The organism is Naumannella huperziae, assembly GCF_054073625.1.
Window position 1 is genome coordinate 1130727 of record NZ_JBSXPH010000001.1, and the last position, 225570, is coordinate 1356296.

The 225570-nt window shown below is 69.8% G+C and carries 219 protein-coding genes, 1 tRNA gene and 1 pseudogene (2 of these 221 running past the window's edge); 154 read left to right on the plus strand and 67 right to left on the minus strand.

The genetic code is table 11. The features are described 5' to 3' along the window. The 5 genes in view from treZ to ACXDC7_RS05395 are tightly spaced (at most 10 nt apart) and all read left to right on the plus strand, a layout consistent with a single transcriptional unit that may run on beyond the window. A protein-coding gene (treZ, locus tag ACXDC7_RS05375; protein ID WP_459221464.1) for a malto-oligosyltrehalose trehalohydrolase crosses the window boundary here: on the plus strand, nucleotides 1–1133 show its 3' portion. The gene continues 646 nt to the left of window position 1, outside the view; only the last 1133 of its 1779 coding nucleotides appear in the window; its start codon lies off the left edge, out of view; its stop codon occupies nucleotides 1131–1133. A gap of 10 nt (nucleotides 1134–1143) precedes the next feature. Continuing rightward, a complete protein-coding gene (locus ACXDC7_RS05380; protein WP_459221465.1) occupies nucleotides 1144–2310 on the plus strand; it encodes a sensor histidine kinase in 1167 nt (388 codons plus the stop codon). Further along, on the plus strand, nucleotides 2303–3013 hold the full coding sequence (locus ACXDC7_RS05385) for a response regulator (protein ID WP_459221466.1): 711 nt from the start codon (nucleotides 2303–2305) through the stop codon (nucleotides 3011–3013). Before ACXDC7_RS05380 ends, ACXDC7_RS05385 begins: the two co-directional genes overlap by 8 nt. Next, on the plus strand, nucleotides 3010–3810 hold the full coding sequence (locus tag ACXDC7_RS05390) for an ATP-binding cassette domain-containing protein (protein ID WP_459221467.1): 801 nt from the start codon (nucleotides 3010–3012) through the stop codon (nucleotides 3808–3810). Before ACXDC7_RS05385 ends, ACXDC7_RS05390 begins: the two co-directional genes overlap by 4 nt. Further along, entirely contained in the window at nucleotides 3807–5267 is a 1461-nt protein-coding gene (locus ACXDC7_RS05395) for a hypothetical protein (protein ID WP_459221468.1), read from the plus strand. Before ACXDC7_RS05390 ends, ACXDC7_RS05395 begins: the two co-directional genes overlap by 4 nt. Here ACXDC7_RS05395 and ACXDC7_RS05400 read toward each other — a convergent pair whose 3' ends face one another. Then, nucleotides 5268–6755, minus strand: a complete 1488-nt coding sequence (locus tag ACXDC7_RS05400; RefSeq protein ID WP_459221469.1) for a long-chain-fatty-acid--CoA ligase — start codon at nucleotides 6753–6755, stop codon at nucleotides 5268–5270. A 65-nt stretch (nucleotides 6756–6820) separates the two neighbouring features. On the opposite strand from ACXDC7_RS05400, the gene ACXDC7_RS05405 reads away from it, so the two are divergent. The 8 genes from ACXDC7_RS05405 to ACXDC7_RS05440 all read left to right on the plus strand — a co-directional run bounded on the left by ACXDC7_RS05405 (nucleotide 6821) and on the right by ACXDC7_RS05440 (nucleotide 11994). Beyond that, the gene (locus ACXDC7_RS05405; protein ID WP_459221470.1) at nucleotides 6821–8074 is read left to right on the plus strand and encodes an aminotransferase class I/II-fold pyridoxal phosphate-dependent enzyme; all 1254 of its coding nucleotides are present in this window, start codon (nucleotides 6821–6823) and stop codon (nucleotides 8072–8074) included. Nucleotides 8075–8183: 109 nt separating this feature from the next. After that, a tRNA-Trp gene (locus tag ACXDC7_RS05410) sits at nucleotides 8184–8256 on the plus strand. Between the two features lie 94 nt (nucleotides 8257–8350). After that, nucleotides 8351–8761, plus strand: a complete 411-nt coding sequence (secE, locus tag ACXDC7_RS05415) for a preprotein translocase subunit SecE (protein ID WP_459221471.1) — start codon at nucleotides 8351–8353, stop codon at nucleotides 8759–8761. Further along, complete coding sequence (gene nusG, locus ACXDC7_RS05420) at nucleotides 8761–9669, plus strand: transcription termination/antitermination protein NusG (protein WP_459221472.1); 909 nt, start codon at nucleotides 8761–8763, stop codon at nucleotides 9667–9669. The genes secE and nusG overlap by 1 nt, the downstream gene beginning before the upstream one ends. 94 nt (nucleotides 9670–9763) lie before the next feature. Beyond that, nucleotides 9764–10192 (plus strand): 50S ribosomal protein L11, encoded by a 429-nt coding sequence (gene rplK / locus ACXDC7_RS05425; RefSeq protein WP_179444475.1) that lies wholly within the window; start codon nucleotides 9764–9766, stop codon nucleotides 10190–10192. Between the two features lie 101 nt (nucleotides 10193–10293). Next, a complete protein-coding gene (gene rplA / locus ACXDC7_RS05430) occupies nucleotides 10294–10998 on the plus strand; it encodes a 50S ribosomal protein L1 (RefSeq protein ID WP_179444474.1) in 705 nt (234 codons plus the stop codon). 212 nt (nucleotides 10999–11210) lie between these two features. After that, nucleotides 11211–11762 (plus strand): DinB family protein, encoded by a 552-nt coding sequence (locus ACXDC7_RS05435; RefSeq protein WP_459221473.1) that lies wholly within the window; start codon nucleotides 11211–11213, stop codon nucleotides 11760–11762. 70 nt (nucleotides 11763–11832) lie between these two features. Beyond that, on the plus strand, nucleotides 11833–11994 hold the full coding sequence (locus tag ACXDC7_RS05440; RefSeq protein ID WP_179444472.1) for a hypothetical protein: 162 nt from the start codon (nucleotides 11833–11835) through the stop codon (nucleotides 11992–11994). Nucleotides 11995–12025: 31 nt separating this feature from the next. Here the strand turns inward: ACXDC7_RS05440 and ACXDC7_RS05445 are convergent, their stop codons facing one another. After that, entirely contained in the window at nucleotides 12026–13114 is a 1089-nt protein-coding gene (locus ACXDC7_RS05445) for a mechanosensitive ion channel family protein (RefSeq protein WP_459221474.1), read from the minus strand. A 148-nt stretch (nucleotides 13115–13262) separates the two neighbouring features. Here ACXDC7_RS05445 and ACXDC7_RS05450 point away from each other — a divergent pair, with 148 nt between their 5' ends. The 4 genes from ACXDC7_RS05450 (at nucleotide 13263) to rplL (ending at nucleotide 16677) form a co-directional block, all read left to right on the plus strand. Continuing rightward, entirely contained in the window at nucleotides 13263–14330 is a 1068-nt protein-coding gene (locus ACXDC7_RS05450) for a zinc-dependent alcohol dehydrogenase (RefSeq protein ID WP_459221475.1), read from the plus strand. Continuing rightward, on the plus strand, nucleotides 14327–15316 hold the full coding sequence (locus tag ACXDC7_RS05455; RefSeq protein ID WP_459221476.1) for an alcohol dehydrogenase catalytic domain-containing protein: 990 nt from the start codon (nucleotides 14327–14329) through the stop codon (nucleotides 15314–15316). The genes ACXDC7_RS05450 and ACXDC7_RS05455 overlap by 4 nt, the downstream gene beginning before the upstream one ends. A gap of 236 nt (nucleotides 15317–15552) precedes the next feature. Next, complete coding sequence (gene rplJ / locus ACXDC7_RS05460) at nucleotides 15553–16206, plus strand: 50S ribosomal protein L10 (RefSeq protein WP_179444469.1); 654 nt, start codon at nucleotides 15553–15555, stop codon at nucleotides 16204–16206. Nucleotides 16207–16281: 75 nt separating this feature from the next. Then, complete coding sequence (gene rplL, locus ACXDC7_RS05465; protein ID WP_179444468.1) at nucleotides 16282–16677, plus strand: 50S ribosomal protein L7/L12; 396 nt, start codon at nucleotides 16282–16284, stop codon at nucleotides 16675–16677. A gap of 161 nt (nucleotides 16678–16838) precedes the next feature. Here the strand turns inward: rplL and car are convergent, their stop codons facing one another. After that, complete coding sequence (car, locus tag ACXDC7_RS05470) at nucleotides 16839–20342, minus strand: carboxylic acid reductase (RefSeq protein ID WP_459221477.1); 3504 nt, start codon at nucleotides 20340–20342, stop codon at nucleotides 16839–16841. 239 nt (nucleotides 20343–20581) lie between these two features. Between car and ACXDC7_RS05475 the strand changes: the two genes are divergently transcribed. From ACXDC7_RS05475 to ACXDC7_RS05510, 8 genes are all read left to right on the plus strand, one after another. Next, nucleotides 20582–21397 carry an AfsR/SARP family transcriptional regulator gene (locus tag ACXDC7_RS05475; protein WP_179444467.1) on the plus strand — a complete coding sequence of 272 codons (816 nt, stop codon included), beginning with the start codon at nucleotides 20582–20584 and terminating at the stop codon, nucleotides 21395–21397. Between the two features lie 97 nt (nucleotides 21398–21494). After that, entirely contained in the window at nucleotides 21495–21836 is a 342-nt protein-coding gene (locus tag ACXDC7_RS05480) for an SCP2 sterol-binding domain-containing protein (RefSeq protein WP_179444466.1), read from the plus strand. Beyond that, nucleotides 21829–22608 (plus strand): class I SAM-dependent methyltransferase, encoded by a 780-nt coding sequence (locus ACXDC7_RS05485; protein WP_459221478.1) that lies wholly within the window; start codon nucleotides 21829–21831, stop codon nucleotides 22606–22608. Before ACXDC7_RS05480 ends, ACXDC7_RS05485 begins: the two co-directional genes overlap by 8 nt. A 25-nt stretch (nucleotides 22609–22633) precedes the next feature. Beyond that, nucleotides 22634–22960 (plus strand): YciI family protein, encoded by a 327-nt coding sequence (locus ACXDC7_RS05490; protein ID WP_179444464.1) that lies wholly within the window; start codon nucleotides 22634–22636, stop codon nucleotides 22958–22960. A gap of 54 nt (nucleotides 22961–23014) precedes the next feature. Next, nucleotides 23015–23710, plus strand: coding sequence for a DUF2461 domain-containing protein (locus ACXDC7_RS05495; RefSeq protein WP_179444463.1), 696 nt, complete (start codon nucleotides 23015–23017; stop codon nucleotides 23708–23710). Between the two features lie 234 nt (nucleotides 23711–23944). Next, nucleotides 23945–24364 (plus strand): 4'-phosphopantetheinyl transferase family protein, encoded by a 420-nt coding sequence (locus ACXDC7_RS05500; protein ID WP_459221479.1) that lies wholly within the window; start codon nucleotides 23945–23947, stop codon nucleotides 24362–24364. 43 nt (nucleotides 24365–24407) lie between these two features. Next, on the plus strand, nucleotides 24408–25379 hold the full coding sequence (locus tag ACXDC7_RS05505) for an NAD(P)/FAD-dependent oxidoreductase (RefSeq protein ID WP_343045859.1): 972 nt from the start codon (nucleotides 24408–24410) through the stop codon (nucleotides 25377–25379). Between the two features lie 112 nt (nucleotides 25380–25491). Further along, the gene (locus tag ACXDC7_RS05510; RefSeq protein ID WP_459221480.1) at nucleotides 25492–26271 is read left to right on the plus strand and encodes a TetR/AcrR family transcriptional regulator; all 780 of its coding nucleotides are present in this window, start codon (nucleotides 25492–25494) and stop codon (nucleotides 26269–26271) included. Here ACXDC7_RS05510 and ACXDC7_RS05515 read toward each other — a convergent pair. Further along, entirely contained in the window at nucleotides 26234–27058 is an 825-nt protein-coding gene (locus ACXDC7_RS05515) for a BTAD domain-containing putative transcriptional regulator (protein ID WP_179444460.1), read from the minus strand. The genes ACXDC7_RS05510 and ACXDC7_RS05515 overlap by 38 nt on opposite strands. A 154-nt stretch (nucleotides 27059–27212) precedes the next feature. On the opposite strand from ACXDC7_RS05515, the gene ACXDC7_RS05520 reads away from it, so the two are divergent. The 14 genes and pseudogenes from ACXDC7_RS05520 to ACXDC7_RS05585 all read left to right on the plus strand — a co-directional run bounded on the left by ACXDC7_RS05520 (nucleotide 27213) and on the right by ACXDC7_RS05585 (nucleotide 47932). Then, a complete protein-coding gene (locus ACXDC7_RS05520; RefSeq protein ID WP_459221481.1) occupies nucleotides 27213–29060 on the plus strand; it encodes an NAD(P)/FAD-dependent oxidoreductase in 1848 nt (615 codons plus the stop codon). Beyond that, on the plus strand, nucleotides 29041–30768 hold the full coding sequence (locus ACXDC7_RS05525; protein WP_459221482.1) for an NAD(P)/FAD-dependent oxidoreductase: 1728 nt from the start codon (nucleotides 29041–29043) through the stop codon (nucleotides 30766–30768). Before ACXDC7_RS05520 ends, ACXDC7_RS05525 begins: the two co-directional genes overlap by 20 nt. Next, complete coding sequence (locus tag ACXDC7_RS05530) at nucleotides 30768–32522, plus strand: NAD(P)/FAD-dependent oxidoreductase (protein WP_218843713.1); 1755 nt, start codon at nucleotides 30768–30770, stop codon at nucleotides 32520–32522. The genes ACXDC7_RS05525 and ACXDC7_RS05530 overlap by 1 nt, the downstream gene beginning before the upstream one ends. Beyond that, complete coding sequence (locus tag ACXDC7_RS05535) at nucleotides 32519–33403, plus strand: thioesterase II family protein (protein ID WP_179444457.1); 885 nt, start codon at nucleotides 32519–32521, stop codon at nucleotides 33401–33403. Before ACXDC7_RS05530 ends, ACXDC7_RS05535 begins: the two co-directional genes overlap by 4 nt. Then, a complete protein-coding gene (locus ACXDC7_RS05540) occupies nucleotides 33400–39018 on the plus strand; it encodes a type I polyketide synthase (RefSeq protein ID WP_459221483.1) in 5619 nt (1872 codons plus the stop codon). Before ACXDC7_RS05535 ends, ACXDC7_RS05540 begins: the two co-directional genes overlap by 4 nt. Beyond that, nucleotides 39015–39977: a DUF1702 family protein gene (locus tag ACXDC7_RS05545; RefSeq protein WP_459221484.1), complete on the plus strand. Its 963-nt coding sequence runs from the start codon at nucleotides 39015–39017 to the stop codon at nucleotides 39975–39977. The genes ACXDC7_RS05540 and ACXDC7_RS05545 overlap by 4 nt, the downstream gene beginning before the upstream one ends. Beyond that, nucleotides 39970–40812, plus strand: a pseudogene (locus ACXDC7_RS05550) (DUF1702 family protein); the annotation flags it as partial. The gene ACXDC7_RS05545 and the pseudogene ACXDC7_RS05550, both read left to right, overlap by 8 nt. An 82-nt stretch (nucleotides 40813–40894) precedes the next feature. Beyond that, entirely contained in the window at nucleotides 40895–42220 is a 1326-nt protein-coding gene (locus ACXDC7_RS05555; RefSeq protein WP_179444453.1) for a cation:proton antiporter, read from the plus strand. Beyond that, on the plus strand, nucleotides 42192–43193 hold the full coding sequence (locus ACXDC7_RS05560; RefSeq protein WP_179444452.1) for a DUF1702 family protein: 1002 nt from the start codon (nucleotides 42192–42194) through the stop codon (nucleotides 43191–43193). The genes ACXDC7_RS05555 and ACXDC7_RS05560 overlap by 29 nt, the downstream gene beginning before the upstream one ends. Continuing rightward, on the plus strand, nucleotides 43190–44158 hold the full coding sequence (locus ACXDC7_RS05565) for a DUF1702 family protein (RefSeq protein WP_179444451.1): 969 nt from the start codon (nucleotides 43190–43192) through the stop codon (nucleotides 44156–44158). The genes ACXDC7_RS05560 and ACXDC7_RS05565 overlap by 4 nt, the downstream gene beginning before the upstream one ends. 14 nt (nucleotides 44159–44172) lie before the next feature. Continuing rightward, nucleotides 44173–45411: an NAD(P)/FAD-dependent oxidoreductase gene (locus ACXDC7_RS05570; RefSeq protein ID WP_179444450.1), complete on the plus strand. Its 1239-nt coding sequence runs from the start codon at nucleotides 44173–44175 to the stop codon at nucleotides 45409–45411. A gap of 20 nt (nucleotides 45412–45431) precedes the next feature. After that, nucleotides 45432–45692: a 4Fe-4S dicluster domain-containing protein gene (locus ACXDC7_RS05575; RefSeq protein ID WP_179444449.1), complete on the plus strand. Its 261-nt coding sequence runs from the start codon at nucleotides 45432–45434 to the stop codon at nucleotides 45690–45692. A 160-nt stretch (nucleotides 45693–45852) separates the two neighbouring features. Further along, the gene (locus ACXDC7_RS05580) at nucleotides 45853–46224 is read left to right on the plus strand and encodes a nuclear transport factor 2 family protein (RefSeq protein WP_179444448.1); all 372 of its coding nucleotides are present in this window, start codon (nucleotides 45853–45855) and stop codon (nucleotides 46222–46224) included. Nucleotides 46225–46294: 70 nt separating this feature from the next. Continuing rightward, nucleotides 46295–47932, plus strand: coding sequence for an MFS transporter (locus tag ACXDC7_RS05585; RefSeq protein WP_459221485.1), 1638 nt, complete (start codon nucleotides 46295–46297; stop codon nucleotides 47930–47932). Between the two features lie 41 nt (nucleotides 47933–47973). Here the strand turns inward: ACXDC7_RS05585 and ACXDC7_RS05590 are convergent, their stop codons facing one another. Further along, complete coding sequence (locus ACXDC7_RS05590; RefSeq protein ID WP_459221486.1) at nucleotides 47974–48867, minus strand: SDR family NAD(P)-dependent oxidoreductase; 894 nt, start codon at nucleotides 48865–48867, stop codon at nucleotides 47974–47976. Between the two features lie 145 nt (nucleotides 48868–49012). Here ACXDC7_RS05590 and ACXDC7_RS05595 point away from each other — a divergent pair, with 145 nt between their 5' ends. The 3 genes from ACXDC7_RS05595 to ACXDC7_RS05605 all read left to right on the plus strand — a co-directional run bounded on the left by ACXDC7_RS05595 (nucleotide 49013) and on the right by ACXDC7_RS05605 (nucleotide 51931). After that, a complete protein-coding gene (locus tag ACXDC7_RS05595) occupies nucleotides 49013–50311 on the plus strand; it encodes a glycosyltransferase (protein ID WP_459221487.1) in 1299 nt (432 codons plus the stop codon). Nucleotides 50312–50319: 8 nt separating this feature from the next. Next, nucleotides 50320–51483, plus strand: a complete 1164-nt coding sequence (locus tag ACXDC7_RS05600) for a DegT/DnrJ/EryC1/StrS family aminotransferase (protein ID WP_179444444.1) — start codon at nucleotides 50320–50322, stop codon at nucleotides 51481–51483. A 97-nt stretch (nucleotides 51484–51580) separates the two neighbouring features. Further along, complete coding sequence (locus tag ACXDC7_RS05605; RefSeq protein ID WP_218843712.1) at nucleotides 51581–51931, plus strand: TfoX/Sxy family protein; 351 nt, start codon at nucleotides 51581–51583, stop codon at nucleotides 51929–51931. Nucleotides 51932–51982: 51 nt separating this feature from the next. On the opposite strand, the gene ACXDC7_RS05610 is transcribed toward ACXDC7_RS05605, so the two are convergent. Further along, the gene (locus ACXDC7_RS05610; protein ID WP_179444442.1) at nucleotides 51983–52612 is read right to left on the minus strand and encodes a maleylpyruvate isomerase family mycothiol-dependent enzyme; all 630 of its coding nucleotides are present in this window, start codon (nucleotides 52610–52612) and stop codon (nucleotides 51983–51985) included. Nucleotides 52613–52781: 169 nt separating this feature from the next. Between ACXDC7_RS05610 and ACXDC7_RS05615 the strand changes: the two genes are divergently transcribed. From ACXDC7_RS05615 to rfbA, 4 genes are all read left to right on the plus strand, one after another. Then, nucleotides 52782–53210, plus strand: coding sequence for a hypothetical protein (locus ACXDC7_RS05615; protein WP_459221488.1), 429 nt, complete (start codon nucleotides 52782–52784; stop codon nucleotides 53208–53210). 182 nt (nucleotides 53211–53392) lie between these two features. Further along, nucleotides 53393–54391, plus strand: a complete 999-nt coding sequence (rfbB, locus tag ACXDC7_RS05620; RefSeq protein ID WP_459221489.1) for a dTDP-glucose 4,6-dehydratase — start codon at nucleotides 53393–53395, stop codon at nucleotides 54389–54391. Beyond that, nucleotides 54388–55773 carry a sugar nucleotide-binding protein gene (locus ACXDC7_RS05625; RefSeq protein ID WP_459221490.1) on the plus strand — a complete coding sequence of 462 codons (1386 nt, stop codon included), beginning with the start codon at nucleotides 54388–54390 and terminating at the stop codon, nucleotides 55771–55773. The genes rfbB and ACXDC7_RS05625 overlap by 4 nt, the downstream gene beginning before the upstream one ends. After that, nucleotides 55770–56654 carry a glucose-1-phosphate thymidylyltransferase RfbA gene (gene rfbA, locus ACXDC7_RS05630; RefSeq protein ID WP_459221491.1) on the plus strand — a complete coding sequence of 295 codons (885 nt, stop codon included), beginning with the start codon at nucleotides 55770–55772 and terminating at the stop codon, nucleotides 56652–56654. The genes ACXDC7_RS05625 and rfbA overlap by 4 nt, the downstream gene beginning before the upstream one ends. Nucleotides 56655–56702: 48 nt before the next feature. On the opposite strand, the gene ACXDC7_RS05635 is transcribed toward rfbA, so the two are convergent. Further along, nucleotides 56703–57920, minus strand: a complete 1218-nt coding sequence (locus tag ACXDC7_RS05635) for a glycosyltransferase (RefSeq protein ID WP_459221492.1) — start codon at nucleotides 57918–57920, stop codon at nucleotides 56703–56705. A 314-nt stretch (nucleotides 57921–58234) separates the two neighbouring features. Here ACXDC7_RS05635 and ACXDC7_RS05640 point away from each other — a divergent pair, with 314 nt between their 5' ends. The 3 genes from ACXDC7_RS05640 to ACXDC7_RS05650 all read left to right on the plus strand — a co-directional run bounded on the left by ACXDC7_RS05640 (nucleotide 58235) and on the right by ACXDC7_RS05650 (nucleotide 67194). After that, nucleotides 58235–59434, plus strand: a complete 1200-nt coding sequence (locus tag ACXDC7_RS05640) for an NAD(P)-dependent malic enzyme (RefSeq protein WP_459221493.1) — start codon at nucleotides 58235–58237, stop codon at nucleotides 59432–59434. 294 nt (nucleotides 59435–59728) lie between these two features. Further along, nucleotides 59729–63223: a DNA-directed RNA polymerase subunit beta gene (gene rpoB, locus ACXDC7_RS05645; protein WP_179444436.1), complete on the plus strand. Its 3495-nt coding sequence runs from the start codon at nucleotides 59729–59731 to the stop codon at nucleotides 63221–63223. A gap of 116 nt (nucleotides 63224–63339) precedes the next feature. Then, nucleotides 63340–67194, plus strand: a complete 3855-nt coding sequence (locus ACXDC7_RS05650) for a DNA-directed RNA polymerase subunit beta' (RefSeq protein WP_179444435.1) — start codon at nucleotides 63340–63342, stop codon at nucleotides 67192–67194. Nucleotides 67195–67478: 284 nt separating this feature from the next. Here ACXDC7_RS05650 and ACXDC7_RS05655 read toward each other — a convergent pair whose 3' ends face one another. The 3 genes from ACXDC7_RS05655 to ACXDC7_RS05665 form a co-directional block, all read right to left on the minus strand. After that, nucleotides 67479–68423: a VOC family protein gene (locus ACXDC7_RS05655; RefSeq protein WP_459221494.1), complete on the minus strand. Its 945-nt coding sequence runs from the start codon at nucleotides 68421–68423 to the stop codon at nucleotides 67479–67481. A gap of 191 nt (nucleotides 68424–68614) precedes the next feature. Beyond that, complete coding sequence (locus tag ACXDC7_RS05660) at nucleotides 68615–68983, minus strand: rhodanese-like domain-containing protein (protein ID WP_459221495.1); 369 nt, start codon at nucleotides 68981–68983, stop codon at nucleotides 68615–68617. Beyond that, nucleotides 68980–69444 carry a cysteine dioxygenase gene (locus tag ACXDC7_RS05665; RefSeq protein ID WP_459221496.1) on the minus strand — a complete coding sequence of 155 codons (465 nt, stop codon included), beginning with the start codon at nucleotides 69442–69444 and terminating at the stop codon, nucleotides 68980–68982. Before ACXDC7_RS05665 ends, ACXDC7_RS05660 begins: the two co-directional genes overlap by 4 nt. Nucleotides 69445–69673: 229 nt before the next feature. Here ACXDC7_RS05665 and ACXDC7_RS05670 point away from each other — a divergent pair, with 229 nt between their 5' ends. Continuing rightward, entirely contained in the window at nucleotides 69674–70558 is an 885-nt protein-coding gene (locus ACXDC7_RS05670) for a formylglycine-generating enzyme family protein (RefSeq protein WP_459221497.1), read from the plus strand. A gap of 11 nt (nucleotides 70559–70569) precedes the next feature. Here ACXDC7_RS05670 and ACXDC7_RS05675 read toward each other — a convergent pair whose 3' ends face one another. Beyond that, nucleotides 70570–71568, minus strand: coding sequence for an alpha/beta fold hydrolase (locus ACXDC7_RS05675; protein ID WP_459221498.1), 999 nt, complete (start codon nucleotides 71566–71568; stop codon nucleotides 70570–70572). 61 nt (nucleotides 71569–71629) lie between these two features. On the opposite strand from ACXDC7_RS05675, the gene ACXDC7_RS05680 reads away from it, so the two are divergent. Both ACXDC7_RS05680 and ACXDC7_RS05685 read left to right on the plus strand, forming a co-directional pair. Next, nucleotides 71630–72208, plus strand: a complete 579-nt coding sequence (locus ACXDC7_RS05680) for a TetR/AcrR family transcriptional regulator (protein WP_459221499.1) — start codon at nucleotides 71630–71632, stop codon at nucleotides 72206–72208. 10 nt (nucleotides 72209–72218) lie between these two features. Continuing rightward, nucleotides 72219–72914: a histidine phosphatase family protein gene (locus ACXDC7_RS05685; RefSeq protein ID WP_179444430.1), complete on the plus strand. Its 696-nt coding sequence runs from the start codon at nucleotides 72219–72221 to the stop codon at nucleotides 72912–72914. A gap of 7 nt (nucleotides 72915–72921) precedes the next feature. Here ACXDC7_RS05685 and ACXDC7_RS05690 read toward each other — a convergent pair whose 3' ends face one another. Then, complete coding sequence (locus ACXDC7_RS05690) at nucleotides 72922–73512, minus strand: AAA family ATPase (protein ID WP_343045857.1); 591 nt, start codon at nucleotides 73510–73512, stop codon at nucleotides 72922–72924. A 315-nt stretch (nucleotides 73513–73827) separates the two neighbouring features. Here ACXDC7_RS05690 and rpsL point away from each other — a divergent pair, with 315 nt between their 5' ends. The 5 genes from rpsL (at nucleotide 73828) to ACXDC7_RS05715 (ending at nucleotide 80092) form a co-directional block, all read left to right on the plus strand. Then, on the plus strand, nucleotides 73828–74199 hold the full coding sequence (rpsL, locus tag ACXDC7_RS05695; protein ID WP_179444428.1) for a 30S ribosomal protein S12: 372 nt from the start codon (nucleotides 73828–73830) through the stop codon (nucleotides 74197–74199). Next, the gene (gene rpsG, locus ACXDC7_RS05700) at nucleotides 74199–74669 is read left to right on the plus strand and encodes a 30S ribosomal protein S7 (RefSeq protein ID WP_179444427.1); all 471 of its coding nucleotides are present in this window, start codon (nucleotides 74199–74201) and stop codon (nucleotides 74667–74669) included. Before rpsL ends, rpsG begins: the two co-directional genes overlap by 1 nt. A 117-nt stretch (nucleotides 74670–74786) precedes the next feature. Beyond that, nucleotides 74787–76883: an elongation factor G gene (gene fusA / locus ACXDC7_RS05705; protein ID WP_179444426.1), complete on the plus strand. Its 2097-nt coding sequence runs from the start codon at nucleotides 74787–74789 to the stop codon at nucleotides 76881–76883. Between the two features lie 178 nt (nucleotides 76884–77061). After that, entirely contained in the window at nucleotides 77062–78255 is a 1194-nt protein-coding gene (tuf, locus tag ACXDC7_RS05710) for an elongation factor Tu (protein ID WP_179444425.1), read from the plus strand. Between the two features lie 121 nt (nucleotides 78256–78376). Beyond that, nucleotides 78377–80092 carry a cytochrome c oxidase assembly protein gene (locus tag ACXDC7_RS05715; protein ID WP_459221500.1) on the plus strand — a complete coding sequence of 572 codons (1716 nt, stop codon included), beginning with the start codon at nucleotides 78377–78379 and terminating at the stop codon, nucleotides 80090–80092. A 24-nt stretch (nucleotides 80093–80116) separates the two neighbouring features. Here ACXDC7_RS05715 and ACXDC7_RS05720 read toward each other — a convergent pair whose 3' ends face one another. From ACXDC7_RS05720 to ACXDC7_RS05740, 5 genes are all read right to left on the minus strand, one after another. Next, a complete protein-coding gene (locus ACXDC7_RS05720; RefSeq protein ID WP_459221501.1) occupies nucleotides 80117–80890 on the minus strand; it encodes an ABC transporter ATP-binding protein in 774 nt (257 codons plus the stop codon). Beyond that, nucleotides 80887–81975, minus strand: a complete 1089-nt coding sequence (locus tag ACXDC7_RS05725; protein WP_179444422.1) for a FecCD family ABC transporter permease — start codon at nucleotides 81973–81975, stop codon at nucleotides 80887–80889. Before ACXDC7_RS05725 ends, ACXDC7_RS05720 begins: the two co-directional genes overlap by 4 nt. A 13-nt stretch (nucleotides 81976–81988) precedes the next feature. Continuing rightward, nucleotides 81989–83032, minus strand: coding sequence for an ABC transporter substrate-binding protein (locus ACXDC7_RS05730; protein WP_459221502.1), 1044 nt, complete (start codon nucleotides 83030–83032; stop codon nucleotides 81989–81991). Nucleotides 83033–83161: 129 nt separating this feature from the next. Then, a complete protein-coding gene (locus tag ACXDC7_RS05735) occupies nucleotides 83162–85444 on the minus strand; it encodes a heavy metal translocating P-type ATPase (protein WP_459222805.1) in 2283 nt (760 codons plus the stop codon). After that, nucleotides 85438–87378 carry a cytochrome c oxidase assembly protein gene (locus ACXDC7_RS05740; protein ID WP_459221503.1) on the minus strand — a complete coding sequence of 647 codons (1941 nt, stop codon included), beginning with the start codon at nucleotides 87376–87378 and terminating at the stop codon, nucleotides 85438–85440. The genes ACXDC7_RS05735 and ACXDC7_RS05740 overlap by 7 nt, the downstream gene beginning before the upstream one ends. A gap of 353 nt (nucleotides 87379–87731) precedes the next feature. On the opposite strand from ACXDC7_RS05740, the gene ACXDC7_RS05745 reads away from it, so the two are divergent. Next, a complete protein-coding gene (locus tag ACXDC7_RS05745; RefSeq protein ID WP_459221504.1) occupies nucleotides 87732–88439 on the plus strand; it encodes a hypothetical protein in 708 nt (235 codons plus the stop codon). Nucleotides 88440–88495: 56 nt separating this feature from the next. Here ACXDC7_RS05745 and treY read toward each other — a convergent pair whose 3' ends face one another. Together treY and ACXDC7_RS05755 are read right to left on the minus strand one after the other, a co-directional pair. Beyond that, nucleotides 88496–90772, minus strand: coding sequence for a malto-oligosyltrehalose synthase (gene treY, locus ACXDC7_RS05750; RefSeq protein ID WP_459221505.1), 2277 nt, complete (start codon nucleotides 90770–90772; stop codon nucleotides 88496–88498). 65 nt (nucleotides 90773–90837) lie between these two features. Then, a complete protein-coding gene (locus tag ACXDC7_RS05755; RefSeq protein WP_179444418.1) occupies nucleotides 90838–91251 on the minus strand; it encodes a hypothetical protein in 414 nt (137 codons plus the stop codon). Nucleotides 91252–91660: 409 nt separating this feature from the next. Between ACXDC7_RS05755 and rpsJ the strand changes: the two genes are divergently transcribed. The 13 genes from rpsJ (at nucleotide 91661) to ACXDC7_RS05820 (ending at nucleotide 99798) form a co-directional block, all read left to right on the plus strand. Continuing rightward, a complete protein-coding gene (gene rpsJ / locus ACXDC7_RS05760) occupies nucleotides 91661–91969 on the plus strand; it encodes a 30S ribosomal protein S10 (protein WP_039345402.1) in 309 nt (102 codons plus the stop codon). 14 nt (nucleotides 91970–91983) lie between these two features. Then, a complete protein-coding gene (gene rplC, locus ACXDC7_RS05765) occupies nucleotides 91984–92664 on the plus strand; it encodes a 50S ribosomal protein L3 (RefSeq protein WP_459221506.1) in 681 nt (226 codons plus the stop codon). Next, the gene (gene rplD, locus ACXDC7_RS05770) at nucleotides 92661–93641 is read left to right on the plus strand and encodes a 50S ribosomal protein L4, sunset domain variant (RefSeq protein WP_459221507.1); all 981 of its coding nucleotides are present in this window, start codon (nucleotides 92661–92663) and stop codon (nucleotides 93639–93641) included. The genes rplC and rplD overlap by 4 nt, the downstream gene beginning before the upstream one ends. Continuing rightward, the gene (gene rplW / locus ACXDC7_RS05775; RefSeq protein WP_343045856.1) at nucleotides 93638–93949 is read left to right on the plus strand and encodes a 50S ribosomal protein L23; all 312 of its coding nucleotides are present in this window, start codon (nucleotides 93638–93640) and stop codon (nucleotides 93947–93949) included. Before rplD ends, rplW begins: the two co-directional genes overlap by 4 nt. A 31-nt stretch (nucleotides 93950–93980) precedes the next feature. Then, entirely contained in the window at nucleotides 93981–94817 is an 837-nt protein-coding gene (gene rplB / locus ACXDC7_RS05780) for a 50S ribosomal protein L2 (RefSeq protein ID WP_179444415.1), read from the plus strand. A gap of 17 nt (nucleotides 94818–94834) precedes the next feature. Continuing rightward, nucleotides 94835–95116 carry a 30S ribosomal protein S19 gene (gene rpsS / locus ACXDC7_RS05785; RefSeq protein WP_179444414.1) on the plus strand — a complete coding sequence of 94 codons (282 nt, stop codon included), beginning with the start codon at nucleotides 94835–94837 and terminating at the stop codon, nucleotides 95114–95116. 15 nt (nucleotides 95117–95131) lie between these two features. Continuing rightward, nucleotides 95132–95584 (plus strand): 50S ribosomal protein L22, encoded by a 453-nt coding sequence (gene rplV, locus ACXDC7_RS05790; RefSeq protein WP_179444413.1) that lies wholly within the window; start codon nucleotides 95132–95134, stop codon nucleotides 95582–95584. 2 nt (nucleotides 95585–95586) lie between these two features. Then, nucleotides 95587–96441, plus strand: coding sequence for a 30S ribosomal protein S3 (rpsC, locus tag ACXDC7_RS05795; protein ID WP_179444412.1), 855 nt, complete (start codon nucleotides 95587–95589; stop codon nucleotides 96439–96441). Nucleotides 96442–96445: 4 nt separating this feature from the next. Further along, nucleotides 96446–96865, plus strand: a complete 420-nt coding sequence (gene rplP, locus ACXDC7_RS05800; protein WP_179444411.1) for a 50S ribosomal protein L16 — start codon at nucleotides 96446–96448, stop codon at nucleotides 96863–96865. Then, the gene (rpmC, locus tag ACXDC7_RS05805; protein ID WP_179444410.1) at nucleotides 96865–97116 is read left to right on the plus strand and encodes a 50S ribosomal protein L29; all 252 of its coding nucleotides are present in this window, start codon (nucleotides 96865–96867) and stop codon (nucleotides 97114–97116) included. Before rplP ends, rpmC begins: the two co-directional genes overlap by 1 nt. A gap of 2 nt (nucleotides 97117–97118) precedes the next feature. Next, nucleotides 97119–97412 (plus strand): 30S ribosomal protein S17, encoded by a 294-nt coding sequence (gene rpsQ, locus ACXDC7_RS05810; protein ID WP_179444409.1) that lies wholly within the window; start codon nucleotides 97119–97121, stop codon nucleotides 97410–97412. A gap of 173 nt (nucleotides 97413–97585) precedes the next feature. After that, nucleotides 97586–98521, plus strand: coding sequence for a polysaccharide deacetylase family protein (locus ACXDC7_RS05815; protein ID WP_459221508.1), 936 nt, complete (start codon nucleotides 97586–97588; stop codon nucleotides 98519–98521). Nucleotides 98522–98634: 113 nt separating this feature from the next. Continuing rightward, entirely contained in the window at nucleotides 98635–99798 is a 1164-nt protein-coding gene (locus tag ACXDC7_RS05820; RefSeq protein WP_459221509.1) for an MFS transporter, read from the plus strand. Here the strand turns inward: ACXDC7_RS05820 and ACXDC7_RS05825 are convergent. Beyond that, nucleotides 99702–100601: a helix-turn-helix domain-containing protein gene (locus ACXDC7_RS05825; RefSeq protein WP_459221510.1), complete on the minus strand. Its 900-nt coding sequence runs from the start codon at nucleotides 100599–100601 to the stop codon at nucleotides 99702–99704. The two genes, ACXDC7_RS05820 and ACXDC7_RS05825, sit on opposite strands and share 97 nt — an antisense overlap. A gap of 279 nt (nucleotides 100602–100880) precedes the next feature. On the opposite strand from ACXDC7_RS05825, the gene rplN reads away from it, so the two are divergent. The 10 genes from rplN to rplO all read left to right on the plus strand — a co-directional run bounded on the left by rplN (nucleotide 100881) and on the right by rplO (nucleotide 105149). Then, nucleotides 100881–101249 carry a 50S ribosomal protein L14 gene (gene rplN, locus ACXDC7_RS05830; protein ID WP_179444405.1) on the plus strand — a complete coding sequence of 123 codons (369 nt, stop codon included), beginning with the start codon at nucleotides 100881–100883 and terminating at the stop codon, nucleotides 101247–101249. A gap of 19 nt (nucleotides 101250–101268) precedes the next feature. Next, nucleotides 101269–101640, plus strand: coding sequence for a 50S ribosomal protein L24 (gene rplX / locus ACXDC7_RS05835; protein ID WP_179444404.1), 372 nt, complete (start codon nucleotides 101269–101271; stop codon nucleotides 101638–101640). Next, nucleotides 101640–102257 carry a 50S ribosomal protein L5 gene (rplE, locus tag ACXDC7_RS05840; RefSeq protein ID WP_179444403.1) on the plus strand — a complete coding sequence of 206 codons (618 nt, stop codon included), beginning with the start codon at nucleotides 101640–101642 and terminating at the stop codon, nucleotides 102255–102257. Before rplX ends, rplE begins: the two co-directional genes overlap by 1 nt. A 7-nt stretch (nucleotides 102258–102264) precedes the next feature. Beyond that, nucleotides 102265–102450, plus strand: a complete 186-nt coding sequence (locus ACXDC7_RS05845) for a type Z 30S ribosomal protein S14 (RefSeq protein WP_179444402.1) — start codon at nucleotides 102265–102267, stop codon at nucleotides 102448–102450. A gap of 86 nt (nucleotides 102451–102536) precedes the next feature. Beyond that, entirely contained in the window at nucleotides 102537–102944 is a 408-nt protein-coding gene (gene rpsH / locus ACXDC7_RS05850) for a 30S ribosomal protein S8 (RefSeq protein WP_179444401.1), read from the plus strand. Between the two features lie 27 nt (nucleotides 102945–102971). Continuing rightward, nucleotides 102972–103514 (plus strand): 50S ribosomal protein L6, encoded by a 543-nt coding sequence (rplF, locus tag ACXDC7_RS05855; RefSeq protein WP_179444400.1) that lies wholly within the window; start codon nucleotides 102972–102974, stop codon nucleotides 103512–103514. Nucleotides 103515–103516: 2 nt separating this feature from the next. Further along, the gene (gene rplR, locus ACXDC7_RS05860) at nucleotides 103517–103900 is read left to right on the plus strand and encodes a 50S ribosomal protein L18 (RefSeq protein ID WP_179446428.1); all 384 of its coding nucleotides are present in this window, start codon (nucleotides 103517–103519) and stop codon (nucleotides 103898–103900) included. A 22-nt stretch (nucleotides 103901–103922) separates the two neighbouring features. Continuing rightward, a complete protein-coding gene (gene rpsE / locus ACXDC7_RS05865; RefSeq protein ID WP_179444399.1) occupies nucleotides 103923–104525 on the plus strand; it encodes a 30S ribosomal protein S5 in 603 nt (200 codons plus the stop codon). Further along, a complete protein-coding gene (rpmD, locus tag ACXDC7_RS05870; protein ID WP_179444398.1) occupies nucleotides 104525–104707 on the plus strand; it encodes a 50S ribosomal protein L30 in 183 nt (60 codons plus the stop codon). Before rpsE ends, rpmD begins: the two co-directional genes overlap by 1 nt. A 1-nt stretch (nucleotide 104708) precedes the next feature. Beyond that, the gene (gene rplO / locus ACXDC7_RS05875) at nucleotides 104709–105149 is read left to right on the plus strand and encodes a 50S ribosomal protein L15 (protein WP_179444397.1); all 441 of its coding nucleotides are present in this window, start codon (nucleotides 104709–104711) and stop codon (nucleotides 105147–105149) included. Between the two features lie 71 nt (nucleotides 105150–105220). Here the strand turns inward: rplO and ACXDC7_RS05880 are convergent, their stop codons facing one another. Next, entirely contained in the window at nucleotides 105221–105670 is a 450-nt protein-coding gene (locus tag ACXDC7_RS05880) for a MarR family winged helix-turn-helix transcriptional regulator (protein ID WP_459221511.1), read from the minus strand. 61 nt (nucleotides 105671–105731) lie between these two features. Here ACXDC7_RS05880 and ACXDC7_RS05885 point away from each other — a divergent pair, with 61 nt between their 5' ends. Next, nucleotides 105732–106550 (plus strand): alpha/beta fold hydrolase, encoded by an 819-nt coding sequence (locus tag ACXDC7_RS05885; protein ID WP_459221512.1) that lies wholly within the window; start codon nucleotides 105732–105734, stop codon nucleotides 106548–106550. Between the two features lie 15 nt (nucleotides 106551–106565). Here ACXDC7_RS05885 and ACXDC7_RS05890 read toward each other — a convergent pair whose 3' ends face one another. Beyond that, complete coding sequence (locus ACXDC7_RS05890; protein WP_459221513.1) at nucleotides 106566–107492, minus strand: endonuclease/exonuclease/phosphatase family protein; 927 nt, start codon at nucleotides 107490–107492, stop codon at nucleotides 106566–106568. A 139-nt stretch (nucleotides 107493–107631) separates the two neighbouring features. On the opposite strand from ACXDC7_RS05890, the gene ACXDC7_RS05895 reads away from it, so the two are divergent. The 8 genes from ACXDC7_RS05895 (at nucleotide 107632) to ACXDC7_RS05930 (ending at nucleotide 117701) form a co-directional block, all read left to right on the plus strand. Next, a complete protein-coding gene (locus tag ACXDC7_RS05895) occupies nucleotides 107632–109071 on the plus strand; it encodes an APC family permease (protein ID WP_459221514.1) in 1440 nt (479 codons plus the stop codon). A 72-nt stretch (nucleotides 109072–109143) separates the two neighbouring features. Then, nucleotides 109144–111603, plus strand: coding sequence for an esterase-like activity of phytase family protein (locus ACXDC7_RS05900; protein WP_459221515.1), 2460 nt, complete (start codon nucleotides 109144–109146; stop codon nucleotides 111601–111603). A 71-nt stretch (nucleotides 111604–111674) separates the two neighbouring features. Then, nucleotides 111675–112748 (plus strand): glycoside hydrolase family 172 protein, encoded by a 1074-nt coding sequence (locus ACXDC7_RS05905; RefSeq protein WP_459221516.1) that lies wholly within the window; start codon nucleotides 111675–111677, stop codon nucleotides 112746–112748. A 135-nt stretch (nucleotides 112749–112883) separates the two neighbouring features. Then, nucleotides 112884–114209 carry a preprotein translocase subunit SecY gene (gene secY / locus ACXDC7_RS05910; protein ID WP_179444392.1) on the plus strand — a complete coding sequence of 442 codons (1326 nt, stop codon included), beginning with the start codon at nucleotides 112884–112886 and terminating at the stop codon, nucleotides 114207–114209. A 52-nt stretch (nucleotides 114210–114261) separates the two neighbouring features. Beyond that, nucleotides 114262–114831, plus strand: coding sequence for an adenylate kinase (locus ACXDC7_RS05915; protein ID WP_179444391.1), 570 nt, complete (start codon nucleotides 114262–114264; stop codon nucleotides 114829–114831). Between the two features lie 12 nt (nucleotides 114832–114843). Next, the gene (gene map, locus ACXDC7_RS05920; RefSeq protein WP_459221517.1) at nucleotides 114844–115689 is read left to right on the plus strand and encodes a type I methionyl aminopeptidase; all 846 of its coding nucleotides are present in this window, start codon (nucleotides 114844–114846) and stop codon (nucleotides 115687–115689) included. A gap of 77 nt (nucleotides 115690–115766) precedes the next feature. Further along, the gene (locus ACXDC7_RS05925) at nucleotides 115767–116993 is read left to right on the plus strand and encodes an aminotransferase family protein (RefSeq protein ID WP_459221518.1); all 1227 of its coding nucleotides are present in this window, start codon (nucleotides 115767–115769) and stop codon (nucleotides 116991–116993) included. Between the two features lie 21 nt (nucleotides 116994–117014). Continuing rightward, nucleotides 117015–117701 (plus strand): maleate cis-trans isomerase family protein, encoded by a 687-nt coding sequence (locus ACXDC7_RS05930; protein WP_179444388.1) that lies wholly within the window; start codon nucleotides 117015–117017, stop codon nucleotides 117699–117701. Between the two features lie 6 nt (nucleotides 117702–117707). On the opposite strand, the gene ACXDC7_RS05935 is transcribed toward ACXDC7_RS05930, so the two are convergent. Next, nucleotides 117708–118412, minus strand: a complete 705-nt coding sequence (locus ACXDC7_RS05935) for a maleate cis-trans isomerase family protein (RefSeq protein WP_459221519.1) — start codon at nucleotides 118410–118412, stop codon at nucleotides 117708–117710. Between the two features lie 60 nt (nucleotides 118413–118472). Between ACXDC7_RS05935 and ACXDC7_RS05940 the strand changes: the two genes are divergently transcribed. The 7 genes from ACXDC7_RS05940 to ehuA all read left to right on the plus strand — a co-directional run bounded on the left by ACXDC7_RS05940 (nucleotide 118473) and on the right by ehuA (nucleotide 124177). Further along, nucleotides 118473–119885, plus strand: a complete 1413-nt coding sequence (locus ACXDC7_RS05940) for an amidase (RefSeq protein WP_459221520.1) — start codon at nucleotides 118473–118475, stop codon at nucleotides 119883–119885. Between the two features lies 1 nt (nucleotide 119886). Beyond that, a complete protein-coding gene (locus tag ACXDC7_RS05945) occupies nucleotides 119887–120390 on the plus strand; it encodes a DUF3830 family protein (RefSeq protein ID WP_459221521.1) in 504 nt (167 codons plus the stop codon). Continuing rightward, nucleotides 120390–121046, plus strand: a complete 657-nt coding sequence (locus ACXDC7_RS05950; RefSeq protein WP_179444384.1) for a GntR family transcriptional regulator — start codon at nucleotides 120390–120392, stop codon at nucleotides 121044–121046. The genes ACXDC7_RS05945 and ACXDC7_RS05950 overlap by 1 nt, the downstream gene beginning before the upstream one ends. A gap of 92 nt (nucleotides 121047–121138) precedes the next feature. Further along, nucleotides 121139–122020 (plus strand): ectoine/hydroxyectoine ABC transporter substrate-binding protein EhuB, encoded by an 882-nt coding sequence (gene ehuB, locus ACXDC7_RS05955; protein WP_179444383.1) that lies wholly within the window; start codon nucleotides 121139–121141, stop codon nucleotides 122018–122020. A 9-nt stretch (nucleotides 122021–122029) separates the two neighbouring features. Further along, nucleotides 122030–122734 (plus strand): ectoine/hydroxyectoine ABC transporter permease subunit EhuC, encoded by a 705-nt coding sequence (gene ehuC, locus ACXDC7_RS05960; protein WP_179444382.1) that lies wholly within the window; start codon nucleotides 122030–122032, stop codon nucleotides 122732–122734. Then, nucleotides 122731–123387, plus strand: coding sequence for an ectoine/hydroxyectoine ABC transporter permease subunit EhuD (gene ehuD, locus ACXDC7_RS05965; RefSeq protein WP_179444381.1), 657 nt, complete (start codon nucleotides 122731–122733; stop codon nucleotides 123385–123387). The genes ehuC and ehuD overlap by 4 nt, the downstream gene beginning before the upstream one ends. A 34-nt stretch (nucleotides 123388–123421) precedes the next feature. Then, complete coding sequence (gene ehuA, locus ACXDC7_RS05970) at nucleotides 123422–124177, plus strand: ectoine/hydroxyectoine ABC transporter ATP-binding protein EhuA (protein ID WP_179444380.1); 756 nt, start codon at nucleotides 123422–123424, stop codon at nucleotides 124175–124177. A gap of 294 nt (nucleotides 124178–124471) precedes the next feature. On the opposite strand, the gene ACXDC7_RS05975 is transcribed toward ehuA, so the two are convergent. Next, on the minus strand, nucleotides 124472–125251 hold the full coding sequence (locus tag ACXDC7_RS05975) for a class I SAM-dependent methyltransferase (protein WP_459221522.1): 780 nt from the start codon (nucleotides 125249–125251) through the stop codon (nucleotides 124472–124474). A gap of 73 nt (nucleotides 125252–125324) precedes the next feature. Between ACXDC7_RS05975 and ACXDC7_RS05980 the strand changes: the two genes are divergently transcribed. After that, nucleotides 125325–126185 (plus strand): LysR family transcriptional regulator, encoded by an 861-nt coding sequence (locus ACXDC7_RS05980; RefSeq protein ID WP_179444378.1) that lies wholly within the window; start codon nucleotides 125325–125327, stop codon nucleotides 126183–126185. Nucleotides 126186–126226: 41 nt separating this feature from the next. Here the strand turns inward: ACXDC7_RS05980 and ACXDC7_RS05985 are convergent, their stop codons facing one another. Then, on the minus strand, nucleotides 126227–126547 hold the full coding sequence (locus ACXDC7_RS05985) for a VOC family protein (protein ID WP_246292553.1): 321 nt from the start codon (nucleotides 126545–126547) through the stop codon (nucleotides 126227–126229). Between the two features lie 2 nt (nucleotides 126548–126549). Next, nucleotides 126550–127110, minus strand: a complete 561-nt coding sequence (locus ACXDC7_RS05990) for a DinB family protein (protein ID WP_459221523.1) — start codon at nucleotides 127108–127110, stop codon at nucleotides 126550–126552. Between the two features lie 60 nt (nucleotides 127111–127170). On the opposite strand from ACXDC7_RS05990, the gene ACXDC7_RS05995 reads away from it, so the two are divergent. Beyond that, nucleotides 127171–128121, plus strand: coding sequence for a helix-turn-helix transcriptional regulator (locus ACXDC7_RS05995; protein WP_459221524.1), 951 nt, complete (start codon nucleotides 127171–127173; stop codon nucleotides 128119–128121). Nucleotides 128122–128230: 109 nt separating this feature from the next. Here ACXDC7_RS05995 and ACXDC7_RS06000 read toward each other — a convergent pair whose 3' ends face one another. From ACXDC7_RS06000 to ACXDC7_RS06015, 4 genes are read right to left on the minus strand one after another with little or no spacing between them, the layout of a single operon-like run. Beyond that, nucleotides 128231–129349, minus strand: coding sequence for a M20 family metallopeptidase (locus ACXDC7_RS06000; protein ID WP_459221525.1), 1119 nt, complete (start codon nucleotides 129347–129349; stop codon nucleotides 128231–128233). After that, nucleotides 129346–130620 (minus strand): aminotransferase-like domain-containing protein, encoded by a 1275-nt coding sequence (locus ACXDC7_RS06005; RefSeq protein WP_179444374.1) that lies wholly within the window; start codon nucleotides 130618–130620, stop codon nucleotides 129346–129348. The genes ACXDC7_RS06000 and ACXDC7_RS06005 overlap by 4 nt, the downstream gene beginning before the upstream one ends. A gap of 2 nt (nucleotides 130621–130622) precedes the next feature. After that, a complete protein-coding gene (locus ACXDC7_RS06010) occupies nucleotides 130623–131798 on the minus strand; it encodes a M24 family metallopeptidase (RefSeq protein WP_459221526.1) in 1176 nt (391 codons plus the stop codon). Continuing rightward, nucleotides 131795–133066 carry an aspartate aminotransferase family protein gene (locus ACXDC7_RS06015; RefSeq protein WP_459221527.1) on the minus strand — a complete coding sequence of 424 codons (1272 nt, stop codon included), beginning with the start codon at nucleotides 133064–133066 and terminating at the stop codon, nucleotides 131795–131797. Before ACXDC7_RS06015 ends, ACXDC7_RS06010 begins: the two co-directional genes overlap by 4 nt. 59 nt (nucleotides 133067–133125) lie before the next feature. Between ACXDC7_RS06015 and ACXDC7_RS06020 the strand changes: the two genes are divergently transcribed. Then, nucleotides 133126–134094, plus strand: coding sequence for a D-2-hydroxyacid dehydrogenase (locus ACXDC7_RS06020; protein ID WP_459221528.1), 969 nt, complete (start codon nucleotides 133126–133128; stop codon nucleotides 134092–134094). Here ACXDC7_RS06020 and panB read toward each other — a convergent pair. The 8 genes from panB to ACXDC7_RS06060 form a co-directional block, all read right to left on the minus strand. After that, nucleotides 134091–134936, minus strand: coding sequence for a 3-methyl-2-oxobutanoate hydroxymethyltransferase (panB, locus tag ACXDC7_RS06025; protein WP_459221529.1), 846 nt, complete (start codon nucleotides 134934–134936; stop codon nucleotides 134091–134093). The two genes, ACXDC7_RS06020 and panB, sit on opposite strands and share 4 nt — an antisense overlap. Nucleotides 134937–134994: 58 nt before the next feature. After that, nucleotides 134995–136455: an NAD-dependent succinate-semialdehyde dehydrogenase gene (locus ACXDC7_RS06030; RefSeq protein WP_459221530.1), complete on the minus strand. Its 1461-nt coding sequence runs from the start codon at nucleotides 136453–136455 to the stop codon at nucleotides 134995–134997. Between the two features lie 85 nt (nucleotides 136456–136540). After that, the gene (locus ACXDC7_RS06035) at nucleotides 136541–137392 is read right to left on the minus strand and encodes a class II fructose-bisphosphate aldolase (RefSeq protein WP_459221531.1); all 852 of its coding nucleotides are present in this window, start codon (nucleotides 137390–137392) and stop codon (nucleotides 136541–136543) included. A 3-nt stretch (nucleotides 137393–137395) separates the two neighbouring features. Further along, the gene (locus ACXDC7_RS06040; RefSeq protein WP_179444367.1) at nucleotides 137396–138328 is read right to left on the minus strand and encodes a hexose kinase; all 933 of its coding nucleotides are present in this window, start codon (nucleotides 138326–138328) and stop codon (nucleotides 137396–137398) included. Then, a complete protein-coding gene (locus ACXDC7_RS06045) occupies nucleotides 138325–139272 on the minus strand; it encodes an ROK family protein (protein ID WP_218843703.1) in 948 nt (315 codons plus the stop codon). Before ACXDC7_RS06045 ends, ACXDC7_RS06040 begins: the two co-directional genes overlap by 4 nt. Nucleotides 139273–139350: 78 nt before the next feature. Continuing rightward, the gene (locus ACXDC7_RS06050; RefSeq protein ID WP_459221532.1) at nucleotides 139351–140163 is read right to left on the minus strand and encodes a hypothetical protein; all 813 of its coding nucleotides are present in this window, start codon (nucleotides 140161–140163) and stop codon (nucleotides 139351–139353) included. Further along, nucleotides 140120–140497 (minus strand): hypothetical protein, encoded by a 378-nt coding sequence (locus tag ACXDC7_RS06055; RefSeq protein WP_179444365.1) that lies wholly within the window; start codon nucleotides 140495–140497, stop codon nucleotides 140120–140122. Before ACXDC7_RS06055 ends, ACXDC7_RS06050 begins: the two co-directional genes overlap by 44 nt. A 41-nt stretch (nucleotides 140498–140538) precedes the next feature. Then, complete coding sequence (locus tag ACXDC7_RS06060) at nucleotides 140539–141615, minus strand: GNAT family N-acetyltransferase (protein WP_459221533.1); 1077 nt, start codon at nucleotides 141613–141615, stop codon at nucleotides 140539–140541. A gap of 67 nt (nucleotides 141616–141682) precedes the next feature. Between ACXDC7_RS06060 and ACXDC7_RS06065 the strand changes: the two genes are divergently transcribed. Both ACXDC7_RS06065 and ACXDC7_RS06070 read left to right on the plus strand, forming a co-directional pair. Continuing rightward, nucleotides 141683–142891 carry a glycoside hydrolase 5 family protein gene (locus ACXDC7_RS06065; RefSeq protein ID WP_459221534.1) on the plus strand — a complete coding sequence of 403 codons (1209 nt, stop codon included), beginning with the start codon at nucleotides 141683–141685 and terminating at the stop codon, nucleotides 142889–142891. A 9-nt stretch (nucleotides 142892–142900) separates the two neighbouring features. Then, nucleotides 142901–143272 carry a DUF1707 SHOCT-like domain-containing protein gene (locus ACXDC7_RS06070; protein WP_179444362.1) on the plus strand — a complete coding sequence of 124 codons (372 nt, stop codon included), beginning with the start codon at nucleotides 142901–142903 and terminating at the stop codon, nucleotides 143270–143272. On the opposite strand, the gene murQ is transcribed toward ACXDC7_RS06070, so the two are convergent. Next, the gene (gene murQ / locus ACXDC7_RS06075) at nucleotides 143225–145072 is read right to left on the minus strand and encodes an N-acetylmuramic acid 6-phosphate etherase (protein WP_459221535.1); all 1848 of its coding nucleotides are present in this window, start codon (nucleotides 145070–145072) and stop codon (nucleotides 143225–143227) included. The two genes, ACXDC7_RS06070 and murQ, sit on opposite strands and share 48 nt — an antisense overlap. Before the next feature lie 101 nt (nucleotides 145073–145173). Between murQ and ACXDC7_RS06080 the strand changes: the two genes are divergently transcribed. Beyond that, nucleotides 145174–146298 carry an isochorismate synthase gene (locus ACXDC7_RS06080; RefSeq protein ID WP_459221536.1) on the plus strand — a complete coding sequence of 375 codons (1125 nt, stop codon included), beginning with the start codon at nucleotides 145174–145176 and terminating at the stop codon, nucleotides 146296–146298. Nucleotides 146299–146597: 299 nt separating this feature from the next. Here the strand turns inward: ACXDC7_RS06080 and ACXDC7_RS06085 are convergent, their stop codons facing one another. Next, the gene (locus ACXDC7_RS06085) at nucleotides 146598–148055 is read right to left on the minus strand and encodes a glycoside hydrolase family 3 N-terminal domain-containing protein (RefSeq protein ID WP_459221537.1); all 1458 of its coding nucleotides are present in this window, start codon (nucleotides 148053–148055) and stop codon (nucleotides 146598–146600) included. An 86-nt stretch (nucleotides 148056–148141) separates the two neighbouring features. On the opposite strand from ACXDC7_RS06085, the gene ACXDC7_RS06090 reads away from it, so the two are divergent. Further along, a complete protein-coding gene (locus ACXDC7_RS06090; RefSeq protein ID WP_459221538.1) occupies nucleotides 148142–149029 on the plus strand; it encodes a GTP-binding protein LepA in 888 nt (295 codons plus the stop codon). A gap of 24 nt (nucleotides 149030–149053) precedes the next feature. Here the strand turns inward: ACXDC7_RS06090 and ACXDC7_RS06095 are convergent, their stop codons facing one another. Next, on the minus strand, nucleotides 149054–149755 hold the full coding sequence (locus ACXDC7_RS06095) for a DinB family protein (protein WP_459221539.1): 702 nt from the start codon (nucleotides 149753–149755) through the stop codon (nucleotides 149054–149056). A 160-nt stretch (nucleotides 149756–149915) separates the two neighbouring features. Between ACXDC7_RS06095 and ACXDC7_RS06100 the strand changes: the two genes are divergently transcribed. From ACXDC7_RS06100 to rplQ, 11 genes are all read left to right on the plus strand, one after another. Further along, the gene (locus ACXDC7_RS06100; RefSeq protein WP_459221540.1) at nucleotides 149916–150977 is read left to right on the plus strand and encodes a S1C family serine protease; all 1062 of its coding nucleotides are present in this window, start codon (nucleotides 149916–149918) and stop codon (nucleotides 150975–150977) included. A 123-nt stretch (nucleotides 150978–151100) separates the two neighbouring features. Beyond that, nucleotides 151101–152444, plus strand: a complete 1344-nt coding sequence (locus ACXDC7_RS06105) for an ABC transporter substrate-binding protein (protein WP_343045853.1) — start codon at nucleotides 151101–151103, stop codon at nucleotides 152442–152444. After that, on the plus strand, nucleotides 152441–153376 hold the full coding sequence (locus ACXDC7_RS06110; RefSeq protein WP_179444354.1) for a carbohydrate ABC transporter permease: 936 nt from the start codon (nucleotides 152441–152443) through the stop codon (nucleotides 153374–153376). Before ACXDC7_RS06105 ends, ACXDC7_RS06110 begins: the two co-directional genes overlap by 4 nt. Continuing rightward, the gene (locus tag ACXDC7_RS06115; RefSeq protein WP_179444353.1) at nucleotides 153373–154254 is read left to right on the plus strand and encodes a carbohydrate ABC transporter permease; all 882 of its coding nucleotides are present in this window, start codon (nucleotides 153373–153375) and stop codon (nucleotides 154252–154254) included. The genes ACXDC7_RS06110 and ACXDC7_RS06115 overlap by 4 nt, the downstream gene beginning before the upstream one ends. Before the next feature lie 973 nt (nucleotides 154255–155227). Next, entirely contained in the window at nucleotides 155228–155449 is a 222-nt protein-coding gene (infA, locus tag ACXDC7_RS06120) for a translation initiation factor IF-1 (RefSeq protein ID WP_179444352.1), read from the plus strand. A 71-nt stretch (nucleotides 155450–155520) separates the two neighbouring features. After that, complete coding sequence (rpmJ, locus tag ACXDC7_RS06125; RefSeq protein ID WP_013862061.1) at nucleotides 155521–155634, plus strand: 50S ribosomal protein L36; 114 nt, start codon at nucleotides 155521–155523, stop codon at nucleotides 155632–155634. A 167-nt stretch (nucleotides 155635–155801) separates the two neighbouring features. Continuing rightward, a complete protein-coding gene (gene rpsM / locus ACXDC7_RS06130; protein ID WP_179444351.1) occupies nucleotides 155802–156170 on the plus strand; it encodes a 30S ribosomal protein S13 in 369 nt (122 codons plus the stop codon). A gap of 11 nt (nucleotides 156171–156181) precedes the next feature. Next, on the plus strand, nucleotides 156182–156586 hold the full coding sequence (rpsK, locus tag ACXDC7_RS06135; RefSeq protein ID WP_179444350.1) for a 30S ribosomal protein S11: 405 nt from the start codon (nucleotides 156182–156184) through the stop codon (nucleotides 156584–156586). Nucleotides 156587–156614: 28 nt separating this feature from the next. Beyond that, complete coding sequence (gene rpsD / locus ACXDC7_RS06140) at nucleotides 156615–157226, plus strand: 30S ribosomal protein S4 (RefSeq protein ID WP_179444349.1); 612 nt, start codon at nucleotides 156615–156617, stop codon at nucleotides 157224–157226. A gap of 130 nt (nucleotides 157227–157356) precedes the next feature. Next, entirely contained in the window at nucleotides 157357–158394 is a 1038-nt protein-coding gene (locus ACXDC7_RS06145; RefSeq protein WP_179444348.1) for a DNA-directed RNA polymerase subunit alpha, read from the plus strand. A 33-nt stretch (nucleotides 158395–158427) separates the two neighbouring features. Next, on the plus strand, nucleotides 158428–159201 hold the full coding sequence (rplQ, locus tag ACXDC7_RS06150) for a 50S ribosomal protein L17 (protein WP_459221541.1): 774 nt from the start codon (nucleotides 158428–158430) through the stop codon (nucleotides 159199–159201). 84 nt (nucleotides 159202–159285) lie between these two features. On the opposite strand, the gene ACXDC7_RS06155 is transcribed toward rplQ, so the two are convergent. Then, a complete protein-coding gene (locus ACXDC7_RS06155) occupies nucleotides 159286–160245 on the minus strand; it encodes a peptidoglycan-binding protein (protein WP_459221542.1) in 960 nt (319 codons plus the stop codon). Between the two features lie 178 nt (nucleotides 160246–160423). Between ACXDC7_RS06155 and ACXDC7_RS06160 the strand changes: the two genes are divergently transcribed. Genes ACXDC7_RS06160 through ACXDC7_RS06170 form a run of 3 tightly spaced genes read left to right on the plus strand, consistent with a single transcriptional unit; the run spans nucleotide 160424 to nucleotide 163711 of the window. Then, nucleotides 160424–161635: a glutaminase gene (locus ACXDC7_RS06160; RefSeq protein ID WP_179444345.1), complete on the plus strand. Its 1212-nt coding sequence runs from the start codon at nucleotides 160424–160426 to the stop codon at nucleotides 161633–161635. Between the two features lie 37 nt (nucleotides 161636–161672). Beyond that, on the plus strand, nucleotides 161673–162518 hold the full coding sequence (gene kynA, locus ACXDC7_RS06165; protein WP_459221543.1) for a tryptophan 2,3-dioxygenase: 846 nt from the start codon (nucleotides 161673–161675) through the stop codon (nucleotides 162516–162518). After that, on the plus strand, nucleotides 162515–163711 hold the full coding sequence (locus tag ACXDC7_RS06170) for a kynureninase (protein ID WP_459221544.1): 1197 nt from the start codon (nucleotides 162515–162517) through the stop codon (nucleotides 163709–163711). The genes kynA and ACXDC7_RS06170 overlap by 4 nt, the downstream gene beginning before the upstream one ends. A 7-nt stretch (nucleotides 163712–163718) precedes the next feature. Here the strand turns inward: ACXDC7_RS06170 and ACXDC7_RS06175 are convergent, their stop codons facing one another. The 9 genes from ACXDC7_RS06175 to ACXDC7_RS06215 form a co-directional block, all read right to left on the minus strand. Further along, nucleotides 163719–164486 carry an alpha/beta hydrolase family protein gene (locus ACXDC7_RS06175; RefSeq protein ID WP_459221545.1) on the minus strand — a complete coding sequence of 256 codons (768 nt, stop codon included), beginning with the start codon at nucleotides 164484–164486 and terminating at the stop codon, nucleotides 163719–163721. 86 nt (nucleotides 164487–164572) lie between these two features. After that, complete coding sequence (locus ACXDC7_RS06180) at nucleotides 164573–165193, minus strand: superoxide dismutase (RefSeq protein ID WP_179444342.1); 621 nt, start codon at nucleotides 165191–165193, stop codon at nucleotides 164573–164575. Between the two features lie 83 nt (nucleotides 165194–165276). Next, a complete protein-coding gene (locus tag ACXDC7_RS06185; protein ID WP_179444341.1) occupies nucleotides 165277–166362 on the minus strand; it encodes a prenyltransferase/squalene oxidase repeat-containing protein in 1086 nt (361 codons plus the stop codon). A 125-nt stretch (nucleotides 166363–166487) separates the two neighbouring features. Continuing rightward, complete coding sequence (locus ACXDC7_RS06190) at nucleotides 166488–166697, minus strand: CsbD family protein (protein ID WP_179444340.1); 210 nt, start codon at nucleotides 166695–166697, stop codon at nucleotides 166488–166490. Between the two features lie 105 nt (nucleotides 166698–166802). Further along, a complete protein-coding gene (locus ACXDC7_RS06195) occupies nucleotides 166803–167399 on the minus strand; it encodes a methyltransferase (protein WP_179444339.1) in 597 nt (198 codons plus the stop codon). Further along, nucleotides 167396–168235, minus strand: coding sequence for a tRNA pseudouridine(38-40) synthase TruA (gene truA / locus ACXDC7_RS06200; protein WP_179444338.1), 840 nt, complete (start codon nucleotides 168233–168235; stop codon nucleotides 167396–167398). Before truA ends, ACXDC7_RS06195 begins: the two co-directional genes overlap by 4 nt. Further along, nucleotides 168232–168960: a tRNA (guanosine(46)-N7)-methyltransferase TrmB gene (gene trmB / locus ACXDC7_RS06205; protein WP_459221546.1), complete on the minus strand. Its 729-nt coding sequence runs from the start codon at nucleotides 168958–168960 to the stop codon at nucleotides 168232–168234. The genes truA and trmB overlap by 4 nt, the downstream gene beginning before the upstream one ends. A 226-nt stretch (nucleotides 168961–169186) precedes the next feature. Next, nucleotides 169187–171202 carry a sigma-70 family RNA polymerase sigma factor gene (locus tag ACXDC7_RS06210; protein WP_459221547.1) on the minus strand — a complete coding sequence of 672 codons (2016 nt, stop codon included), beginning with the start codon at nucleotides 171200–171202 and terminating at the stop codon, nucleotides 169187–169189. Between the two features lie 9 nt (nucleotides 171203–171211). Continuing rightward, complete coding sequence (locus ACXDC7_RS06215) at nucleotides 171212–172492, minus strand: citrate synthase (protein WP_179444335.1); 1281 nt, start codon at nucleotides 172490–172492, stop codon at nucleotides 171212–171214. A 206-nt stretch (nucleotides 172493–172698) separates the two neighbouring features. Between ACXDC7_RS06215 and ACXDC7_RS06220 the strand changes: the two genes are divergently transcribed. The 6 genes from ACXDC7_RS06220 to glmM all read left to right on the plus strand — a co-directional run bounded on the left by ACXDC7_RS06220 (nucleotide 172699) and on the right by glmM (nucleotide 178717). Further along, the gene (locus tag ACXDC7_RS06220; protein WP_459221548.1) at nucleotides 172699–173286 is read left to right on the plus strand and encodes a GNAT family N-acetyltransferase; all 588 of its coding nucleotides are present in this window, start codon (nucleotides 172699–172701) and stop codon (nucleotides 173284–173286) included. A 146-nt stretch (nucleotides 173287–173432) separates the two neighbouring features. After that, entirely contained in the window at nucleotides 173433–175424 is a 1992-nt protein-coding gene (locus ACXDC7_RS06225; RefSeq protein ID WP_459221549.1) for a M15 family metallopeptidase, read from the plus strand. Then, nucleotides 175421–176137 carry a hypothetical protein gene (locus tag ACXDC7_RS06230; protein ID WP_179444332.1) on the plus strand — a complete coding sequence of 239 codons (717 nt, stop codon included), beginning with the start codon at nucleotides 175421–175423 and terminating at the stop codon, nucleotides 176135–176137. Before ACXDC7_RS06225 ends, ACXDC7_RS06230 begins: the two co-directional genes overlap by 4 nt. A gap of 213 nt (nucleotides 176138–176350) precedes the next feature. Then, nucleotides 176351–176815 (plus strand): 50S ribosomal protein L13, encoded by a 465-nt coding sequence (gene rplM, locus ACXDC7_RS06235; RefSeq protein WP_179444331.1) that lies wholly within the window; start codon nucleotides 176351–176353, stop codon nucleotides 176813–176815. After that, nucleotides 176812–177357 (plus strand): 30S ribosomal protein S9, encoded by a 546-nt coding sequence (gene rpsI / locus ACXDC7_RS06240; RefSeq protein WP_459221550.1) that lies wholly within the window; start codon nucleotides 176812–176814, stop codon nucleotides 177355–177357. The genes rplM and rpsI overlap by 4 nt, the downstream gene beginning before the upstream one ends. 7 nt (nucleotides 177358–177364) lie before the next feature. Next, a complete protein-coding gene (glmM, locus tag ACXDC7_RS06245) occupies nucleotides 177365–178717 on the plus strand; it encodes a phosphoglucosamine mutase (protein ID WP_179444329.1) in 1353 nt (450 codons plus the stop codon). Here the strand turns inward: glmM and coaA are convergent. Then, on the minus strand, nucleotides 178714–179706 hold the full coding sequence (coaA, locus tag ACXDC7_RS06250) for a type I pantothenate kinase (RefSeq protein ID WP_179444328.1): 993 nt from the start codon (nucleotides 179704–179706) through the stop codon (nucleotides 178714–178716). The two genes, glmM and coaA, sit on opposite strands and share 4 nt — an antisense overlap. A gap of 108 nt (nucleotides 179707–179814) precedes the next feature. Here coaA and ACXDC7_RS06255 point away from each other — a divergent pair, with 108 nt between their 5' ends. From ACXDC7_RS06255 to ACXDC7_RS06290, 8 genes are all read left to right on the plus strand, one after another. After that, on the plus strand, nucleotides 179815–180849 hold the full coding sequence (locus ACXDC7_RS06255; protein WP_218843701.1) for a carbohydrate ABC transporter permease: 1035 nt from the start codon (nucleotides 179815–179817) through the stop codon (nucleotides 180847–180849). Then, nucleotides 180846–181751: an ABC transporter permease subunit gene (locus ACXDC7_RS06260; RefSeq protein ID WP_218843699.1), complete on the plus strand. Its 906-nt coding sequence runs from the start codon at nucleotides 180846–180848 to the stop codon at nucleotides 181749–181751. Before ACXDC7_RS06255 ends, ACXDC7_RS06260 begins: the two co-directional genes overlap by 4 nt. A gap of 67 nt (nucleotides 181752–181818) precedes the next feature. Continuing rightward, nucleotides 181819–183261, plus strand: a complete 1443-nt coding sequence (ngcE, locus tag ACXDC7_RS06265; protein ID WP_179444327.1) for an N-acetylglucosamine/diacetylchitobiose ABC transporter substrate-binding protein — start codon at nucleotides 181819–181821, stop codon at nucleotides 183259–183261. 103 nt (nucleotides 183262–183364) lie between these two features. After that, complete coding sequence (gene glmS / locus ACXDC7_RS06270) at nucleotides 183365–185227, plus strand: glutamine--fructose-6-phosphate transaminase (isomerizing) (protein ID WP_459221551.1); 1863 nt, start codon at nucleotides 183365–183367, stop codon at nucleotides 185225–185227. A gap of 8 nt (nucleotides 185228–185235) precedes the next feature. Beyond that, a complete protein-coding gene (locus ACXDC7_RS06275) occupies nucleotides 185236–185595 on the plus strand; it encodes a holo-ACP synthase (RefSeq protein WP_179444325.1) in 360 nt (119 codons plus the stop codon). Between the two features lie 58 nt (nucleotides 185596–185653). Beyond that, nucleotides 185654–187036: an NAD(P)H-hydrate epimerase gene (locus ACXDC7_RS06280; protein ID WP_459221552.1), complete on the plus strand. Its 1383-nt coding sequence runs from the start codon at nucleotides 185654–185656 to the stop codon at nucleotides 187034–187036. After that, entirely contained in the window at nucleotides 187033–188193 is a 1161-nt protein-coding gene (gene alr, locus ACXDC7_RS06285) for an alanine racemase (RefSeq protein WP_459221553.1), read from the plus strand. Before ACXDC7_RS06280 ends, alr begins: the two co-directional genes overlap by 4 nt. Beyond that, nucleotides 188186–189436 carry an alpha/beta fold hydrolase gene (locus ACXDC7_RS06290; RefSeq protein WP_179444322.1) on the plus strand — a complete coding sequence of 417 codons (1251 nt, stop codon included), beginning with the start codon at nucleotides 188186–188188 and terminating at the stop codon, nucleotides 189434–189436. The genes alr and ACXDC7_RS06290 overlap by 8 nt, the downstream gene beginning before the upstream one ends. 3 nt (nucleotides 189437–189439) lie before the next feature. Here the strand turns inward: ACXDC7_RS06290 and ACXDC7_RS06295 are convergent, their stop codons facing one another. Together ACXDC7_RS06295 and ACXDC7_RS06300 are read right to left on the minus strand one after the other, a co-directional pair. Then, nucleotides 189440–190579, minus strand: coding sequence for a glycosyltransferase (locus ACXDC7_RS06295; RefSeq protein WP_179444321.1), 1140 nt, complete (start codon nucleotides 190577–190579; stop codon nucleotides 189440–189442). A 75-nt stretch (nucleotides 190580–190654) separates the two neighbouring features. Next, nucleotides 190655–191227: a TetR/AcrR family transcriptional regulator gene (locus ACXDC7_RS06300; protein WP_459221554.1), complete on the minus strand. Its 573-nt coding sequence runs from the start codon at nucleotides 191225–191227 to the stop codon at nucleotides 190655–190657. A gap of 33 nt (nucleotides 191228–191260) precedes the next feature. On the opposite strand from ACXDC7_RS06300, the gene tsaE reads away from it, so the two are divergent. From tsaE to tsaD, 4 genes are read left to right on the plus strand one after another with little or no spacing between them, the layout of a single operon-like run. After that, nucleotides 191261–192226 (plus strand): tRNA (adenosine(37)-N6)-threonylcarbamoyltransferase complex ATPase subunit type 1 TsaE, encoded by a 966-nt coding sequence (tsaE, locus tag ACXDC7_RS06305; protein ID WP_459221555.1) that lies wholly within the window; start codon nucleotides 191261–191263, stop codon nucleotides 192224–192226. Then, a complete protein-coding gene (gene tsaB, locus ACXDC7_RS06310; protein WP_459221556.1) occupies nucleotides 192219–192902 on the plus strand; it encodes a tRNA (adenosine(37)-N6)-threonylcarbamoyltransferase complex dimerization subunit type 1 TsaB in 684 nt (227 codons plus the stop codon). The genes tsaE and tsaB overlap by 8 nt, the downstream gene beginning before the upstream one ends. Next, nucleotides 192899–193339 carry a GNAT family N-acetyltransferase gene (locus tag ACXDC7_RS06315; protein WP_459221557.1) on the plus strand — a complete coding sequence of 147 codons (441 nt, stop codon included), beginning with the start codon at nucleotides 192899–192901 and terminating at the stop codon, nucleotides 193337–193339. Before tsaB ends, ACXDC7_RS06315 begins: the two co-directional genes overlap by 4 nt. Continuing rightward, complete coding sequence (tsaD, locus tag ACXDC7_RS06320) at nucleotides 193336–194379, plus strand: tRNA (adenosine(37)-N6)-threonylcarbamoyltransferase complex transferase subunit TsaD (protein ID WP_459221558.1); 1044 nt, start codon at nucleotides 193336–193338, stop codon at nucleotides 194377–194379. Before ACXDC7_RS06315 ends, tsaD begins: the two co-directional genes overlap by 4 nt. Before the next feature lie 441 nt (nucleotides 194380–194820). Here tsaD and ACXDC7_RS06325 read toward each other — a convergent pair whose 3' ends face one another. Both ACXDC7_RS06325 and ACXDC7_RS06330 read right to left on the minus strand, forming a co-directional pair. Next, the gene (locus ACXDC7_RS06325; protein ID WP_459221559.1) at nucleotides 194821–195675 is read right to left on the minus strand and encodes a hypothetical protein; all 855 of its coding nucleotides are present in this window, start codon (nucleotides 195673–195675) and stop codon (nucleotides 194821–194823) included. A gap of 41 nt (nucleotides 195676–195716) precedes the next feature. Then, nucleotides 195717–196292: a hypothetical protein gene (locus tag ACXDC7_RS06330; protein ID WP_459221560.1), complete on the minus strand. Its 576-nt coding sequence runs from the start codon at nucleotides 196290–196292 to the stop codon at nucleotides 195717–195719. A gap of 75 nt (nucleotides 196293–196367) precedes the next feature. Here ACXDC7_RS06330 and ACXDC7_RS06335 point away from each other — a divergent pair, with 75 nt between their 5' ends. From ACXDC7_RS06335 to ACXDC7_RS06350, 4 genes are all read left to right on the plus strand, one after another. After that, the gene (locus ACXDC7_RS06335; RefSeq protein WP_459221561.1) at nucleotides 196368–196853 is read left to right on the plus strand and encodes a TadE family protein; all 486 of its coding nucleotides are present in this window, start codon (nucleotides 196368–196370) and stop codon (nucleotides 196851–196853) included. Beyond that, entirely contained in the window at nucleotides 196850–197269 is a 420-nt protein-coding gene (locus tag ACXDC7_RS06340) for a TadE/TadG family type IV pilus assembly protein (RefSeq protein ID WP_179444313.1), read from the plus strand. The genes ACXDC7_RS06335 and ACXDC7_RS06340 overlap by 4 nt, the downstream gene beginning before the upstream one ends. A 68-nt stretch (nucleotides 197270–197337) precedes the next feature. Then, entirely contained in the window at nucleotides 197338–197679 is a 342-nt protein-coding gene (locus tag ACXDC7_RS06345) for a pilus assembly protein TadE (protein ID WP_179444312.1), read from the plus strand. A gap of 87 nt (nucleotides 197680–197766) precedes the next feature. Further along, the gene (locus ACXDC7_RS06350) at nucleotides 197767–199353 is read left to right on the plus strand and encodes a catalase (protein WP_179444311.1); all 1587 of its coding nucleotides are present in this window, start codon (nucleotides 197767–197769) and stop codon (nucleotides 199351–199353) included. A gap of 40 nt (nucleotides 199354–199393) precedes the next feature. On the opposite strand, the gene ACXDC7_RS06355 is transcribed toward ACXDC7_RS06350, so the two are convergent. After that, nucleotides 199394–199666 carry a hypothetical protein gene (locus ACXDC7_RS06355; protein WP_179444310.1) on the minus strand — a complete coding sequence of 91 codons (273 nt, stop codon included), beginning with the start codon at nucleotides 199664–199666 and terminating at the stop codon, nucleotides 199394–199396. Nucleotides 199667–199771: 105 nt separating this feature from the next. Between ACXDC7_RS06355 and ACXDC7_RS06360 the strand changes: the two genes are divergently transcribed. Continuing rightward, entirely contained in the window at nucleotides 199772–200212 is a 441-nt protein-coding gene (locus ACXDC7_RS06360) for a DUF6918 family protein (protein WP_459221562.1), read from the plus strand. A gap of 131 nt (nucleotides 200213–200343) precedes the next feature. Here the strand turns inward: ACXDC7_RS06360 and ACXDC7_RS06365 are convergent, their stop codons facing one another. Beyond that, nucleotides 200344–201012 carry a response regulator gene (locus ACXDC7_RS06365; protein WP_459221563.1) on the minus strand — a complete coding sequence of 223 codons (669 nt, stop codon included), beginning with the start codon at nucleotides 201010–201012 and terminating at the stop codon, nucleotides 200344–200346. Continuing rightward, the gene (locus ACXDC7_RS06370) at nucleotides 201009–202622 is read right to left on the minus strand and encodes an ATP-binding protein (protein WP_459221564.1); all 1614 of its coding nucleotides are present in this window, start codon (nucleotides 202620–202622) and stop codon (nucleotides 201009–201011) included. The genes ACXDC7_RS06365 and ACXDC7_RS06370 overlap by 4 nt, the downstream gene beginning before the upstream one ends. Before the next feature lie 127 nt (nucleotides 202623–202749). Between ACXDC7_RS06370 and ACXDC7_RS06375 the strand changes: the two genes are divergently transcribed. From ACXDC7_RS06375 to mptB, 9 genes are all read left to right on the plus strand, one after another. Further along, nucleotides 202750–203730 carry a Bug family tripartite tricarboxylate transporter substrate binding protein gene (locus ACXDC7_RS06375; protein ID WP_459221565.1) on the plus strand — a complete coding sequence of 327 codons (981 nt, stop codon included), beginning with the start codon at nucleotides 202750–202752 and terminating at the stop codon, nucleotides 203728–203730. Further along, nucleotides 203727–204233 (plus strand): tripartite tricarboxylate transporter TctB family protein, encoded by a 507-nt coding sequence (locus ACXDC7_RS06380; RefSeq protein ID WP_459221566.1) that lies wholly within the window; start codon nucleotides 203727–203729, stop codon nucleotides 204231–204233. The genes ACXDC7_RS06375 and ACXDC7_RS06380 overlap by 4 nt, the downstream gene beginning before the upstream one ends. Then, the gene (locus ACXDC7_RS06385) at nucleotides 204230–205738 is read left to right on the plus strand and encodes a tripartite tricarboxylate transporter permease (RefSeq protein WP_459221567.1); all 1509 of its coding nucleotides are present in this window, start codon (nucleotides 204230–204232) and stop codon (nucleotides 205736–205738) included. The genes ACXDC7_RS06380 and ACXDC7_RS06385 overlap by 4 nt, the downstream gene beginning before the upstream one ends. Nucleotides 205739–205746: 8 nt before the next feature. After that, nucleotides 205747–206133, plus strand: a complete 387-nt coding sequence (locus tag ACXDC7_RS06390) for a universal stress protein (protein ID WP_459221568.1) — start codon at nucleotides 205747–205749, stop codon at nucleotides 206131–206133. A 26-nt stretch (nucleotides 206134–206159) separates the two neighbouring features. Next, the gene (locus tag ACXDC7_RS06395) at nucleotides 206160–207329 is read left to right on the plus strand and encodes a THUMP-like domain-containing protein (protein ID WP_459221569.1); all 1170 of its coding nucleotides are present in this window, start codon (nucleotides 206160–206162) and stop codon (nucleotides 207327–207329) included. 159 nt (nucleotides 207330–207488) lie between these two features. After that, a complete protein-coding gene (gene groES, locus ACXDC7_RS06400; protein ID WP_179444306.1) occupies nucleotides 207489–207782 on the plus strand; it encodes a co-chaperone GroES in 294 nt (97 codons plus the stop codon). 15 nt (nucleotides 207783–207797) lie between these two features. Further along, complete coding sequence (gene groL / locus ACXDC7_RS06405) at nucleotides 207798–209399, plus strand: chaperonin GroEL (protein ID WP_459221570.1); 1602 nt, start codon at nucleotides 207798–207800, stop codon at nucleotides 209397–209399. A 161-nt stretch (nucleotides 209400–209560) separates the two neighbouring features. Beyond that, nucleotides 209561–210466, plus strand: coding sequence for a TIGR01777 family oxidoreductase (locus tag ACXDC7_RS06410; protein ID WP_459221571.1), 906 nt, complete (start codon nucleotides 209561–209563; stop codon nucleotides 210464–210466). Between the two features lie 35 nt (nucleotides 210467–210501). Continuing rightward, a complete protein-coding gene (gene mptB / locus ACXDC7_RS06415; protein WP_459221572.1) occupies nucleotides 210502–211989 on the plus strand; it encodes a polyprenol phosphomannose-dependent alpha 1,6 mannosyltransferase MptB in 1488 nt (495 codons plus the stop codon). Here the strand turns inward: mptB and ACXDC7_RS06420 are convergent. After that, nucleotides 211941–213494 (minus strand): AbgT family transporter, encoded by a 1554-nt coding sequence (locus ACXDC7_RS06420; RefSeq protein ID WP_459221573.1) that lies wholly within the window; start codon nucleotides 213492–213494, stop codon nucleotides 211941–211943. The genes mptB and ACXDC7_RS06420 overlap by 49 nt on opposite strands. A 69-nt stretch (nucleotides 213495–213563) precedes the next feature. Further along, entirely contained in the window at nucleotides 213564–215750 is a 2187-nt protein-coding gene (locus tag ACXDC7_RS06425; protein ID WP_459221574.1) for an alpha-N-acetylglucosaminidase TIM-barrel domain-containing protein, read from the minus strand. Nucleotides 215751–215891: 141 nt separating this feature from the next. Between ACXDC7_RS06425 and guaB the strand changes: the two genes are divergently transcribed. The 3 genes from guaB to ACXDC7_RS06440 are packed head-to-tail and all read left to right on the plus strand — an operon-like array spanning nucleotide 215892 to nucleotide 218851. Beyond that, on the plus strand, nucleotides 215892–217412 hold the full coding sequence (gene guaB / locus ACXDC7_RS06430; RefSeq protein ID WP_459221575.1) for an IMP dehydrogenase: 1521 nt from the start codon (nucleotides 215892–215894) through the stop codon (nucleotides 217410–217412). Nucleotides 217413–217448: 36 nt separating this feature from the next. Continuing rightward, nucleotides 217449–218552, plus strand: coding sequence for a GuaB3 family IMP dehydrogenase-related protein (locus ACXDC7_RS06435; RefSeq protein ID WP_179444300.1), 1104 nt, complete (start codon nucleotides 217449–217451; stop codon nucleotides 218550–218552). 14 nt (nucleotides 218553–218566) lie between these two features. Beyond that, nucleotides 218567–218851 carry a chorismate mutase gene (locus ACXDC7_RS06440; RefSeq protein WP_179446419.1) on the plus strand — a complete coding sequence of 95 codons (285 nt, stop codon included), beginning with the start codon at nucleotides 218567–218569 and terminating at the stop codon, nucleotides 218849–218851. Nucleotides 218852–218876: 25 nt separating this feature from the next. On the opposite strand, the gene ACXDC7_RS06445 is transcribed toward ACXDC7_RS06440, so the two are convergent. The 4 genes from ACXDC7_RS06445 to ACXDC7_RS06460 all read right to left on the minus strand — a co-directional run bounded on the left by ACXDC7_RS06445 (nucleotide 218877) and on the right by ACXDC7_RS06460 (nucleotide 222793). Then, nucleotides 218877–219908, minus strand: coding sequence for an Rv2578c family radical SAM protein (locus ACXDC7_RS06445; RefSeq protein ID WP_179444299.1), 1032 nt, complete (start codon nucleotides 219906–219908; stop codon nucleotides 218877–218879). A gap of 47 nt (nucleotides 219909–219955) precedes the next feature. After that, the gene (gene epsC / locus ACXDC7_RS06450) at nucleotides 219956–220564 is read right to left on the minus strand and encodes a serine O-acetyltransferase EpsC (protein ID WP_459221576.1); all 609 of its coding nucleotides are present in this window, start codon (nucleotides 220562–220564) and stop codon (nucleotides 219956–219958) included. A gap of 32 nt (nucleotides 220565–220596) precedes the next feature. Beyond that, nucleotides 220597–221526, minus strand: a complete 930-nt coding sequence (gene cysK / locus ACXDC7_RS06455) for a cysteine synthase A (RefSeq protein WP_179444297.1) — start codon at nucleotides 221524–221526, stop codon at nucleotides 220597–220599. 130 nt (nucleotides 221527–221656) lie between these two features. Further along, on the minus strand, nucleotides 221657–222793 hold the full coding sequence (locus ACXDC7_RS06460) for an epoxide hydrolase family protein (RefSeq protein WP_459221577.1): 1137 nt from the start codon (nucleotides 222791–222793) through the stop codon (nucleotides 221657–221659). Nucleotides 222794–222913: 120 nt separating this feature from the next. Here ACXDC7_RS06460 and ACXDC7_RS06465 point away from each other — a divergent pair, with 120 nt between their 5' ends. Continuing rightward, entirely contained in the window at nucleotides 222914–223861 is a 948-nt protein-coding gene (locus tag ACXDC7_RS06465) for a helix-turn-helix transcriptional regulator (protein ID WP_459221578.1), read from the plus strand. Between the two features lie 5 nt (nucleotides 223862–223866). On the opposite strand, the gene ACXDC7_RS06470 is transcribed toward ACXDC7_RS06465, so the two are convergent. After that, nucleotides 223867–225519 carry an FAD-binding dehydrogenase gene (locus ACXDC7_RS06470; RefSeq protein ID WP_459221579.1) on the minus strand — a complete coding sequence of 551 codons (1653 nt, stop codon included), beginning with the start codon at nucleotides 225517–225519 and terminating at the stop codon, nucleotides 223867–223869. A 28-nt stretch (nucleotides 225520–225547) separates the two neighbouring features. Further along, nucleotides 225548–225570, minus strand: the end of a protein-coding gene (locus ACXDC7_RS06475) for an RbsD/FucU family protein (RefSeq protein WP_459221580.1). It continues 403 nt past the right edge of the window; only the last 23 of its 426 coding nucleotides appear in the window; the start codon falls outside the window, past its right edge; its stop codon occupies nucleotides 225548–225550.

Below are 225570 nucleotides of genomic sequence, written 5' to 3' on the forward strand. Positions count from 1 at the left end.
TCAACCTCGACGGGCCGGACTCCGACGAGGTACGCCGCTACCTGATCGACAACGCGCTGGCCTGGTTCGCCGACTTCCATGTCGACGCGCTGCGCCTCGACGCGGTGCACGCGCTCGTCGACCACCGCGCGACCCACGTGCTGGCCGAGCTGGCTGCCGAAACGGACGCGCTGTCGGTGCACCTGCGCCGCCCGCTGAGCCTGATCGCCGAATCCGATGCCAACGATCCGCGGATGATCACGCCGCGCGAGGCCGGCGGCCTGGGCATGACGGGGCAGTGGAGCGACGACTTCCATCACGCGCTGCTGACCAACCTGACCGGCGATGTCAGCGGCTATTTCGCCGACTTCGCCGGCCCGGCCGCGCTCGCGCGGGTGATCGAGCGCGGTTTCTACCACGACGGCGGCTGGTCGAGCTTCCGGCGGCGCCACCACGGCGGCCCGCTCGATCCCGAGCAGACCCCGGCCTGGCGGCTGGTGGTCTGCTCGGCCAACCATGATCAGGTCGGCAACCGGGCCGCGGGCGATCGGCCCCGCGCGCGGCTCGACCAGGGCCAGTTGGTGATCGCCGCGGCGCTGGTGCTGCTGGGCAACCAGACGCCGATGATCTTCGCCGGGGAGGAGTGGGGGGCCTCGACGCCGTTCGCGTACTTCACCTCCCACCCCGAGCCGGAGCTCGGCGAGGCGGTCAGCCGCGGCCGCAAGGGCGAGTTCGCAGCGATGGGCTGGAACCTCGACGACATCCCCGACCCGCAGGATCCCGCCACGTTCACCCGGTCCAAGCTGGACTGGTCAGAACCCGACGCGGGCGAGTACGCCGAGCTGCTCACGGCGTACCGGCAACTGATCGGGATCCGCCGCGCCCATGCCGCGATCACCGATCCTCGGCTGGCCTCGGCCCTGGTCGACTTCGACGCCGACGCCGGGTGGTTCGCGGTACGCCGCGGCCCGATCACCCTGGTGGTCAATCTCGCCGACCGCGAGACCCGGGCCCCGGTGACGGGCGAGCCGATCTTCAGTCACGGCGAGGTCCGGGGCGAGGGCGCGGAGACGGTGCTCGGCTCCCACGCGACCCTCGTGCTCGGTGGAGATCTCCTCCCACGGCAGGAGGAGACGCCCGCCGCCGAGGCCTAGGCTGCGGCTCATGACCTGGCGCCGGATCCCGCTCGGCGACTGGCTGCTCGCGGCGGCAGCGGCGGCGATGGCCGCGGTCGCCGGCAGCTTCGTCGTGGAGTTCGGCCCGGCGCCGGAATATCTCGCCTACCTCGCCATTCACCTCGGCCTGGTCGCCGCGCTGCTGTTCCGCCGGGCGGCCGTGCTGCCGGCATTCGTCGCGACCTACGGCCTGCTCGCCGCGCTGGCCGTGCTGATCCGGGTCGGTCGGACCAATCTCGGCGTCACGCCCCTGCTCTTCGCCGCGCCGCTGGCGTTGTATGCCGTCACCCGATGGGCCCCCGACCGCCGGTGGGGTGTCGCGGCCCTGCTCCTCGGGATCGCCGGGTCGTTCGTCAGCCCGATCAGCGAACTGGGGGGCGGTTCCCTCGTCGTCGCCCTGCACGTCCTGGTGATGGTCGCGGTCTACCTGTGGGCGAGCCAGCAGCGCGGCATCGCCGATCGGCACCGCCGGGAGCTGGCCGAACAGGAGCGTCGCCACGCCGAGCGCGCCGCGCAGGCCGCCCGCGACGAGCGTGCCCTGATCGCGCGCGAGGTGCACGACGTGGTCGCGCACAGCCTGGCCGTCGTCCAGGTCCAGGCCGCGACCTCGCTCGCGATCGGCGATCCCGATCGCCTGCGCGGCGCGATGGGTGACATCCGGCAGGTCAGCTCGGCCGCGCTGGACGAGGTACGCGATCTGGTCGGCGTGCTGAGAGTCGGCGACCAGGCGTCGCCGACCGGGGACCTGACCCGGATTCCCGGGCTGGTCGCGGCAGCCGGCAATGCGGCCCGGCTGGAGGTGCGGTTGCCGGACCCCGATCGGCTCCGGGGCTGGCAGGACGCGTGGCCCGCGCTCGCCCGGCTGACCGTCCTGCGGATCGTCCAGGAGGGGTTGGCGAATCTGATCAAGCACGGCGGCTCCCGACCGACCGGGCGGGTGCTGGTCGAGCTGACCGACGACCGGGCCGCGCCGCGCTGCCACATCATGATCAGCAACGAGCTGGACGCCGGGCCCGGCACCGGGCGGGCGCCGGGGTACGGGCTGATCGGGTTGCGCGAGCGGGTCGCCCTGGTCGTCGGCAGCATCGAGGCCGGCGCCCAGGACGGCCGATTCGTCCTCTCGGCATGGATACCCGTGGGGACCTCCGATGCCTGAGCTGACGACATCACCGATCACCGTCGGCGTCGTGGATGATCAGCCGTTGCTGGTCTCCGCGTTCGTCGCACTGATCGACAACCAGCCCGACCTGCGCGTGGTTGGCACGGCCGCGGACGGGGAACAGGCCGTCACGCTGGCCGCCCGGGTGCGGCCGGACGTGTTGTTGATGGACCTGCGGATGCCCGTGTTGGACGGGGTGGAGGCGACCCGGCGGATCGCGCGAGCGGCGCCGCGGCCGCGCATCCTGGTGCTGACCACGTTCAACGTCGACGAGCTGGTCACCGGCGCGATCGGTGCCGGCGCGCGGGGTTTTCTGCTCAAGGACGCCGATCCCGGAGTCGTCCTGGACGGCATCCGCGCGGTGCACCGCGGCGAGGCCGTCCTCGACCCGGCCGTCACCGGCCACGTCGTGGCCGCCCTGCAGCAGGCCCCGCCGCCGGCCGCCGCCGAGCTGGCCGGCCGGCTGACCGCCCGCGAGACCGAGGTCCTCGCGCTCGTCGCCCGCGGCGCGAGCAATACCGAGATCGCCGCGGAGCTGTTCATCGCCGAGACCACCGTGAAGACCCACATCGGCAACCTGCTGCTCAAGCTCGCTGCCCGCGACCGGGTCGCGCTGGTCGTGCTCGCCCACACGATGGGCCTGGCCCGGCCGGGGACGCTGCCGAGCCTTCCCCGAGACGGCAATCCTCCCTCGGCATGAGCCGACCCGGAGCGGGTGTCGCCCCGTTCCTTCCCCGGCAGGAGGTACGCCGCCGCACCGCGCGCCACGCTGGCGGCATGGACATCACCTCCCCATCGGCGCCGGCGATCGAGTGTCGCGGGCTGATCAAGAGCTATGCCGGTCAGCGTGTGCTCGACGGCCTCGATCTGTGCGTACCCTCCGGCCGCGTCTACACGCTGCTCGGCCGCAACGGCGCCGGCAAGTCGACCACCTTCAAGATCATGTTGGGCCTGATCGAACCCGATGCGGGGCAGGTACGCCTGCTCGGCCAGCCCTGGCGGCGCGAACTGCTCGACCGGGTGGGCGCGTCGGTCGACGGGCCCGCCTACTATCCGCAGCTCAGTGCCGGTGAGAACCTGCTCGTGCATGCGCGGCTGCTCGGACTGGGCCGCGAGCGGAGCGCGGAGGTGCTGGCTGCGGTCGGCCTCGCCGGGGTGGGACGCAGGCCGGCCCGCAGTTTCTCGACCGGCATGAAGGCCCGGCTGGCACTGGCCATCGCGCTGCTCGCCGACCCGCCGGTGCTGATGCTGGACGAGCCGCAGAACGGTCTCGACCCCGAGGGGATCATCGAGTTGCGCGAGCTGATCCGACGACTGGCGGCGGGTGGCCGGACGGTGTTGATCTCCAGCCACCAACTCGGCGAGATCGCCCAGCTCACCGACGACATCGGCGTCCTGGTCGGCGGCAGGTTGGCCTATCAGGGCACGCTGCGTGACTTCGCCCCTGGCGGCGACGTCGAGACCGCCTATCTCGAGGCGACGGGGGCCGCGCGATGAGTCAACTGCTCCGCGCGCTCGCCGCCGAGCGGCTGCGCTCCCGGCGTACCGTGATCGCCCGGTTGGGCCTGGCGGGCCTGGTGATCTGCACGCTGCAGGGTGCGGGCTGGTGGCTGGTCTCCGTCCGCGACGCGACCGGCTGGGACCAGTTGCTGGCCTGGCAGGTGATCTACGTGACCGCGCTGGCCGCGCCTCTGGTCGCGCTGGTCGCCGCGCTCACCGTGCGCCGGGACCGGGCCGCCCGGTTCGGCGCGACGAGCTGGCGTTCCGTGCAACGGCCGACGCTTCGGCTTGCCCGCGCCCTGTGGATCGCGGGACAGCTCCTCGTGTTCAACCTGGCGATCACGCTGCCGGTGCTGGTGATCGTGTCCGTCGCGGGTCTCGGCGCCCCACCGGTTGATCGGATCCTCTGGTTGGTCATGATCAGTTGGTCGGGCGCCCTGCCGGTGCTCGGCCTGGCGTTGCTGGCCGCCGAGCGGATCGGCCTCTTCGGCACCCTCGGCCTCGCGGTCGTCTGGCAGATTGCGGGCACCGTGTTGTCCGAGAGCGGGGCCTGGTTCGCCCAGCCGTGGACCTGGGCGGTGCGGGCGGCGCTCCCGGTGCTCGGGATACACGCCAACGGAGTGGCCGCGCAGTCCGGTGATCCTGTGCTGGGGTTGGCGAGCTGGCCGCCCGCGCTGCTCGCCGCGATCGCGGGTATCGCGCTGATCGCGGCCGCGGCGTTCGCGCCGGAGCCCCGCGGACGGATCCGCCCCGGCGCCGCGACCCGCCCCGGGGTGACGCCGCCCGAACTCGCACCCTCCGAGCTCGCGGGCGCCGCCGGATTCGTCCGCCGCGGCCACCCGGCACCGGTGGCGGCAGCCTGGGTGAGCCTGCGCCGGACCGCCCTGGTCTGGGCACTGGTGCCGGTCGGCGCGGGCCTGCTCGCGGCGTACCTGCTCTGGCAGGACGCGGGGGTGCGCGGGGCGTTCGGGCTGTTGGTGGTGCCGGTGGCCGCCGCGACGGCGAGCTGGCTGGTGGTCGCCGGACAGGCCGATGCGCTGCGGGTGGTGCTGACGCGATGTTCGGCCACGGCGTGGTGCGGCGCCATCGCGGTGCTGTTGGTCCTGTGCTGGCTGCCGCTGGTTGCGGCGGCGGGGGTGTTGTCGGCGCGGCCGGGCGTCGCGCTGGCGGGTCTGGTGGTCGGGATCGCCTGGCTGTTCGCGAACCTCTGGTTGGGCACGCGGTTCGGCCCCGGGGTGGCGATCGGGATCAGTGTCGTCGGCGTGGTGTTCGGATTGCTGTTCGGAGGCAGCACGCTTGCGGAGGGGTGGGCCTGGTTGCTGGGGCCCGCGGCGTGGGCGTACTCGGGTGCGACGCCGGAACGGCTGGCCGTGGTCGTGCCGGTCGCGCTGGCCGCCGCGGCAGCGGGCTTCTGGCTGTGGACCAGGGCGGTGCGTACCGCGGCGGCGAGCTGATCAGGCCTCGTCGATGGTGATCTCGCGCTTGAGGATCTTGCCGGTCGGGCCCTTCGGCAGCCCGCCGAAGCGGATGATCCGCGGGTACTTGTACGCCGCGATCCGCTCCTTGACGTAGTCGCGCAGCTCGTCCTCGGTCGCGTTGGCGCCCTCGCGCAGGGTGACCACCGCGGCGATCTCCTCGCCGTGGGTCGGGTGCGGTACGCCGAGCACCGCCGCCTCGGCGACGGCCGGGTGGGTGTAGAGCACCTCCTCGACCTCGCGCGGGTACACGTTGTAGCCGTTGCGGAGGATCATGTCCTTCTTGCGGTCGACGATGAAGTAGAAGCCCTCGGAGTCGCGGCGGGCGAGGTCGCCGCTGTGGAACCAGCCGTCGCGGATCGCCTCGGCGGTGGCCTCGGGGTTCTTCCAGTAGCCGCGCATCACGTTCTCGCCGCGGATCGCGATCTCGCCGATCTCGCCCTCGGGCACCTCGACATCGTCGTCGTCGACCAGGCGCATCTCGACACCGCGGATCGCCTGACCGATCGAGCCGGCCTTCGCCGGCCGGTCGGGATGGTTGAACGAGGCCACCGGCGAGGTCTCCGACAGCCCGTAACCCTCCAACAGCTTGAAGCCGAACACGCGCTGGACCTCCGCCAGCGTCTCGACCGGGATGGCTGCGCCCCCGGAGATCGCTACCCGTACCGACGAGACGTCGTGGTTGCCGGCGCTCTGCGCGGCGATCAGGCCCATGTACATCGTCGGCACGCCCTCGAAGATCGTCACCTTGTCCTCGGCGATGATCTTCAGCGCACCCGCGGCGTCGAACTTCGGCATCAGCGTGAGGCAGGCGCCGAACGCGATCGCACAGTTCATGGCGCAGGTCTGGCCGAAGACGTGGAACAGCGGCAGGCCGCCGAACAACACGTCGTCGGGCGAGATCTCCAGCAGCGTCTCGCCGCAGGTGACGACATTGCTGCGCAGGTTCTCGTGGGTGAGCTCGGCGCCCTTGGGCTGGCCCGTGGTCCCGGAGGTGTAGAGCAGCACCGCGGTGTCCTCGCCGGCGCGCTCGGTGAGCTCGGCGACGGGTTCCTGACCGGCGACCAGTTGGTCGAACTCGCCCGGCCGGACGACGATCACGTCGACGCCGGTCGCGTTCGCGGCCTTGATCGCCTCCTCGGCGAACATCTCCAGCACGAACGCGACGCGCGGCTCGGCGTCGTTCCACAGGTACTCGATCTCGCCGGCCTTCAGCAGCGGGTTCTGGGGCAGCACGGTCGCGCCGAGCCAGAGTGCTGCGAAGTAGGTGATCGGGAAGTACGCCACATTCGGCATGATCAGCGCGACGCGGTCGCCCGGGCCGACGCCGCGGTCGGCGAGCAGCCGCGCGCAGCGCTGCACGGCGGCCTGCAGCACCCCGTAGCTGAGCACCAGCTCGCCCTGCTTGATGGCCGGCGCCTCGGGCCGGGCGGAGGCCTGTTCGGACACCCATGTCGCGATGTTCATGTCCCGCAGCTTAGCGAGCGATAAGCCCGGGCGGGAGCCCCGCGCGCCGCGATAGCATCGCGGCCATGCCACGACTGTCGGAGCTGTCGGAGAACGAGCGCGCGGAGTTTCGCGCCGAGCAGGAGCGGGCGTACGCCGCGCTGCAGCAGGCCGGGCTGAAGCTCGACCTGACGCGTGGCAAGCCGGCCGCGACGCAGCTCGACCTGTCCAACGAACTGCTGGAACTGCCCGGTGGCAAGGGCATCGCCGACGATGGCACCGATACCCGCAACTACGGCGGCCAGCTCGGCCTGACCGAGCTGCGGGCGATCTTCGCCGAGCTGCTCGGGGTGGAGCTGGACCAGGTGATCGCCCAGGACAACTCCAGCCTGTCGCTGATGCACGACCTGATCGCGTATGCGATGTTGCACGGCATCGGCGGCGGCCAGCGCTGGGCCGAGCAGAAGATCAAGTTCATCTGCCCGGTGCCGGGCTATGACCGGCACTTCGGGATCTGCCAGCACCTCGGCATCGAGATGGTCCCGGTCGAGCTGGGTCCCCACGGGCCGGACGTCGAGGCGGTCCGCGAACTGGCCGCCGACCCCGCGGTCAAGGGGATCTGGGTCGTCCCGATGTATGCCAACCCGTCCGGCGCGATCTATGACGAGCAGACCACCCGGGCGCTGCTCGCGATGCCCGCCGCCGACGACTTCCGGATCTTCTGGGACAACGCGTATGCCTTCCACCACCTGACCGCCGAGGAGTACGCCCCGCTCGACGTGCTCGGGATGGCCGCGGAAGCGGGCAACCCCGACCGGGTCTACCAGTTCGCGTCCACCTCCAAGATCACCTTCGCCGGCGCCGGCGTCTCCTTCCTGGCGTCGTCGAAGGCCAATCTCGACGAGTACGTCGGGCACGCCAAGTTCCGTTCGATCGGCCCGGACAAGGTGAACCACCTGCGGCACGTGCGGTTCTTCGGCGACGCCGAGGGGGTACGCCGGCTGATGCGCGAGCACCGCGACCAGCTCGCGCCGAAGTTCGATCTGGTCGGCCAGGTGCTGACCGAGCGGCTCGGGCCGCACGGGGTCGGGGAGTGGGAGGCGCCGGACGGCGGCTACTTCGTGAATCTGGCGGTGCCGGACGGGACGGCGACCCGGGTGGTCGAGCTGGCCAAGCAGGCGGGCATCGCGCTGACGCCGGCCGGGGCGGCGTACCCCCATGGCAACGATCCGCGCGACCGGCACATCCGGATCGCGCCGACTTTCCCGCCGCTGCCGGAGCTGGAGCAGGCCATCAACGGCCTGGCCACCTGTGTGCTGCTGGCCGCCGCGGAGAGCTGAGGGCAGCGACGGCGTACCGGTTCGACTTCGGTCGCGCCGACCACGTACACTGCCGTACTTGGTGGGAGCACCATCGTCCGGCCTGCCCGGGCGGCGGAGCCCGCACCGGACGGGAATAGCTCAATTGGCAGAGCATCGGTCTCCAAAACCGAAGGTTGGGGGTTCAAGTCCCTCTTCCCGTGCGGACCCTCCGGCCCGGCGGCAGGCCCCTCCGAAAGGAGGCGGATCCTGACTGTCCGGGCCGGAGGCATGAGACGGCGAAGCAAAGGAAATCAGGTGGCAGACGACAAGCGGGAGGATCCGGACCAGACCCCGGACACCGACGCTGACGTTGCGGACCCCGAATCCGCGCCCGAGGGTGAGAGCGAGGCCCGCGGCGGGACTGCGGTGCGCACGCGCGCCACGATGCCCAAGCGTCGCAGCGCGCCCGACGACGACGATTCCGACGGCAAGGCCCTCACCCGGAAGTCGAAGTCCAGGTCCAAGGACAAGGACGGCCCCGAGCGGATCGGCCCGATCCGCTTCATCCAGCAGTGCGTCGCCGAGTTGCGCAAGGTCGTCTGGCCGAGTGGCAGCCAGTGGCAGCAGTACTTCGTGGTGGTGCTGATCTTCGTCGTCTTCATGATCACCGTGACCAGCCTGCTCGACCTCGGCTACGGGACCTTGCTGTTGAGGTTGTTCGGCTGATGAGCGACAACGAAAGGGAAGCAGTGGCCGACGAGCTCGATCCGCAGACGAATACCGACGAGCAGGCGAGCGCCGAGCCCGAGATCGACCTCGGCGCACTGGCCGAGCCCGCCGCCGACGACCCCGCCGACGACGACATCGAGATCGACCTCGGGCCGGTCAGCGATTCCGACTCCGGCGACACCGGGATCGACCTCGGCACCCCGGACGATTCGGGCGACGACGACGGCGTCGAGATCGACCTCAGCGTCGACGAGCCGGAGGACTCCGAGGACGAGGATGCCGAGGACGACGACGCCGCGGAGAAGGCGCTCGCCGAGCTTCGCGAGGAGCTGTCGTCCAAGATCGGCGACTGGTACGTGGTGCACACCTACTCCGGGATGGAGAACCGGGTGCTGCAGAACCTCGAGAACCGCGTCACCTCGCTGAACATGGAGGACTTCATCTTCGAGGTGCGGGTCCCGACCGAAGAGGTCACCGAGATCCGCAACGGCGCCAAGAAGACGGTGAAGCGGACCGTGCTGCCCGGCTATGTGCTGGTACGCATGGACCTGACCGACGAGTCCTGGGCCGCCGTGCGGCACACGCCGTCGGTGACCGGTTTCGTCGGCCACGCCACCTCGCCGGTGCCGTTGAGCATCGACGAGGTGGAGAAGATGCTCGCCCCGTCGGTGATTGCCGCGGCCACCGCGACCTCCGACGGCAAGCAGAAGAAGTCGAAGAAGAAGGTCGAGGTTGCCGACTACGCCGAGGGCGATTCGGTGATGGTCGTCGACGGGCCGTTCGCCGGCGTCCATGCCACGATCACCGAGATCAATGCCAACAGCCAGCGGCTGAAGGCCCTGGTCGAGATCCTTGGCCGGGAGACCCCGGTCGACCTGACGTTCGCCCAGATCCAGAAGGTCTGAGCGGAATACCGATAGACCTGCCGGGCGTTGTCCGGCACGGCCCGGCCCACATGCCGGGCAACCAGTAGAGAAGAAATCAACAAGGAACCCGAACATGCCTCCGAAGAAGAAAGTCGCGGCGCTGGTCAAGGTCGCGCTGAACGCGGGCCAGGCCACGCCGGCCCCGCCGGTGGGTACCGCTCTCGGCCCGCACGGTGTCAACATCATGGAGTTCTGCAAGGCGTACAACGCGCAGACCGAGAACATGCGTGGGCAGGTGATCCCGGTCGAGATCACCATCTATGAGGACCGCACCTTCACCTTCATCACGAAGGCCCCGCCGGCCGCCGAGCTGATCAAGAAGGCCGCTGGTCTGTCCAAGGGCTCGTCGGTCCCGCACAAGGAGAAGGTCGGCAAGCTGACCCGCGACCAGGTGCGCGAGATCGCCACCACCAAGCTCCCGGATCTGAACGCCAACGACATCGACGGCGCCATGAAGATCGTCGAGGGCACCGCCCGCTCCATGGGTGTGACGATCGACTGAACTGAAAGTCGAGTGCGGCCGCGCAGCGGCCGGACGAACAATCACGTGGGAGGGGTAGCGCTACCTCGGACCACGATCTGGATCATCGGAAGGAACCAGACATGACCAAGCGCAGCAAGGCCTACCGGGCCGCCGAGGAGAAGATGGGCCGCGACGAGCTGCTCACGCCCACGGCCGCGGTGGCACAGGTGAAGGACAACGCGTCGGCGAAGTTCGACGAGACCGTGGATGTGGCCATGCGTCTCGGCGTCGACCCGCGGAAGGCGGACCAGATGGTCCGCGGCACGGTCAACCTGCCGCACGGCACCGGCAAGACGGCGCGGGTTCTCGTCTTCGCCACCGGTGACAAGGCCGCCGCGGCCGAGGCCGCCGGCGCCGACGAGGTCGGCTCGGACGAGCTGGTCGCGAAGGTGGCCGACGGCTACCTCGACTTCGACGCCGTCGTCGCCACCCCGGACATGATGGGCAAGATCGGCCGCCTGGGCCGGGTGCTCGGCCCGCGTGGCCTGATGCCGAACCCGAAGACCGGCACGGTGACCATGGACGTCGCGAAGGCCGTCTCCGACATCAAGGGCGGCAAGATCGAGTTCCGCGTCGACCGGCACGCGAACCTGCACTTCATCATCGGCAAGTCCTCGTTCACCCCCGAGCAGTTGGAGGGGAACTACTTCGCCGCGCTGGAGGAGGTGCTGCGGCTCAAGCCGTCGGCATCGAAGGGCCGCTACATCAAGAAGATCACCGTCTCCTCGACGATGGGCCCCGGTGTCCAGGTGGACCCGTCGCGGACCAAGCCCGAGGGCGAGTGAGCTGACTCCACGCCTCGGAGGTACGCCCCGAGGTCGGTAACGGGCCCGGTCGCAGCAGCCGCTGCGACCGGGCCCTTTCGTCTGCCCCTGGCTGTTCGTGTCGTCAGTTATCGCCGCCTGCGCGGGTGCGCAGGCGGCGATAACTGACGACACGAATGGGTGGCGGGTGCTCCGGGGCCGGGGCCGGTGGCGGGAGGTGCGATGCTGGCCTCGTGACCGAGCCTGCCCCGCTGACCGAGTCGACCTCGCTGATCGAGCCGCCGACGACCGCGGACGAGCTGGCCACCCTGCGCGGTTTCCTGGACTTCTACCGCGCGGTCATCCGCCGCAAGGTCGAGGGGCTCGACCGCGAGGCGCTGGCCGCCCGGCTCGGGCCCTCCGACCTGACCCTCGGCGGGCTGATCAAGCACCTCACGCTGGTCGAGAACGGCTGGCTCGGGCAGCGGCTGACCGGCGAGCCGCCGATGGCGCCGTTCGACGATGCACCCTGGGACGATGACCCGGACTGGGATTTCCACAGCGCGGCCGACGACGATCCGAGCCAGCTTCTCGCCTGGTACGACCAGTCCGTCCACAGCGCGGATCGCAATCTCGATCGCGCCCTGGCCGAGGGCGGCCCGGACCTGGTCGTCCGCGCCCGGCCGAAGGACGAGGGGCCGATCAGCCTGCGTTGGGTGCTGGTGCACCTGATCGAGGAGTACGCCCGGCATGCGGGCCATGCCGATCTGCTGCGCGAGGCCGTCGACGGCGCGACTGGCGACTGAGCGTTGGAGGGCAATCGGGAACATGGGCGAGGACGAGTCCCAGTTGATGAAGCCAGATAGCCGCAGTGACGTGGGACGACCCTTGCGGCTGTTCCTCATCGCCGTCGTGGTCGTCCTCGTGCTGGGGGCATTGTTCTTGGCATCGGGACTTACGCAGGTCGAGGACTGCGTGGACGGCCCGGCGATGGGCGAATGCACGCGCTACTGGCGGTGGTTCCCGCCGTGGCGCTGACGACTCCGCACCACCGCGCGACCGGGACTGATCACCAGCCTTCGGCGGCGGCGAGCTCGGCCTCGCGCGGGGTCTCCGGGTCGATCGCGCGTACCCGCTGCACCGGCAGCGCCTCCGGATGGGCGGTCCGCAGCCAGGTGATCATCGCCTCGCGTACCGCACAACGCAGGTCGAAGATCTTGTCGGTGCCGTCGGCGCTGACCAGGATCCGTACCCGGACACGCCCGTCGACGGCCTCCGTGACGACCAGCGACGCGGTCCGGCCGTCCCACAGGTCACTGCGCGCGACCACGGCCTGCAACTCGGCGCGCATGTCGTCCAGCGGGACGCGCCAGTCCAGATCCAGCTCGACCGTGCCCATGATCTGCGAACTGCGGCGGCTCCAGTTCGCGAACGGCGTCGAGGTGAAGTAGGTCGACGGCAGCACCAGCCGCCGGTCGTCCCAGATGTGCACGACCACGTAGGTCAGGGTGATCTCCTCGATCGATCCCCACTCGTCCTCCACGACCACCACATCGTCGACGCGGATGGCGTCGCTGAATGCGAGCTGCATCCCCGCGAACACGTTGCCCAGCACGGATTGCGCCGCCAGGCCGGCGATCACCGAGGCGAGCCCGGCGGAGGCGAGCAGGCTCGTCCCGACGGCCCGCGCGCCCGGGAACGTGAACAAGGTGGCGCCGATGGCGAGGATCACCACCACCGCGATCGCCACCCGGGTCAGCAGGATCACCTGGGTACGCATCCGCCGGTTGTGTCCGTTGCCGTCCTCGGTGTGCACGAGGCGCCGCGCCAGCACGTCCCCGGCGGCAGAGATCACCCGGATCACCAGCCAGGCTCCCGCGGCGATGCAGACGATGGCGAGCGTCCGCTCGACCACCGGGGCGTTGTCGCCGGCATAGCCGACCACGCCCGTCGTGCCGGCCGCGATGCTGCCCGCGACGAGCGCGGCAAACACGCCGGCCGGGGTACGCAGCCGGGCACGCAGCGCGTGCCGGATATTGGGTTGGCGGCTGAAGATCTTGACGGCGGCGGCGGTCACCAGCGCAACGATCACGGCAGCCACGGCGGCCACCAGCAGCGTGATCGCCAACGGCAACAACAGCGTGATCAGTGAATCCACGGACAAGGCCCTGTTCGACGCGGCGGCGGACAACGGTCAGGGAGCCCCCGGGGGCTCGCACGGCCGACCGTATGTGGGCGGGTCGCCGATATCGAGACCATGTGGGCGTTCTCACAGCCGATCGACAGGGCGCGGCTACGATCGGCGGATGGACGCAGCGACGCGCGAGCCGGACGGCTCGATGACGCCCGAGCCGGACGGCTCGATGATCCGGGTCACCGCCACCGCGATCGGCCGGGTCGCCGCCGGGTCGGTCGAGATTCCGGCGCCGGAGGCCGGGCAGGTGCTGGTCCGCACCCGGTACGCCGGGATCTGCGGCTCCGACACCCACGCGCTTGCGGGGCAGCATCCGCTGCTGGCCCCGCCGTATGTGCCGGGGCACGAGGCGGTCGGGGTGATCGCGAGCGGCGACGGCGCCGGGCGTCGGGTCGTGCTGAAGCCCAATGTGGTCTGCGGGGTGTGCGTGAACTGCCGCGCGGGGCGTACCAACGCCTGCGAGGTGCTGGCCTGGATCGGCTGCGACCCGACCGGCGCGCGCCCCGGCGCGATGGGGGAGTTCTTCCTCGCGCCGAGCGGCAACCTCTACCCGGTGCCCGACGGCGTCGACGACGAGCAGGCCGCGCTGGTGGAGTGCCTGGCCACCCCCGTGCACGCGGCGCGGATCGCGGGCGACCTGGCCGGTGCCGGTGTGGTGGTGCTGGGCGCCGGCACGATCGGCGTGCTGATGATCATCGCCGCGCGCGCCGCCGGGGCCGAACGGATCGTGGTCACCGACCCCGACCCGGTCAAGCGCGAGCGGGCGGTGCGGCTCGGCGCGGATGCCGCGCTCGACGCACTGGCCGCCGATCTTGGCGATCGGGTACGCCGAGAGCTCGGTGGCGGGGCCGATGTGCTCTTCGACTGTGTCGCCTCCGCAGGCTCGGCCCGTCAGTGGCCGGAGCTGGTCCGGCGGGCGGCGACGATCGCGGTGGTCGGCGTACCCGCGGCTGATCTTGTCACGCCGATGCCGGCGATCCAGGACCGCGAGTTGCGGGTGCAGGGCTGCGCGAGCTACACCGAGGACGATTTCGCCGCGGCGCTGGCGATGGCCGCCGACCTTCCCGCCGCAGAGATCGTCTCCGACCGGTTCGCGTTCGCCGACGCGGCGACGGCCTTCGACCGGGCGGTCGAGCCGGGGGCGGGGAAGGTGCTGATCGGCCCCGGGGCCGGATCGTGAGGGCGATCAGGTTCGACGGGCCCGGGGACTGGGTCCTGGCCGAGGTGCCGGCGCCGGAGCCCGGACCCGACGAGTTGTTGATCAAGGTGGAGGCGTCGGGAGTCTGCGGCACGGACCTGCGGATCGCCACCGGCGACTACGGGCATCTGAGCTTCCCGCTGGTGCCCGGCCACGAGTTCGCCGGAACCGTCGCCGGGTGGGGCGAGGGGGTGGAGGGGTACGCCGTCGGCGATCCCGTCGCCGCCGACCCGAACATCTGGTGCGGCCGCTGCGAGTGGTGTCGGCGTGGCGCGCCCAATCTGTGCGCCCACTGGGAGGCCCTCGGCATCACCCGCGACGGGGCGCTGGCCGAGTACGTCACGGTGCCGGCGCGGCTCGCCGTCCCGCTCGCGGCCGGACTCGACCCCGCGACCGGCGCGCTGATCGAGCCCTTGTCCTGCGTGCTGCACGGCTTCGACCGCGGTGGCGTCGAGGGCGGTCGGAGCATGATCATCTACGGCGGCGGGGCGATCGGGCTGCTGGCCGTGGCAGTCGCGGCCGACCTCGGCGCGGAGGCGTACCTGATCGAACCGCACGCCCGGCGCCGCGAGCGCGGGCTGGAGCTCGGCGCCCGGGGCGCGGCCGGATCGGTCACCGAGCTCGCCGGCCCCACCCAGTTCGATCTGGTGCTGGACGCCTCCGGCGCCCCGGCGGCCGTGGCCGACGGGCTGTCGCGCCTGCGCAAGCGCGGCACGTTCCTGCAGATGGGGGTGCTGCCGACCGGGGCCGAGCAGGCGTACTCGCCGTATCACCTGTACGAGAAGGAATGGCGGATCATCGGTTCCAACTCGGTGGCCGACCAGTACCCGGCCGCTGCGGCGGCGATGGGTACGCTCGCGCCCCGGCTGCGGGGACTGATCACGCACGAGTTCGATCTCGCCGACTTCGACGCGGCCCTGGCGGCGATGGCGTCGGCCGACGCAATCAAGGTGCAGTTGCGCCCCTGAGCGGATTTGGCGGACGGCGCGGCGCCCGCGTAGAGTGCCTCTTGCCGAAGACCGCTGGTGACGTGGCGACACGTCCGAAACCTCACCTCGTGGGGGCCCGCGCAGGTGATGACAGAGCAGGATCTCTTCCGATCCACGATGCCCCGTTGCGCCTGTGCGCCGGGGCCTTTTTCGTTCGTGGGGCCGGTCCAGGCGTACCCATCGAACCGGATGGGCAGAAACCGGAAGGGAGACCCATGGCGAGGCCAGACAAGGTGGCCACGGTCGAGGAGCTGGCGAAGCGTTTCGCCGATTCCACTGCCGTCGTGCTCACCGAGTACCGCGGACTCTCCGTGTCGGCGCTGAAGGATCTTCGGCGCTCGCTCGGTGACGACGCCAGCTACGCCGTGACGAAGAACACGCTGACCCAGCGTGCCGCGAAGGACGCCGGCATCGAGGGCCTGGACGAGCAGCTCGTCGGCCCGACCGCCATCGCGTTCATCAACGGTGACGTGGCCACGGTGGCCAAGGGCCTGCGCGACTTCGCCAAGGCAAACCCGCTCCTGGTGCTCAAGGGTGGCGTCATGGACGGTCGTGTCCTCGACGCCGCGCAGGTCACCCAGCTCGCCAACCTGGAGTCGCGCGAGGTTCTGCTCGCCAAGCTCGCGGGTGGCATGAAGGGCGCCCTGTCGAACGCCGTGTCGCTGTTCGCCGCCCCGCTGTCGCAGGCCGCCCGTGCGCTGGGTGCCCTGCAGACCGCGGCCGAGGCGAACCCCGACCTGATCGCCGGCGCCGGTGCGGCGCCCGCGGCGGAGGCGCCGGCCGAGGAGGCCGCGCCCGAGGCGCCCGCCGACGAGCCCGCCACGCAGGAGCCCGCAGCCGAGCCGGCCGAGTCCGGCGCGGCCGAGTAATCACCACCCCAACCCCACGAACCTCACGCCCGGACCGAACCGGCCGGGCTGGGACAACCAGGAAGGAACGCCACCATGGCGAAGCTCAGCAACGACGAGCTCCTTGACGCTTTCAAGGAGATGACCCTGATCGAGCTCTCCGAGTTCGTGAAGCTGTTCGAGGACACCTTCGAGGTGACCGCTGCCGCGCCGGTCGCGGTTGCCGCCGCCCCGGGCGCTGCCGCGGGCGGCGACGGCGGCGCGCCGGCCGAGGAGGAGAAGGATTCCTTCGACGTCATCCTCGAGTCCGACGGTGGCAAGAAGATCGCCGTCATCAAGGAGGTGCGCGGCATCACCAGCCTGGGCCTGAAGGAGGCCAAGGACCTGGTCGAGGCGGCCCCCAAGGCCGTGCTCGAGGGCGCCAAGAAGGAAGACGCCGAGAAGGCCAAGGAGGCCCTCGAGGCCGCCGGCGCCACCGTCACCCTGAAGTGATCATTGCCCCGGTCGGGGCAGCTTGATCAACCTGCCCCGGTCCGGGCAGCTTGATCAACCACGTCGGGTTGATCACCGCCGAAGCGGCGGGTCCGGGAGACCGGGCCCGCCGCTTCGTGCTTCGGGACGAGGCGATCTGCGGCATCGCAACGGCCAGCAGCTCACCGCGTGCCAGGTACGCCTAGCAGTCCCCGATGCCGCAGATCAGCGGCATACTTCTTGATAAGCGCCGGCTGCACCGACGGGATGATGCCCCCGGCTACGTCGGACTCGGTGATCGCCGCCGTGAAGTCGGGCGCGGGCGCATTGATCTCGGGTAGCTGGCCCGGTTCCCGGAACGCGTGCAGCAGCGGCAACAACGAATGCTGTCCGATATCGTCCGGAAGTTGCCGAAGACCGATCTCCAGGCGGCGCGCCCAGTCGGAGTAGTCGCGGATTCGGCGGATCGGATGTCCGGCCTCGACCAGCCAGTCGATGAAGGTGTCGAGGGAGATCTCGTCGTCGTTCGGGTTCACCACGTTGTAGGTCCGGTGACCGCTGCCGACCGAGAGTTCTGCGATTGCGTTGGCAGTGAAGTCCACCGGCAGGCCGTCGAAGTGGCCTCGCCTCCGTGTGCCGTCCGCGGCAGGCGGATAGAACGAGTCCGGTGCGATGCCGGTGATGAGGATGCTGAAGATCAGGCGAGTGAACATGTCGGGTTGGTTGAGCTGTCCGATGTAGCGGCTGTGCGCCAAGATCATGTTGGACCGGAACACCGTGACAGGCACCGCGCAGTGGTCGTACGCCTCCCGTAGCAGAACCTCGCTGGCCCACTTGGTGTTTGCGTACCCGTTCGCGTACTGGTCCGCGACGATCCGAGCGGGGCTCATCGTGCGTACGTCACTCGCCTCATCGAACTCTCTGGGTGAGATCTGATCGGCGATGCCCACAGTCGACAGGTAGGTGAGATGCTTGATGCTGTTGGTCGTGGCGAGCTTGATCAGTTCTGCGGTCCCGGCGACGTTCGGCCCGAAGAGCTGCTGGTACGGCAGCACGTGATTGACCAGAGCGCCCGGGTGAACGATGTCGGTGACCTCTGTGGCGAGTCGGGTCAAGGTCTCCTCGCCCAGACCCAGTCGAGGCTGACTGATATCGCCCGTGATCACTTCGAGATGATCCGGCGCCAGTCGCAGATAGAGCTCGGAGAGTGCCCGATCGCCGCCGCTCATCGCCGTGGTGAGTCGGTGACGTGCTTGGCTGTTGTCGGTTCCGCGGACCAGACAGATCACGCGACCCGCGGTCTTCCGGGCCCTCTTGAGAAGGTCGAGGGCAAGGAAGCGACCGAGGTAGCCGTTGGCTCCGGTGAGCAGGAACACCGGAGCGCCTTCCGCACGTGGAAGTGTCTTGGCGGTGGCGAGGTGTTCGGCGCTGAGGAACTTGTCAAGGGTGAGCTCGCTGGCCAAGATTCGCGTGCGATCACCGTGGATCGTGCTGGCGGTCACTTGTGTCGTGCTGCCGGCTCGCTGGTTCTCGATGTAGGTGGCCACCTGCTGGAGTCCGTTGGCGGGACTGAGAATGATCGTTGCCGGCACCTCGAGGTCAAACAGATCGCTGAGTTGAGTCGCCAGCTCGTAGGCGGCCATCGAGTCGCCACCCAGATCGGTGAAGTTCGTGTCGCTCGAGGATGCGGTTGCGCCGCCGAGCAGGGCCGTGGCGGCCCGCTGCACGGTTTCGAGCACGGGCTGGCTGGCGACAGAGCGGCGCAGGTCGGCCAGCTCGGCCTCCCGCGTGGCTCCGACGTTCTCATACAGCCGCTCCAGCGGTTCGGCGTAGCGCTGCAACAGTTTCGGCCGCAGTGGCTTGGCGACGCCGGAGAGGAGACCGTTCGCCACCGTGAAGGGCTCGGGTTCGATGATGAAGTCTCGCGGGATCTCGTAGGGGTGGAGCCCTTTCGCCCTGGCTGCCTGTTGCAGCGAACGCGCCAGCAGGGCACGCAGCTCGGATTCGTCATGGTTCTGCAGGTCAGCAGGGTTGGGCACGATCACGGCCAGCAGCGATGCGCGACCACTGCGCCCGTAGATGAAGATCTGGTGGATGTCGGGGCTTGCGCCGTATATCGCCTCCAGCGTGGAGACTGCGACGAACTCGGCCTGGGACAGCTTGAGCACGTTGTTCTTGCGTTCGACGAACTTCAGCTCATCCGGTCCGGTCTCGGCCATGATGTCGCCCGTACGGTAGTAGCCGTCGCCGTCGAAGATCTCTGCGTTGAGCTCGGGCCGGTTGTGGTAGCCCGGGATCATCGAGGCGGTCTTGAGCAACAGCTCACCGCGCGGGTAGGGCAGGTCGGTCTTGTGGTAGCCGAGTTCTGGAACGTCGACGAGCTTGTACTCGAGCACGGGTGGTCGCTGGATCTTGTTGTCGAACAGCACCACGCCGCCGGCCTCGGTGGACCCGTACGCATCGTGCACGGGGACCTCGAGCATGGACTCCATGAATGCGTGAAGATCAACATCGAGCGGCGCGCTCCCGTTGACCGCGGAGACGATCCGGCCGCCGAGGAGTTCCTCGCGGAGCCGGGTCTTCGCGATGTCCTCGGCGCCTGTCGGATTCTTGCCATCAGCGACCAATGTGGCCACCATCCGTTGATACCGATCGAAGATCATCTCGCATACCCGCGGGATCAGGAAGAACTCTGTCGGTCGGGACCGTGCGATGTCATCCCACATCCGGGCCGGGTCGTTGCCGGCGGAGAAATGACACGTGCCCCCTCGGGCCAGGGCGCCGGTGAGCACCATCCGTCCCGCAACGTGACTCATCGGCATGTAATGCGTCACGATCGTCGGCATTATCGCCTGGGCCTGGCCGATCCACATCGCGGCCAGGTGCGCCGTGGTGAACATTGCGCCCTTGGGAGCGCCGGTCGCGCCCGAGGTGTAGATGATCTGTGCCAGCGCGGCGACATCGGGTGCAGGTTGCGGCAACCTGGGCTGCGGAAGGGGGGACTGCGGAAGCGTCGCTCCATGGGCGATCAGGTCTTGAAAGGGTTCGACCTCGATTCCGGCGGCATGGAGCCGCGCCGTCGCTCGCCGATAGCTGTGTCGGGCGGCCCGGTCACCGTCGTGGTAGTCGAGGACGTAGACCGAAGTCGGCCGTGCCTGGGAGGCGAGAATCGCCGGGACGATCGCGTCCAGGAAGTCGACGTCGACGGCCAGCGCCGCCGGCCGGGTCTCGCCGAGGATGCCGTGCCACTGCGCCGCTGCGTTGACGATCAGGGGCACCGATACCACACCTGAGGCGATGCAGGCCAGCTCGAGCGTCGCGTAACTGTTGCTGCCGTTCCCCACCGAGCACAGCATGTCACCGGCTCGCGGGCCGGCGGGCGCATGCTGCCACGCGGAGGCCACCGCGCGGGCGTTGGCCCACAGCGTCCGATAGCTGAGAGTGACGCAATCGGTCGAGCGCTGGCGTGAGCCCGCACTGGTAATCGTGATGGCGCGTTCCGTGACGGCGTCGCGGTCGGCGTAACCCTGCATGATCGCGTCAACGACCTGGGCCAGACTCTGGCCGGGTTGGCGGGCCGCCGCAGCGACGTCCTGGTTCGGTACGCGGTCACGGACTTCGGGGTCGTTGTTCATCAGGCCGCTGAGGCGTTGCTGGAATCCTGCCTGCCATACGTCTTGAACCATGATCGTCCTAGGTTGGAAGGAGTGGCGACCGGAGGGCGCCGGTGGTGCCACAGTCGGGTGGCAGGCTTACCGACCACTTACTCGGCCCGAAACCCCCCTGACGCCATGAGATGCCCGTTAACTGGTCATAACCAGTATTGTAAAAGTTTACAGCCGTAGCGCTTGTGAACTAGCCGCGCCTTCCTTAGGATGCGTGACTGTAGTTAGGCATGTGTGACAGTCAGTTTCTCTGGGGGTCAGTGACCATGGAGCACAACCCACATCCACGTGAGATCGAGGACGCCGCCCGTTTTCGCGCCTACCTGCTTGGCACGCCGCGGCTGTATGCCGACGGGGACCCGGTGCCACCGGGTCGAATCGCTAGGCGCCGGGCTTGGGAGATCCTGGTTTGGTTCCTGCTCAATCCTGGCAAGCCGGCGATGGCCGAGGCGTTGGCTGATCAGTTGTGGCCCGACGACCATCCCGAGCGGGTGGCGAGCTCGTTCCACGTGAGCCTGCACGCTCTGCGGCGAGCGCTCGAACCGGGTCTGGGTCGCCGCGAGGAGTCGGCCTTCATCCGGCGACACTCAAACAGGATCTACAGCTTCGATCCCGCCGGGCAGTGGTGGACCGATGTGTCCGACCTTGAGCAGGTCCATCGGGCAGGACATGCCAGCGAACGGGCCGGGGACATGGCCTGCGCCCACTTCTACTATCGGCGCGTCGCCGGATATGTCGCACAGGGCACGCTCCTCGATGGTGAGGCCGGAGACTGGTTGACTCCCTATCGTCGCCGGTACCGACAGATGTGCCAGCAGTCGCTGACCCGTTTGATGATCTTGGAGGCACGTCAGGGATCGGAACACGACCTGCTCGAGTCGGCGTACCTCACGCTGAAGATCGACCGTTACAACCAACTCGCGACCACGGTGATCGTGGAGAGCAACCTTCGCGACGGGCGAGCCCCCGCGGCGGCCGAACGTCTGGCGAAGTACTGCCGGGCGCTGCGGGCCGATCTCGGTGTTGCGGTCCCGGACGAGATCGCCGAGCTAGCCCTGCGGGTTCAGGCGGCGTGACTCTTCCAGCTCGCGTAACGGGTCGTGAAGCCGGCGAGCATAGCTTCTGATCAAGGAGTCAGCGCGCTGCACTGACCGAGCATGCGAGGAGAGGGTAATGGGCACTAGAGTCCAAGAGCTGTTCGAATCTCTGGCGGGACGATTGAACCGGGAACAAGCGGCTCAGCTCGAGCGAACCATCCAATGGCGAATCACTGACGAGGACCCAGGCCTTTGGGCGTTCAAGATTGACAATGGGTCGGGACAACTGATCCCGGGCGGAGTCGACGGTCCTGACGCCACCTTCGTCACCGACAGCCAGACGTGGATCGGTGTCGCCGAAGGAAGTCTCGATCCGATGCGGCAGTTCATGTCGGGGAAGCTGAAGGTCGAGGGCGACATGATGCTGGCGCTCAAGGTGCCGAAGCTCTTCCCGGTCGGAGTTGATCACGATGACTGAGACTGACAATGTACGCGCCGAAGGCGAGCGAATGGACCACATTGCCCGGCTCACCGACCCGGCGACCTTCCGTCACCTGGAGGACGCGATCAAGGTCAGCGAGGGTTGGCGGTGCGCCGAGGTCGGTGCCGGCACCGGCACCGTGGCTCGATGGTTGTCCAACCGGGTCGGGCACTACGGTCTGGTCGAGGCGATCGACATCGAGACCGCACACCTCGAGCGGCTGAACGCCCCGAACTTGAGGGTGATCAAGCAAGACATCACCACATGTCCGCTCGAGGTCGGAGCATACGACCTCGTGCACGCCAAGATCTTGCTGATGCATCTTCCTGAGCGCGAGCGCGTTCTTCAGGAGCTCGCGAACGCACTGAAGCCGGGAGGGTACCTGCTGGTTGAGGAAGCCGACGTCCGCAGCATTCAGCGGGTCGAGCCGCCCGCGCCCACGCTGACCCGCGCGGCGGCCGCGCTGGAGACATTCTTCTACATGATGGGCGCCGATCCCGCGTACGCGATGTCCCTGCAGCCCGCGGTCCGAGACACTGGCCTGCAGGTCATGGGCACTGATTGTCAGCTCACTGCCGTACAGGCCGGAACAACCGCGATGCTGTCGGTGTCGCTGAGTCTTGCCAAGCTCGCCCCGATGATCGTCAAGGCGGGTCTCATGTCGGACGCCGAGGTTCAGCAGGCATTCGCCCTGATGGAACAACCGGGTCCGACCGTTCTCTACACGCCGACAATCGTCTCGGTCTGGGCCCAGCAGCTCCGCGGCTGACCGCACCCAACTGAAAGGAACGAACATGCTTCATGTAGTTATCGCGCATGACGGGACAGCTCCTGGAACCTTCGAGCGACGCATGAAAATCAGGCCTGAGCACATGGCGCAGGGTGAGAAGATGATGGAGGCAGGGCAATTCCTGTTCGGCGGGGCGATCATCGATGGCGCCGGCAAGCTGTCAGGCGGCGTACTGATCGTGGACTTCGACAGCCGTGAGGAGATCGATGAGTGGCTTCGTGAGGAGCCGTACATCGTCAACAAAGTCTGGGAGCGCGTCGAGGTGCACCCGTTCCTGGTACCCCCGCAGTTCTTGTCACTGCTCCCCAAGTACGCCGAGGCCTCGGTCTGAGCCCGCCGCGACAGGCGGCATGAGCAGAGTCCAATCCGACGGAGGAGCAGTGTCATGACCAAGTCCACTACCCACGCGTCCGATTTCAAAGGCCTTCCACCGGAGCTGTTTGGCTTCCTCGAAGGGTTGGAGGCCGACAACTCCAAGGCATACTTCGATGCCAATCGGAAGATCTACGACAACAGCGTGAAGGCCCCCGTCGATGCGCTCAAGGATGAACTGGAGCGGGACTTCGGCCCACTCAAGGTGTTCCGGATGAACCGCGACATCCGGTTCTCCAAGGACAAGTCGCCGTACAAGACCTGGGTCGGATTCACCACCACCGATAGGGCCGTTGGCGGTATCGGGTCGTTCTGGCAGGCGACTGCGGAGGGGATGAAGGTCGCAACCGGCGCGATGATGCTGGAGAGTGATCAACTTTCCCGTTACCGCGATGCATTGGTCAACGATGGTCCCGGAGGTGAGTTTGATCAGATCCGTGCGGACCTGGCGGCAGACGCGATGGAGGTAGGTCCGGGTGACATGCCGCAGTACAAGCGCGTGCCGGTGGGCTGTCCGAAGGATCATCCGAGGTCGGCCGAGTTGTTGTGGAAGGGCGCCATCGTGATCCAGTCGTACGATCGGGCACGTTGGATGCACACCGATGTGGTCGCCGACCGCGTCCGAGCCGTCTGGAGCAGTGCGCAGCCGTTACTTGATTGGTTTGAGCGGCACGTCGGCGACAGTGCCAAGCCGGCGCGCAAGAGATGACCCCGCTCCGGCACCTGGAGGTGGTCGACGCCAGGACGTGGGATGTGGAGCGGATGCTGAGCTGCTTGTCGGCGGATGAGCGCGCCGCCAGTTCTCGGATCGGGCTACGTTCGCACCGAAGCGGCTACCTCGGCGCGCATGTACGCCTGCGCCAGGTGCTCGCCGAAACGGTCCAGGCGCCGCCGGCCGCGCTCCGGTTCGCTCGGGCGCGGTGCCCGAGGTGTGGGGGAGGGCGTGGCCGGCCCCGACTCGATCTGCCCGGAGCGCCGGCAGTGCACTTCTCGATTTCACACAGTGATTGGCTGGCGGCGGGTTGCAGTCGCTGAGGTGCCGGTGGGAGTCGATGTCCAGGTGCTGCGTCCCGGCTTTCCGGGCGTGTTGAGCCAGTTGGATCCGCTCGAGCGCGCACAGATCGGGCCGTCACCCGAGCGGTTGGCTCGTTGCTGGACACGCAAGGAAGCAGTACTCAAGGCCGTCGGCGTAGGGATCGCGCACGGCATCCGGGAGCCGCACGTGGGTGCTGCCGAACGACCGCACCAACCACCTGGCTTCCGGGTCACCGATATCGAGGTGCCGGACGGGTTTTGCGGCGCGGTCGCGATCGCCACAACCGCTCCGGACGGACCGATCGGTGAGCGGAACAGTGACGGGTAGGGACAATCGGCATCGGCGGGTAGTCCGCCGGGAATGTGACCTGGTGGTGGTCGGCGCGGGCCCGGCCGGGCTGTACGCGACCTTCTACGCCGGGTTCCGCGGCCTGCGCGTCGTGGTGATCGACTCGCTGACTGAACTCGGGGGCCAGGTGTCCACGCTGTTCCCCGAGAAGGCCATCTTCGATGTCGCGGGATTCCCGGCGATCGTCGGCCGGGATCTGATCAGCCGCCTCCAAGAGCAGGCTGCCTCGGCTGGGGCGGTCTACCTTCTGGGTCGGACCGCGATCGGGCTGACCGATCGTGGAGAGCGCGGACTGCTGATCACCCTGGACGACGGTGCGGTAATCGCGGCGGGTGCGGTCCTCGTGTCGGCGGGTGTCGGGGGATTCCAGCCTCGTCAGCTTCCGGCCGCCGCGCCTTGGCTCGGGCGCGGGATGGAGTACTTCGTCCAGGACGCCGAGGTCTATCGGGACCTTGATGTGGTGATCACCGGGGGTGGCGACAGTGCGGTGGACTGGGCGCTGCACGTCGAACCGATCGCGAGGAGTGTCACGCTGGTGCACCGCCGGTCCAGATTCCGTGCGCACGAGTCGAGTATCGATCGACTGCTCAGATCCAGCGTCCAGGTGCTGACCAACGCGCAGGTGAGCCAGGTGCTCGGGGTTGAGTGGATCGATTCGGTCGAGATCAGCGAGGCATCCGGGGGCAGTCATCGTCGGCCGGCCCAAGCGCTGGTGTGTGCACTCGGGTTCGTTGCCGATCTTGGCCCATTGGCTGGTTGGGGTATGGAGATCGCGAACCGCCGGATCCTGGTGGACTCGACCATGCGGACAAGTCTGGAGCGGGTGTTTGCCGTCGGCGACGTGTCGGACTACCGGGGAAAGGTGCGGCTCATCTCGGTCGGATTCGGTGAGGCCGCGATCGCGGTGAACCACATTGCCGCGCTGCTGCGAGCAGACGCTGAGGTCTCACCAGGGCACTCCTCAGATCGCCCGGCGCCTGTTACCGCCGGGTAGAATGTCTGGACCGCACGGCCGACATGAGCTATCTTGAGTGAAGAGCGTTCACTTTAGTGTCGAATCGTAAAGCGAAGGGACGGCAGTGCGCTTGACCAGCGACGGACAACGGATGACGAGGCGAGACCGCAGGCGCCTCGAAACATACGACGAGATAGTCACCGTGGCCAGAGATCTCCTCAAGCGTGGTGACGAGGCATCCGTGCGAGCTATCGCGACCGAGATGGGAATGACCCCATCGGCTCTATACCGCTATGTGGAGAGTGTCGCCGATCTGCACGCCCTGATCGCTCGCAGCGTCTACGAGGACGTCATCCAGACGATGTCCGAAGCCGCGTCACCGCACGAGGGTGACCCCTCAGCCCAGCTAGCCGCGTCGGCAACTGCCTTCCGTGAGTGGGGCCTGCGCAATGTGGCCGAGTTCAAGTTGATCTTTGCTGGCCTGTTGTCCGGGCAGTCCGACATGGGGGGGCCGAGTCAGGAGCAGTCCAGCATCGCGCAGGACGGATCCGACCAGTTCGCGGCGTACTTCGCCGGGATCTTCATGGCCCTGGTGGCGTCGGGTCTGATCCGGGTGCCCGACCTCAGCAACGTCGATGACTCGATGCACGAGTTCGTGGCGAGCAGGAAACGATCTACAGACCAGGAAATGATCACCAGTCTCGGTACCGACGGCCCTGCGGTGATGTGGCTGTTCCAGCTTGCTTGGGCGCGACTCTACGGCGTGGTGATCCTCGAGGTGTTCGGGCTGGTCGAGCGATCGATGATCGAGTCGGGAGCCCTGTTCATGGTGCTGATGCGCGAGACGTTTGAGAGTCTCGGGCTGCCTGATGACTGGAATCGGCTTCGTGACGTCAGCCGCGCTGTGGCCGACCGTCGGGAGCAGTCCTGATCGGGGCTCCGGATCGGAGTTGATGCTCCAGACGTAGCAAGTCGTCCGAGGGCCGAATTCGCATGTCGTCGGTCAGCCTGGCGCGAAACTCGAGCAGACTCTGGATCGCCGCGATCCGGTTGCCGCCCAATGCATGCGCAACCGCCACCGCCTCGGCAGCCGACTCGTCATATGGGTCCTGGTCGAGGAGCGCGAGGCCGCCGGCCAGCGCCTGCGGCAGCCGCTGGGTTGTCAGGTAGAGATTGAGCAGGGTCAGCCTGGCCTCGTGGCACGCGGATTCGTGGGCCGCTCGGGTCTCCGCGAACGCATCGTCGTAGATGTCCTCGGGCAGGAACACCATGGCGTCCATCTGGGCGAGCGTCTCAAGCTGATGGATCGCGTTGTCAACGTCACCGCGGCTTCGAGTCTGTCGGGCCTTGATGATCAACAATCTTGCTTGCCAGTAGTCCACTTGCCATCGTTCTGCAGGGTCGAATCGATAGCCTGAATCGGTATTGTGGATGAATGTCGAGGGACGCCCTTCGCGGTCGGGTTCGAGGTAGTCCCTCAGATAGTGCAGGGTCCGGTTCAGTCGGTTGCGTGGATTGCTTCTGCCGGGAGCGATGACCTCGGCGAGCTCCTCGGGGGAGAAGCGTACGCCGGGGTGTATCAGAAACCACTTCAACAGCGTCCGAGCGGCAGTCAGGCCGGGCGCCGCGCCGGCAGTGCCGAGCGGACGATCACCTCGCAGCACAGTGAACGGGCCGAACAGGCGAGCACTGTACGACCTGTCATCCGAGACCCCCACGCGCACCCCCACTTGCCAGGAAAGTCGATGAGGGAGTCAACTTAGCGCGGGCGGGGGGCAGCCCCCCGCGGCCCGATACTCGGCAGCTTGCAGCGCAAGTAAGAGACGCTGAAGTCGAGCTGGCCAGAGTGGAGGCACTCAAGGGGAGGTGCCCATGGCCGCTTCAAGTGATCACAAGATCATCGGCTTGTCGCCGGAGCAACGTCGCGCCCTGCTACGACAACTGCGCGAGAAGTCCAGGGGCGGTGAGCACGGCGTCAGCAACAACACCGTCGATGCTGGCGCCCACCCACGGGTCTCGTCGACTGCTGGCACCTTCGATGTCGCCGTACTCGGCGGGGGAGTTGCCGGGTTGACCTTCGCACTGCAGCTCAAGCAGAGCAGCCCGGCCATCGCTGTCGCTGTGGTGGAGCGGTCCGCGCACCCGGTGCCCGAGGCTGCGCACAAGGTGGGCGAATCGACCGTCGAGATTGCTGCGCACTATCTACGAGACGTGCTGGGACTGGCCGAGCACCTGGAGCAGGACCAGATCCGCAAGTTCGGGCTGCGGATGTTCTTCGGCCACGACAACAACACCGACATCGCCGCGCGTCGCGAGCTCGGTGGGTCCGTGTTCCCGCTCCTGGCCACCTATCAGCTCGACCGTGGCCGACTCGAGAACGAGCTGGCGCGACGGTGCTCCGCCGCCGGGATCGAGATGATCAACGGCCGTGTACGGGAGGTCGAGGTCGGTGCCGAGGGGAACGACCATCTCGTCGAAGTCGCAGGCCGAGACAACCCACTTCGCGCTCGCTGGATGGTGGATGCGACCGGAAGAGCGCGCGTCCTTCGCCGTAGGCTCGGACACGAGTCGGTCCGCAATGGCCATCACGCCAATGCCGCTTGGTTCCGCGTCGACCACCCGATCGATGTGACCACCTGGAGCGAGGATCCGGAGTGGCGCAAACGGATCCGGAACGGCGACCGGTCAAAGTCCACCGTGCACCTGATGGGCGAGGGGTACTGGGTCTGGCTGATCCGCCTTCCCACCGGGGCCACCAGCGTCGGAATCGTCGCTTCGGCCGATCAGCATGACTTCAGCGACATCAACAGCTTCGGCAAGGCGTTGGCCTGGCTGACCGAGCATGAGCCACAGTGTGCGGCGATCATCGAGCGTCACCGGGACCAGGTGCTCGACTTCCGCGTGATGCGTGACTACTCATATGCGTGCAAACAGGTCTTCTCGGGCAGCGAGCGCTGGGCTATCACGGGCGAGGCCGGGATCTTCCTCGATCCCCTGTACTCGCCCGGGCTGGATCAGGTCGCCATCGGGAACAGCCTAGCCTGCGACCTGGTGACCAAGTCGTTGGCGGGTGCCGACGTGACGGCATTGGCTGCCGCGCACAACAAGCTCTACCTGGCCATTGCCGACATCTGGCTCGGCATCTATCGGGGCCAGTACGGGCTGCTGGGCAATGCATCCGTGATGACGTCGAAGGTCATCTGGGACACGGCCTTCTACTGGGCGGTGTTCGGATTCCTGTTCTTTCACGGCAGGTTCCTCAATGTGGGCACGAACGCCGGCCTGATCCGCGATCTCGAGCAACTGGCGGTCCTGAGCAACCGGGTGCAACAGCTGTTCGGCGAGTGGGCCGCGATCGAATCCGGGGAGGCATCCAGTGACTTCGTCGATCTGTACTCGCCGTTGAACTTCATGGTGAACCTGCATCACGCGATGGCGGAGGACTGCGGCTCTGACATCGCCCGGCGCCTGTCGGAGAATCGGGCGATTCTCGAGCAGCTTGCGGGCCAGCTCGTCGAGTCGATCATTCGGGAACGGGCCGAAGATACGTCTGACGCCACCGTCGCGGCTCTGCAGAAGTGGCAGCGTGACCCGGTGATTGCGTCGCTCAGGAGGACCTATCGGTCCCGTCGTGCCGCCGCGCCAACATCACCGGGATGGATTCGTACGTCGCGATGTGCCGAAGTGAAAGGAGCCCTTCATGAAGTCGGCGCAGCATGATCAACAAGCAGGGACACGGGGGCAGCACGACGCAGAAGTTGATGTTCTGATCATCGGCGGGGGCATTGCCGGTCTCACCTTGGCAATCCAGCTCCTCCGGGCGCGGCCGACGTTGGATGTCATGATCGCCGAGCGGCTACCACATCCCGTCGCGGAGGCGGCACACAAGGTGGGCGAGTCCAGTGTCGAGATGCAGGCCCACTATCTGCGAACCGTGCTCGGGCTCCAGGAGCATCTCGACGGCGAACAGTTGCACAAGTTCGGCCTGCGGATGTTCATCACCCACGGGGACAACACCGATATCGCGCGGCGAGTCGAGTACGGCCAGATCACGCACGCCCCGCTGCCGGCGTACCAGATCGACCGTGGGCGGCTGGAGAACTACCTCGCGAAGAAGGCAGCAGATCTGGGGGCAATCTTCCTCAGCGGACGCCAGGTCCGTGACATCCAGCTACGGCCGGAGGCGGAGCGGCACCATGCAACGATCCAGGGCGAGTCTCACCTGGTGGAGGTCAGCCCGCGGTGGATCGTAGATGCCTCGGGTCGCGCCTCGGTTCTGAAGCGCAAGCTCGGACTTCAGCGCCCGGTCAGCCACCAGATGAACGCCAGTTGGCTGCGCATCGACACCGAGATCGATGTCGAGACCTGGTCCGACGATCCGGATTGGCGCCGACGGGTGCCATGCGGGCTGCGGCGCCTGTCGACGAATCATCTGATGGGCCACGGCTACTGGGTATGGCTGATTCCGTTGTCGTCCGGGGCCACCAGCATCGGCATCGTTGCAGATCCGCGAATACACCCCCACTCCGGGTTCAACACCCTGGAGAAGGCGCTCGGCTGGTTGGCTGATCACGAGCCGCAGTGTGCGGAAGCGATCCGCCATGACCTGGGCCGCGTTCTCGACTTCCGGGTGATGGCGAACTACGCCTACAGCGCCCAGCAGGTCTATTCGGCCGATCGGTGGTGCCTGACCGGTGAGGCCGGCGTCTCCATCGACCCGCTCTACTCCTCCGGCGGGGACCTGATGGGAATCAGCAACGGACTGGTCACAGACCTGATCATCAACGCTCTCGATGGCGGCCAGGACCGTGCCCTGATCCACAACCAGGTGTACCTGTTGCTCAGCCAGATCTGGTTGGTCGCCTACGAAGATCAGTATCCGGTCCTGGGAAATGCCCGGGTGATTGTCGCGAAGGTGATCTGGGACACCATCATCTACTGGGCCGTTCCCGGACTGCTGTACTTTCACGACCGCCTGAGATACCTGTCCGAGGATCTCGAGTCGCTGGCCGCCCTCTACCGGACCTGGGAAGTACACACGCGCATTCAGCAGTTCTTCCGCGAGTGGAACGCCGTCGATTCGGCGACCGCCTGCAACGTGTTTGCCGATCCCTACTCGCTGATGGACATCCTGATCGATCTGCACACGGGGATGGACGCAGGCTTGCCGCCGGCGGAACTGGCCGCGCAGGTGGCCAAGAACGTGGCGCTGCTCGAGCAACTCGCCGGTCAGTTGTTCGCCGTCGTCTCGGCGAGGCTCGAAGCTTCTCCCAGCGCCGAGGCGCGAACGCAGGCGAGAGCCTGGCGTACCGAGACCATGTCGGCGGAGCTGATCAAGAAGTATCGCAAGCTCAACGAGGCCAATCCGATCGATCCGTCGTGGATATCGCTCGGAACCCGGGCCGAGACGGCAGCCGAGGCGGGATGATGGACGCGACCGCCACTCGAGAGCAGCCGGTGCAGGTGGACTCGAAGAACGTAGATGTGGCGATCCTCGGCGGAGGAATCGCGGGGCTGACCCTTGCGTTACAACTACGTAGGGCCTGCCCGGATCTCTCCATCCTGGTGGCCGAGAAGGTCAGGCACCCGGTTCGCGAGGCCGCACACAAGGTCGGGGAGTCCACCGTCGAGATCGCGGCCCACTATCTCCGTGATGTGATCGGGCTGGCGGAGCCACTGCAGCGTGATCACCTGAACAAGTTCGGGCTCAGGGTGTTCTTCAGCGCCGGCGACAATCGGGACATCGCACAGCGCCGCGAGCTGGGCCACGCGGTGGCGCCGCCGCAGCGTGTGGGAACGTTCCAGATCGATCGGGGTCGCCTTGAGAACACGTTGACCGACATCGTCTCGGAGCTTCCGGATGTGACACTGCTGGACGCGACACAGGTGGTCGACGTCGGCATCAACGGCGAGTCCGACCACGCCGTGACGCTGCGGACGGAGGGCGTGGAGCGCAGCATCCAGGCACGCTGGATCGTCGACTCGACCGGGCGGGCCGCGTTCATCAAGCGCAAGCTTGGTCTGTCGGAGAAGGTGAAGCACCGGGCGAACGCCGTGTGGCTGCGAGTTGCCGCCGAGATCGACGTCGATGACTGGTCGGACACGCCGGAGTGGCACGCCCGGATCCGGGAAAGCCGGCGCCTGCTGTCCACCAACCACCTGATGGGTCGCGGGTACTGGGTCTGGATCATCCCGTTGGCGTCGGGCGCGACCAGCATCGGCATCGTCACCGATCCCGACCTGCACGACTTCTCGGCACTCAACAGTCTCGAGCGCGCGCTGGACTGGCTGGACACCCACGAACCACAGTGCGCCGCAGCCATTCGGTCCCGCATCGACGACGTGCTGGACTTCCGGGTCATGCGTGACTACGCATTCGGCGCATCGCAGGTGTTCTCCGCCGACCGCTGGTGCCTGACCGGTGACGCCGGCATCTTTCTCGATCCGCTCTATTCGCCGGGCATGGACCTGATCGCCATCAGCAACGGGCTGATCACCGATCTCGTCACCCGCGACCTGGCCGGCGAGGACATCGAGGAGAACTGCGCCATCCACAACGAGATGTTTAAGATCATCACCGACGGCTGGCTCGAGATCTACGCGGGGCAGTACCCGGCAATGGGCAACTCCCGCGTGATGATCGCGAAGATCGTCTGGGACACGGCCGCCTACTGGGCCGTGCCCGGACTGCTCTACTTCCACGACATGATCAGAAAGCTTGCCGATCAACCGCAGATAGTTACCGGGCTCGCGCGTTTCAGCGTGGCGAGTCGGGCGGTGCAGCAGTTCTTCCGGGAGTGGGCAGCGGTCGACGACCTTGACGGTGCGGCCGACCGGGACCAGGGCGATCCCTTCCTGAGCTTCTACGACTTCGAGTTCATGGCACCGCTGCACAGCGGAATGACCGCCGGGCACGTCGATGAGGATCTGTCCGACAAGTTCATCCAGAACGTGGAGTTGGTCGAGTTCTTGTCGGGTCAGCTCATCGCGACCGTGCTGGCCGAGTACGACTCGTCGCACGCGACGGCGGCGCAAACCAGACAGGCCGGGGCGTGGCGCGACTCGACGCTGCTGATGTCCCTGCTGGAGACCTACCACGGGCTGCAGGGGTCCCGCGCCCTCGGCGACGGCTGGATCACCGGTCGCAAGCCACGCCCGATTCGCGTACAGGGGGAGCGATGAGCGGCAATCGGCTACCGGAGGCAACCCCCGAGCAGGTCGCGAAGCTTGACCCGGGCAGTCGGCGACGTCTGCTCTGGAGACTTCGGCAGCGTAGCAACCCCGGGGCCTGGTTCCTGCCGGCGTCTGCGATCCGTCAGGAAGCCGAGGTGGACCTGTTCTGCTTTCCCTACGCAGGTTCGGGCGCATCCACATTTCACCGCTGGCAGCATCTCGACGGTGGCGACGGCCGGTTCCGGGTGCTGCCAGTACAGCTACCCGGGCGAGAGAACCGGCTCGCCGAGCCGCCGCATCGCCGCATGGCCGGCCTGGTGGACGATTTGGTCGGAGCACTCGTCACGGTGATGGACCGGCCGTTCGCGTTCTTCGGTCACTCGATGGGCGCCTTGATCGCCTACGAGGTTGCCTGTGCACTTCGATCCCGAGGACTGCCGCAGCCGGCGTACCTCATGCTGAGCGCCTTCCGTGCCCCGCACCTGCCCTCGACGAACATCAGGATCTACCACCTCCCAGACGAGGTGCTGAAGATCGTTCTGGCGAAGGACGGCATGGCGCCGGACGTGCTATCCAACGACGCGTTGATGAGCGCGCTGCTCCCGACGCTGCGGGCAGACCTGGAGCTGTGCGACACCTATGAATACATGCATCGGGCACCCCTGGACGTCCCGATCGCGGTCTTCGGCGGCGAGCGCGACGTGCGAGTCGGTCGCAACGATCTAATTGGTTGGCGGGAGCACACCACTGCGGGCTTCGACCTGACCGTATTTCCCGGCGACCACCTCTATCTGCACCCCGCGGCTCGGGTTCTCGTTCTCGAGATCCGGCGACGACTGAGCCCACTGTTCCAGCCTGACTCGTCGATCAACGGAGGTGACGTGGCATGACCATCAACAACCCCATCGCCAACCCCCAGGACTCGCCGCCGCAGGACGGCCGGGTGGCGATCATCGGTATCGGGTGCCACTTCCCGGGCGGAGTCACCGACCCAAGAGCCTTCTGGAAGCTCCTGAGCTCGGCGCAGGACGCCACCCGCGACATTCCTGAAGATCGGTGGGAGGTCAAGAAGTTCCACGACGCCGACCGCACCAAGATCGGCAAGACCCATGTCAGTCGCGGTGGGTTCCTGACGCGCGTCGACGAGTTCGACGCGCAGTTCTTCGGAATCTCACCACGAGAGGCGATCTGGCTCGATCCGCAGCAACGCCTCCTGTTGCGGGTCGCCTTCGAATCGCTCGAAGACGCCGGCCTGGACCTCAACCGACTCGCGGGCACTGACGTGGGCGTCTTCATGGGAGGTTTCACGCTGGACTACCAACTGCTGCAGAACTACGGCGTTCAGAGTCGCTACGAGCTGCAGGCCCATTCCGCCACCGGAATGATGATGACGATGCTGTCGAACCGAATCTCACACGCGTTCGACTTCACCGGTCCCAGTATGTCCGTCGACACCGCCTGCTCGAGTTCACTGGTCGCCGTCCATCTTGCCGCGCAGGCGATCCTGCGAGGCGAATGTCACCTGGCCCTCGCGGGTGGGGTCAACGTGATGCTCGCCCCCAACATGACCATCGCCGAATCCAAAGGGGGATTCCTCAGCCCGGACGGCCGCTGCAAGGCCTTCGACTCGGCAGCCGACGGCTATGGCCGCGCAGAAGGGGCCGGTGTCGTTGTTCTCAAGCCTCTGGCCCAGGCGCAGGCCGACAATGACCCGATCTACGCCGTCGTGCTGGGCACGGCGGTCTCGCAGGACGGCCGGACCGACGGCATCACAGTGCCCAACGGCGCCGCTCAGCAGCAGGCCATCCGGGCTGCCCAGGCCGTGGCCGGAATCCAGCCGGCACAGGTGCAGTACGTCGAGGCACACGGCACCGGCACACCGGTCGGGGATCCGATCGAGGCGACGGCGATCGGCTCGGTGCTCGCCGAGGGGCGCCAGGATGACCAACCGATCGTGATCGGCTCGGTCAAGACGAACATCGGTCATTTGGAGGCTGCGGCCGGCGTCGCTGGCCTGATCAAGACATCACTTGCCCTGAAACACAGGAAGATCCCACCGCATCTGCACCTGCACAACCCCAACCCCGCGGTGCCCTTCGAGCGGTTCAACCTTCTGGTGCCGACGGAGGAGCTGGCGTGGCCGCGACCCGAGAGCGGGCCACGGATCGCCGGGGTGAACTCCTTCGGGTTCGGGGGTACGAACGCCCACGTCGTGCTCTGCGAGGCACCCCCGAGCGCGGCCCCGACAGCGGCCGCGCCCGGAGACGACGGGGCGCCGACCGTAATCCCGATCTCGGCGCGGACCCCGCAGGCCCTCGCCGAGCTCGGCCACCTGATGGCGCAGCGGGTCGCGGGCGTCGACGAGGCGACGCTGCGCGGCATCGGTCGCGCGGCTGCGCTTCGGCGTACGCATCATGATCATCGCGCGGCCGTGGTGGCACGTGCTGGCGCAGAGGCCGCCGAGCGGTTCGGTTCGCTCGCGGCGGGTCGCGCGGCCGACGGCCTGGTTACCGGCACGGTTGCCGCGAAGGAGCCGAGGGTAGCCTTCGTATGCACGGGTATGGGGCCCCAGTGGTGGGGGATGGGACGCCAGCTGTTTCACAGCGAACCTGTCTTCCGGGCGGCCGTCGAGCGCTGCTCCGACGAGCTGGCCAAGCACACCGGGTGGTCACTCGTGCAGGAGCTGCTTGCCGCCGAGGACGCGTCGCGGATGGGCGAGACCGAGGTCGCGCAACCGGCGAACTTCGCCGTCCAGGTGGGACTCGCGGAACTGTGGAAGAGCCACGGGATCGAACCGGACGCGGTGGTCGGCCATTCCACCGGTGAACTGGCGGCTCAGTACCTCTCCGGCGTATTGAGCTTCGAGGAGGCCGTTCGGGTCGCCTACCATCGCAGCAGGCTGCAGCAGCGAGCGACCGGCACCGGACGGATGCTGGCGGTGGGTCTGTCGCCCGAGACGTTGGAGAAGGCAGTTAGTGAGGCCGGCCCCGGGGTGTCGGTCGCGGCGGTCAACAGCCCGTCCGCGGTGACCATGGCCGGCGATGCGGCGGCTCTCGAGAAGATGGCCGCGCAACTCGAGACGTTTGGTGTCTTCCACAAGTTCCTGCAGGTCAAGGTGCCTTACCACAGCCACCTGATGGAGCCGATCCGCGACGAACTCGTCGCTGCACTGGGTGAACTGGCGACCGCGTCGGCGACGATCCCGTTGTACTCCACGGTCACCGGTACTAGAATCGACGGCGCCGCTGTCGACGCCCGGTACTGGTGGCAGAACGTGCGGGCCACAGTGCTGTTCGCCGCAGCCTTCGCCGAGATGGTCGACGACGGGTACACCCACTTCGTCGAACTCGGTCCCCACTCGGTCCTGGCCGGCTCCATGCGTGAGGTGCTGAGCGAGCAGGCGACGGAGGGCGTACTGCTCTCGTCGATGCGTCGGGGTGCCGATGACCAGACGACCTTCTACTCTGCGCTGGCTGCGCTGCACTGCGTCGGCCACCAGATCTCCTGGGGGGCTTCGGGTCCGGGAGCCGGCGCCTTGGTGGACCTGCCCCGATATCCGTGGCAGATGAGCAGCTATTGGAACGAGTCGAAAGAGGCCGCCGAGGACCGGCACTACAAACCGGTTCACCCGCTGCTGGGGCAACGCCTGAATGCGCCGCATCCGACCTGGGAGGTCGAAGTCGGGCCAGAATGGTTGCCCGGCGTCACCGACCATCGCATCCAGAACAGTTCCCTTGTGCCTGGCGCGGCGCTGGTCGAGATGATCAACGCCGCCGCCGCCGACACATACCTGGACGGTCGTTACTCGGTGCACGATCTTCGGCTGTTGCACGCCATCAGCTTGGATGCCACCAACGACCCACGGCTGCGGACCACGCTGCGGACAGACGATGCGACGATCGAGATTGCCGGATTCCGAGCCCTGCCGGGTGGCGATCGCACCTGGACCGTACACGCCGCCGCTCGAATCAAGCGCGCCACGATCAATCCCGGGGCAGAGCCGATCGCCGGGCCCGAGCTTCGTGACGGCAGGCACCTCGGTGGCACAGAGTTCTACACTGCGCTCGAGGTGTCGGGATTCCAGTACGGACCCACGTTTCGAACCATCGCCGAGATCGATGATCATGATGACACGATCACCGCGTCGGTGAGCGCGCCGGACACTGTGGCCAATCAGCTCGGGGATTATCGATTCCATCCCGTGTTGCTGGACGCGGCTCTCCAGATGCCCCTGGTCCGCGCGCTCGGCAGATCGGATGAACCCGGCAAGGCGTTCCTGCCCGTCGAGATCCGATCAGTCACCATTCACGGTCGACCGACCGCCACCATGCAGGCCACCGCGAAGGTCATCTCCGCCGGCGACCACGAAGTCACCTGCGACGTCTCGCTGCACGATGGCGAAGGAGTCCTGCTGGCCGAGATCACCGGCTACACCGCTCGGTCGCTGGACTCGGCATTCGGGGGGTCGCCGGAGCGTGTGAATCAGGCGCTCTACCAACTCGAGTGGGAGGCGGTGGCGCCCCCGCTCGACCAGCCGCCAGAGGCGGCGAGCTGGGACGGCAGGACATTTGCGGTCTTCGCCGACGAGCGCGGCGTCGGCGACGCGCTGGCCGAGCAACTGACTGTCGCCGGTAAGTCGGTGATCAAGGTCTCCCCCGCCTCGCGGCCCAGCTTGTGGGTCGGCGACGACGGAACCATCGAGCTGAACCCGGCCGACCCGGGTCAGTACCTGGCGCTGGCCCAGTACCTGGTGGAGCGAGATGTTGATCACCTGATTCACCTGTGGGCGACGAACACGACGATAGATCCGAGTGCCGGCGGGGCGAAGACGCTGGACCAGCAGGTGCTTGCCTCGGCGTCGGTATTCGAGCTTGCTCGGGCAATGGTCAGCGTGGCGCCGGATCCGAGATGGCGACTCTGGCTGGTCAGCCGTCACGGGCAGGCGGTGTTCGACACGGAAACCCCATCGCCCACCCAGGCCGCCATCTGGGGAACCGGACGCGTGCTCGGCCACCAGGAATTGCCGTCGGCGTGGGGAGGATTGATCGATATCGACGGGGCCGACGTTGCCACCGACGTTGGGGACATAGTCACCGCGGCAGTGTCCGGCATCGACGATCACAACGCTTTCCGGAGCGGAATCCACTACACGGCCCGATTGGACAAGGTGCCTCGCGAGGGCGTGCCGTTCCCGGTCGAGCTCAGCGCAGAGGCGAGCTATCTGGTAACCGGCGGGCTGGGGGCGCTCGGCCTTGTGGTCGCCCGCCGACTGGCCGACAGCGGCGCGCGCCAGATCATTCTGATGAGCCGAACCGCGCTGCCCGATCGGCAGGACTGGGACGAACTTGACGCCGACCACCCGCTGGCCGCGGCCGTGCACCGCGTCCGAACTCTCGAGGACGAGACGGGGTGTCGGGTGGAGCTCGCCGCGGTCGATGTCGCCGACGAGGATGCCCTGCGTACCTGGATGATCAGTCGTTCCGGGGCTCCGATCGAAGGTGTCGTGCACACCGCCGGAGTGGTTGACGACGCCTTGATCCAGCAGATGACGACCGAGCAGTTCGAGCGAGTGCTTCGGCCCAAGATCAGCGGGACGTGGAACCTGCACCGGATCTTCTCCACCGAGCGGCTCCGGTTCTTCACGATGTTTTCCTCGACGGGCGCGGTCATCGCCTCGCCGGGACAGGCCAACTACGCTGCCGGCAACGCGTTCATCGACGCGCTGGCGCAACTGCGCCGGGCGCAGGGATTGCCGGCGGTGAGCATCGGCTGGGGACCGTGGTCGATCGGCATGGTGGAGGACCTGAAGCTGGCAGCGCTGTACCGCCGCCTCGGTATCGAGTTGATCACCCCGGAAACGGGTGCCGCGGTCCTGACCCGCTATCTCATCGACCCTGACCGGTCGCACGTCGTGGTGATCTCCGCCGACTGGGGCGCGGCGCGCAAAGCGTCGCCGACCGGCGAGCTGGCACCGCTCTTCCGACGGCTGAGCGGCGATGTGGACGACGATCGGGTCGACTCCTTGGTGGCTCAGGTGTTGGAAGCGCCGGCAGACGAGCGGCTCGATCTCGTAACCGATGTGTTGCGCGAGGTCGTCGCGTCGGTGCTCGCTCTCGATCCCACCGCGATCACCACCACGGAATCGCTGAACGCGTTCGGGTTGGACTCGATGATGGCCCTCGAGGTACGCAACCGGCTGCACGCCGTGCTGGAGGTCGATCTGCCCGTACTAGATCTGTTGCACGGTGCCACCATCTGCGACCTCGCCGACCGACTCGCCCGCCAGGTCGGGGCCGGGTCGGGAGACGCCCACGACGCCGTGCCGGTCCCGGGTGACGAGCTCGATGACGAGCTCGATGACGAGGAGATCACCGCAGAGCTCGAACGCCTGCTGGCCCAGGTGTCCGACGACGAGATCACACACCTGCTCGTCGATCTCGAACCGCGTCCGGCCTCACCCGGCGCCAGACCGCAGATGGATATCGTCACGGAGGACAGGACGTGAGAAGCATCGTTCGGAAGCTGAAACGCCGCATGATTGGCGTATCCGACGTCGAGGCGACCGGATTCAGTCGGGGAGACGGCGCGAAATGGCAGCACCTCAAGAGGGCGGTACGCACCGCGGTCGCGGGCTATCACCTGGTTCTCGACGACAGCCGGCCGGCCACGCTGGTGGCTCGCCTCGACGAGGTGGACCTCGCCTGGCGTGGTTATGCCTACGAGGGCGCGGCCATGGGGCTGACTGGTCTGGATTGCTTCGTGCCGACGCGGGACCGCTTCGGAGAGTACGTCGAAGGGCCCGCGCGGCAGCACGCCTATATGGCGCATATCGGTGCGGGGGAGGCCCTGGCTCGACTACGACGACGCCCGGAACCATTCCTGAACAGGCTCTCGCATCCGGTGCTGCGATGGCTGGTGATGGACGGTTACGGATTCCACGAAGGGTTCTTCCGGCCCGACCGTCACATCATTGCCCAACAGGTGCCCGGCCACCTCAGCCCGAATGCCCGACGCATCTTTGACCAGGGGATCGGTCGGTCGGTGTGGTTCATCGCCGGTGCCGACGTCGACGACATCAGTTCGATTCTCCGGGTGTTCCCGGCCCACCGCCGTGCCGATCTTTGGCTCGGCGTCGGCGTCGGGTGCGGGTACGTCGGCGGCATCAGTGCCGACGAGGTCCGCCGGCTCCAGCGACACAGCGGTGAGCACTGCCGCCAGCTCGCGGTCGGTGCTGCATTCGTGGCGAAGGGCCGTATCCAGGCGGGGAACCTGACACCGGATACCGCGATGTCGGCCGAGATCTTGTGCCGACGCTCGGCTCACGACGCCGCAGTCTTGGTCGACGACGGATTCGCGGCAGTGGAAGGCGCTAGGTCGACGTTTGCCTATGGCGAACTGCAGCAGACGCTGGCCGGCTGGATTCTCCCGGACACGGTGGGCGCGAACGGAGAGCACCATGGCTAGCCTGGGCGTGATCCTCTCCCCGCTCTACCGGGTGTCGCCTCGGCACCTACCCTCCGCCACGCAGCAGAACCAGCAGCGCCTGACGCATGTCGTCGACGTCGTGACGGCGTGCTGCCAGCTTGCCCTGGCGGCCCCGAGCCTGACCCGGTTGTGCCGTGCCCTCGACCGGTATCCGAGCGAACTGCGAGGTTTCGCCTACGAAGGGGCAGGGGTGGGGCTCGCGGCGCTCGACACGCTACTGCCCTGGCGTGAGCGTACGCGACGGTTCGTGAACGAGTTCGCCCACGCGTACAAGTACGCCGTGTACCTGGGTGCGGGCATGGGGCTCGCACGGATCGGTCGGTTTCCCGATCGCTTCATCCGGCGCCTCAGGGACGACGTGTTCGGCTGGGTGGTGTGGGACGGCTACGGCTTCCACGAAGGGCTGTTCTCCTACCGCCGGCATGTTCAGGAACGACGAGTGCCGACCGGCGTCAGTGGATTCGCACTATCCGTGTTTGATCAAGGACTCGGCCGAGCAATCTGGTTCGGTACCGGTGCCACCAGCGACATCGTCGCAGCGACGATCGACGCATTTCCCGAACCGCGTCGCGGCGACCTGTGGGCGGGCATCGGCCTCGCCAGCTCCTACACGGGCGGCGCCGGCGTGACCGATATCGCGCGGCTTCTCGAATTCGCCGGTCCCCATGCCGACCGACTCGCGGAAGGATCCGCCGTCGCCGCCAAGAACCGCCATGATCCGGCGAATGTCGGCGAACACAACGAGCGCGCCGTGGCGCTGCTCTGCGGCGCGCCGAGCAGCACGATCAGCCGCATGGCCAATGACGCGCTGAGCGACCTTCCCAGCGACGGGCCAGAGCCCGCGTATGCGCACTGGCGCGAACGCCTCCGCCACACCACAGAGAAGCGAGCCTGACATGAGCGGCGACACGGTCTTTTTCGAGTTCGGCCTGGCACTGGCAGTGATCCTCCTTGCCTGTGCGGCATTCGGCAGCCTGGCCAAGTACGTGGGTCAACCGCGTGTGGTCGGCGAGATGATCGCCGGGGTGGCTCTCGGCCCATCGCTGTTCGGCCGGTTCTTTCCCGACATCCAACAGCAGATCTTCCCCGATGATCTGATGCCCACCCTGTACGTACTGAGCCAGCTCGGCCTGGTCATGTACATGTTCACCATCGGCCTGGAGTTCGACATCGGCCTGCTGAAGAAGAAGGCCAAGGCCGGACTCTCGGTGTCGATCGCCGGACTGGCGACCCCGATGGTGCTCGGGTCGATCCTGGCGATCCCTCTGGTCGCCCAGAGCGGGCAGTACTTCACGGCCGACGTGATCCTCCCGGTGGCGATGTTCGTCCTCGGTGCGGGGCTGGCGACGACCGCCTTCCCCATGTTGGCGAGGATCATTCAGGAACGCGGGATCGGCGGCACCCCGCTGGGTACCCTGGCGTTGTCCGCGGGCGCGGCAGATGACGCCGTTGCCTGGATCTTCCTCGCCGTGGTTCTGGCGTTGGTCGGCGGGAACGGCGTACTGGCTGTCGCCGCCGTTGCCGGAGGTCTCGTCTATGTCGTCGTGATGTTGACTATCGGGCGGCGCCTGCTGAACGCGGTCGTCCGGCGGGTCCCCAATGTCAACGACGCGATGCTCATCTGTGTGCTTGTCCTGATCGTCGCGGCCGCGCTCTACACGAACACGGTCGGGATCCACTCCATCTTCGGTGGGTTCGTCCTCGGCGCTGTGATGCCCCGGGCGTCCGGGTTCAACGAGCAACTGCGGACCAAGGTCCAGCCGGCCGTCAAGGCACTCCTGCTCCCGCTCTTCTTCGTCTACTCGGGACTCAATACCGAACTCGGCCTGGTGAACACGCCGACGCTGTGGCTGGTCGCCGCGGCGATCGTCATCGTCGCGGTCCTGGCGAAGGGAGTCGCGTGCTACACCGCGGCGCGTGCGCATCGGGTCGATCGCCGCGAGTCCCTGGCCATCGGAAGCTTGATGAACGCTCGAGGATTGATGGAGTTGATCTTGTTGAACATAGTCCTCAGTGCCGGCCTCATCACGCCGACCTTGTTCACGATGCTGGTCCTGATGGCGATCTTGACCACACTGATGGCGACCCCGTTGTTCAACCTCGCCTACGGGAGGTTCCTCCCCGCTGTGGTGGACCGACAGCCGTCCGACGCCGCAGTCGCGGCTGACCCCACGAGAGCGCGGAGGAGCGGTGATGAAGCTCAAGCTGTCCATACTCGCTAAGGCGACGCTGGGTCTTGCGGCGGAGAAGTTTCCCGAGCTGGCAGCTCAGCGGGTCGGCTCACATCCCGATATGGACCAGACCTGGGCCTCGTTCGAGCCTGTTGCGAGGACCCTCGTGGACAGCTTCTACCTTTCGTTGGACCTGGCAGATCACGACCAGCTCGCGGCAGCCATGGACCGCCAGCCCGCGGAGGTGCGGGGCATCGCCTACGAAGGAGCCGGGATGGGCCTGATGCTCCGAGATCGGCTGTTTCCCTGGCGCTCGGACCTATCGCGGTTCAGCTACGGTCCCGGGTTGCCCTACCGGTGTCTGATCCACATCGGCGCCGGACTGGTGCTGGCACGTCTCCCCGGCGACCCGATGAAGTTCATCGATGCCCAGGACCCCTTGATGCGGTACTTCGTCGCCGACGGGTACGGCTTCTTCGACGGCTTCTTTCGATGGGCAGATGCAGTCACTCGGCACTTCCGGCCGCGACAACTCACCGGCTACGCCGCGAATGCCTACGACCAAGGCGTCGGGCGGTCCCTGTGGTTTTCCTGCGGGGCGCACGTCGGACGCATCCGCGACACCCTGAGCGGATTCCCGGCATCGCGGCAACCCGATCTGTGGAGTGGTGTCGGACTGGCCTGCGCCTACGCCGCCGGCGTCCTGGATCGAGACGCAATCCAGGAGTTGGTCGATGCTGCCGGTCCGTGGGCCGCCCAGATGGCCACCGGGGTGGCCGTGGCCGCGGTGTTCCGCGCTCAGAGCGGGTTGTCGGCTGCGCCGCACACCGACCTCGCCAGTGAGGTGTTGTGGTGGGCCGACGCTCGACAGGTGGCCGCCCGGACGGCGGCCCTGCTCCCGATGATCGCTGCGTCGCCGGCGGCGCCCGATGCCGGGACCTACCCGCGGTGGCGCGAGGCAGTCGCGCTGCAGTGGCAACAGTCGATCGTGGCCGGTACCGGCCCGGGAAGGAACAGATCATGACAGTGAGCGGCCAGATCCGGCGACGCCTGTTCGGGGTCTCCTCGGCCCGATCGGTTTTCGAACGCGACGGGTTCTCACCACTCGCCTGGACCAGATTCGGTGCCATTGCCGAGACCCTCGTCGACGGTTACCACGCGGCCCTGCACGATCCGCTGCCCGAGGACCTCGAGGCGCGGCTGGCCAGCGCACCGATCGAGCTTCGCGGGATTGCCTGGGAAGGCGCAGGGATGGGGCTAGCGGCGCTGGACGTCATGACGCCGGCGGCGCAGCGAGTCAGACGATTCGTACGCGGGGTGGCGAGCAACCACCGCTACCCCTTCTATGTCGGCGTCGGTCTCGCGTACGCCCGGCTGCGGCAGCCGCCGGAGAGGCGCCTGGCATCGCTCGACCCGGTGCTGGGCTGGGTCACTGCCGACGGCTACGGATTCCACGAGGCGTTCTTCCGACGCCGGCCGTACCCGCCGTATGTCCGCGTTCCCGCCGATTTGACCAGCTACTCGCGACGGATGTTCGACCAGGGCGTCGGCCGAGCGTTGTGGTTCTCCCTGGGCGGGGATGCTGACCTTGTCGGCTTCCAACTGCGCGGGTTCGAGCCTTCCCGGCACCAGGCGCTGTGGGCGGGGATCGGACTGGCCTCATCCTATTGCGGCGGCAGCCAGGACGACCTGTGGAAGTTGACCATGCGCGGCGCGGAGTTCAGAACCCAACTCGCCGTAGGCGCGGCAATCGCGGCGTGGGGTAGGGCGGTCGCCGCCAGCCCCGCGGCCCACACCGAGACGGCCTGCCGGATCTTCTGCGGCCGGTCGGCGGCCGCAGCGGCCGAGATCGCGGAGCGGGCCCGCGCCGACGTCTCGTACCTGACCGCTCGCCCCGCGATGGCGGAATGGCGACATCGAATCGCCGCCGGACTCGCGGAATCCGCTGTCGAGCGGCGAACCCCGTTCCTGGTTGGCGCGGGCAACTGAGGAAAGGATCAACAATGTACGACGCGATCATCATCGGCGCCCGGGTCGCGGGGTCATCGACAGCCAGACTGTTGGCCCTGCGCGGCTACAAAGTGCTCTGCGTCGATCGGGCGAGGTTCCCGAGCGACACCGTGTCGACGCACATGATCACGGTAGAGGGGTCGGCCCGCCTGCGTCGATGGGGTCTCCTGGATTCGATCGCGGCAACCGGTTGCCCCGCCGTGACCAATATTGACCTGCACCTCGACTTCCCCCGGTACGGACCGTTCGTACTCAGCGGCTTCCCTGAGCCAGTCGACGACGGCTTCGCGGCCATCTACGCGCCGAAGCGGACGATTCTCGACAAGCTCCTCATCGACGCGGCCGCCGCGGCCGGTGCGGAGGTCCGGCAGGGATTCACCGTGGACGAACTGATCACCGACGACGGCGGAGCGGTGACCGGCATCCGCGGCCATTGCGGCAATGGTCGAACCGTGATCGAGAAGTCACGGATCGTCATCGGCGCCGACGGTTACCGCAGCTTGGTCGCCAACGCAGTGAACGCGCCGAGATACCACTACGCAGCGCCGAAAGCCTTCGGCTACTACACGTACTGGACGGGCGTACCGATCGACAGCCTCGAGTTCTACACCAGGCCGGGCATGACGATCATTGCCTTCCCCACCCATGATCAACACGCAGCCGTGTTCGTCGAGCGCCCGGAGCGGGACTTCAGCGGGTTCAAGAAGAACATCGAACACAACTACCGAGCGACGGTCGCCGAAGCCGCGCCGAACCTGGCCAGACGAATCGACGAAGGCGAACTCGCTCATCGATTCATGGGTGTCGGCAACCGCTCCAACTTCTTCCGCAAGCCGGGCGGACCCGGATGGGCCCTGGTAGGCGATGCCGGAGCACACAAGGACCCGATCACGGCCCAGGGAATCACCGACGCGTTTCGTGACGCAGAGCTGCTCGCCGAGGCAATCGACTCGTCGTTCTCCCGTGGAACCCCATTGCAAGAGGCGCTCGACACCTATGAGTACCGGCGCAACGCTGCCCTGAAGCCGATCTACGATTTCATCGTCGACCACGCCGCCATGGAGCCATTCGACGATGCATTCCAAGACGTCCTGGCGGCATTGCGGGGCAACCCAACCGGGCTCAGCAACTTCTTCGGCGTCATTCAGAACACCGTTGCCTGGGCCGACTTCTTCTCTCCCCAGAACCTCTCGGCCTTGCTCGAGCCCGGCGTCGAGCCGATGGCCTCCTGACCCGACTGCGAAGGACCGCCATGCCATACGTGATCACCAGCCCGTGTCAGAGCAGCCGCGACGGAGCCTGCGTGGACGCCTGCCCGGTCGATGCGATTCACCCCTCGGAGGACGAGCCCCAGTTCGGTGTCCATCCGCAGCTCTACATCGATCCGCTCAGTTGTATCGAGTGCGGGGCGTGCGCGCCTGCATGTCCGGTCGAGGCGATCTACGCCCACGAGGAGGTCCCGGACGAACAGCGCGAGTACATCGAGATCAACGCGGCCCATTACCACAATTGACATCGATGGTCACGCTTGCCCGATTCCCCTCGGCACGTCTGGTGGGCGCCGGCCTGCGGTTCTGTCGAATGCTGTAAGTGACGGTGGAGTTGATCGCTGCAAGCTGGTGCTGCCGTCCATCAGCCGATGGGCCGCGCCAAACCTGACCGAAGGAGCGCCCGTGAGCACCACTACCACCAGCACCGCCCTCGACGTCGTCTCGGCCTACCATGCCGCGTGGACCAGCGGGGACCTCGATTCCGCGATCGCCCTGGTAGCCGACGATGTGGTCGTCCACGCACCGGGCGAGGATGTGATCGGCAAGGAGGCGTACCGCGAGTATCTGGGCGGCTTTCTACAGATCATGACCGGACACACGCCGCTTGCGGCGTTCGGGGACGACCAGCAAGCGGTCCTGTTCTACTTCCCGCACACCCCTGTCACCCAGTCCGCGCCGGCCTCCGAGCGCTTCGTCGTGAGCGACGGAAAGATCAAGGAGAGCCACCTCGTGTTCGACCGGTTGTCGTATGCACCCCCGGAGGAGGCCCACTGACCCGCCCCGTGCGCGGGCGGGAGGCGAAGCTCACGCCGACCCGCCCGCGTCAGTCCTGAGGAGTAGCAGGATGTCGACCCCCTCCACCCGTGATCGCCGCGAACTGTCACCGCGACATCTCACTCTCTTGCTGGCGCTGATGTGTGCCGGTCTGGCGCTGACGATCGCGGCCAACGTCTCGCTCAACGTCGCGTTGCCACTCTTCGGCACGGCGCTCGGCGCGACCCAGAGCCAGCTCTCCTGGGTGATGAACGCCTACACTCTGCCGTTCGCCGCCCTCCTGCTTCCCGCCGGTGCTATTGCGGACCGGATGGGCCTGCGGTACGCGGTTTCCGTCGGGTTGGCGATCTTCGGCGTCACCAGCTTCGCTTCGGCCTTCGCCGATGATGCCGGATTGGTGATCGCCCTGCGGGTCGTCTCCGCGTTGGGCGCCACGTTGGTCCTTCCGGCGACGCTCAGCGTACTGACCCGGGCCTTTCCCGCCGACAAGCGAGCCAAGGCCGTCGGGATCTGGGCAGCGGTGTCCGGCTCCGGCGCCGTGCTCGGCCTCGTGCTTGGTGGCGTGTTCGTGATGTTCTTCTGGTGGGGCTCGGTGCTCGCCTCGACCGGTATCGCGGCCGTCGTCGTCGCGATCGCGTCGTTCCTCGTCGTGCCGACCTATCGTCGGGAGACAGATGAGCGGCTCGACGTGCAGGGCAGCGTGTTGTTCGCCCTGGCGCTGGGTCTGCTGGTCTTCGGGCTGATCCAAGGCCCCGAGCTGGGCTGGGGATCATGGGTGATCGTTGGGTCGTTCGTCGGTGGCGCCGCCCTGATGGTTGCGTTCGTGCGAGCTCAGCTCCGGACTCCCGCCCCGCTCCTGGACGTGCAGCTTTTCCGGTCGTCGTCGTTGTCGGTGGCGTCGCTGACGATCGTGCTCTTGTTCGCCGCAACGATCGGTCTGTTTTTGCTGCTGCCACAAATGCTGCAGAACGTCCGCGACTACACCCCGCTGTTCTCGGCCCTTGGACTCGTCCCACTGCCGGTCGGTATCGCGGTCGGCAGTCAGATCGCGGAGAGAACACAGGGACGGCTGGGTGAGCGGGCGGCCGTCGCCGGTGGCGTCGCCGTGAGCGCGGCGGCTCTTGCTTGGCTGGGACTGCAGGCCCAATACGGGCCCTACTGGGCCCTGGGTCTCGCATTGTTGATCTTCGGCATCGGGTTCGGTCTGTCCACGACGGTGGCGACGACGATGATCATCGACTCTGTCCCCGGAGACGACAATTCGACCGCCGCGGCGCTGAACGACGCGCTGCGTGAGGTGGGTGCGGCGTTGGGGATCGCACTGCTGGGAACGGTGCTGAACGCCGCTTACCGAGCGCAGGTGGCGAATCTTGAGGGTGGATTCGATCAGACCGTCAGCGCTGCGGTGCGGGACGGTTTCGGTCCGGCGGCGCAGGTCGCCTCAAGTATCGGCGAGCCGGGTACGGAGCTGCTCGTCCTGGTCCGCGACGCATTCTATGTCGGCTACCAGGCGTCCGTGTTCACCGCCGCGGCGACCTTGGTGGTGGCCGGCGTGGTTGCCGTAGTCGCCGGGCGAGGCGCCGGCGCCGGAGTCCCCGGCACGCGGGGCTCGACCGGCGCCGAAGTTCTGCACGGCCTTCCGTCTGAGACCGGCATGTCCGTACGACCCGCCGCGCGGCATCGTGGCGCATCCACGCCGCGCCATTGACCGAGCGTAAGCCTTAGAAGAAGGATGGGTGCCCGCGCCTGTCAGGTCACCGAGGTGCTGACCGGAGCAAAATCGGTGCCGGTCTCACGCGCCGACAGGTCCCAGAGCCGTTGACCGAGGTAGGTGTCCGTCGTCGCCGGAGGCCACCTGACCACGGCCGGCCTGCCGCGCAATCCGAACGGCCCGTCGGGCCCGATCCAGGTCGCCGGCCCCACATCGGCCGCGGTCGCAGCAAGGATCGGACGAGCACTGCGCTCGACTCCTTGGGCCGCGAGGCGGATCCCCACGCCGAGGAACACGTCGAGCAAGGGGCGCTCGGTGTGCCGGGCAAGATCCGTCGCGGCGAATCCCGGATCGGCGGCGAGCGCCAGTCGCGACCCGGTTGCCGCGAGTCGACGCTGAAGCTCGCGCGTGAAAAGCAGATTGGCCAGCTTCGACTGCGCGTACGCGCCCATCGGCGAGTAGCGCCGGCGCCGCCAGTGCAGATCGTCGAGGTCGATCCGCCCGAACACATGAGCTTTCGACACGACGGTGACCACGCGATCGGTGATGGCGGGAAGAAGCAGATTCGTCAGCGCGAAGTGGCCCAGGTGGTTCGTGCCGATCTGCAACTCCGCGCCATCAGCGGTTCGGCCTTCGGGGACCATCATGACCGCGGCATTGTTGATCAAGACATCGATTCGACGATCCCAGCTCTCGGCGAACCTGCGCACCGAGGACAGGTGGGCGAGGTCCAACTCGCGCACCTGAGAGCCGGGGATCCGGGCCGCGAGCTCGCGGCCGCGACCCACGTCGCGTACCGCCAGAGTGATTCGGGCGCCGGCCTCTCCGAGTCGTTTCGCGATCACCCGACCAAGACCTCCCGTAGCACCCGTCAGTATCACCGAGCGTCCGCGCATGGAGTGGAGATCTTGATCATTGATGGCTGTCGTCATGGCCTCATCGTGTCAAGGGAAAGTAGCGCGCCCAGTTACCGCGAACGTAAGTGCGGCGGAAGGTCTCACAGGCAACCTGATCAGTACGACAACGCTCGCACCGGTGATCAGTTGATCTGGGTCACAGGCGAAGGGAGGAACCCTCATGTACTCGTTCCTGATGGCGGGACCACCGTTCTATGGGCACGTCAATCCGGTGCTCACCGTGGTCAAGGAGCTCGTCGAGAGCGGCCACGCAGTTCGCTACATGACGGGCAGCAGGTTCGCCGCCGCGGTCACCGAGGCCGGGGCGACTTACGTTCCGCTTCCTGGCGACGCCGACTTCGACGACCGGACGCTCGCCGAGGAAGGGCCACGACTGAGCGGCCTCAAGGAGATCCGCGAGGACGTGATCCGCGCATGTATCGACCCCGCACGATCGCAGTACGACGCGCTGCGGGCCGAGCTTGCGACCCGCCCCGCCGATGTCGTGATGGCTGATCCGACCTTCTTCGGTGCGGCCTTGCTGGCCGCTCACCCGGCCCACGAGCGGCCATTGGTCATCGGCGGTGGGATCTTGCCATTGATGTTGTCCTCCCGGTATGCACCGCCGTTCGGTCTGGGCATCTCGCCGAGTTCCGGGCGCTGGAACGTGGCCCGCAATGTCGCGCTCAACACCCTGGTGCAGAAGGTCGGGCTGCGTCGTGTGCAGCGCGCGTATGGCGACGTGTACGCGGCGGTTCACGGTCGGCGACCCGCCGGGTTCGCCTTCGATTGGTACGCCACCACGGACGCTGTCGTCCAGTTCACAATTCCGTCGTTCGAGTACTCACGACCGGACGCTGGGGTGGACATCCACTTCGCCGGGCCCGCGAACCGGGTCTCGCAGGCGCCGAGCGAGCTCCCGCCGTGGTGGGGCGACCTGCAGGGCGGCCAGCCCGTTGTGGTGGCAACGCAGGGCACCTATCGCAACGTCGACCTCAGCGAGGTGATCCACCCGACGATCGAAGGGCTGGCAGATGAGGACGTGCTCGTCGTGATCACGACGGGTGGCCGTCCGATCGCCAATGTCGGGCCGCTCCCGACGAACGTCCGAGCGGCCGAATTCATCCCGTACCACGAGCTCCTGCCACTCACCGATGCCTATGTGACCAACGGTGGGTACGGCGGAATTCATTTCGCGATGCAGTACGGCGTACCTATCGTCACCGCAGGGGACACCGAGGACAAGCCGGAGTCCTGCGCACGCGTCGCGTGGACCGGTGTCGGGATCAACCTGCGGACCGGCAAGCCGAGCGCCGAGACGATGCGGCGGTCCGTTCAACGAGTGCTCACCGAGCCACAGTTCCGAGAAGCCTCACAACGGCTGTCGCGGGAGATCAACGACTCCGCAGGCACCGACGTACTCGTCGAGGTGGTGGGGGAGTTGCTCAGCAATCGGGCCGCCCAGGCCGCCCGGAGGTGACCCCGATCATGAACGATCTCGACCGAGTCGCGATGAACGCGGCTCCGTGGCTGGCACCCGCAGACTTCGACAGCGTAATCGAAGCGATGAAGGAGGGACTGTTGGGTCGCGGGCCCCAGGGCATCCAGTTCGAGCAGGAACTGAGGGCCTATCTCGGCGCTCAGGAAGTCGTCACGGTGGGGTCCGGGACGGTGGCTCTCCAGCTTGCACTGATGACGGTCGGCGTCCGCCCGGGGGACGAGGTCGTCGTTCCCTCGTTCACATTCTGTGCCAGCATCCAAGCGATCCTGGCGATCCAGGCGCGTCCGGTGTTCATCGACAACGCACCTGGCTCGCTGGCGCTGGACCCAGACGACGTCCTACGGAGCGTGACTCCCCGCACGCGTGCGATCATGCCGGTTCACTATGGCGGTCGCCATATCAACCTCGACCACATCCTCCCCGAACTGAGGCGTAGGGAGATCAGCGTGGTTGATGATGCCGCTCATGCTTTTGGCTCGGTGCGCGGCGATGGCCGACCCTTCACGGGGCGGGACTCCTGGGTGTGTTTCAGCTTCGATGCGATCAAGACGATCACCTGCGCGGAGGGAGGAGCCATTGTTCCGCCCCGAGAGGCATCGGGAGAGGTGCCGCGACTGCTTCGAGCACTCGGCGTGGACCGCGAGAACGCCGACATCCGCCGCGGCGATTACGTTGTCAGAATGCATGGCGTGCGGGCCCATCTCGCCGAGTTGAACGCCGCCTTGGGTCGATCGCAGCTTGTCCGGATCGCCGCCATCGCCGAGGGTCGCCGTCGCGTGTGGCGGGCCTATCGAGAGCGCATCGAGGCCATCCCCGGGGTCCGGATCTACGATCTTGATGTCGATCGAAGCGTACCGTTCAACTGCGCCGTCACGGTTGACGTTGACGTCCGGGATGACCTGGTGCAGGCCCTGCGGAGTCGAGGCGTCGGTGTCGGCCGCCACTATCCCGCAAATCACCTCCAACCTGCGTTCAAGGAGTACGCCGACCGGCCGCTGCCGAACGCCGAATGGGCGGGCGCCGCCGTGATCACTCTGCCGTTCGGGCCCGATATGACCGTCCGGCAGGTCGACATCGTGTGTGGCGCTGTCGCCGTCGAACTCGGGAAGCTGGCCGGTGATTCTGGGCGTTCTCGTCCTCGGGTGGCCTGAGTTTCAGATGGCGTAAGTCGAGATGTCGTGGCATCTGGAAGGCTCGGCCGAGACATATTGTCCGACAGCGAAACCCGACCTGAGAGGAGTGGCCGTCGTGCCATACGATGCCGAAGTTGCAGAGCGCGTCCGCGACGCGCTGGCTGATCGAGAAGACGTCCGCGAGGTCAAGATGTTTGGCGGCCTCGCCTTCATGGTCGACGACCGGATGGTGGTGTGTGTGTCGGGTGGCGGCTCCGACTTGCTCGTCCGGGTCGCTCCCGACAGCGACGCCAAGCATCTGAAGAAGGCAGGAGCCGCGCGTGCCGAGATGGGCAAGGGCCGGTCGATGGGTGCCGGATGGATCACCGTCGACAAGAAGGCCTTGGCCAAGGACCTCGACTACTGGATGGATGCCGCCATGTCGTTCCATGCCCAGGGCTCGGGAGACAAGAAGAAGGGGAAGTAACCCTTCCCCAGCCGGCGAACTCGCCCGACTCCTGCGTCGCAGGTTGCGTGATCACGACCCGGGGAGCCGGTCTCGCAAGGTCGAGACTCCGTCACCGGTCAGGAAATCGAGCGCTGCGGTGCGGCCCGTGCAGGCCAGGAGCAATTCGTCCGCAGGTCCGCTCACCAAGGGGCCGGAGCCGTGTGCCCAGGCGATATCGGTAGCCTTGAACCGCAGCCCGGCCAACGCGCCCTTCGGCACAATTCCGGACGGAGCCTCGATGAGGAAGTCCAGCGCCTTCCGCAATCGAGGTTCGGGAATCTCCCGAGGCAATTGCAGTGGCCGTCGAATATCCAAGCCGTGCACCAGGACATCGGTCAGCGGCGCCTCCGGGCCAAGTCCCGGGGGAGTGAACCGCGCCCCGGCCTTTCGGCGCATCACGTCGACGATCTCGGAGAACGGTCGCCGACCCACCTTGCTGGCCAATCGTACGTTTGCGCGGTCGAAGCTTCCGCCGGCCATCAGCATGGCCACAGCAAACCTCGGCGTGCTCACTTCGAGCGGCACGATCAGGTGGGCCAGCACGTCATGCACGCTCCAGGCCCGGCACAAGCTCTGGGTCGCCTGCTGTTCGGCCGTCAGGTCTGCCACCTCATCGGCCAGGCCCCGCCGCTCGTCGGCAATCTCTTCGAACGTGTCCATGACCTCATGCTGCCAGCATTCCGACTCCGCGCGGCTTCCACCGCTTGTAAGCGGGCACAGATGCCGCCGGGCCACCGTTGTCGCATCGTCATCCTACGGAGGAGTGCCAATGCCTACCACACGACGCCGCTTCCGAGTGGCCGCGGCCGCGACTGCGGGAGTTGCCCTCGTGGCAGCCTCCACCTCGTGGGCGATCGCCAGCCCGGGCGACAACGGCGAAGATGCCACGAGCCCCAAGAACCTCCCGGGCGTGCGCGTCCTGAACCTGACGTGGAAGCGCGAGCACGCCCAGATCAACGACATTGCGCCGGAGGGATTCTCGTCCGGCGACACTGTGCAGTTCGCGTTCAGTATCGCCGGTGAGAAGAAGGGCAGCGCTGACTACTCCTGCACGGTGGTCCAGGCCAATTTCTTGTGTGATGGCATCCTGCGCCTTTCCGATGGCGACATCTATGTCTCGACGGGACCCGTCGACGACAGCGGTCCGGCGGCCATCGTCGGAGGCACCGGCGCCTACTTCGGCGTTCGCGGTGAATTCGTCAAGACCGCCAACGCTGAGGACACCGCCGGCACCTACAAGTTGCGCTTCCGCAGGTGAGTTCGTGTTGACGGTGGAAGCCAGTCCCCGGGCCATTCGGACCTGACCGGCGACGCGGCTCGTGTGGTCGCCGCCGGGCGGCACGGCTCGTGTGGTCGCCGCCGGGCGGCACGGCTCGTGTGGTCGCCGCCGGGCGGCACGGCTCGTGAGGTTGACGCCACCGCTTCGCTACGGTTGCGCTCGTGGCGACAGTTCTCGTGACGGGCGGTCTGGGGTTCATCGGATCGAATTTCGTGCACCACCTGTGCGCGCACACCGATCACGACGTGATCGTCGTGGACAAGCTGGGGTACGCGGCGCGACGGGACTCCCTTGCCGGACTGTCGGACGACCGGGTGGAGGTCGTGATCGGGGACATCTGCGACGCCGAGATCACAGACGCCACGGTCGCGCGCTCCGATGCCGTGGTGCACTTCGCGGCCGAATCGCACAACGACAACTCGATCCTGGGGCCGGGGGAGTTCGTGCGGTCCAATGTGCTGGGCACCTACGAGGTGTTGGAGGCCGTGCGCAGGCACGGCGTACGGCTGCACCACATCTCGACCGACGAGGTCTATGGCGATCTTGCCCTGGACGATCCGACCAGGTTCACGGCGCAGACCCCGTACCGGCCCTCCTCGCCCTACTCGGCCACCAAGGCGGGATCGGATCACCTGGTGCGCGCCTGGGTCCGTACCTTCGGGGTGGCCGCCACCATCTCGAACTGTTCCAACAACTACGGCCCACGCCAGCACGTGGAGAAGTTCATCCCCCGCCAGATCACCAACCTGATCGACGGCGTCCGCCCGCGCGTCTACGGTCGCGGCGCCAATGTTCGGGACTGGATCCACGTCGATGATCACTCCTCGGCGGTGCTGACCATCCTGGACTCCGGGCAGATCGGGGAGACCTACCTGATCGGAGCCGACGGCGAAAGGAGCAACCTGGCGGTGGTCCGGGAGCTGTTGGCGATCTTCGGCCGCGATGTCGATGATTTCGACCAGGTCGCCGATCGTGCGGGCCATGATCTTCGTTACGCGATCGACGCCGGTGCGCTGCGTGATCAACTCGGATGGTCACCGGTACGCGTCGACTTCACTGCCGGCCTTCGGGACACGGTCGAGTGGTACCGCGAGAACGAGGACTGGTGGCGAGGCGTGAAGAGCGAGACCGAGGCCAAGTACCGAAGGAGCGGCCAGTGACCGACGCGGGCAACCTGGCGATTCGCGAGACCCCGATTCCGGGACTGTTGTTCCTCGACCTGCCGGTGCACGGGGACCGGCGCGGCTGGTTCAAGGAGAACTGGCAGCGGGACAAGATGACCGGGCTGGGGCTGCCGGACTTCGGGCCGGTCCAGCAGAACGTCTCGTTCAATGCCGCCGCCGGCACCACGCGGGGCATCCACGCCGAACCGTGGGACAAGCTCGTCTCCGTCGTCACCGGCCGCGTCCTGGGAGTGTGGGTCGATCTGCGCGCCGGCGAGGGGTTCGGCCGGGTGGTCACGCGCGAGATCGACCCGGCCACCGCGGTCTTCGTGCCCCGCGGAGTGGGCAACGGCTTCCAGACCCTGGAGCCGGACACCGCCTATTCCTATCTCGTCAACGAGCACTGGCGACCCGACGCCGCCTACACGATGGTCAACCTTGCCGACCCCGAACTGGGCATCGAGTGGCCGATCCCGCTCGACCAGGCGGTGCTGTCGGACGCCGACCGCGCGCATCCGGCGCTGGAGCAGGTCGTTCCCGCCGCCGAGCGATCCATCGCGATCCTCGGCGGCGGGCAGGTGGCGGCGGCCCTGCTCGCCGAGTTCCCCGACGCCCGGCAGATCACCCGATCCGAACTGGATCTCAGCGACCTCGCCGCGGTCGAGGCCTACGACCTGTCCCGCTACGACGTGGTGATCAATGCGGCGGCCTACACCGCGGTCGATGCGGCGGAGACGCCGGAGGGCCGGCGCGAGGCCTGGGCCGTCAATGCCGGCGCCGTTGCCGCGCTGACCCGGGCGGTCAACCGGGCCCGCGCCACGCTGGTGCACTTCTCGACCGACTACGTCTTCGACGGGGCCGACGAGTCCTGGGGTGAGGACTCTCCGCTGGCGCCGCTGAGCGTCTACGGCCAGTCCAAGGCCGCCGGCGATCTCGCCGCGGGGTGCGCGCAGCGGCACTACCTGATCCGGACGAGCTGGGTGATCGGTACGGGTCACAACTTCGTCGCGACCATGCGCCGACTGGCCGACCAGGGGGTGTCGCCGAAGGTGGTCGATGATCAACGCGGGCGCCTCAGTCACACCGCCACCCTCGCCGCCGCGGTCGCGCACCTGTTGCGTACCCGGGCGCCTCACGGAACCTACAACGTGACCGATGCTGGCCCGTCCCGGACCTGGGCCGGGATCGCCCAGGACGTGTTCACCGCGGCCGGCCGCGAGCCGGGAGCCGTCGCCCCGGTGAGTTCGGCCGAGTTCTTCGGCGATCGCCCGCACGCACCCCGACCGGCCAACAGCACGCTGCGCCTCGACAAGATCGAAGCCGCGGGATACCGACCACCGGAGCACGCGGTACAGGCACAGGCGGAGGAGGGCCGGTGAAGGGGATCATCCTGGCCGGCGGATCGGGCACCCGGTTGTGGCCGATCACCCAGGGCATCAGCAAGCAGCTCGTCCCGGTCTATGACAAGCCGATGATCTACTTCCCGCTGAGTACGCTGATGCTTGCCGGGATCGACGACATCCTGGTGATCACGACTCCGGCCGATCAGCCGCAGTTCCAACGGTTGCTCGGCGATGGGTCGCGATTCGGCGTCTCCTTGTCCTACGCGGCGCAGAGCTCGCCCGACGGCCTCGCCCAGGCCTTCCTGATCGGAGCCGCACACATCGGCGACGAGCCGGTCGCCCTGGTGCTCGGGGACAACATCTTCCACGGCCCCGGCCTGGGGACGCGCCTGGCCCACTACACCGACCCGACCGGCGGTTTGATCTTCGGCTACTGGGTACGCGAGCCGCGCGCGTACGGCGTGGTGGAGTTCGGGGCGGACGGCAAGGTGCTGGGGTTGGAGGAGAAGCCCGCGGAGCCGAAGAGCAACTATGCGGTTCCCGGCCTGTACTTCTACGACCGCACCGTGGTGGAGCGGGCTCGATCGCTTCGCCCTTCGGCCCGGGGCGAGTTGGAGATCACCGATCTGAATCGCAGCTACCTCGACGACGGGGCGCTCCGCGTGGAACTGCTGCCGCGCGGCACCGCCTGGCTGGACACCGGTACCTTCGAGAGCATGCACGAGGCGAGTGAGTTCGTGCGTACCATCCAGCACCGCCAGGGCCTGTCCATCGGCTGTCCCGAGGAGATCGGCTGGCGGCGCGGCCTGCTCAGCGATGACCAACTGCTGGAGGCCGCGCGTGAGCTGGGGAAGAGCGGCTACGGGACCTATCTCGCCGATCTTGTCCGGCATCGGAGCGGCCCGCCACCGGACTGACTTTCGTCGTCGACGCTCAGGGCCGGCTGCGACGGCGCGGCGCCACGATCATCCGCAAGTGATCATGGCCCCCGGCGTGGCGGGGCGTCTGAGTATCTCGTCGACGCGGGCGGCCAGCGGTTGTGCGGCCGCGGCCGCGGAGAACTCGCGGGCAGCGAGCGCGGCTGCCTGACGGCGCCGGCTCGCCAGCAGTTGCGGATCGGACTGCAGTCGGCGAAGGGCCGCGGCGAGTTGCTCCGGTGACCCGGGATCGACGAGTTCGACCTGACCGGCGAGCGCCCGGCGCTGCGGGGCCGTGTCCGAGGTGACGATCGCGCAGCCTGCCGCCGCCGACTGGTACACCTTGTTCGGCACGACGTTGCGCGCCTTGTCGGAGGTGCCGAAGATGCCGAGCGCGACATGATGGTCCGCGACCACCGCGGGGAGCTGGTCTGCCGGGACCCAGTCGATCCATTCGGCGCGGGCGCCTGCGCCGGCCAGGCGGCGAGCCCTCGGCAGGTCCTGGCCGCTGCCGATCATGGTCGCCCGGATGGGTTGGTCGGCCAGCAGGCGGAGGGCCGATCCGATCACCTCGGCCCCCTGCAACGGGGTGTACAGGCCGTAGAAGACGACCCGAAGTTCTCCGGTCGCGGCAAGATCTGGTGGTGCTGCGGCGGCGCCCGCACGGAACCAGCTCGCGTCCGCGCCGACCGGACAGACGACGGCACGGGCGCGGAGTTCCTCCGGTACGCGGTCGCGATGCTCGGCGGTGTCCACCACGATCACGTCGGCAGCGCTCATCGCCCGATGGTCGAGCCGCTGGAGCGCCCGGTTGATCACCGGCGATTTCTGGCCCCGGTCCGTCGCCGTGTTGGCGGCGAAGATCAGGTGATCCAGCAGGATCAGTTGGTCGCGAAACACTCGCCGGGCGAGCCGCACGTCGAAATGGGCCAGATAGCCGACCAGAACGGCGTCGACCGGTTGCCCGCGGCGGGCGGCCTCACGCACCGCCCGACGCCCACGCCGAATCAGGCGGACCCAACGATGGGCGATCCGGACGCCCAGCGCCGGGAGCCGCCAGAACCTGCGCAACATCGCGACCCGTTCGGCAGTCGACAGGCCCAGCGGCTCGTTGACCTCGATGACCTCGTGTCCGAGTTCGCGCAATCCCTCGATCAGGGCGCGGACCCGCGGATGCGTGTCCGCCTGATAGGTGCCGAACGCAAGAATGCGCAGGGTCGAAGCGGCGGACCCGTCGCCGGTGGGCGGGTGCCCGTCGTTGCTCACGGATCCTCCTGGCTCGGGGGGTGGGTCGGGAGGTTGATCACCATCGCCCGCGGTGCAGTCTAGGGCGCGGCCCCCCGGGTTCGGCCGGCACGAACCGCCCGGCGCGTCACGATCGCACGGTCGTCGTCGTGGCGGCCCAGTGTGGCGTCCCGCGGTGCGGGATGCTCCCGAGAGGTGGGTACGCGGCGCTCGGCCCGACCTGCGCGAGTGCCCGCGCGGCCCTGTGCGAGGATGACCGCGACCGGAAACCCCGGTGACCGAGCACGCGGGCGATCCTCGCGAAGAACGATCAGCAAGCAGAGGATTTTCCCGCCATGACTCAACAGCACGAGACTTCCGCGCCCGAAACGCCGCAGGCGCCGCCGCCGATCGAGCCCGGCCTGGAACCCGTCTTCGACGCCCACCGCGGCGGCAAACTCGCCATCGGGGCCCGCCACCCGATCCGCGACGCCGCCGACCTCTCGCTCGTCTACACCCCGGGCGTGGCCGAGGTGTCGCGGCGCATCGCGAGCCACCCGAGCGAGGCCCGCGCCTATCTGGGCGCCCCGCGTACCGTCGCCGTGATCACCGACGGGACCGCGGTGCTCGGCCTGGGCGACATCGGTCCCACGGCCGCCCTGCCGGTGATGGAGGGCAAGTCCTGCCTGTTCACCGAGTTCGCGGGGCTGGCCTCGTTCCCGGTCGCGCTGGACACCACCGACGTCGACGCCTTCGTCGAGACCGTGGCAAACCTGGCGCCGTCGTTCGGCGCGATCAACCTCGAAGACATCTCCGCGCCGCGCTGCTTCGAGATCGAGGACCGGCTGCGCGAACGGCTCGACATTCCGGTGATGCACGACGACCAGCACGGCACCGCGATCGTGGTGACGGCCGCCATGCGCAATGCGCGCCGGCTGACCGGGCGTACCGACGGCTCCTTGAAGGTTGTCGTGGCCGGAGCGGGCGCGGCCGGTATCGCCACCGCGAAGATGCTCGCCGCCCACGGTGTTGCCGAGATCGTGCTGCTCGACTCGCGCGGCGTGATCGGCCCGCACCGCACCGACCTGACGCCCGTCAAGCGTGAGCTGCTCGGCTGGACCAACCGCACCGGAATCGCCGGTGGAATGGCCGAGGCGCTGCGCGGCGCCGACGTCTTCGTCGGGCTGTCCGGAGGGACGGTGCCCGAGGAGCTGATCGCCACGATGGCGCCGGACCCGATCATCTTCGCCCTGTCCAATCCGACGCCGGAGATCCACCCCGGCATCGCGGGCCGCTACGCGAGCGTGGTCGCCACCGGACGCAGCGACTTCCCGAACCAGATCAACAACGTCCTGGCCTTCCCGGGCGTCTTCCTCGGCGCCCTCGACGCCGGCGCGACCGACATCACCGAGGCGATGAAGCTCGCCGCCGTCGACGCCCTCTCCGATGTCATCGTCGACGAGCTGCGGCCGGACCTGATCATCCCGAGCCCGTTCGACGCCCGGGTGGTGCCCGCGGTCTCCGAGGCGGTACGCCGGGCCTGGGCCGGCGCCTGAGCGACGCCCGCCGTTCCCGGGCAGAAGGTGCGGCGGGCCCGCGACCGGCGGCGTCCCCGCCGGGCATATCGCCGAAGTTGGGCATGTCGAGTCCTTGCCAGCGGCCCCCGGCTATGTATTCTTGTGCCCGCGCCGGGCGATTTGACCGGTGCTGTCGGTCCTGCCCGCAGGCAGTTGACTCTTCGCGCCCGAGCGCCTAAGCTGTGTCCTTGCCCCATCGCTACCTGCCGACCCGTCTTGACACGGGCCGGCCAGTGTGCCGAAAAACTTCGCTGTTCTGGAAGGACCGAACTGTTGGCCGCCTCGCGCACCGCCTCGAAGAACACCAACGTTGTATCCAACACCGGCCGTATTTCTTTCGCCAAGATCGCCGAACCCATGGAGGTCCCCGACCTCCTCGACCTGCAGATCCAGTCCTTCGACTGGCTGGTCGGCAACCAGGCCTGGCAGGACCGGGTCGCCAAGGCCCTGGAGGAGGGCCGCACCGACGTCAACACCCGCTCCGGCCTGGAGGAGATGTTCGCCGAGATCTCCCCGATCGAGGACTACCCCGGCACGATGTCGCTGTCGTTTCGCGACCATCGCTTCGAGGAGCCCAAGTTCTCGGTCGATGAGTGCAAGGAGCGCGACGTCACCTACGCCGCGCCGCTGTTCGTCACCGCCGAGTTCGTGAACAACGAGACCGGCGAGATCAAGTCCCAGACCGTCTTCATCGGCGACTTCCCGCTGATGACCGACAAGGGCACCTTCGTCGTCAACGGCTCCGAGCGCGTCGTCGTCTCCCAGCTCGTCCGCTCCCCGGGCGTCTACTTCGAGCAGACCCCGGACAAGACGTCGGACAAGGACATCTTCACCTGCAAGATCATCCCGTCGCGCGGCGCGTGGCTGGAGTTCGAGATCGACAAGCGCGACCTGGTCGGCGTGCGCCTGGATCGTAAGCGCAAGCAGAACGTCACCGTCCTGCTCAAGGCCCTCGGCTGGACCGAGGAGCAGATCCTGTCCGAGTTCGGCGACTCCGAGTCCATCCGGCTGACGCTGGAGAAGGACCACACCGCCAACACCGACGAGGCGCTGCTCGACATCTACCGTAAGCTCCGTCCGGGCGAGCCGCCGACCCGCGAGGCCGCCCAGCAGTTGCTGGAGAACTACTACTTCAACCCGAAGCGCTACGACCTCGCCAAGGTCGGCCGTTACAAGATCAACAAGAAGCTCGGCCTGGACGAGCCGTTCGACACCCAGGTGCTGACCACCTCCGACATCGTCGCCGCGATCCGCTACCTGGTGGCGCTGCACGAGGGCCGCGAGACGCTGCCCGCCGCCGAGGATCGGGAGATCCTCGTCGAGGAGGACGACATCGACCACTTCGGCAACCGGCGGCTGCGTACCGTCGGTGAGCTGATCCAGAACCAGTTGCGCACCGGTCTCGGCCGGATGGAGCGCGTGGTCCGCGACCGGATGACGACCCAGGACATCGAGGCGATCACGCCGCAGACCCTGATCAACATCCGCCCGGTCACCGCGGCGCTGCGCGAGTTCTTCGGCACCAGCCAGCTCAGCCAGTTCATGGACCAGAACAACCCGCTCGCGGGCCTGACCCACAAGCGACGGCTCTCGGCGCTGGGCCCCGGCGGCATCTCCCGCGACCGGGCCCAGATGGAGGTCCGCGACGTGCACCCCAGCCACTACGGCCGGATGTGCCCGATCGAGACCCCGGAAGGTCCGAACATCGGCCTGATCGGCTCGCTCGCGTCGTTCGCGCGGGTGAATCCGTTCGGCTTCATCGAGACCCCCTACCGCAAGGTCGAGAACGGCGTCGTCACCGACGACATCGACTACCTGACCGCCGACGAGGAGGATCGCTTCGTCATCGCCCAGGCCAATGCGCGCCTGAACGACGACAGCTCGTTCGCCGAGGAGCGCGTCCTGGTCCGCAAGCACCACGGCGATGTGGACACCGTGCCGCGCGCCGAGGTGCAGTACATGGACGTCTCGCCGCGCCAGATGGTGTCGGTCGCGACCGCGCTGATCCCCTTCCTCGAGCACGACGACGCCTCCCGGGCGCTGATGGGCTCGAACATGCAGCGCCAGGCCGTGCCGCTGATCCGTTCGGAGGCCCCCTTCGTCGGCACCGGCATGGAGTACCGCGCCGCCGTCGACGTCGGCGACGTCACCGTTGCGGAGAAGCCGGGCGTGGTCACCAGCGTGAGCGCCGACCTGGTCGACGTGACCAACGACGACGGCACCTACCAGACCTACCGGCTGGCCAAGTTCCGTCGCTCGAACGCCGGCACCTGCATCAACCAGCGCCCGCTGGTTGCCGAGGGTGATCGGGTCGAGGCCGGTACGCCGCTCGCCGACGGTCCCGCGACCGACGGCGCCGAGGTGGCGCTGGGCCGCAACCTGCTGGTGGCGTTCATGCCGTGGGAGGGCCACAACTACGAGGACGCGATCATCTTGTCCCAGCGGCTGGTGGCCGACGACGTCCTCACCTCGATCCACATCGAGGAGCACGAGGTCGACGCCCGCGACACCAAGCTCGGTGCCGAGGAGATCACCCGCGACATCCCGAACGTCAACGAGGAGATGCTGGCCAATCTCGACGAGCGCGGCATCATCCGCATCGGCGCTGAGGTCTCGACCGGCGACATCCTGGTCGGCAAGGTCACCCCGAAGGGCGAGACCGAGCTGACCCCGGAGGAGCGGCTGCTCCGCGCGATCTTCGGCGAGAAGGCGCGCGAGGTCCGCGACACCTCGATGAAGGTGCCGCACGGCGAGTCCGGCACGGTGATCGGCGTCCGGGTCTTCGACCGCGACGAGGGCGACGAGCTCGCCCCGGGCGTGAACCAGTTGGTCCGCGTCTACGTCGCGCAGAAGCGCAAGATCAGCGACGGCGACAAGCTCGCCGGCCGGCACGGAAACAAGGGTGTGATCGCGAAGATCCTGCCCGAGGAGGACATGCCGTTCCTCGAGGACGGTACGCCGGTCGACATCGTGCTGAACCCGCTCGGCGTACCCGGCCGGATGAACCTCGGCCAGGTGCTCGAGATGCACCTCGGCTGGGTCGCGAAGACCGGTTGGGACATCTCCGATGTGCCGGCGGGCGAGGAGTGGGCCGACCGCCTGAAGAGCGTCGGGCTGGGGAAGGTCGACGGGGACTCCCGGCTCGCGACGCCCGTCTTCGACGGCGCCACCGAGCAGGAGGTCACCGGTCTGCTGTCGCACGGCCTGGCCAATCGCGACGGGGTACGCCTGGTCAATGACAGCGGCAAGGCCAAGCTGTTCGACGGCCGCTCCGGCGAGCCCTACCCGGACCCGATCGGCGTCGGCTACATGTACATGCTGAAGCTGCACCACCTGGTCGACGACAAGATCCACGCGCGCTCGACCGGTCCGTACTCGATGATCACGCAGCAGCCGCTGGGCGGTAAGGCCCAGTTCGGCGGCCAGCGGTTCGGCGAGATGGAGGTCTGGGCACTCGAGGCGTACGGCGCCGCGTGGGCCCTGCAGGAGCTGCTGACCATCAAGTCCGACGACGTGAGCGGTCGCGTCAAGGTCTATGAGGCCATCGTCAAGGGCGAGAACATCCCCGAGCCCGGCATCCCCGAGTCGTTCAAGGTGCTGGTCAAGGAGATGAAGTCGCTCTGCCTGAACGTCGAGGTGCTCTCCGGCGACGGGTCCCTGGTCGAGCTGCGCGACACCGAGGAGGACAACTACCGCTCCTCCGACGAGTTCGGCATCGACCTGTCCCGGCGTCCGGGCGAGGGATTCGCCGACGTCGAAGAGGTGTGATCCGCGGGCGGGGATCGGTACGCCGGTCCCCGCCGGACGCGGTCATTCGTCATCCACCACGATCCAGACTCTCTTCACCACTGACACCATTTCACTGACATAGGGACGGAAAACACGTGCAGGACGTGAACTTCTTCGAAGAGCTCCGTATCGGGCTCGCGACCGCCGACGAGATCCGTGGCTGGTCGCACGGCGAGGTCAAGAAGCCCGAGACCATCAACTACCGCACGCTCAAGCCGGAGCGTGACGGCCTGTTCTGCGAGAAGATCTTCGGTCCCACCCGGGACTGGGAGTGCTACTGCGGCAAGTACAAGCGGGTCCGCTTCAAGGGCATCATCTGCGAGCGCTGTGGCGTCGAGGTGACCCGTTCCAACGTGCGCCGCGATCGCATGGGCCACATCGAGCTGGCCGCGCCGGTCACCCACATCTGGTATTTCAAGGGTGTGCCGAGCCGGCTCGGCTACCTGCTCGACATCGCGCCGAAGGACCTGGAGAAGGTCATCTACTTCGCCGCGTACATGATCACCTCGGTGGACGAGGACGCCCGGCACCGCGACCTGCCTTCGCTGGAGGGCAAGGTCGGGGTGGAGCGTACCCAGATCGAGAAGAAGCGCGATTCCGACATCGAGACCCGGATGAAGAAGCTCGAGGAGGATCTCGAGCGGCTGGAGTCCGAGGGCGCGAAGTCGGATGTCAAGAAGAAGACCCGCGACGGGGCCGAGCGCGAGGTCAAGCAGTTGCGCGACCGCGCGCAGCGCGATCTCGACCGGCTGGACGCCGTGTGGGACCGCTTCAAGGGTCTGAAGGTCCAGGACCTCGAGGGCGACGAGATCCTCTACCGGGAGATGAAGAACCGGTTCGGGAAGTACTTCTCCGGCTCGATGGGTGCCGAGGCGATCCAGAAGCGCCTGGAGAGCTTCGACCTGGAGGCCGAGGCCGAGAACCTGCGCCAGATCATCCAGACCGGCAAGGGGCAGCGCAAGACCCGCGCCCTGAAGCGGCTCAAGGTGATCTCGGCGTTCCTGACCACCGGCAACAGCCCGACCGGGATGGTGCTGGACTGCGTACCGGTGATCCCGCCGGACCTGCGCCCGATGGTGCAGCTCGACGGTGGCCGGTTCGCGACCTCGGACCTGAACGATCTCTACCGCCGCGTGATCAACCGGAACAACCGGCTGAAGCGCCTGCTCGACCTCGGCGCGCCCGAGATCATCGTGAACAACGAGAAGCGGATGCTGCAGGAGGCGGTGGACTCGCTGTTCGACAACGGCCGCCGCGGCCGCGCGGTGACCGGCCCGGGCAACCGTCCGCTGAAGTCGATCTCGGACATGCTGAAGGGCAAGCAGGGCCGGTTCCGGCAGAACCTGCTGGGCAAGCGCGTCGACTACTCGGGTCGTTCCGTGATCGTCGTCGGCCCGCAGCTCAAGCTGCACCAGTGCGGGCTGCCGAAGGCGATGGCGCTGGAGCTGTTCAAGCCGTTCGTGATGAAGCGGCTGGACGACCTGAACCACGCGCAGAACATCAAGTCCGCCAAGCGGATGGTCGAGCGCCAGCGTCCGGTCGTCTGGGACGTGCTTGAGGAGGTCATCGCGGAGCACCCGGTCCTGCTGAACCGCGCGCCGACGCTGCACCGCCTCGGCATCCAGGCGTTCGAGCCGCAGCTGATCGAGGGCAAGGCGATCCAGATCCACCCGCTGGTCTGCACCGCCTTCAATGCCGACTTCGACGGCGACCAGATGGCCGTGCACCTGCCGCTGTCGGCGGAGGCGCAGGCCGAGGCCCGCGTGCTGATGTTGTCGACGAACAACATCCTCAAGCCGGCCGACGGTCGCCCCGTGACCATGCCCACCCAGGACATGATCATCGGCCACTACTACCTGACCCAGCAGCGCGACGGCGTGCCGGGCGAGGGCCGGGTGTTCGGCTCGGTGGCCGAGGCGACGATGGCCTTCGACCGCGGCGAGCTGGCCGTCGGTGCCGCGGTGAAGATCCGGCTGCGTGACATCGTCCCGCCGGCCGGTGCGGAGCTGCGCGCCGACAACACCATCCTGCTCGACACCACGTTGGGCCGGGCGCTGTTCAACGAGGCGCTGCCGGCGGACTACCCGTTCGTCAACACCGAGGTCGGCAAGAAGCAGCTCGGCGTGATCGTCAACGATCTGGCCGAGCGCTACTCCAAGGTCGAGGTGTCGGCGACGCTGGACAACCTGAAGGACCTCGGTTTCCGCTGGGCCACCCGGTCCGGCGTCACCGTGTCCATCGGCGATGTCTCGACCCCGCCGGACAAGCCGGAGATCCTGGCGGGCTTCGAGGATCGTGCCGCCAAGATCGACAAGCAGTACGAGCGCGGCCTGATCACCGAGGACGAGCGGCGCCAGGAGCTGATCGAGATCTGGACCGAGGCGACCGGACAGCTCGGGGTGGCGATGGAGAAGAACTTCTCCGCGACCAACCCGATCTACATGATGGTCAACTCGGGCGCGCGCGGTAACCCGGTGCAGATGCGCCAGATCGCCGCCATGCGAGGCCTGGTGGTGAACCCGAAGGGCCAGATCATCCCGCAGCCGATCAAGTCGAACTTCCGCGAGGGCCTGTCGGTGTTGGAGTACTTCTTCTCCACCCACGGTGGCCGCAAGGGGCAGGCCGACACCGCGCTGCGGACGGCCGACTCGGGCTACCTGACCCGGCGCCTGGTCGACGTCTCCCAGGACGTGATCATCCGCGAGGAGGACTGCGGCACCGAGCGCGGCCTGACCAAGACCATCGCGGTCGAGGAGAACGGCAAGCTGGTCGCCGACGAGCATGTCGAGTCGGCGGTGTACGCGCGTACCCTCGCGGTCGACGTGACCGACGACAAGGGCGAGGTGCTGGTCCCGGCGGGCGTCGATCTGGGCGATGTGAACATCGCGATGTTGATCAACTCCGGGATCAGCCAGGTCAAGGTGCGCAGCGTCCTGACCTGTGAGGCCGCGACCGGTACCTGCGCGATGTGCTACGGCCGCTCGCTGGCCAGCGGCAAGCTGGTCGACGTCGGCGAGGCCGTCGGCATCGTGGCGGCGCAGTCGATCGGCGAGCCGGGTACGCAGTTGACGATGCGTACCTTCCACACCGGCGGTGTGGCGGGCGACGACATCACCCAGGGTCTGCCGCGCGTGGTCGAGCTGTTCGAGGCGCGGACGCCGAAGGGCAAGGCGCCGATCGCCGAGCTCGCCGGCCGGATCAGCGTGGAGGAGGGCGATCGCAGCCGCAAGCTGACGCTCACCCCCGACGACGGCTCGGAGGAGATCGAGGTCTCCGTCGGTCGCCGCGCGCGGATGCTGGTCGAGGACGGCGATCACGTCGACGTCGGCCAGCAGCTCACGGTCGGTACGCCGGATCCGCAGGACGTGCTGCGGGTGCTCGGTGTGCGCAAGGTGCAGGAGCACCTGGTGGACGAGGTGCAGTCGGTCTACCGGACCCAGGGTGCGCCGATCCACGACAAGCACATCGAGATCATCATCCGGCAGATGCTGCGCCGGATCACGGTGATCGAGTCGGGTGACACGACGATGCTGCCGGGCGAGTTGGTGGACCGGCAGTCCTACGAGGCGGAGAACCGCCGTGTCGTCGCCGAGGGCGGGCAGCCGGCCTCGGGTCGTCCGGTGCTGATGGGCATCACGAAGGCGTCGCTCGCGACGGAGTCGTGGCTGTCCGCGGCCTCCTTCCAGGAGACCACCAAGGTGCTGACCGATGCCGCGATCCACGGCAAGTCGGACTCCTTGGCGGGCCTGAAGGAGAACGTGATCCTCGGCAAGCTGATCCCGGCCGGTACCGGCCTGGACCGCTACCGCAACATCCGGGTCGAGCCGACCGCGGAGGCCAAGGCCAATGCGTACTCGATCAGCTACGAGCCCTACGACTACGACTTCGGGTCGGGCTCGGGCGCCGCGGTGCCGCTGGACGATTTCGATCTGGGCGGCGACTACCGCTGAGATGAGCGATCGCTGAGCGATCGGGGCAGGCGAGGGCCGGGCGCATGGCGCCCGGCCCTCGTTCGCGTTCTCGATCGCCGCGGGTTCCCGCAAGATCGGAGAGGCGGCCCGTCGCTGAAGCCCCGCTCACCCAACACCTGCGCGGTGACCCAACACCTATAGCTGTTGGGTGATCGCGCAGGTGTTGGGTGAGCGCAGCAGGCGGGCGCGCTTCGCCGCCCCAGGCGCGGGTCAGGCTCCGTCCCTGGAACACCTGGCGGAGCTGGCGCTGAGGCGACTGCGCGTCAGTCGGCGGCAACGAATATGCAGAACGGATGGCCGGCCGGGTCGGCATAGACGTAGAGGGGCTCGTCCGGGCTGTCGGTCCGGTCCAGGATCAGCCGCGCCCCGAGCGAGAGCGCACGCTCGTGCACCGCGGCGAGCGTGCCACGATCGGGAACCGTGGTATCGAGGTGCGCCATCTGCGGTACTGCCGGATCGGGCCAGGTCGGTTCGGGCAACGACTCGACGGCCTGGAAGGCGAGGCCCGGCCCGTCGGGTGCCCGCAGCACCAGCCAGTCGGAGCCGAGCGGGTCGGGCTCGCCGGGCGGGGGCGGCTCGTCGCCGGGCCTGTACGCCCAGCCCAGCAGCTCGCGGTAGAACTCCGCGAGCGCGCGCGGATCCGGGCAGTCCAGCACGATCTGCCGCAGCCGGGGGCGCGGTGGGTCCTGCGCCAGCCCGCGCTTCGTGCCGCCAGCGAGGTCGCGCATCGCGGCGTCGATCGTCGCGAAGATGGTGTCGTCGCCGCCCTCCCAGCTCGGCGTCGGGTCCGGCTGCCGTGGCGCGAGCTGGTAGAGCCACCACACATTGCCCCACGGGTCGCTCATCCGCGCGATCGTGGTCTCGCCATAGAAGGCGGTCGGTTCGGTGATCACCGTTGCCCCGCGGCTATGCGCCCGCGTGAGCACCGCACTGGCGTCGCGGACCCACACCTGCAGGAGGCCTGGTCGGGCGGGCCACCCGGGCAGTCGATCGGCAAGCAGCAGCCGGCCCGAGCCGAAGTCGAGTTCGGCATGGATCAGCAGGCCGTCGGGCATCGGCGTGCGTGCGGCCCGATCCTCGGTGGCACCGAAGACCGCGCTGACGAAGTCGATCAGGCCCGGCGCGTTCTCCACGATCACGAACGGGTTGAGCACCGTCGAGTCGCCGGGTGTCGTGTCGGGTGCGAGCAGCAGTGATGGGGTGTCCATGCGGCTCACGCTAGACACCGATCAGGACGGGTGTGGTCCGGTTTCCTCACCCCGCGCCGGGGCAGCGGCCCGTCGCTGAGCCCCGCTCACCCAACACCTGCGCGGTGACCCAACACCTATAGCTGTTGGGTCACCGCGCAGGTGTTGGGTGAGCGCAGCAGGCGGGCGCGCTTCGCCGCCCCAGACGCGGGTCAGGCTCCGTCCTCGGCCTCGCGCCAGGCGTCGTACCCGCCGATCAGGTCGGTTGCCCGGGCGATCCCGAGTTGCTGCAACGTTGCCGCGGCCAGGCTCGAGGCGTACCCCTGCTGACAGACCACCACGATCCGGGCATCCCTCGACGCCTCGGGCAGTGCCGCCTCGCTGGTCGGATCGAGCCGCCACTCCAGGACATTGCGCTCGATCACGGTCGCGAAGTCGATCTCGCCGTGCTCGTCGCGCTGGGCCTGCGGACGGATGTCGATCACCCACGCGCCGGCCTCGTGCTCGGCGCGCAGGCGCTCCGGTGGTACGCGGGTCAGGCCGGCGCGGGCGCGCTCCAGCAACTCGTCGACGCCGCTCACCAGTCGGCCCCGGCCAGCCGGCGGTCGGAGCGCACCAGCTCGGTGCCGGACTCGGAATAGTGATTCATGACCGTCAGTCTGGGCCCATACACGTGCAGGCTGATGGCCGGCTCCAGGGTGGGGTTGGTGACGCGATGCACGTGATCGGTGCCGAACGCGCGCGACCGGCCGGCTCCCCAGCGCAGATCGGCCCCCGGGCGCAGCACTCCCGCGCGGTCTTGTCGGGCGACCTGTTCGCGCAATGTTCCGCCGAGCACCACGAATGCCCCGGCGCTGGCGCCGTGATCATGCCAGTCGGTGCCCTGGCCGGGCAGCCAGGTGAGCAGCCAGGCCTCGCGGTCGGGCCGGGCGAGGAGGCGGTGGTAGTAACGGCTGGTCGCATCGAAGTCGACGAACCGTTCCCACAGTTCGGGGGTGCGGGCGAGCGATCGGGCGAGTTCGAGGTGGCTGGAATCGGGCATGACTGTCTCCTGGGATGTTGCGATGGATAGGGTGCGCGGACCGCCGGGATCAGCGGTGGGCGGCGCAACACAGCGCGCAACAGAGCCGACCCAGATCGACGTGGCGGCGCGTCCAGGGCAGGTGCGCGACGGTCGGGCAACTCACGCCGGCAAACATAGTCGATTAATTTGATCCACAAAGGCAGGTCCGCAATCCGGTCCACCCGATCGAACGCACTACCATCGCGGGGTGAGCGAGTCACCCGGCAGCGCGCCCGCGGAGTTGATCGAGATCGCGGCCGGGCCATTCGCGATGGGCAGCGACTCGCCCCGGGCGCATCCCGCCGACGGCGAGGGACCGGTCCGCACGGTCACCCTCTCGGCGTACCGGATCTCGCCGACGGCCGTGACCAATGCGGAGTTCGCCGCATTCGTCGACGCGACCGGCTACCGCACGGAGGCCGAGGGCTTCGGCTGGTCCTATGTCTTCGGCGGCATGGTCGCGCCCGATGCGGTGATCATGGACGCCGGGGTCCCCGGCGCCCCCTGGTGGCGGGCGGTGCGCGGCGCCGACTGGGCGCATCCCGAGGGCGGGCGTTCCGGCATCGGCGATCGCCTCGACCATCCGGTCGTCCAGGTCTCCTGGCACGACGCGCAGGCCTACTGCCGCTGGCGCGGCGTCCGGCTGCCCACCGAGGCCGAGTGGGAGAAGGCGGCCCGGGGCGGCCTGGTGGGCGCCACCTACGCGTGGGGGGATGAGGTGAGTCCCGGCGGTGAGCACCGCGCCAACATCTGGCAGGGCACGTTCCCCGAGATCAACACCGCCGAGGACGGGTACGCCGGGACGGCCCCCGTCACGGCGTACCCCCCGAACGGGTACGGGCTGCACAACACAGCCGGCAATGTCTGGGAATGGTGCGCGGACTGGTTCAGCGCACGCTGGCATGTCCAGGACATCGAGCAGACCCGGGTCGACCCGCAGGGCCCGCGCTGGGGCATGGCGCGGGTGGTTCGTGGCGGCTCCTATCTGTGCCATTCCTCGTACTGCAACCGCTACCGGGTGGCGGCGCGGACCCAGACCACCCCGGACTCGGCCCTCGGCCACACCGGCTTCCGGGTGGCAGCGGACGCCTGAGCGATCGCCGGTCAGCGCTGGTCGTGCGCGGACATGAACGCCAGCAGCCGGTCGTTCAGCGGGCCCGGCACCTCCATCGGCAGGGAGTGGCTGGTGTCCGGCCAGATCTGCACCTCGATCCCGGGTGTGCTCGCTTTCGCCTTGTCCGCAACCGATTGCGCGTCGTGCATCACGCTCCGCGGGGCCAGCGCCAGGTAGACGGGCAGTCCCGAGAGCTGTTCCCCGGTGATCAACTCCGGCTGCGCGGGCAGCGCGCTGCGGTAGTTCGCCATCCCGGCATCGATCATCCGGGCGACCGGGTCGTCGAGGTCGCTGGTGGTGGCGCCGCCGAAGTCGGCCAGCATCGCGTCTCGCCACGCCTTCGGCAGGAACGGCAGCGCGGCCGGGATCGACTTGGCGATGGTGCTCGCCGGCAGCCCCTCCCAGACATAGACCGGCTCCAGCAGGCTCAGTGAGGCGATCCGCCGCGGAAACCGGGCCGCGAAGTTGGCGGCCGCCCAGCCGCCGAAGGAGTGCCCGACGACATGCGCGCGCTCGATGCCGAGGCCGGCGAGGGTTTGGTCGAGCCAGTTCGCCTGGTCCTGCGGCGTCCGGATCGGGCGGTCCTGGATGCTCAGCCCGGCATCGCCGAGCGCATCCAGGGCGAAGACCGTTCGCTCGCGCTGCAGCAGCGGCAGATTCGCCTGCCACATCGGCGTACCGGAACGGATCCCGGGCACCAGCACCACCGGCGTCTGCTGCCCACCCGAGCGAGCGTCGAAGCGGTACACCCGGACGATGCCGTAGTCGGTGCGGATGTCGAGGGTGGCGTCCGGAGCGGGCAGCTTCGTCATCGCCTCGGCATAGGCCGCCCGGTAGGCATCCTGTCCGGCCGCCGAGCGCCAGTAGCCCACCGGGCTCGGATCCTTGATCAGATACGCCAGTGCGGCGACCAGGACGACGACGATGATCAACGCGGCGGCCAACCGGGAGAGGCGGCGCTTGAGGCGGGGGGCGGGGGATGGCGGCACGTTTCAATACGAACATATCGTTACGCTGTTTGCAAGTCGTCCATACTGGTACGCTCGCTCGATGCCTCGCGTGGTCGATCAGGAGCAGCGCCGCCGCGAGATCACCCACGCCCTGTGGCTGGTCATCGCCACGGACGGCATCGACGCGGTCAGCCTGCGGCGCGTCGCCGAGGCGGCGGGGGTCTCCATCGGTCGGATCCAGCACTACTTCGCCGACAAGGATGCGCTGCTGCTGCACGGCATCGCCGAGTTCGCGGCGGCCGCGCGGCGCGCGTACGAATCAGTCGAGGGTGATGCCGCGGAGCGACTGACCCGGTTGCTCACCCAGCGCATCCCGACCACGCAGACCGGCCGCACCGCGGTCGCGATCTGGCACAGCTATCTCGGCTGGGCGCCGCGCCGCACCGAAGCGGTGGCCGCGGTGCACGACGCGGTCGCCGCCGGCGACCGGCTGGCCGCCGAGTTGGTCAGCGAGCTCACGGGTCTGCCGCCGGCCCGGGCGCGGGAGCGCGCCCGATGGCTGACGTCGGCGGCCGACGGCCTCGCCCAGCGCGTGATGCTCGGCACCGTGTCCGGGCGTACCGCGATCGCCCAGGTCCGCTCCGCCGTGGCCGGGCTCGGGCAGCAGCGGGCTGGCTAGGCTGGCGCCCATGCCCACCGGCGCGACGCGAGACACCACGCCCGGTCGCCGGATCCACCTCGTGCGGCACGGGGAGTCGGTGGCCAATGTCGACCCGACCGTCTACGAGCGCGTGCCCGACTATCGGATCCCGCTCACCGAACGCGGCCACGACCAGGCCCGCGCCGCGGGTCGCGGCCTGCGTGCCGCCCTGGCCGACCGGCCGGTGCGCGTCTACGTCTCGCCCTACCTGCGGGCCCACCAGACCCTGCTCGCGCTCGGTCTCGACCGGCCCGAGTCGATCATCGAGGAGCCCTGGCTGCGCGAGCAGGACTGGGCCAACTACCAGGACCCGGCCGAGATCGCGGCGCAGAAGGAGCGGCGCAATCGCTACGGGCACTTCTTCTACCGGTTCCGCGACGGCGAATCGGGGGCCGACGTCTATGACCGGGTTGCCGGTTTCATCGGCGGCCTGGAGGTGACCTTCGCCGATCCGGGTACGCCGGGCGACATCGTGCTGGTGACCCACGGGCTCACCATGCGGCTGTTCTGCATGCGCTGGTTCGGCTGGACCGTCGAATACTTCGAGTCGCTGAAGAATCCCGACAACGCCGAGCGCAAGACGATCACGCAGACCGCGCGCGGCTGGGAGCTGGACCGGTCGTTCCACCAGTGGAAGGCGGCGGACCCGCAGACCACGATCGCGCAGCGGTACGCCGCGGAGTGAGGCGGGCTCAGACGCGGGCGCGCTCCAGGTTGTCGAGGATGTCGTCGACCGTCTCCTGCGGCGTCTGTGCCGAGGAGTCGAGCCAGTAACCGATCCGCGCGGTCTCCTGGCGCAACTGGCTGTCCAGCGCGCCGGGGGAGAAGTGCACATAGCCCGCCTTCTGGCGCTGCTCCTCGCGCCATTCCAGCGCGGACACGGTCGGTGACAAGACGACCAGGAACCGCTCGGCGGTCCGGATGCGGGAGATGAAGCTGGCCAGGTGCTCGCCGATGATCACGTCCTGGACGATCGCGTCGAAGCCGCGGGCGGCATAGGCATCCGCGGCGTGGCTGGCCAGGTCGTAGCGCAGCGCGAGCTGTTCGAGCGCATCCGGACTGGGCTGCGGGGTCATGTCCTCGCGGCCGTTGACGATCATCCGGCGGAAGAGATCGCCCCGCACGTGCACCGATCGCGGCAACTGGGCCGACAGCAACTCGGCGACCGTCGACTTGCCGGCCGCCATGGCCCCGGTGATGACGATCACGCGACCCGCCGGACCGGGCGCGGTGGCAACCTGGTCCGCCGATTCGGGGAGCACGTCCGTGCTGGCCTGCTGCACGCGTCCATTCTGAGCGACGCACGTGAACGTTGCGTGAATCCCGCGCCGTCGGCGACCGCCAGAATTTTTGACCCTTCCCGGCGCGTCGACTAGCATGGACGCTTGTGTTCGGCTCGCCCGGACCATGTGCGCATGCCCCGGTGCCCGACGGCATCTGCAGCGTACAGCGAACATCCGCACCGCTGGCCGATGGCCGGGTTTCGTCCCGGCCGCCCGCGGGCGCGATGTTTGAACCGACAGGTTTGCAGCAGGAACGCCAGGCGATGAGTCAGACCGACGACATGCGCCAGACCGAATAGAGAGAGATACCAGCCGGTGCCCACAATCCAGCAGTTGGTCCGCAAGGGCCGGTCCGACAAGGTCGCCAAGAGCAAGACCCCCGCGCTGAAGGGTTCGCCCCAGCGCCGCGGCGTCTGCACCCGCGTCTACACCACCACCCCGAAGAAGCCGAACTCGGCGCTGCGCAAGGTGGCCCGCGTCAAGCTGTCGTCGGGGATCGAGGTGACCGCCTACATTCCGGGCGTCGGGCACAACCTGCAGGAGCACTCGATGGTGCTGGTCCGCGGCGGGCGTGTGAAGGACCTGCCGGGTGTCCGTTACAAGATCGTGCGCGGTTCGCTCGACACGCAGGGCGTGAAGAACCGCAAGCAGGCTCGCAGCCGTTACGGCGCGAAGAAGGAGAAGTAATGCCTCGCAAGGGCCCCGCCCCGAAGCGTCCCGTGATGGCCGACCCCGTCTACGGGTCGCCGCTGGTCAGCCAGTTGGTCAGCAAGGTTCTCACCGACGGCAAGAAGACCACCGCCCAGGACATCGTCTACAGCGCGTTGGAGGGCACCCGCGCGAAGACGGGTGTCGATCCGGTGCAGACGCTGAAGCGCGCGCTGGACAACGTCCGCCCCAGCCTCGAGGTGAAGAGCCGCCGGGTCGGTGGCGCCACCTACCAGGTGCCGGTCGAGGTCAAGCCGGCCCGCGCCACCACGCTGTCGATGCGCTGGCTGGTCAGCTTCTCGCGCGCCCGTCGCGAGAAGACGATGTCGGAGCGGCTGATGAACGAGATCCTCGACGCCTCGAACGGCCTGGGTGCCGCCGTCAAGCGCCGCGAGGACACCCACAAGATGGCCGAGGCCAACCGGGCCTTCGCCCACTACCGCTGGTGACGCGCTCCCGGCGCCGGAATACCGGCGCCGGGACCGGCGTTTCATCAACTGGTGGTCACGGCTCCCGGCCGCCCCACCACCCACCGCAAACACAGATTCGAGGTTGAACGCTCTCCGATGGCTGTCGACATCAAGACCGACCTGGGCAAGGTCCGCAACATCGGCATCATGGCGCACATCGATGCCGGCAAGACCACCACGACCGAGCGCATCCTGTTCTACACCGGCATCACCTACAAGATCGGTGAGGTCCACGACGGCGCCGCCACGATGGACTGGATGGAGCAGGAGCAGGAGCGCGGCATCACGATCACTTCCGCGGCCACCACGGCCCACTGGAAGGATCACCAGATCAACATCATCGACACCCCCGGGCACGTCGACTTCACCGTCGAGGTGGAGCGTTCGCTCCGCGTCCTCGACGGCGCCGTCGCCGTCTTCGACGGGGTGGCCGGCGTCGAGCCGCAGAGCCAGACCGTGTGGCGTCAGGCCGACCGCTACAACGTGCCGCGGATCTGCTTCGTCAACAAGCTGGACCGCACCGGTGCGTCCTTCGACTTCTGCGTCAAGACGATCCGCGAGCGCCTGAACGCGACCGCCGCCGTGATGCAGTTGCCGATCGGTGCCGAGGCAGACTTCATCGGCGTGGTCGACCTGATCCGGATGAAGGCCCTGACCTGGCGCGGCGAGACCAAGCTGGGCGAGGACTACGAGGTCGAGGAGATCCCGGCCGACATGCTCGAGGAGGCCCAGGCGGCCCGCGCCGAGCTGATCGAGACCGTCGCCGAGCATGACGACGAGCTGATGGAGCTCTACCTGGAGGGCGAGGAGCCCACCGAGGAGCAGCTCCAGCACGCCGTCCGGCGCGCGGTGCTGTCGTCGGCGATCACCGCCGTGTTCTGCGGCTCGGCCTTCAAGAACAAGGGCGTGCAGCCCCTGCTCGACGCCGTCATCGCCTACCTGCCGTCCCCGGTCGACGTCCCGGCCATCCAGGGCTTCAAGCCCGGCGACGAGTCGGTCGAGATCGAGCGCAAGCCGTCCGACGACGAGCCGTTCTCGGCGCTGGCGTTCAAGATCGCGGCCGACCCGCACCTGGGCAAGCTGACCTTCGTGCGGCTCTACTCGGGCAAGCTCGAGGCGGGCTCGACGGTGCAGAACAGCACCAAGCAGCGCAAGGAGCGGATCGGCAAGATCTACCAGATGCACGCCAACAAGCGTGAGGAGATCGCGTCGGTCGGCGCCGGCCAGATCGTCGCCGTGATGGGCCTGAAGGACACCACCACCGGCGAGACCCTGTCCGACCCGCAGAACGCGGTCGTGCTGGAGTCGATGGACTTCCCCGCACCCGTCATCGAGCAGGCCATCGAGCCGAAGACGAAGTCGGACCAGGAGAAGCTGTCGACCGCCATCCAGCGGCTCGCCGAGGAGGACCCGACCTTCCGGGTGCACACCGACGAGGAGACCGGCCAGACGATCATCGCCGGCATGGGCGAGCTGCACCTGGAGGTGCTGATCGACCGGATGAAGCGCGAGTTCCGCGTGGAAGCCAACATCGGCAAGCCCCAGGTGGCCTACCGCGAGACCCTGCGTCGCCCGGTCGACAAGGTCGACTACGTGCACAAGAAGCAGTCCGGCGGTTCCGGCCAGTACGCCAAGGTGCAGATCAACCTGGAGCCGCAGGAGGCGGGCGCGGGCTATGAGTTCGTGAATGCGATCACCGGTGGTCGCATCCCGAAGGAGTACATCCCGGCCGTCGACGAGGGCATCCAGGAGGCCATGCAGACCGGCGTGCTCGCGGGCTACCCCGTCGAGGACATCAAGGTCACGCTGGTCGACGGGGCGTACCACGACGTCGACTCCTCCGAGCTGGCGTTCAAGATCGCCGGCATCCAGGTGTTCAAGGAGGCGGCCCGCAAGGCCGACCCGGCCCTCCTGGAGCCGATGATGAAGGTCGACGTCACCACGCCGAACGACTACCTCGGCACCGTGATCGGCGACATCAACTCCCGTCGTGGCCAGATGCAGGGCACGCGGGAGGAGCACGGCAACCAGGTCGTCGAGGCGCTGGTGCCGCTGTCGGAGATGTTCGGCTATGTCGGCGACCTGCGGTCGAAGACCTCGGGCCAGGCGTCGTACTCGATGGAGTTCGACTCCTACGCCGAGACCCCGAAGACGGTCTCCGACGAGATCATCGCCAAGGCACGCGGGGAGTGATCCCCGCCCGCCGAGGCAGCACGGGCCCGGGATGATAGACCCGATCGGTTTGACTGTCACGGGTCCGTGCACAAAACTTGGCCGGGTGCCCTGCGCCGCGCGCAGCGCAACGCCCGACCAGCAGTAACCATCGCAAGCAGCCCGCTACCGCGCGGCAATCATCGAAGAAGGAGCCCCAGTGGCAAAGGCCAAGTTCGAGCGGAACAAGCCGCACGTCAACATCGGCACCATCGGGCACATCGACCACGGCAAGACGACCCTGACCGCGGCGATCTCGAAGGTGCTCCACGACAAGTACCCGAACCTCAACGAGGCGTCGCCTTTCGACCAGATCGACAAGGCTCCCGAGGAGCGTCAGCGCGGTATCACCATCTCGATCGCTCACATCGAGTACCAGACCGAGAACCGGCACTACGCCCACGTCGACTGCCCCGGGCACGCCGACTACGTGAAGAACATGATCACCGGTGCCGCTCAGATGGACGGCGCGATCCTGGTCGTGGCCGCCACCGACGGCCCGATGCCGCAGACCCGCGAGCACGTGCTGCTGGCCCGCCAGGTCGGCGTCCCGTCGATGGTCGTCGCGCTGAACAAGTGCGACATGGTCGACGACGAGGAGCTGATCGAGCTCGTCGAGATGGAGGTGCGCGAGCTCCTCACCGACAACGAGTTCGACGGTGACAACGCGCCGGTCGTGCGCGTCGCCGCGTACCCGGCCCTGCAGGGCGAGGAGAAGTGGACCGAGTCCATCCTCGAGCTGATGAACGCCGTGGACGAGTACATCCCGCAGCCGGAGCGCGAGATCGACAAGCCGTTCCTGATGCCGGTCGAGGACGTCTTCACGATCACCGGTCGTGGCACCGTCGTCACCGGCCGCATCGAGCGCGGTGTGGTCAAGGTCAACGAGACCGTCGACATCGTCGGTATCCGCGACGACAAGCAGACCACCACCGTCACCGGTGTGGAGATGTTCCGCAAGCTGCTCGACGAGGGCCAGGCGGGTGAGAACGTCGGCCTGCTGCTCCGCGGCACCAAGAAGGAGGACGTCGAGCGCGGCATGGTCGTGATCAAGCCGGGTTCGACCACCCCGCATACCGAGTTCGAGGCTCGCGTCTACATCCTGAACAAGGACGAGGGCGGGCGGCACAAGCCGTTCTTCAGCAACTACAGCCCGCAGTTCTACTTCCGTACCACCGACGTGACCGGTGAGATCAAGCTGCCCGACGGCACCGAGATGGTGATGCCCGGTGACAACACCGACATGACCGTCAAGCTGATCCACCCGATCGCCATGGAGGAGGAGCTGAAGTTCGCCATCCGTGAGGGCGGCCGCACCGTCGGCGCCGGTCGGGTGACGAAAATCCTCAAGTGATCGCTGCGCGATCAACGATCCTGAAGTGATCATCGGCTGAGGCCGCGCAAGGGCCCGGGACTCCGCAAGGAGCCCCGGGCCCTTTGCGTATTCTGGGCCGCGTCGGCGTAGAGTCGCCCGCGTGGCTGCAGGCCGGATGATCGCGACAGCATCCCGGCCCGCGACGGTCCTGCTCGCCGGGCTGGTTTTCATGATCGTCTTCGCGGCTGTCGCGCTGCATCCCGACGCGATGCCCGCCCCCGCTCCCGACCCGCTCACCGTCCTCGGCGCCGGACTCTTCGGCGTCGCCGCGGGAGCCGCGGCGGTGCTGACGGTGTCCCGCCTGCTGTGCGCGATCGGCTGGCGACGGCCGGAGCGGGGCGAGAACGCCGGCCCGGTACGCAACGAACTGACGCCCGGCGCCCGCGCGGCGGCCCGGGCCGCCATTGCGCCGGCGCTTGCCTGGGCCGGGTTCGCCGCGCTCGGCGTACCGTTCGCCATGGCAGGAGAGTCCGGCCGGCCGCTCGGTGCGGTCCTGGCCCGCCTCGGCGCCGACCTGCCGATCACCTCCGCCCCGCTCGGCTGGGCCCTCACCGCGGCGCTGGCCGCGCTGTCGGGCGCGCTGCTCGCGCGTGTTCGCACCTGGGCCGGGGCCATCGTGCTGCTCTGTCTCGCGCTGGCCGCCTGCATTCCGGCCGCGGCCCTCGCGGTGCCGCCCGGTCCCGGCGCGGACCTGCGTACCGACGCCGTCGGCCTGGCCGCGCCGGCGGCGGTGCTGGCGCTCGCCGCGGCCATCGCGGGGCAGCGCCGGGTCGCGGCCCGGGCCGCGACAGCAGCGGCCGCCGCCGCGGCTGCGGCGCTGCTGGCCCCGCTCACCGCGCCGGCGGGGGCCAGTCCGGGGCAACTCCTCGTCCTCGGCTACGGCATCGGACCGGGGCCTTCGGGGGCGAACTTTCTGCTCCCGGGCCGCCCGAACTTCCTACTTGCCGGGCTCGCCGTCCTCGCGGTGATCGCCTACCTGGCCGGGGTCCGGGCGCTGCGCCGCCGGGGCGATCGCTGGCCGGTGGGGCGGACCCTCGCCTGGGTCGTGGGCTGGCTGCTCGTGATCACGGTCGCGGTGACCCGGATCTGGCAGTACGGGGACATCAGCTTCCGCTATCACATGCTGGCGCACATGGTGCTGAACCTGATCGCTCCCGTGCTGTTGGTGCTCGGCGGTCCGCTCACCCTGGCGCTGCGCGCCCTGCGGCCCGGGCGGGCCGGCGGTGCCGGCAGCGCGCGGGACGCGATCGAGTCGATCATGACCTGGCGGCCACTGCGCGTGCTCGCGCACCCCGTCGTCATCTGGTTGATCTTCGTCGGCTCGTTCTACCTGCTCTACTTCTCGGGGCTGTTCGGACTGGCGATGGCGCGTCCCTGGTCGCACCAGTTGATCACCCTGCACTTCCTGCTCACGGGGTACGCTTTCTCCGCCGTCGTGATCGGCGTGGACCAACCGCCGCGCCCACTGCCGCACCTGGCTCGGCTCGCGTTCGTCTTCGCCGCCATGCCGTTCCACTCCTTCTTCGCGGTGATCGTGATGGACGCCGAGACCATCATCGGCGCCGCCTACTTCGCGGCCGTGGCGCCGGTGCCGCCGCTCGACCCGGTCGCCGAACAGGCCGCCGCCGGTCAGATCGCGTGGTTCATCGGCGAGATCCCTCTGCTGGCGACCGTCCTGATCCTGCTCGTGCACTGGTACCGCGCCGACCGCCGGGAGGCTCGGCGACGGGACAAGGCCATCGCCAGCGGACGGGACGAGGCGTACGAGGCCATCCAGCAGATGTATGCCGATCTCGCCCGCCACGACCGCGACTGACGTCGCCCGTCGCGGCCGCCGGGGTCACTCCGCCGGTCGGAGCAGCAGCCGGGGGGCGCCGGTCACCGGGTCGGTGACGAAGCCGCCGGAGACGCCGAAGACCCGGCGCAGGGTCGCATCGGTCAGCACCGCGTGCGGCGGCCCCGCGTCCACCAGCCGTCCGGAGTCCATGATCGCGAGCTGATCGGCGTACTGCGCCGCCAGGTCGAGCGAGTGCAGGGCGACCAGCACCGTCGGCCCGGAGCCCCGCAGCAGGGCCAGCAGTTCGAGCTGGTGACGCGGATCGAGATGATTGGTCGGTTCGTCCAGCAACAACAAGATCGGCTGCTGGGCCAGCGCGCGAGCGATCAGCACCCGTTGCGCCTCGCCGCCCGACAGCGTCGACAGGGGCCGGTCCGCGAACTGCGCACACCCGGTGCGCCGCATCGCGTCCTCGGCAATGGCGTGGTCGGCCGGACCGGGACGGTCGAACGTGCCCAGGTGCGGGGTACGCCCGAGCAGCACCATCTCGCGGGCGGTGAAGTCGAAACCCCCGCCGGCGGCCTGACCGACGACCCCCACCCGTCGCGCCGCCTCCGCGCGCGGTAGCCGGGCAAGATCATCGCCGTCGAGCACCGCGGAACCGGCGCTCGGGCGCAGGGCGCCGTAGATCGCCCGGAGCAGCGTCGACTTGCCCGAGCCGTTCGGGCCCACCACGGCGCACACCTCGCCGGTCCCGATCCTGAGGTCGATCCCGTGCAGGATCGGGTCGACGAAGCCCGCGACGAGCCCGTCGATCACCAGCCGCCCGGTGCTCACAGGCTCACCTGGCCGGTCGCGCTGCGGCGTACCGCGATCACGAAGGCGGGCGCACCGACCAGGGCGGTCATGATCCCGATCGGGATCTCGATCGGCGACAGCAGGGTGCGGGCGGCGGTGTCGGCGGCGAGCACCAGGAACGCCCCCAGCAGCAGCGACACCGGCAGCGAGCGGCGATGGTCGGCGCCGACCAGGATCCGGGCCAGGTTCGGCACCACGAGACCCACGAATCCGACCGGCCCACAGACCGAGACGACGGTGCCGATCACCAGCGAAGCCAGGACGAAGAAGATCAGCCGGGCGACGGTGGGGGAGACCCCGAGCGAGACGGCGGCGTCGTCGCCGAGCGAGAGCGCGTTCAGCCGGCCGGCGAGCAGCAAGATCACGCCCAGCAGCGGGATCACGATCACCGAGCTGATCACCAGCAGCGGCCATTGCGCCCCGGACAGGCTGCCCAGCAGCCAGAACATGACCTGACGGGTGGCGTCCGCGGAATTGCCGCGGAGCAACAGGTACGAGGTGATGCCCGCCAGCAGGTGACCGGCCGCCACGCCGATCATGATCAGCCTCCCCGGCAGCAGCCGGCCGTGCCGGCGGGCCAGCGCGAAGACCGCGATCCCCGTGGCGGCACTGCCCAGGAACGCCGCGAACGGCAGGGTGAGCTGCCCGGCCGCCGTCGCACCGAGGGTGGTCAATACGATCACCGCGCCCACGCTGGCGCCGGACGACAGGCCCAGCACATACGGGTCCGCCAGCGGATTGCGGACCAATGCCTGGATCACCGCCCCGCCGGCCGCGAGGCCCGCCCCGACTACCAGCGCCTGCGCGACGCGCGGTACCCGCAACTCCCAGACGATGTAGTCCAGCGGGCCCGCGCCCGGACGGCCGGAGAGATGCGCGCCCACCGAGCCGATCACCTCCGTCAGCGGGATCCGGACCGCGCCGACCGTCACCGCGAAGGCGGCGCAGCAGACCAGCAGCACCGACCCGGCGAGCAGCACGAGCGGCAGCGGCAGTCCGGCCCAGAGCGCGCCGGGTCGGCTCGGCAGCAGCGGCCGGGCGCGCCAGCCATCGGGATTGGCCATCGGATCGGCGGCCTCAGCGGGTCGCGGCCTCGTTGATCAGCTTCGCGGCACGGGGATTCAGCACGCTGGGGGAGAGAAGGATGCTCTGCGGCACGGCGACGATCCGATCCTCGCGGACCGCGGTGGTGTTCGCGAGCAGCGGCGAGGCCTTGATCGCCGCGACCAGATCCTCGGGCGACTCGGGCCCGAGCCCGGTCACGGCCACGATGAGCTGGGGGTCGCGGGTCGCCACCTCCTCCGCCGACAGATCGGCGAAGTCGGCGTTCACCGAACCGGCGATGTTCTCCCCGCCGGCCAGCGTGTAGATGCCGTTGGCCAGGCTCGACGCGCCCTGGGTCTTCACGCCCTGCCCGCCCGTCGGCGCCGCCGACAGCCCGAGGATGCGTACCGGCTCCGCCCCGGGATCGATGCGCGGCAGCTCCCCGCGCAGTCGATCGTTCAGCGCCGCGGCCTCGTCGGGTACGCCGAGCACCCGGCCCAGCTCGTCGACGTAGCGGTAGGTGTCGTCGATCCCGGTGCTGGCCCGGCCCGCCGCGGTGTCACAGGCAACGACGACCCGCGCGCCGTTCTCGGCAAGCTGGTCCAGGGTCGGCGTACCGTCGAAGGCGCCGAACTCGTACAGCGAGATGCCGGTCACCAGATCGGGCTCGGCCGCCAGGACCCGCTCGCGGTTGCCGCGGCCGGGGTCGATCACCTTGATCCGATCCAGCTCGCGGCGCAGCTCGCCGTCGAACGCCTCGGTGAAGTCGGGCGCCGCGGTGCCGACGATCCGGTCGGCCTGGCCCAGCTCGACCAGGAACGCCGCCGCGCCGGAATCCATGGTGACGATCCGCTCCGGCGCGGGCCCGTCCGCCGCCGGCGGGGGGCACTGGGGCGCGCCGCCCATGTCCATTCCCCCGTCACCGCCCTTACCGTCGCCGCCCTTGCCGCCGCCCATGTCCATGCCGCCGGATGGCATGGGCGTGTTCATGGCGGTCGGGCCGGTGCCGGCGGACGCGCAGCCGGCGAGCGGGGCAAGGATCAGGACGCCGGCCAACAGGGCGGGACGCAGACGCATGTGAAGATTCCTCCGGATGATGACGAATGGTGGGCCCGCGGTGCCGCGGGCGCCTTCCGGGGTGGCAAGCGGGCGGCCGTCACGGCGTCCCGGTCGCCCTGGCGATCGGCTCCGGAGTTTGTAGCACGATCACGAGATCGGCGGATTCCCCCGGGCCGTATCGGTCGCGCGCCGGCGCGGATAGCGCCGCAGCCGCAGGCTGTTGCCGACCACGAAGACCGACGACAGCGACATCGCCACGCCGGCGATCAGCGGGTTCAACAGCCCGGCCGCGGCGAGCGGGATGGCAGCCACGTTGTAGGCAAAGGCCCACACCAGGTTGCCGCGGATCGTCCGCAGGCTCGCGCGGGCCAGACCGATCGCGTCGGCGATCACCGACAGATGCCGGCGGACCAGGATCATGTCGGCCGACTTCACCGCCAGATCGGTGCCGTGCAGCACGGCCAGCCCCAGGTCGGCGGAGGCGAGAGCGGCCGCATCGTTGATCCCGTCGCCGACCATCGCGACCCGGTGCCCGGCATCCTGCAGCGCGCGTACCGCGTCGACCTTCCCGGTGGGCAGGACATCGCCGATCACCCGGTCGACGCCGAGGTCGCGGCCGACCCGCTCGGCGGCGATCGCCCGGTCACCGGTGAGCAGCACCGTGGTCAGGCCCAACGCCCGCAGTTCGGCGACGGCCTCCGGCGCCGAGTCGACGACCTCATCCGCGACCCCGAGCACGCCGATCACGGCGCCGTCGCGGACGACGAAGACGCAGGTACGCGCGGCCGCCTCGCCCTCGGCGACCGCGGCCTCGGCCGTGGGGGGTACGCCGATGCCGCGCTCGTCCAGCAGCGCCGCGCTGCCGATCAGCACCTCCGAGCCGTCCACCGTGGCGGCGGCACCGAGGCCGGGCAGCGCCCGGTGCCCGACCGCGGCCGGCGCCTCGCCCGGATGAGCGGCGGCGATCGCCCGGCCGATCGGGTGCTCGGAGTGCCGCTCGGCGGCCGCGGCGATGGCCAACAACTCCGCCCGGGCGACCCCGAGCGGCAGCACCTGCTCGACGGTCATCTCACCGCTGGTCACGGTGCCCGTCTTGTCGAGCACGACCGTGTCGATGACCCCGGAGGCCTCCAGCGCGTCCGGCCCCTTGATCACGATGCCGAGCTGACCCGCGCGGCCGATGCCGACCATCAGCGCGGTCGGCGTCGCGAGACCGAGGGCGCACGGGCAGGCGATGATCAGCACCGACAGCGCGGCATTGAACGCGTCGCGCGCACCGTGTCCGGTCAGCAGCCAGCCGGCGAGCGTACCGGCCGCGATCAGCAGCACGATCGGCACGAAGACCGACACCACGCGGTCGACCAGCCGCTGCACATTGGCCTTGCGGGCCTGCGCCTGTTCGGCGAGAGCGGCCATCTGGGCGAGCTGGGTGCGCTCGCCGGTGCGCTGCGCCTCGATGATCAGGGCGCCGGTCAGATTGATCGTCCCGCCGAGCACCTGGCTGCCCGGTTCGACCTCGGCCGGGACGGGCTCGCCCGTCATCATGGCCGTGTCGACGGCCGAGCGGCCGGTGAGCACCAGCCCGTCCGCGGCGAGCTTCTCGCCGGGGCGTACCGCGAAACGATCACCCGGACGCAGCGACGCCGCCGGGACCGCCCGCTCGGTGCCGTCGGCGTCGATCACGCGCGCCTCGCTCGCCGCCAGCCGGGTCAGCGCGGTCAGCACGTCGTGGGCAGAGCGGCGGGCCTTCGCCTCGAAATAGCGTCCCGCCAGCAGGAAGGTGGTGACCGCTGCCGCCACCTCCAGATAGATCGCGTCCGCGCCCGCCGGCGTCACGCCGTAGCCGAGCCAGTATCCGGGCTGCGCCGGCGAGCCCAGCAGGAGCGAGATCACCGACCAGAAGAACGCGGCGAGGACGCCGAGCGAGACCAGCGTGTCCATGCTGAACGCCCCGTGCCGCAGGTTGCGGATGGTCGCCGCGTGGAACGGCCACGCCGACCAGAAGACGACCGGGATCGCCAGCGCGACGCACAGCCACTCCCAGCCGGGAAAGCGCAGGCCGGGGACCAGCGCCAGCACGATCGCGAGATTGCTGAGCGGCACGGTCAGCACCGCCGCCACCGCCAGCCGACGCAGCAGCATCCGCGCCCGGTCGGGGGCCGAGGTCTCGTTGGGGTCGGCATCGGCCGCGACCGGCGCGGCGTGGTAGCCGGCCCTCTCGACGGCGGCGACGAGATCGGGGGTGCGCGCGGCCGGCAGCCCGGTGATCACCGCGCGCTCCGTCGCGAAGTTGACCACGGCGTGGGCGCCGTCGACCTTGTTCAGCTTCTTCTCGATCCGATTCGCGCAGGCAGCACAGGTCATCCCGCCGAGCTCGAGCTCGATGCGGGTGGCCTGTTCGCTGCGGCTGGTCGCCGGGGCCGTCACGATCCGCCTCGCTGGTCGGTACGCGCATCCTGCTCGGCGAGCGCGGCCAGCATCTTCTGGTACTCCTGATAGGCGTCGTCATGGCCGGCATCCATCGCCCGGTCCCGGCGGCGGGCCTCGCGGCGGTCGGTGCGGAACCACTGGGCCAACAAGATGATCACCACCGCGAGCAGGGGGATCTCGCCGATCGCCCACGCGATCTGGCCGCCGACCTCCTGGTCGGTGGCGAGGTCTGGTGCCCAGGCGAGCTCCAACGAGAGGAAGTAGTTGGCGCCGATCAGCACGCTCGCGCCCATCACGATCACCGCATAGAAGGCGTGGAAGGGCATCGCGGCGAAGACATAGCCCAGCCGGGCGATGTGCGGCAGCGAGCGCGGTGGCTGGTCGACGCCGATCACGACCGCGTAGAACCAGAAGCCGACCAGCAGGAAATGGAAGGTCATCAACTGGTGCGCCCAGTGGAAGCGCATGCCGAGCTCGAACAGCGACGAGAAGTAGATCAGGTAGAACGAGCCGACGAACAGCAGCCAGACCAGCAGTGGGTGGGCCAGCACGTGCAGCACCCGCCAGCCCATGATCGACTCCGCCGCGTCCCGAGGACTGCCGAGCGCCCCCGCCGCGGCCGGCCGCCACAGCCGCAGGCAGAGCGTCAGCGGCCCGCCGAGCACCAGCAGCACCGGAGCGATGACGTTCAGGGTCATGTGGACGATCATGTGGTAGCGGAAGCTGGTCGAGCCGTACTGCCAGACCTGGGAAGTGGCAAGGAAGCCGACGATCAGCCAGCCGGCGGTCCAACTGATCGGTCGGACGAGCGGCCAGGCGTCGCCTCGTCGGCGGAGCCGCGCGTACCCGATCAGGTACGCGACGATCGCGAACGCCGCGACGGAGGCGAGCAGCAGGTTGGGCCGGCCCGGCGTCAGCAGGTCGGGAAGGGCCGGGCCGGTGGGCACCTCGTAGCCGAGGTAGTTGTCCTGCGGGGACTGCGGTACGCGGAAACGCGGCGGAAAGAGCGCGAGCAGCGCGACCTGGGCGCCGAGGACGAGCGTGCCGATGCCGAGGGCTGCCCGCGCCCGGGTGAGGGTCGGCCGCCAGCCGATGATCACCAGCACCGCCAACAGGGCCACCAGGCCGAGGGCGACCATCCCGTATCTGGACTGCCACGGCGCGGTGCCGGCGAGCTCGAAGATCAGCACCCCGACCCGGCAGGCGAGGGCGACCAGGCCGGCGATGATCACGATCCGCCGCACGCGCCGGGCCGCGGCCGGGTCGTCGTCGCCGCGGCGGAGGTAGGCCCACAGCGTGCCGAGCGCCAGCGCGAGCGCGGGCGTACCGATGATCGCCGCGTCGGTCGCGAGATCGTGATCGCGACCGACCGACACCTGGGCGGTGACGACCGTCGGCAGGCTGAGGGCGAGCGCGACGCCCGTGCCGGCGAGCGCCGCGGGCCAGGAGCGGGCAAACAGGCAGGCGGCGCCGAGCCCGAGCGCGGCGAGCGCGGTGAACAGCCAGGTCGGGGTGGTCTGGGTCGCGGCGAGGAAGCTGCCCGGGTCGGCGAGGGCGTAGCGGACGGGTACGCCGAGCCCGTTCGCGCCGGCGAACGGCGTCTGGACCAGCGCCACCAGGCCCCAGCCGAGCGCCCAGATGCCGGCGCGGCGCAGGCGATAGGCGTCAGCGTCGGACAGGGCCCAGCGGGCGCCGGTCTCCGAGCGCGCGGGCCGGCGCCAGAACAGGGCCACCTCCAGCAGGCTGCCGGTGGTGCCGAGCGCGCAGACGAGCGCGAGCAGGCCGAAGGCCGCGGCGCCGACCTGGGTGAACAGCTCCTGTTCGGTGAATCCGTCCAGCGGCGGTTCGGACTGGCGCAACCAGACCCCGAGACCGGCGATGAGTGCGGCCCCGAGCAGGGCGGGCCAGCCGATCGGGCGGGCGGATTCGGGCACTGTGGGCAACTCCTGGCTGGCCGGGGCGAAACAGCGTCAGCCTACGCGCGTGCGCGGGCGAGGCCTATTTCGCGCGACCGGGGCGGTGCGGCCGGCCAGCCGCACTTTTCTGGCCGGGAGCGCCGCCCGTGCCGGCCCGAACCGCGTGCCGGCGGGATTCCCGTCGATCGGTCGCGGGCTCGGCGCCAGGAAGGTGCGGATCGCGCCGGGCGCTGATCCAGCGCCACATCCGGCACACAGGCATCTAAGCATTCCTTAAGATCATTTGAGAACCTCTCAGTGTGCTCTTAGCCTCGGGCGGTGACGGCGGGGCGCGAGGGCCCCCGCAAGCACCGACGAAGGGTGAGAAACCGATGAACAAGCGAAGCATCGTCCTGCGGACCGCGGTCGGCGCGGCCGCGACGACCGGCGTCCTGCTGGCCGGCGCGGCCGGCATCGCCCAGGCCGCCACCGGCGAGGAGCGGGACTGCCAGCAGCAGACGGCACGGCAGGCCAACAGCTTCGAACGGTCCGCGGACTCCGGCGACGAGCGTTCGGCGGGGCAGGGCCGCGAGCGAGGCACGAACACCGACGGCGACGAGCGGGGCGAGGAAGCTCGCGGAGATCGCTCGAGCGGCGACGACGAGCGTTCCGGCGAGCACCGGTCGGGCGGTTCCGGCGGGGCGTCCGGTGCCGCCCGGCAGGCCTCCACCGGCGACCCGGACGTCAGCGGCGCGAACGGGCTGAGCGGCAACGCGCAGGCCGCGCTCGACGACATCCGCGAGGAGTTCCCGGAGATCTCCACGATCGGCGGGGTGCGCAACGACCCGGGCTCGGATCACAACGACGGCCGGGCGCTCGACATCATGATCCCGAACTATGACTCCGCGCAGGGGCGCGCGCTCGGCGACCGCGTCGCGGCGTACCTGCGCGACAATGCCGACCGCTACGACGTCAGCTACGTGATCTGGCAGCAGCAGATCTGGAACGTCCAGCGCGCCGACGAGGGCTGGCGCGACATGGAGGATCGCGGTTCGGACACCCAGAACCACCGCGACCACGTGCACCTGTCGGTGAACTGATCCGACGAGCGGTGACGGTCCCCGGCGGGTAGCCGGGGGCCGTCGCCGTCTCGGCGTCAGCTCCGGGTCAGCAGTGCGACCGGCAACCGCGCGAACAGCTCGGTCACGGCGACCTGCCCGGCGTGCTCGGCACCGGTCAGCTCGTCGCGCCACGTCCCGTCGGGCAGGGTCACCGCGGTCTCGCCCCAGCCCGTCTCGCCGAGGGAATAGGGAAGCCGGGTGACCAGGGTGATCGCCCCGCCCCGGTCGAAGCCCAGCAGATGCGGCGCCGCGGGACCGTTCGCGACCACCGGCCGGTAGCCGCTGAACAGCTCGGGCCGGTCGCGGCGCAGCCGCAGCGCCTGCCGGGTCACCCACAGCTTCGCCGCGCCCGAGTCGTCGACCGGCGGGGCGGCGTTCAGCCCCGCCAGCCGTGCGCGTCGGCGCTGGTAGTCCACCGGCCGCCGATTGTCGGGATCGACCAGCGAGTCGTCCCACAGTTCGGTGCCCTGATAGACGTCGGGTACGCCGGGCGCCGTGAGCTGGATCAGCTTCTGGGCCAGGGCATTGGACCAGCCGGGCTGTTCGACCAGTGTCTCGAGGCGGGCCAGCTCGTCGGCCAGGCCGGCGTTGTCGAACACCGCATCGACGGCGGCCAGCACACCGGCCTCGAAGTCGGCGTCGGGGTCGGTCCAGCTCGTGTGCACCGCGGCCTCGCGCATCGCCTTCTCGGCATAGGCCCGCAGCCGCTCGCGCGCCCCCGGATCGTCGCGGTCCGGCCCGAGCCCGATGATCACCTGGGCGAGCAGGTACCCCAGCGGGCGGTCGCTGATCCCGGTCGTGGTCAGGTACGCCTCGGCGAACCGCGTCCAGTGCTCGCCCAGCTCCGACAGCACCGCCAGCCGCGCGCGGACGTCCTCGCCGCGCTTCGTGTCATGCGTGGACAGGGCGGTCATCGCCTCGGGCCAGTCGCGCTGTCGGCGTACCTGTGCGGCGTGGAACGCGTCGGTCGGCAGGCCGAAGCGGCCGGCGTCGCCGCCGACCTCGTTCAGCGCGACGAATCGGGCGTACCGGTAGAACGCGGTGTCCTCGGTGCCCTTGGCCATCACCGCGCCGGTGAACTGCTGGAACCGCACGGCGAGCTCGTCGTCGGGATCGGTCAACCGGGCCAGCACCCGGTCGCGCAGCGGGTGGTCGATGGCACCGGCCGCCGCATCGAGCAGCTCGCGTCCGCGCGGCAGATAGGACCGGTACGCCTCGAACTCCACCGCCAGCATGATCAACAACCCCGTGAGCTGCCCCGGGTCGAACTCCGGGGCCAACCGGGTCATCCGGTTCAGCTCCGCGCGCAGCAACTCGCTCGCCGCGCGCCGCTTGCCCTCCCGGACGTGGGCGCGCGCGGACAGTTGATCATCAGTCAGCTCCCGGTAGACGCGGTCGAGCCCCGCGGCCGCCGAGGCGTCGACCAGGACGCCGGTGAACTCGTTCAGCGCGTCGTAGCCGGTGGTGCCGGCGACCGGCCAGGGCGGCAACTGCTCGCCGGGCTCGAGGATCTTCTCGGCCACCAGCCAGGCATCGGGCGCGAGCGCGGACAGCCGGCCGAAATAGTCCGCCGGGTCGGCCAGGCCGTCGGGGTGGTCGACCCGCAGCCCGCTGATCTCGGCGCGCCCGACCCAGCGGGCGACCCGTTCGTGGGTGGCGTCGAAGACCTCGGGGTCCTCCTGGCGTATCCCGGCCAACGAGGTGATCGTGAAGAAGCGTCGGTGTCGCAACTCGGCGTCGCCGCGCCGCCAGTTGATCAGTCGGTACGCCTGGCGTTCCAGCACCGCGCTGAGTGAGTCGCCCGGCTGCCAGGTCCCCGGCGCGAGCGGGAACCGGTGGTCGAAGTAGCGCACCTCGCCGCCGTCCTCGGTCGGGACCAGGCGCAGGTCGCCGGGGTCGGCATCGTCGCCCAGCACGGGCAGCAACAGTGGGCCGGCCGCCCAGTCGATGTCGTACCAGTCGGCATTCGGGGAGTCCTGGCCAAGGCGCAGCACGCTCCACCACGACGGGTTCTGCGCGGGATCGGCGACGCCGAGGTGGTTCGGCACGATGTCGACCACCAGGCCGAGGCCGGCACTGCGGGTCGCCTCGACCAGCGCCCGCCAGCCGGCCTCGCCGCCGCGCTCGGGATCGATCCGGGTCGGGTCGACCACGTCGTAGCCGTGGGTCGAGCCGGGGGTCGCCGCGAGCACGGGCGAGACGTAGACCGCGCCGACGCCCAGCTCGGCCAGGTACGGGACCGTCGCTGCCGCGTCGAACAGCGTGAAGTCGGCGTTCAGTTGCAGCCGATAGGTCGACGTGGGTGCGCGCACACGCCGACCCTAGTGCGGGCGGCCCGGCCGGGGGAGTGGCCCGCGATTCGGGGTCCGACGCGGGCTCAGCGGTAGTGGGTGAAGCTCGCGACGAGGATCAGCAGTTGGGCGACGATGCTGACGCCCAGCGCCACCGGCACGACGAAGTCGAATGGTGCGAGGAGCAGGAAGGCGGCCAGCGCGGCGCCGCCGCCGACGATCGCGATGCCGGAGCCGATCCGCAGCCAGAGCAGATTCGGGTCGCTCTTCGCATCGAGGGCCAGGCAGAGCAGGACCACGGTGGCCAGCGCCCCGACCAGCGCCACCGATGCCGCGATCGCCATCGGCAACTGGCCGGTCAGGTAGCCGATGATCGCGGTGCCGAGCCCGGCACAGGAGACGAATGCGCAGACGGTGCCGACGATCAGCGAGACCGAGGCGCGCGCGGGAGCGGCCCGGCGCGGGGCAGCGGCGGAAACGGGCTCGGCCGGGCTGCTCATGTCCTCAACGATAGCCCGCCGCCGGATTTGGCCTCGCGGGCGATGTCTGCCAGAATCTACGGGTTGCCTCGACAAGGTCGCCGGGGCGTGCCGTGCGCCGACGAGCTCCTCCGGGAGAGCGCTGCGCGGGGTACGCCGCACCGAGAGATCAACCGCACAGGGCGGAGCGGATCGCAAGATCCCGCCGGCCGGACACAATCAACGAGCAGGGATTTCCGTGCTTGTCGTGCGTCCAGGGCCTGCGACACGCCCGACCGCGGGGGTCGGAGCAACGCGGTCGGCACCGCGGTGCCCGGCCAACGTACAAGTGACTCGAGAACAGCGAGGCACTCGGACAACGAGCGCCGCGACGGATCGCCCCCGGGGGTGGTCGGCGGAGACACGTGCAGGGACGAGAAGAGGACGAACTGTGGCGGGACAGAAGATCCGCATCAGGCTGAAGGCCTATGACCACGAGGTCATCGACACCTCGGCGCGCAAGATCGTCGACACGGTCACGCGTACCGGTGCGACGGTCGCCGGGCCGGTGCCGCTGCCGACGGAGAAGAACGTGTACTGCGTGATCCGTTCGCCGCACAAGTACAAGGACAGCCGCGAGCACTTCGAGATGCGTACGCACAAGCGACTGATCGACATCATCGATCCCACCCCGAAGACGGTCGACTCGCTGATGCGCCTCGACCTGCCGGCGGGCGTGGACATCGAGATCAAGCTCTGAGGAACGACGCCAAGATGACGACTACCGAACGCAAGGTGAAGGGTCTGCTGGGCACCAAGCTCGGCATGACCCAGCTCTGGGACGAGAACAACCAGGTCGTGCCTGTGACCGTGATCCAGGCCGGGCCCTGTGTGGTCACCCAGGTCCGCACGCCGGAGAAGGACGGCTACTCCGCGGTCCAGCTCGGCTTCGGCACCGTGAAGCCCAAGCGCGTGAACAAGCCCGACGCCGGCCACTTCGGCGCCGCCGGCGTCACGCCGCGCAAGCACCTGGTCGAGCTGCGCACCACCGATGCCGCCGACTACGAGCCGGGCCAGGAACTGACCGCCGAGGTCTTCGAGCCGGCCGAGATCGTCGACGTGACCGGTGTCAGCCGCGGCAAGGGCACCGCCGGTGTCATGAAGCGGCACGGCTTCGCCGGCCTGCGCGCCTCGCACGGTGTGCACCGCAAGCACCGCTCGCCGGGCTCCATCGGCGGCTGCGCCACCCCGGGCCGGGTGTTCAAGGGCCTGCGAATGGCCGGCCGGATGGGCGTCGACCGCGTGACCGTGCAGAACCTGCAGGTGCACTCGGTCGATCCCGAGCGCGGCCTGATCCTGGTCAAGGGCGCGGTGCCCGGGGCCAAGGGTGGCCTCGTTGTCCTGCGCAGCGCCGCCAAGAAGGGAGACGTTGTGAACGGAGGTAGCGGGGCATGACCGCCAACATTGACGAGCGCGCCACCGAGACGGCGGGCACCCGGACCGACGTGAGCGTCGACATCGTCGACGTCGCGGGCAAGAAGTCCGGCACCGCCGAACTGCCGGGCGCGATCTTCGACACCCAGACCAACATCCCGCTGATCCACCAGGTCGTGGTGGCCCAGCTCGCCGCCGGTCGCCAGGGCACCCACGACACCAAGACCCGCGGCGAGGTCCGCGGCGGTGGCGCCAAGCCGTGGCGGCAGAAGGGCACCGGCCGCGCCCGCCAGGGTTCGCGCCGCGCCCCGCAGTGGACCGGCGGCGGTGTCGTGCACGGCCCGACCCCGCACGGCTACAGCCAGCGGACCCCGAAGAAGATGGTCGCCGCCGCCCTGCGCGGTGTGCTGTCCGACCGGGCCCGCGACGGCCGCATCCACGTCGTCTCCGGCCTGGCCGGGGAGACCCCGAACACCAAGGCCGCCGTGGCCGCCGTCCGCGCGGTCGCCGGTGCGGGCAAGGTGCTCGTGGTGCTGACCCGCGACGAGGACGTGGCGTACCTGTCGCTGCGCAACGTTGCCGACGTGCACCCGCTGGCCGTCGACCAACTGAACGCCTACGACGTGCTGGTCGGCGACTCGGTGGTCTTCACCGAGGGTGCGCTGGAGCAGTTCGTCGCCGGCCCGCAGACCGGCAAGGGCGCGAAGGCCACCGCTCGGGAGAGCGAGGCGAGCTCCGGCGCTGCCGGGGCCACCGTGGCCGACACCACGGCCGACGAGGCCGATGCGCCGTTCGGTGAGGGCTCCTACCGCGGTGAGAACCCGCCGGCCGGGTTCGACATCAAGGGCAACGAGGACTCGATGAAGTTCCACGCCCCCGACTCGCCGTGGTACGCCCGGACGATCGCCGAGGTCTGGTTCGCCAGCGCCGAGGCCGCCGAGCGCGCCGGATTCGTCAATGCGGTCGCTGCGACCGATGACTCGGAGGACGACAAGTGACTGACGCGCTGAAGATCCGCGACCACCGCGACATCCTGCTCGCGCCGGTCGTCAGCGAGAAGAGCTACGGGCTGATCGACGAGAACAGCTACACCTTCGTCGTCGCTCCCGATGCCAACAAGACCGAGATCAAGATCGCCGTCGAGAAGGTGTTCGGCGTGAAGGTCACCCGGGTCAACACCCAGAACCGCAAGGGCAAGGCCCGCCGGACCCGCTTCGGCACGGGCAAGCGCCCCGACACCAAGCGCGCGATCGTCACGGTCGCCGACGGTGAGCGGATCGACATCTTCGGCCAGGCCGGCGCCTGAGCCGGGGTAGAGAGACAGGACTGGAGACCTCATGGCCATTCGCAAGTACAAGCCGACAACCCCGGGCCGTCGCGGCTCGTCGGTTGCCGACTTCGCCGAGGTGACCCGCTCGACCCCGGAGAAGTCGCTGCTGGCACCGAAGAAGAAGTCCGGCGGACGCAACAACACCGGCCGGATCACCACCCGTCACATCGGCGGCGGTCACAAGCAGGCGTACCGCCTGATCGACTTCCGTCGCTGGGACAAGGACGGTGTGCCGGCCAAGGTCGCGCACATCGAGTACGACCCCAACCGGACCGCCCGGATCGCGCTGCTGCACTACGCCGACGGCGAGAAGCGCTACGTGATCGCGCCCGTCGGCCTGGCCCAGGGCTCGGTCGTGGAGGCCGGCGAGGGCGCCGACATCAAGCCCGGCAACAACCTGCCGCTGCGCAACATCCCGGTCGGCACCACGGTGCATGCCGTCGAGCTGCGCCCCGGTGGCGGCGCCAAGCTCGGCCGCAGCGCCGGCGCGGCGATCCAGCTCGTCGCCCGCGAGGGCAAGATGGCGACGCTGCGCATGCCGTCCGGTGAGATGCGGATGGTCGACGTACGCTGCCGCGCCACGGTGGGCGAGGTCGGCAACGCCGAGCAGTCCAACATCAACTGGGGCAAGGCCGGACGCAACCGCTGGAAGGGCAAGCGCCCGACCGTCCGCGGCGTCGTGATGAACCCGGTCGACCACCCGCACGGTGGCGGCGAGGGCAAGACGTCTGGTGGTCGCCACCCGGTGTCGCCGTGGGGCAAGCCCGAGGGCCGCACCCGCAACCCGAACAAGGCGAGCAACCGCCTGATCGTCCGCCGCCGCAAGACCGGCAAGAAGCGCTGAGCAGGAGTCACTGAGAGATGCCACGCAGCTTGAAGAAGGGCCCGTTCGTCGACGACCACCTGATGAAGAAGGTGGACGTGCAGAACGAGAAGGGCACCAAGAACGTGATCAAGACCTGGTCGCGCCGTTCGATGATCGTGCCGGACATGCTCGGGCACACCATCGCCGTGCACGACGGTCGCAAGCATGTCCCGGTCTTCGTGACCGAGGCCATGATCGGCCACAAGCTCGGGGAGTTCGCGCCCACGCGTACCTTCCGGGGCCACATCAAGGACGACCGCAAGTCGCGTCGCCGCTGATCGAGGAAGCAGAAGATGAGTACTGATACGCAAGCCCGGCCCAGCCGACGCGCTGCGCTGCTCGGAGATCGGCCGGGGAGCTTCGCCATCGCGCGGCACGTCCGGATGTCGCCGACGAAGGTACGCCGGGTCGCCGATGTGGTCCGCGGGATGGATGTCACCGAGGCCCTCGACGTGCTGAAGTTCGCGCCGCAGGCCGCGAGCGAACCCGTCTACAAGGTCGTCGCGAGCGCCGCCGCCAACGCGGCCGACACCGACGACCTGGCCGCCGACGACCTGTTCGTCTCCCAGGTGTTCGTGGACGAGGGCGTCACCCTGCGCCGGATCCGCCCGCGCGCCAAGGGCTCGGCGAGCCGGATCATGAAGCGCGGCAGCCACATCACCGTGGTGGTCGAGCCCAAGGAGGCGCGTACCGCGCAGGGCCGCAAGAAGACCGACAAGTCCACCGACGAGCAGAAGGAGGCCTGAGCATGGGTCAGAAGATCAACCCGAACGGCTTCCGCCTCGGTGTGACGACCGACCACACCACCCGCTGGTACGGCGACAAGAACTACTCCGAGAACGTCGCCGAGGACATCAAGGTCCGCGAGTGGCTGGCCAAGAACCTCGAGCGCGCGGGCATCTCCTCGGTGGAGATCGAGCGTCGCTCCGAGCGGCTGACGATCTTCCTCTACGCCGCCCGACCGGGCATCGTGATCGGCCGCAACGGCGCCGAGGCCGAGCGCGTCCGCGCCGAGCTGGAGAAGCTGACCGGCAAGCAGGTGCAGTTGAACATCCTCGAGGTGAAGAACCCCGAGATCGATGCCCAGCTCGTCGCCCAGGGCGTTGCCGAGCAGCTCGCCGCCCGGGTGGCGTTCCGCCGCGCGATGCGCAAGGCGCAGCAGACCGCGATGCGGGCCGGCGCCAAGGGCATCCGGATCAAGTGCTCCGGCCGCCTCGGCGGTGCCGAGATGAGCCGCTCGGAGTTCTACCGCGAGGGCCAGGTGCCGCTGCACACGCTGCGCGCCGACATCGACTACGGCTTCTTCGAGGCCCGTACGCCGTTCGGCCGGATCGGTGTGAAGGTGTGGATCTACAAGGGCGACGTGTCGGGCTCGCGTACCGAGCGCGCCGCTCAGAAGGCCGCCCGGCAGAACGCCCAGGGCCGCCAGCGCCCGGGACGCGGCCGCCGCGGCGACCGCCCCGACCGCGGTGACCGTCCGGAGCGCGGTGGCGCCCGCCGGCGCGAGGGCGCTGCCCCGCGCGGCGACGCGCAGCGCACCGAGTCGGCGCCCGCCGAGAACGCCGGCGCGCAGGCTGCGCCGGCTGAGAACACAGGAGCGTGAGGACATGCTGGTTCCCCGCAAGGTGAAGTTCCGCAAGCAGCACCACCCCAAGCGCCGCGGCATGGCCAAGGGCGGCACCGAGCTGGCGTTCGGCGACTATGGCATCCAGGCCCTCGAGCCCGCCTATGTCACCAACCGGCAGATCGAGTCCGCGCGTATCGCGATGACCCGGCACATCAAGCGTGGCGGCAAGGTCTGGATCAACATCTACCCCGACCGCCCGCTGACCAAGAAGCCGGCCGAGACCCGGATGGGGTCGGGCAAGGGCTCGCCCGAGTGGTGGGTCGCCAATGTCAAGCCCGGACGGGTGATGTTCGAGCTGTCCGGTGTGGACGAGTCCGTGGCCCGCGAGGCCATGCGGCTCGCGATCCACAAGCTGCCGATGAAGGCGCGCTTCGTGACGCGCGAGGGAGGTGACGCCTGATGGCGAAGTCGCTTGTTGCCGCGGACCTGCGCGGCCTGAACCGGGATGCCCTGAACGACAAGGTGTCCGAGCTGAAGGAGGAGCTGTTCACGCTCCGCTTTGCCGCCGCGACCGGTCAGCTCGAGTCGCACGGCCGGCTGCGCGCCGTCCGCAAGGACATCGCGCGGATCTACACGGTCCTCCAGGAGCGCAACCTCGGCATCGTCGCCGAGCCCGCCGAGTCCGAGACCACGACCACCGAGAAGGCATGATCATGAGCGAAGCGACGACCGAGCAGAGCGAGGGGACCGCGCCGGAGCGCACCGCGCGCAAGGTGCGTACCGGCTATGTGGTCAGCGACAAGATGGACAAGACCATCGTGGTCGCCGTCGAGGACCGCAAGAAGCACGCCCTTTACGGCAAGGTGCTGCGGCAGACCGTCCGGCTCAAGGCCCACGACGAGAACAACGACGCCGGCCTCGGCGACCGGGTGCGGATCGTCGAGACCCGCCCGCTGAGCAAGTCCAAGCGCTGGCGCCTGTTGGACATCCGCGAGAAGGCCAAGTGATCGAAGCCCGCACCGGTTGACCGACGTACGCGCAGGGCCCGCCTCCCGATCGGAGGCGGGCCTTTCGCGTACCCGCCGATGATCATCGGCGCGACCGGCCTGCGTACCCGGAGCGGGCCAATAGGCTTAGCGGGTCGAGCTGTGCGTGAGGGACGAACCCATGAGGAGGGGATGTGCGGCACTCGTGGCGTTGGGTCGTAGCGGGCGGGCTGAGCGTGCTCGGGTTTGTCGGCTGCGGGTCGCCGCCCGGCGCCCCGACGCAGGCGAGCGACCCGCCCGCGGCGACCGGGCCTTCGGCGGGGTCGCCGAGCGGTTCGTCGGCCGGTTCATCGAGCCCGGCGCCCACACCGAGCCCGACGCCGAGCGCCGACCCGACAAAGCTCAAGCCGGGCGCGAATCACAACAACGCCGCCTCGGCGTACGTCTACTCGGCGAAGGACGTCAACCGCTGGCTGGTCGAGGGCGAGAAGGCGGCGGGCTATCCCAGGAACAAGATCGCGTTCCTGACCTTCGACGACGGGCCGACGAACAGCTCGACGCCGCGGGTGCTGGACATCTTGAAGAAGGAGAAGGTCCCGGCGACCTTCTTCTACATCGCCGGCCCGAAGGCCCTCGGCAAGGCCGACAAGTCGCTGGTCAGGCGCACCATCGCCGAGGGGCACGCGATCGACATCCACAGCTACTCCCACGACTACAGCGAGCTGTACCCCGGCGGGCGTGGGAACGCCAAGCAGGTGGTGGCGGACAACGAGAAGGCGTTGGCGGCGATACGCAAGGTGCTCGGCCCCGACTATGCGGTGCACGGCTATCGGTACCCGGGCGGGCACCAGTCGTGGAAGGGCCTGGACGAGGCCGACGCGGCGATGGCCAAGAAGGATCGCTACTGGATCGAGTGGAACGCCCTCGACGGGGACGGCGACGCGGAGGCGCCGGCATCGTCGGAGGCGGCCGCCGAGCTGGTGTCGTCCACCCTTGCCGAGTCCGGCAACCCGGGCGTGGCCGTCGTCTTGCTGCACGACTACAAGGACAACGACCTGACCATCGGTGCGCTGCCCACGATCATCGAGGACCTGCGCTCCGACGGCTACGAGTTCGGCGTCATCGACTGACCGACGTCCGTGGGCCCGGGCCGGGGCCGGTCCGGGAGGAACCCGGCGTTTCGATCAATGCGTCCGGATGGCGGGTCAACCATCGGCACCCGGCCCGGGACAACGCTGGTGGCATGGGTGATCGACGTGCGCTCGCGGCGCTGTTCCTCGGCAGTTTCTCGCTGGTCTGTTCGGAGTTCCTGCCGCCCGGCCTGCTGACGGCGATGGCGGGCGACCTCGACACCAGCGAGGGCGTCCTCGGGCTGTCGGTCAGCGCCACCGCACTGACGGCGCTGGTCTCGGCGATCGGCCTCGGCTCGTTGCTGCCGCGGCTGGACCGGCGGCGGCTGCTGGTCGGCCTGGCCGCGCTTGCCGCGGTCTCCGACACGATCGTCGCGATCGCGCCGAATGTCGTGGTGCTGATCGGTGCCCGGCTGCTGCTCGGCGTCGCGGTGGGTGGCTTCTGGTCGCTGGCGCTGGTGGTGGTCAGCCGCATCGTCGCCGCCGATCGGATCGGCCGCGGAATGCTGGTGGTGAATGCGGGGACGATGGTCGCCACCGTGGCCGGCGTACCGCTCGGCGTGCTGGTCGGCGGCGCGCTCGGCTGGCGGGCGACCTTCGGGCTGGCGGCCGCGCTGTGCGCGCTCGCCGCGGTCGTGCTGGCGCTGGCGCTGCCGGCCGTCGCCCCGGCACCCGGCACGGGATGGGCGGCGCTGCGGCGCGTGTTCGGCGTACCGGGTCTGGCCGTCGGCCTGCTCGGGATCGTGGCGTCGGTGGGCGCGCACTTCGCCGGCTACACCTACCTGCGGCCGGCGATCGCGCTGGCCGCCGATCCGTCGGAGGCGTTCGCCGCCGGGGTGCTGACGGCCTTCGGCATCGGTGCGCTGATCGGCAACGTCGTGATCGGCTGGATCACCGATCGCTGGCTACGGGTGATCGTGGCCGTGGTGCCGCTGACCATCGCGTCCGCTCTGGTCGCGCTGGCGCTGCTGCGCGGCCAGGCGGTCGCGGTGCTCGTTGCCGTCGTCTGGGGCGTCGCCTTCGGCAGCGTGATCAACGTGATCTCGGCCTGGGTGACGAGGCTCGCCCCCGACCGGGTCGAGCCGGCCAATGCCGCCGCCACGGGCTCCTTCCAGCTCGCCATCGTGGCGGGGTCGGCGCTCGGCGGCCTCGGCGTCGACACGATCGGGCCGGTCGGCAGCTACCTGATCGCCGCGGCGGCCGGCGTGCTCGGCGCCGTGCTGCTCGTGGTCTCGCTCGCCGCGGCCCGGGCGACCGAGCCGGCGCCGGCCCGCTGAGCCTCGCGCCAGCGCTGCGGCGTGGTGCCGCGGTGCCGGTCGAACGCCCGCCCGAACGCGGCCGTCGAGCCGTAGCCGACCTCGCGGGCGACCTGCCCGATCGTCAGCTCCTCGCGCCGCAGCAGCGACTCCGCCCAGCGCATCCGGACCTCCGCGAGATAACGCAACGGCGGTACGCCGACGGCGGCGCGGAAGCGCTCGGCGAAGCCGGACCGCGAGCTGAGCGCCACCCGGGCCAGCGCTGCGACGGTCCACTCCGCGCCCGGCGTCTCGTGCAGCGCCGCCAACGCCCGCGCGATGCCGGGATCGCTCAGCCGGAGCAGCCAGCGATCCGGCGCGCAGCCGCGCTCGCGCCAGGCCCGCAGCAGCATCGAGCACAGCAGCGTGGTGGCCCGGTCGCAGACCGGATTGGCGGGCCGCTCGGCCACATTGGTCACGATGTCGGCCAGCAGGTCGACGGCCAGTGGCTCGTCGCGGGCCAGGTCGGTCAGCACGATCCGGTCCGGCAGTTGGCCGGCGGCGGCGGGGGTGTGGTCGGCACCGAGCCGGGCCAGGCGCAGGTCGGTCGGGGCCAGGGCGTGGACCTCGTGGCGTACCCCCGTCGGCGTGAAGAGCAGATCGCCCGCCGCGAGATCGGTGCGGGACCCGGCGGTGCCGCGTACCCGGACCAGGCCCGCGCGTACCTGCAGCACACCGGGCTCACGCAACTCCAGCCACGATCCCGCGCCGAGCTGATGGTCCTCGCCCGCGACGAATGTCCAGTCCAGGCCCAGCAGCAACCGGTCGAAGGCGTCGTCTCCCATGGTTCTCCCTCTGCTCGCCACCGCTAGCCTAGGCCGCCCGCCCGCGCCGGCGGGTGCGTCTCGGGCCCCCGCCGGCCGAGCGTCCGGCCGCGATTTCGTCCCGGCCGCCGCGGTGGGTTACGCTGTACCGGTTGCGCAGGACTGTGCCCGTGGAATCTCACGCCGACGGGGACCTTTTCTGGGCAGCGCACCACATCGTCCGTTCCACCAGGCCTGCCAGGGCCGCGTCGTCTGCGCGCGTTCGGTGGGAACCGGTGAGACAACCAGGAGACACAACACATGATCCAGCAGGAGTCGCGACTGAAGGTCGCCGACAACACGGGTGCCAAGGAGATTCTCTGCATCCGCGTTCTCGGTGGCTCGGGTCGCCGCTACGCCGGCGTCGGTGACACCATCGTGGCCACCGTCAAGGACGCGATCCCCGGCGGCAACGTGAAGCGCGGCGAGGTCGTCAAGGCCGTCATCGTGCGCACCGTCAAGGAGCGTCGCCGCGCCGACGGTTCCTACATCAAGTTCGACGAGAACGCGGCCGTCATTCTGAACAACAACGGCGAGCCGCGCGGTACGCGCATCTTCGGCCCCGTCGGCCGGGAGCTGCGCGAGAAGCGCTTCATGCGCATCGTCTCGCTCGCCCCGGAAGTCATCTGAAAGCGTTTGGTGGTCTGAGATGAACAGCCTGCATGTGAAGAAGGGCGACCGCGTCAAGGTGGTCGCCGGCAAGGACAAGGGCCTGGTCGGCGAGATCATCGCCGTCTACCCCGAGGCCAACAAGGTCACCGTCCAGGGCGTGAATGTCGTCAAGCGGCACGTCCGCGAGACCGCGACCCCGCAGGGCAAGAAGGTCGAGGGCGGGATCATCAGCTCCGAGGCCCCGATCCACGCCTCCAATGTCCAGTTGGTGGTGAAGGTCGACGGCGAGGAGGTCGTCACCCGGATCGGCCACGAGCGCCGCGAGGTCACCAAGCGTCGCCCCGACGGCACCGAGTACCCGGCCTTCCGCAGCGTCCGGATCGCGAAGAAGACCGGAGAGGAAATCTGATGAGCGCAGATGTCACCGAGCGCACGCTGCCGCGACTGAAGGAGCGCTACCGCTCCGAGGTCGTGCCGGCGCTGCAGAACGAGTTCAATTATCCCAACGTGATGCAGGTCCCCGGCCTGGTCAAGATCATCGTCAACATGGGCGTCGGCGAGGCGGCCCGGGATTCCAAGATCATCGACGGCGCGATCCGCGACCTGACGACGATCACCGGGCAGAAGCCGCAGGTCACCAAGGCCCGCAAGTCGATCGCCCAGTTCAAGCTGCGTGAGGGGCAGCCGATCGGCGCCCACGTCACCATGCGCGGCAACCGGATGTGGGAATTCGCCGACCGGCTGCTCAGCCTGGCGCTGCCCCGGATCCGCGACTTCCGTGGTCTGAACTCCCACCAGTTCGACGGCCAGGGCAACTACACCTTCGGTCTCACGGAGCAGGTCATGTTCCACGAGATCGATCCCGACAAGATCGACCGGGCGCGGGGGATGGACATCACCTTCGTCACCTCGGCGACCAATGATGACGAAGGCCGGGCCCTGCTGAAGAACCTGGGCTTCCCCTTCAACGACAACCCGAAGCCGGCCAAGGCCCGCCGCGGCCCGGCCTACGCACGACGGAAGTGATCAACTGATGGCGAAGACCGCACTCAAGGTCAAGCAGTCCCGCAAGCCGAAGTTCGGTGTCCGGGGCTACACCCGGTGCAACCGCTGTGGCCGACCCAAGGCCGTGTTCCGCAAGTTCGGCCTGTGCCGGATCTGCCTGCGCGACCTGGCCCACCGCGGCGAGCTGCCCGGCGTCACCAAGTCCTCGTGGTGACCACCACCCTCTGAACCGAACGGGGAAGGTCCCGGGCCGGATCGCCGAGCCGCGGGAAACCATTCCGAGAAAGAAGCAACTCAGCCATGACCATGACTGACCCGATCGCAGACATGCTGACCCGTCTGCGCAACGCCAACCAGGCGTACCACGACTCCACCACGATGCCGCACTCCAAGATCAAGGTCGGCATCGCCGAGATCCTGCGCCAGGAGGGCTACATCGACTCCTACGAGGTGCGCGAGCCCGCCGAGGGCGAGGTCGGCAAGTCGCTCGACATCACCTTGAAGTACGGGCAGAACCGCGAGCGCTCGATCGCCGGCGTGCGCCGGATCAGCAAGCCCGGCCTGCGGGTGTACGCCAAGAGCAACGAGCTGCCGAAGGTCCTCGGTGGCCTCGGCATCGCGATCATCTCGACGTCCCACGGTCTGCTGACCGACCGGGATGCGACGACCAAGAACGTGGGCGGGGAGATCCTCGCCTACGTGTGGTGAACCGGACGGAAAGGTAGGAGACAGAACATGTCGCGTATTGGCAAGCTCCCGATCACCGTCCCGTCCGGGGTCGAGGTCAAGATCGACGGCCGGCACGTGGAGGTGAAGGGCCCGAAGGGCACCCTGAGCCACACCATCGCCGAGCCGATCACCGTCGAGCGTTCCGACAACGGCGAGATCGCCGTCAGCCGCCCCGACGACGAGCGAGTCAGCAAGTCGCTGCACGGGCTCACCCGGACCCTGGTGGCCAACATGGTCGCCGGTGTCACCGAGGGCTATGAGAAGAAGCTCGAGATCGTCGGCGTCGGCTACCGCGTGATCTCCAAGGGCCCGGCCGAGCTGGAGTTCAACCTCGGCTTCAGCCACCCGGTCAACGTGAAGGCGCCCGAGGGCATCACCTTCGCGGTGGAGAACCCGACCAAGTTCAGCGTCCAGGGCATCGACAAGCAGGCCGTCGGTGAGGTCGCCGCGAACATCCGCAAGATCCGCAAGCCGGAGCCCTACAAGGGCAAGGGCGTGCGGTACGCCGGCGAGCACGTGCGCCGCAAGGTTGGAAAGGCTGGTAAGTGACGATGGGTATCTCGCTCTCCGCGGGCAAGCACACCGCATCGACCACCGCATCCCGCCGGCGGCGCCAGGTGCGCGGCCGGAAGCGGATCTTCGGCTCGCCGGATCGCCCGCGCCTGGTGGTCACCCGCTCCGCGCGCCACATCCTGGTCCAGGTGGTCGACGATGTCGCCGGCGTCACGCTGGCCTCGGCGTCGACCATGGAGGCCGACCTGCGCGGCACCGACGGCGACAAGTCCGCCAAGGCCAAGCGCGTCGGCGAGCTGGTTGCCGAGCGGGCGAAGGCCAAGGGTGTCGGGGCGGTCGTCTTCGACCGCGCCGGCAACAAGTACCACGGGCGGCTCGCCGCGCTCGCCGATGGCGCGCGCTCCGGCGGCCTGGACTTCTGAAACGACGAGAGGAACTACAGCGATGAGTGGAACCCAGCGCGGCGGCGGCCGCGGGGGCGAGCGTCGCGGCCGGGACGATCGTCGTGGCCGGGACGCCGAGAAGAGCAATTTTGTCGAGCGCGTGGTAGCGATCAACCGGGTTGCCAAGGTGGTCAAGGGCGGTCGCCGGTTCAGCTTCACCGCGCTGGTCGTGGTCGGTGACGGCGACGGCATGGTCGGCGTCGGCTACGGCAAGGCCAAGGAGGTGCCGGCGGCGATCGCCAAGGGTGTCGAGGAGGCGAAGAAGAACTTCTTCCGTGTCCCGCGCATCCAGGGCACCGTCCCGCACCCGGTGCAGGGCGAGAAGGCCGCCGGCGTGGTGCTGCTGCGCCCGGCGTCGCCCGGTACCGGTGTGATCGCCGGCGGCGCGGTCCGCGCGGTGCTCGAGTGCGCCGGCATCCACGACGTGCTGGCGAAGTCGCTCGGCTCGCCGAACGCGATCAACGTGGTGCACGCCACGGTCGCGGCCCTGCAGATGCTGGAGGAGCCGGAGCAGGTCGCGGCCCGCCGCGGCAAGCCGGTCGAGGACGTCGCCCCGGCGGCGCTGCTGAAGGCCGCGCGCGAGAAGCAGGAGGTCGGATCCTGATGGCACGGCTGAAGGTCACCCAGATCAAGTCCGGCATCGGCAGCAAGCAGAACCAGCGCGAGACCCTGCGCAGCATCGGTCTGAAGCGGATCGGCGACGTCGCCGTCAAGGAGGATCGTCCCGAGATCCGAGGAATGCTCGACTCGGTCACGCACCTGGTCAGCGTCGAGGAGGTTGACTGACATGGCACTGAAGGTCCATCACCTTCGCCCCGCCCCGGGCGCCAAGACCGCGAAGACCCGCGTGGGTCGCGGTGAGGGCTCCAAGGGCAAGACCGCCGGCCGTGGCACCAAGGGCACCGGCGCGCGGAAGAACACCCCCGAGAACTTCGAGGGCGGCCAGATGCCGATGCACATGCGGGTGCCGAAGCTGCGCGGCTTCACCAACCCGTTCCGCACCGAGTACCAGGTCGTCAACGTGGCCCGCATCGCGGACCTGTTCCCCGACGGCGGCGAGGTCGGCGTGGCCGATCTGGTGGCCAAGGGCGCGGTCCGCGACGGCGAGCTCGTGAAGGTCCTCGGCAACGGCGAGATCTCCGTCGCCGTACAGGTCAGCGCGCATGCGTTCTCCGGCTCGGCCAAGGCCAAGATCGAGGCCGCCGGAGGCTCGGCGACGCAGCTCTGAGGCGTACCCGTCCGGTCGACGAGGCCCGCTCCCATCTGAGGGGGCGGGCCTCGTCGCGTACCGACTGACGATCAACCCTGCTCGCCCGGGCCGGCGCGCCGCTGTCGCAGCAGCGCCCGGCCGAGCTGCTCGAGCATGGCAATCGCGTCGGCGACCTGGTCCGGATCGGGGTCGCCCATCGCCTCGGTCAGTGCGGCGGCGATGGACGTGGCACGGACCTCGGCGACCCGCTTCGAGATCGTCTGCGCCGGGCTGATCAGAATGCGTCGCCCGTCGGCGGGATCGGGGCTCGCGTCGATCGCTCCCGCGGTCCTGAGGCGCGTGATCGCGCCGGACACCCGGCTCTGCGGCAGCCCGGTGCGGGCAACGATCTCGCTCGCGCTGGTCCCCGGGTGGTCGGCGATGTCGCTCGCCACGATCAATCCCACCCGGACGTCGCCGGTACGCCCATCGGCGGGCAGCGACTCCTCGGCCACCCTCATCAGCACCCGGCCGAGGAGAAACAGATCGACTCCGTTCATGGCACCCACGATACCAATCTCGATCTAGCTGGATGCATCTGTTTGGATATATATTCTTCGCATGCCCACGCTGACCACGCCAGAAGCCACCCTCCACTACCAGCTCACCGGAACCGGCCCGCTGTTGGCCATCAGCCAGAGCGGGGAGGGCGATGCTGACCGCAGCGCGGATCTGATCCCGCATCTCGCCGGGCGCTACCGCGTCCTCACCTACGACCGCCGGGGACTCTCCCGCAGCTCGGGCCGCGCGGGTACGCCCCCGGCATCGATCGCCGATCACGCGAGCGACCTGCATCACCTGCTCGCCGCGGCAACCGACCGCCCGGCGATCCTGCTCGGTTGCAGCCTCGGCGCGGTGATCGGGCTACACCTGGCGGTCGCCCATCCAGGCCAACTGGCGACCCTGATCGCCCACGAGCCGATCGCGCCCTGGCTGCTGCCCGACGACGAGGCGAAACGCCACCGTGCCGAGCTTGCGGAGATCCGCCACCGCTACGAGTCGGACGGGCTCGGCGCGGCCATCACCTACCTCGCGGACACGCTCGGCATCCGGCCGGCTGCCGCCGAGGGCGAGCCGGGGCGGACCGATTTCCCGATGGATGAGAACCGGATCCGCAACTTCGACCATTTCCTCCGCCACGATGTCGCCGCAGCGATCGCCGACGACCTCGATGCCGGATCGCTGGCAGATTCCGGCACTCGCATCCTTCCCGCGGTCGGACAGGCCACCCCGCGAACCGTCCATGACTACCGGTGCGCACTGGCGCTGAGCGCAGTCGTCAACCGCCCGGTGTCGACGTTCCCCGGTGGGCACAACGGAAATCTCACCCATCCGGCGCGGTACGCCCGCGAGGTGCTCAGGGTCCTCGACCTGCAGTAGCGGCCGCCGGCCAGGTCAGCGGGGGAGTTCGACCACGGCCTGGACGGGGAAGTGGTCGGATGGGAAGCGCCCGCCCGGCCGGTAGGGGTTGATGGCCGCGGTGTGGACCCGCACCCCGGGGCTCGCCAGCACCCAGTCGATGCGGGTGCCCTCGGCCACCGGCGCGCGATAGCCGTTGAAGGTGTTCCACTCCTCGGTGAGGCGCTCGTCGGCGGCGGTCCAGGTGTCGGCCAGCCGCCCGTCGCTGACCAGGATCCGGTACGCCTCGGAGTCGAGGGCGGGCACATTGAAGTCACCCGTCACCAACACGGGAAGGTCGGCGAACTGATTGCGGACCAGCGCGTCGATAGTGGCTGCGCTCCTGACCCGCGCCGGCTCGGACTGATGATCGAAATGGGTGTTGATCATCACGAATTCCGTGCCCGTCCGACGATCGGTGAACCGGGCCCAGACGACGATCCGGGTGACCCGGTTGCCCCAGTCGGCCGAGCCGATCAGCAGCGGAGTGTCCGACAGCCAGAACTGGTCCCATTCGAGCAGGTCGAAGCGGTCACCTGCGTAGTAGATCGCCGAGTACTCACCGCGGCTGCCGCCGGCCCGCCCGTAACCGATCGTCCGGTGATCGGGCAGCGCCCGTTCGATCGCGCGAAGCTGGTGGAACAGGCCCTCCTGGATGCCGAGCAGGGCCGGCCGCTCGGTCCGCAGCAGGTCGACCAGCAGCGGCTCGCGCTCGGGCCAGTGATCATCCTGCCCGGGCGTGGTCCGCCCGGTGTCGTAGCGGATGTTGTACGTCATCAGGTGGATCCGGGGCGGTCGCACGGCCTTGCCGATCAGCGGCCGGCCGCCCCGGGCGTGTGCCCGTGTGGTCGGTGCGTTCAGCGCGGCCGCGCCGGCGGCGATGCCGGCGCCGATCAGGACACCGCGACGATTGATGGGGGGCACGTCTGTCTCCTTGGGCTGGGGGCCGTCGGGCTGGGGTTTCCCTCAACCTAGGTACGCCACGATGCCGCCGGGTGGCCGCTCGGTGAACCCGGCGTGACCGGTTGGTGGCCCGGTCGGCGCGATCGGGTTGACTGGGTCCATGTCGGAACTGCGCAAGAGCCTGGGCCTGCCGACCCTGATCGCGCTGGGCGTCGCCGGAGTGGTCGGTTCGAGCTGGATCTACACCTCGTCGGTGTTCTTCGACAGCTATGGCGCGGGCGGGATGATCCTCGGGCTGATCGGCGGTGCGGTGCTCGCCGCCTGCATCGCGCTGGCGTACGGTCGGCTGACCGCGACGATCCCGCGCGCCGGCGGCGAGGTGGTGTGGACCTATACCGCGCTCGGCCGTCCGTTCGGATTCGCCACCGGCTGGCTGCACATCGGGGCCTACATCGCCTCGCTCGCGTTCTATGTCACGGCCTTCGGAACCGTGCTCGCCAAGGCCTTCCCCGGCCTGCAGTCGATCCCGCTCTGGACGATCAACGACGAGCCGGTGCACCTGCCGGTACTGGCGCTCGGCATCGTGCTGACCGCGGTGATCTTCGGCCTGAACTGGCGCGGGGTGCAGCTCGGCGGGCAGGTCCAGGTGGTTCTGTTCGCCGCGATGCTGGCGATCGGGCTGGCGCTCGCCGTGACCGGATTCGCGACCGGTACGCCGGACAACCTGTTCCCGGCCTGGCGCGCCGACCAGGATCCCCTCGGTAGCACGGTACGCATGGTGGTTCCGGGGATCACCTATCTGGCGGGCTTCTCGCTCGTCGCGGTCATGGCGGAGGAGGCGCGGGTGGCGCCGCGGTTGATCGGTCGTGCCGTCGTGATCACGGTCGTGGGAGCGGTGGCCTTCTATGTCGTCGTGCTGGCGGCCACGGCCTGGGTGTCACCGTGGGAGCAGACGGCGGCGGGGAAACTCGGCACCATCACCGCGTTCACCGACGCGGGATTTCCTGCCCTGGGCTGGGCGGCGCTCGGCATCGCGGTGCTGGGGCTGCTGACCAGCTTCATCGGGCTCTTCGTGGCGAGCACCCGAATCGTGCTGGCGCTGGCGCGCGCCGAGCTGCTGCCCCCGGCGCTCGGCCGGATCGATGCGCGCTCCGGCGTACCCCGCAATGCGTGTGTCTTCATCGCCGTGGTGACCGTCGTCCTCGGCCTGCTCGGGCCCGGGGCGATCACCTGGTTCCTCGACGCCGGTGGTGTGTTCCTCGGGTTGGTCTGGGTGCTCGTCGTCGCCGCGTACCTGATCCTGCCCCGGCGGTTTTCGAACCTGCGGCGGCCGGCATCGGCGCTCGGCCTGCTCCCCGTGGTCGGGGCGATCGGTGCCCTCGCGGTGATCGGGTTCGCCCTATGGCCCGGCACCGACCTGTCGCTGGTCTGGCCGGCCGAGCACCTCACGCTGCTGGGCTGGGTGGTCCTCGGTGCGGTGCTGTTCGCGATCACCCGGCCCCGCCGGCCGGCCGAGGAACTGCAACGCCGACTGCTCGGCGAACACGCCGGGACCGTCCTCGGCGAGGGGCGGCCACGAGACGACCCCTCATCCGGTTGATCAACGCAACATTCACGAGGTCGTCACTCCCGGGCCATCCGGGCGTCGCCGTCGACCGATGGGCTACCCCTCATGATCCGTCGCCTCGCTCTGGCCGCCGCCGCGGCCGCCCTCGCCGCCGGCACAGCGGTCGTCCCGCAGTTCGCCGGCCGCGCCGCCGCAGCCCCCGAACCGACGCAGCCGGCCCTGACCGGGCGGGCCACGATCGGCTCGGACTACCTGGCCGAGGGCCCGCGCTCGGGGGCGGAGGTCTCCTCCGACGACACGGGCGTCAGTGGGCCGTTCGACGGTCAGCCGATCCCCGGCTTCTCCGCGATCGTCGACAACGGCGACGGCACGTTCTGGGGGATGCCGGACAACGGCTTCGGTGCCAAGGACAACTCGGCGGACTTCCTGCTCCGCCTCTACCTGATCCGGCCCGACTTCACCACGGGTGAGACCGAGATCATCCGGTTCATCACATTGTCCGACCCGGATCGCGTGCTGGACTTCGAGATCACCAACCCCGACGGCGAGCGGGCGCTGACCGGCGCCGACTTCGACATCGAGTCGGTCCAGCGCCAGGGCGACGGCAGCTTCTGGATCGGCGAGGAGTTCGGGCCGTTCCTGCTGCACGTCGACGCCGACGGCAAGGTGCTGCAGGACCCCGTGCCGCTGCCGGGCGTCGCCTCGCCGCAGAACCCGCTCCTCGACGGCGAGCCCAACCTCCCGCCCAGCGGGGGCTTCGAGGCGATGTTCGCCCGGGGCGGGTTCCTGTACCCGATCCTGGAGAAGGCCACGACCGGCCAGGACTCCCGGTCGCGGACGATCTTCGAGTTCGATCCCACCAGCGGTGAGTACACCGACAACACCTGGACCTACCGCACCGACCGCGCCGACGACTTCGTCGCGGACGCCTATGTCGGCGCCGACGGGATCCCGGTCATCCTGGAGCGCGACAACTTCGACGGCGCGGCTGCCGTGGTCAAGCGGCTGTACGCGCTGCCCGGCTTCGCATCGGCCGCCGCCGACGACACCTTGTCCAAGGAGCTGCGCTTCGACCTGCTGAAGATCGACAACCCCGACAAGATCGGCGCGGGCGACGGCTGGGGGACCGGCGACCCGTTCGCGTTCGGCTTCGTCTCTGTCGAGGTGGCGATCGAGCTGTCCAACGGTCAGGTGCTGATCGCCAACGACAACAACTTCCCCTTCGACGACGCGCGCCGGCCGGGCCGCCCCGACGATGTCGAGCTGATCACGATCGCCGCCGAGCCCGTCACCGCGCAGGCCAACCCGAACAAGGTGATCGCCCACCGCGGCGCCAGCGGCTACCGCCCGGAGCACACCCTGGCCGCCTACGAGCTGGCGATCCAGCAGTGCGCCGACGCCATCGAGCCCGACCTGGTCTCGACCGCCGACGGCGTCCTGGTCGACCGGCACGAGAACGAGATCTCGGGCACCACCGATGTCGCCGACCGCCCCGAGTTCGCCGACCGCAAGGCCACCAAGACGATCGACGGCGCCGAGGTGACCGGCTGGTTCACCGAGGACTTCACCCTGGCCGAGCTGCGCACCCTGCGGGCGAAGGAGCGGCTGCCGGAGCTGCGGCCGGGCAGCGCGGAGTTCGACGGGCTGTATGAGGTGCCGACCTTCGACGAGGTGATCGAGTTCGCCCAGAACTCGCGTACCTGCACCGGGAAGCCGGTCGAGATCGTCCCCGAGATCAAGCACGGCAGCTACTTCGACTCGATCGGCCTCTCCCAGGAGGAGAAGGTGGTCGAGGATCTCACCGAGCACGGGCTCGCCGACGCGGCCGACCTGGTCACGATCCAGAGCTTCGAGGTGGGCAACCTGGTCGAGCTGAACGGTCTGGTCGACGTCGAACTAGCCCAGTTGATCAACTGCTCGGGAGCACCGGCCGATCAGCCGGAGCGCCCCTACACCGAGCTGGTCACCCCCGAGGGGCTGGCCGAGATCGCCGGCTACGCCGACCAGATCGGGCTGTGCAAGGACGTGATGATTCCGCGGGACGAGGCGGGCAGGTTGCTCAGCCCCAGCCCGGTGATCGCCGATGCCGAGGCCGCCGGCCTGGAGACGGTCGGGTGGACCTTCCGCGCCGAGAACCAGTTCCTGCCCGCCCAGTTCCGCTCGAGTGACAACCCGGCCGAGGCCGGCGACCTGGCCGGCGAGATCTGCGCCTTCGTGGGCGCCGGTCTGGATGTCGTGTTCTCCGACCAGCCAGACCTCGCGGTCGCGGCCGTCGGCGACTGTGCGCCGGACGGTCCCTCGGCCAGCCCGAGCGGCGACCCGTCGGCCAGCCCGAGCGGCGACCCGTCGGCCAGCCCGAGCGACGAGCCCTCGACCAGCCCGACCAGCCCGGCCAGCCCGACCGGTGCTGCCACGACGGGTCCGAGCGAGGACCCCGGCGCTCCCGCACCGGGCGGCGGCCAGCCGCTGGCCGACACCGGTGCGCTGTTGCCGGTCGGCGTCCTGGCCGGTGCGGTGGTGGCGCTCGGCGCGGGCGCGGCCCTGATCGGGCGGCGACGCGGCTGACCGCAGGCCGCGTTGACACGGGTGCGCGGTGCTCCTAGGTTCCATCCGATCATCGACCAGGAGGCCCGCTCGTGCCCGCAGGTTCTTCGTTGTCCCGTCTGGCCGAGCTGAGTACCGCGCAGAGCCGGTCGATCAGCCCGGAGAACTTCGACGGATCCCGCGGCGGCGGCGGCCGGGCCACCGAGGGCACCCTGGCCCATGCCGCCCGCGACCTGGGACAGGGCTGGAAGATCTCCCCGTCGATCATGCTGAACGCGGGACAGACCGCCGAGCTCGGGGTGATCGACGAGCCCGGTCGGATTACTCACCTCTGGGCGACCACGCACCCGGAGCACTGGCGCGCGCTGGTGCTCCGGGCGTACTGGGACGGTGCCGACGAGCCGGCGATCGAGGTGCCGTACGGGGACTTCTTCGCCCAGGGCTGGGGCATCTTCGCCCAGATCAGCTCCGAGCCGGTGGCCGTCAACCCGCACGGCGGCTTCAACAGCTACTGGCCGATGCCGTTCGCCTCGGCCCGGCTGACCCTGGAGAACACCGGCGAGAAGGACGCCATGGTCTTCTACCAGATCGACTACGAGATCGAGATCGGCGATCCCGGCCCGTCGCGGCTGCACGCCCAGTGGCGCCGGAGCAATCCGCTGCCGTACGCCGAACTGCACCCGATTCTCGGCCCGATCAGCGGCCGCGGACACTATGTCGGCACCTACCTGGCGTGGGGCGTGAACAGCCCGGGCTGGTGGGGCGAGGGTGAGCTGAAGTTCTTCCTCGACGGCGACGACGAGTTCCCGACCATCTGCGGCACCGGCACCGAGGACTATTTCGGGGGTGCGTGGAACTTCGACATTCCCGGGCAGGGCTACACCGAGTACAACAGTCCCTACCTCGGTCTGCCCCAGGTCATCCGCCCGGACGGCCTGTACCGCTCCCAGCAGCGGTTCGGCATGTATCGCTGGCACATCCCGGACCCGATCCGCTTCCGGGCCGACATCCGCGTCGACGTCCAGGCGCTCGGCTGGCGCAGCGGCGAGCGCTACCTGCCGCTGCGCGATGACATCGCCTCCACGGCGTTCTTCTATCTCGATGCCCCCGTCGCCGCCCGGCCGCCGGTGCCGACCTTCGACACCATGGAGGTGCTGACCGGCTGAGCCTCCCGCGGATTGTGGGCGGTCGGCCAGGGCTTGATAGTCTCGCCCGGGTTGCCGCGTGCCCGCATGCGGCCGCCGTCCGAACGACAGGCACGCCGCACGGCGCGCCACGACTGCCAACGAGGAGAGGGCTCGGTGCTATCCGCCTTCGCGAACGCGTTCAGGTCGCCTGATCTGCGGATCAAGATCCTGTTCACGCTCGGCATTGTTGCCATCTTCCGGCTCGGCTCGGTCATCCCGGTGCCCAATGTCAACATCCAGCGCCTGAACGAGTGTCGGCAGCTCGGCATGACCGGCGGCATCGGCGGAGAGGGCAGCCAGCAGATCTATTCGCTGATCAACCTGTTCTCCGGGGGCGCGCTGCTGCAACTGGCCGTTTTCGCGCTCGGCATCATGCCCTACATCACGGCGTCCATCATCTTGCAGTTGATGACCGTGGTCATTCCCAAGCTGGACGAGATCAAGAAGGAAGGGGCGGCCGGGCAGACCAAGATCACCCAGTACACCCGCTATCTGACGATCGTCCTCGCCATCCTCAACTCCACCGCGTTCGTCTCGCTCGCCGTGAGCGGCGGGCTGTTCCCCGGTTGCGACGGGCTGGTCTATGAGACCTCGCTGTTCCCGATCATCGTGATGGTGATGACGATGACCGCCGGAACGGGCCTGGTGATGTGGCTCGGCGAGCTGATCACCGAGAAGGGCATCGGCAACGGCATGTCGATCCTGATCTTCACCCAGGTTGCCGCGACCTTCCCGAGCGCGCTGTGGGCCATCAAGGAGGCCCAGCCGGGGCAGGCCGGCTGGGTGACTCTGGTGCTGGTCGTCGCGATCGGCCTGCTGGTGATGTCGGCCGTCGTCTACATCGAGCTGGCGCAGCGCCGGATCCCGGTGCACTACGCCAAGCGAATGGTCGGCACGCGGATGTTCGGCGGCACCTCCACCTACATCCCGATCAAGGTGAACCAGGCCGGCGTCATCCCGGTCATCTTCGCCTCCTCGCTGCTCTACATCCCGGTGCTCTACTCCCAGTTCGATCCCACGGGGCCGGTCTCGAGCTGGGTGCAGAACAACCTGGTGCAGGGCAATCACCCGATCTACATGGCGGTCTTCTTCGTCCTGATCATCGCCTTCGCCTACTTCTATGTCTCGATCACCTTCAACCCCGAAGAGGTCGCCGACAACATGAAGAAGTACGGCGGCTTCATCCCCGGCATCCGCGCCGGCGCGCCGACCGCTCGCTACCTCGGCTATGTGCTGAGCCGGCTGACCGCCCCCGGCTCGCTCTATCTGGCCGTCATCGCGCTGCTGCCGACCTTCGCCTTCGCGTTCCTGCCCGGCGCCAACCAGAACTTCCCCTTCGGCGGCACGTCGTTGCTGATCATCGTCGGCGTCGGCATCGATACCGTGAAGCAGATCGAGAGCCGACTGCAGCAGCGCAACTACGAGGGCTTCCTGCGATGATCCCGCAACACCACCGGCTGCGGCCGGTCACCGAGAGAGAGGGGACGCACGGATGCGTCTGCTGATCATGGGCCCGCCCGGGGCCGGCAAGGGCACACAGGCGAAGGGCATCGCGGAGCGCTACGGCGTACCGGCAATCTCCACCGGTGACATCTTCCGCAGCAATGTCGCCCAGCGCACGCCGCTCGGCCTGGAGGTGGAGCGGATCATGCACGCCGGCGGCTATGTGGGCGACGACATCACCAACCAGATCGTCGCCGACCGCCTCGCCGAGGAGGACGCGCGCCACGGATTCCTGCTCGACGGCTACCCGCGTACCGTCGCCCAGGTCGCCGCGCTGGACGAGTTGCTCACCGCGCGCTCGGCGCAGCTCGATGCGGTGATCTGCCTGGAGGCCGACCGGGACGAGCTGGTCGCGCGGCTGGTGAAGCGGGCCGAGTCCGAGGGCCGCGCCGACGACTCGGAGGAGGCGATCCGGGTACGCCAGCAGGTCTATGCCGACGAGACCGCGCCGCTGCTCGATGCCTACGCCGAGCGCGGGCTGTTGATCCGCATCGACGGTCTGGGGTCCGTCGACGAGGTCGGGCAGCGGATCGCGGACGCCCTGGACGCTCGGGGCTGACCGGGGGTTGTGATGTTCGGCGGACGCCGGGTGGAGATCAAGACACCCGAGCAACTGCTCGCGATGCGGCGGGCCGGCAAGGTCGTGGCCCAGGCCCTGATGGCGACCACGGCGGAGGTACGCCCCGGCATCACCACCGGCGAGCTCGATGCCATCGCTGCCGGCGTGATCGCCTCCGCGGGAGCCACGCCGTCCTTCCTCAACTACGGGGAGGAGCACGGCGAGGGCGGCTTCCCGGGCGTGATCTGCGTCTCCGTGAACGACGAGGTCGTGCACGGGATTCCCGGCGACCGGGTGTTGCGCGAGGGGGATCTGGTCTCGATCGACTGCGGCGCCATCGTCGACGGCTGGCACGGCGACGCCGCGCGCAGCGTCTTCGTCGGCCAGCCCGCGACCGCCGAGGCGGCCGAACTGTGCCGGGTCACCCACGATGCCTTGTGGGCCGGGATCGGCGCGGCGAAGCTCGGCGGCCGGGTGACCGACATCAGCGCCGCCATCGAGGGCCTGGTCCGCTCCCGCGACGTCGACTACGGCATCGCCGAGAACCTGGTCGGTCACGGCATCGGCTCGCAGATGCACATGGAGCCGAACGTGCCGAACGAGGGCAAGCCGGGCCGCGGGCCGCGGATCGTCGAGGGGATGGCGCTCGCCATCGAGCCGATGCTGACGCTCGGTACGCCGGTCACCGCGACCCTGGACGACGACTGGACCATGGTCACCCGCGACGGATCCTGGGCCTGCCACTGGGAGCACACGATCACCGTCACCGCCGACGGGCTGTGGGTGCTCACCGCCGAGGACGGCGGGGCGGCCATGCTGGAGCGCCTCGGCCTGCCGTTCGGCCCGCTCGCCGACTGAGGTATCGCAGCTCCGCCCCTGTCGTCGTCCGATCGCGGTGCTAGCGTCGTCCGGAACCAACGTCGAAGGGTGGCGAGATGGGCAGTCTGTGGCATCCGTTCGCGCAGATGGGCGCGGTCGAACGCGACGGCGCGTTCGTCGTCGCGCGCGGCGAGGGCAGTCACGTCTTCGACGCCGAGGGCAGGCGCTACCTCGATGCCACCGCCGCGCTGTGGTACGCCAATGTCGGGCACGGGCGTACCGAGATCGCCGAGGCGGTGGCCGACCAGATGTCGAGGATCGCCGCCTACACGGGGTTCGGGGACTTCGCGACCGATGTCACCGAGCAGCTTGCCGAGCGGCTCGCCGGGATCGCCCCGGTGCCCGGCTCCAAGATCTTTTTCACCTCCGGCGGTTCGGACTCGATCGAGACCGCCGCCAAGCTGGCCCGCCGCTACTGGGCCGAGATCGGCCAGCCCGGCCGGCACACGATCATCGGGCGGCAGAAGGCCTACCACGGCAGCCACTGGGCGGGGACGGCGCTCGGCGGGATCCCGCCCAACCAGGAGGGCCTCGGCGGCCCGTTGCTGCCCGATGTCGCCCACGTCTCCTGGGACGATCCGGAGAACCTGCGCGGCACGATCGAGCAGGTCGGCGCGGAGAATGTGGCCGCCTTCTTCTGCGAGCCGGTGATCGGTGCCGGCGGGGTCTATCCGCCGCCGGAGGACTATCTGCTGCGAGCGCGCAAGATCTGCGCCGAGCTGGACGTGTTGTTCATCGCCGACGAGGTGATCACCGGCTACGGCCGGATCGGCGGGTCGTGGTTCGCCTCCACCCGTTTCGGGCTGGAGCCGGACCTGATCACCACGGCCAAGGGCCTGACCTCGGGCTACCTGCCGATGGGGGCGGTGCTCGTCGCGCCCCGGGTCGCCGAGCCGTTCTTCACCGGGCAGGCGTGGTTCCGGCACGGCTACACCTACTCCGGGCACGCCGCATCCGCCGCCGCCGGGCTCGCCAATCTGGCGATCATCGAGCGGGAGAATCTGCTGGAATCGGCGCTCGGCCTGGAGGCGAAGCTGATGCAGCGGCTGGCCCCGATCGGCGAGCTGGACGCGGTGGCGGAGATCCGCGGCGGCGTCGGCGCGCTCGCCTCGGTGCAACTGGCCGACCCGGCGACCGCGGCCGCCGTCTCGCGCGAGCTGCGCGACGCGGGGGTGATCGCCCGGCCGATCGGCGTCGGCGCGTTGCAGATCTCGCCGCCGTTGATCTTCACCGACGACGATCTCGACGAGCTCGTCGCCGGGCTGCAGACGGTGCTGGGCTGAGCGAGGGGATACGGGTGCGACATGATCAGGATCGGAGTGATCAGCCCCCACGACATGGCGCTGGACCGCGAGCTGTGGGAGTACGCCCCGGCGAGCGTACTGCTGCACCTGACGCGGTTGCCGGAGCGCAGCCATGTCGTCGACCTGGCCATGGTCAGCGAGCTCAGCGACACCGATGACCTGGTGGTCGCCGCGCGCAGCATCGCGGCGGTGGCGCCGGTGGCGTATGCCTATGCCTGCACCTCCGGCAGCTTCGTCGGCGGCGTGGCCGGCGAGCGGCGGATCTCCCGGGTGATCAGCGAGGCGGTCGGCGTACCCGCGGTGACCACGTCCGGCGCCCTGCTCGAGGAGCTGGCCGTCCGCCGGATCAGCTCGCTGTCGGTCGTCACCCCCTATCGCGCCGAACTCAGCGACCTGCTGGCGGCCTTCCTGGTCGAGGCCGGACACCGGGTGGTCGATTCGCGCGGGCTGGGCCTGGATCGCGACATCTGGAACGTCCCGTACGCCACGACGGCCGACCTGATCCGCGCGGCCGACAACGATCTCGCCGAGGCGATCTTCGTCAGTTGCACCAACCTGCCGACGCGCGCGATCGTCGACGACCTGTCGAGCGAGCTCGGCAAGCCGGTGCTGACGGCCAATCAGGTGACCATCGACGGGGCGGTCCGCGCGGCCGCCGGCCCGTTGCCCGTCGCCGCCGGGCTCTGAGCCGGGTCAGCCGCGGAACAGCCGCCCGGGGCCGGCGTCGGGGGTCGCGACGTCGGCCAGCACCATCCCCTGCCAGGCGGTGACCTGGTTGGCGGTCAGCACGGTGGTCCCGAGCTCGTCCTCCAGCTCGTCGATCAGGCGCGCGGTGCGCAGCGCCGTGTCCGGCAGCAGCAGGGCGTCGGCGCCGGCGCGGTCGACGCTGCGCGCCAGCTCGCGTACCCCCGCGTCGCCGACCCGTCCGGCGTCCTCGCCCGAGGGGATGTCGTGGCTGGTCAGCGCGGTGACCGCGACCCCGGCGCCGTCGAGAAAGTCGGTGAAGGCCGCCGCCACGTCCGCCGGATAGGTCGCCGCCACGGCGACCCGGTCGATGGCCAGCCGGGCCAGCGCGGCGGCGAAGGACAGGGATGTCGAGGATGCGGGTACGCCGGCCGCGACCGCGAGTCGATCCGCCTGCGCGCGGGCGCCGTCCCAGCCGTAGACGAAGCTGCCCGAGGTGCAGGCCCACATGACCGCGTCCGCCGCTCCCGCGGCAGCGGCCGCCGGATGCAACTGATCGTCGGCGCCGAGCGCCCGCAACGACTCGACGTCGTGCAGCGTGGGGCCCTCCCAGGTGTGGGTGACGGGCAGGTCGACGCCCAGCCGCTCGGCCAGCACGGGGTAGTCGTCCTCGGCGCTGTGGCCGGGGTAGAGCATCGCGATCCGCCTGGTCATGGTTACAGTGTCACTGGCTGGTCGATTGTTGACAATAAAGGTGTGTGGGAAGGTTCACAGATGACCCAGGAGCTGCGCTGGCTCGGTGCTGGTGAGCTGGCCGAGGCGTACCGGTCGCGGCGGCTCGACCCTGTCGAGGTGGCGGCCGCGCTGCTCGACCTGGCCGAGGCCGACCGCACCAATGCGTTCTGCCTGATCGATCGCGACGAGACGCTGGCACAGGCCGCCGCCGCGCGCGACCGGTTCGCGGCGGGTACGCCGGCCGGACCGCTGGACGGCGTACCGGTGTCGATCAAGGACCTGCTCTACACCGCCGGCTGGCCGACGCTGCGCGGCTCGGAGTTGATCACGCCGGAGTCCGAGCCCTGGACCGAGGATGCCCCGGCGGTCGCCCGGCTCCGCGAGGCGGGCGCGGTGCTGCTGGGCAAGGTGACGACACCGGAGTTCGGCTGGAAGGGCGTCACCGACAGCCCGCGCACCGGCGTCACGACCAACCCCTGGGACCGCACCCGCACCTCGGGCGGCTCGTCCGGCGGGTCGGCGTCGGCCGTCGCGCAGGGCATCGGCCCGTTGTCGATCGGCACGGACGGCGGCGGATCGGTACGCATTCCCGGCGCGTTCTGCGGCATCGTCGCGATGAAGCCGACCTACGGCCTGATCCCGCTGTGGCCCGCCAGCCCGTTCGGTACGCTCAGCCACGCCGGACCGATGACCCGCAGCGTCGCCGACGCCGCCGTGGCGCTCGATGTGATCACCGGATTCGATCATCGCGACTGGTCGGCGATGCCGACCCCGGCGACCAGTTTCACCGATGCCCTCGGGGCCGATGATCTTGCCGGGGTGCGCGTGGCGTACAGCCCGGACCTCGGCTATGGGCGCAACGAGCCCGGGGTGCAGGTAGCGGTCGAGCGGGCCGTGGCGCGGCTCGCCGAGCTCGGCGCGAGTGTCGAGCAGGTCGAGCTGGGCTGGGACGATCCCGCGGATGCCTTCCACGTCTTGTGGTTCAGCGGTGCGCGGCAGGTAGTGGCGGGCTACGGACCGGGGGCCGAGGAGCGGATCGATCCCAAGATCAGGGCTGCGCTGGGGCGGCACGGCCCGTTCAGCGCGGACGACTACATCGCGGCGAATGCCCGCCGGATGGATCTCGGCCAGCGGATGGGCCGGCTGCATCGCGGTCACGACGTCCTGGTCACCCCGACGTTGCCGCGGGTGGCCTTCGAGGCCGGCGTCGACGTGCCGGAGGGATCGGCGAGTCAGGACTGGACCTCGTGGACGCCCTACACGTATCCGTTCAACCTGACCCAGCAGCCGGCGATCACCGTGCCCTGCGGGCTGGTCGACGGCCTGCCGGTCGGGCTGCAGGTGGTGGGCGCCCGGCATCGCGATGATCTTGTGCTGCGGGTTGCCGATGCCTACGAACGACATGCCGATCTCGGGCCGGTGCGGCCGCCCGAGCCCGGGGAGGGGAGCTGAGATGGCCGATCGTTTTCTTCGCGTCGGGCTGCGCAATCGCGGCGTGAGTTGCCGCGCGCTGCTGCTGGACGAGGCGGCACCGCGTACCGCACGGGCGGTCTGGGATGCCTTGCCGCTGGGCGGGCAGGTCTATCACGGCAAGTACGCCCGTAACGAGATCTATGCGTTGTTCCCGAAGTTCGCCGAGGGCGAGCCCGGGCCCGAGAACACCACGATCACACCGATCCCGGGCGATCTTTGCTACTTCACCTTCGCCGGTGATCTCGGCAACCCGGCCTACGGCTACGAGGATGCCTCCGCCGCCCGCGAGCACGCGACCGTGATCGACCTGGCCGTCTTCTACGGACGGAACAACTTGTTGATCAACGGTGATGTGGGCTGGGTGCCGGGCAATGTCTTCGGCACGATCGTCGAGGGATTGGACGAGCTTGCGGCCGCCTGTCAGGACGTCTGGATGGGCGGTGCGCGGGGCGAGGAGCTGTACTTCGAACGCTGGGAGGACTGATGAGCACGCTGCGTCCGGTGGTTCGCGAGTCGACCCCGTCACTGATCGCCCGGCAGTTGCGCGCGGCGATTGCCGACGGGCGGTTCGCGCCCGGGCAGCAGCTTGCCGAGGCCGAGCTGGCCCGCGAGCTGGGCGTCAGTCGGGGCCCGCTGCGCGAGGCGATGCAGCGACTCACCCAGGAGGGATTGCTGGTCAGTCATCGCAATCGCGGGCTGTTCGTGATGGACCTCGACCCCCAGGCGGTGCGCGACATCTACCTGGCGCGCACGGCGATCGAGCGGGCGGCGGTCGAGCTGTTGATCAACGACGGAGGCGCCAGCGCCGAGAGCCTGCTCGACGTGGTCGCCGAGATGCGCGAGTTGGCGGGCGCCCCGAATTCCACCGAGATGTCCGAGGCCGACCTGCGCTTCCACGAGCGGCTGGTCGCGCTGGCCGCCAGCCCCCGGTTGCTCAGGATGCACGAGACCCTGCTGACCGAGACCCGGCTGTGCCTGACCCGGATGCAGGGAACCTATGACGACAACGAGAAGCGGGTGGCCGAGCACGATGCCATCGCGCGAGCCGTGCTGGCCGGCGACCTCGAGCAGGCCAAGACCCTGCTCGCCGCCCACATGGAGGACGGGATGCAGCGCGTCCTGGGCGAGACGGAACGGTGACCTGATCGAAACATCTTCCTAACATCAGATTGTTGACAATCAGTCGCGGTGCTCCGTAGGTTTCCTGACAGCCGACTACGAGGGGGCACTCAATGTCGATCTTTCTGAGCCGTCGCACGCTCTTCGCCGTGAGCGCGGGCGTCGCGGCTGCGGGCGCACTGGGCGCCTGTACGACCACCACCCCGGGTGGCCCCGCCGGCCAGCCGGCCGGTGATCTTCTGGAAACCGCGCGCAAGCAGGGTTTCCTCCGGGTGGCGATCGGCAATGAACCGCCCTACACCAAGCTGGAGGCCGACGGCAGCGTGACCGGCTGCGAGCCGGACGTGCTGCGCGCGGTCGCCAAGCTGCTGGACATCCCGGAGATCCAGGGCATCGTCACCCCGTACGAGTCGATGATTCCGGGCCTGCAGGCGAACCGCTGGGACGTGATCGCCGCAGGCCTGTTCATGAAACAGTCGCGCTGCGCGGAGGTGCTCTACTCCGAGCCGGTGATCGTCTCGACCGAGTCCTTCGGCGTACCGTCGGGAAACCCGAAGAACATCACGACCATCGCCGACATCAATGCCAATCCCGATCTCAAGATCGGCGTCATTCCGGGCGGGTTCGAGGAAGGCATCCTGAAGTCGGCCAAGGTGCCGGAGTCCCAGCAGGTCCAGGTCGACGACGGACGATCCGGGGTCGAGGCGCTCAAGGCCAAGCGCTGCGACGCCTTCTTGTTGCCCACATTGTCGCTGGAGTCCCTGATCGGCGAGGATGCGGCATTCGACATCACCGAACCGATCGCCGACGCCCCGCGGACCGGCTCCGGTGCGGCGTTCCGGAAGGCCGATGCCGCGTTCCAGCAGGCGTACAACGAGAAGCTCGCCGAGTTCAAGGCGACGCCCGAGTTCGCCCAGATCGAGGAGAAGTGGGGCTTCGACCCGGCCGCCGTCGAGGGTGTCACCGCAGAAGAGCTCTGCCGAAACGAGGGGTGACGCGACGCCATGAGCGTCGTGCTCGAATACCTGCCGCTGCTGTTGCGCGGCCTCGGGATGACCCTGCTGATCACCGTGCTCGGCGGGATCCTGACGATCATCGTCGCGTTCACCGCCGGCCTCGCCCGGCTGTCGTCACACGCGTGGGTCAGGATTCCGGCCGGCGTGTTCGTGGAGGTGTTTCGCGGCACCTCGATGCTGGTGCAGTTGTTCTGGTTCTTCTTCGCCCTGCCGTTCTTCGGCATCCAGCTCGCCCCGTTGACCGCGGCCGTGCTGGTGCTCGGCCTGAACGAGGGCGCGTATGCCTCCGAGGTCGTCCGGGGGGCGATCAAGTCGCTGCCCAAGGGGCAGACCGAGGCGGCGATCGCCTGTGGCATGCCGGCCGGCAAGCGGATGCGACGGATCCTGATCCCGCAGGCCGTCCCGATCATGTTGCCGCCGATGGGCAATGTGATGGTCGATCTGTTGAAGAACACCTCGCTGGTCTCGTTGATCACCGTTCTCGACCTGACCTTCGCCGCCCAGCAGGTGCGGACCTCCACCGGTGAGTCGTTGACCGTCTTCGGCGTGATCCTGGTCGTCTACTTCCTGCTCAGCATGCTGATCAGCGCGCTCACCGCGATGCTCGAGCGCCGGTTCTCCCTCGACCGGCGCGACATCCCCAAGGTGCGCCTGCTCGACGTGCTGGGCCGCAACCGGACGGTCGCGCCATGATCTGGGACAACCAGTTCGCGATCTCGATCATCCCCACGCTGCTGCGCGGGCTGGTCACCACCGTGCAGATCACCCTGCTCGGCACGGCGCTGGCCGCGGTGCTCGGCCTGGTCGTCGCCATTCTGCGCTACCTGCGGATCCCGGTGCTCAGTCAGGTGTTGACGTTCGGTGTGTTGTTCGTCCGGGGTACGCCGCTGCTGGTCCAGGCGTACTTCGCCTTCTTCGTGCTGCCGAACTTCGGCATCTCGTTCTCCGCGCTCGTCACCGGAGTGCTGGTGATCGGGATCAACTACAGCGCCTACCTGGCCGAGGTGTACCGCGCCGGTATCGAGTCAGTGGCCAAGGGGCAGTGGGAGGCGGCGACCGCGCTCAACCTGCCGCGGGCCAGGGTGTGGTTCCGGATCGTGCTGCCGCAGGCCTTCCGCACGGTGGTGCCGATGCTCGGCAACTACCTGATCATGATGTTCAAGGACTCGGCCGTGCTGTCGGCGATCACGGTCATCGAGCTGATGGCGACGGCGCAGCGGATCGGTATCAGCGAGTTCCGCTACCTCGAGCCGTTCACCATCGCCGCCATCTTGTACTTCCTGGTCAGCTATCCGTCCTCGCTGATCGTCAATCGACTGGAGGCCCGCCTTGCCACCCAACAATGACCGAGCAGCGCGTGGGCCCGCGGCCGGAGAACCGATGATCAGCTTCTCCAACGTGACCAAGGCATTTGGCCAGCATGTCGTGCTGAACGAACTCGATTTCACCGTCGCGCCGGGGGAGAAGGTGTCGATCATCGGCCCGTCCGGGTCGGGCAAGACCACCATCCTGCGGATCCTGATGACGTTGGAGTCGCCGACCAGCGGGCAGGTACGCGTCGACGGCGACGAGCTGTGGAACCTGCGGGCCGGCCAGAAGCCGCGCGAGACCGCGGCGATGCGGCGTACCCGCAGTCGGATCGGGATGGTCTTCCAGCAGTTCAATCTCTTCCCGCACATGACCGCCCTGGAGAACGTGATCGAGGCGCCGGTGCACGTCCAGGGCAAGCCGAAGGCCGAGGCCACATCGAGCGCCATGGAGCTGTTGGAGATGGTCGGACTGAGCGAGCATGCCCGCAAGCGGCCCGGTCAGTTGTCCGGCGGCCAGCAGCAGCGGGTCGCCATCGCGCGGGCGATGGCGCTGCAGCCGCGGGTGATGCTCTTCGACGAACCCACCTCCGCGCTCGACCCCGAGCTGGTCGGCGGCGTGCTGAACGTGATCCGCGATCTTGCCCACAGCACCGACATGACGATGCTGCTGGTCACCCACGAGATGCGGTTCGCCCAGGAGATCTCCGATCGTGTGGTGATGTTCGACCATGGCGCCGCCATCGAGGACGGCCCGCCGTCGCAGATCTTCGGCAACCCGACCCAGGAGCGAACCCGCCAGTTCCTGCACGCCGTGCTGGAGGCCTGAGCCTCCCCGCCGCCCCGGGCTCCCCGCCGCCGCACCCGGGCTCTCCGTCGCCGCACCCGGGCTTCCCGTCGCCGCACCCGGGCTTCCCGTCGCCGCACCCGGGGCTTCCCGCCGCCGCACCCGGGCTCTCCGTCGCTGCACCCTCGCCTCGAATTGTTTCCGTAGTTATGCCCGCTATCCGGCACGGATAGCGGGCATAACTACGGAAACAATCGGCTGGGGGAGGTGGGGGGAGGTGGCGAGGTCGGAGGGGAGGTGGCGCGGTCGGAGGGGAGGGGGGGCGGATCGGAGGGGTCAGCGGATGCCGACGATCACCCGGTCGTCGCCGCACTGCCAGACCTGGCCGACCTCGGCGCAGCCGCCCTCGCGCAGCGCCGCCAGGTAGTCGCCGACGGTCGCGGGCGACGAGACGTGATGGCCGAGGTCGGTACGCTCGCGCGCCGCCCACAGCTCGGCCAGCTCCGGCGCCTCCGAGGCCGCCTGCCACCACTCCTGCCAGCCCTCGCCCGGCTGCTCGCCGCGGCGCGTGCGGGCCGTCGCGCCGACCTCGCGGAGCAGTGCGTCGAAGCGGTCGGTCCGCTCGTAGAGGTGGTCGCCGTCGACGAACACCCCGCCGGGCGCGAGCGCCCCGGCAGCGGTGCGGAGCAGTTCGCGCAGGGCGGTCGGGTCCAGCCAGTGCAGCGCGGTGGTGGAGACGAAGGCGTCGGGCGCGCGGTGCAGCCCGAGCCGGTCGAGCCACCCCGCCTCGCCCAGGTCGCCTGTGACCGCGCGGAAACGCCCGCCGAACTCGTCGCGGTACGCCGCCTCGGCCAGCCCCAGCAGCAGCGGGTCCTGGTCGATGCCGATCACCTGGGCGCTCGGCAGCCGACGCAGCAGCCGCGCCGCGAGCGAGCCGGGGCCGACACCGAGGTCGATGATCAACGGATCGGGACGCTCGATCGCGTGGGCGAGAACGTCGCCGATCACGGCGAAGCGCTCCTCCCGGTCGGCGAAGAAGGTGGCCTGCTGGGCGTCCCAGCGGTCGAGCCAGGCGCGGGCCCGGTCGGGGGACAGCTGCGTGATCGTCTGCGTCATGGCGACCATCCTGTCCGGGGCCGCACCAGGGCGGTAGCTCGGACATCTGGCGTACCGGCCATAGGATCGTCCTATGAGCGCGACGCCGAGCGTGGATGACCTGCGGCTGATCGCGTCGATCGCCGAGACGGGGTCGATCGGCGCGGCGGCCCGCATGCTGCGCATCGCGCAACCCTCGGCCAGCCAGCGACTCGCGCGGATCGAGCGGCGGTGCGGGGCGTTGCTGTTCACCCGCGATGCGACCGGGGCGAGCGCCACCGCGGCGGGGGCCGAGCTGGCTGCGCTCGCGAACCGGGTGCTCGGCGAACTGGACGGGGCCTATGCCGCGGCGCTCGGGGCCGCGGCCGATCGGCGCCCCAGGATCGGCGCGATCGCCGCGATGGCCCCGAGCGTGATCCCGTCGTTCGAGAGCCTGCTCGGCCGGCCGATCACTCCCTTGGTCGATCATGGTCCGCGGCTGATCGAGCTGGTCGCCGAGGAATGCCTCGATGCCGCCATCGTCGCGATCGCCGACCAGGTCACGCTGCCCAGGCGGGTGATCAGCCACCGGCTCGGCGAGGACCGGTTGGTGCTGCTCCGCGCGGCCGGTACGCCGCCGCCGGGTCGCGGGCGCCGGGCGTACCGCGGCCATCGCGTCGTGCACAGCACCTACGACCGGATGGGGCCGGTGGTGCAGGAGCGGCTGATCGGGCTGGGCGCCGACGCCGAGCCGGGCGCGACGCTGCCGACCACGCTGGCGATGGTGCGCTGGCGCGGCTGCCTCGGGGTGGTGCCGCGCAGCGCGCTCGCTCACGACCTGCACGAGGGCGAGGTGATCAGCGAGCTGCCGTTCGCCGCCCGGGTGCGGGTGTCGCTGATCACCGGCCGCGAGCCGGGGGACGAGCTGCGCGGCCTGCTCGCCGACCTCGGGCGCTGGCTGCACCTGACGAACTGATCAGTCCAGGCAGAACTCGTTGCCCTCGGGGTCGCGCATGATCAAGTGGCCCAGGCCGAACCCGTCCGGCTCGCGCCGGTCAGTCCGGGCGCGGCCCGCAGGTCGAGGTGCACGCGGTTCTTGGCCGTCTTCGGCTCGGGCACCCGCTGGAAGAACAGGCGCGGCGTCACCCCGCCGGGATCGATCACCGCGGAGCGGGAGTTGTGCTCGGATATCGGTACGCCCCAGGCGGTGAGCGCCTCGGCCCAGGAGGCGAAGCCGTCGGGCGGCGGCTGGACCGTGCCGCCCACGGCGTACGCCCAGAACTCCACGAGTGCGCCCGGGTCGGCGCAATCGAAGGTGACCTGTACCTCGACGCCCATGATCAGTTCTTCTTCCGATGCGTCCACAGGTCGCGCAGCAGCGCGATCTCCGCGCCGTGGTGGATGACCTCGCGGTTGATGTGCAGCACCAGCGTGGCCATGGTCTGGTCGGCATGCGGCCCCTCCGTCTCGCCGGCCGGCTGCCACAGGCCCTCCTCGCCGAGGCCGGCGACGCCCGCCTGCCACCGGGCGTACCCCTCGTCGAGCTGGTCCAGCGCGGTCGCGGCATCGGGAGCGTAGTCCCAGCCGAAGTAGTCTGCCGGCGGCCCCTCGAAGTGCCCGGCGTTGCGCATGCCGAAGACGCCGACGATCAGGTGCCCGAGGCGCCACGCGATGGTGGTCAGCGGCGGTGGGCTCGGCTCGGGGAGGGCGAAGTCGATCACCCACGCGCCGCTGCCGGCCTGCATCGGCGTGCGGTCCTGTTCGCGGGGGTGGGCGGTCCAGGCCCCCGGCGCGGGCTCGAACAGGTACTCCTCGTCGGTGAGCCCCGCCAGCCGCGGGCGGAGCTGGTTGGTCCAGTGCCAGTCCAGTTGTTCGCGCAGTGTCGCGTTCACGTTGCTCATGGTCCGATCGTGCCGCGCCAACAGGACTGATTCGGTCCGCACGGCGGCTAGGTTGGCTGCATGGCCCGCACCACCGAGCGCGTCCTGCAACTGCTCGGGCTGCTGCAACAGCGTCCCGTCTGGTCCGGCCCCGAGCTGGCCGAACGGCTCGGGGTCACCACCCGCTGCATCCGGCGCGACGTGACACGGCTGCGCGAGCTGGGTTACCCGGTGCACGCCGCGCACGGCGCGGCCGGGGGCTACCAGCTCGGTCGCGGGCGCACCCTGCCGCCGCTGCTGCTGGACGATGCCGAGGCCGTCGCCGTCGCGGTGGCGCTCGCCCAGACCGCGGGCGGCAGCGTCGCCGGGGCCGGCGAGGGCGCGGTCGGCGCGCTCGGGAAGCTGGACCAGGTGCTCCCGCCGCGGCTGCGGGCCCAGGTGCGGGCGATCTCGGAGGCGACGAGCGTGCACCCGGTCGCCGCCCGCATCGACGCCGACGACCTGCTGGCGCTGGCGCGGGCGTGCCGGGAGCGGCTGCGGGTGCGATTCGGCTACACGGCCCGCGACGGGACCGAGTCCGACCGCGAGGTCGAACCCATCCGGCTGGTCGACCTCTCGGGCTACTGGTACCTGATGGCCTTCGACCGCGATCGCGACGACTGGCGTACCTTCCGGCTGGACCGGGTCGGCGCGATCCGGGTGACCACCTGGCAGTTCCCGCCACGTGATCATCCGGACCCGCTGGAGTGGGTACGCCATTCCGTCGCCGAAAGCCCTTATCCGCAACAGATCCGGGTCATCCTCGACTGTTCGGCCGAGCGCGGCGCCGCCCTGGTTCCTCCGCGCGCCGGCACCATCACGCCCATCGACGACGGGCACTGCGAGCTGGTTCTCGGCCGGCTCGATCTTGGTTGGGAGGCGATGCATCTGGTCGCCCTCGGCGTCGGCTTCCGGGTGATCGATCCGCCCGAGCTGGTGCATGAGTTGCGACGCCTGGCCGCCCGGATGCTCGAGGCCGCCGAGCGATCGTGAGTCGCGGCGTACCGCAGGCGCGGGCCGAACCGGCAGGTGCGGGCCGAGTATCGTTCGCGGGTGCCGGTTGGGTTCGCGGATGGGACAGTCAGCCCGTCCTCCCGGCGACCTAGCGGCCGCCGCCGAGCAGCTCGCGGGCCAGCCGATCGTAGCGATCGGTGGCCTCGACCAGCTCGGCGATGCCGACGGACTCATCGACCTGATGCGCCTGGTCGTTCAGCCCGCCCGGGCCGAGGATGATGCAGTCGATGCCGAGGTCGCGGGCGACGAAGCCGCCGTCGCAGGCCGCGCTCCAAGCGCCCGGCGTACCGCCCGCAAGCCGTACCAGCGGATGATCGGCCGCCGTCCGGAACCCCGGCATCTCCATCGCGACAACGACCTCGACGCCGATCCCGTCGCCGGTGATCCCGGCCGCATCGATCCGGTCCGCCAGCTCGGCGGCGAGCACGCCGGCGTCCTCGTCCGGCATCAGCCGCCGGTCGAGCTGCAGCAGGCAGTCGGGGGCCACGATGGAGACGCCTCGGCCGCCGCTGATCATGCCGCTGCTCCAGGTGCCGTGACCGAGCAGCGGGTCGGGCGATGCGGCCAGCCGGCGCTGGTCCTCGGCGACCAGCGCCAGCACCCGGCCGGCGGCGTCGATGGCATTGCGCCCGTCGCTGGGGCGCCCTGAATGCGCGGGTACGCCGGTGATCCGCACGTCGAGGTAGCTGTCGCCGCGGCAGGCGATCACCGTCTCCAGATCGGTCGGTTCGGCGACCACGCAGCCGAGATAGCTGCCCGGCAGGCCGCGGCGTACCAGCTCCCGGATGCCGAGGCCGGTGTCCTCCTCGTCGACGGTGCAGGCGAGGGTGACCGGGCCGGACAGCCCGGCGCCACGCAGCCGGTCCATCGCGATGATCACCGCGGCCAGGCCGCCCTTCATGTCGGTCGCGCCGCGGCCGAAGATCCGCCCGCCGGCCACCTCGCCGCCGAACGGCTCGCGCGTCCAACCGGGCCCGGCGGGCACGACATCGGAGTGGCCGAGGAAGAGCAGCCCGGGGCCGTCGCCGCCGGGCAGCGTGGCGATCAGGTTCGGGCGACCGGACGCCACCTCGATCAGCTCGACACCGATCCCGCGCGCGGCGCAGGCGTCGGCGAGCACGCGTACCGTCTCCGCCTCCGTGCCGCCCGGGTTCTCCCCGCCGGCGGCGATCAGGCTGCGCGTCAGCTCGACCAGCGGCTCGGTCATCCCACCCGCCCGGGCCGCTCGTCCAGCTCGGCGCGCGCCCGGTCGAGCGCCGTCGTCAGCCGGTCGACGCCCTCGACGATGCGTTCGGGGGTGGTGGAGGCGAAGCACAGGCGCAGGGCGTCGCCGAACCGCCCGGCCGGGGAGAAGGCCGGCCCGGGGATGTAGGCCACCCCCTCGGCCAGCGCGATCTCGAACAGCCGGTTCGCCTCAATCTCGGCGTCGGCACCCTGCAGCGTCACCCAGCAGAAGAACCCACCCTCGGGTTCGGTCACGGTGATCCGGTCGCCGAGTCGCTCGGCGAGCGCGCCGCGCAGGGCGGCAAGGCGCTCGGCGTAGGTGATCTTCAGTCGCTGCAGGTGATCGGACAGCCCGCCGCGGCCGATGAAGTCGGCGACCAGGTGCTGGTTGGGCACGTTCGTGCAGGTGTCCATCGCCTGCTTGGCGTTGATCAACAACTGCCGCAGCGACGGATCGGCCTCGACCCAGCCGACTCGCAGCCCGGGCGCAAGGATCTTGGAGAAGGTACGCACGGAGAACACCAGCGGGTCGTTGCCGGACAGCTCGCCGAAGCCCGGCAGGTCCTCCCCGGCGAAGCGCAACAGGCCGTAGGGGTCGTCGTCGATGATCACCGCGCCCCACTCGCGCGCCAGCTCGATCAGGCGTTCGCGGCGGGCGACCGACAGGGTCACCCCGGACGGGTTCTGGAAGTTGGGGATGGTGTAGATCGCCGCGGGGGTACGCCCGGCGCGCTCGACCGCCTCGGCGAGGGCGTCCACGTCGAGCCCGTCGGCATCCATCGGCGCCTCCAGCAGCTCGGCGCCGTAGGACAGCGCGGTGGCCGAACCGTTGGTGTAGGTGGGCGACTCGACCACGACGAGATCGCCGGGGGTGATGAACAGCTTGCCGGCGAGATCCAGGCCCTGCATGCCGCCGGAGGTGATCACGATCCGCTCGGGGTCGACCTCGGCGCCGAGGCCGTCGGAGACCGCCTCGATCAGCGCGGGCTCTCCCTCGGTCGCGCCGTAGGTGAACGACGACGCGTCCCAGGCGCTGCCGGCGGCGTCGATGAACTCCTTGACCGGCATCGCCTCGTCGGCCGGCGCGCCCATCGCGAACCGCACGATGTCGTGGCTCTGCGCGGCGAGCAGCGAGGTGGAGGAGTCGATCACCGAGCCGACGAGCTGGCCGGCCCGGTCGGCGAGGGGGATCCGGGGATCGACGCCGCGGGCGGGCCCATCGGCGCGGTCGTCGGTGCGTCGCTTCGATGCCATGATCACTCCTTCGTCAGTAGGCCGCGGGGGAAGTCGGTGAAACATTCCACGCCGTCGTCGGTCACGCGTACCGATTCCGAGGCCTCGTATCCGTAGCCCTTCATCCACATCCCGCAGATCACGTGGAAGGTCATGTTGTGCGCCAGCACGGTGTCGTCGGAGGGGCGGATGCTGACGGTCCGCTCGCCCCAGTCCGGCGGGTACGCGATGCCGATCGAGTAGCCGAGGCGGCTCTCCTTGGCCAGCCCGCGCCGGCGCAGGACCGCGTTCCAGGCCTCGGACACATCGCGGACCGGCACGCCGGCGGCCATCGTGTCGAGCACGGCGGCCAGGCCCTCGGCGACCGCCTCCTCGGTCTGGCGCATCCGGTCCGACGGGCGGCCGAGGACGATCGTGCGAGCCAGCGGGACGTGGTAGCGCCGGTGCGCGCCGGCCAGCTCGATCGCCACCGCGTCGTCGGCGACGAAGCGGCGGTCGGTCCAGGTCAGGTGCGGGGTGTCGGCGGCCTCGCTGGTCGGCAGCATCGGCACGATGGCGGGATAGTCGCCCCAGACCTCGTCGGTGCCGCCGATCTGGGCGGCGCTGATCGCCGCCGCGACGCGGTGTTGCGGTACGCCGACATCGATCGCCTCGATCGCGGCGGTCATCGCCGCCGTGGTGATCTGCGCGGCGCGGCGCAGCACGTCGATCTCGGTGTCGGACTTGATCACGCGTACCCAGTTGACCAACTCGGCGGAGTCGACCAGCTCGCGGCCGGGCAGCGCGGCGCGCAGCGCGAGGTAGGCCTTCGGGCTGAAGAAGTGGGTGTCGAGCTCGAGGCCGATCCGCGAGCCGGGCGCGATGTCGGCCGCGAGCCGCTCGCCGACCCAGTCGAACGGGTGCTCGGCGTCGCGGTGGACGTAGCCCTCCGGGTAGCCGACCACCTGATCGGCGGGCAGCCAGCTGGTCCGGGTGGCGCCGTGGGCATCCATCGCGCGCGCATAGAAGATCGTGTCGCCGTCCAGCGGCACGTAGAGCAACTGCGGGGTGTAGAACGACCATGCGTCGTAGCCGATCAGGTAGAACAGGTTGGCCGGGTCGCTGATCAACAACACGTCCAGCCCGGCGTCGGCCATCCGCCGCCGGACCGCGGCCATCCGCGCGGAGTACTCCGCGTCGCTGAAGGTGTAGAGGTTCATTTGCCGAGCACGTCGGCGAGCGCCGCGCCGAAGCGCTCGACGCCCGTCGCGATCTCGTCGGAACTCACCACCAGCGCGGGGATCAGCCGGACCACGTTGCCCTGGGGCCCGCAGGTGAGCGACAACAACCCGTGGCCGGTGGTGGCCTGCTGCACGGCGAGCGCGCTCTCCGCGTCCGGGCTGCCGTCGTCGTTGCTGAACTCGACGCCGAGCATCAGCCCGAGGCCGCGCACGTCGCCGATGCCGCGGCCGGCCTTGATCGGGTAGTCCTCGGCGAGCTTGCGTACCCCCGCGAGCAGCTCCTCGCCGCGGACCCGGGCGTTCTCGACCAGGCCGTCTCGTTCGATCACCCGCAGCGTCGCGACGCCCGCGGCGGCCGACACGGCGTTGCCGCCGTAGGTGCCGCCCTGGGATCCCGGCCACCCCTTGCTCATCAGGGATTCCGGCGCGGCGATCGCGGAGATCGGGAAGCCGGAGGCGATGCCCTTGGCGGTGATCAGGATGTCCGGGGTAGCGGTCGAGTACTGGTGGCCCCAGAACTTTCCGGTACGCCCGACGCCGGTCTGCACCTCGTCGATGATCAACACGATGCCGTGGGCGTCGGCGCGCTCGCGCAGGCCCTCGAGGAACGCTGGCGGGGTCGGCAGGTAGCCGCCGTCGCCGAGCGCGGGCTCGATCAACATCGCGGCGGTGTCGGCCGGCGCGGTGCGGGTGGCCAGCAGGTAGTCCAGCTCGCGCAGCGCGAACTCCACCGCGGTGTCGGTGTCCCAGCCGTAGCGGTAGGCGTACGGGAACGGCGCCATGTGCACGCCCGGCATCAGCGGCGACCAGCCGGCGGAGAACTTGGTGCCGGCGGTGGTCAGGCTGGAGGCGGCGGCCGTCCGCCCGTGGAAGCCGCCCTGGAAGACGACGATGTTGGGCCGGCCGGTCGCCATTCGGGCCAGCCGGATCGAGGCCTCGACGGCCTCGGAGCCGGAGTTGGCGTAGAAGACCGAGTCGAGCCCGGCCGGCAGCACCTCGCCCAGCTTCTCGGTCAGCTCGAGCAGCGGCTGGTGCATCACCGTCGTGTACTGGGCGTGGATGATCTTGCCGACCTGTTCGCGGGCGGCCGCGACGACATCGGGGTGGCAGTGGCCGGTGCTGGTGACGCCGATGCCGGTGGTGAAGTCGAGGTAGTCGCGACCGTCCGTGCCGTGGATCCAACTGCCCTGGGCGTGGTCCACGACGACGGGGGTTGCCTGCTTGAGGAGAGGACTGAGGGCGGCCATGCCGCCATCGTCCGGGGGCAATTGCAGATTGTCAACAATCAAGCTGTTACGGTGCCCGGGTGACCACCGCAGTCGTGCTGACGCGCCCCGAGTTGGGCCCGCCGCCGAACGAGGCCGCCCTGTCCGAACTGGTCGAGCTGAGGTACGCCACGGCCGCTGAACTGCCCGGCGCGATCGCGGGCGCGGAGGTCTGTTTCCTGTGGGACTTCTTCTCCCCGGCGCTGCGGGCGGCGTGGCCGCGCGCCGACCGGCTGGCGTGGGTGCACGTCGCCGCGGCGGGGGTGGACGCGATCCTGTTCGACGAGCTGCGGGATTCGTCGGTGGTGTTGACCAATGCGGCCGGGTTCTTCGACCAGCCCATCGCCGAGTTCGTCGCCGCCCAGGTGCTCGCCGAGACCAAGCAGTTGTACCTGAACGCCGAGCTCCAGTCCGAGCGCCGCTGGGAGCACCGGGAGACCGATCGGGTCGGCGGGCGGCGCGCGCTGGTCGTCGGCACCGGCGGCATCGGCCGGGCCTGCGCGCGGCTGTTGCGCGCGCTGGGGATGGAGGTACGCGGCGTCGGTCGCGTGGCGCGCGCGGAGGACCCCGACTTCGGCGAGGTGGTGGCCTCCGATGATCTTGCCGCCGCGGTCGACGGCGTCGATCACCTGGTGCTGGCGGCGCCGTTGACGGCCGGTACGCGGGGGATGGTCGACGCGCGCGTGCTGGCGGCGCTGCCGTCCGGCGCGCAGTTGATCAACATCGGTCGGGGCGAGCTGATCGACGAGGCGGCGCTGATCACCGAGCTGGCGAGGGGCCGGATCTGCGCCGCGCTGGACGTGTTCGCCGTCGAACCGCTGCCCGCGGAGAGCCCGCTGTGGGCGATGCCGAATGTTCGCGTGAGCCCGCACCTGTCCGGCGACGTGCGCGGTTGGCGTACCGGTCTGGCGGAGCAGTTCGAGGCCAACCTACGCCGCTGGCTTGCCGGGGAGCCCCTGGCCGGGGTGGTCGACAAGGCCGCTGGCTATGTGCGGCGCGACCCGCGCTAGAAGGTGTGCTCGCGGTCGGGGAAGGTGCCGGCCGCGACATCGGCGGCGTAGGCCCGCGCGGCAGCGTGCAGGGTGGCGTGCAGATCGGCGTACTGCTTGACGAACCGGGGCAGGCGCCCGGTGCGCAGACCGGCCATGTCCTGCCAGACGAGCACCTGGGCGTCGCAGTCGTTGCCGGCGCCGATCCCGACGGTCGGGATGGTCAGGGCCTGCGTGACGGCGTCGCCGACCGCGCCGGGGACCATCTCCAGCACCACCGCGAAGGCGCCGGCCCGCTCCAGGGTGCGGGCGCTCTGCACGAGCTCGTCCGCGCGGTCCTGGCCGCGTCCCTGTACGCGGTAGCCGCTCAGGGCGTGCTCCTTCTGCGGTGTGAAGCCGATGTGTGCCATGACGGGGATGCCGGAGCGGGACAGCAGGTCGACGTGGTCGGCGATCTCGACCCCGCCCTCCAGCTTCACGGCGTGTACGCCGGCCTCCTTCATGAATCGGGTGGCGGTGCGCAGTGCCTGCTCCGGTGAGGCCTGGTAGGACCCGAAGGGCAGATCGGCGATCACCAGCGCCCGGGAGGCGGAGCGGCTGACGGCGCGGGCCAGCGGGATCAGCTCGTCGACGGTGATCGCCAGGGTGCTGTCGTGGCCGTAGACGTTGTTCCCGGCCGAGTCGCCGACCAGCAGGGCCGGGATGCCGGCGTCGTCGAAGATCGCCGCGGTGTAGGTGTCGTAGGAGGTGAGCATCGCCCACTTCTCGCCGCGCTCCTTCAGCTCCTGCAAATGGCGCAGCCGCACCCGGCGCGCGGGGGCGGGCGGCTCGGGAGCGGCGTAGGGGGCCGTGGTCTCGGTCATGGTGTCCTCTCGTCAGCGTCCCCGATGATGGCGCGCGAGGAGCGGCCGAGTCTCCCGATCAGCCGGGCTGCGGCATCGCGAGCAGCTTCACCTCGAGGAACTCCTCGATGCCCTCCTTGCCGCCCTCGCGGCCCAGGCCGGACTGCTTGATCCCGCCGAACGGCGCGGACGGGTTGGACACCATGCCCGTGTTCAGGCCGACCATGCCGACCTCCATCGCATCGCTGACCCGGAAGGCGCGCGCGACGTCGGTGGTGAACAGATAACCCGCCAGCCCGTACGGGGTGGCATTGGCCATCGTGATCACCTCGTCCTCGGTCTCGAACGGGATCACCGCCGCGACCGGGCCGAAGATCTCGGTCTCCATCAGCTCGGCGTCCTTGCTCACCCCGGACAGCACGGTCGGGTTGTAGAAGAAACCCTTGCCCTCGGGGCGATCGCCGCCGGTGATCACCTTCGCGCCCTTGTCGATCGCGTCGGTGACCAGCGTCTCGACCTTGTCCAGCGCCTTGCGCTCGACCAGGGGGCCCACCTGCGTACCCTCGGCCGACCCGTCGCCCACCTTCAACTGCTGCATCCGCTCCGCGACCCGCCTGGAGAACTCCTCGGCGATGCCCGCCTGGGCGTAGATCCGGTTCGCGGCCACGCACGCCTCGCCCATGTTGCGCATCTTCGCCGCCATCGCACCCTCGACGGCGACATCAAGATCGGCGTCGTCGAACACGATGAACGGCGCATTGCCGCCGAGCTCCATTGACGCGCGCATCACGTTCTGCGCGGCCTGGCCGAGCAGGTGCTTGCCGACCGCGGTCGAGCCGGTGAAGCTGACCTTGCGCGCCTTGCCGCTCTCCATCCATGCCGTCACCACCGAGCCCGGGTCGGTGGTGTTCACGACATTGAGTACGCCCTCGGGCAGGCCCGCCTCGACCAGGACCTCGACCAGCGCGAGCGAGGTCAGCGGCGTCAGGTCCGCCGGCTTGAACACCATGGTGCAACCGGCCGCCACCGCCGGGCCGATCTTGCGCGTACCCATCGCCAGCGGGAAGTTCCACGGCGTCACGAGTACGCAGGGCCCGACCGGCTGGCGCTGCACGAGGAACCGCGTCTTGCCGTCGGGGGAGAGCGTCTGGTCGCCCGAGATGCGCACCGCCTCCTCGGAGAACCACCGGAAGAACTCCGCGCCGTAGACGACCTCGCCCTTCGCCTCGGCCAGCGGCTTGCCCATCTCGGCGGTCATGATCGCCGCGATGTCGTCGGCGCGCTCGATCAGCAGGTCGTACGCCCGGCGCAGGATCTCCCCGCGCTCGCGCGGCGCCGTCGCCGCCCACGCCTGCTGCTTGGCCGCCGCCGCGTCCAGCGCGGCCCGGGCGTCCTCGGCGCCACCGTCGGCGACACTCGCCAGCACCTCCTCGGTCGCGGGATTGATCACCTCGAACGTCTTGCCCGATTGCGCGGGCACCCACGTCCCGTCGATGAACAGGTCCGTGTTGAGCTTGGTGACTGCCGTCGGTGTCGTCATCGTCCCCTCCGTGGCGGTTGGTCGGCCTCCACGCTACTCCGGGCCCGACGCACCGCGCGGTCCGGGTCGCGCGCCGAGACGCCGCTCAGGCGCCGCGGAACAGGGCCAGCAGCCGCGCCGTCTCCGCGGCCATTGCGTCGCGGGCCGGGCCGAGGTACTTGCGGGAGTCCACCAGCTCGGGGTTGCCCGCCAGCGTCTGGCGTACCGCACCGGTGAACACCTTGTTCAGGTGCGTCGAGACGTTGATCTTGGTCATTCCCGCCCGGATCGCCGCGACCAGCGTCTCGTCGGGTACGCCGGACGAGCCGTGCAGCACCAGCGGTACGCCGGCCGCCTCGCGCAGCCGGCCGATCAGCTCCAGATCGAGCACCGCGCTGCGCTCGGTCATCGCGTGCCTGCTGCCGACGGCGACGGCGAGAGCGTCCACCCCGGTCGCCGCCACGAACTCGCGCGCCTGGTCCGGGTCGGTCAACACCCCCGGCTCGTGCGCGCTGCGCCCCGGCAGATCCTTGCCGCCGACCTCGCCCAGCTCCGCCTCGACGGCGACGCCGTGATCATGGGCGAGGTCCACCACCCGGGCCGTCGCGGCGAGGTTGTCGGCGTGCGGCAGCCGCGACCCGTCATACATCACCGAGCCGAACCCGGCGGCCACCCCGGCCCGGGCCAGCGCCTCGTCCTCTGCATGATCAAGATGGACGGCGACGTCCACCCCCGCCTCCCGCGCGACCTCGAGTGTGGCCAGCGCGATCGGGGCCAACCGTCCGCCGTGGTACTTCACGCAGTTCTCCGAGATCTGCAGGATCACCGGCAGGCCGGCAGACTCCGCACCCGCGACCAGCGCCTCCGCCGACTCCAGGTGCAAGACGTTGAACGCGCCGATCCCCGCGCCCTGTGCGCGGGCGGCGTTGATCAACTCGAGGGTCGGTCGCAGGGGCATCGGTCAATTCTCCTCGACAACGCGGATCCGGGCGGGGGCGGTCAGCGGGCCGAGCTCGCCGGCCACGGGCGCGAGCACCGCGGCCGACGACCACTGCACCGCCGTGCGGGCCAGCCGCTCGTCGTCCCAGTCCGAACACAGCGCCACCGCGGCGGCCGCCACCGCGGCGTCCCCGGCGCCGGTCGGGTTGCCGCGCAGCCGCTCCGGCGGCCGGGCCACCAGCGCGCCCCGCCGCCCCTTGGTGAACAGCGCCAGCCCGTCCGGCCCGGCCGAGACGAGCGCCCGCGCGCCCTCGTCCGGTGAGCGGTCCAGCAACGCCCGGACGGCCGTCGCCAGGTCCGACTCACCGGTGGCCTCGCGTACCTCCTCGGCGTTCGGCTTGACCAGGTCCGCGCCCGCGGCGACGGCGTCCAGCAGCGCCGGCCCGGAGGTGTCGACGATGCAGCGGGCGCGGGAGGCGCGGGCGTACTTGATGATCTCGGGAAACAGGTTGCGCGGGGGATCGGGCGGCAGGCTGCCCGAGACCACCACCACCCGCGGGGCGTACTTGGCCATGGACCACTTCAGGCAGTCGTCCAGCTTGGCCCACTCGGCCCGGCTGATCGGTACGCCGTACTCGTTGAGCACCGTCGCCTGGTCGGCCGCCGTGTCCACCAGCGCGATGCTGCGCCGGGTGGGGCCGGTGACCTGGACCAGCTCCGGGGTGACGCCGCTGGCGCGGAGCTGGTCGCCGAACTGGGCCAGGTGCAACTCGTCGACAGGCGCGATGGCGACCACCGGGCGCCCCGCGCGCGCCACCACCCGCGCGACGTTCAGGCCCTTGCCGCCCGCGCGTACCTCGGGGGCGCGCACCCGGTGCGTCTCGCCCGGGCGCAGCGCGACCTGATAGGTCTCGTCGACGGCCGGATTCGGCGTCAGCGTCAACACCCCGTTCACGTCGGCCCCCGATCCTTGCGTGGCAGTGCGGTCAGGCCAAGCAAATCAGTGCCGAGGATCGCCGCGCCCCACAACCCGGCATCCGGCCCGAGTTGCGCCGCGACGACCGCTGGCCGGCGATGGAAGGAGAGGGCGCCGTGCAGCCGCGCGGTCAGCGGGTCGAGCAGCGCCGGGCCGGCCGCGGCGAGGCCGCCGCCGATCACGATCAGTTCCGGACCGAGCACGGCAACACAGTGCCGAAGGGCGTGGGTCAGGGCATCGATGGCCGCGTCCCAGGCGCGGCGCGCGGCGGCACCGGCGCGGGGATCGTCGAGCAGGGCCGCCACCTCGCGTGCCCCGGCGGCCGCGATGCCGGACTCCGCGCTGAACCGGCGGGCGATCGCCGCGGCCGAGGCCACCGTCTCCAGGCAGCCGGTGGCGCCGCAACTGCAGGGGCCGCCGCCCGGGACGGGGGCGTGGCCGATCTCCCCGGCGTACCCGCCCGCGCGCAGGCGGTGCCCGTCCACGAACGCGACCCCGGCGATGCCGGTGCCGATCGGCAGGACCAGCACGTTGTCGACGCCGCGCGCCGCGCCGAGTCGGCGCTCCGCGACGCCGACCGCCGCGATGTCGTGGCCGAGCGCGACGGGCAATCCGGTGGCGGCCGCGAGCCGGTCACGCAGCGGCTCCTCGCGCAGGCCGAGGTTGGCGGCGAACCGGACCACGCCTGCCGCCTCGTCGACGATCCCGGGCACCACGACGCTGATGGCGTCGGCGTCGGCGGCCAGCTCGGCGATCAGCGCGGTCAGGTCTGTGGCGCGGTCGGTGCCCGGTACGCCCGGCGTGGGCACCCGGCGTACCCCCGACAGGCCCGCGTCGGTCAGCAGGCCGGCCTTGACGTCGGTGCCGCCGATGTCGAAGACCGCCAGCCGCTCGCCCTCGCGCGGCCCCTCGGAAGTGTTCACGAGGGCCGATTCTGCTGGGTTCGGGCGCCGAGCGCGACTACGCCTAGGCGCGCCGTTCAGGTCAGGTTGGCTCGCGCGTCAGAAAAGACCTCGTTCCACACCTTCAATGCCTGGCCCATCGATGGTCGGCGCAGGCAGGTCGGCATCTGGGAGGAGCCAGCGCAATCCGAGTGTGGCGAACGCGGCGAGAAGTTCGGGGTGGGTCGGCGTCAGATCGAGCGCTTGCTGCTGATCAATGCAACGTGGCGGCCGATTGATGCTTCGTTCGAAAATGGCCCAGAGGGTGAGGTCGCTGCCGTGCCGCGAGGTGTAGCGGATTCCGTCAAGATCAGTTGAGCGGCACAGACGAGTGGCGATCGCTTGGGTCAGGGGCCGGGCTGCGGCGTCGTTGAGCGCGGATACGTCGAAATCGTTCAATCCCAGTTCAGTCGCTCTGGTTGCGAAGGAGGGGCGCAGGGTCGCGATGGTGGTCGAGGTCGTGACATCGCAGAAGGCTCCGGTGAGGGTAGCGGTTCCGGCGACTCGGTTGTCGAGCCAAGAAGGATCGACATCGCCCGCGGGTGTCGTCGGAAACTGCTCGACATCCTCTGGATCGGCGACGATGGCCGCGATTTCCTCGGCGAGCTGTGGATCTGGACGTAATGGCGCGAGCAGTTCGACGAAGCAGGAATAGAGGCTCGCGCCGGCATAGATCGACCGGAAGGTGCCGTCGAGATCGTCCCAGCGCCCGTCGAAGTGGTGCCCGGTCGCCCACTTCCAGTCCGTCCATGCCCACGGATCCGGGGCGTTGCCGACGCGCCAGATGCCCTGCTCGGCCGGTTCGGCGAGAGTGAGGGGCATCCAGGCCTCAGGCAGCGGCGAAATGGCGGGCCGCGCCAAGGACGCGCTCACCGATCTCGTCGATATCGCTCTCGCGGAGAATTCGTGCGGGCGCGATGTCACCGAGATCCGGGTTGAGTCCTTGCATCCAGGCCTGGACGACTCGGGAGCCGTGGCGGTCACCGAGGATGGTGCTGATCTGGTGGCTGAGGCGAAGTCGCTGTACCACCGCTGCGCTCGGCTCGCGTTCGCCGTGGGCCCACTGCCGAACCGCGCGCGTTTCCTTCACCCCCGCGATATATGCGACGAGGGTGGCGCCGAGCCGGTCCCGGAGCTCCTCGGTGAGGCTTGCGACCGGAAGTGTGACGGATTCCTTGTGGGCCCGCTGGTCCAGAGTGGTGACCATGCCCCCATCATGCCACGGATGCGTCACGATCACACCTCGAATCACACCCCAGAAAGCCGCTTGCTCCACACGGTTTCCAGCAGGCCCGGCCGGTAGCCCATCGCCAGGTTGATCGCGAGCATCCACTCGTTCTCGCCCGCGTTCCAGGTGTGGATCCGGGCGATCTGCGGCCGGTGGGCGGCGACCAGGTCGAGATTGGCGAGCTTGATCGCCAGCCCGAGCCGGTGCCCGCGGTGCTCGGCGCGGACCAGCGTCTCGGCCTGGTAGCCCACCGCGGGCTTGTCCGGCGGAACCTCGATGATCGTGAACGCGGCCAGCCGGCCCGAGCCGATGTGTTGGGCGACCGTGGTGAAGGCGGTCCGCCCGCCGGCCGCGGCCCGCGCCTCGCGCCGGCGTACCCGATCCGCGTCCCACACCTCCTCCTGATAGCCGAGCTCGGCGTGCGGCACGTCGACGCTCATCCGGGTGAACAGCTCGGCGATCTGATCGACGTGTTCGGCCGGGGCGGCATCTCGCCAGCCCAGCAGGCGATAGCCGCCCGAGCGCTCGTCGGCATCGCGCTGCAGCCTCTCGCGTACCCCAGGATCCAGCGGCACGGGCTGGGTCGACATCCGCTCGGCCTGCTCCAGCCGATAACCCCGGCCCAGCGCGAACGCGACCGGCGGGCTGTCGCGCGGCGCCCGGCCCACCCCGGTCGGCGGCAGCACGGCGCCCGGGCCCTCGGCCCCGTCGGGGTGTTCGGCAAAGCCCAGCATGCGGGTACGCCCGCGCGCCCGCGCGGCATCCTCCGCGGCCTGCGCGAGCGCGCTTCCCAGACCGGCGCGCCGATGCCCCGGCACGATCTGCACCGTCGTCTCGGCGGTCTCGACGTTCTCCCGCAGCGGGTAGATGACCTCGGCGGCACCGAGCGCGGGGCCTCCCGGCTCGGCCCGGATCAGCAACAGCTCACGGGCCTTGTCGGACTGGTCGGCGAACCGCGCGCGACGGGCCGCGGCGGAGTCGGCGAGATCGTCGTTGCCGTGGGTCTCGATCAGCACGGCCCGGTCGATCGCGGCCACCTCGTCGAAGGCGCCCGCCCCGCCGGGGTCGGGTGTGGTCACGCGGTCGATGTGCACCATGGATGCATGGTGGCCCGCGCCCCGATGCCCCCGCCACCAGATTTCCCGATCCGCGAGGATGGTCGGCATGATCATCGAGACACCGCCGACCGATCGGACCGCGCCGCGGCTGGGCGTCAACTACACCCCGAGCCGGGGTTGGTTCCACTCCTGGCTGGACTTCGATCCGGCCGCCGCGGCTCGCGACCTGGACGCGATCAGCGCCCTGGGCGTCGATCATCTCCGGGTGCTGCCGCTGTGGCCGATCCTGCAGCCGGACCGGACCATGATCAACACCCGCGCGGTCGCCGATCTGCTGGCGCTGACCGACCTCGCCGCCGAGCGCGACCTCGACGTCTCGGTCGAGGTCTTGCAGGGCCACCTGTCCAGCTTCGACTTCCTGCCGGCCTGGGTCGGTAGCTGGCACCGGCGCAATGTCTTCACCGATCCCGACGTGGTAGCAGCGCAGGCGCGGTTGATCGACGTCCTCGGCCGCGAGCTGGCCGGCCGCCCGAACGCGCTCGGGCTGGGCCTGGGCAACGAGTTCGGCCAGTTCGCGGCGGCACGGCACCCCTCGGCGTACCCGCTGGACACCGCCGGTGCCGGCGCCTGGCTGGACGCCTTGCTGGGCGCGGCCGGGCGGGTCTGGCCGACCGGCCTGCACCAGGCCAATTTCGACGACGACGTGTGGTTCGCCGACGATCACCCGTTCACCCCACGGCTCGCCGCGAGCCGCGGGGCCCTGACGGTCGTCCATGCGTGGGTGTTCGGCGGCGTCGGACGGCGCTACGGCGCCGATCATCCGGCGCTGGCACAGTTCGCGCGCTATCTGGTCGAACTGGCGCGGGCCTGGTCGCCGCCGGGGCGCGGGGTCTGGCTGCAGGAGGTCGGTGCCCCGCGTGCCGCCCACGACGGGCGCCCGCTGGTCGCCGACGCCGAGGCGTTCCTCACCGACACGGTCGGCGCGCTCGCCGACGCCCCCGATCTGTGGGGCATCACCTGGTGGGCCAGCCACGACGTGTCCCGCGACCTGGCCGACTTCCCGGAGTTGGAGTACGGCCTCGGGTTGATCGATGCCGACAATCGGCCGAAGCCGATCGGCCGTGCGCTGGCCGAGCAGGCGCCGCGGATCCGCGCCGCGCGGCCGGCCCCCGCGGCCGGCCCCGTGGTCGAACTGGCGCTTGCCGAGGACGGCTCGGATCGCTCCCTTGGCGGGCCCGAGAGTGACGCGTTCGACGCCTGGCTGACCGAGCGGCTGGCCGGTCGAGCGCCCCGGCTGCGACTCTCGACGCACTAGGCTGGGTCCATGAGCGGCGATCTGCCCATCTCGAGCAAGTACCGCAGCACGCCCACCGCGCCGGTGGACGACGCCGAGCGGGAGCGACTGACGCGGCAGCTCAACGATGCCTACACCCGCGGGCAGCTCGACGCCGACGACTACCAGCAGCGCCTCGACCGGCTCTATGCCGCCGGTTCGCTGGGCGAGCTGGTCCCGGTGGTCGAGGGGTTGCCGCCGCTGCCGACCCACGCCGAGCCGGCGATCGTCGCGCAGTCGGGCCAGCCGGGGGAGGTCGGCGGCCCCCCGCGCGGCGCCGGTTTCAGCCGGGTTGCGCTCGGTGTGATCGTCGGGTCAGTCGCCCTGCTCGTCTTGTTGATCTTGTTGTTGATCATCTTCTAACGCCTTGCGCACGCTGCCGTCGGCGGCGCCCAGGCGCTCCCGCGCGGCCTCGGCATCGCCGCCGGTGAGCAGGCTGACGATCGCTGTCTTCACCTCACCGCCGGCAGCGGCCAGCGCCCGCTCGGCGTCGCCGTGATCATGGCCGGTGGCCTCCCGGACGATCCGGTTGGCGCGGGCCCGCAGCTTGTCGTTGGTGGCGGCCACGTCGACCATCCAGGCGCCGTAGGTCTTGTTGTTCATGATCATCGCCGCTGTGGAGATGATGTTCAGCGCGATCTTCTGCGAGGTGCCGGCCTTCATCCGGGTGGAGCCCGACACCACCTCGGGCCCGGTCAGCAACTCGATGCCGACCTCGGCGGCCGCGGCCACGGCGGTGCCGTGGTTGTTGGTGATGCCGACGGTCGGCGCGCCGCGCTCGGCGGCCGCGGTGAGGGCGGCGACCACATAGGGGGTACGACCGGAGGACGCGATGCCGATCACCAGGTCGGCCGGCCCGATCGCCAGGCGCTCGATGTCGGCGCGCGCCGCCTCCTCGTCGTCCTCCGCGCCCTCGATCGCGGCGGTCATCGCCTGTTCGCCGCCCGCCAGCAGTGCCACGAAACGGCCAGGATCCACCCCGTAGGTAGGCGGGATCTCGGCGGCATCCAGCGCGCCGAGGCGCCCCGGCGTACCCGCGCCGACGTAGACGATCCGCCCGCCGCGCGCGTACGCCTCCGCCGCCATCCGCGCCGCCGTCGCGAGCTGACCGTGCGCGGCGCGCATGGCCGCTGGTACCGACGCCTCGGCATCCAGCAGCACGTCGACCAGGCGGGTACTGGAGAAGGTGTCGAGATCGGCAAGATCGCGGCGTACCTGCTCAGTGCCCAGCCGGTCCACCGAACCGTCGGAGACCTCCGAGCGCTCGCCGGGCTCGGCCGCCGGGCCGATCAGCATCTCCCGGTGCGGCGCCGGCGCGCCCGAGGCCAGCAGCAGCGCCCCGTCCAGCGGCGTGCCCTCGCCGCGGACCACCTCGCGGCCGCTGGCGCCGGCCAGCTCGGCCAACAACAGCTCCGAGCCGGACAGGCCACCGGTCACCGCGACCGGCCCGTCGCCGGCGCGCTCGATGGTGCCCGCCAGCGCCTCGGCGGCCGCCGTCACCAGCTCACGCGCCGCGGCATCGCCCTCGGCGGCGAGGCCCAACACGTCGGGGGCGAAGGCGGCGGTGGCGCGGGCGGGCGTACCGCTTGCGGCGAGCGTGCGCGGCAACCGGGCCAGGTCGCCGAACCGTGCCCGGGCCGCATCCAGCAGCGGGCCCAGGTCGTAGTCGGCCTCGCGGGAGGCGAGCACCCGCCGCAGCGCCTCGCGCCCCAGCCAGGCGCCGGATCCGTCATCGCCGAGCCAAGGGCCCCAGCCGTCGAAGATCCGCAGCTCCCCGCGGGCCGAGACGTTGATCACCACCGCGCCGGTGCCGAGCGCCGCGACGGTGCCGGACCGGCCGCCCAGCGCGCCGGCGTGGGCGATCACCGCATCGCTGGTCACCGTGACCTCGGTGCCCGGCAGTTCGGCCTCCAGCCGGGCGGCGAGTTCGGCCGCGGCCTCCGGCGCGGCGGCCGCGCCCGCGGCCCCACAGACCAGCGAACCGGCAAGCTGGCGCTGCGCCGCTGGCAACGCCTCCCGGACGGTGAGCACCGCGCGGACGGCCTCGGCGATGCCGCCGGGCTCGGCAAGTCCGGGCGCACCCGGCCCCGAGACGACCACCGGCCGCTCGTCGACCACCGCCAACCGGCACCCGGTCTTGCCAAGATCAATTCCGCTGTACACGGCCTCCAAGCTAACAGCGGCGGCCCGCGAACCCCCGGCGTTCGGGTCCGGGTCGGCTCGCGATTTCCGGGGCTGGTGGGCCGCGTGGGATCATCGACGCCGTGGAGGAGGCCTTCGTCGACCGGCTGGGTTGGGTACGCGACGGTGCCGCGCTCACCGGATCGGGCGGCTGGCGGCTGGCCTTCTCCGGCCGCGACCGGCTCGCCCGGATGGACGCCGTGTGGCAGCGGCTGGCCGACCGCGATCGCGGCCCCGCCCCGCTCACCGCCTTCCTCGCCGCCACCTTCGACGACTCCTCGGCGCTGCCGAGCGTGCTGCGCGTCCCGCGGTCGGTACGCCGCGGCGAGACCGCGTGGGAGCAGGCCGTCGACGCCGGGTTGCTCGCCGAACTGGCCGCGGCCGACGATGGGTTGACGGTCGGGCTCGCGGGTGAGGAGATCCGGGGACTGGCCGCACCGGGGGAGAGCGCCGGCCGGGCGGGGCACCGCCGGCTGGTCGAGGCGGCGCTCGGGGCGATCGCCGACGGTGCCGCGGACAAGATCGTGGTCGCGCGGGACGAGTACGTGCGTGCCGACGACGCCCATTGCGTCCGCGCGCTCGAGGCGTTGGCCGCCAGCTATCCGCAGACCTGGACATTTGCCGTGGACGGTCTCTTCGGCGCGACGCCGGAGCTGATGATCGCCCGGCAGGGGGACCGGTTCCGGACCCGGGTGCTGGCCGGCACCGCGGGCGATGCCGAGACCCTGCTGGGCGATCCGCGCCGGGTGGCCGAGCACCGACTGGCCGCCGACGCCGTGCTCGGCGAGCTGGCCGGGCTGGCGGTGCTGGACGACGAGCGGCCGGCGGCGTACCCGCTGCAACTGCCGAACCTGTGGCATCTGGCCACCGACATCTCCGGCCGCGTCGCCGATCCCGCGTCGTCGCCGCTGCGGTTGATCACCGCGCTGCACCCGACGCCGGCGGTGGCCGGCGTACCGACCAAACGGGCCGTGGAGTTGATCAACGAGTTCGAGCCGCGGGACCGGGGAAGGTACGCCGGGCCGGTCGGCTGGATGGATGCGGCCGGCAACGGCGAGATCGGGCTGGCCCTGCGCTGCGGCCAGCGCGAGCCCGACGGCGTGCGCTGCTATGCCGGCGGCGGCATCGTCGCCGGCGCCGACCCCGAGTGGGAGTACGCCGAGACCGAGGTCAAGCTCCAGCCCATGCGCCGGGCCCTTAGGGTGTAGGAAAGGAGTCCTGGAGGTCTGTTGCGATGATCGGAATTTCCCGTCCAGTGATCGCCGCAGTCGCCTTGATCATGCTGGGTGCCGTGATCGGCGGTTCCGGGGCGGCGCAGCGGGATTCGTGGCTCGGCATCGCTGCGGGGGGTCTGGGTGTCCTCTGTGGCGTGGCCGGGATCGTCCTCCTGTGGTGGGGATCGTCGGGGCAGGGGCGGGCGAGCCGCCGTCAGCGCTAGTTCGATCTCTTCGTCAGGTTTCGCCCGCTGGAGCTGGCGCCAGCGGGCGAGACCTGACGACGCGATCGGTCAGGCGAGCAGTGCCTCCGCGGCCGCGATCGCCTCGACGCGGCCCGGCCCGGCGGTCTCCAGCACGTTCCCGCGGAGATCCCGCGGCACTCCGGTGTTGATCACCAGCGCGTCCGGGCGCCGGTCCAGCACCGCGTCGAGCAACTCGGCGGTGGCGCCGTCGGGCTGCGCGCCCAGCAGCACGACCAGCGGCTCATCGTCCAGCCCGGCAAGATCGGCAATCGTCTCGATCACCACCCGCCGCGCCCCCGGCACCCGGGCGGCGAGTTCCACCAGCGCCCACGGCCGGGTACGCCCGGCGGCGATGTTGTCGGGCCCGCGCAGTTCGGCGAGCCAGGGCCGCGTACCCAGCTTCGGCAACGGGCCGGTACGCCGCAGCGCCTCGCGCGCGATCTGTGTCCCGACCTCGCTGCGGGTGCCGGGCGCCCGGCGTACCGGCTCCCCGAAGGCCGCCCGCCGGGCCGCCGCCCGCTCCGCCAGTCGGGCCACCCGCCCGGCCGCCTCGGCGAGCCGGGTCTCCCGCAGCGCGCCCGAGCGCACGGCCCCGATGATCGCGTCGACGATCTCGGCGAGCGCCGCGGCGGGGTCGTAGCCGCCGCCCACCGGATTCCCGATACAGATCAGATCCACCCCGGCCGCCAGCGCGAGCGCCGCGCCGCGGCCCATGCCCCAGCCGTCCCGGATCGCCGCCATGTCCAGTGCGTCGGTGCAGACCACCCCGTCGAAGCCGAGCTCGTCTCGCAGCAGCGCGATCAGCCGCGGGTTCAGCGTCGCCGGCTCGCGGCCGAACGCGTCGAAGATCACGTGCGCGGTCATGATCGCATCGGTCCCCGCCGCCACCGCCGCCGCGAACGGTTCAAGATCACGCTCCCGCACCACGGCCTCCGGCGCGTCCACCCGGGGCAGCGCGAGATGGGAGTCCTGCCGGGTCGCGCCGTGCCCGGGGTAGTGCTTGGCACACGAGGCCACCCCGCCCGCGTGCAGCCCGCGGACGAACGCCGCGCCGTGCCGGGCCACCAGCTCCGGATCATCGCCGAACGCGCGTACCCCGATCACCGGATTGTCCGGATCGGAGTTCACGTCCACATCGGGCGCGGCGGTCAGGTCGATCCCCTCCCCGCGCAGCGCGGCGCCCAGCTCGGCGGCCACTGCCTCCGTGCGTACCGGATCGTCGACCAGCCCGAGCGCGTGGGCGCCCGGCCAGGACGACCCGTCCGGCTCGAACCGGGTGACCGACCCGCCCTCCTCGTCGGAGCAGACCAGCACCGTCGGCGCGATCGCGCGCAGCCCACCGGTCAGCGCCGCGAACCCCTCGGTCGGCCGGTTGTGACCGAACAGCCAGGCCCCGGCGAGCCCGCGACCCAGCTCGTCGGCCAACCAGCCCGGCACACTCGTCCCGACGAATCCGGGCGCCAGCACGCCGCGCGCCAGTGCGGCCAGTTCCGACTCCGATTGCACGGCCACACTGTGCCACCGGCCGTTCCGCGCGGCCAGACTGAGGGAAGCCTAAGTTGGCTCACCCGGAGTGCGTTAGGGTTGGGCCCGTGCCCCGCCGCGAGATCACCGACACGATGCTGATGGACAGCGTTCGCCGGCTCGAGGACGAGCATCCGCCGATCCCGATGGGCTCGGTCGACTGGACCGTGCACGACCCCGGGGCGGTCGCCCGCGACTACGCACACATCCTCGACTATCTGGCCCGGGTCGAGCTCGAGGTCGACCGCAATGTGCTCGAGCTCCTGGTGCTGCTGCCCGATGTCAGCGAGGTCGACCGCTACTTCTACGCCGATGTCTGGCAACCCCAGGAGATCCAGCACGGCCTGATCCTGGACAAGCTGCAGACCGAGCTCGGCCTCGCCCCCGCCGAGCCGATGCTCGAGGTGCAGATGGGCATGAAGATGCTCGGCGCGCTGGCCCACATCGAGCCGATCCAGGAGGTGGCGCGGCTGATGTACTACCTGACCGGTGCGGCGACCGAGCGGCAGGCGGTGCTGGCGTACAACGCGATGACCAAGGGCATGAACAGCCTCGGCGAGACGGCGATCTCGCAGACGATCATCGGTCAGATCAAGAAGCAGGAGCCCGGGCACTTCGCCTTCTACAAGATGTCGGCGGAGAAGATGCAGCAGGACCGCGTGCTCAAGCCGTGGCAGTTGTGGCTGACGCGGCGACTGCGCAACTTCTCCTACGGCCTGGTCGGCACCAACCAGCGCAAGACCTATACCGCCGACATGGGCGGCGTGGTGATCGGGCTGGGATTCGCCGAGGACCTGGAGGCGTACGCCCGGGAGGTCTCCCGGGTGGAGAAGTCGATCTTGTGGGCCCACGACAAGGGCCTCGACTTCCCGCCCTACGTGCTGCGTGCCCTGCGCGAGTCCGTCGAGATGTATCGCGAGCGCGGCGGGCTCGGCGGGCCCGTCGTGCCCGCCTGAGACCGACGTCGCCGGTACGCCCGGTCAGCGGTCCACGTCGTGCAGGTGATGCACCGGGTCGTGGACGTAGTAGCGGGCCAGCGACTCCACCGTGAAGATCGTGCCGTCCGAGCGCCGGCCGGTACGCCCGAGGTCGCCGGCGGCCACCGCGGCGAAGGCGGCGGCGGTCCGGTCGGCCGCCCGGATCAGCGCCTGCCCGACGGCGGCCGGATCGGCCTCGGCGTAGCGATCGCGCTCTGCGGTCTCGTCGGGATCCCAGTTGGCGAACGCGGGATCGTCGTCGCCGAGCATCAGCGCGAGCCGCTCACCGAAGATGACATGGGCGTCGCGGACGTGGGCGGCGTACTCCAGCGGCGACCAGACCTCCGGCGCCGGCCGGTCGCGGACGTCCGCGCGGGCCAGCACCGCGGGCCAGGCGGCGGCATTCTCCCGCAGCAGTTCGGGGACGCGCTCATACGGCACGGTCGAGGCGTCGAACCCACACTCGGGACAGCGGCGCTCCAGCACCCAGGTCCAGTCCTTGATCTCGGCTTGCGGCATGGCCCGATGCTGGCGTGCCACGGCGTACCCGACCAGTGCTGCGCGCGCCAGGAATCGCAGCGATCCGGCCAGCGCAGATTGCGCGAGTGCCGCGATGGTCGTGATCTTCATCGTCGCCGTCGTGATCATGGTCGGCGCGGTGTCCTTCGCCGGGTACGCCCAGCCGGTGGCGACTTCCACAGCCACCTGACAGCTTTCCGTCAGCGGTCTCGCATGGTCGCCGGGTGAGATGTCGGACATGAGCCACTGGTCCGGGTCGGTGAACCGACATCCCCATCCCTCATCCCCTCGGTTCACCGACCCGCCAGTCGCTCGCCAGACCCCCGCCCGCCGCATCCCCGCCCCGTTGGTCGCACTCGCCGGGATCGCGACCGTGCTGGTGATGCTCGGCGGATCCCTGCTGCCGGGCGCACTGGTCGCCCGCGTCCTCGCACCGGGCGGCGGCGACCTGCCGACGGTTCCCGGAATCACCGACACCCGGCCGCCGACGATCGCCCAGGCGCCCGACGCCGCCCCGGCCTCGACCAGATCCGGGGTCGTGATCATCGACACCCGCACCTCGAACGGGATCGGGGCCGGCTCGGGTGTCGTGATCGGCGACGGGAGCCTGATCCTGACCAACTACCACGTGGTCGCCGACTCCGAGCGGGTCCGGGTGACCTCCGCCGGCGGCGAGGCCCAGTCCGCCACGATGCTCGGCTTCGACTCCTCCGCCGATGTGGCCTTGCTCGGCATCGAGAACGCACTGACTCCGGCCAAGATCGACACCGACGGCGTCGAGACCGGCGAGGCGCTGACCGCGATCGGCAATCCGGGCGGCGAGGGCCGGCTGCGCACGGTGGACGGCCAGGTCAGGGCGACCGACCGTTCGGTGACCGTGGCGGGGGAGAACGGAGGGTTCGGCTCCCGCCTCGAGGGAATGATCGAGACCAGCGTGCCCGTCGTTCCCGGTTACTCCGGCGGGGCGATGGTCGACGCCGAGGGCGAGGTCGTCGGACTGAGCACCGCGGGTTCGGTGATGCGCTCGGCCAGCCGCAGCGACGAGTCCGACGCTGCCCCGGACAGTTACGCCGTGCCGATCGCGACCGCCACCGAGATCGCCGCCCAGATCGAGGCCGGCGACAGCTCCGGGCCGGTGACCATCGGCCGGTCCGGCTACCTCGGCGTCAGCGTCGACACCGTCGGCGAGATCGTCGATGTGGTGCCCGATTCGCCGGCCGCCGGGGCCGGGATCGAGCCCGGTGCGGTCATCCTCTCGGTGGACGGTACGCCGGTGCAGAGCGGCGGCCGGTTGAGCAGCGTGCTCGCCGGCACCGAGGCGGGCCAGCGGGTCGAACTGGTCTGGACCGATGCCGCCGGCGAGGAGCGCTCGAGCAGCGTCGCGCTCGCGGAGAGCCCCGTGAACTGATCGGGCCCAACTGATCGAGCCCGCGTTGCGCAACACCCCGCCCCGGCGCGGGCCGCCCGTCTAGAGTCGAACTCCCCTCAATGTCGAGAGCAGCGCCCGGTGGGGCGCGGACGGGAGTCGGCGGTGAAGAGACTCGGACCGGCGCTGGTGGCCGGAGCGCTGATGCTGACGACCGGTTGCGCCGGGTTCGGCCGGCTCGGCGAGCAGCCGGGCATCACGACGATCACGGTCGCCAGCGTCAACAACTCCCAGATGCAGGACATGGCCTCGCTCGTCCCCGAGTTCGAGCGCACCCATCCCGGCGTACGGGTGAACATCTTGTTCATGGAGGAGAACGACCTCCGCGCCGCGGCCACCAAGGACGTCGCGACCGGCGGCGGCCAGTACGACGTGATGACGGTCGGCTCGTACGAGGTGCCGATCTGGGCCCGCAACGGCTGGCTCGTCGATCTCACCGACCCGCTCAGCTCGGATCCGGCGTACCAGGTGAACGACCTGATCGGGCCGATCCGACAGGCGGCCACCTACGAGGACCGGATGTATGTGGCGCCGTTCTACGGCGAGTCGTCGTTCCTGATGTATCGCACCGATGTGTTCGACGAGGCCGGACTGGAGATGCCGGAGAACCCGACCTGGCAGCAGGTCGCCGATCTTGCCGGGCAACTGAAGAGTCCCGAACGGGCCGGCATCTGCATGCGCGGCAAACCCGGCTGGGGTGAGGCCGGCGCGATCCTCGGTTCGATGGTCAACACCTTCGGTGGGCAGTGGTACGACATGAACTGGGACGCGAAGGTGAATGCGCCCGGTTTTGCCGATGCGACGAACTTCTACGTCGACCTGACCCGGAACGCCGGCGAGCCCGATCCCGTCTCCTACGGCTTCACCGAGTGCTACAACCTGTTCAGCACCGGGGGCGCGGCGATGTGGTACGACGCGACCTCGGCGGCCGGCGCGCTGGAGAGCGACGATTCCGAGGTTGCCGGGAAGGTCGGCTATGTGCCGGCGCCCGTGGTCGAGACCGATCAGGCGGGCTGGCTGTGGTCGTGGAATCTCGGCGTCAACGCGGCATCGACGAAGCAGCAGGCGGCGACCGACTTCGTGAAGTGGGCGACCTCGCCGGACTACATCGAGCTGGTCGGCAACGAGGTCGGCTGGTCCGAGCTGCCGCCCGGCACCCGCAATTCGACCTATCGGATTCCCGAGTACGCCGAGGTCAGCTCGGCCTTCGGCCCGCTCACGGTGCAGACCCTGTCCGAGGTCGACCCGGCGCAGCCGGGCGTGGCGCCGCAGCCGTGGGTCGGCATCCAGTACGTCTCGATCCCCGAGTTCCAGGACGTCGGGAACCAGGCGACCCAGGCCTTCGCCGATGCGCTCGCGGGTCGCACGAGCACCCGACAGGCGCTCGACGAAGCCCAGGCGATCGCCCAACGCGCGGGCGAACAGCAGCGAAGGGAGGCAGGCCAATGACGACCGCGACCGCCGAGGCGCCCGAGAGCGTGAGGCCGCGCACCAGGCCGCCGTCGCACCAGGATCCGGCCGAGCGCCGGTTCGCGCGGACGCTGCTGCTGCCGGCGATCGGTGCGCTGATCCTGATCACCCAGATCCCGTTCGTGGTGACGATCTTCTATTCCTTCCAGCACTGGAACCTGTCCCGGCCCGAACAGCGGGGCTTCGCGGGCCTGGAGAACTATGCGGCCGTCTTCACCAACGGCTACTTCCTGCCGTCGGTGCTGGCGACCGTGCTGATCGTCGGCGGCTCGGTGATCATCTCGTTGGTCCTCGGGCTGCTGCTGGCCGTCCTGCTGAACCGCGAGTTCTTCGGCCGCAGCCTCGCGCGGACCCTGCTGATCACGCCGTTCCTGGTGATGCCGGCAGCGGCCTCGCTGATCTTCAAGTGGTCGCTGCTGAACACCGAGGGCGGCATCGTCAACTGGTTCCTCGGGTTGCTCGGCATCGGCCCGATCGCCTGGAACACCGACCATCCGATGCTCAGCGTGATGATGGTGATGGTCTGGCAGTACACGCCCTTCTTCATGCTGCTGCTGCTCGCCGGCCTGCAGTCCCAGGACGGAGAGGTGCTGGAGGCCGCCGATGTCGACGGCGCCGGCCCGGTGCGGCGGTTCTTCTTCATGACCGTGCCGCATCTGCGTACCTATGCCGAACTGGCGATCTTGTTGGGCACGATCTTGATGTTGCAACTGTTCGACCCGATCAACATCATCACCAAGGGGGCGGGCGGCACCAAGACCTTGCCGTACCTGCTGTACGAGCGGGCCTTCATCGGCCAGCAGGTCGGCGAGGCCGCGGCCTACGGCGTTGTCACCGTGGTGCTGATCATCGTGGTGGCGACCTTCGCCCTGCGCAAGCTGTTCCGGGTGTTCACCGAGGAGGGGCGATGAGCGCCGTGACCGAACCCGCAGCCAGCGCCGAGGCGACGCGGGCCCGGCGGGGCGGATCGCCCGCCGGCCGCAAGCTCGGCGGAGCGCTGATCACCCTGCTGACCTGGCTGCTGGTGTTCCTGTTCTTCTTCCCGGTGCTGTGGACGGTCTTCACCTCGTTCAAGTCCGAGGCCGCGGCCGCATCCCCGACGCCGTTGATCAACACACCGTTGACCCTGGACAGGTACGCCGAGGTCTTCGAGCGGGGGATGGGGTTGTACCTGCTGAACTCCGCGGCGGTGTCGATCGGCTCGACGATCGTGGTGATGGCGCTGGCGATCCCGGCGGCGTACGCCCTGTCGGTACGCCGGATCTCGAAGTGGTCCGATGCATTGTTCTTCGTGATCTCCACCCGGTTCATGCCGTTCGCCGCGGTGATCATCCCGATCTTCTTGCTGCTGCGGCAGTTCGGGCTGCTGGACAACCTGACCGTGCTCGGCATCCTCTACGTCGGGATCAACCTGCCGCTGGCGATCTGGATGATGCGCTCCTTCTTCGAGGAGGTGCCGGCCGCGATCGTCGAGGCGGCCCAGGTGGACGGGGCGACCTACTGGCGCGAGCTGTGGCGGATCGCGTTCCCGATCGTGGCGCCGGGCGCCGCGGCGGCCGCGCTGATCTGCTTCATCTTCGCCTGGAACGAGTACTTCCTGGCGCTCCTGCTCACCTCGGTCGCCGCGATGACCACGCCGCCGTTCCTCGGCTCGTTCGTCGACGGCCGCGGCCAGTTCCTCGCGGTACTGAGCGCCGCGGTGACCATTGCCATCGTGCCCGTGATCCTGGCCGGCTGGCTGGCCCAGAAGCGGCTCGTCCGCGGCCTGGCGATGGGCGCGGTCAAGTAGTCGAGCGCTGCTCGAGCAGGCGAGGAACGAGCGCCGTCGAGACCTCGCGCGGTCGAGACCTCGAGACCTCGCGTCGTCGAGACCTGGCGCCGAAAGTGACCTTGAGACCTCCCGCCGTCGAGCCCTCGCGCCGACGAGACCTGGCGCCGAAAGTGACCACTGGTCGGGGTTTGGGCGGGTTCGGGCGCCGGGCGGTGGCCAAAACCCTGGCGAGTGGTCGGTTTCGGCGATCGGCCGGGGGTTTCGACAAGCCGGACCGAGCGCCGCCGAGATCTCCCGCCGCCGAAACCTCGCGCCGAAAGTGACCACTGGTCGGGGTTTGGGCGGGCTTGGGCGCCAGGTGGTGGCCGGAATCCTGGCGAGTGGTCGGTATTGGCGCTCGGCGTGGTCGCGGCAGGCTGGACCGAGCGCAGTCGAGACCTCGCGTCGTCGAGACCTGGCGCCGTCGAAACCTCGCGCCGAAAGTGACCACTGGTCGGGGTTCGGGCGGGTTTGGGCGCGGTGTGGTGGCCAAAATCCTGGCGAGTGGTCGGTTTTGGCGCTCGGCGGGGGTCTCGACAAGCTCGACCGGCGTTGGTCGAGGTCGAGCCCTCGCGCCGCCGAGCCCTCCCGCCGTCGAGATCTCCCGCCGTCGAGACCTGGCGCCGTCGAAACCTGGCGCCGAAAGTGACCACTGGTCGGGGTTTGGGCGGGCTTGGGCGTGGTGTGGTGGCCGGAATCGTGGCGAGTGGTCGATTTCGGCGATCGGCGGGGGGCTCTCGACGGGCTCTACCGGCGTCAGGCTCGATCGGCGGGGGGCTCTCGACGGGCTCTACCGGCGTCAGGCTCGACCGGCGGGTTCGACCGGCCTGGGCCGGACCGGCGTACGACGATTTGGGCTGCGGGGGATCGGGCACTAGAGTAGAGCGTCGGTCACCCGTGTGGGTGATGCATGTCCGCATTCAGGAGTTCCGAGCGAACAGTTTAGGGAGCAATGGCAAAGAAGGAAGGCGTCCTCGAGCTCGAGGGAACCGTGGTCGAGGCCCTGCCCAACGCGACTTTCCGCGTCGAGCTGAGCAACGGCCACAAGGTGCTTGCCACGATCAGCGGCAAGATGCGCCAGCACTACATCCGGATCCTTCCGTCGGACCGGGTGGTTGTCGAAGTCTCCGCCTATGACCTGAACCGCGGCCGCATCGTCTACCGGCACAGGTGACCGGGGTCAACAAATCATCAACTCCCCGACGGGTGCACGCCTGCCCGGGGCCAGATCGAAAAGAGAGCTCGATGAAGGTTCAGCCGAGCGTCAAGAGGATCTGCGACAAGTGCAAGGTGATCCGCCGGCACGGTCGCGTGATGGTGATCTGCGAGAACCCGCGCCACAAGCAGCGCCAGGGCTGACCAGCCCGCTGCGGCCGGGCCGCAGTCACGGCTCGACGACAACTGAATAACCCAACAACGTGAATGCAGCCCGCCGCTCGCCGGCGGGTCCACCCCCGGTCGGAGGCCGGGGCCCGCACCGCCGGGACGCTTCACGCCGACACCTCCGATGAGTGAAAGAGTCACACATGGCACGCCTCAGTGGTGTCGACCTGCCGCGCGACAAGCGCCTCGAGGTCGCACTCACCTACATCTTCGGCGTCGGGCGTACCCGCGCGCTGGAGACCCTGAAGGCCACCGGCATCTCCGGTGACCTTCGCGTCCACGAGCTGAACGACGAGCAGTTGGTTGCGCTGCGCGACCACCTCGATGGCAACTACCAGATCGAGGGCGACCTGCGCCGCGAGATCGCCGCCGACATCCGCCGCAAGGTCGAGATCGGCACCTACCAGGGCCGGCGGCACCGCTCCGGTCTCCCCGTCCGCGGCCAGCGGACCCGCACCAACGCCCGTCAGCGCAAGGGCAAGCGCAAGCCCGTCGCCGGCAAGAAGAAGTAAGGACGCACCAGATGGCTACTGCAGGACGCAGCAGCGGCGCCAAGAAGGTGCGCCGCAAGGAGAAGAAGAACATCGTCGCGGGCCAGGCCCACATCAAGTCGACGTTCAACAACACGATCATCACGATCACCGACCCGACCGGCGCGGTCATCGCCTGGGCCTCGGCCGGCACCGTCGGCTTCAAGGGTTCGCGCAAGTCGACCCCGTACGCCGCCCAGATGGCCGCGGAGGCCGCCGGCCGGCGCGCCATGGACCACGGCATGAAGCGGGTCGACGTGTTCGTCAAGGGCCCCGGTTCCGGCCGGGAGACCGCGATCCGTTCGCTCGGCGCGGTCGGCCTCGAGGTCGGCGCGATCGCCGACGTGACCCCCGTACCGCACAACGGCACCCGCCCGCCCAAGCGGCGCCGGGTCTGATCGAGACGACACAGGAAAGGACTGAATCATGGCTCGTTACACCGGCCCGCTGACCAAGAAGTCGCGTCGTCTCGGCACCGACCTGGTCGGCAACGACAAGGCCTTCGAGCGCCGCCCCTACCCGCCGGGTATGCACGGCCGTGGCCGCACCAAGGAGTCGGAGTACCTGCTCCAGATGCGGGAGAAGCAGAAGGCCCGCTACGCCTACGGCGTGCTGGAGAAGCAGTTCCGCCGCTACTACGAGGAGGCCAACCGGCTCACTGGGCGCACCGGCGACGTGCTGTTGCGCATCCTCGAGTCCCGGCTGGACAACGTGATCTACCGCGCCGGCTTCGCCAACACCCGCCGCCAGGCCCGCCAGTTGGTCAACCACGGCCACTTCGAGGTCAACGGCAAGAAGGTCAACATCCCCTCCTACCGGGTCAGCCCGCACGATGTGATCACCGTGCGCGAGAAGTCGACCGACCTGCACCCGCTGGTCGTCGCCCGCGAGACCCATGGCGAGCGCGAGGTCCCGGGCTGGCTGGAGGCCCGCACCGACCCGATGATGATCTTGGTGCACGCGCTGCCGAAGCGCGAGCAGATCGCCGTCGACGTCCAGGAGCAACTGATCGTCGAGCTCTACTCCAAGGTGAGCTGAGCCCGCCACGCCGGTGCGTCTCGCGGTGATCATCATCCGCGCGGCGCACCGGCGTACCAACCCGGTACGCAGCAGCGACCGGGTCCACCCATTCGCCGTCAAATAGCGGGCGGCCGAAAGGAAACCGAACATGCTGATCGCACAGCGCCCCGCACTGTCCGAGGAGAAGGTCGACGAGTTCCGTTCGCGGTTCGTCATCGAGCCGCTGGAGCCCGGCTTCGGCTACACCCTGGGCAACTCCCTGCGCCGCACCCTGCTGTCGTCCATCCCGGGCGCCGCGGTGACGAGCATCAAGATCGAGGGCAACCTGCACGAGTTCTCCACCATCGAGGGCGTCGTCGAGGACGTGACCGAGATCATCCTCAACCTGAAGGCGTTGGTCGTCTCCTCCGAGGAGGACGAGCCCGTCGTCATGTACCTGCGCAAGTCCGGCGCCGGTGCCGTCACCGCCGCCGACATCGCGCCGCCGGCCGGGGTCGAGATCCACAACCCCGAGCTGCACATCGCGACCCTGAACGACAACGGCCGCCTGGAGATGGAGCTGGTCGTCGAGCGCGGCCGCGGCTATGTCTCCGCCGTGCAGAACAAGGGCTTCGAGAACGAGATCGGCCGGATCCCGGTCGACTCGATCTACTCCCCGGTGCTCAAGGTCACCTACAAGGTCGAGGCCACCCGCGTCGAGCAGCGCACCGACTTCGACAAGCTGATCGTCGACGTCGAGACCAAGCCGGCCATCCGTCCGCGCGACGCGGTCGCCTCGGCCGGGCGTACCCTCGTCGAGCTGTTCGGCCTCGCGCACGAGCTGAACACCGAGGCCGAGGGCATCGAGATCGGCCCGTCGCCGGTCGACGAGCAGCTCGCCGCGGACCTGGCCCTGCCGGTCGAGGACCTGAACCTCACCGTGCGGTCCTACAACTGCCTCAAGCGCGAGGGCATCCACACCGTGGGCGAGCTGGTCTCGCGCTCGGAGCAGGACCTGCTCGACATCCGCAACTTCGGCTCCAAGTCGATCGACGAGGTCAAGCTGAAGCTGGCCGAGATGGGCCTGTCGCTGAAGGACAGCGCGCCCGGCTTCGACCCGCTGACCGCGATCGGTCGCTACGACGACGAGGACACCGAGGGCGACGAGCGCGGCGACGCCGACTTCGCCGAGACCGAGCAGTACTGAGCGGCCACCGAAGATCAATTGGAGAACTGACAGATGCCTACCCCCACCAAGGGTCCCCGCCTGGGCGGCAGCCCGGCACACGAGCGGATCATCCTGGACAACCTGGCCAGCCAGTTGTTCGAGCACGGGAAGATCACCACGACCGAGGCGAAGGCGAAGCGGGTACGCCCGCTCGCCGAGAAGCTGATCACCAAGGCCAAGCGCGGTGATCTTGCCGCCCGCCGGCAGGTGCTGACCCACGTCCGGGACAAGTCCGTCGTGCACGTCCTGTTCACCGAGATCGCCCCGGCCCTCGCCGGGCGCGACGGCGGCTACACCCGGATCATCAAGGTCGGGCCGCGCAAGGGCGACAACGCCCCGATGGCCGTGATCGAGATCGTCACCGAGTCGGTCGAGGAGTCCCGCAACGCGAAGTCGGGCGCCAAGCCCGCCAAGAAGGCCGCCGCCAAGAAGGCACCGGCCAAGAAGGCCGCCGCCGCGCCGGCCGCCGCCGAGGAGGAGACGACCGAGGAGAGCAACGCCAAGGCCGCCGCACTCGCGGCCGCCGAGGTCGACACCGCCGCCGACGAGTCTGCCGAGGCCGCCGCCGACGAGACCGCGACCGAGGACGCGGCCGCCGAGGTCAAGGACTACGGCAAGGGCTCCTTCCGCGGCGAGACCCCGCCGGAGGGCTTCGCGATCAAGGGCAACGAGGACTCGATGAAGTTCCACACCCCGGAGTCGCGCTGGTACGACCAGACGGTCGCCGAGGTCTGGTTCGACTCCGAGGAGTCCGCCGAGGCCGCCGGCTTCAGCAAGGCCGGCTGACCCGCCGACAGCCAGCCGACAGACAACGGGCGCCGCACCACTTCGGTGGTGCGGCGCCCGTTGCGCGTCAGTCGTGACCGCGCCTCACTTCAGGCGAATGAACTCCACGTCGTAGCCCTGGTCGGTGCCGCGGTTGCGCTCGGCGACCTGGGACTTCGCCTTCGGCCCGGAGGTATTGCCCTCGATGGTCGTGAACGACGCCCCGTTGACCGTCTTCACGATGCCGATGTGGTCCCAGACCCCGTTGTTGTCCCAGTCGTAGACGGCGAAGTCGCCGGGGCGGGCCTGGCCGACGAAGCTCATCTCGTCGTTCGCTTCGGCCTTGGCCCGGTAGTGGCGTACCCCGACCATGTTGTAGGGGTGGAGGCCGAGTTGCTTGCTGGTGACCCAGGACACGAAGCCCGCGCACCAGTTGCCCGTCTCGCGGTTCGTGGTGTCCAGGTGCGACCACTCGCCGTAGAAGAACTTCTGGGCATCCGGGCCGGCCACGATGCCGACCTGCTGCTCGGCGAGCGCCAGGATCTTCTTGGCCCGCTCGTCGGTCGTCGGCGCCTCGCAGTCGGTACGCGAGATGCCCATGCTGCGCATCGTCTCGGGGCCGGCGATCCCGTCGGCCTTGAGGCCCTTGGCGGTCTGGTACTTGCGCACCGCCTCCGTCGTCGCGGTCCCGTAGGAGCCGTCCTGGTCGATGCCGACCCGTGCCTGCACCTGCTTGATCTTCGCCGAGACGGCCGCTGCGGTCTGCGGCCCGTAGGAACCGTCCACCTCGATGCAGGCATCGGTCTGGAAGGCGCGGACGGCGGCCAAGGTGTTCGTACCGTTCTCGCCGTCGACGGCGTCGTGGTAGTAGTCCAGGCCGCGCAGATTGATCTGGGCGGTGCGGATGTCGGTCGAGGCCGCGGTCTGCTCGGCCGGCGCCGGCGCAGCGGTCGCGGTGGGCGCGGTCGACAGGCCGCCGAGCAGTACGCCGGTGCTCAGGGCCGCGGCGCCGAGCCCGGCGAAGATGCGCCGGCCGAGGCGGCGCGGCGTCGTGGGAGCGGTCATCATGGATCCTCTCGTCGTTTCCCGGAACCCCAGCCCACGGCCCGGCCCGCCTGTCCCACAAGGGCCGGCCCGTCCTCCCGGACGTCCCGGACACCGCGTCCGGTCGGTGCCCGGACGCCGCCGCGGCGTACCCGTGCAGCCCAGCGGGCCGGACGTCCGGCTCCGTTAGGCTCGGCCCGTGAGGTCACCGATTCCGGACTATCTGACCCAGGTGCTCGACACCTGCGGCGGCGACACCTCCGGCGCGCCGGCCGACTACATTCCCGAACTGCGCGACGCCGACCCCGACCGGCTCGGCGTCTCGCTGTGCACCGTCGACGGTGCCGTCTACGACGTCGGCGACACCGCCGACGAGATCAGCATCCAGTCGGTGTCCAAGCCGTTCGCCTACGCGCTGGCGGTCATCGATCGCGGGCTGGAGGCCGTGCTGCAGAAGATCGATGTGGAGCCGTCGGGGGATGCGTTCAACGAGATCTCGCTGGACCCCGCCACCGGGCGGCCGCGCAATCCGATGATCAATGCGGGCGCGATCGCCGCACACGCCCTGATCGACGGCGACAATCTCGATGCGCGCGTGGAGCGCTTCCGCGAGTTCGCCGGCCGGCTGGCCGGGCGCGAGCTGACCGTGGACGAGGCGGTGTTCGCCTCCGAGATGTCCGAGGCGTACCGCAACCGCGCCCTGGCCAATCTGCTGCGCTCGCGCGGCATCGTCGAGGGCGACCCCGAGGACGCCGTGCGCGGCTACATCCGGCAGTGTTCGATCAACGTCACCGCGCACGACCTGTCGGTGATGGCGGCGACGCTGGCGGCCGGCGGCGTCCAGCCGCTCACCGGGGAGCAGGTGATCCCGCCGCGGGTGAACCGGCAGGTGCTGAGCGTGATGACGACCTGTGGGATGTACGACGCGGCCGGCGACTGGGTGACCAGCGTCGGCATCCCGGCCAAGAGCGGGGTGTCGGGGGTGCTGATCGGCGCGCTGCCCGGGCAGGTCGGACTGGCGACGTTCTCGCCGAGGCTGGATGCGCACGGCAACAGCGTCCGCGGGGTGCAGATCTTCGAGCGGCTGTCGGACGACATGGGCATGCACATGATGGAGGCGCCGCAGCCCGCGCGGTCGGTGATGCGGTCCCGGCGCGACGATGCCGACAGCGCGGTCTTCGAGCTTCAGGGCAGCGTCCAGTTCCCGCAGGCGGAGCGGATGTTGCGCGCGCTGGTCGAGCAACCGATCACCGAGCCGCGCGCGGTGTTCGACCTGACCCGGGTCTTCGCCGTCAACGATGTCGGACTGCGGATGCTGCAGGAAGGTCGGCGCCGGTTGGAGGCCGACGGCATCGAGGTGATCGTCGACGACCCGGACGGGGTCTATCTCGGCAAGGCGGACGACGCCTGACCGGTCCGGCCCGGCGCCTCGGCGTTAGGGTGCGCTGGTGAGCAACACCCGAGACATCGAGTCCGGCATCCACACCGACTTCGCCAGCGAGATGAGCTATGGCTCCTATCTCGATCTGGACACCCTGCTGTCGGCCCAGCATCCGGTCAGCCGGCCCGAGCATCACGACGAGCTGCTGTTCATCATCCAGCACCAGACCACCGAGCTGTGGTTCAAGCTGGTGCTGCACGAGCTGCGCTCGGCCTCCGCGCTGCTGCGGGCCGATGAGTTCCGCGAGTCGCTGAAGCGGATCGCCCGGGTGAAGCACATCCAGCGCACGCTGACCGAGCAGTGGTCGGTGCTGGCCACCCTGACCCCGACCGAGTACGCCGAGTTCCGCGGCTTCCTCGGTCACTCCTCGGGATTCCAGTCCTGGCAGTACCGCGCCGTCGAGTTCGCCCTCGGCAACAAACATCGCGGCATGCTCAACGTGCACCGCGCCGACCCCGACGTCCATGCCCTGCTGACCGAGTTGTTGGAGGCGCCGAGCCTGTACGACGAGTTCCTGCGCGCGCTCGCGCGTCGGGGGTACGCCATCCCGGCCGAGGTGCTCGACCGCGATGTCACCCTCGCGCACACGCCGAACGCGGAACTGACCGAGGTCTTCGTCGAGATCTATGCCAACGCCCATGATCACTGGGACGTCTACGAGGCGTGCGAGGAGCTGGTCGACCTGGAGGACAACTTCCAGCTCTGGCGCTTCCGGCACCTGAAGACAGTGCAGCGCACGATCGGGATGAAGACCGGCACCGGGGGATCGTCCGGCGTCGGCTTCCTGCAGCGCGCGCTCGACCTCACGTTCTTCCCCGAGCTGTTCTCGGTACGCACGGAGATCGGCGCGTGAGGGCCGCCGAGCTCGACGCCGCGGACCCATTGGCGCAGTTCGGCGCGGAGTTCCTGCCGGCCGAGGGGGTGTCGGCCTATCTCGACGGCAACTCGCTCGGCCGGCCGCTGCGGGCCAGCGCGGAGCGCGTGCAGGAGTTGATCAACGGCGCCTGGGGGACCGGGCTGATCCGCTCCTGGGACGAACAGTGGATGGCCGAGCCGCTGCGGCTGGGCGACGAGCTCGGACGGGTGGTGCTCGGCGCCGGACCCGGGCAGACCATGATCGGCGACTCGACGACAGTGCTGCTCTACAAGTGGTTGCGGGCGGCGGTGGCGCTCGACCCGCGGCGCAGCAGGATCGTGCTCGACACCGAGAACTTCCCCACCGATCGCTATCTGGCCGCCGCGGTCGCGCGGGAGACGGGCGCCGAGCTGGTCTGGCTGCGACCGGATCCGGCGGCCGGGGTCAGCCCCGAGCAGGTCGCCGACGCCGTCGACGGGCGTACCGCCGTGGTGTTGTTGAGCCAGGTCGCCTACAAATCGGCCTGGCTGGCCGATCTGCCGGCGATCACCGCCATCGCACACGAGGCCGGCGCGCTGGTCTTGTGGGACCTGTGTCACTCGGCCGGGGTGGTCGGGGTCGATCTCGATGCCGCCGATGTCGATCTTGCGGTCGGCTGCAGCTACAAGTTCCTGAACGGCGGCCCGGGCGCACCCGCCTTCGGCTATGTCGCGGCACGGCTGCAGGATCGGCTGGAGCAGCCGATCACCGGCTGGATGGGGCATGCGGACCCGTTCGCGATGGGTCCGGACTATCGGCCGGCCGACGGGATGCGCCGCTTCATCAGCGGTACGCCGCCGATCCTCGGGATGGCGCCGATCGCCGACATGATCAGGCTGATCGAGCGGGCCGGATTGCCGGCGATCCGGGAGAAGTCGATCAAGCTCGGCGAGTACGTGATCGCCGAGGTGGACGCCCGCCTCGCCGGCCTCGGGGTGCGGGTCGCCTCGCCCCGCGATCCGGAGCGCCGCGGTGCGCACGTGACGCTCGCGCACCCGGGATTCCGGGAGATCTACCGGGCGCTGTGGGGCGAGGGGGTCATCCCCGACTTCCGCGAGCCCGACGGCATCCGGCTCGGCCTGTCGCCGCTGAGCACCAGCTTCGCCGAGGTCGAGGCCGCCCTCGACGCGATCGAGCGCCAGCTCCGCTGAGCCGGGGCTACTCCTGCGTCGACGGTGCGGGGCCGCCGCGGGGCAGCCGGGCCACGACCTCGCGAAAGTGCGGTGACTCGGGGTCGATCACGTCGAAGTGGTGGGCGCCCGGCAGCTCGACCAGGGACTCCGGGAAGGCCCGGCCCTGCTCGATCGGCACCGTCACGTCGTCGGTCCCGTGCAGGACGGTGACCCGACCCGGGCCGTCGGCTTCTGCCAACGACCGAGGGTCCCAGCGGGCAAGATCACCGTCGCCGAAGAAGGCAGCGACGGCCCCGCGGCCGAGCCCCTGCTCCCGGGCCGCGGCCAGATCCGCGACGGGCGCCAGCGCGATCGCCTCCGCGATCAGGCCGCGCGCGGCGAGCCACAACACCAGGTGGCCGCCGGCGGAGTGCCCGAGCCAGGTCGCCTCGCCGAGCGTGTCCACCCCGCGCCCGTGTCCGGCGGTCGGCGTACCCGCCAACCGGGTCAGTGCGGTCAGTGTGCGGTCCGGGTCGCCGGGTGTTCGCGGATACTCGGCGAGGTGCACCGCGTACCCGGCATCGCCGAGCGCGCGCGCCGTGGTGCGGGCGTGGGCCCGGTCGGTGGTCGGCCGCCAGAAGCCGCCGTGCACGAAGACCACGGCAGGGCCGTCGGCGGGGCCGAAGACCTCCATCAGCTCGTCGGGATCTTCCCCGTAGGCCCGCACCGGCCCGGGCGGCACCGCGTCCGCGCGCAGTCGCGCGTTCGCGTCCTCCTCGGCGGCCCTGGCCCGGCGCGCCTGCTTCTCGTCCATCGCCCGATGCTCTCACGCCCGAATGTGGCGAGCCCGGCCCGCCCAGGGAGGCGGACCGGGCTCGCGCGGTCAGGAACGGGTCGGACTCACTCCGCCTGGGGAGACGGGATGGCACGAGCAGCCTGGAAGCGCTGCGCGGCATCGGCCCAGTTGACGATGTTCCACCAGGCCTTCACGTAGTCCGGCTTGACGTTGAGGTAGTCGAGGTAGAACGCGTGCTCCCACATGTCGAGGACCACCAGCGGCGTCTGGGTCGCGGGGATCTGGGCCTGCTGATCACGCAACTGGAAGATGCTCAGCCGATCGCCCAGCGGGTCGTGGGCAAGGATCGCCCAGCCGGAGCCCTGGATGCCGGTTGCGGCGGTGGTGAACTGGTTCTGGAAGTTCTCGAAGGAGCCGAAGTTCTCGTCGATGGCCGCGGCCAGCTCGCCCTCGGGCTGACCGCCACCGTCCGGCGACAGGTTCTTCCAGAAGATCGAGTGGTTGACGTGACCGCCGAGGTTGAACGCCAGGTCGGTCGTCAACTGGTTCAGGTTGGCCAGATCACCGGCCTCGCGGGCCGCGGCCAGCTTCTCCACCGCGGTGTTCGCGCCCTTCACGTAGGTCGCGTGGTGCTTGTCGTGGTGCAGCTCCATGATCTTGGCGGAGATGTGCGGCTCCAGCGCGGCGTAGTCATAGGGGAGATCGGGAAGGGTGTACTCGGCCATGATCGATTCCTCTCGTTGATCTTGTACCTGCCAGCATGCGTCCTCAAGGGCGGTTGAGCACAAGTGGCCTCTCGCCGATGAGTCTAGGAGTCGGTCGACCCGTCCCGGTCGCGGGGTGCGCCCGCAGCCGTACCGGAAGATTCCGTGGTACGCCGACGCCGGGTCAGCAACAGCCCAGCAGCCAGCACGCCGGCGCCGACCGCGACCGCCACTCCCACCAGCAGCCCCGGGCTGAGCCCGTCGGAGGTGTCGGGACCCTCGTCGCTGGAGACGACATCGCCGCCGAGGTCGGCGCCCTGGGTCCCGACGAGGGTGGCGTACCCGATGCCGGTCAGGCCGAGTACGCCCTGGCTCGTCGCGCGCAGGTCTCCGGCACCGCCCTCGGCGGCCGGCAGCGACCCGTCCGGCAGTTGCTGGGCCGCCAGCCACTCCTGGCCCGCGGTCTCGTCGCGGCCCAGTTCGGTCAGCGCGGCGACCGCGAGCCCGGTCGAGTTCACCTTGGAAAAGCCCGGAAAGCTTCCGTCGGCCGCACGCTGGGACTCCAGCCACGCGATTGCCGGCTCCTGCAGCTTGCTCGGTTCGGTCAGCCTCGACAGCGCCATGATCGCCATCGCGGTGCTGTCCACATCCGGGCTGAACTTCCCGTCGGTCTCGAACCCGAAGGCGCCCGAGCCGGCCGGGTCGACGTAGTCGCCGAGCTTGGTCACCACCTGGTCGGGGACCTCCTCGCCGGCCCAGGCGTAGGCCAGGATCGCCCAGGCCTGACCGAAGGCCGAGCCATACTGGCCCACCTGGCCGTCCTTCGCGGTGCCCTTGCCGATCGCCTCGATCAGATTCGTCCCGCCGGCATTGGCCGGATCGCCCCCGGTCGCGCTCACCAGCACCGCCAGTTTCGCCGCCGACGCGGCATCGGCATCGCCCGCGTCGGCGACCAGCTCATCGGCCAGCCGCGCGGCGTCGTCGCCCCGGTCGGCAGAGACGAGGCCGAGGGCCACATCGACCATCACCGTCGGGTCGTCGGCGGGTGCCTGTTGGGCCGCCAGCCAGGCCCCGGCGTCCGCGGCGGCCTGGGCCGGCGGCGCCGCGGCGGCCGGCAGCGCCGGCCACAGCAGCAGCAGGGTCGCGGCGAGCGCGGAGAGCACCTTCGCGAGCGGACGGGCTGGAGTCATCGGGCGTACCTCCCGGTGGCCGGACAAGTGATCGGACGCAGACGTGCGGGGCGCCGCCCGAAGGCGACGCCCCGCACGATAGACGACACCGGCCCGTTCGGCCGTGGCGTCCGCCGGAGAGCAGGTCAGTGCTGGTCGCGACGATTCTCGAACGAGTCCCGGGCCTCGCCGGCCTTGTCCTTGACGTCCTCGCCGAAGTTCTTCACGTCGGCCTTGCCCTGATCGACCTTGCCCTCGGCCTTGAGCTTGTCGTTGTCCGTCAGGTCGCCGACGGCCTCCTTGGCCTTGCCGATGGCGTCCTCGGCGGCGTTCTGGATCCGGTCACCAATACCCATGGGTCATCCCTTCGTCGGTGTTGTCCCGGCCGCGCCAGCCGCTTGCGCGTACCTGCGGCCATTGGTGTCGACAATACTCCCCCAAAGCCGGCCCCGGCGGCCGGCTCAGGGAGCTGTGGTCTGCAGGATCCGGAAGCCCTTCGCGCTGCCGACGCGTTCGGTCGGGTAGCCCTGTTCGACCAGCCAGCGCTGCAGCGAGTCGGCACCGAGGTTGCGGCCGACGACCATCCGCGCGCGGCCGCCCGATTCCAGCCTGGGCAACCATTCCAACAGCAGATCGTGCAGGGCGGCCTTGCCGATCCGGATCGGCGGATTGGACCACAGCTCGTCGTAGCGGGTGGTCGGGTCGACCTCGTCGGCGTGCAGGACGCGTACCCGGTCCGCGACTCCTGCGGCCTCGGCATTGCGGGCGCACAACTCCAGCGCCCGGCGGTTCACGTCGACGGCATCGACGGTGATCTGGGGGGCGCAGACCGCCAGCCCGATCGCGATCGGGCCCCAGCCGCAGCCGAGATCGACCAGATGGCCGCCATGGCCGGGCGGCTCGGACTCGCGCAGCAGTACGCCCGTGCCCGGGTCCAGCCCCGCGGCGGAATAGACGCCGTTCGCGGTGGCGAAGCGGAACTCGCGGTCCCAGATCGTCGCCGTCACCTCGCGCGCACGGATGGGGCCCGTGGGGGTCTCGAAGTACTGGCCGCTCACCTCAACTCCTGCCCGTCACCCGGTCCGGTTTCCGGCGGCTGCCGGTACGCTCGCGCCTCGTCCGCTCGCGCCCCCATCCGATCATCGGGGGGATAGCCGACTTCCTCAAGGGTGAGTCCGTGGGCCGGCATCACCTGGATCGACGACGGGCGGGCGGTCGCCGCCCCGGCCGCGTCCAGCCAGGCGAGGTCTCGGCGGCCCTGCCCGACCGCCACCAGCGCGCCGGCCAGGGAGCGGACCATCGAGTGGCAGAACGCGTCCGCGCGTACCCGCAGCTCGACCACCCCGGCGAACGGTCCGTCGGCGATCCGTTCCGCGTGCAGTTCGAGCAGGGTACGCACGGTGCTCGCGCCGTCGCGGCGCTTGCAGAATGCCGCGAAGTCGCGCAGGCCGAGGAGTCGCGACCCCGCCTCGCTCATCGCCTCGGGGTCAAGCGGGCCGGGCACGGCGACGACCTGGTTGCGCAGCAACGGATCGGCGGGCCGGTCGGACAGCCGATAGGCGTAGCGACGCCACAGAGCCGAGAACCGCGCATCGAATCCCGGCGCCGCCGGCCGCACGGCGGCGATCGTGATGTCGGCCGGCAGCACCCGGCGCAGCCGGCGGGTGAGTCGGTCGGGGTCGGTGTCGGCAGGCAGGTCGACGTGGGCCACCTGGCCGCGCGCGTGGACGCCGGCGTCCGTGCGGCCGGCAACCGTCAGCGGCGTCGGCGCGTCGAGGCGCAGGACCCGGGGCAGCCAGCACTCCAGCTCGCCCTGCACCGTGCGCAGCCCCGGCTGGGTCGCCCACCCGGAGAAGCCCGCGCCGTCGTAGGCGAGGTCGATTCGAAATCTCATCGGCGGCGATAGGACAGGTCGCGGATGTCGTGTCCGGCGCGTTCGCCGCGGCCCTCGAACCGGGTGATCACGCGGCCGGCCGGGCGTGGCGCCCACCCGTCGGGATGTTCGTTGATCAACTCGGGTTCGGCGTCCAGCACCCGACGCATCCGGTCGGCGTACGGTGCCCAGTCGGTGGCCGCCAGCAGGCGGCCCCCCGGCCGCAACCGGGACGCGGCGAGGGCCGCGAACTCGGGGTTCACCAGCCGTCGCTTGTGGTGGCGCGTCTTCGGCCACGGGTCGGGGAAGAAGACCCAGATGCCGGCGAGGGAGCCGGGAGCGAAGAGATGCTGCAGGCCGTGCACGCCGTTGCCCTCGACCAGCCGGACATTGCGCACGCCGGCGCGATTCAGCTTGATCATCGTGGCGGCGATCCCCGGTTGGAACACCTCGAATGCCACGATGTCGAGATCCGGACGCTCGGCTGCCATCGCCACCAGCGAGTCGCCCGCGCCGGAGCCGATCTCGACGATCAGCTCGGACCGGCGGCCGAAGACCGCGGACCAGTCGACGCTCTGCCCGGCAGAGATTGCGCCGTGGCCGGCGCCCTTGTCCACCTCGACCAGGTGGTCCGGGCCGTGTTCGCGCCAGGCCCGCTGCTGGGCCGGGGTCATCCGGGCCCGGTGGCGCACGAACGAGACCACCTCGCGGCGGTGGGACTCGGGCGGGTTGTCGGCGGCAGTCATGATCACGTCAGGATAGGGGCGGGCACGGGGGGCGCCCAGTCGTCGAACGGGTCGGACCCGGGTCAAGAACTCGAAGGCGGCCCGGGCCGCTGGCCCGGGCCGCGTTTGCAGGCCACAACGGCCTGCCCCCCCGACAGACGGCGGAGCCTCCCCGGGGAGTCATCCGCCACCAATGAAGACGAGGCACCCCGCCGACCGTGTCGCGAGATCGCGAACTTCTTTCCGGTCAGGGGATCGGGTAGCTGCCGCTGCCCGCGAGCTCCCGGCCGCCGTAGCTGCGCAGATCGGCGGTGAGCGAGCCCGGCTCGGCGCCGGGCTCCCGCGTTCCCCGGATCAGCAGCCGCCCCGGCTGCACGGCATCGACGAATGTCCGCCCGGGCACCTCCAGGTGCTCCGTGGGCTCGCCGTAGTGGAGGTCACGAACCGAGGTCAACGTATAACCCTCCGGCACGGTGAGCGCCGCCACGTAGCCCACCGGGAGGTCTTCGCTCATCTCGATCTCCATCGTCCACACGGAGGGGGCCGGGCTCGGTGTCGGGCTCGGTGTGGGTGTCGGGCTCGGTGTGGGTGTCGGGCTCGGTGTGGGTGTCGGGCTCGGTGTTGGTGTCGGTGTGGGGGTGGGCGTGCCGGTAGCGCTCGGTGACGCGCTGGGGGTCAGAGTCGGGCTGGGGGCGGGAGTCGGGCTCGAGGTCAGAGTCGGGCTGGGGGTGGGAGTCGGGCTGGGGGTGGCGGTAGGCCTCGGTGTCGGGGTGGACGTGGCGGGGCTCCTCGGTTCCGGCGGGACCGAGCGCATCGACGGGTTGGGTTTCGGCGAGACCGAGCGCAGCGACGGGCTGGGTTCCGGCGCGCGTGGTGACGGCAGCGCCGTCGGCCCGACGGGAGGGCGCGCGGGGGTGGGGGCGACGGTCGGCGCGGGACGCGGTCGGCGGACCGCATTGGCCGTCGGTGTGGCAAGCGTGGGTCCCGGGGACGCCGGTCCGGGGGTTGGCGGGCCGGCCGGGGCGCCGTCGTCGGGGCCGGGTGGGCTCATCGGGGGAGCGGGCGGGCCCATCGGAGGAGCCGGCGGACCCGCGGGGGGCGGGGGCGGGGGTGGATCCGCCGGCGGGGGTGCGCCGGCACCGTTGCCGGTCCCCGCGGCCGGTCCGAACCCGGTGGGCGCAGGGGCCTCGGGCCGGCTCAGCGCGTACGCCATCGCGGCCGCGACCGCGATGGCGAGCATCGCCACCAGGATGCGCGCAACGGAGTGGGTGGCCCGGCCGCCGTGTTCTCGGCCGCCGTCTCGCTGCCTGCCCCACCCCCGGTCACCGGGTCCCGGGTTCCCCTGCGCGCGAGCCACGGGCGCCGCGCCGGCGAGGGCATCGGCGGCGGCCCATGCGCCGGCTCCGACGACCGGTGCGATCACGGCCACGATTGCCTTGTCGATGGTCTGCAGCACGATCAGGGCGCGCCCGCAGTCGGCGCAGGTGTCGAGGTGCTCATCGACCATGCGGCGCTTCGCGGGGCCCAGGGCGTCGCGGACGTAGCGCGCCAGCAGCGGTCGGACCGGGCGGCAGGCCGGGATCTGCGCGGTCCGCGCGTGTTCGGTCAGGTACGCCTCGCGCAGCCGCTCCTTGGCGCGCCGGACGCGCGAGGAGACGCCGTTGGCGCTGACCCCCAGTTGCCGGGCGATCGCGGTCGGACGCTGCTGGTCCACGACCGCTCGCCACAACAGGTCGCGGGTCTCGGACGGGAGACTGTGCCAGGCCGCGACGGCGGTGCGCTGGTCGGCAAGCTCGGCGAACAGTTCCTCGGCCGACGGATGCGCCGCGTCCAGATCGTCGGACTGGTCGGTCGGGACCACCCGGGAGCGCGGCGAACGGGTCTCGTCGATGGCCAGCCGGCGCAGCGTGGCGTACAGATAGGCGGCGAAGTTGTCCTGTGGGCCGTTGCCCGCACGGATGGAGCGCAGCACCCGCAGATAGGACTCGCTGACCAGGTCATCGGCATCTCCGGACGGCCGCAACCGGCGCGCCAGGCGGCGGGCAGCGGGGGCGTAGCGCTCCCAGAGTTCGCCGTAGGCATGGCTTCGGCCCGCCCGCACCTCGGCGAGCAGGGCAGCATCGGGCTCGGCCCCGGGTCCCGGTTCTCCACCGGTCCCCGGGGCCTGCATCACGTCGTCGGTGCGGCGACCGTTCGACGAACGAGATCCGTCACCAGTCGGTGCCGGGTCGTCGCCGTCGAACACATCCCCCGTTCCGGTCACGGTCCTCGCTCAACGCTTGTCCATGGGGACGAAGTCGCGCCCACGGTGGCCCGTGTAGATCTGCTTCGGCCGGGCGATCTTCTGCTCCGGGTCGTTGATCAATTCCTTCCACTGGGCCAGCCAGCCCGGTGTGCGGCCGATGGCGAACAGCACCGTGAACATCTCCGGCGGGAACTGCAGGGCCTCGTACAGCAGCCCGGAATAGAAGTCCACATTGGGATAGAGCTTGCGGGAGACGAAGTAGTCGTCCTCCAGCGCGATCTTCTCCAACTCCTGGGCGATCTTGAGCTGCGGGTTGACACCGGTCACCTCGAAGACGTCGTCGACGGCCTTCTTGATGATCTTGGCCCGCGGATCGTAGTTCTTGTAGACCCGGTGCCCGAAGCCCATCAGGCGCTCGTTGCCGGCCTTCACGCCCTCGATGAAGTCGGGCACGTTGGCGACATCGCCGATCCGGCGCAGCATCTTCAGCACGGCCTCGTTCGCGCCGCCGTGCAGCGGTCCGTAGAGGGCGCCGATGCCTCCGGCAATCGCCGAGTACGGATCCACCTGGGTCGAGCCGATCGAGCGGACCGCATTGGCCGAGGCGTTCTGCTCGTGGTCGGCGTGCAGGATGAACAAGACCTCCATCGCCCGGACCAGTCGCTCGTCGGCCTGGTAGACCGGCTCGGACATCTTCCACAGCATCGACATGAAGTTCGCCGTGTAGGACAGGTCGTTGCTCGGGTAGATGTAGGGCTTGCCCTGCGCGTGGCGGTAGGCGAACGCGCCGAGTGTCGGCATCTTGGCGATCATCCGGATGATCTGCAGATCGACGACCTCCGGGTCGTGAATCTGGTTGGCCTCGGGGTAGAACGAGGACAGGGCGGCCACCGACGACATCAGCATCGACATCGGGTGCGCGTCATAGCGGAAGCCCTGCATGAAGGTCTTCAGGTTCTCGTGCACATAGGTGTGGTTGGTCACCCGGTCCACCCAGGTGGCGAGCTGGTCCTCGGTCGGCAGTTCGCCGTTCAGGAGCAGGTACGCCACCTCGAGAAAGGTCGAGTTCTCGGCCAGTTGTTCGATCGGGTAGCCCCGGTACTCCAGGATGCCCTTGTCGCCGTCGATGAACGTGATGGCGCTCTTGCAGGAGGCCGTGTTGACGAATCCCGGATCGTAGGTGGCCAACGCGCGCTCACCGTCGACAGCGAACTTCTTCAGGTCGCCGGCCCGGATCGTGTCGTCGCTGATCGCGATCTCTTCTTCGCCACCCGTGCGGTTGTCGCGGATGCTGAGCGAATCGGTCATGGGACAAACCTAGGGCGCGATGACACCAGTTGCCCAACTGGGTCAGTCCCGGACTCGTGCGATTCGCATCACGTGGTCGCGCCGGCGCGACTAGTGTCCGAGACGACGGAACCCGGCGGCGGTGGCCGGGCTCGGCGGATGCGACGGGGTCCCGTACGGGCGGGGCACTGGGTGAGGGGAGTCGAGATGCGATCACCTTTGAGTCGATGACCACCTGGGAAACCCACCCCGTCACGCCGCGACGGTTCGACGACTTCGCCGATGTGATCAATCCGAACCGCCGCGCCACGCACTGCTGGTGCCTGTCGCATCGGCTGCAGCAGAGCCAGATCACCGAACTCGGCGGCACCGGCGACGACGCCCGAGCCTGCGCAGCGCGCAAGCTTGCCCGCCGCAAGCATCCGATGGGGGTGGTGACCTATCGCGATCAGACGCCGGTCGGCTGGTGCTCGATCGGCCCGCGTACCGACATCCCGAGGCTCGAGGCATCGAAGCTGATCAGACCGGTCGACGACGTCGCGGTGTGGAGCATCATCTGTGTGGTGGTACGCAGCGGCCATCGCCGCCAAGGTGTGACCGAGAAGTTGATCAGCGGCGCGGTCGACTACGCCGCATCGCGCGGTGCGCCTGCGGTCGAGGCGTACCCGGTGGATCCGGGTGGCAAGCGGATGGACCTGACGATGGCGTTCGTCGGCACGCGCGCCATGTTCGACCAGGCCGGGTTCGCGGTGATCGGGCAGACCGACGCGGTCGCCAGCAAGATGCCGCGTCTCATCATGCGTCGCACCCTGTGATCAGGTTCGCGCCGCGCGGGAGCCCCGGGCGCTCGGCGCCGCGGGCGCGACTAGTGTCCGAGACGACGGAACCCGGCGGCGGTTGCCGGACTCGACCGGTGCGACGGGGTCCCGGACGGGCGGGGCACGGGGTGAGGGGAGTCGGGATGCGCAGGGTTGTCGGCCTGATGGTGGCGGCAGTGGTCGCCTGGACCGCGGTGGGCGCGACGGCGTACGCGCAGCCGCCGAGCGCGCCCCCGACACCGAGCCCATCGCCGAGCCCATCGGCCGGCGTGACGCCGGGGGCCACGCCGACGCCGACCGGCGAGGCGACCGCCTCGCCGAGGCCGACGACCCCGTCCGCCACCCCCACCGAGACCCCGAGCCCCACCGAGACCCCGAGTTCCAGCGCCACCCCGAGTCCCAGCGCCACGCCGAGCGTCGAACGCCACGAGCTGGCCGCGGAGACCCCGATCGCCGCGCGGTACCGGGCCTCCGGCGGCGCCGCCGGGCCGCTCGGCGCGGTGACCAAGGCGGAGACCGCGGTGCCCGGCGGGCGGATGGCGCGCTACCGCAACGGCGCGATCTACTGGTCGCAGGCGACGGGCGCCAAGATCATCGACGCGCGGATGCTCGCCGCCTTCGACCGGGTCGGGCTCGCCCGCGCCGGCTTCCCGACCGACGAGCGCAGTTGCGGCCTCGCCGACGGCGGCTGCCTGCAGCGCTTCACCAAGGCGATCATCTACGACCAGCGCGATGCCGGCGTCCACGCGGTGACCAATCAGCTCCTCGGTCGGTACGCGGACCTGCGCTGGGAACAGGGGCGCCTGGGATACCCGATCGCCGACGAGCTGTGCGGCCTGCGCGACGGCGGCTGCTCCCAGCGGTTCCGCGGCGGCCTGGTGCTGTGGAGTTCCGCGACCGGCGCGTGGCCCACCTGGGGCAACATCGGGATCACCCACGCCAACCTCGGTTATGAGCGCGGCCGGCTCGGCTACCCGACGACGGGTGAGCGGTGCACTCTGAAGGACGGCGGCTGCTACCAGAAGTTCGCCGGCGGCGACATCTACTGGTCGCCCCGCACGGGCGCGCACCCCGTCTGGGGCTCGATCCGCAACACCTGGGCCGGGCTCGGCTGGGAGCGCGGCCGGCTCGGCTTCCCGATCAGCGCGGAGAGCTGCACGTTGAAGGACCGCGGCTGCTACCAGAAGTTCACCGGCGGATCGATCTACTGGACCGCCAGGACCGGGGCCCAGCCGATCTGGGGCGGCATCGCCGCGGCCTGGGGCGCCCAGGGCTGGGAGCGCGGCCGGCTCGGCTTCCCGACCACCGGCGAGCGGTGCACCCTGAAGGACCGCGGCTGCTACCAGAAGTTCACCGGCGGATCGATCTACTGGACTCCCAGGACCGGCGCCCGGCCGGTCGTCGGGGCGATCGAGAAGGCCTGGGCCGCGCAGGGCTGGGAGCGCGGGCTGCTCGGCTTCCCGACCGGCAGCGAGTGGTGCCGCGACGGGAAGTGCCGCCAGGACTTCCAGTACGGGCGGATCACCTGGGACGGCTCGCGCGCCTCGACCGAGTACCGGCAGAACGCAACCATCCGGCGTACCTCCAGCTCCGACGTGCGCTACACCTACCGCTCCGGCTGCCCGGTCGGTCCGGGCAGCCTGCGCACCATCGACATGAACTACTGGGGCTACGACGGCCGGATCCATCGCGGCCAGATGATCATCCGCGACAGCTACGCCCAGCGCGTCGTGGACGCGTTCAACGACGCATTCAAGGCCCGCTTCCCGGTGGCCCGGATGGACAACCCGAACGTGTGGCGCGGCAACGACCCCGACCAGATGGTCGCGAACAACACCTCGGGCTTCAACTGCCGGTCGGTGGTCGGCAACCCGCAGGCGGTCTCGCCGCACTCCTACGGCACCGCGGTCGACACGAACACCGTGCAGAACCCGTTCCGGGACAAAAACGGCACCTGGTGGCCGTCGAACGGCCGAGGCTACGTCCAGGACGGTCAACTCAACCGCAAGATCACCTCACAGGGCATGTTGTGGACGGGCAGCTCGCTGACCCGCGGGTTCGAGAGCCGCGGCTGGTTCTGGGGCGGGCGCTGGAACCCGGGCCGGGACTACCAGCACTTCAACTGGGGCCCGTGATGAAGGCTCGCGCGCTGCTGGCGGCCGCCGGCGCGGTCCTGGTGCTGGGTGGTTGCAGCCAGCCCGGCCCGGCGCCGGACCCGTCGCCCGGACCCAGCGAGGAATCGGTGCTGCCGCTGCCGCCCGGCGAGACCCTGCCGCCGGAGCCACCGCCCCGCGACGCGCCGTCCGCGGGCACCAGCCCGGCGGCCGTCACCGCGGGGCCGCTGACGCCCGCGGATCTTCCCGACGAGGTGCTCGGGTTCGCCGCGCAGGAGCGGCCGCCGGCCGAGAACGAGTACGTGCCGAACGGCACCTGGACCCACGAGGTCGCCGGCGAGCGGGCCGGGTGGGAGGCCATGCCGACCTGTCCCGGCAACACCGGCGGTGGCTGGCCGGCCGCCGCCTTCGCGCTGGCCGGTACCTATCTGGATGACCGCGACCGACCGGGCAACGGCCTGTTGTTGCAGTTCGGGTCGGCGGGGGATGCGACGGCGTACTTCGACACCTATCTGGCCGTGCTGGCCAGTTGCCCCGCCACCGACGCGATGCCGGCCGCCCAGCGGGTGGCCGCCGGCGAGGGGTGGTACGCCGGACGCCGCGACTACGGTGGCGAGCGCTGGTCGGAGGTGGTGGCCCGCCGGGGCGACCGGGTGGCGTTGATCATCGTCAACGACGACGACGCCGCGTCCGAGGCGCAACTGCGCGGCCTCGGGGAGCGGCTGAGCCGGTGACCGCGCGGTTTTGACCGCCAGCCCGGCGCGCGGGTATCTTAAGACGCTGTTGCGCTCAGGCATGCCCTCGGGGTCCCCGCTCCCAAGGTGCGCGCTGTCTGGCGGGCCGACTTGGCAGAGGCCTCCGCGAGACTCGCAGCGCACACCGAGACCTGTTCGGTACGCCCGCCCGGCGTTCCGGACGACAACACCCGAACACCAAGGATCATCAACGTGTCCACGTACAGCCCGAAGCCTGGCGAGGTGACCAGGAACTGGCATGTGATCGACGCCGAGGACATCGTGCTCGGCCGGCTCGCGGTCAGCGCGGCCGGTCTGCTCCGCGGCAAGCACAAGCCCACCTACGCCCCGCACGTCGACACCGGGGACTTCGTCGTCGTCGTCAACGCCAGCAAGATCGCCCTGTCGGGCAACAAGCGGACCGACAAGTTCGCCACCCGGCACTCCGGTCGCCCCGGCGGCCTGAAGCAGGTCGCCTACGGTGAGCTGCTGGAGTCCGACCCCCGGCGCGCCGTCGAGCTCGCCGTGTGGGGGATGCTCCCGAAGAACAAGCTGAGCCGCAAGCAGATCAAGAAGCTCAAGGTCTACGGCGGCGCCGAGCACCCGCACACCGCGCAGCGGCCCCAGCCCTACGAGATCACCCGCATCAGCCAGACCGAGAAGGGGACGGCCAAGTGACGCAGCGAAACGTCAGCGAGAACACCGAGTCCGTCGAGACCACCGACGAGGCGCCGGCGTCGTTCGCCGAGGGTGGCCGCACGATCGCCTACCGCTCCGAGGCCGCCGGCTCCGGTTCGGCCGCGGCGGAGTCGACCGCCCGCCCGGCCGTCGTCGCCCCGGGCGCCGCGACCGGCCGCCGCAAGGAGGCCGTGGCCCGCGTCCGGATCGTTCCCGGCAGTGGCCAGTGGACTATCAACGGCCGCAACCTCGAGGACTACTTCCCCAACAAGGTGCACCAGCAGATCGTCTCCGAGCCGTTCGGCACCGCCGGTGTCGAGGGCTCCTACGACGTGATCGCCCGGATCGACGGCGGCGGCGCGAGCGGCCAGGCCGGGGCGCTGCGCCTCGGGGTGGCCCGCGCGCTGAACGGCGTCGACGCCGAGGCCAGCCGCTCGGCGCTGAAGAAGGCCGGCATGCTGACCCGCGACGCGCGGATCAAGGAACGCAAGAAGGCCGGCCTGAAGAAGGCCCGCAAGGCACCTCAGTACTCCAAGCGCTGATCTGCCGATGGCGGGCCTGTTCGGCACCGACGGCGTCCGCGGACGGGCGAATGTCGACCTGACCGCGGAGCTGGCGCTCGACCTGTCGGTCTCTGCCGCCCACGTGCTGGGCGAGGTCGGAGCCTTCGACGGGCACCGTCCGGTCGCGCTGGTCGGCCGCGACCCGCGCGCCTCCGGGGAGTTCCTGGAGGCCGCGGTCGTGGCCGGCCTGGCCAGCGCCGGGGTCGATGTGATCCGGCTCGGCGTGGTGCCGACGCCCGGGGTGGCGTACCTCGTCGCGAACTCGCGCGCCGATCTCGGCGTGATGATCTCGGCCAGCCACAACCCGATGCCGGACAACGGGATCAAGTTCTTCTCCCGCGGCGGGGCCAAGCTGGACGACGGCCTGGAGCAACGGATCGAATCCCAGTTGCGGGCCGAGTGGCAGCGCCCGACCGGCGCCGCCGTCGGCCGGGTCACCGATGACGGTGCCGCCGTCGACGCCTATGTCGAGCATCTGGTCTCCTCGGTCGCGCCGGTACGCCTGACCGGGCTGAAGGTGGCGATCGACGCCGCCAACGGCGCGGCGTACCGCACCGCTGCCCAGGCCTGCCGGGCGCTGGGTGCCGAGGTGATCGCGATCCACGCCGAGCCGGACGGCACCAACATCAACGACGACTGCGGCTCGACCCACCCCGGCTCGCTGCAGCGCGCGGTCGTCGAGCACGGCTGTCACGCCGGTTTCGCGCTGGACGGCGACGCCGACCGCTGCCTGGCGGTCGACGAGTCCGGCGCCATGATCGACGGCGACCAGATCCTCGCCGTGCTGGCCCTGGCCCTGTCCGAGGCCGACGAACTGGTCGGGGACACCCTGGTCGCCACGGTGATGAGCAACCAGGGCCTGGTCAATGCGATGACCGAGGCGGGTATCTCCGTCCAGCGCGCCGCCGTCGGCGACCGCTACGTGCTGGAGCTGATGAACGCCCAGGGCTTCTCGCTCGGCGGTGAACAGTCCGGCCACGTGATCATGTCGCGCTGGGCCTCCACCGGGGACGGCACCCTGACCGCGCTGCAGTTGCTGCGCCGGATGGCCGATACCGGCCGCTCGCTCGCCGACCTGGCGTCGGTGATGCACCGGCTGCCGCAGGTCCTGGTCAATGTCTCCGGTGTCGACAAGGCCCGGGCCGGGACCGATCCCGGCGTGCTGGAGGCCGTGCAGGCCGCGAGCCGGCGGCTGGGCGACTCCGGGCGGGTGCTGCTGCGCCCCTCGGGCACCGAGCAGCTCGTCCGGGTGATGGTCGAGGCCGCCACCCACGAGGAGGCCGACGCCGTCGCGGATTCCCTGGCCGGCGTGGTGCGGGAGCACCTCGGCCTCGGCTAGAGCTTTCTGATCCGCACCCATTCGACGCTGTGGTCGGCGGCCTTGCGCAAGATGGCCGTGGCACGGCCGCGGGTGGGGGCGATGTTGCTGACCAGGTTGGGGCCGTTGATGCTGTCCCAGATCTCGCCGGCGCGGGTGACGGCCTCGTCCCGGCTCAGGTCGGCGAACCGGCGGAAGAACGAGCGCGGATCGCGGAACGCGGTCTCGCGCAGCATCAGGAACCGGTCGATGTACCAGCGCCGCACGTCGTCGACCGAGGCGTCGACATAGACGGAGAAGTCGAAGAAGTCGCTCAGCGCGAGGCCCGCGGTGCCGTCCGCGCGAACCCGGGCGGGCTGCAGCACGTTCAGGCCCTCGACGATCAGGATGTCGGGCTGCTCCACGACCACCTGCTCGCCCGGCACGATGTCGTAGACCAGGTGGCTGTAGACCGGCGCCTCCACCCTGGGCAGGCCGGACTTCACGTCGACCACGAACCGCTGCAGGGCCCGCCGGTCGTAGGACTCCGGGAAGCCCTTGCGCAGCAGCAGCCCGCGGCGCTCCAGCTCGGCATTGGGGTAGAGGAAGCCGTCGGTGGTGACCAGGCTGACCCGCGGGTGCTCGGGCAGGTTGGCCAACAGCTCGCGCAGCAGCCGCGCTGTCGTGGACTTCCCGACCGCCACCGAGCCGGCCACACCGATCACGAACGGGGTACGCCGCACCGAGAGCCCGAGGAAGGCGTTGCTGGCGCGATAGAGATCGCCCGTGTGCTGCACATACTTCGAGATCAACCGGGTCAGCGGCAGATAGACCTCGACGACCTCGTCCAGGCTGGTCGGGTCGCCCTGGCCGCGCAACTGGTTCAGCGTCTGCTCGTCCACCGTCATCGGGGTCGAGGCGGCGAGGCGGGCCCAGTCGGCCCGACGAAGTTGGACGAACGGGCTCTGGCCGACCTCGCGGAGGTCGGCCGGACCGGGCGGGGCGACGGCGCCATGATTCACGCCCGCCATTGTGCCGGACCGCTCGCGGGCGCTCCCGGCGGCGTCGCACGCGGCATCATCAGATAACTCTTATGCAACATACTGTGCGTTTCGCGGTCAGAACTGTGCGATACCCATATGGTTGGCACGCTGATCCGGCCGGACGAGCTGCCGGATCCGGCCGCGGGCTGCGGCGCGGTCGACCGGACGGGCACGAGCGTGGGAGGCGCGATGCACAAGGGAAAGACGCTCTTCCTGTTCTCCTTCCTCGTGGTGCCGGTCCTGATCTTCGCGCTCTTCGTGATCTCGCCCTTCCTGCAGATCTTCTATCTGGCGCTGACCGACTGGACCGGCTACACGCCGAACTACAACTTCGTCGGGCTGCAGAACTTCCAGTCGCTGTTCAGTCAGGCAGGCGTCCTGGACCGCGAGTTCTGGGCCGGCCTGCGCAACAACCTGATCCTGCTGGTGGTGGTGCCGGCGATCACGCTGACCATCGCGCTCTTCTTCGCCACCATGCTGAATCTCGCCGGCAGCACCAGGGCCGGACAGCTCAAGGGCGTCAGCGGCGCGGGCTTCTACCGGCTGCTGTTCTTCCTGCCGCAGGTGATCTCGGTCGCGGCGCTGGCGATCATGTTCCAGCAGACCTTCCAGCCGAACGGCCTGCTGAACTGGCTGGTACGCCTGATCACCTTCTCCCCGCCCGGCCCGAACGAGGCCGCCGGGCAGGCCTGGCTCGCGCAACCGTGGACCGCGCTGGGTGTGGTGATCTTTCTCCTGGTCTGGATGAACGTCGGCTTCTACATGGTGCACTTCACCGCCGCGATGGCGGCCATCCCGCGCGAGCTGCTGGAGGCGGCGGCGATCGACAAGGCCAGCAAGGTGCAGACCTTCTTCCGGGTCACGCTGCCGCTGCTCTGGCCCGCCGTGCAGACGGCCCTGGTCTATCTGATGATCATGTGTCTGGACGTGCTGGCCATCGTCAACCTGATGACCATCGGGCCGGGCGGGCCGGACAACGCGACCACCGTGATGGCGCTGTCGGTGTTCAAGGCCAAGACCCAGGGCCTGTTCGGCTTCTCCTCGGCCGAGGGCGTGATCGTGTTCGCCGTGACGGCGATCGTGGCCGCTGTGATGTTGCGGATCACCCGCAGGGAGCAGGTGGAGCTGTGAGCACGAAGGTGCAGGCCGCGCCGGGCGTACCCTCCCCGGAGCCGGCATCCGATATCGCACCCGAGAAGGTGCACGCGCGCTCCGGTCCGCTGATCGGGATCACCCACGTGCTGCTCGCGGTCTGGGCGCTGGTCGTCGCGATCCCGGTGATCTGGGTGTTCATGAGCTCGCTGAAGACCGACAACGAGATCTTCGTCGAGTCCTACCGGCCGCCGTTGGTCCCGCAGTGGGACAACTACGCCCGGGCCTGGAACGAGGCGAACTTCTCGATCTACTTCATGAACAGCGTGATCGTGGTCAGTTGCTCGGTGGTGCTGGTCATGCTGCTCGGCTGCATGGTCTCCTACTGCATCGCCCGCTACGTCTTCCCCGGCCGCAAGGCCCTGCACTTCGTGTTCATCGTCGCCAACGCGATCCCGCTGTTCATTGCGCTCGTCCCGCTGTTCGGGATCATGCGCTCGATGGGCCTGCTGAACACCTATCAGGGCCTGATCCTGGTCTACGTCGCCTGGGCGATGCCGTTCACCGTGTTCTTCATGACCTCCTATTTCGCGGCGCTGCCGAAGGAGGTCCAGGAGGCCGCCTTCGTCGACGGCGCCGGCCACTTCACCACCTTCTTCAAGGTGATGTTGCCGATGGCCCGGCCGGGCATCGTCGCGGTCGGCCTGTTCAACACCCTCGGGCTGTGGAACCAGTACCTGATCCCGCTGTTCATCAACACCGACCCGAGGATGTATGTGATCACCCAGGGGCTGGGCAAGATGGCTTCGGAGGCCGGGTACGCCTCGGACTTCTCCGGGTTGTTCGCCGGCCTCGTGATCGGCATGGCGCCGGTGCTGATCGTGTACCTGTTGTTCCAGAAGCAGATCCAGACCGGGATGACAGCGGGGGCGGTCAAATGATCGCCGCCGACCCGGAGACCCAGACCATCCCGGCAATGTCGCCGGGCAGGAGAAGGAGAGTTGACCGATGTCCGATGAGCTGAATCCGGCGGCGGCCTTCGTCACCCGGCGCACCGTGATCAGGACCGCGGCGATCACCGCAGCCGTCGCCGGCACCGGGCTGGCCAGCGCCTGCGCGACCGGTGGTGGTGGCGGTACGCCCGGCGGCGACGCCGGCGGCACCGAGGAGAAGACGGCCGAGAACCCGTTCGGCGTCGACAAGTCCAAGCCGCTCGAGGTCGTCATCTTCAACGGCGGCTACGGCGACCAGTACGGCACCGAGCATGTCGCCCTCTACAACAAGTGGGCCGGCGGCGACGTCGCCAAGATGGTCTCGACGACCAAGATCGCCACCGAGCTGCAGCCGCGGTTCTCCGGCGGCAATCCGCCCGAGGTGATCGACAATGCCGGCGCGGACGCCATGCCGACCTCGGCGCTGGTCGCGCAGAACCAGCTCGCCGACATGACCGTCCTGCTGGACGCCCCGACCATCGACGACCCGAACACCAAGATCCGCGACTACCTGCTGCCCGGCACGGAGGAGATCGGCTCCTACGACGGCGTGATGCGGGCGCTGAACTACATCTTCTCGATGTGGGGCTGGTGGTACTCCTCCAAGCTGTTCGACGAGAAGGGTTGGCAGATCGCCAAGACCTGGGACGAGTTCCTGGCCCTGTGCGACACGATCAAGGGCACGGGCCTGGCGCCGATCATCCACACCGGCGTACACACCCAGTACATGACCGCCATGCTGACCTCGACCGCCATCAAGAACGGCGGCCTGGACATCATGTTGAAGATCGACAACCTCGCCGACGATGCCTGGACCAATGACTCGGTGCTGATGGCGGCCAAGGAGTACCAGGAGCTGTACGACAAGGGCTTCATCTTCAACGGCTCCGAGGGCATGGACCACACCACCAGCCAGGCCGAGTGGCTGAACGGCCGCGGCGCGCTGCTGCCGTGCGGCTCGTGGCTGGAGAACGAGATGAAGGGCAAGGTGCCGGACGGCTTCGACATGAAGACCTTCCCGACACCGTCCAGCCCCGGCGACCAGTTGCCGTTCGAGGCGCTGCACGGCGGCGCGGGCGAGCCGTTCATCGTTGCCGAGCAGTCGGCGAACAAGCCGGGCGGCATGGAGTACCTGCGAATGATGCTGAGCAAGGAGGCGACCACGCAGTTCGCCAACCTGACCGGCAACCTGTGCGCGGTGAAGGGCGCCGGCGACAACCTGACCGACCCGTCGACCGCGCTGAAGTCGGTCGCGGACTGGGTCAGCGCCGCCGGCGAGAACGTCTTCTACCCGCTCGCGTTCACCTGGTACGCCGCGCTCAAGGACGGCCAGAAGGACCCGATGCGGGCCCTGCTGAACGGCAGCATGAAGGCCGAGCAGTACTGCGAGACCATGCAGGGCGTGTCCGACTCGGTGAAGAACGACCCGAAGATCACCAAGTTCAACCGCACCGCCTGAGGATTCTCCGGCAAGCAGCGGCTGACGAGGCCCGTCCCGGCGCGACCGGGGCGGGCCTCGCGCGTTTTCCGCGGATCGCCGACCGGCGGGTAATCTGCCCGCCATGTGCGGAATCATCGGCTACGTCGGGCCCCGGAGCCTGCCCGAGGTCCTGGTCAATGGCCTGCGTCGGCTCGAGTACCGGGGCTATGACTCGGCCGGCATCGCGGTCGTCGACGGGGGCGAGACCCTGGTGGCGAAGAAGGCCGGCAAGCTGGCGAACCTGACCGCCGAGCTGGCCGAGGTCCCGCTGCCCGACGGCAGCGCCGGCATCGGGCACACCCGGTGGGCGACGCACGGCGCGCCGAACGACGTGAACGCCCACCCGCACCGGGCCACCGGCAGCAACGGCAACGGCTCCGACCGGGTGACGCTGATCCACAACGGGATCATCGAGAACTACGCCGAGCTGGCCGCCGAGCTGGCCGCCGACGGGCTCGTCCCGGTGTCGGAGACCGATACCGAGATCGTCGCGCTGCTGCTGGGCCGCGAGGTCGAATCGGGTACGCCGCTGCCGGCGGCCATGCGGGCGGTGTGCCGGCGGCTGGAGGGGGCCTACACCCTGGTCGCCGTCGACTCGGACGATCCCGACCGGGTGGTCGCCGCGCGGCGCAACTCGCCGCTGGTGGTCGGCGTCGGCGAGGGGGAGAACTTCGTCGCCTCCGATGTGGCGGCCTTCATCGAGCACACCCGCGAGGCGATCGAGCTCGGGCAGGACCAGATGGTCGTGATCACTCCCGAGGGCGTCGAGGTCACCGACTTCGACGGCGCGCCGGCGCCGACCCGTGCCTATCACGTCGACTGGGATCTGACCGCGGCCGAGAAGGACGGCTACGACTGGTTCATGCGCAAGGAGATCTTCGAGCAGCCGCGCGCCGTCGCCGACACCCTGCTCGGGCGTACAGATGCGGAGGGCCGGCTGCTGCTGGACGAGTCCAGCATCTCCGCCGAGGAGCTGCGCGCCATCGACAAGATCATCGTGGTCGCCTGTGGCACGGCGTTCTATGCCGGGCTGGTGGCCAAGTACGCCATCGAGCACTGGACCCGGATCTCGTGCGAGGTCGAGCTGGCCAGCGAGTTCCGCTACCGCGACCCGATCGTCGACGCCCGCACCCTGGTGGTCACGATCTCCCAGTCCGGCGAGACCATGGACACGCTGATGGCGATCCGGCACGCCCGCGAACAGGGCGCGAAGGTGATGGCGATCTGCAATACCAACGGCTCGACGATTCCGCGCGAGTCCGATGCGGTGATCTACACCCATGCGGGCCCGGAGATCGGCGTTGCCTCGACCAAGGGCTTCCTGACCCAGGTCGTCGCCTGCTATCTGCTCGGGCTCTATCTCGCCCAGGTGCGCGGGACCAAGTTCGGCGACGAGGTGGCGGCCACGCTGGCCGAGCTGCAGCGTACCCCCGAGGCGATCCAGCGGGTGCTGGACGACCTGGAGGTCGTGCACAAGCTGGCGCGCGACCTGGTCGATGCGCCGTCGGTGCTCTTCCTCGGCCGGCACGCGGGCTACCCGGTGGCGCTGGAGGGCGCGCTGAAGCTGAAGGAGCTCGCCTACATCCATGCCGAGGGCTTCGCCGCGGGCGAGCTGAAGCACGGCCCGATCGCCCTGATCGACACCGACCTGCCGGTCTTCGTCGTCGTGCCGCCGAAGGGTCGCGACCAACTGCACGACAAGGTGATCTCCAACGTGCAGGAGATCCGGGCCCGCGGCGCGCGGACCATCGTGCTCGCCGAGGAGGGCGATGCCGATGTCGCGGCCTATGCCGACACCTTGATCACCCTGCCGAAGGTGCCGACCCTGCTGCAGCCCCTGCTGGCCACCGTGCCGCTGCAGGTGTTCGCCTGCGAGCTGGCCACGCTGAAGGGTCACGACGTCGACCAGCCGCGCAATCTCGCCAAGTCGGTCACCGTCGAGTAGGCAGGCGGATGATCATCGGCATCGGCGTCGACGTCTGCCAGATCGACCGCTACGCCGCGGCGGAGGATCGCCGTCCCGGCTTCTCGGCCCGCTGGCTGACCGAGGCCGAGGTTGCGCTGCCGCTGTCGTCGCGGGTGGCCCGGTTCGCGGCGAAGGAGGCCCTGGCCAAGGCGTTGCTGTCCGAGGGCGGCCTGCGCTGGCACGATGCGGAGGTGGTGCGCGACGAGCACGGCCGACCCCGCTTCGAGATCACGGGCACGGTCGCCGCGCGCGCAGCCGAGCTCGGCGTGGACAAGATCCATCTGACGCTGTCCCACGACGCCGGGATCGCCGCGGCGTACGTGATCTGCGAGCGGAGCGAGCCGTGAGGCCCCGGCTCGCGCGGTTCCGGACGGTGGGGCACGCGTCGTGAGGTACGCGTGGACGGTGGCGGCGATTCGCGCCGCCGAGGAGGCAGCACCGGAGCTGGCGACCGGCGAGCTGATGCAGCGCGCCGCGGACGCGGTCGCCCGCGAGGCCGGACCCGATCGGCCGGTGCTGATCCTCGCCGGCCCGGGCAACAACGGCGCCGACGGCCTGTGGGCGGGGGAGCGGCTGGCCCGCGCCGGCGCCTCCGTGGCCGCCTGCGCCGTCCTCGGCGGCGCCGACGACACCGCGGCGGCCGCGCTCACGGCGGCGGGCGGGTCGATGATCGACATCGACGATGCGCTGGCCATGATCGGGCCGCAGGTGTTGATCATCGATGCGATCCTCGGCATCGGTGCCCGGCCCGGGCTGCGGGGCGCGGCAGCCGATGCTGCGCGACTGGCGCGCGAGCGTGGGGGGCCCGTGCTCGCGGTCGACCTGCCGTCCGGCCTGGACGCCGACGGTGCGGTCGCGCCCGGGTCCGCGTTCCGCGCGGATCGCACGGTGACCTTCGGCGGGCGCCGCCTGTGTCACCTGCTCCGCCCCGCCGCCGATGCCTGCGGCGAGGTCGTGGTGGCCGACATCGGCATCGACCTGCGCGCGGAGGCGGCGCTGCTCGCCGGTTGGCAGGCGGCCGACGTGGCCCGCGCCTGGCCGGTGCCGGGGGCCGGCGACGACAAGTACTCCCGCGGGGTGCTCGGCATCGACACCGGCTCGGCGCGCTACCCGGGGGCGGCGGTACTGTCCTGTACCGGCGCGGCCTGGTCGGGCGCGGGCATGATCCGCTACGCCGGCCCGGGCGAGGCTGGCCGTGAGGTGGTCCGCGCACTGCCCAATGTGACGATCGGCACCGGCCGGGTGCAGGCATGGCTGCTCGGCTCCGGCTGGGGCGAGCGGCCCGATGCCCGCACCCGGGTGGACAGCGTGCTGGCCCTCGGCCTGCCGACCGTGCTGGACGCGGACGCCATCGCGGCCCTGCCGCGGCACCCGCTCTCCGGGCGGGTGCTGCTCACCCCGCATGCCGGGGAACTGGCCCGGCTGCTGGACACCGAACGCGCCGTGGTCGAGGCCGACCCGATTGCTGCCGGTCGCCGCGCGGCCGAGATGACCGGCGCCTGCGTACTGCTCAAGGGCACCAACCAGTTCGTCCTCGCGCCCGGGCACGATCAGGTGTGGCTGGCGGCCCCCGGCCCGGCGTGGACCGGTCAGGCAGGCTCCGGCGACACGTTGGCCGGCATCTGCGGAACGCTGCTCGCCGCCGGCCTGCCGGCCGCCGATGCTGGCGTGGCGGCCGCATCGCTGCAGGCGATCACTGCCGAGCGGCACCCCGGCCCGTACCCGCCGCAGGTGCTGGCGAGCTACCTGCCGGCGACGATCGCCGCGTTGCTCCGGGAGGCGCGATGACCGACCACCCGGGCCCCACCGACCCGCGGACGGCGTCCGCCGTGATCGATCTCGGCGCGCTGCGCGCCAACCTGGCGGCGATCGGCGCGCTGGTCGCCCCGGCGCGGGTGATGTTGGTGGTCAAGGCCAACGCCTACGGGCACGGCATGTTGCCGATCGCGCGGGCCGCGCGCCGGGCGGGGATCGAGTGGCTCGGCGTCGCCACGCCGCAGGAGGCCGCGGCGCTGCGGGCCGACGGCGACACGGGGCGGGTGCTGGCCTGGTTGTACGGCGAGGACACCGAGCTCGCCCCCCATGTGGCCGCGGGAATCGACCTGACCGCGCACCGGCCGGCGCAACTGGCCCGGCTCGCGGCCGCCGCGCGGGCGACCGGCTCGACCGCCCGGGTACACCTGAAGGCCGACACCGGGCTGCACCGCAACGGGGCCCGGCCCGAGGACTGGGCGGCCCTGTGCGCGGCGGCCGCCGAGGCGGAGACCGACGGGCTGATCGAGGTGGTCGGCATCTGGTCGCACTTCGCCAGCGCCGACAGCCCCGAGGATCCGAGCATCGCCGACCAGCAGGCGGCCTACGAGCGGGCGGGCCGGATCGCCCACGAGCACGGCCTCCGGCCGCCGATCCGGCACCTGGCCAACTCGGCCGGCGCGCTGGCGACCCCGGGATCGCGGTTGGACCTGGTCCGGATCGGGATCGCCGGCTACGGCGTCGATCCCGCCGACGGCAAGCTCGCGGCCGATGCCGGGCTGGACCTCGCGCCGGTGATGCGGCTGCGCGCCCAGTTGGTGGCCGTGAAGCCCCTGCTGGCGGGGGAGTCGGTGTCGTACGGGCAGACCTGGACGGCGCGCACCGACACGGTCGTGGGGCTGGTGCCGCTGGGGTACGCCGACGGCGTCCCGGTCGCGGCCAGCAACGTCGCCTCGGCCCGCGTCGGCGACCGGCTCGCCCCGATCCGTGGGCGGGTCTGCATGGACCAGTTGGTGATCGACCTGGGCGCCGGCGCGACGGAGCGGCCGGGCGACGAGGTCGTGCTGTTCGGTGCGCCGGAAGGACCCCGGGCCGAGGACTGGGCACGCGAGACGGGCACCATCGGCTACGAGATCCTGACCAGGGTCAGCGGCCGGGTGCCGCGGGTGATCATGGAGGAGCCAGATGTCTGAGGGCAGTCGGAGCGCCGGGCGCGGGGCGGTACGCGGGGCCACGGACGCCGCCCGGCGAGGACTCGCCGCCGGGCACCGGGTGCCCGGGGTGGCGCCGCGGTCGGCCGCGGAATGGGTGCACCGGCTCGCCGGTGGCCCGCGCCCGGCCCGGGCGTACCCCACGCCTGGGGCGTCACTGACCGCCGGCGGGATCGCCAAGGGCGTCGGCATCGCGGCCGGCGTCACCGCGCTGGCGGTGGGTGCAGTGGCGGCCGGGCTGGAGGTGCAGTCCCGGGTGCTGGCGCGGCGGCTGCGCGATGTGGACCGCGAGACCGCGGACCTGTTCGCGCTGCACAGCGAGGGCCGCGAGCTGACCACCCCCGACGGCGTCCGGCTGCACGTCGAGGTGGTCGAGGCGCCGGATGCGCCCGACGACCTGACGGTGGTCTGGGTGCACGGGTACGCGCTGAGCATGGACAACTGGTACTTCCAGCGCAAGGCATTCGCGGGGCAGTTCCGGTCGGTGTTCTACGACCAGCGCTCGCACGGCCGGTCCGGGCACTCGGCCCCCGAGCTGGCCCGCGTGCCGCAACTCGGCGCGGACCTCGAACAGGTGATCGACGAGGTCGTCGGCGACGCGCCGATGGTGCTGGTCGGGCACTCGATGGGCGGCATGACGATCATGAATCTCGCCCGCCGCCGGCCGGAGTGGTTCGGCGAGCACGCCCGGGTCCGCGGTGTCGCGCTGCTGAACACGAGCTCCGGCGCGATGGGTCGGCACTCGATCGTGCCGGGGATCCCGGGCACGTTGTTCTCCCGGCTGGCGCCGCCCGTGCTGACCACGCTGAACCGGCTGCCGGGGTTGGTCGGCCACGTCCGCCGCCGCAGCGGCGATGTGAGCTTCGTGGTCGCCCGGCGGCTCAGCTTCGCCGATCGGAACGTGTCGGCGAAGAAGGTCGAGTTCCTCAACGAGATGTTGCAGGCCACCCCGCTGGACGTGGTCGCCGACTTCTACCCGACCTTCGCCACGCTGGACGAGTCCGGGTCGTTCGCGGCGCTCGCCCGGACCGACCTGTTGATCATCGGCGGCACCGATGACCTGATCACGCCCTACAGCCACACCGAGACCTTGATCGAATCCCTGCCCGGCGCGGAGCTGCTGCGGCTCACCGAGACCGGGCACATGTCCATGATCGAACGCGACGAGCAGGTCAATGCGGCGCTGGCCGGACTGTTCGGCCGGGTCCGCGCCGCGTCCGGCTGACGCTCAGAACGGCAGCGAGGCCCGCTGGGCGCGATGCTCGGCGATCGCCTCGGCGTAGTGGCCGAGCAGCCGGTCGCACATGTAGGGCCAGGTCCGGTGTTCGACGGCCGCCCGGGCGGCGGCGCCGAAGTTCGCCCGCTTGCGGTCGTCGCCGAGCAGGTCGCGGACGTGGGCCCGCATGCCGGCCAGATCGCCGGGGGAATACAGCCAGCCCGTGCGGCTGGGGTCGATCAGGTCGATCGGGCCACCGCGGGCCGGGGCGATGGTCGGTACGCCGGAGGCCTGCGCCTCCTGGATCGACTGGCAGAAGGTCTCCAGCTCCCCCGGGTGCACGAACAGGTCCATCGACGCCAGCGCCCGGGGCAGCTCGTCGCCGGTGCGCTGACCGAGGAAGACCGCGTGCGGCAGGATCTGCTCCAGCTCCGCGCGCCGCGGCCCCTCGCCGATGATCACCGTGCGGGTGCCGGGCAGGTCGGCCAGCACCTCCAGGTCGTCGACCTGCTTCTCCGGTGCCAACCGCCCGACATAGCCGATCAGCATCTCGCCGCGGCGGGCGTACCGACGCCGGAAGGCCTTGTCCCGCTTGGCCGGATGGAACCGGACCGAGTCGACGCCGCGGCCCCACAGGCCGACGCGCCGGACGCCGATGTCGATGAGCTGCTTGCGGGCCGCCCGGGACGGGGCGAGCGTCATGGTGGCGAGCTGGTGCACATTGCGTACCCACTTCCACAGCAGCGGTTCGGCCTGGGGCAGGCCGTAGCGCGCGGCATAGGTGGGGATCTCGGTCTGGTAGATCGCGACCGTCGGCAGGTCGAGGCGGCGGGCCGCGGCCAGCGCCCGCTGACCCATCGCGAACGGCGCGGCGAGGTGCACGACATCGGGGGCGAAGGCGGACAGCTCGCGCTCGATCAGCCACTGCGGGGTGGTGGCGACCCGGAAGCTCGCATAGCCGGGCATCGCGACCGACGGCAGGTGCACGACGGGGAAGCCGGCATAGCGCGCCGGCGCCCGGCCACCGGCCGACGGCGCGAGCACGATCGCCTCGTGCCCGTTGTCCCGGAGATGCTCGAGCACCCGCAGGACTGAGTGGGTGACCCCGTTCACCTGCGGGAGGAAGGACTCCGTAACCACAGCGACCCTCACGTGTGTCACCTCACTCGCTCTCCTGGTCACGCAGCCATCGGGGATCGAACGTGTCCCCGAACACAAGGTAACGAATCAGCCAACGCCCGGGCGCTCGGGTCGGTAGCGGGCTGCGAGGCCGTCGACGATCACCGTCAGCCCGAAGTCGAAGCTGTCGGGCACCGGCGCGTCCTCGACCACTCCCAGGCCGCGGAACTGGTCGCGCGCCTGCCAGGCCAGGGTCTGTCCCAGCACGTAGTGCAGTGCGGTCTCGGCGGCCGCGGTCGCGTCGGCCCGCGGAAAGCCGGCCGCACGGAGCAGGGCGCGGGCCGCGGCCGCGGGGTCGAGCCCGCTCTCCGGCCCGGCCAGCGCGACGGCGCTGGAGACCAGTTCGGCGCCGTCGCGGTGGGCGAGCAGCCGGGAACGCAGCGCGTGCGCCCAGGCGGTGAGGCCGGCCGCCCAAGCGGTCGCAGCGGCGGGGGCGGGTTCGCCGACGATCCGGCGGGCCAGCCGGATCAGCAACTGCTGCTTGTTCGGCACGTGCCAGTAGAGCGCCCCGGGCGCCACGTCGAGCGTGGCCGCGATCCGGCGCATCGAGAGATCGCCCAGGCCGTAGCGGTCGAGGATCCCCAGCGCGCAGCGCTCGATCTCGTCGGCGGTCAGTGGCATCGGGGCACATCGTGCCACCACTACAATCGCCCGGTGCCGAAACACGAGGGGACGGGCGGTCCCGGCGACGAGCTCGAGGCGCTCGACATCGCCCAGGCCGGCCCGGAGGACGCGGCGGAGATGGTCGCGGTGATGCACGCGGCCTTCGCCGCGCGCGGGCCCGTCGACCCGCCGCCCGCGGCACTGGCGGAGACCCCGGCGACCATCGCCGAGGCGGTACGCCGCGGCGGCGGTGTGCTGGCCCGGATCGGCGCCGAGCCGGCCGGCGTCGTCGTGCTGGTGCCGGCCGGGGAGGGCGAGGTGACGCTGACGCGGGTGTCGGTGCATCCGCGGTTCCAGCACCACGGGATCGCCGCGCAGATGATCGCCGCCGCGCACGACGTGGCGGCGCGGGCGGGATTCGTCCGGGCGCGGCTGCTGGTCCGGCGGGAGTTCCCCGAGCTGGCCCGCTGGTGGGCCCGGCACGGCTACCGGATCGACGAGCAGACCGCCGAGGGCGGGATCTGGGTCCGCGACCTGCCGGTCGCGGTCGGCGTACCCACCGCCGAGGCGATGACCGAGCTGGGCCGCCGACTGGCGAGCCTGCTGCGCGGCGGCGATGTGCTGATCGCCACGGGTGATCTCGGCGCCGGCAAGACGACGCTGGTGCAGGGCATCGGCGCCGGGCTCGGGGTGGAGGAGGAGGTGATCTCGCCGACCTTCGTGTTGTCGCGGGTGCACCGCACGGGGCCGGGTACGCCGGACCTGGTGCACGTCGACGCCTATCGTCTCGGCTCGGCCGCCGAGGTGGACGATCTTGATCTCGATGCCTCGCTGGCCGGTTCGGTCACGGTGATCGAGTGGGGTCGCGGGGTCGCCGAGCAGCTTGCCGACGAGCGGTTGGAGCTGGATCTGCTGGTCGAGCCAGGCGGTGGGCGTACCGTCCTGATCGATCCGGTCGGCCGCCGCTGGGACCGCGCCGAGCTGCGCGAGCTGGCCCGGGCGTTGGCCCATGTCTGATCAGGCGCGGGGGCCCGTGCTGGGGATCGACACGTCCGCGGGGATCGCGGTCGGGGTGGCAGCCGGCGGGCGGGTGCTGGCCCGGCGCTGGTTGGGCGACTCCCGGCTGCACGTCGAGCGGGTCACGCCGCTGATCGCCGAGGCGTTGGCGGAGGCGGGCATCGCCGCGACCGGGCTCGGAATGATCATCGCCGGGATGGGGCCGGGCCCGTTCACCGGGCTGCGGGTCGGCATCGCGTCGGCGCAGACGCTCGGCACGGCGCTGGGCGTGCCGGTGCGCGGGGTGTGCAGCCTGGACGCGGTGGCCGCGGCGGTGGCCGAGCCGCCGGGTGAGTTCTGCGTGATCAGCGATGCGCGGCGGGGCGAGGTGTACTGGGCGCTCTATGGCGCGGACCGGGCGCGGATCGGCGAGCCGCGGGTCACCCCCGCCCAGCAGGTGCCCGATGTCGCGGTGACGGGACCGGGCGCGGCGTTGACGCCGGAGCTGGCCGGGCGCGCGCTTGCCGGCGGGCCGGAGCAGACCGACGGCGGCGTGCTGGCGCTCGTCGGTCCCGGACTGCCGGAGATCGGACCGGAGCCGCTGTACCTGCGGCACGCCGATGCGAATGTGCCGACCAGCCGCAAGTCGACCCTGGTCAACCGGTCCGGGCGCGTCCGCCTGCGGGGCAGACCATGATCGCCGCCCCGGTGATCAGGGAGGCGGCGGCAGCCGACCTGGATTCGATCATGGAGCTCGAGGTGGCGGGGTTCGTCGCCGGGGGCTGGTCCGCGGCGGGCTGGCAGGGCGAGCTTGCCGCGCCGGATCGCGTGGTGCTGGTGGCGGCCGACGGGTCGGGGCTGCTCGGGGTGATCACGGTCCGGCGCTCCGATGTCGCCGAGCTGAACCGGATCGTGGTCGCGCCGCGGGCGCGGCGGCGCGGGGTGGCGCGGGCGTTGCTCGCGGCCGTGGGGGATCGGTTGCCGGCGGGGGAGTGCTGGCTCGAGGTGGCCCAGGACAATGCGGCGGCGTTGGGGTTCTATCGGGCCGAGGGGTTTGTCGAGGTGGGGCGCCGTCCGCGCTACTACCCGGGCGGGGTGGCGGCCGTGATCATGAAGCGGGAGGTCGGGCGATGAGCGGGCCGCTGATCCTCGGGATCGAGACCTCGTGTGACGAGACGGGGGTCGGGATCGTCCGCGGGGGAGAGCTGCTGGCGCACGAGGTGGCATCTTCGGTGGACGAACATGTCCGGTTCGGCGGTGTGGTGCCGGAGATCGCGTCGCGGGCGCATCTGCTGGCGATGCAGCCGACGCTGCGCCGGGCGCTGGCGGCGGCCGATGTCGATCTTGGCGAGTTGGACGGGATTGCCGTCACAGCCGGACCGGGGCTGATGGGCGCGCTGGTGGTCGGTATCGGGGCGGCGAAGGCGTTGGCGTACGCGACGAACAAGCCGCTCTACGGGGTGAACCACCTGGCCGGCCATGTCGCGGTGGACATTCTTGATCATGGTCCGTTGCCGGAGAGGTCGTTGGCGCTGCTGGTTTCCGGCGGGCACACGTCGCTGCTGCGGGTGGACGACATCGCGAGGTCGATCACGCCGATCGGGGCCACAATCGATGATGCGGCGGGCGAGGCCTATGACAAGGTGGCGCGGGTGTTGGGGTTGGCGTACCCCGGCGGGCCGGTGATCGACAAGGCGGCGGCCGGGGGCGATCCGCGGGCGATCCGGTTCCCGCGCGGGCTGACGTCGCCGCGTGATCGTGAACGGCATCGCTTCGACTTCTCGTTCTCCGGATTGAAGACGGCGGTGGCGCGCTGGGTCGAGACCGCGGAGGTGGAAGGCCGGGAGGTTCCGGTGGCCGATGTGGCGGCGAGCTTCCAGGAGGCGGTCGCGGATGTGTTGACGGCCAAGGCGGTCGATGCCTGCCGGGCCGAGGGCGTGACGGATCTGGTGATCGGCGGTGGGGTGGCGGCGAACTCGCGGCTGCGTTCGCTGCTCGCCGAGCGTGCGGGCGCGGCCGGGATCGGGGTACGCCGCCCGCGCCCGGGCCTGTGCACCGACAACGGCGCCATGATCGCCGCGCTCGGGGCGGAGGTCGTCGAGGCCGGGCTGCCGCCCTCGGGTCTGGAGTTCGGCGCCGACTCGGGCCTGCCCGTCTCCCGCGTCCTGGTCTGATCTCCCCCTCGCCTCCGATTGTTTCCGCAGTTATGCCCGCTCTGCGGGCCGCAGAGCGGGCATAACTGCGGGAGGGATCTGGAGAGCGGGTGCGGCGATCGATTGCGCCGACCCCGGATCGCCCGGGAACTGGTGGGAGCGCGCTGCTGCCGGGCGATCACGGTGGCAAGTCGGACCTGAAGGGGTGACGGTCGGCTGGCTCACCGGCGGTTGCCGCGCCTGAGGTTCTTGAGCGTTGGGGCGACTGGGGAGCGCCACGATGTCGATGACGTGGGAGAGTTCTGGGTAGCGAGTGCCTCACGCTCGGCGAGGTGGGCGGTCGGCAATCTCATCGGGTAAGAGTGTGCGTTTTGTGGTCATCTCGGTCGCGGAGATGACGACAAATCGCACATGCTTGTGCGCGGCGGGCGCTGCTTGGGGGCCGGCTGTGGTTGGGGGTGGTCAGCGTGGGGCGGTGATGAGCGCCTGGAGTTCGCCGATGGGGATCTGGGTGCTGGCCTGGTTGCTGATGGTGATCACGCCGGATTGTCCGCCGGCGGTCCAGGCGACGTTCCAGGTGTAGATGGCGGTGACGGTGTAGCCGTCGGGTGGGGACATTTTCTGGTAGCGGTGCGAGCAGGGGCCGTCGCTGCCCGGTTCGTCGCGATGGTTGAACGGGCGTCCCTTCAGCGCGCAGCGCAGGGTGGTGCCGTCGCCCATCTTGACCGTGACGTTTGGTTTGGCGGCGTCGAGTGAGACGCTCAGGCCTTCGATGTTTTGGGAGTCGTTGACGGGGACGAGTGAATCCGGGTCGGCGTAGACCCAGACCGGGAATCCGAAGGCCAGCATCTTGTATTTGTTCTTGTTCCAGTCCGGGCTGAGCCCTGGCGGCTTGGCGGTCAGGCGGATCTTCGCGACCGCACGACGGGCGGCCTCCTCGGGCGCGATGGTCGGCGCGGGCGGCGCGCCGTCCCCTCCGCCTGGATAGTTCGGGCACAGCACGGACACGGTCGGGTCATCCAGGCACACCGACAGGTGAACCATCTCGCCGTTGCCGTTCGCGCTCGGTACGCCACCCGTCTGCTCGGCAACCTCGCGCTCCTCCTTGGAGAAGCCCGCCCAGGGATCAGGGGCCGGGCCGGTACCTCGATGCTCTCTCGGCTGGCGGTTGGTGTCAGTCTTGCGCACCCCCTCGGACTCGGCGTCGACATAGATGTCCGTCTCGCCATCGCGGGTGCTTGTGCGTTTCGGTTCCTCGGGCGGGGGAGGAGGGCTTGGCGTCGGGCTGGCATGCGCCGGCAGCGCGGCAGCCAGCATGACTAGCCCACTCGTCCAAACCGCGAGAGCTCGCATGGCACTCAGCATTCGGAAACACCCTTCCCGCGCTGCTCGGACACCTTCCAGCCGGCGGGCGTCTCTTCATCGAAGTAGAGCGTCACCCGGACCTCCTGCAGACGCTGAGGTGGCTCAGAGGTTCGGCCGCCCTCGATGATGCGTGCACCGCTGTTATCCCGACAGGCAACGATCTTGATCTGGTGGCCTCCGGGCGCGCCGGGCATCGGGACCGACGACGTGATGGCGATGTTTCTGATCGTCACCTGACCGGTGCCCTTGGCTTTGTCCTTGGCCAGGTCGATGTTGTCCTGATCAACGAGCTGCCGCTCCTCGCCCATGGTCGTGGCACGCACCGATGGCGGAGCTTCCTCGGCAGTTTGGTAGCCGCCCGACATCAAGGTCTCTTCCAGCATCTCCTCATACCGCTTGTACGCCTCGATGGCGGCGGCATTCTTTTCGGCGAAGGGGGTCTGGGAGGGAGAGGGTGAGGGGGTGGGGGTTGGCGCAGGCTCGGATGCGGCGGGCGTGCAGGCGGCCAGGACAGCAACGATGGGCGCGATCACGAGCGCGCCGAAGCGCCGGAGGTCGGCAGCGATCACTGGGGGGCTCCTCTCGCCGATTTCGAGGATCCTTCCAGCAGCCCCGGCGCCCTGTCGATAGCCCCTCACAGTTCTGTGGATATCCCCGTTTGCGCGGTGAAATCCTGTGCACAACTCGAACAACCTGTGGACACCGCAATACCCGCACGGCAGACTCCACGCAGGTCGTCCCCCCGGGCCGAAGGAGTCGCGATGCGCCGCAACGAGCGTGGGCTGAGCCATACGCTGGAGGCCGCGATCATTCTGCCGGCGATGATGATTCTGCTGATCGGAATCATCCAGCTCGGCATCTATTGGCATGCACGCAATTCGGCCGTCGCGGCCGCCCAGGTCACCGCCGAGCTCAACCGGCGGCACGGGGCCGGCGCCGCTGGCACGGAGGCCGGTTACCGGATCATCGAACGCGTGGGGATGCGTGCGCCCGCGATCACCGTCGATCGCGGCCCCGAGCGCGTCGTCGTCACCGTCACCGGATCAGCGCCGACTCTCATCGAGCTGCCCGGTGTCGGCGTGATCAAGGAGACCGCGACGATGCCGATCGAGCGGATCACCCGGCCATGAGGCGCGACGAGCGCGGCATGTCGTTGTCGATCGAGGCCGTGATCATCTTCCCGGCCATCCTCGCGTTGATCTTCCTGGTGATCGTCTCCGCGCGGTACGCGATGGCGCAGACGACCGTCGAGTCCGCCGCCGGCTCCTCGGCCCGCGCCGCATCCCTGGCCCGCTCTGCGCCCCAGGCCCGCTCCGATGCCGCCGCCGTCGCCACGGCCAACCTCGCCACCGCCGGCCTGCGCTGCGCCGAGACCTCCGTGACGACCGATGTCGCGGGATTCGCCGCCCGGGCGGGCACCCGCGCGGAGGTCAGCGTCACCGTCACCTGCACGCTGCAGTCCTCCGACATCGGCCTCCCGGTCGGCAATGTGACCGTCACCCGCACGGGTGTCGCGCCGATCGACCGCTACCGGGAGCGCCGATGAGACCAAGATCAAGATCGGTACGCCGATCCGAGCGCGGCCTCTCGCTCGCCGTTGTCGTGGCGATGTCGATGACCATGGTGGTCCTCATTCTCGGGCTGGTGGTCGACGGCGGCCGGCAACTCGCCGCCCAACAGGAGGCGGAGGCGATCGCCCAGCGTGCCGCGCGCTCGGGCGTGGATGCGTCCGCGGCCGGCGAGCTCCTCGGGCGAGTTGATCATGCCGCCGCGGATCGCGCGGCGAGCCGGGTACTGGCCGAGTCCGGCGTACCCGGTGCAACCCTCGCCGCCGCCGGCCGGCTGCGGGTCACGACCAGCGTCCAGAAGCCGACCGTCTTTCTCTCGGTGATCGGCATCGGCACGGTCACCGGCACCGGCGAGGCGGAGGCCCGACTGCTCCCGGCACGCCCCTGACCCATGCCCTTTCTTGACCGAATCCAGAGAGGGCTAGGCTGAGGGACAGATCCACAACGTCTGAGCTAGGCACGAAGGAGGAGTCGCATGACCGACGCGAAGTTCACGAGCGATCCGCCCGCCGACACGCTGGCCGGAGTCGATGCGTCCGGGTCGACCACCGCCACTGGGGCCCCGGCCGCGAGCGACCGGCACAGCCTGACGATCGGCCCGAACGGTCCGATCCTGCTGCACGATTTCCATGCCATCGAGCAGATGGCCCACTTCAACCGTGAGCGGGTCCCCGAGCGGAACGTCCACGCCAAGGGCGGCGGCGCGTTCGGTACGTTCGAGACGACCGAGGATGTCAGTCGCTACACCAAGGCGGGGCTGTTCCAGCCCGGGGCGAAGGTCGACATGCTGGCCCGGTTCTCGACCGTCGCCGGGGAGCAGGGCTCGCCCGACACGTGGCGCGATCCGCGCGGATTCGCCCTGAAGTTCTACACCGACGAGGGCAATTACGATCTTGTCGGCAACAACACCCCGATCTTCTTCATCCGCGACACGATCAAGTTCCCGCACTTCATCCGGTCCCAGAAGCGCCTGGGCGGATCCGGGCTCCGCGACAACCAGATGCAGTGGGACTTCTGGAGCCTGAACCCCGAGTCCGCGCACCAGGTCACCTATTTGATGGGCGATCGCGGCATCCCGCGCACCTGGCGACACATGAACGGCTACGGCTCCCACACCTACATGTGGATCAACGAAGCCGGCGAGAAGTTCTGGGTCAAGTACCACTTCCATTCCGATCAAGGTGTCGAGGGATTGACCGGCGAGGAAGCCACCCGCATCGCCGGCGAGGACGCCGACTTCCACCGGCGCGACCTGCACACCGCTATCGAGAACGGCGAGTTCCCGTCCTGGACCCTGTCGGTGCAGGTGATGCCGTATGAGGAGGCCCGCGGCTATCGCTACAACCCGTTCGACCTGACCAAGATCTGGCCGCACAGTGACTATCCGCTGATCAAGGTCGGCACGATGACCCTGAACAAGAACCCGGACAATTTCTTCGCCCAGATCGAGCAGGCCGCGTTCGAGCCCTCCTCGCTGGTGCCCGGAATCGGGTTCAGCCCGGACAAGATGCTGCTCGGCCGGGTGTTCGCCTATGCCGACACGCACCGCTACCGGATCGGCCCGAACTACCACCAGTTGCCGGTCAACCAGGCCCGCGTACCGCGCAATGTCTACAACTTCGACGGTCCGATGGCCTACGAGCATCAGGGCAATGCGCCGGTCTATGCGCCCAACTCCGAGGGTCGTCCGTTCGCCGACCTGACCGGACCCGCCGGCGACGGCTGGGAGGCCGACGGTGAGATGGTCCGCGAGGCCTACACCCTGCATGCCGACGACGACGACTGGAGCCAGGCCGGCACGCTGGTCCGCGAGGTCTGGGACGACGCCCAGCGCGAGGACTTCGTGAACACGGTCGCCGGACACCTGCTCGGCGGCGTGCACGGCGAGGTGCTGGAGCGCGCGTTCTGGTACTGGAAGAACGTCGATGCCGACACCGGAAAGCAGATCGAGGAGAAGGTACGCGCCGGCGTCGGCGGCGCGAACCCGGGCGGCGAGCCCGAGCTTGCCAAGGCCGACGCGGCCGATCCGATCGTGGAGTCGGCGACCCAGGCCGCCCAGTGATCACCGGCTGAGCACGGCAGCGTGCGCCCCGTCGCCTCGTTCACCGAGCGGGCGGCGGGGCGCCGCCGTTCCTGCGGCGGTACGCCGTGGACAGCCCCGCGACAAAGGTCACCAGCCCGATCAGAGCGACGGGCGTCAGCAGGATCGCGAAGAAGATCGAGAAGATCATCGCGTACCCGTGCGGGCCGTCGCGGCTGATCCAGGCGAACACCAACAGGCCGGCGATCAGGTGGGCCGAGACGGTGGCCATCACGGCACCGATGATCGCGGCGACACGGCCGCCGGGCGACAGGGGACCGGGAGGTCCGAACATGCCCACCAATCTAGGTCGGGGCGGGGTCTCGCGCGTCCTCGCCGTGATCCCTAGAGTTGTGCCGGACCCGGCGCCGCCGACCTCCCTCTCGACGAAAGTGATCCGATGAGCCTGACCGCCAACCTTCTCGCCGATGACCAGCGCCCCGCCGTGATCGCCGACCTGTCCGCCGTGGTGGATGCCGAGGTCCGCGAGAAGTCCGGCCTGTCCGGTGCCGCGATCAAGACCGGGTACGCCGCGGCACGCAAGCTCGCCCCGAACCTCACCGAGCGCGGCCTGAACCGGATGCTGCCCGACTTCGCGGCCGCGCTCGACCCCTTCTGGGCCGACTTCACCGCCTCGGGTCAGACCGATTTCGGCGCCTACCTGGTCGGACGCGGCGACGAGGCCACCGAGGCGCTGCTCGGCGTCGCCGACAAGCGGGTCCTCGGCTCGGACCGCGAGGGCATCAAGAAGGCCTACCGGGGCCTGCGCGGCAAGGCAGAGGAGCACGTCCGCACAGCGCTGCCTCGGGTCGGTGCCGCGATCCAGAACCGGGCCGGCTGAGCGGTCATCGCTCCCGGTCGGCCCAGGCCACCTCGGTGACATATGCACCGCGATGCGACCGGCGCCGACACCGGCAGCATCGGGCTCGGGCACCCGGTCAGCATCGCGCGGGGCGACGATTGTGCGGTGGCTCACCGCCGGTATCGGAACCTCCGCTCCGGCCGGCCCTGGCTGCCATAACGCAGGCTCACCTCGGCATGCCCGGCCTCGACCAGCCATTCCAGGTATCGCCGGGCGCTGACCCGCGAGATGCCGACCAACCCGCCCGCCTCGGTCGCCGACAGGCTGCCTGCGGCATGTTGCAGGGCGGCGATCACCGATTGCGCGGTTTCCGTGCTCAGACCCTTGGGCATCCGCTGGGCGACCTCGCCGGCGCCCCCTAGGGCTCGGTCGACATCGTCCTGACCGTTCACCTGTACGTCCTGGAGTCGCTGCCGGCGGCGAGCGTAGGTGCCGAGTCGTTCCATCAGCATCTGCTGGGCGAACGGCTTCAGCAGATAGTCGACGACACCCTGGCGGACCGTGGTGCGGATCGTATTCGCTTCCCGGGCGGCCGAGATGATCATCACGTCCGCGTCGGGGGCAGCGCTCCGCAGGTCCGGGAGGAGGTCCAGGCCGGAGCGGTCGGGCAGATAGATGTCGAGCAGGATCAGCTCCGGCTGGTGCTCGCCGGCCGACCGGATCGCCGCGGCGCCGTCGTTCGCGGTCGCCACCGTGCGGAAACCGGGCGTCTGGTCCACGAAGGCCTGGTGGATACGCGCCACCATGAAGTCGTCGTCGACGACGAGCACGCTGATCATGACGAACTCACCGCCAGCCGGGCCACGAAGCGGGCGTCGTGTCCGGAGCCGGCGATCTGCACCTCGCCGTCTCGTTGCCGGCACAGGCGTCGGGTCAGCGCCAGCCCGATCCCGCGGTCGCCGGCGTGCGCCGCCTTGGTCGAGAATCCGTTGCGGAACACCTCGGTCGCCAGGTCGGGACCGACTCCCGGGCCGCTGTCGGCGACCGTCACCTCGACCATCGCGTCGTTCTTGGTCACCTTCACCCTGACCCATGCCGGTTGGGACCCGTCGCTCGCCGCGTCGACGCCATTGTCGATGAGATTGCCCAGCACCGTGGCGAGGTCGGCCGCATCCTGGGGGGTGAGCGGCTCGAGTTCACTGCTCTCGTCGATCCGAAGCTCCACCCGATTTTCCGCCGCCGTGCTCACTTTGGCCAGCAGCAGGGCGGCGACGGTGGTATCGCGGATCCGTTCGGTCATCCGCAGGTCGAGGTCGGCACGCTGGTCACGCAACGTGTCGATGTAGCGGACCACTTGATCGAACTCGTTCAGCTGCACCAGACCACCGATGATGTGCAGCCGGTTGTCGAACTCGTGGGCCTGGGCGCGTAGCAGGTCGGTGGTACTGCGGAAGGCGCCGACCTTGCGCTCGAGGTCCACCAGCTCGGTCCGGTCGCGCAGCGTGGTCACCGAACCCAACTCGCGGCCGTCCTTGCTGACCGCCATACGGTTCATGATCAACACCCGGCCCCGGCGCAGCACGATCTCGTCGAGCGCGTTGCCCGGGCCGGTCAGCACACCCGCCAGCCGCTCGCTGACGTCGAGCGACTCGACCGGGGTGCCCACTGCGGCGCCCGGCAGCTCGAGCAGCTCGCGCCCGATGTCGTTGATCATCGTGATCCGGTGCTGGGTGTCCAGGGCGATCACCCCCTCGGCGATTCCGCGCAGGATTGCCTCCCGGTAGTCGGCCAGAGCGGCGATCTCGCGCGGCTCGAGTCCCAGGGTCTGGCGCTTGATCCGCCGGGCGACCAGCCACGCGCCGCCGCCGCTGAGCACGCAGGCCAGTGCGGTGTAGGCCAACAGATAGCCCGACGCATCGGCGAGCAGTTCCGTTGCGGCCGGGACCCGGGTGAGCACGGCGACCGCGCCGACGACCGTGCCCAGGCGATCGGAGTCGTCGCTGTATACCGGCACCTGCGCCGTCATCCGGGCCGACCCGGCCAGATCCACCAGGCCGGACCAACTTGCGCCGTCGCGGAGCACCCGGGGTTGGATGCCGTGCCCCGCGCTCTGCAGCCCCACCGTGGACGCGAGTACGTTGCCTTCGGCGTCGGTGATCATCACCATCGACTTGCCCTGGGTGCTGATGGCGGCCGCGACCGTGGCAAGGTCGGTGATGTCGGCGCCGAAGCCGAGATCGCTGAACTGTTCGAGCCGGGTCCGGACCAACGGGTTGTTGGCGGCCAGCTCGGCGACACCGAGGGTACGCCGGCTCTCCGATCGTTGGAACTGCGCACTGGCCTGAGCCAGAGCCACGCCACCCACGGCCAGGAGCACAAGCGCAATGATCGCCAACTGCATCAGCAGCAGTTGTCCGGACAGCGTCGATGGCCGGGCACGAGCGAGCAATCTGTTTTTGACCACTATGAACTCAACCTTCGTTGCTGCCGAAACCGCGACCGTTGCGATCCGGGTTGACAGGATAGCCCTGACTTACCGCAGAGAAGCGAAATGAGGCTCAATGATGAGATCACGTGTGCTGATTGCTATGGCCGTCGGTACTGCACTCGCAATTGCGTTGGTAGGATGTGGCGCGACCGCACCCGAGGGGGACGAGGCACAAGCCACGATCTCCGGCGCGCAGTACATGGTCCCCAACGCGCCGGGCAGTGGCTACGACACCACCGCCCGCGCCGTGGCGACGATCATGGAAGGCGAGGGCATCGCCTCGGGCCTGCAGATCTCGAATGTCGAGGGGGCCGGCGGTACGGTGGGCCTGCAGCGGGTGATCAACGAGCGTGGCAATGGTGATCTCATCATGCAGATGGGGCTGGGCGTGGTAGGCGCGTCCTACACCTCCGACACCCAGGCACGGCTGGCGGACACCACCCCGATCGCCCGGCTGATCGGCGAGTCTGGCGCGATCGTGGTGCCTGCGGATTCTGATTACCAGACGATTGATGACCTGGTAGCCGCCTGGCGCGCGGACCCACGTGGCGTCTCGGTCGGCGGCGGTTCCAATCCCGGCGGACCGGACCACTTGATGCCGATGCGATTGGCTGCGGCAGTCGGCATCGACCCCACCGAGGTCAGCTTTGTGTCCTACGATGGCGGTGGCGAGTTGTTGCCCGCCGTGCTGGGTGGTCAGGTGGCCTTCGGCGCCAGCGGATTCAGCGAGTTTGCCGACCAGATCCAGGCGGGCGAACTGCGTTTGCTCGCCGTCACGTCGGCCGAGCGGGTTGACCTGTTCCCGGATGTCCCCACGCTGATCGAATCCGGTATCAACCTGGAATTCACCAATTGGCGCGGGGTCGTCGCACCGCCGGGTATCACTCCCGATGAACGTGCTGCCTGGATCGACGCCTTCACCCGAATGAATGATTCCGAGGCTTGGCAGAATGAATTGGCGACCCGAGGCTGGACAAATTCGTTCCTGGCGGGAGACGAGTTCGCTGCCTACCTCACCGAGCAGGACAAGATGGTGGCCGACACCTTGACCGAACTCGGGCTGCAGTGACGGTCGACAGGATCGGCACCGTCCGCGACCCGGCACAATTCGTCATCGTCGTTGGCCTGGCGGCGCTCGGCGTGCTGGTGATCGTGGACGCGCTGGGACTGAATCGGGTGGTCGCGGGAAACGATCCCCTGGGCCCCCGACCGGTGCCGATCCTGCTCGGTGCCGGGGCCATCGTCGTCGCCGTGTGGTACGCGATCGACGTGTTGCGGGGCGGGGTCGGTGAGCGGGACGCTAGTGAGGATGTCGCCGAAAACAGCCGCACCGACTGGCGAACGGTGCTTGTTCTGGCTGTGGCCTTCATCGCCAACGCCGTACTGATCGAACCGCTCGGCTGGGTGATCAGTTCGACGATCCTCTTCTGGTTGGCGTCATTCGCACTCGGCAATCGACACCACATCCGTTCGCTACTCATCGGCCTGGTGCTGGCGTTGGGCACATTCTACGGTTTCGCGATCGGACTCGGTGTGAATCTTCCGGCGGGCATACTTCGGGGGATCTTGTGATCGATACGTTCAACAATCTGCTGCTCGGGTTCGGCAACGTCCTGACGCCGGTCAATCTGCTGCTTGCCCTGCTCGGCGTGACGATCGGAACCTTGGTCGGCGTGCTGCCCGGTATCGGGCCGGCCATGACCGTCGCGCTCCTGCTGCCCGTGACCCAAGGGCTGGAGCCGACCCAGTCGATGATCCTGTTCGCCGGCATTCTCTACGGCGGCATGTTCGGCGGCAGCACTACTTCCATCCTGCTGAACACACCGGGCGAATCTGCGTCGGTGATCACGGCGTTGGAGGGCAACAAGATGGCCCGTAAGGGGCGAGGTGCGCAGGCGCTCGCCACCGCAGCCATCGGCTCCTTCGTGGCCGGCACCCTCGCGACGCTCGCCGCCGCCTTCTTCATGCCGGTGGTGGTCAAGTTCGCCCTGATGCTCGGTGACGCTGACTACTTCGCGATCATGATGCTCGCGTTGATCACCGTGACCACCGTTTTCGGGGCCTCGCGGGTCCGCGGCTTCGCAGCGTTGTTGATCGGCCTGATCATCGGTGTGGTCGGGGCCGACTCGGTCACCGGCCAAGCACGTTTGTCGTTCGGAATTCCGCAACTCGTCGACGGCATCGACATCGTCGTTGTCGCCGTCGGCATCTTCGCGATCGGTGAAGCGCTGTGGGTTTCTGGGCACCTGCGACGCAAGGCCGGCACCGTAATCCCTGTAGGGCGGCCATGGATGTCGCGCGACGATTGGAAACGATCCTGGAAGCCGTGGCTCCGGGGAGCCGTCATCGGGTTCCCCTTCGGCGCGGTCCCGGCGGGCGGCTCAGAACTGCCCACGTTCTTGTCGTACATGACCGAGCGCAAGCTGTCGAGGCACCCGGAAGAGTTCGGGCACGGAGCGATCGAGGGGGTTGCCGGACCGGAGGCCACCAACAATGCCTCCGCTGCCGGCGTCATCGTGCCCATGCTCGCACTGGGGCTGCCGACGAATGCGACCGCAGCGATCATCCTGGCCGCCCTACAGTCCTACGGGATCCAGTCCGGGCCGCTGCTGCTGGGGCGGGAGAGCTTGCTGGTCTGGACGCTGATCGCCTCCCTGATCGTCGGCAACTTCATGCTGTTGGTACTGAATCTGCCGCTGGCCCCAGTCTGGGCGAAGGTACTGCAGATCCCGCGGCCCTATCTCTACGCGGGCATCCTGTTCTTTGCCGCGATGGGCGCCTACGCGGTGAATGCGGACCCGTTCGACCTGTTCTTGTTGCTCGGACTCGGGGTCGTCGGCTTCGCCATGCGGCGGTTCGGTCTGCCGATCCTGCCGCTGATCATCGGCGTGATTCTTGGGCCGATGGCAGAACGGATGATGCGCCGGTCCATCCAGGTTTCGGGCGGCGAGTTCACGGGCTTGCTCGGCGGGCCGGTCGCGTGGCTGTGTTACTCACTCATCGCGTTCGTGCTCGTCTTCCCGTTGATTGCGAGGCTTGTCCGGCGTACCCGCACTCCGGAAGGGGCGGGCGTGTGAGCGTAGTCGTGGGATACGTTCCGACCGAGCTGGGCAACGTCACCCTGGTCGAAGCGATGCGGGAGGCGAGCTGGCGGTCGACCGCGCTCGTGGCGGTCAACTTCGCGCGCGACGATGTGCTCGCCGATCCGCATCTGATCAATACCGGTCAGGAGGCGGCGCTGCGCGCGCGGCTGGACGCAGCCGATGCCCGGCACGAGCTGTTGCTGCCGCGCCACGGCAGCGACGCGGCCACCGTACTGATCGACATCGCCGAGCGGCGGCAGGCAGAGCTTGTCGTGATCGGGCTGCGCCATCGCAGCGCGGTCGGCAAGCTACTGATGGGATCGACGGCCCAGCGGGTGCTGCTCGGTGCGCCGTGCCCGGTGCTCGGAGTGCGTGCTTCGCACGACTGAGTGCCTGCGGGCCTAGCATGAGCGGCATGGACCCGGAGACCGCGCGGGCGCTGGTCGGTACGCCCGGAGCCCGCGCGCTGCGGCTCGGCGCGGCCCTGGGCGATCCGGACTCGCTGCACGCGGCCAGTCGGCTGCGCGCGGAGGTCGGGCCCGCGCTGGCCGCCGCCGCGCTGGATCAACTGTCGCTGCGGCGACGCGCAGCCGCGAAGTTCGGCGCCGACGCCGAGCGGTGGTTCTTCACCGCGGCGGGGCTGGAACAGGCCAGCCGGCCCGCCGTGTCGGCATGGCGGGCCCGGCGGCTGGCCGGGCACGCCGACGCCCTGCACGACCTCGGCAGCGGCATCGGCGCCGACTCGGCCGCGGCCGGCCGCCTTGGCCTGCGGCTCGCGCCGGTCGAGGCCGACGAGGTGACGGCGATCCTGGCCGAGGCCAATCTCGGCGTACCGGTGATCGCAGGCGACGCGACCCGGGTGCCGCTCGACGCCGATGCCGCGGTCTTCGTCGACCCGGCGCGCCGGACCGCACGCGGGCGGAGCTGGCGGCTGGCCGACCTGTCCCCGCCCTGGGACTTCGCCCGCGGGTTGCTTGCGCGTGCCGCGCCCACCTGCCTCAAGGTCGGCCCGGGCTTCCCGCACCGCGAGGTACCGGACACCGCCGAGGCGGTCTGGGTCGGTCATGGCGGCGATGCCGTCGAGCTCGCGCTGTGGTCGGGCCCGGGCGCGGAGCCAGGGCGCCGGTCGGTCGTGCTGCTCGGGGACGCACCGGCCGAGCTCACGCTCGGCACGGGTACGCCCGCCTCGACCGGCCCGGTCGCGGCGTACCTCTTCGAGCCGCATCCCGCGGCGATCGCCGCCGGCGCGGTCGACGACCTGGCCCACGCCCACGGGCTGCATCGCCTGGCCGGGCCGATCGCCTATCTCGCCGGGGACGAACCTGTCGACAGCCCGTGGCTGACCCGCTTCGCCGTGCGCGAGTCGATGCCGTGGAAGGAGAAGACCGTCCGCAGTTGGGTCCGGGAGCGCGGCGTCGGCAGCCTCGAGATCAAGAAACGCGGTATCGATGTCGATCCCGCACAACTGCGTCGCCGGCTGCGGCCGAGCGGTGACGCGGCGGCGACCCTGGTGCTGACGCCGACCGTCGACGGATCGCGGGCGCTGGTGGTCGAACGCGCGCCATCGGGTTGGCACTCGGCTTGACCGAGTGCTAACGAGGGCATAGATTCGGTGTTGGCACTCTCAGCGCGAGTGTGCCAGCCACAACTTGGGGTGGCACCCGCGACGACATCCCGAGTTCAAGGCCAGGCATGTACACATACAGAACCCGTGAAGGGGCAGAACCCGTGAAAGGGGTTAGTCGTGGCAACGATCAAGCCGCTTGAGGACCGCGTGCTCGTGGAGCCGCTGGAGGCCGAGCAGACCACCGCGTCGGGTCTGGTGATTCCGGACACCGCCAAGGAGAAGCCGCAGGAGGGCAAGGTCCTCGCCGTGGGTCCGGGCCGGATCGACGACAAGGGCAACCGCGTACCGTTCGACGTCGCCGAGGGCGATGTCGTGATCTTCAGCAAGTACGGCGGCACCGAGGTCAAGTACGACAACAAGGACCTGCTGCTGCTCAACGCCCGCGACATCCTCGCGGTCGTCAACAAGTAAGGGGATCGAGCACCGATGGCAAAGACCCTGCAGTTCGACGAGGAGGCGCGGCGCTCGCTGGAGCGCGGCGTGGACGTCCTCGCCAACACCGTCAAGGTGACGCTGGGACCGAAGGGGCGCTATGTCGTCCTCGACAAGAAGTGGGGCGCGCCCACCATCACCAACGATGGTGTGACCGTGGCCCGCGATGTCGAGCTCGACAACCCCTACGAGAACATGGGCGCCCAGCTCGCCAAGGAGGTCGCCACCAAGACCAACGACATCGCCGGTGACGGCACCACCACGGCCACCGTGCTCGCCCAGGCGCTGGTCCACGAGGGCCTGCGGGCCGTCGCCTCGGGTTCCAACCCGGTCGGCCTGAAGCGCGGCATGGACGCCGCCGCCGCCAAGGTCGCCGAGGAGCTGAAGAAGAACTCCCGCGAGGTCCAGACCACGCAGGACATGGCCCACGTCGCCACCATCTCCGCCCGGGACGAGCAGATCGGCAAGCTGATCGCCGATGCGTTCGACAAGGTCGGCAAGGACGGCGTGATCACCGTCGACGAGTCGCAGACCTTCGGCACCGAGCTTGAGTTCACCGAGGGCATGCAGTTCGACAAGGGCTATCTCTCGCCCTACTTCGTCACCGACACCGAGCGGATGGAGGCGGTGATGGATGACCCGTACATCCTGATCAGCTCCTCCAAGATCAGCTCGATGAACGAGCTGCTCCCGGTGCTGGAGAAGGTCATCGCCGCCAACGGCACGTTGTTGATCATCGCCGAGGACGTCGACGGCGAGGCGCTGTCCACCCTCGTGGTGAACAAGATCAAGGGCACCTTCAACTCCTGCGCGGTGAAGGCCCCGGCCTTCGGTGACCGGCGCAAGGCAATGCTGGACGACATCGCCACCCTGACCGGCGGCACCGTCGTCTCGCCGGATCTCGGTATGAAGCTCGACCAGGTCAGCCTGGACGACCTCGGCCGGGCCCGCCGGGTCGTGGTGACCAAGGACGAGACCACCATCATCGACGGCGCCGGCGATGCCGCGGCCGTCGAGGGTCGGGTCGCGCAGCTCCGCAAGGAGGTGGAGAACACCGACTCCGACTGGGACCGCGAGAAGCTGTCCGAGCGGATCGCGAAGCTCGCCGGTGGCGTCTGCGTGATCAAGGTCGGCGCCGCCACCGAGGTGGAGCTGAAGGAGAAGAAGCACCGGATCGAGGACGCGGTCTCCGCGACCCGGGCGGCGATCGAGGAGGGCATCGTCGCCGGCGGCGGCGCGGCCCTGATTCACGCCGCCAAGGTGCTCGACCCGGGCAAGGCGACCGGTGACGAGGCGGTGGGCGAGCAGATCGTCAAGCGCGCCGTCGTCGAGCCGCTGCGCTGGATCGCCGAGAACGGCGGCGAGCAGGGCTATGTCGTGGTGTCCAAGGTTGCCGAGATGGGCCCCGGCGAGGGTTACAACGCGGCCACCGAGGAGTACGGCGACCTGATCGCGGCCGGCGTCATCGACCCGGTCAAGGTGACCCGCTCCGCGCTCGCCAATGCGGTCTCGATCGCCTCCCTGCTGCTCACCACCGAGACGCTGGTGGTCGAGAAGCCCGAGGAGGAGGACGAGCCCGCCGGGCACGCCCACTGAGGTCACGTACCTGCCCCACGCCGACGCCGGGTCCCGCAGCAGCGGGGCCCGGCGTCGCGTTTTTCGTACCCACCGACCGATCTCTCCCGCAGCCGATGCCGCATCGAATCGGTTCGAAGGGTCATCACCTGCGGGAGGGGTCAGCGGCATAGGGTGGTCCGGTGAACACAGCAGCCCCGGAACGCGTCGCCGTCGCCGGTTCCTCCGGCCTGATCGGGTCGGCGCTGGTCGATGAGCTCACCTCGGGCGGCATCGACGTGATCCGGCTGGTACGCCGTCCCGCCGCGGCGCCGGGCGAGCGGCAGTGGGATCCGCGCAGCGGCTGGATCGACGGCCCCGGGTTGTCCGATGCCGATGCCGTGGTCGGCCTGTCCGGGGCGGGCATCGCGTCCGGTCCCTGGACCGACGCCCGCCGCGCCGAGCTGCGCGATTCGCGGCTCGACCCGACCCGCACGCTCGCCGCCGCGCTGGTCGACGCCCCGCGCTGTCGCACCTTCCTGTGCGGCTCCGCCGTTGGCTTCTACGGCAGCCGCGGCGACGAGATCCTCACCGAGGACCAGCCGGCCGGCGCGGGCTTCCTCGCCGGCCTGGTCACCGAATGGGAGGCCGCCGCGCGCGAGGCGCCCGCGCACGTCCGCGTCGTCAACCTGCGCACCGGCCACGTCCTCGCCGCCGACGGGGGCCTGCTCGGCGCGCTGCGCGTGCCGTTCCGGGCGGGCCTCGGCGGTCGGCTCGGTTCGGGCCGCCAGTGGATGCCGTGGATCACCGCCGCCGATCACGCCCGCGCCCAGCGTCACCTGCTGACCTCCGAACTGACTGGCCCGGTCAACCTCGCCGCGCCGCATCCGGTGACCAACGCGGAGTTCACCCGCGGCCTCGCGGCGGCGCTGCACCGGCCGGCGATCGTGCCGACGCCACTGCTGCCGATCCGCGTTGCGATGGGCCGTGACTTCGTCGACGAACTCCTGCTCGCCTCCCAGCGCGCGGTGCCGCAGCGCCTGTCCGATGACGGGTTCAGCTTCGACCAGACCGAGTTCCGGGGGGCCCTCGCCACCCTCTTCCCCTGAGCGGATCCGCCGCCGGACCTGCCATGATGGCGCAGATGTCTGCGCCCCCACCGTCCCCGCCGGCCAGGTCCTGGGTGCCAGCGCTGATCGCCGGCTGCCTGGGCTCGATGCTGCTCGGCGCCGCCATGTTCACCCCCGCGTTCCTGCCCGAGGCCAGCCCCGCCCAGGCCGTCGCGCCGGCCCTGGCGAATCCGGCGGGTACGCTGGCCGGCCGGATCGCCGTGATCGCCGCCGTGCCGATCATGGTGGCGGCGTGGCTCGGGATCCGGCGGGCGATGATCGCCCCGGGTGGGCCGAGCCGCTGGCTGGTCCTCGCGGCCTGGTCGGCGCCGCTGCTGCTGGTGCCCCCGGTGTTCTCCAACGATCCCTATCTCTACGCCGACCAGGCCTGGATCGTGCAGCAGGGACAGAACCCGTATCTGGTCGGGCTGTCCGCCGTGCCCGGTCCCTATGCCGAGCAGGTCGATGCGTTCTGGCGCGGCTCGACCGCCGTCTACCCGGCGCTCAACCTCGCCCTGATCTGGCTGTCGGCCGCCGTCACCGGCTTCCACCCCTACTGGGGCGTGATCGCCATGCGGCTGCCCGCCCTCGCCGGGGTGGCGCTGCTCGGTGCGCTGCTGCCGGCTCTCACCCGCGCGGCCGGGGCGAATCCGCGCCATGCCGCCTGGCTCGGACTGCTGAACCCGCTGGTGATCATCCATCTGGTCGGTGGAGCCCACAACGACGCCCTGATGATCGGACTGATCGCCCTCGCCCTGTGGCTGGGGCTGGGCCGCCACGGGCTGTGGCTCGCCCCGATCGCACTCGGCCTCGCCGTCGCGGTGAAGCAGCCGGCCGCCTTCGCCGGGCTGGGCCTGGCCTTCCTGATCGGCGAACAACGCCGCGGCGATCTCGGTGCGGCGGCGCGCGATCCACAGGTGCGCTCCCGGCGGGCGGATCTGGTCGGGATGACCGTCCCGCTCGCCGTCACCGCCGCGATCTCGATCGGCACGTTCGCGCTCGTCTCCGCGGCCACCTTCGGCTTCGGCTGGCTCACCTCGCTCGCGCTGCCCGGCAGCGTGCTCAGCCCGGCGCCGGTCAACCTGCTGGTCCAGTTCGGCGTACCCGCGATCGTTGCGTCCTGGCTCGGCCGGGCCGCGCTGGTGCTGATCATCGCCGCCGCGGTGTGGCGCTACGCGCCGCGCAACCCCTGGCGGGTGTTGGTGATCAGTCTCTTCGCCGTGGCGCTGACCGGGGCCGTGCTGCACGGCTGGTATCTCGCCTGGGGCACCTGTTTCCTCGCCCTGGCGCGCTTCGGTCGTTGGGCCGAACGGCTCGCCGTCGGGGGCCTGGTGATGATCTTGGTCTATCTGTCGATGGCGGAGTACCTCGGCTGGATCGTGCTCGCCCAGATCGCCATCGGGATCGGCGCGGCGGTGATCATCGACCAGCTCGCCTATGGCCGGTTGGGTACGCCACTGCGCCGGCTCGTCGCTCAGAGGGTGGCCGGCGCCCCCGGCCCGAACGGGATGCCGAGCAGGTAGAAGACGCAGAACAGCGCCATCCACACCACCCAGACGACCATCGCCAGCGGGATCGTGAAGCTCGCCAGCGTGCCGATCCCCGCGGAGGCGCGATAGCGCTGCAGGAAACCGAGGGTGAGCGCGAAGTACGGGCTCATCGGGGTCACGCAGTTCGTCACCGAATCGGCGATCCGGTACATCGCCTGGGTCGTCTCCGGCGGGATGCCGAGCAGCATCAACATCGGCACGAAGATCGGCGAGGCCAGCGACCACATCGCCGAGCCGGAGGTGATCATCAGATTGAGCAGCGAGATCACCACGCCCATCCCGAGCAGGATGCCCAGCGACGGGGCATTGGCGCCGCGCAGCGCCTCGGCCCCGGTGATCGCCAGCACCTCACCGATCCCGGACCACTTGAAATAGGCCAGGAACTGTGCGATCGCGAAGAACAGGACCAGGATCGGGGCCATCTGCTTGAACCCGTCGACCATCGCATCGGTGATGTCGGAGGCGGACCGGATCGACCCGGTGATCCGGCCGTAGCAGATGCCGAGCAGGGCGAAGAAGATTCCGATCAGCCAGGCCATTCCGCTGAACACCGGCGAGTCGGTGATCCCACCGTCCTCGCCGCGCAGCCACGAACCCTCCGGCACCATCGCGACGACCAGCGCGATCAACAGCACCGCCGCGAGGATCCCGCTCATCCGCAGCGCGCGGCGCTCGACCGTCGTCACCTCCTTGGCGGCATCGGCGGCCAGCCCCTCGGCGTCGGTATCGGCGACGAGTTCGGGCCGCCTGGCGAGCAGGGTCTCGGTGACGATCGTGATGGTCAGCGCGATGATCACCGAGGACGCCAGCGCGAAGAAGTAGTTCGACACCGGGGTCACGACATAGGCCGGGTCGATGGTCTGCGCCGCCGCGGTGCTGATCGAGGACAACAACACATCGGTGGTGGTCAGGATCGGCGCGGCGTCGTAGCCGGCCGAGATCGAGACGAAGGCGACGATGATGCCGAGGATCGGCGAGCGGCCGAGCGAGCGGAACAGCAAGGCGCCGAGCGGGATGAGCGTGACATAGGCCGCATCGCCGGCGACATGGCCGAACATGGCCGCCAGGGACAGCGCGAAGGTCGCGAACCGGGCGGGTACGCGCGCCAGCGAGTTGCGCAAGAACGCCTCGATCAGCCCGCTCCGGTCCGCGATCGCGATGCCGAGCATTGTGGTGATGATGGTCGCCATCGGCGGGAACTTCGCGTAGTTGTCCGTCGCCGAGGAGACGATCATCGCGACGCCCTCGCGCGACAGCAGGCTCTGCACGGCGACGGTCTTGCCGTTGGCCGGGTTCACCGCGGCCACGCCCGCGGCCGCGAGGATCGCGCTGAGCACGATCACGACCACGGCCAGGATGACGAACAGCCAGAACGGCGCGGGCAGCTTGTTGCCGACCCGCTCGATGACGGAGAAGACCCGGAACGCCGCCCGCAGCGCGCGGGATTCCGGTTGGGCCTGCGGGGCGGACGCGCTCACGGGCTACCTCCGGGGTGGGGGACGATGCGTCCGTACCCTAGTTACCCACACCGCGACCGGATCCCGAGGTCACCACTCAGACTCGACCCGCTTCGCCAGCGCGTAGGTTTCGCCGGAGGGCGTCATGGCGAAATCGCGATCCACATCGGCCACCCAGGCGCGCTCCATCGCGTTCCAATCGATCCGCTCCGGTTCCGATCCGCTCTCCAGTGCGGTGCGCAGGGTGGCGAAGTACCGTTCCCAGCGCGGCAGGTAGAACGTGCCGATCAGGTCCTGCCAACCGCGGTTGCAGTAGTCGTTGAGGCCACCGTCGGCGAGCGCGTCATTGCCCCAGAGCGTGAGCATCTCCTTGTAGTCATAGACGTAGCGATCCTCCTCCCCGGCATCGCCTGCCGACGCGCGCGCCTGCGCGATCCACGGGCCGAGTTGGAACCCGCGGATCGTGCCGACCAGGTCGTCCTGCAGGCGCATCTGGTCCAGCCAGCTCGCGGTCAGCTCGTTGAAGGTATCCAGGTCGCTGTCGCGGTAGGCAGACCGGATCCGGGGCAGCAACGCGCGCGAGTTGTTGTCCAGGACCTGCCGCGCCACGCTCATCAGGTCCAACCGGTAGGTGTCGCTGTCGCGCAGCACCGGCGCCACGGCAAGCAGTGCCGGCAGCGCCGTCGCGAACTCGCCGGCGTCGTAGCGGATCGATTTCGGCGACCACTCCGCGGCGGTACGCACATCCAGCGCGGGGCGCGCCGCGAACAACCCGTCCTGGGCCTCGTGCCACCCGTCGGCCGGCATCCGGTACGCCGTGCGGCCCATCGCCTGCCAGGCCCTCGTCGCGTTCTGGTCCGAGGCGCCGTAACGGCGGGTCGCGTAGTCGGCCATCCATTGGTCCAGATCGACCGGCTCGTCGCGCCAGGCGAGCTCGGCGAAGAACTGCAGCGGCAAGACGTCGCCATGACCGCCCTCGGGGGACAGCGCGATTCCGTCGAGGGAACTGCCTGGTTTGTTGCGCCACTCGTGGTAGCGGGTGTTCCACACGCCGAGATTTGCGCCCATCGTGGTGTGTCCGCCGTAGTTCCAGACGGGCCCGAAGGCGTACGGAATCCCGCCCCAGGTCTTCTCCCGATCGAGACCCGAGTAGCGGTCGGAGACGAAGTCGACGATCCAGGTGGTCTTCGGATCGAGGTGGGTGAGCATCTCGCTCTTCGGATTCTCCTGCCAGCCGTGCATCTGCCAGATTCCGCCGGGCACGTTCGCCTGCAGGGTCTCCTGGATGGCGCGGCCGGCAATGTCGAGCGGGTAGGGCGACCTGCCGCCCTCGGTGAACGGATTCATCGCGAAGAGTTCGAACTCGCCGAACAGCTCACGCTGGATCGCGTAGAAGCGCGCCGCGGCCTCGCGGTAGGGCGCGGAGTCCGGATTCAGCCACGACAGCATGCGCTGGGTGAACCAGTAGCCGCGGTCGGCGACCTCCGCTCCCGGATTGCGTTCGGCGAAATCCTCGGGCACGAAGCCGACGAAGCCCGGCACCAGGGGCTTCATGCCGAGTGCCCGCATCCGCTCGGCGATCCGCTGGCCGAGCTTCACCCGACGCTGCTGGTCAGCCTCGCTGATCCCGCCGTCCTCCAGCGTCCAACCGCCCTGCCACATCCCGGCGGCGCGGTGTGCCGCCGGGGCGGTCCAGGCGAGCGCCTCGGCGCGGCTGTAACCGAACTCCTGAAGCATCCGGTGCGCGACGTCCTCCATGCCAACGGGCATGAAGATCGCGTTGTAGCCCTGCAGCGCGAGGATGTCGATCTCGCGCTCCCAGTCCTCGAAGGTCCAGTGTGGGCCGGTGTAGTCGGTCCAGATGTCGTTGCCGAACAGGCGTCGGCCGGCATTGGCGCGCTGTCGGATCTCCGTCCGCGGTGCGGGCAGCGGGTTGGGCAGGTCGACCTGCGCGGCGTCCCAGGACACGTCGGCGGCGAGCACGTACTTGAGGTACCAGTTGAATCCGGTCAACAACACGACTGGGGAGGTGCCCTCGATGACGGGTCGGCCGCGCTCGCCGCTGATCCGGAAGTATTCCTCGTCGGCGCGCACTGCGCGGAAGTGGATCTGGGCCGCGGCACGGCGTCCGGCCACGCGCCGGACGGCGTCCACGGCCGGTTTGGTGGAGAACACGGGCCGCACCGCACGGGCGGTCTCGGTGCCGCCGAGTGCGGCCGCCGCAACGCCGGCGGCGGTCGCGGCGAGGAGGGTCCGCCGAGCAAAGGGCGCGTTCATAGATGCTCTCCTTTGAGCGTAAAAACTACGATTTGAAACACAGATATGAACAGATAAACACAGATTGCGTGCCAGCGGTACACCGTGGTCAACCGCGCCTCCGGCGGCGCGGGGCCCGCGGCGACGCACTACCATTGGCGAGTGCCCGACGATCAGCTCTCCCCGTCCGGCGTACCCGCGCCGTTTGCCACCCTCGGACTGACCTTCGACGATGTCTTGTTGCAGCCCAACGAGACCGACGTGATCCCCAGCGAGGCCGACACCACTTCGCGGGTGTCGAAACGGATCGAGGTACGCATCCCGCTGCTCTCCTCGGCGATGGACACCGTCACCGAGACGCGGATGGCCGTGGCGATGGCGCGCGAGGGTGGCCTCGGCATCCTGCACCGCAACCTCTCCATCGCCGACCAGGCCGCGATGGTCGACCAGGTCAAGCGCTCGGAGGCCGGGATGGTCGACGAGCCGATCACCATCGGCCCGGATGCGACGCTGGCGCAGGCCGACGAGTTGTGCGGGCACTACCGGATCTCCGGCATCCCCGTGGTCGGCCCCGACAACGTGCTGCTCGGCATCGTGACCAATCGCGACATGCGTTTCGAGAGCAACGGCTCGCGGCCGGTACGCGAGGTGATGACCCCGATGCCGCTGGTGACGGGCCGGCAGGGGATCAAGCCCGACGAGGCGATGGCCCTGCTCGCCCAGCACAAGATCGAGAAGCTTCCCCTGGTCGATGACGCCGGCCGGCTGACCGGTCTGATCACGCTGAAGGACTTCGTGAAGTCCGACCAGTACCCGCATGCCTCCAAGGACGACCAGGGCCGGCTCCGCGTGGGTGCCGCCGTCGGCTTCTTCGGCGACTCCTGGGAGCGCGCGATGGCGCTGGTCGAGGAGGGTGTCGATCTGCTCGTGGTCGACACCGCCAACGGCCACGCGCGCGGCGTGCTCGACATGATCGCCAAGCTGAAGACCGAACCGCTCGCCGAGCATGTCGACATCGTCGGCGGCAATGTGGCGACCCATGCCGGGGCGAAGGCGCTGTGCGAGGCGGGCGCCGATGCCGTCAAGGTCGGCGTCGGGCCGGGTTCGATCTGCACCACCCGGGTGGTGGCCGGCGTCGGCGTACCGCAGGTGACGGCGATCCACGATGCGGCCCGGGCCTGCCGCGCGGCCGGCGTGCCGGTGATCGGCGACGGCGGGCTGCAGTACTCCGGCGACATCGCCAAGGCGCTGGTCGCCGGCGCGGACGCGGTGATGCTGGGCAGTCTGCTCGCCGGCTGTGACGAGAGCCCGGGCGAGCTGACCTTCATCAACGGCAAGCAGTTCAAGACCTACCGGGGGATGGGTTCGCTCGGCGCGATGGCCGCCCGCGGACGCAAGGGCTCCTACTCCAAGGACCGCTACTTCCAGGGCGATGTGGCCAGCGACGACAAGCTGGTGCCCGAGGGGATCGAGGGTCAGGTGCCCTATCGCGGCCCGCTCAGCGCCGTGGCGTACCAGTTGGTCGGCGGGCTGCGGCAGTCGATGTTCTACACCGGGGCCCAGACCGTGCCGGAGCTGCATGCCAAGGGCCGCTTCGTGCGGATCACCTCCGCCGGGCTGCGCGAATCGCACCCGCACGACATCCAGATGACCGTCGAGGCGCCGAACTACGCCACGAGCTGATCGCGCCCGCCATCCACCACCACCGAGGACGTGACCATGATCGACATCGGCCGTAGCAAGCGCGCCAACCGGGCCTATTCCCTCGATGACGTGGCCATCGTCCCGTCGCGCCGCACCCGCGGGGCGGAGGAGGTCTCCCTGACCTGGAAGATCGACGCGCTGACGCTGGACTTCCCGCTGATCGCCGCGCCGATGGATTCGATCATGTCGCCGGCGACCGCGATCGAGGTCGGGAAGCTCGGCGGGCTCGGCGTGCTGAACCTGGAGGGACTGTGGACCCGGTACGCCGATCCCGAGCCGGTGCTCGCGGAGCTGGCGGGCATCGATGATCAGCTCGAGGTGACCCGTCGGATGCAGCAGATCTATGCCGAACCGATCAAGCCGGAGTTGATCACCGAGCGGATGAAGGAGATCCGGGCCGCGGGCGTACCGGTCGCCGGGGCGCTGTCGCCGCAGCACACGCAGGACTACTACCAGGTCGTCGAGGCCGCGGGCGTGGACTTCTTCGTGATCCGCGGCACCACGGTCTCCGCCGAGCACGTCTCGAGCGATCGCGAGCCGCTGAACCTGAAGAAGTTCATCTACGACCTGGACGTGCCGGTGATCGTGGGCGGCTGCGCGACCTACCAGGCGGCCCTGCACCTGATGCGGACCGGCGCGGCCGGGGTGCTGGTCGGCTTCGGCGGCGGCGCCGCGCACACCACCCGCGACGTGCTCGGCATCGCGGTGCCGATGGCCTCGGCGATTGCCGACGTGGCCGAGGCGCGGCGCGACTATCTCGACGAGTCCGGCGGCCGCTATGTGCACCTGATCGCCGACGGCTCGATCGGCAAGTCCGGGCAGATCGCCACGGCCATCGCCTGCGGCGCCGATGCCGTGATGGTCGGCAGCCCGCTCGCCAGGGCCGAGGAGGCGCCGGGCCGGGGCTGGCACTGGGGAGCGGAGGCGTGGCACGCGGAGCTGCCGCGCGGTGAGCGGGTGCCGCAGGCGCCGATCGGTACGCTGCGCGAGATCTTGCTGGGGCCGTCCCGCGTCCCGGACGGCACGATGAACCTGGTCGGCGCCCTGCGCCGCGCGATGGCGACCACGGGCTATACCGAGGTCAAGGAGTTTCAGCGGGTCGAGGTCGTCGTCTCGTGAGCGATCCGGGCGCGCTGCCGGAGGAGCTGGTACGCCTGCGCGGCAGCATCGACAACATGGATGCCGCGCTGCTGCATCTGCTGGCCGAACGGTTCAAGATCACCCAGCGGGTGGGGGAGATCAAGGCCACGCACGGGCTGCCCCCCGCCGATCCGGGGCGGGAGGCCCGGCAGATCGAACGCCTGCGGGCGCTGGCCGTCGAGGCCAATCTCGATCCCGATTTCGCGGAGAAGTTCATCAACTTCATCGTCGCCGAGGTGGTCCGCCATCACGAGGCGATCGCCGGCGAGCACGGCTGAGCCGCCTCGCGGAGCCCATCGGCGATCAGAACAGCGGGTCGGCGGCCGGTTGCGGTGCGGCTCGCGGCCGGGGCCCGGCGGGCCGGGCGCGGCCCCGTGGTCCCGGGGCGCGTTCGAACCGGTGCCGGGAGCGGGCGCGGACGATGCGGGCGGCGAGCTCGTCGCGGTAGCCCTTGGCGGCGTAGGCGCCGGTGGCGTACAGCTCCTCATACAGCCCGACCAGGTCGCCTCGCTCGCGGCGCAGCCAGGCGAAGTACCACTCGCGGGCGCCCTTGCGCAGGTGCAGCGGGCCCATCGTGGCCGAGGTCGCCCCGGCCTCGGCCAGCCGGGCGAAGGCCCGGTCGAGATGATCATCGCCGTCGGTCAGGCCGGGGAGGATCGGCATCGCGAGCACGCCGCAGCCGAGCCCGGCGTCGCGGACCGCCCGCACGGTGGCGAGGCGGGCGGCGGTGGTGGGCGTACCCGGCTCGATGCGTTGCTGCAACTCGTCGTCGAAGATCGCGATCGACAGCGAGATGTCGACGGGTACGCTGCGCGCCGCCTCGGCCAGCAGCGGCAGGTCGCGGCGGACCAGTGACCCCTTGGTCAGGATGGAGATACCGACGCCGTGCCGGGCCAGCGCGCGGATGATCTTGGGCAGCAGGCGATAGCGACCCTCGGCCCGCTGGTAGGGATCGGTGTTCGTGCCGAGCATCACCCGCTCAGGAAGCTCGCGCCGACGGCCGAGCTCCCCGGCCAGCACCTCGGCGATGTTGATCTTGACCACGATCCGGGAATCGAAGTCGGCTCCGGCGTCGAGATCGAGATAGGTGTGGGTATTGCGGGCGAAGCAGTAGACGCACGCGTGCTGGCAGCCGCGGTAGGGGTTGATCGTGGTGGCGCCGGCCATGAACCCGTCGCCGGGCACCTTGTTCAGGGCGCTGCGAGCGGCGACCTCCAGGAACTGCATGCCGCGGAACTCCGGGGTGTCGAAGGTCCGCAGCAGGGCCCGGCCCGAGGTCATCCCGGGCAGTGCCGCGTCGTCGGTCGCGTCGAGCAGTTGGCTGTCCCATCGCACCCGTCAATTAGAACACATGTTCGGCGGGTGGTCGGGACGGTGTAGCGTCAGATGATCCACTCCGGTTCGAGCGGGGCGTCGGCGGCGGTGCGCACCTTGCCCGGTACGCCGACCACGGTGCTGCCGGGCGGGACGTCCTTGGTGACGACGGAATTGGCGCCGACCCGGGAATAGGCGCCGACGGTCACCGGGCCGAGGATCTTGGCCCCGGCACCGGCGACCACGCCGTCTTCGAGGGTGGGGTGCCGCTTGCCCCGGTTCAGGGTGCGGCCGCCGAGGGTGACCTGGTGGTAGAGCATCACATCGTCGCCGATCTCGGCGGTCTCGCCGATCACGACGCCGGAACCGTGGTCGATGAAGAAGCGACGGCCGATGGTCGCGCCGGGGTGGATCTCGATGCCGGTCAGGGTGCGCGCGATGTTCGACACGACCCGCGCGGGAATCCGCAGCGCCGGCCTGCGCCACAGCGCATGCGCGATCCGGTGTGCCCAGACGGCGTGCAGGCCCGGGTAGGCGAGCACGAGTTCGAGGCGGCTGCGCGCGGCCGGGTCGTTGCGGAAGGCGGCGTCGAAGTCTTCGGCGAACCGGGCACGGGCGCGAGCGAGCAGGCCACCGCTCGCCTCGCGCGCGGGCTGATCAGCAGGATTGTCGACCATGATCACTCCTCCGTGCCCGGCCGCGGACGACGTCAGTTCAGCAGGTCCGAGTAGAGGATGGTGGACAGGTAGCGCTCGCCGAAGTCGGGGATGATCGCGACGATGGTCTTGCCCGCGTTCTCCGGCCGATTGGCCAGTTCGGCGGCGGCGGCGATCGCGGCGCCGGAGGAGATGCCGACCAGCAGGCCCTCCTGGGCGGCGGCATCCCGGGCGTACTTAACCGCGGTGTCCGCGTCGACCGGGATAATCTCGTCGATCACGTCGCGGTCGAGGATCTCGGGCACGAAGTTGGCGCCGATGCCCTGGATCTTGTGCGGGCCGGCGGTGCCCTCGGTGAGCAGCGGCGACTCCTTGGGCTCGACGGCCACGATCTTGACCTCCGGCTTGCGCTCCTTGAGCACCTGGCCGACGCCCGTCACCGTGCCGCCGGTGCCGATGCCGGCGACGAAGATGTCGACCTGGCCGTCGGTGTCGTTCCAGACCTCCTCGGCGGTGGTCTCGCGGTGGATCTTCACGTTGGCCGGGTTCGCGAACTGCCGGGCCAGGACGGTGTTGTCGGCCTTGGCCAGCTCCTCGGCCTTGGCGACGGCGCCCTTCATGCCCTCCGAGCCCGGGGTGAGGATCAGCTCGGCGCCGAAGGCGCGAAGCAGCGCGCGACGCTCCAGCGACATGGTCTCCGGCATGGCCAGCACGACCTTGTAGCCGCGGGCCGCGCCGACGAACGCGAGCGCGATGCCGGTATTGCCCGACGTGCCCTCCACGATCGTGCCGCCCGGCTTCAGCTCACCGGACGCCTCGGCGGCATCGATGATCGCCGCGCCGATGCGGTCCTTGACGGAGTTGGCCGGGTTGTAGAACTCGAGCTTGCCGAGGACCGTGGCGTCGTTCTCGCCGGTCACGCGGTTCAGCTTCACCAGCGGGGTACGCCCGACGAGTTTCGTCGCATCTTCGAAGATCTGCATGGCCACTAGAACACCCGAGCGCGCGACCGGATTCCAAACATCTCGACATGTGAAATTTCAATCGTGTTCAACCATCGGCGGGACCGGGCGCGGTCGCGCCGGCGCTCGCCGGCGCGACCGGTACGCCGACCTAGCGTCCGGCGACGTCGCCGGCGAAGGCGCGGACCTCGGCAACGAAATCGTCCGGGACCTCCAGCGCGGCGAAGTGACCGCCGCGGGGCATCTTCGTGTAGCGGACGAGGTTCAACTGCCGCTCGCACCACTCCCGGGGCGACTGCCCCTCCCGCGGGAAGACCGCCACCCCGGCGGGCACGGTCGGCGCGGCGGGCGGGGGTGCGCCCCAACCCCCGGCTGCCGCCTCGTAATAGGCGTCCGCCGCGGAGGCCGCGGTGTTGCTGAACCAGTACAGGCAGAAGTTGGTCAGCAACTCGTCCCGGTCGCCGAAGGCCGCCTCGACATCGTGATCGTCGGCGCCGGTGTCGATCAGCCCGAGCTGGAACGCGGCCAGCCCCGCGGGGGAGTCCGACAGCGCGGGCCCGACGATCTGCGGCTTGGTCGACTGCACCATCGCGTACGCGCCCTGGGTCATGAACCAGCGCCCGATCCAGGCCGCGTACTCCTGCTCGGCCTCGCTCAGGTCCGGCTCCTGGCCGGTCGGGTAGTCGGCATTGGTCAGGAACAGCCCGCTCACGGCCTCGGGCTGCTGCCTGGCCAGCTCCATCCCGATCACCGTGCCCCAGTCGCCACCGCCGACCAGGAACCGCTCGTACCCGAGCTCGGTCCGCATCAGTTCGGTCAACAGCCCCGCCGTCTCCTTCGGGGGTCGCGCCGGGCCGCCGGTCAGCGGAAACCCGGGCAGCGACGGCGCGATCACATGGAACGCCGGCGCCGCGGGATCCTCGGGCTCGGCCAGCGCGTCCAGCACCCGCCGGTACCGAAACGGCGTGTCCGGCCAGCCGTGCAGCAACAACAGCGGGCGCGCGTCCTGCCGGGTGCTGACGCGGTGCACGAAGTGCAGGCGCACGGGCCCCTCGGCGCCGGTCACCTCGGCGACGAACTGGGGGATCTCGTTCAGCCGGGCCTGCTCGCGCGACCAGTCGTACCCGTCGAGCCAGTACGCCACGAGCTCGCGCAGGTACTCACCGGAGGTGCCCCGGGCGAAGTCGCGGTTCGCCGCCACCGTCGGGAACCGGGTGTCGGCCAGTCGGCGGCGCAGGTCGGCGACCTCGTCGGCGGGGATCTCGAGTCGGAATGGGGTTGCGGTCACGGCGGACCCTCCTTTGTCGTGGTCGGCGGGCTCCCGCCGGTGCCGCTCCGCGCGGCGACAACTCCAAACTAGGGTCCAAATCGGACACTAGTTGTCCGGAAAAGCGAAAGAATGTCGCGTATGGATCGGATGACCCGGCTGCTGGACCACCTGCGCGGCGTGCCCGGCGCGACGGTCGCCGAGCTCGCGCGCGAGCTCGGCGTGACCGAGCGGACGGTACGCCGCGATCTGGCCCGGGCCCGCGAGGGCGGCGTCGTGCTCGACGTGCGGCGCGGGCGCGGCGGCGGGGTCCGGCTGATCCGCGACACCCACCTGCCGGCGCTGCGCTTCACCGAGGACGAGGCGCTGGCGCTCGCGCTGGCCCTCGGCGCGGTTGCCGCCGACCCGCGGCTGTCGGCGATGGCGCGGTCCGCACGCCTTCGGCTCGGCCGGGTGCTGACGGATCGCTTCGGCGAGCGCGTCGCGGCGCTGGCCGACGTCCGGCCCGAGGAGCCGGTCTCGCTGCTCGGCGCCGACCCGGTGCGCGCGGAGGTGCTGCTCGACCTGTGCGTCGCGGTGGCGCGACGGCACCGGGTCGAACTCGCGTACCGCTCGGGGTCCGGTACGCCGACCCGTCGCCCGGTCGACCCCTACGAGGTGGTGCGGATGGCGGGCCACTGGTACCTGGTCGGCTTCTGCGGGCTGCGGCGAGACATCCGGGTGTTCCGGATCGACCGGGTGGCAACCGTGCGCCGGACCGAGATCATCGTGCGCGCCCCGGACGAGCTCGACGCGCCGGCCCTGGTCGCGGCGGGGGTACGCCGGTCGGCCGAGGACCCGGTGATCTGCGAGTTCGCGTTCGACGTCGACGCGCGACGGGCCCGCGAGCTGGCGCCGGCGTACCGGATGGAGCTGGTGGATCGCCCCGGCGGCGCGCACGGCATCATCCGCGCGTTGCCGCACCATCTGCCGGGGCTCGCGCGCTGGGTGCTCGGCCTCGACGTGGGCGTACGCGTGATCGCCCCGGCCGCCCTGCGCGACGAGCTGGACCGGCTGGCCGACCGCGCGCACGCCCTCGCCGGCGGCTGAGCAGGTCAGCCCAGGGCCGCGGCGCTCCGCCCGGCGATCCGGCCGCTCAGCAGGCACCCGCCGAGGAAGGTGCCCTCCAGCGCGCGGTGGCCGTGCACGCCGCCGCCGCCGAACCCGGCCGCCTCGCCCGCGGCGAACACCCCGGGCAGCGGCGTACCGTCCGGCGCGAGCACCCGGCCCTCCAGGTCGGTCTGCAGGCCGCCGAGCGTCTTGCGGGTCAGCGGGTGCAGCCGCACGGCGACGAGCGGGCCGCCGGCGCCGCGGCGCGGGCCGTTCCCGGCCAGCATCGGGTGCGGCGACGCGATCCGCATCAACCGGTCGCCGAGATAGTTGCGCGCCGCGCGCAGGGCGACCACCTGCGGGTCCTTGCCGAGCCCGGCCCGGATCTGCAGATCCCGCTCCCGGATCAGCTCCAACAAGGCGTCGCCATCGACGGTGTGGTCCGGCTCCAGCGCGTTCATCTGGGCGGCGAGGTCGCCGACCGTGCCCGCGGTGAGGAAGTCCACGCCCTCGCGGACGAACCGGCGGACCTCCGCCGTCGGTCGCCCGCCCGTCCGCCGGCCGAACATCCGCAGGTCCTTGCCGGTCAGGTCGGAGTTCTGCTCCGAGCCCGACAGCGCGAACTCCTTCGCCACCGTTGCCGCGTCGGTGACGAACCAGGAATGATCATGACCCTGCTCGGTGATCGCCCGGAGCGCGCCGAGCGCGTCGAAGCCGGGAAAGTTCGGCGGCGGCAGGCGTACGCCGTTCGCGTCCAGCCACAGCGACGACGGCCCGGGCAGGATCCGAATCCCGTGATCGGTCCACAGCGGCGAGTGGTTGATCACGCCCTCGGGGTAGTGCCACATCCGGTTCCGGTTGACCAGCGCGCCGCCCGCGGCCTCGGCGATCGGCAGCATCGAGCCGTCGACGTAGTCGGGCACGCCCTTGATCAACTTCTCCGGGGCGCGACCGGGCCAGAACTCGCGGACCAAGTCGAGGTTCCCGCCGATGCCGCCGCTGGCGATGATCACCGATTCGCCCCGCGCGGTGAACGATCCGACCACGTCCCGGTTGGTCGGTCGGCCACGCTCGGCGTCGTCCGGCGCGAGCAGGTCGCCGCTCACCGTGATCTCGCCGGTGACCGAGAGGTCGCGGACCAGGTGACGATGGGCGAAGGTGATCAACGGCGACGCGAGCGCCCGCGCCACGAACGGGTGCAGCAGCGCCGGGCCGGTTCCCCAGACGATGTGGAAGCGGGGTACGGAGTTGCCGTGCCCGCCGGCCGGCTGCCCGCCGCGCTCGGCCCAGCCGACCACCGGGAACAGCCCGACGGCCAGCCGGCGCAGCCACTCGCGCAGCTCGCCCGAGGCGAACTCGAGGTACGCCCGCGCCCACTGGCGGGCCTGCGCGTCATTCGGCCCGTCCTCGAACTGCGCGGCGCCCAGCCAGTCGGCGTGCGCCAGCTCGGGGGAGTCGCGGATGCCGAGCCGGCGCTGCTCGGGCGAATCGACCAACAGCAGCCCACCGAACGACCAGAACGCCTGCCCGCCGAGGCTCTGCGGGCCCTCGCCGTCGACGACCAGCACCGACCGGCCCTGCTCGGCGGCCTCGCACGCCGCCACCAACCCCGACAGCCCGGCGCCGATCACGATCACGTCGGCCTCATGCCGCAGCACGCCGCCCTCCGTTCTGGTGCCGACCATCTCAGACCACCCCCTTGCGGATCA

Coding starts and splice junctions, on each gene's coding strand:
- ACXDC7_RS05380 (WP_459221465.1), top strand. CDS start 1,144: ATGACCTGGCGCCGGATCCCGCTCGGCGACTGGCTGCTCGCGGCGGCA.
- ACXDC7_RS05385 (WP_459221466.1), top strand. CDS start 2,303: ATGCCTGAGCTGACGACATCACCGATCACCGTCGGCGTCGTGGATGAT.
- ACXDC7_RS05390 (WP_459221467.1), top strand. CDS start 3,010: ATGAGCCGACCCGGAGCGGGTGTCGCCCCGTTCCTTCCCCGGCAGGAG.
- ACXDC7_RS05395 (WP_459221468.1), top strand. CDS start 3,807: ATGAGTCAACTGCTCCGCGCGCTCGCCGCCGAGCGGCTGCGCTCCCGG.
- ACXDC7_RS05400 (WP_459221469.1), bottom strand. CDS start 6,755: ATGAACATCGCGACATGGGTGTCCGAACAGGCCTCCGCCCGGCCCGAG.
- ACXDC7_RS05405 (WP_459221470.1), top strand. CDS start 6,821: ATGCCACGACTGTCGGAGCTGTCGGAGAACGAGCGCGCGGAGTTTCGC.
- nusG (WP_459221472.1), top strand. CDS start 8,761: ATGAGCGACAACGAAAGGGAAGCAGTGGCCGACGAGCTCGATCCGCAG.
- rplK (WP_179444475.1), top strand. CDS start 9,764: ATGCCTCCGAAGAAGAAAGTCGCGGCGCTGGTCAAGGTCGCGCTGAAC.
- rplA (WP_179444474.1), top strand. CDS start 10,294: ATGACCAAGCGCAGCAAGGCCTACCGGGCCGCCGAGGAGAAGATGGGC.
- ACXDC7_RS05450 (WP_459221475.1), top strand. CDS start 13,263: ATGGACGCAGCGACGCGCGAGCCGGACGGCTCGATGACGCCCGAGCCG.
- rplJ (WP_179444469.1), top strand. CDS start 15,553: ATGGCGAGGCCAGACAAGGTGGCCACGGTCGAGGAGCTGGCGAAGCGT.
- rplL (WP_179444468.1), top strand. CDS start 16,282: ATGGCGAAGCTCAGCAACGACGAGCTCCTTGACGCTTTCAAGGAGATG.
- car (WP_459221477.1), bottom strand. CDS start 20,342: ATGGTTCAAGACGTATGGCAGGCAGGATTCCAGCAACGCCTCAGCGGC.
- ACXDC7_RS05480 (WP_179444466.1), top strand. CDS start 21,495: ATGGGCACTAGAGTCCAAGAGCTGTTCGAATCTCTGGCGGGACGATTG.
- ACXDC7_RS05485 (WP_459221478.1), top strand. CDS start 21,829: ATGACTGAGACTGACAATGTACGCGCCGAAGGCGAGCGAATGGACCAC.
- ACXDC7_RS05490 (WP_179444464.1), top strand. CDS start 22,634: ATGCTTCATGTAGTTATCGCGCATGACGGGACAGCTCCTGGAACCTTC.
- ACXDC7_RS05495 (WP_179444463.1), top strand. CDS start 23,015: ATGACCAAGTCCACTACCCACGCGTCCGATTTCAAAGGCCTTCCACCG.
- ACXDC7_RS05510 (WP_459221480.1), top strand. CDS start 25,492: ATGACGAGGCGAGACCGCAGGCGCCTCGAAACATACGACGAGATAGTC.
- ACXDC7_RS05520 (WP_459221481.1), top strand. CDS start 27,213: ATGGCCGCTTCAAGTGATCACAAGATCATCGGCTTGTCGCCGGAGCAA.
- ACXDC7_RS05525 (WP_459221482.1), top strand. CDS start 29,041: ATGAAGTCGGCGCAGCATGATCAACAAGCAGGGACACGGGGGCAGCAC.
- ACXDC7_RS05530 (WP_218843713.1), top strand. CDS start 30,768: ATGGACGCGACCGCCACTCGAGAGCAGCCGGTGCAGGTGGACTCGAAG.
- ACXDC7_RS05535 (WP_179444457.1), top strand. CDS start 32,519: ATGAGCGGCAATCGGCTACCGGAGGCAACCCCCGAGCAGGTCGCGAAG.
- ACXDC7_RS05540 (WP_459221483.1), top strand. CDS start 33,400: ATGACCATCAACAACCCCATCGCCAACCCCCAGGACTCGCCGCCGCAG.
- ACXDC7_RS05555 (WP_179444453.1), top strand. CDS start 40,895: ATGAGCGGCGACACGGTCTTTTTCGAGTTCGGCCTGGCACTGGCAGTG.
- ACXDC7_RS05560 (WP_179444452.1), top strand. CDS start 42,192: ATGAAGCTCAAGCTGTCCATACTCGCTAAGGCGACGCTGGGTCTTGCG.
- ACXDC7_RS05565 (WP_179444451.1), top strand. CDS start 43,190: ATGACAGTGAGCGGCCAGATCCGGCGACGCCTGTTCGGGGTCTCCTCG.
- ACXDC7_RS05570 (WP_179444450.1), top strand. CDS start 44,173: ATGTACGACGCGATCATCATCGGCGCCCGGGTCGCGGGGTCATCGACA.
- ACXDC7_RS05575 (WP_179444449.1), top strand. CDS start 45,432: ATGCCATACGTGATCACCAGCCCGTGTCAGAGCAGCCGCGACGGAGCC.
- ACXDC7_RS05585 (WP_459221485.1), top strand. CDS start 46,295: ATGTCGACCCCCTCCACCCGTGATCGCCGCGAACTGTCACCGCGACAT.
- ACXDC7_RS05590 (WP_459221486.1), bottom strand. CDS start 48,867: ATGACGACAGCCATCAATGATCAAGATCTCCACTCCATGCGCGGACGC.
- ACXDC7_RS05595 (WP_459221487.1), top strand. CDS start 49,013: ATGTACTCGTTCCTGATGGCGGGACCACCGTTCTATGGGCACGTCAAT.
- ACXDC7_RS05600 (WP_179444444.1), top strand. CDS start 50,320: ATGAACGATCTCGACCGAGTCGCGATGAACGCGGCTCCGTGGCTGGCA.
- ACXDC7_RS05610 (WP_179444442.1), bottom strand. CDS start 52,612: ATGGACACGTTCGAAGAGATTGCCGACGAGCGGCGGGGCCTGGCCGAT.
- ACXDC7_RS05640 (WP_459221493.1), top strand. CDS start 58,235: ATGACTCAACAGCACGAGACTTCCGCGCCCGAAACGCCGCAGGCGCCG.
- ACXDC7_RS05655 (WP_459221494.1), bottom strand. CDS start 68,423: ATGGACACCCCATCACTGCTGCTCGCACCCGACACGACACCCGGCGAC.
- ACXDC7_RS05665 (WP_459221496.1), bottom strand. CDS start 69,444: ATGCCCGATTCCAGCCACCTCGAACTCGCCCGATCGCTCGCCCGCACC.
- ACXDC7_RS05680 (WP_459221499.1), top strand. CDS start 71,630: ATGCCTCGCGTGGTCGATCAGGAGCAGCGCCGCCGCGAGATCACCCAC.
- ACXDC7_RS05685 (WP_179444430.1), top strand. CDS start 72,219: ATGCCCACCGGCGCGACGCGAGACACCACGCCCGGTCGCCGGATCCAC.
- rpsG (WP_179444427.1), top strand. CDS start 74,199: ATGCCTCGCAAGGGCCCCGCCCCGAAGCGTCCCGTGATGGCCGACCCC.
- fusA (WP_179444426.1), top strand. CDS start 74,787: ATGGCTGTCGACATCAAGACCGACCTGGGCAAGGTCCGCAACATCGGC.
- ACXDC7_RS05725 (WP_179444422.1), bottom strand. CDS start 81,975: ATGGCCAATCCCGATGGCTGGCGCGCCCGGCCGCTGCTGCCGAGCCGA.
- ACXDC7_RS05730 (WP_459221502.1), bottom strand. CDS start 83,032: ATGCGTCTGCGTCCCGCCCTGTTGGCCGGCGTCCTGATCCTTGCCCCG.
- ACXDC7_RS05745 (WP_459221504.1), top strand. CDS start 87,732: ATGAACAAGCGAAGCATCGTCCTGCGGACCGCGGTCGGCGCGGCCGCG.
- ACXDC7_RS05755 (WP_179444418.1), bottom strand. CDS start 91,251: ATGAGCAGCCCGGCCGAGCCCGTTTCCGCCGCTGCCCCGCGCCGGGCC.
- rplC (WP_459221506.1), top strand. CDS start 91,984: ATGACGACTACCGAACGCAAGGTGAAGGGTCTGCTGGGCACCAAGCTC.
- rplD (WP_459221507.1), top strand. CDS start 92,661: ATGACCGCCAACATTGACGAGCGCGCCACCGAGACGGCGGGCACCCGG.
- rplB (WP_179444415.1), top strand. CDS start 93,981: ATGGCCATTCGCAAGTACAAGCCGACAACCCCGGGCCGTCGCGGCTCG.
- rpsS (WP_179444414.1), top strand. CDS start 94,835: ATGCCACGCAGCTTGAAGAAGGGCCCGTTCGTCGACGACCACCTGATG.
- rplV (WP_179444413.1), top strand. CDS start 95,132: ATGAGTACTGATACGCAAGCCCGGCCCAGCCGACGCGCTGCGCTGCTC.
- rpsC (WP_179444412.1), top strand. CDS start 95,587: ATGGGTCAGAAGATCAACCCGAACGGCTTCCGCCTCGGTGTGACGACC.
- rplP (WP_179444411.1), top strand. CDS start 96,446: ATGCTGGTTCCCCGCAAGGTGAAGTTCCGCAAGCAGCACCACCCCAAG.
- rpmC (WP_179444410.1), top strand. CDS start 96,865: ATGGCGAAGTCGCTTGTTGCCGCGGACCTGCGCGGCCTGAACCGGGAT.
- rpsQ (WP_179444409.1), top strand. CDS start 97,119: ATGAGCGAAGCGACGACCGAGCAGAGCGAGGGGACCGCGCCGGAGCGC.
- ACXDC7_RS05820 (WP_459221509.1), top strand. CDS start 98,635: ATGGGTGATCGACGTGCGCTCGCGGCGCTGTTCCTCGGCAGTTTCTCG.
- ACXDC7_RS05825 (WP_459221510.1), bottom strand. CDS start 100,601: ATGGGAGACGACGCCTTCGACCGGTTGCTGCTGGGCCTGGACTGGACA.
- rplN (WP_179444405.1), top strand. CDS start 100,881: ATGATCCAGCAGGAGTCGCGACTGAAGGTCGCCGACAACACGGGTGCC.
- rplX (WP_179444404.1), top strand. CDS start 101,269: ATGAACAGCCTGCATGTGAAGAAGGGCGACCGCGTCAAGGTGGTCGCC.
- rplE (WP_179444403.1), top strand. CDS start 101,640: ATGAGCGCAGATGTCACCGAGCGCACGCTGCCGCGACTGAAGGAGCGC.
- ACXDC7_RS05845 (WP_179444402.1), top strand. CDS start 102,265: ATGGCGAAGACCGCACTCAAGGTCAAGCAGTCCCGCAAGCCGAAGTTC.
- rpsH (WP_179444401.1), top strand. CDS start 102,537: ATGACCATGACTGACCCGATCGCAGACATGCTGACCCGTCTGCGCAAC.
- rplF (WP_179444400.1), top strand. CDS start 102,972: ATGTCGCGTATTGGCAAGCTCCCGATCACCGTCCCGTCCGGGGTCGAG.
- rplR (WP_179446428.1), top strand. CDS start 103,517: ATGGGTATCTCGCTCTCCGCGGGCAAGCACACCGCATCGACCACCGCA.
- rpsE (WP_179444399.1), top strand. CDS start 103,923: ATGAGTGGAACCCAGCGCGGCGGCGGCCGCGGGGGCGAGCGTCGCGGC.
- rpmD (WP_179444398.1), top strand. CDS start 104,525: ATGGCACGGCTGAAGGTCACCCAGATCAAGTCCGGCATCGGCAGCAAG.
- rplO (WP_179444397.1), top strand. CDS start 104,709: ATGGCACTGAAGGTCCATCACCTTCGCCCCGCCCCGGGCGCCAAGACC.
- ACXDC7_RS05880 (WP_459221511.1), bottom strand. CDS start 105,670: ATGAACGGAGTCGATCTGTTTCTCCTCGGCCGGGTGCTGATGAGGGTG.
- ACXDC7_RS05885 (WP_459221512.1), top strand. CDS start 105,732: ATGCCCACGCTGACCACGCCAGAAGCCACCCTCCACTACCAGCTCACC.
- ACXDC7_RS05895 (WP_459221514.1), top strand. CDS start 107,632: ATGTCGGAACTGCGCAAGAGCCTGGGCCTGCCGACCCTGATCGCGCTG.
- ACXDC7_RS05900 (WP_459221515.1), top strand. CDS start 109,144: ATGATCCGTCGCCTCGCTCTGGCCGCCGCCGCGGCCGCCCTCGCCGCC.
- ACXDC7_RS05915 (WP_179444391.1), top strand. CDS start 114,262: ATGCGTCTGCTGATCATGGGCCCGCCCGGGGCCGGCAAGGGCACACAG.
- map (WP_459221517.1), top strand. CDS start 114,844: ATGTTCGGCGGACGCCGGGTGGAGATCAAGACACCCGAGCAACTGCTC.
- ACXDC7_RS05925 (WP_459221518.1), top strand. CDS start 115,767: ATGGGCAGTCTGTGGCATCCGTTCGCGCAGATGGGCGCGGTCGAACGC.
- ACXDC7_RS05930 (WP_179444388.1), top strand. CDS start 117,015: ATGATCAGGATCGGAGTGATCAGCCCCCACGACATGGCGCTGGACCGC.
- ACXDC7_RS05935 (WP_459221519.1), bottom strand. CDS start 118,412: ATGACCAGGCGGATCGCGATGCTCTACCCCGGCCACAGCGCCGAGGAC.
- ACXDC7_RS05940 (WP_459221520.1), top strand. CDS start 118,473: ATGACCCAGGAGCTGCGCTGGCTCGGTGCTGGTGAGCTGGCCGAGGCG.
- ACXDC7_RS05945 (WP_459221521.1), top strand. CDS start 119,887: ATGGCCGATCGTTTTCTTCGCGTCGGGCTGCGCAATCGCGGCGTGAGT.
- ACXDC7_RS05950 (WP_179444384.1), top strand. CDS start 120,390: ATGAGCACGCTGCGTCCGGTGGTTCGCGAGTCGACCCCGTCACTGATC.
- ehuB (WP_179444383.1), top strand. CDS start 121,139: ATGTCGATCTTTCTGAGCCGTCGCACGCTCTTCGCCGTGAGCGCGGGC.
- ehuC (WP_179444382.1), top strand. CDS start 122,030: ATGAGCGTCGTGCTCGAATACCTGCCGCTGCTGTTGCGCGGCCTCGGG.
- ehuD (WP_179444381.1), top strand. CDS start 122,731: ATGATCTGGGACAACCAGTTCGCGATCTCGATCATCCCCACGCTGCTG.
- ehuA (WP_179444380.1), top strand. CDS start 123,422: ATGATCAGCTTCTCCAACGTGACCAAGGCATTTGGCCAGCATGTCGTG.
- ACXDC7_RS05975 (WP_459221522.1), bottom strand. CDS start 125,251: ATGACGCAGACGATCACGCAGCTGTCCCCCGACCGGGCCCGCGCCTGG.
- ACXDC7_RS05980 (WP_179444378.1), top strand. CDS start 125,325: ATGAGCGCGACGCCGAGCGTGGATGACCTGCGGCTGATCGCGTCGATC.
- ACXDC7_RS05985 (WP_246292553.1), bottom strand. CDS start 126,547: ATGGGCGTCGAGGTACAGGTCACCTTCGATTGCGCCGACCCGGGCGCA.
- ACXDC7_RS05990 (WP_459221523.1), bottom strand. CDS start 127,110: ATGAGCAACGTGAACGCGACACTGCGCGAACAACTGGACTGGCACTGG.
- ACXDC7_RS05995 (WP_459221524.1), top strand. CDS start 127,171: ATGGCCCGCACCACCGAGCGCGTCCTGCAACTGCTCGGGCTGCTGCAA.
- ACXDC7_RS06000 (WP_459221525.1), bottom strand. CDS start 129,349: ATGACCGAGCCGCTGGTCGAGCTGACGCGCAGCCTGATCGCCGCCGGC.
- ACXDC7_RS06005 (WP_179444374.1), bottom strand. CDS start 130,620: ATGGCATCGAAGCGACGCACCGACGACCGCGCCGATGGGCCCGCCCGC.
- ACXDC7_RS06010 (WP_459221526.1), bottom strand. CDS start 131,798: ATGAACCTCTACACCTTCAGCGACGCGGAGTACTCCGCGCGGATGGCC.
- ACXDC7_RS06015 (WP_459221527.1), bottom strand. CDS start 133,066: ATGGCCGCCCTCAGTCCTCTCCTCAAGCAGGCAACCCCCGTCGTCGTG.
- panB (WP_459221529.1), bottom strand. CDS start 134,936: ATGACCGAGACCACGGCCCCCTACGCCGCTCCCGAGCCGCCCGCCCCC.
- ACXDC7_RS06030 (WP_459221530.1), bottom strand. CDS start 136,455: ATGACGACACCGACGGCAGTCACCAAGCTCAACACGGACCTGTTCATC.
- ACXDC7_RS06035 (WP_459221531.1), bottom strand. CDS start 137,392: ATGCCCCTGCGACCGACCCTCGAGTTGATCAACGCCGCCCGCGCACAG.
- ACXDC7_RS06055 (WP_179444365.1), bottom strand. CDS start 140,497: ATGGTCACCACTCTGGACCAGCGGGCCCACAAGGAATCCGTCACACTT.
- ACXDC7_RS06060 (WP_459221533.1), bottom strand. CDS start 141,615: ATGGTGCACATCGACCGCGTGACCACACCCGACCCCGGCGGGGCGGGC.
- ACXDC7_RS06065 (WP_459221534.1), top strand. CDS start 141,683: ATGATCATCGAGACACCGCCGACCGATCGGACCGCGCCGCGGCTGGGC.
- ACXDC7_RS06070 (WP_179444362.1), top strand. CDS start 142,901: ATGAGCGGCGATCTGCCCATCTCGAGCAAGTACCGCAGCACGCCCACC.
- ACXDC7_RS06110 (WP_179444354.1), top strand. CDS start 152,441: ATGACGACCGCGACCGCCGAGGCGCCCGAGAGCGTGAGGCCGCGCACC.
- ACXDC7_RS06115 (WP_179444353.1), top strand. CDS start 153,373: ATGAGCGCCGTGACCGAACCCGCAGCCAGCGCCGAGGCGACGCGGGCC.
- infA (WP_179444352.1), top strand. CDS start 155,228: ATGGCAAAGAAGGAAGGCGTCCTCGAGCTCGAGGGAACCGTGGTCGAG.
- rpmJ (WP_013862061.1), top strand. CDS start 155,521: ATGAAGGTTCAGCCGAGCGTCAAGAGGATCTGCGACAAGTGCAAGGTG.
- rpsM (WP_179444351.1), top strand. CDS start 155,802: ATGGCACGCCTCAGTGGTGTCGACCTGCCGCGCGACAAGCGCCTCGAG.
- rpsK (WP_179444350.1), top strand. CDS start 156,182: ATGGCTACTGCAGGACGCAGCAGCGGCGCCAAGAAGGTGCGCCGCAAG.
- rpsD (WP_179444349.1), top strand. CDS start 156,615: ATGGCTCGTTACACCGGCCCGCTGACCAAGAAGTCGCGTCGTCTCGGC.
- ACXDC7_RS06145 (WP_179444348.1), top strand. CDS start 157,357: ATGCTGATCGCACAGCGCCCCGCACTGTCCGAGGAGAAGGTCGACGAG.
- rplQ (WP_459221541.1), top strand. CDS start 158,428: ATGCCTACCCCCACCAAGGGTCCCCGCCTGGGCGGCAGCCCGGCACAC.
- ACXDC7_RS06155 (WP_459221542.1), bottom strand. CDS start 160,245: ATGACCGCTCCCACGACGCCGCGCCGCCTCGGCCGGCGCATCTTCGCC.
- ACXDC7_RS06175 (WP_459221545.1), bottom strand. CDS start 164,486: ATGGACGAGAAGCAGGCGCGCCGGGCCAGGGCCGCCGAGGAGGACGCG.
- ACXDC7_RS06180 (WP_179444342.1), bottom strand. CDS start 165,193: ATGGCCGAGTACACCCTTCCCGATCTCCCCTATGACTACGCCGCGCTG.
- ACXDC7_RS06185 (WP_179444341.1), bottom strand. CDS start 166,362: ATGACTCCAGCCCGTCCGCTCGCGAAGGTGCTCTCCGCGCTCGCCGCG.
- ACXDC7_RS06190 (WP_179444340.1), bottom strand. CDS start 166,697: ATGGGTATTGGTGACCGGATCCAGAACGCCGCCGAGGACGCCATCGGC.
- truA (WP_179444338.1), bottom strand. CDS start 168,235: ATGAGATTTCGAATCGACCTCGCCTACGACGGCGCGGGCTTCTCCGGG.
- trmB (WP_459221546.1), bottom strand. CDS start 168,960: ATGACTGCCGCCGACAACCCGCCCGAGTCCCACCGCCGCGAGGTGGTC.
- ACXDC7_RS06215 (WP_179444335.1), bottom strand. CDS start 172,492: ATGACCGATTCGCTCAGCATCCGCGACAACCGCACGGGTGGCGAAGAA.
- ACXDC7_RS06220 (WP_459221548.1), top strand. CDS start 172,699: ATGACCACCTGGGAAACCCACCCCGTCACGCCGCGACGGTTCGACGAC.
- ACXDC7_RS06225 (WP_459221549.1), top strand. CDS start 173,433: ATGCGCAGGGTTGTCGGCCTGATGGTGGCGGCAGTGGTCGCCTGGACC.
- glmM (WP_179444329.1), top strand. CDS start 177,365: ATGGCGGGCCTGTTCGGCACCGACGGCGTCCGCGGACGGGCGAATGTC.
- coaA (WP_179444328.1), bottom strand. CDS start 179,706: ATGGCGGGCGTGAATCATGGCGCCGTCGCCCCGCCCGGTCCGGCCGAC.
- ACXDC7_RS06255 (WP_218843701.1), top strand. CDS start 179,815: ATGGTTGGCACGCTGATCCGGCCGGACGAGCTGCCGGATCCGGCCGCG.
- ngcE (WP_179444327.1), top strand. CDS start 181,819: ATGTCCGATGAGCTGAATCCGGCGGCGGCCTTCGTCACCCGGCGCACC.
- glmS (WP_459221551.1), top strand. CDS start 183,365: ATGTGCGGAATCATCGGCTACGTCGGGCCCCGGAGCCTGCCCGAGGTC.
- ACXDC7_RS06275 (WP_179444325.1), top strand. CDS start 185,236: ATGATCATCGGCATCGGCGTCGACGTCTGCCAGATCGACCGCTACGCC.
- alr (WP_459221553.1), top strand. CDS start 187,033: ATGACCGACCACCCGGGCCCCACCGACCCGCGGACGGCGTCCGCCGTG.
- ACXDC7_RS06290 (WP_179444322.1), top strand. CDS start 188,186: ATGTCTGAGGGCAGTCGGAGCGCCGGGCGCGGGGCGGTACGCGGGGCC.
- ACXDC7_RS06300 (WP_459221554.1), bottom strand. CDS start 191,227: ATGCCACTGACCGCCGACGAGATCGAGCGCTGCGCGCTGGGGATCCTC.
- tsaB (WP_459221556.1), top strand. CDS start 192,219: ATGTCTGATCAGGCGCGGGGGCCCGTGCTGGGGATCGACACGTCCGCG.
- ACXDC7_RS06315 (WP_459221557.1), top strand. CDS start 192,899: ATGATCGCCGCCCCGGTGATCAGGGAGGCGGCGGCAGCCGACCTGGAT.
- tsaD (WP_459221558.1), top strand. CDS start 193,336: ATGAGCGGGCCGCTGATCCTCGGGATCGAGACCTCGTGTGACGAGACG.
- ACXDC7_RS06325 (WP_459221559.1), bottom strand. CDS start 195,675: ATGCTGGCTGCCGCGCTGCCGGCGCATGCCAGCCCGACGCCAAGCCCT.
- ACXDC7_RS06340 (WP_179444313.1), top strand. CDS start 196,850: ATGAGGCGCGACGAGCGCGGCATGTCGTTGTCGATCGAGGCCGTGATC.
- ACXDC7_RS06345 (WP_179444312.1), top strand. CDS start 197,338: ATGACCATGGTGGTCCTCATTCTCGGGCTGGTGGTCGACGGCGGCCGG.
- ACXDC7_RS06350 (WP_179444311.1), top strand. CDS start 197,767: ATGACCGACGCGAAGTTCACGAGCGATCCGCCCGCCGACACGCTGGCC.
- ACXDC7_RS06355 (WP_179444310.1), bottom strand. CDS start 199,666: ATGTTCGGACCTCCCGGTCCCCTGTCGCCCGGCGGCCGTGTCGCCGCG.
- ACXDC7_RS06360 (WP_459221562.1), top strand. CDS start 199,772: ATGAGCCTGACCGCCAACCTTCTCGCCGATGACCAGCGCCCCGCCGTG.
- ACXDC7_RS06365 (WP_459221563.1), bottom strand. CDS start 201,012: ATGATCAGCGTGCTCGTCGTCGACGACGACTTCATGGTGGCGCGTATC.
- ACXDC7_RS06395 (WP_459221569.1), top strand. CDS start 206,160: ATGGACCCGGAGACCGCGCGGGCGCTGGTCGGTACGCCCGGAGCCCGC.
- groL (WP_459221570.1), top strand. CDS start 207,798: ATGGCAAAGACCCTGCAGTTCGACGAGGAGGCGCGGCGCTCGCTGGAG.
- mptB (WP_459221572.1), top strand. CDS start 210,502: ATGTCTGCGCCCCCACCGTCCCCGCCGGCCAGGTCCTGGGTGCCAGCG.
- ACXDC7_RS06425 (WP_459221574.1), bottom strand. CDS start 215,750: ATGAACGCGCCCTTTGCTCGGCGGACCCTCCTCGCCGCGACCGCCGCC.
- ACXDC7_RS06435 (WP_179444300.1), top strand. CDS start 217,449: ATGATCGACATCGGCCGTAGCAAGCGCGCCAACCGGGCCTATTCCCTC.
- epsC (WP_459221576.1), bottom strand. CDS start 220,564: ATGGTCGACAATCCTGCTGATCAGCCCGCGCGCGAGGCGAGCGGTGGC.
- cysK (WP_179444297.1), bottom strand. CDS start 221,526: ATGCAGATCTTCGAAGATGCGACGAAACTCGTCGGGCGTACCCCGCTG.
- ACXDC7_RS06465 (WP_459221578.1), top strand. CDS start 222,914: ATGGATCGGATGACCCGGCTGCTGGACCACCTGCGCGGCGTGCCCGGC.